Here is a 230,686-nt window from a genome sequence, read left to right on the forward strand (position 1 = left end):
CGAGCCCGTGCAGCCCTGGGGTGTCGATCGGCCCCGGGCTGATCACGTTGACTCGGTGATCGCGCCGAGCGCGGCGAGCTCGCCGCCGTCGGCGTCGGCGAACAGGACGTCGATGGGGGCGCCTTGCTGCTTCACCACCTCGAAGAGGCGATCGAGATCGGCGAGGCTGGAGACGTCGCTCCGGACGCCACGCCTCTCGTGCGGCGATTTCGCCGCCCTGCGAGAGGCGGCGATCGCCGGGCTGGGCGTGGCGTTGTTGCCCGATCACATCGCCGCGGAGGACTCGAGGGCTGGCAAGCTCGTCCGCGTCTTCCCCGAGTGGTACGTGACCGAGGGCATCGTCCACATCGTGTTCACCTCGCGCCGCGGCTTACCGCCCGCGGTACGGGCGCTGATCGAGCACCTCGCGAGCCACATCCATGACGACGTGATGAAGGAGGGTATCGACCGAGGAGGCTGTCGCCCCGAGCTTCAGTCTTCGCTCGACAGAAGCCTCGGAAGGTGAATGTCTGGGCCCCGAGAACATCGGGGCTCTACGTGTGGCTGCGTGTGGCTGCGCCTCGCCTGCCGGCCTGGCCGAACCAATTGACGCGGGTCAAGCTCGCGAGTACGATGAGCCCACCATGCCGTCTGTCCACCTGACGCGCCATCTCTTCACCTTCTTCCCGCACCTCGAAGGTCAACACCTCCTCGTCGAGGCGTCGACGGCAGGCGAGGTCGTGGCGGCCCTGGAGAGGCTCGCGCCCGGCATCGGCTTCTACATCTGCGACGAGCGCGGCCGCTTGCGGACGCACGTCAACATCTTCGTCGGCAAGCAGATGATCCGCGACCGCAAGGGACTCACAGACGCGGTCGCTGCCGACGACGAGGTCCACATTCTGCAAGCGTTGAGCGGAGGGTGAAATGGCAAGCCGTATCCTGGTAGGCACGCGAAAAGGCACGTTTATCGTCGAGAAGAAGAACGGCTCGTGGAAGCCGCGCCTCGCGGGCCATGCCGGCGGCGGCGTCAACTATGTCGCGCGCGATCCCTACACGGGCAAGCTCTGGGCGCTGCTCGGCTTCGGCCACTGGGGGGCCAAGCTGTCCGTCTCGACGGATGAGGGCGAGACCTGGAACGACAACCCCGCCCAGATCAAGTATCCCGAGGGCGCTCGCTACATCGGCCAGGACATGTACGAAGACGCCGGCAGCGACTTCGGCGTCGGCATCAAGATCGTCACGCGCCCGGCCACGGTACAGAAGCTCTGGATCATCGGCTTCGGCCCGGGCGGCGCGGTCTACGTTGGCACCATTCCGGGTGGCCTGTTCGTCAGCCGCGACGGCGGCGGCTCCTTCGAGCTCAACCGGCCGCTCTGGAACCACGAGTCACGCGGCGGCGACCTGTTCACAGGCGAGGGCAAAGGCGAGACGAAATGGTTCGGCACGCCGGCCTCCGAGGGGGGCGAGTTCGCCCCCGGCATTCACTCCATCGTGGTGGACCCGCGTGACCCGAAGCGAATGCTCGTCGCCGTGTCCACGGCGGGCGTCATCGAAACAGCGGACGGTGGAGAGACCTGGCGACCGCGCAACAGCGGCATGCGGCTCGATCACACGCCCGAGCCAGACGCCGAGTGGGGCCACGATACGCATTACATCGAGCAATGCGAGGGCGCTCCCGACCATATCTGGCAGCAGAATCACGTTGGGATCTACTACAGCAGCGACGGCGCGAAGAGCTGGCGCAAGGTGAGCCGCCCGGAGCAAGGCGTGCATTTCGGCTTCCCCATCACAGCGGACGCGAAGGACGGACGCACGGCGTGGGTCGTCCCCGGGAAATCGGACATGCAGCGAATCACCGTCGACGGCGCGCTCTTCGTGGCTCGCACGAAGGACGGCGGCGAGACCTGGGAGCAACTCCGCAGGGGTTTGCCCCAGGAGCAAGCCTACGACGTCATCTACCGCCACGCGCTCGCCAACAAAGACGGCACTGTCGCGTTCGGCACCACCACGGGCAATCTCTACGTGAGCGATGACGGCGGAGAGGGCTGGACGACCGTCTCCAATAACCTGCCGCCGATCTATTCGGTACGCATGGCGTGATGGGTTGGTTGGCCAGGGAGAGCGGTGTACAGATAGCTCCGCGCAGAAGGCGGAGCTGTCCGCACTGCTGGAGCTGACCGGGGCGTCCGACCCGGCCCGACCGGGCGCGGGCGCTTCGGCCGGCCGCGGTTGAAAAAACTTCGCGGCCCCCGAACAGTTTCGGCCCCGGCGGCAGTCTTGGAGGGGAGAGGTCAAGACTGCCATGAAACTCTACGATTTCGCGTTTTCTCCCAACTGTCGCAAGGTCCGTGCCGTCGCCTACGAGCTCGGCGTCTCGTTCGAGCCGGTCCACGTCGACCTGTTTCAACGAGCCTCGCGCGCGCCCCAATTTCTCGAGCTGAACCCGAACGGGCGCGTCCCGGTGCTGGTGGACGACGACCTGGTGCTCTGGGAGTCGACCGCCATCATGCGTTACCTGGCCACAAAATGCGGCGGCGGCCTGGTGCCGGCCACGGCGCGCGCCCAGGCCGAGCTGGATCGCTGGCTGGCCTGGCAGCTCGCCCACCTCGGACCGGCCATGACCGCGGTCGCGTTCGAACGCATCGTGAAGCGCTTGACCGGCCAGGGGGCGCCCAGCGAGGCGGTCATCGCCGCCAGCAGCGCCGACTTCGCGCACCTCAGCAAGGTGCTCGACGGGGCGCTGTCCGGGCGCGACTACCTGGCCGGATCGCTCTCGCTCGCCGATTTCGCGCTCGCGTCGCACTACAGCCTGGCGCCGCTGTGCGGGCTCTCGCTGGCCGGGTTTCCGCACCTCGAGGCGTGGCTCACGCGCGTGCTCGGCCGCGATAGCATGCGCCGCGCCCTCGCCGACGCCCAGGCCGTGATGAGGCCCCATGCCGCCTAAAGACGACGCCACGTTCCTGCGATCGGTCGAGCCCCTGCGCGGCGCGATCCGCCTGCATTGCTACCGCATGCTCGGCTCCGCGCACGACGGCGACGACGTGGTGCAGGAGACCTGGCTGCGCGCCTGGCGCGCCAAGGACTCGCTGGAGGACGAGGCGCTGGTCAAGCCGTGGCTCTACCGCATCGCGACCAACGTCTGCCTGGACGAGCTGAAGCGCCGGCCGCGGCGCCTGTTTCCTACGGACGCGTTCCCCGCGACGGAGGACGCCCAGCCCCCGCTGCCGCGCGTCGAAGAGCCCGTCTGGCTGGAGCCGATGCCCAGCGCCTGGCTGGAAGGCGTCGAGGAGCGCGACCCCCAGGCGCGCTACGCGCTCAAGGAGAGCGTGGCCTTGGCCTTCGTGGCGGCCCTGCAATGCCTGTCCCCGCTGCAGCGCGCGACGCTGCTGCTGCGCGACGTTGTCGGGCTGTCGGCGGCGGAGACGGCGCAGGCGCTCGCCACGAGCGTGGAGACCGCGAACAGCGCGTTGTTCCGCGCCCGCAGCGCGATCGGCAGCAAGCTCGGCGGGGCGGAGCCGGTCGACATCGCGACGACCACGCAGGTGGATCCGCGTTTGCTCGAGCAGTACGTGCGCGCGTTCGAGGAGGCGAACCTGGACGCCCTGGTCGCGTTGTTCCACGAAGAGATGCGGACCACCATGCCGCCGGCGCCGACCTGGGTCTCCGGGCGCGCCGCCAACGAGCGCTTCTACCGGCGGATGTTCGGCAGCATCGTCCCTCGGCAATTCCTGCACTTGCGCATCGCCGCGAACGGACAACCGGCGCTGGCCTTCTATCGTCCCCGAGTCGCCGGCGCGCCACACACCCTGTCGGCGATTCAGCTCGTCACCACGCGCGACGGCGCGATCGCGACCGTCGACCATTTCATGCTGCCCGAGGTGTACCCGCTGTTCGGCGTGCCGTCGGAGCTGCCCAGCTCGTGAGCGAGCCCGCGCTGCTACCAGGCGCCGCGCGCTCACCGGCGAGCACGAGCGCCACGAACTCGGCCATCGCGGCGCGCAGCGCGGGCCCGTCGAGGGCGGCTCGCTGCGCGCGCCGCCGAGCCCTCGCAACATCACAGCATCGGCGCTGGCGCTTGCATCGATCCGCGGACCTGGCTACGTCATCGTCTCCGTGACTCCCGCCCCCTCGCCCTACGGTGTCCTAGGCCACCTCGACGTTCCCCTCGGCCTCGGCCTGCTCCGGCTGGCCACGGAGGGGCGCCCCTCGGAAGAGGACGCGATCGCCGTCATCCACGTTGCCCTCGATCGAGGCATACGCCTCCTCGACACCGCCGATTCTTACTGCCTCACCGACCGCGAGGCCCACTATGGAGAGCGCCTCGTCCGCAAGGCGCTCGACGCGTGGTCCGGCCCGCGCGACGACGTGCGCGTCATCACCAAGGCGGGCCTCACCCGACCCAAAGGGCGATGGGCCCCGAACGGCAGCCGCGACCACCTGCGCCGCACGGTCGAGGGCAGCCTGAAGGCGCTCGGCGTCTCGCGGAGTTTCATGCTCCTCCTCCACGTGACCGACCCCAGGACCCCCCTCGAAGAGAGCCTCGCCGCGCTCGCCGAGCTCCAGAAAGAGGGCCTCATCGAGCACCTCGGCCTCAGCAACACCTCCATCGCAGAGGTCCGCCAGGCCCAGCGGCACTTTCCGGTGCAGGCCATCCAGGAGGAGCTGAGCGTCCTCGATCGCGGCAGCGCGGCCCGAGGCCTCTTCGAGCTCGCCAGGCAAATGGGCATCCCGTTCCTCGCCCACCGGCCGCTCGGCGGACACGCCAAGGTCGATAACCTCCTCAAGAACCGCGCGATCAAGCCCATCGCCGCGCGGCACAGCGTCACGCCCCAGGAGGCGGCCCTCGCGGCCCTGCTCGATCTCGGCCCCCCGGTCCTTCCCCTGTTCGGGGCGACCAGGCGGGAGAGCGTCGAGTCCTGCTTGCGCGCGCTCCGGGTCCCGTTTGGCGAGCGCGATCGAGCCGACCTCTCGAAGACCAGCTTTGCGCCCGCGGCCGATGTGCTGGCCTCGGTCGCGCCGCCCGTGATCCCCGCCGGTCTGCGCAAGCTCGAGCCCGGAGAGGGCCCCGGCGATGCGCCCGAGGTGGTCGTGGTCATGGGAATTCAAGGGGCAGGCAAATCGTCGGAGGTCGCCCGCTACACGGCCAGCGGGTACGCGCGCCTGAACCGCGATGAGCTCGGCGGCACGCTCGACGGCGTGGTCAAGAAGCTCGGAGAGCTGCTCTCCTCGGGGCAGACGCGGGTGGTCCTCGACAATACGTACGGCACGCGCGCGTCGCGTTATGCGGTGCTCCGGATGGCGCACGCGCACGGCGTGCCGGTCCGGTGCCGGTACCTGGCCACGCCCATCAACGAGGCCTACGCGAACGTCGTCCTCCGCGTCCTCGAGCGCTACGGCAAGCTGCTCGGGCCGGAGGACATGAAGGCGCTCGGCAAGGAGGATCCCAACCTGCCGCCGCCGCAGGCGCTCTCGCGGTGGGCTGCGAATTTCGAGGCGCCGCACGTGGATGAGGGCTTCTCGGTGGTCGAGGAGATCCCGTTTGCCCGGCGCGTCGATCCGCTCTTCACGGGCAAGGGCCTGCTCCTCGACGTGGACGGTACGCTGCGAACGACAAAGAGCGGCGAGATCTACCCGCGCGACCCCGACGACGTCGAGCTCCTGCCCGGTCGGCGCGCGGCCCTGGAGCGCTGGGTCAACGACGGATACACGCTCTTCTTCGTGTCCAACCAGAGCGGCATCTCGAAAGGATCGGTGACCGAAGAGGCTGTCCTGGCCGCGTTCTCGCGGACGATCGAGCTCCTCGGCCTGCCCGTGGCCGAGGTCGTGTACTGCCCGCACCCCGCGTTTCCGGTCGGCTGCTTCTGCCGCAAGCCCCTGCCGGGGCTCGGGATAGCGCTGATCCAGCGCCACAAGCTCGCGCGCGAGCACCTGGTCATGGTCGGCGATATGGAAAGCGACCGGGAGTTCGCGCAAGCGCTCGGGGCGAAGTACATGACCGCCGAGGAGCTCTTCCCAGGCGAGTGAGCGCCCGTGATGAAGAGCGTGCGCCCGCTCGTCGACCTCCACCTCGAGCTTCTCGAAAAGGAGGAGGTGCCAGTTCAGGCCGCAAACGGCTCGACCAACGGGCAATTCTCCCAGGCGACGCGCCATCCGGCGAACTGCTCCGAGCCGGCGGCACTGAGCGAGCATCTCTATGACTATGAGCGACGCAACAACTTGCCGCGCGGTACATGCGGCTCGGCCCGGATGGCAACAAGCGATGAACCAGGGCGCACCGACGAGGAGCGCGAGGAGCCTCATGAACCCACGTAATGCAGCGAACATGCGGGTGCAGATGCCGCGCTGAGGGCCCACCATGGAGATTTCCCCCTTCGCCATCGAGATCCTCGCCCACCGTGGCATCGTCCGCAGCGAGGCGCGTCGTGCCGGACGCGAACAGCTGGAAAAATTGCTGCGTCTGCGCGGGCTTCCCACCCACGAGGCGCTGTTCGCCGCCGAGGCTGCGATCGGCGGCTTCGCCGGCTCGGATCGCGCGCGGGAGCCGCTGGAGCTCGCGAGCGGCGGTTCCTTCGGTCCCCCCTCGCGAGATTGGTGGGAGATCCTCCTCGGCCCAGCGGCGCTGCTGGAACGCAATATGACGAGGGCGCTGTCTCGCCCCGGCTGTTGGCCCATCGGGATCAGCGCGCCTTTCGCAGCATTCGCGGGGCTCGATCCGTACCTGGACGTCTCTCACGACCGCGCGGAACGCGCCCAGGGCATGGTCGATTTCTTCGTGGCCGAGGACGGCACCATCTCGGTCCGAGACTTCTCGAGGAAGGCGGGCGAGTTGCTGCTGCCCTATGCGGGGTCCCCGTGATCCTGGTCGAGAAGCTCGCGCGCTTCCTCGACATCGCGCAGCGCGGCCTCCACCACCTGCGCCTCGAAGCCCGCCCCCGCGCTGGCGCCCGGCTCGCGGAGGCGCTCGGCGCTCGGCTCGTGGGGGCCGCGAGTGACGCCTACCACACGGTCTGGGACGCCGAGGATCTCGTCCTCCTCGACGGGCACCCCTCGGGCGCCGCGCCGCGCCGGACCGGACGCTCGTCTTCGCCAGGTCGGTCGAGCGGCTCGCCCAGGCGGTCGAAGCGCTTGCTGGCGCGCCAGCGGTCGCGGCGATCGCCTGCGACGAGGTCACCGTGGCTCTCCGCGATCCGGGCGAAGCCCCCGCGCCGGCGAGCCGCGGGCTCGTGCCCGTCGGCCTGGACCGGCCCGAGCAACGGGGAGCGCTGCGCATCGAGCGCACCGCATCAGGCGTATCGCTCGTCCAGGAGCGCGACTTCGGCGGGCGTGTGCTCGAGCGCCACGAGCTCCCGCCGGCGGGCGACCGGCTCGCGCACACGCGATGGATGCTCGCCGCCGAGGGGTTCCGGGGCGTGCTCACGGACCGCGCGGTAAACGCCCTGCGCGCGCGGGGGGTGCTCCGGGATCCGCAGCGCACCGCCTCGCGCGCCCGCCTCGCGGAGCTGCTCGCGCCTCACGGCGTCGCGGCCGGCGAGCCGCTGCTCGCGTTCGAGCAGCACGCGGGCGGCCTCTGTGTCTCCCGCGACCAGGGCGAGCTCTACTGGCTGGGCCCTGCGCTCGAGATCGAGGGCAGCGTCCTGCCCCGCGACGGGCTGGTGCCGACCGGCGCCTTCTCCAAGGGCCTTTACTTCATGGCCACCGACGGTGCGATCGTCGCCGACGACGGGGTGGTGGAGCGCTTCGTCTTCGCCGATTCGTGGCACATCTTCCTGGAGCGGTTCGCCGTATGCGTTCTGTAGACCCCATCCTCGCGTGGTGCGCGCCGTCGCCGTAGATTCGCGGCGCGATGCGAGAGCAAGAGCGGCCTGCGAGGAAGGGTGGCTGGACCCAGCAGCGAGCGGAGGAAGCGGCGGTCGACGCCGAGGTCGCCGCCCGCGTGCACGTCGCCCGCAAGCGCGCCGCGGCGAAGCCACGTGCCACCGATGCCTCGGCCGAGTCGTCGACAAGGCGCCGGAAGCCACGCGTCGACCGCGCGAGCATCGACGAGGCGTCGCCAGCGCGCCAAAGCCGGCGAGCGGCGCGCCCGGCGGGCGGCAAGGTGGCGTCCGTGCCCGCCACATCGGACGGCGACGCTGAGCTGCGATCAGCTGGGCGCCGCGGCCGGCGCCCGGGGCCACGGACTGGCCGCGAGCCGCTGCCGAGCGTCGGCGTTCTCGAGGGTCTGCTTCCAGGACTTGGGAGCGAGCTCGATGATCCGCTCAGGCGGCCAGGTGGGCAGCAGGATCAGCACGTCGCGCAAGTAGGCCCAGGGCTCGATACCGTGCAGCGCACAGGAGGCGATGAGCGACACGATGGTGGCGTTCCACTCGGCACCGTCCTTGCTGCCCACGAAGATCCAGTTCTTCCTGCCCACGGCCTCACGGCGGAGCTCAAGCTCGCTCCGGTTGTTGTCCAGGCGGAGCCGACCATCCTCGAGGAAGCGATTGAGCGCGGTCCATTGGTTGAGCGCATAGCCGATGGCGCCAGCGATGGGGCTCCTCGGCAGGACGAGCAGGTCCTCTGTCTCAAGCCACACGCGGAAGGCCACGAGCACGGGCTCGGCATCCGTTCGGCGCTGCTCGGTTCGACGGCTCGGAGGCAGCTCCTTCGTCGCCTTGTCGATCGCGTAGAGCTTGCGAATGAAGCCGATGGCTACCGTCGCGCGCTCCCGGTCGGAGGTCATCGCCTCGAAGAACTTCCGCCGGCAATGCGCCCAGCAACCGACCTCGGTCACCTGCTCGGTGCGGAAGAGCTGCTCGTAGACATTCGAGGCGTCGGCCTGGACATAGCCCTTGTAGCCGCGAAGGAACTCCTTCGGGCCATCCTGGTTGTGGTGCGGCGTGAATCGGAACAGGACGTGCTCTCGGTCCGCCACCAAGACCCAGAAGTGGCCCCGCCGGCACTTGTCCTTTGCTTGCACGAGCACGCCGGTGGCATCGATGGCGATACAGTGCGCGTTCAGGGCGTCCTTGGCCATCGCCCCGACAAGGATCGCGAGCTTGTTGGCGCACGATTCGACCCAGCCGCACAGCGTCGAGCGCGAGAGGTGAAGGCCCCAGCGCTCGAACATCTTCTCCAGCCGGTGAAGCGGCAAGTGATCCGCGTACTTGCTCACCAGCACGTGCGCGAGCAAACCCGGACCGGCGAGGCTGCGCGGAACAGGGCTGTCGGGGACGTCGGCGATCGTGATGCCTTGCTCGGGCTCACCTTTGACCGCGAACTTCGGCCTCACGATCTGCAGCCGCACGAAGCTCGCGGGCCGCCACTCGAGCGTCTCCGATACCTCCTCGCCGATGCGGACAAGCGCGGTTGCGCGCTCGTCCTGCGCCTCCGGCGGCAACAGCTCGATCCGCTCGACCGGCAGATGCTCGGGCAGGCGTTGCCGCCCGTGCGGGCGGGCTTGACGCCCCTTGTCCCCGCTTCCGGAGGAGCCGTTCGGCGCCGCGCCATCGCGCCCGTCTGGCGAGCCGGTCGCGCCCGCGTCCGGCTGCGCACCGGCGCCCGCGAGCATCTGCAAGATCGCGTCGAAGGCGAGCTGCATCTGCGCTGGGTCGACGTGCTCGGCCTTCTGGCCGAAGATGTGCCGGCGAAACCGCTCCAGCTCGATGCTGGCGAGCTCGTAGAGCTTGCGGTACTCGTCCCGCTCGTGGGCAGCGCGTGCGAGCTTGTCCTTGAGCTCGCGAATCTGCTCTTCGACCGGCTTGCTCACGGCGCTGTAAGTACTCGTGAGCTCCTGCTTTTTGAAGGGGCTTGTTGAGGAAAATTTCCGCCGCTCGATGCAATGCAACCGTGGGTGCTACCCGGGAGCGTGCGAAGCTGTCAGGTGGGATCAGAGCGCCGGAGGCGATGCGGTCTCGGCGAACGGGACCGCTCTCCGCAACTTCGAAGGCGCAAGGGCGATGCCTTCAAGGATCTTCGCGAGCTCGGCGGCGTCGATGATGACGCTCGTGGCTCCCGGAGTGACGGCACGCGGGGCTCGGAATGCCCCGCGCTCAAGCCTTTTGTAAAGTAGACAGTACCCGCTGCGGTCCCACCAAAGGGCCTTGCAGCGGTCGGCCGCCCGGTTGAAAAAGAGGAACAGGGCTCCGGAGAGCGGGTCCTGTCGCAGCACCTCGCGCACGACGGCAGCGAGACCATCGAACGAGCGCCGCAGATCGAGCGGCTCGGTGGCAACGTAGATCGAGACGCGGCCAGGGATCATCGCGCCCCCCCGAGCGCACGAACAACGCGCGCCAGCGTAACCTCGTCGAACGACGGCGGGACGCGGACGACCGCGCCGTCGGGCAGGACGACCTCAAGCGGTGCGCCCGAGGAGAGCGCCGTCGCCTCCGGGGAGGCTACCACCACCGGGAGGAATGAAGGCAGCTTCGCCGCGTCTGGGCGCTGCCGGCACTCGCTCCGCTTCATCCCCAGTCGGCGGCTCCAGGAGTAGAGCGTCCCGGCGTTGACGCCCTCCTGCTCCGCGAACACGCGGGCTGAGTGCCCGCTCTTGTGCCAGCGCGTCACTCGATCGCGCCAGGTGCTTCTGCTTTCGTCCATCGACACCTCCGGCGCAGGGTTTTACGCAGCGTTTGGGCCTCAGGACAGCATGCAGGTCGCCGAACGGATACGTTCGCCCTTGGGCACGAGGCGGACGTGATCCCGGGGTGGCCAGCCCGCCATTGCGCGAGCCTCTCCGAGGACGTTGGGCGAGGCGCTGGCGCGGGCCCTTGGCGTCCCGCGCGCGCCCGAACTCAGCGACCGGACGCAGTCGTTCTGGACAAGCGACGACCTGGTGATCTGGTCGACGCCCGCCTACCTCGAGTTCTGCGTGTCCCCCTGTATCCTCTACGCGGACGAACCTGCGGTGATCGAACAGGCGCTCGCATGGATCCAGGCGAACCATCCTGAGCTGAGCATCGAGCGGAGCGAGGCCTCGCGCTGATCGAGCGCCGGCACCGGCAGCCCACCCTGCTCCGGGTGCCCTGCCCGCTCCGGCTGGTGCTGCGTTTGCGCCGCTGGCCCCATTGTGGATTGAGGCGCTTGGGGCAGACGCGCGCAGCGCCGCGGCGCTCCTGCGGCGCTGCTGGGGGATGCATGGATAAGTTGTCGATACAGCGTCTCTTTTCCAGGAGAGATGTGGAACGCGTGCGTTTTTTCTATGTCAACCAACGCGTGCAGCGTGGCTATACGGTGGGACCGGTGATGCCGCGGGCCCTTCACCGCGGGCGAGGCGGCGGCGGAGGGCGCCCCGTTGAGCCACACCGGAGCCGCCCTCCGCGGCGGAACAGGCGGAAACGATAGGAATCGCTATCGTTTCCGGCGATCGCTCGTCATCGGCCGGTTGTTCTGGCGGGATTCCTGACAGGCGGAACCAACGCTGGGAGCCCGTTGACCCTTGCGAGCTGGGTCGAGGCGGAGTCGTGTTCCGCTCAAGAGTCCGAGCCCGATGGGAACACCGGCGCGGCGCACGCGTCGTTCGGCGAGAGGGCGCGCGCCCCGGGCGACGGAAACGGCATCGGCGGTATCCTCCAGGACAAACATCGGCTGGCGTGGCGAGGGCGGCGCTCCAGGCGCGCCTTGCTCTGGCGCCCACGCAGACACGCCTAGGCTCTCGCGCTCGGCGCTTGCTGGCTCGGCCCCGCCGGCGCATCTCTTCACACCTGGCGTGCCGCCAGACGTGGGGCCGGGCGCAGGAGCAGCGCTACGTCGCCACCGCCCGCGTGCTTCGCGGCGGGTGCGATCCGTGACCATGAAAGGGGTGGCTCTACGTCGGCGTTTCCAGGAGCAACGGCGTCACACCCGCCAGACGCGCCACGTTCGCGAACGCGCGATCCGCGGTCACGATGTGCAAGTCCGGTTCTCGCGGCTTCAGGTCAAGGGCCACGCGCAAGTGCAGGCAGTCCAGCGTTCGCAATCCGAGGCGTTGCCGCAGGGCGTACTCCTCGAGCAGATGGATGCATGGATCGACAAACTTCTGCCGAAGTGGTTCAATACGAAATTTACCCAGGGACGAGATATCGTAAGAAAACTGCTTCACAACAAGCTGATATCCTTCGAACGTCAGATTTCCATCCCGCACCCTTGCTGCCAACGCGGAACGGATCTCCACCAAGGCGAGGCTGGACACGTAAAATCGATTCGCAGGAACGCGCAGCAGCGCGTCGATCTGCCGCCCAATGGGATCGCCCTCGTAATGATAGATAAGCGCATTAGTATCGAGAAGATATGCACCCATAATCTTCCCTCACTCACCTTCTTTTTTCGGCACGGCGCGCGTCCCTGCGAGGACGCGGCGTACCGCCTCCAGGCCTGGAGGCGGTTCAGGCGTCGCGCCCAAAGGCACTTCGGGGACCCCCACACGCTCCTGATATTCAGCCCACCCCTCTCTCACCTTTTCGATAAGAGCATCAATATCGGGCGGCTTCTCGAGGTAGGCCGCCGCATGGAGGTTCAGCGCCTGGATGGCGTCGTCCTTGCCGCCATGGCCAGTCAGGATGACGACTCGCGTCTCTGGTCTCCTGTTGTGGATGAGGCGGAGCAGCTCTATCCCGTCGCGCTGCGGCATGCGCAAATCCAGGATAACAACCGGGTGCAGCTCTCTCTCGAAGCTGTCCCAGCCCTCCTCGCCGTCCCCAGCTTGATCGACAGTCATCCCCTCGCGCTCGAGCGCGCGAACGACGTGCCTCCGAATATCGACCTCGTCCTCGACGACGAGCACTCTCGGTTCACCCACGGTCTTCTCCCTCTGCCCGGCGAAGCTGGATCTCGATGGTCGTCCCTCGCCCTATCGACGTTTCCTTGATGCGCAAAGTCCCCTTCATGCGCGCCACGAGGTTATAACAGAAGTACAGGCCAAGGCCCATACCACCACTCTTCTTGGTGGTGAAGAATGGGTCGAGCGCCTGTTCACGAACCGCCTCCGACATCCCGGCTCCGGTGTCGCTGACATCGATCCTCACCTCATCCCCCTCCTGCTCAGCCGAGATGCGGATCTTCTTGACCTGGGCCTCGGCGAGCGCGTCCCGCGCATTGCTGATGAGGCTGCTGAGCACCTGCTGCAGCGCCACGCGACTGCCCAGAACACGAACGCCGCGCGTATGCTCGACGAGCACCTGGATGCCCCGGAGGCCAAGCTGCGCGTCGAACAGCAGCCGGGCGGCGTCGATCGCGGCGTCGAGTTCGACGATCTCGTCCGTGGCCACCTCGTCGGTGGCCGCGTCGCGGAGGAGCGTGATGACCTTGTCTAGGCGCACGATGCCTTCGTCGATGTCCGCGAGATCCGCATCGACGTTCGACGTGATGCCCTTCTTCATGTCCAAACGGGCGTTCTGCGCGGCCAAGCGGATGAGCGAGAGGGGCTGGCGCAGTTCGTGGGCGATGCCGGTCGCCATGATGTTCAGCGCCGCGATGTTGCGCATCCGGAGCAGCTCTGCGTCGCGCATCTGCCGCTCCTTCTGGAGCGATTGCAGGCGCTTCTCCATCTGCACCCGCGGCATCTTGTAGAGCTGCCCGAGTTGCTCAAGATACCCTGCCGCACGATCGAGATCTCCCAGACCTTTGTAGCAATCGGCCATGCCCTTCAGCGCGTCGAGATCGCTCCTCGTCCGGGAGAGCACCTTAGAAAAGCTCTGGATCGCGCCCCTGTAATCCTCTCTTCCCAGGTGGACGCGCCCAAGCCCGACCAGCGCCGGTAGACTCCGCGGGTCGTGCTTGAGCACGGCCTGGAATTTGGTCTCCGCGTCATCGTACCGCTTGAGCTCCAGGTAGAGCTTGGCGAGGTCGATCGCGATGGGGCCCGGCTTCCGCTCATGTCGCGCAGCCCAGGCGAGGTGCTCGAGGGCGCGCTCGAGATCGTTCAACTCCCGGTAACACAGCGCAAGCTCATACCGATGGCGGATTTCGCTCCAACCGGGCTGCGCTTTACGGCGATGAGGGTAGGTCGCGAGGCTCTCCTCCAGATGCGCAGCCGCCTGCTCCCATGCTCCGCCCGCGCGGTCGACCAGTCCGAGGACGTAGAGCCCACGAGCCCGCTCCTCCTTGCTGGGCAGCCCAGCCAATCGTTGAGCGTACGAGGCCGCCTCTTCCAGGCGCCCGAGCTCCAGCAACGCGATTCCCGCACCGTAGAGCGCCCGACCGAACCCTGGCTGTGCATCCAGCGCCTCTTCGAAGCGCCGGATCGATCGGTCAAAATCGCGCAGGTGCAGGTAGCACCAACCCAGCCCCGCGTTGGCGTCGGCTCGAGCCTTCGGTATCGACGCGATGCTTTCGTAGATCCCGATGGCTTCCTTAACGCGGAGTTGCTGGAAGAGATCCCCGGCGATCTGAAGGAGGGCCAGCGGATCGACGTCGCCGGACTCAGCAAGAGGCGCTTCGGGCGCTTTTTTGTTGGGACGCGCTCCGCCGGCATCGAGCGCGAGATTCTTGTCGACGCGGGGGCCGCGTTGTTTGACCCGGGCGTGAACCCGCTGGAGCGCGATGGAGACCTCGGTCGAGCTCGTGATCAGTCGGCCGTCCACCCAGAGGCGCGTCCCCTCCGGCACGTCGGCGCCGGGCGTGGATGCTGCATTCCGGGCGGAGTCCGTAGTCTCGGCGTCCATGCCCAAGAAGATACACGGTATGCCGCCTCGTCCAGGAACTGTTCCGCCTCGTCCAGGAACCAAGGGGCGGCGCTCTGTCCGAGCGTCCGCCCTCGCCTTGCTCCGCCTCGACGCTGGCGCAGGATCTGGATGCCGGCCGCTCTGCGCTCGCCCGGGGTGAGTCTCGGCGGCGGTACGGTTGGTGTCGGGCACCTCGCAACGTTCACGGCTCTTCCCACGAGGGCTCGACGGCCGGCCGCTCGCGCTCGATGATGCGCCCGCTCCCCTCCTCCTGCCGGTCGCGGAACGGCGTCGACGCCGGCGGGAAGTCGCGGAGGCCGCGGCGGGCGGTGTAGTCGTAGCGGAGGAAGACCAGCCCCGAGACGCGCGGCGAGGCGCGCGGCGAGGCCTCGGCCGGGCTCGGGAGGTCGAACAGGAACGTCCCCTCCGCGCCGAGCGAGACGCGGTGTCCGCGGGCGAGCCAGCTCCAGAACGTGAGCCCCGCGGTGAACGCGTCGCGCAGGAAGGCCTCGTCGCGCGTCTCGTTCACCGGACGGTAGCTCGCGAGCCAGCCGAGCTGGATCCACGGCCACAGCCCCCGGCCGGGGAGCAGGTCCAGGTCGAGCGTCGCGTCGATGCGGTCGAGCGCCGACGGCACCGGGCTCAGGCGCAGCGACGTGCCCGCCGTGACGAGCGCGTCGACGAACGGCCGGTACCGCAGGCGCGCCCCGAGCGAGGCCTGCGTGTCGTGCCTGGCGCCGTACGGCGTGTAGACGTCCTTGTCGGCGCCGACGAAGCCCCGCAGCGACTCGTCCACCATGAGCCACGTGAAGCCCGCCCACGGCGAGAGCGTGAGCTCGCCGAGCGGGATGGACCAGAACGCGCTCGCGCTCGCCCTGGCGCCCATGGCCTCGCTGGCGTCCGGCTGGAACACGACGCGGCCGCTCAGCGAACCGCCGGGAACCCAGCCGCTCGAGCTCATGTCGAAGCGCGCCTCCGCGCCGAAGCTCTCCGGCCCGTCGCGCAGGCGGCCGAACCCCGCGGCCGCGATCCAGGCGCGCCGCTCGATCAGCTCGCGGTGCACGTCGAGGCCGAGCTCGAGGAAGCGGACCGGAAGACGGGCGTCCTCCTCGGCGAGCTCGCTGTCGACGAGGCGCGCGTAGCCGCCGACGGAGAGCGGCCCCGGGTCCGGGTCCTCTCCCACCGGGGGCGCCGGACGAAGCAGCTCGTCCGCGGGCGCGATCGGCGCGGGCAGCGGCGGCGGCGCGGGCGGCGGCACGCGGGGTCGGGGCGCGCCGTTCGCGACGGCGAGCTCGACGCGGAGCAGCGCCCGGCCGCCGGGCGAGGCGACGCGCAGCACATGCGGGCCCTCGGGGAGGACGGCGACGCGGGACTCGACCTCGCCGCCGAGCCAGAAGAACGGCTCGCGCGTGACGCCGAGGCGGCGCGCGGCGCGGTCCTCGGAGGCGTCGAGCGCGAGGGTGCCCTCCTCCACCGCGCCGCCGCCGGACTCGCCGCCGACACCGTCGAGCGGCGCCACCGAGAAGCGCAGCTGGCCGGAGGGCGTGGCCGCGGCGACCTCGGGATGGCAAGCCGGATCCCCGCCGTCCGCGGGCGCGGCGCGCGCGCGGGGCGACGCGCACTCGTAGGCGGCGCGGGCGCGGATGCGCACGACGGTCGGGCCGACGAACGCGAGCTCCAGGGGGCGCGCGGGGTCGATGTCGTTCCATGTCGACAGGACGCGGCCCGAGAAGGGCTGCGCCGCGCCGGCCGCTGTCGCGCGGATCCAGCCGAGGACGCTCCGGTCCGCCGGAGGCCGCGCCTCGATGCGGTGGCTGCCCCGCGGCACCTGCACGACGCAGCGGTCGGCCATCGGCGCGGACGCCGCGGAGCACGCGACCGGCTCGCCGTCGAGCGCGATCGAGAACGCGCAGGGGGTCTCCTCGCGGTCGAGCGCCCGGCAGACGCCGTCGAGCACGATCGCGCCCGGCGCGGCGCGGTCGAGCCGGAACTCGGCGCGCGCGCCGTCGGTGATGAGGAGCGACGCCTCCGGCGCATCGACGAGCGCGCGCCGCACCCGCACGCGGAGCGGCAGATCGCGATCGGCCCTGGCCCGGATCTCGAGCGTGGCCGTGCCGGCCGTGGCGTCGGCGCGCGGCGGCACGGTCCAGCCGGTCACCGGGGCCAGCCGCGCGAGGGCGGCCGGCGGGAGCTGGACGGGCGGCGGCGCGGCGCCGGCGGGAGGAGCGACGGCCGGGCTCTGCGCGGCGTTCCCGGAGGCTGCGGGCGCGGCGCCTTGCTGACCGGAGGAGGCCTCGCGGGCGGCCTCCTGCACGGCGAGCTCGGCGAGCACGAGGGCGCGCAGCGTGAGCCGTCGATCGGGCGCCGGGGCGGCGGAGGCCACGTCGGTGGCCAGGTTCGACGCACGGGCGAGCGCCGCCGCGGACCGGTGGGCGAGCCCGATCCGTGTGAAGGCGTCGGCGGCGACCTGCACCTCGCTGGAGCGCTCGGCGAGGAGGCCGAGCAGCAGCGCGTCCGCGCCCGAGCTGTCGCCCGCGGGACCTGCGAGCAGCGCGACGCCGCGCCGCGGGTCGACGCCGGCGCGCGCGCCGCGCGCGCCAGCGAGGGGCGCGCGGTCGTCGGGCAGCGGGAGCGGCGGCACGCGCGCGGGCAGGCCGAGCGGGACCGCCACCGGGCTGCCCGGCGGCAGGGTGAAGACGGTGCTCGGGGGCGCGCCCGCGGTCGACGCGCCGGGCAGGTGCGCGGCGTCCCAGGGATCCTCCTCGGCGGGGCGGTCGAGCGCGGCGAGCGCCGGGAAGCCGAGGGCGTCGAGCGCCCCGGCGCGCTCCGCGTGGAGCGCGGCGCGGGCGGGCGAGGGCGCGGCGCGGAGGGCGCGCGTGGCGCCGCGGATCTGCTCGAGCGTGCCGTCGACGGGCGCGCCGTCCGGCGGGCGCACCGGCGTGACGGCGCGCGAGGCGCCGGGCGCGGCGGGGTGCAGGCGCACCGAGGCGCGGAGCAGCGTCGGCGCGTCGGTCTCGACGCGCAGCTCGTGCGCGCCGGCGGGGACCGGGACCTCGATCGAGCCCGTGGCGCCGGCGCGCACCCAGGCCTCGTGGACGGCGGCGCCAGCGCGCACGCGGAGCACACGCGCGGGGCCGTCGGCGGGGGGCGGCGCGCCTCGCGCTCCGGGCGCCGGCGCCGCTGCTCCGGACGCGGGCGCTGCGGCGCCCGGAGCTCCAGGCGCCGGCGCAGCGACGCCTTGCGCTCCGGACACCAGCGCCGCCTCGCCCACCACGGCGGGCGGCGCGAGGACGACGCGGGCCAGCGTGGCGCGCTCCGGGTCGGGGAGCGCGAAGGTCGCGGAGCCGTCGACCCAGGCCCACTGCACGATCTCGCGCAGCGACGCGCACGGCGCGCGCCCGCTGCGCGGGATGCGCGCGAGCACCGGCGGAGCGCCCGCCGGCCGCTGGAACGTGCGCGCCCCGGGCGCCACGGCGACGACCGACGTGAGCCCGGCGCCCCCGTGCACCGCGGTCGGCGCGCCGTCGATGAGCACCGGCGACTCGGGGACCACCTGGCTCGAGGCGCTCCGCAGGAGCACCCGCGCGTGGGCCCCCGGCGGCGCTTCGACGTCGATCTGCGCGCGCGCGGCGTCGAGGAGCGTCCAGCGGAGCCCGGACGCCGCGTCCACCTCGCAGACGCCCTCCGCGGCGGCGCGCCCCGGTGCGCCGCCTCCCGCCGGCGGCAGCACGTCGCGAGGCGGCGCGATCGCGCTCCACGCGGCCACGCCGTCGGGGATGTCGAGCGCGTCCCACGGGGCCTCGCGCGCCCAGGCGGTGCGCGCGAGCGGCGCCGCGCTCTCGACGTCGCCATGGCCGAGCGCGTAACGCTCCGCGAGCGGCGCCCCCGCTGGCCGGCGGCCATCGCGCGGCGGCGACATCGCCGCGCCCAGCGCGGACACGGCCGCGACGTCGTCCGGGTGCGCGCGGCCTCCGGCGGGCTCGCGCGGCGCCGCGGCCCCGGGCTGAGCGGGCACGGGTCCAGCACGCCAGGACCAGGGCGCGTCCGCGGCGCCCGGGTCCGCGTGCGCCGCGGCGAGGCGCGCGAGGATGGCGCGCTGGAGCGACGTGGCGCCCGCCGCCGCGCGGCCCTGCGCCGCCGCATCACCTTTCGCCGCGGCCGACGCCTGCGCCGCCGTGTAGGCCTGCGCCGCGCGCGCGAACGCCGCGCCGGAGGAGGGCGCCCACCGCACCGACTCGGCGAGGACGAGCGCCCGGAGCGGCAGCGGCACGGCCGGCCGCGCGGCGAGGTCGAGCGCGGCCTTCGCGGCGTCCGGCGCGGCGGCCCGGTCTGCGGCGGCGAGGAGCCGCGGCGCCTCGGCGTGGACCGGCGCGCGATCGCCGTCGCCGGCCAGATCGCGTCGCGCCGCGCGATCGAGCAGGCCGGCGCGGTCGCGCTGCGGCGCGAGGAGCTCGGCGACGCTGGAGCGTTGCTGGTAGCCGCTGGCGGCGACGGCGAGCTCCCCCTCGACGACGTCGACGGTCGCCGCGCGCGCATCGACCGGCAGCGGCACCCGGATCCACCGTGGCTCGCTCCAGCGCGCGGCGTCCGCGAGGCGCGACCCGGTGCGAACGACGAGCTCCCGGACGACGGCGCCGCCAGCGCGCACAACGACGCGCGTGGTCCCGTAGGTGCGCGCCCGGAGCGCGATGCGCAGCACGTCCGCGCCGGGCGCGCGGAGCTCGAGCCGCGCCCCGGCGCCGAGCGAGCGCCATGGCGTGGCGCGCTCGACGGCCGGGAGATCGGGGCCTTCGCGCCCTCCGCGCAGCTCGACGCCGCGCGCCGCGAAGTACGGCTCGACGAGCGGCCGGACGAGCAGCGACTCCTCGAGATAGCGCGCGGTGAGCCATGCGGCCGCGGCCGGGTCGAGGCGCGCGGCGGCCGGGTCGAGGCGCGCGGAGGGCGCGCCCGTCGCCGCCGGTGCGGAGAGCGCCGCGCGCGCGGCGTCGACCCAGCGGAGCAGCGCCCCCGCCTCGCCCGGCGCGGTGGCCGGCGCGGGCGCGCGGCCGCCGAGCCATGCGGCGACGTCCTCGTCGAGGCGGTACCAGGCCAGCGGCGCGCTCTCCCGTGCGGCGACCCGCACGGCGACCGGCGTGCTCCCGGCGCCGCGCGCGCCGGCCGCGCGCACGACGACGAAGCGCGCGCTCGACCACGCCGGCACCGCGACGTCGCGCGCGCCGGCCCTGGCGGGAGGCAGCGGCATCCAGGTGATCACATCGGGCACGCTCCCGATGCCGGAGCCGAGGCCGATCCCCGCGACGTCGCCGCGCACCTCCAGCCGGTCGCCTGGCTCCACGGGCACGAGGAGCAGCTGCCCCGCGGCGAGCGCGACGGGCGCGGTGGGGTCGACCGCGGCGGGCGCGGCGCGCGCCTCGTCCGGAGCGGGGGCACCCTGCTGCGGGCCGTTGCTCCACGGCACGACGCCGGCGCTGCCGGGCGCCACCCAGACGAGCGGCTCAGCGGCGGCGGCTTCGCGTGCCCCCGGGACGCCGTGGGCGACGCCGAAGGCGAGCACGAGCGCCGCGGCGAGCAGCGCGCGGCGGGCGGCGGCCCCGGGGAAGGCGTCGAGATCCACGGCGATTACCCTTGCACCATGCCCACTTACGCCCCGCGCCGTGACCTACCGGGCTACCCGATTTCCGGGTTCGAGCGCAAGCGTGCAATCGGCGAGGGGCCTGCGTTGCCGGGCACCGGTCCGACCGCCCGCAGGACACCGGAAACGCTCCCGGCCGACCGGTCCTACCGCTCCGGTGCACCGGAAACGGTTCCTGAAAGCCATCGAGTCGACGGCACCACAGGCCTCGGCGCCGCCGTCGTGTCGCCGCCCTACTCGCCCCGCGCGCAGCGGAACCCGTAGAAAGACAGCGTCCTCTCCGGCAGCTCGCCGATACGGTACGTCGGGCTGAGCGTCTCCTCGGTGTGCGAGAACGCCCCTCCGCGGGAGCCCCTTCCGAATCCTCCATCGGTGAGCGCCGCGCAGTTGATGCACGTCGCCGTCAGATCGGCGTGATAATCGAGGACCCATTCGAACAAACTGCCCGCCAGGTCGGCGTGTCCCCATTTCCCGTCGCCCGCAGGGGATTTCGACCCGACGGACGGGATCGGGCACACCGTCGTCGTGGAGTCGCAGCCGAACACCGCCAGATCCTGGCTCGGGGCCTCGTCTCCCCACGGATAGGCGCGCTGCTCGCTCCCCCCGACCGCGGCGTAGTTCCACTCCGCCTCCGTGGGCAGCCGGCCCTCGTCCCATGCGCAGAACGCGAACGCGAGATACCAGCTCACGCAGTTGATCGGCGCCGCCTCGTTACCGGCGGGCTCATCGGTCCACGTCCGGAAGTTGGCGTCGCATTGCAGCGAGGCCCGCAATTCGTCCTGCCCCGCGGGCAAGCTCGCATCCCACGCCGGGTCCCAGCCGCTGCCCTCGATGAGCGGATGAGCGCCCGCCCCCGCCTTCGGCTTTGTCGCCGGGTACCCCGCGACGAACTGCCGGAACCGGCCCACCGTCGCCTCGAAGCGATCGAGCTGGAAATCGGCGACCGTGGCCGGATAACGCGCGTCGTTCAGGCGGTTGAACTGGCCGCCCACCACCACGCCCTCCGTGGGCTCCACGTCAGGGATGCACGCGCTCGCCGCGACCAGCGGGATCACCATCGCTGAGAGAGCCCTGAAGGACACCACGCGTCTTGTCTCGCCCGTTCGCATCAGAAGCTCCCGGAGATGCTGGCGCCGGCGCCGGACGGCGCGATCCACGGGAGCGCGACGGCCGCCGGCGCCTCTTCGCCGCCCGACCGGACGATCCCATAGGCCGCCACCCCCACCGCGACGAGCCCCGCGGCGCCCAGGCCGACGAAGAGGCCGAAATCGCGGTTCTTGCGCGCATTGTCGGCCGCGAAGTCATAGCCGGGGTCGCAGTACGTCCCGCCGGCGACATCGCGGCAGTTCTCGCCCAATGCGCTGATCGCGGAGAGATCGTCGATCAGGAACCCGACCGACGCGCCGGCGAGGGCGATCCCGGCGGCTCCGGAGATCCAGGCCCAGGTCGGGGTGCCCCCGCCTCGCGCTTCGTTCGCCTTGGTGGACGGCGTCGCGGCGCTGGCCGCGGCCGCGGCCGCGGGTCGCAGCGTGAGCTCGACCGTCGTCGTCTCGCCCTCCGCGAGCGTGATCGCGCGGGTCTCTGCCTGGTGCCCGGGGGCGCTCGCGCGGATCTCGTGCGGGCCGGGATCGACCGGCAGGGGCTCTCCGAGCGCGGCCGCCGGGAGCGCCGTGCCGTCGCGCAGCACCTCCATGCCGGCGGGCGCGCCCTTGACCACGATCACGAGCTTCGGCACGCGCGGCTCGAGGGCCGCGATCCCCTTGTTCGCGACCTCCTCCAGGCTTCGCCGCCGCTGCTCCCCGGCCGTCTCGCGGTTCAGGACGAGGGCCCGATGGTAGTCATGCCAGGCCGTCGCGAGCTTGCCCTCGCGCTCGCGGCAACGCGCGATGTTGATCTGGGTGCTCGCCGAGGGGTTGAGCGCGAGGCTCGCCTCGAACTTCGGGCACCCCGCCGCGTCGTCCCCCTTGTCGACGAGCGCGCGCGCGGCCTTGAAGAGCGCCTCCGCGGCCACCGGGTCGCGCGCCGGCCCCTGCGCGTGCGCCGCCGCGCCGCCGAGCGCGACCGCGACAGCAGACGCGAGGCCGGCGAAGGCGCGCGCGCGGCTGGCGCCACGACGGGTGTCCGCGAGGCGAAGGATGGGCACCGCAACAAGGCATTTCCCGAGCGGGCTCGTCGTCGTTTCCGCCATGTGTGCTCGTTCCGCTGCAGCGAGCCACGGGGGCGCGCGGGGAGACCCTACAACAAAAAGGGCCGCACGACCAACCCATCAGTGAGCATGCGCATGGTTCGGCTTGACGAGGAGAGCCCCTTCCGATGCGATCCGCACCGCTCGACGTAGCTCCCACGTAGCTGTGCGGCGCGCGGTGCGTGCACACTGAGGTGGGGCGGACTTCGGCAGCTGCGACCATGGCGACAACGGAGGCGTGCGCGAGTCGGCACTGCGCCATTTCGTTCCCGTCGGCGATAAACGCTTTCAGATAACCCACTTGGCTGCGCACCTGCATGGATTACCGGGCGTTCGAAGGTCAGCGCTCCCTCGAGCTGAAGCGGATCATCGTTCTCCAGCAATGCCCCGACGCTCCGTCGCGACCTCCCAGAACGTTGCGCGCGTCGGGTCACCGCCACGACCGCGAGCACGCCGTGCGGGATCATCACCCGCCGGAAGAACGCCTGGCCATCCGCTGCGAGCAGCTGCCGGCCGAGTGGTCAGCCGACGCGGTTGCTCTCGGCAGGCCGGTCGCACGCCCTTGAGCCAGGCGCCGGCTCGGTTTGACTTCGGCGACACCGCACCGGCACGAGCCGCTGGCGCCGCCCGCTTCCCGTGGGCTGCTCAGCCCCGAGAACCGCTGGCCCGCGGGACTCATGTGCTGTAGGCTCTGCCACAAGGGCGCCGGAGATGATCACCCGCATCGAGATAGACGGGTTCAAGTCTTTTCAGGGCTTCGCCCTCGATCTCGAGCCGTTCTCCGTTCTGATCGGCCCGAACGGAGCCGGAAAATCGAACCTGCTCGACGCGCTGTCGCTGCTTGCGCGGCTCGCGGGCAGCCCGCTCGCCGCAGCCGTCGGAGAGGGGAGAGGGCGCATCCGCGAGCAGTTCCGTCGCCGGGACGAAGAGCCGACCACGACGGTCGCACGCGGATTCGGCGCCCTCGCCAGCATGGCGCTCGCGATCGAGGTGATCCTGCCGCGTTCCGCGGTGAGGGTCGGCCTGCGCGACGTACCGCTCCAGGCGACGCGGCTCCGTTATGAGGTGAACATCGAGCTTCAGCAGCTCAGCTCCATGAGAGAGCGTCTGACGGTCGTTCGCGAGGTGCTGCGGTCGATGACGTCGGATGAGGATACATGGCTGAGGCGCCATCCCGCCTTTGCGTCGCGCCTACGCCATGGAGATGGCGGCGCGCTCGTGGAGTACGAGCAGGATCTGACCGTGGCCGATCCGAGCGCGTCCCAGTTCTCGATGACAGCGACCGTGCAGTACGTTCCCGAGGCAACGTTTCTCTCGGAGCCGGAGATGCAGGCTCGCTCGCCGCACCTGCGCGCCGTCGCCGAGGAGCTCAGCGGCCTGCGCGTCCTGCACCTGGAAGCCCAACGGATCCGCGAGCCGAGCGAGCCTGGCGCACCAGCGAGGCTCTCAACGGACGGCGCCAACCTGGCGGCTACGCTGGCGGCGCAGAGCCCCGGCGCGATCGCCGAGATCCGGGCGGACGTCGCGAGCCTCGTACCTGGAGTCCGCACCTTCGAGGTCGTCGTCGAGGGCGACACGCTCGTCGTGCAGATGGAAACGTCCGATGGCCAGCGCCTCCCCTCGCGTGTCCTCTCCGACGGGACGCTGCGCATCCTGGCGCTCTCGACAGCGCTCCGCGCAGACGCCTCGAGCGCGTTGATCGCGATCGAAGAGCCGGAGAACGGGCTCCACCCTGCGCGCGTAAGGACGCTCATCGAGCGGATCCTGGAGGCGACGCAGCGCCCCGTCGCCAGCGACACCGAATCGGCTGCCGCTGGCACGGCGCAGGTGCTGATCACCAGCCACTCTCCAGTCGTCCTCGCGGCCCTGATGGATCACCCAGAGTGCATCATGGCGCTCGACCTGGTGCGGCTGGGCAGCGGGCTCCGGCATACACGGGTACGCAGGGTTGCGCCTGTGGGTGTCATCGATCGCGAACGGTATATCTCAACAGCAGAGCTCCGGCGCATCCTGGAGACAGCCAGCCCCGCGGAGCTCGCGGAGGCATGACGTATCTGTGTGCAGGGCTCTTCGCCGAGGGAAAAACCGACTATGCGTTGCTACTGCCGCTCCTCGATCAGCTGATCCCCGCGCTCGCCGCCAAGGTGCTTCCCGAGGTTCCCATGATCGGCCCGAGCGTGGGCATCGACGCCCCGGCCCGCACGTCACGGCGGCGCGACGTCCGGATCGCGGCTTCCATTCGCGCGTACTGGGATCAATGTACGCTCTTCGTCATCCACTCGGATGGATCGGGCGATTCCGAGCGGACACAGCGCGAGCAGATCGAGCCGGGGCTGGAGCTGGCCCGGACAGAGTTTGCCGATCTGGCGGCCGCAGCGTGCGTTCCTGTGCGCGAGATCGAGGCATGGCTCCTCGTCGACGCGCTGCCGTTCCAGAAGCTGCTGCCGCCGATGTCGCCGCTTCTGTTACCGGCGGATCCAGAGAGCGTGCTCGATCCAAAGCGTGCGCTGGAAGAGGTCCTCACGGCGAGCGGCGGCGGTCGCCTCTGCGGCGCCGATCTCTACGATTTCTTCGGCGCCAACATCGACCCTCGGACGCTACGCCGACTGCCTGCGTTCCGCCGGTTCGAGGAGCAGCTCGCCGAGGCGATTCTCGCGGCTGCGCGGCCTCGAGCCGCGCACGCCTGATCGAGCCGCGAGCGGTACGACAGCGCCACCGCCGAGGTCCCTGGAAGACTCACTCTCCAGCTCGCCTTGAACGTGACGCCCCGTGCGCGGCGCCTCACGGGTGCGGCAGCCGAGCGCTACGGCGCCCCCCGCTCCTCCTCACGGATCGTCCTCCACCCACAGCCTCGGCCCGTCGTCCCGCCCCGGCGCCTTCTGCCCGACCAGCACCGCCCCGACCCAGACCGCCTTCGCCGGCTCCCCCATGTCGCCCGGCTGCGCCCCCAGCAGCGACAGCCGCACCGCCCGCTCCCCGGGCTCCAGATCGTCGCCCAGCCGGATCACCGCGCGCCCCACCCCGTCCGTGCCGCGCTTCTCCGTCGCCGCCTCCCACAGCGTCGCGCGCGTCAGATCGCCGCCGCGGCCCGCCAGCACGCCGGGCGCTCGGATTACGCTGGCTGGATGCGCAGGGCACCGCTATCGTGAAGAGATGTCCTACTTTGGACGTCTGCGGCTACCCGGGCTGGGCTGCGACATCGAGCTCGTCTGGTACCAGCTGTATAACGAGCCTACGAGCGCAGCCGTCCCGCCCCAACTTCTCGAATTTCTGCTGGAGACGCGTTGGCTGTTCGATCCTTGCGCACGTCGCGAACTCATGACCTTGCTGCTCGCTCGAGATGCCATGTACGCACACGTTCCGCGCTCGTTGGACGGCGAACGCGAGTTACTGCGAGAGAGGATCGGTGCGTTGATCCGTTTCGGCGTGATCGTCGGGATCGAGCTCAATCCCTTCGACAAGCTCGCGGTTGGAACCGCGACGCAGGACATGCGCACGCCACCACCCCCGTCGAAGGGGAAAGTGGAACCTGACGATGCTCTGTCGTTCTATGAGATCCAGTTAGTCGACGAGCTGGATACGCCTCTTGCCGGCATAACCATCGGGATGTCCACACCGGCCGGCTCGATCACGAAAACGACGAACGCACAGGGCATCGCGCGGGTTGAGAATGCGCCTGTCGGGATGGGTCGTGCGTCGATCGAGAGCGTAGACGAGCTGCAGCGTCGGCTAGAAAGACAGGAACAGAAGCCGCGCCGCGTGAGGCCGCTTCCGCGAGGCGATGACTGGCACGTCCGCACGCTCTCGAAGGCGATAGAGTCGATATCTTTGCCTGACGGCGCACGCCAGCACCTGATGATCGTCACGCGCACCGACGTGTTCGGTCAGGCGATCCGCTGGGGCCATCTGTCGCTCACGGACGCTTCGGGGCCCTGGTCGCTGCACGCAGGCGGTGAGGCGCTGCTCAAACTCCACGCGGACGCGACAGTGGTCATGCTTCATCCATGGCAGAGCGGCTCTGGCTACGGCGCTGCGACCAGTGCATCGCTGCCTTCTCTGTGCGAGGCGGCCATCCGGTTCCTCTGGACCACGCAGCGCATCTGCCGGAACACGGGCAATGTTCGTCTCGGCCGGCTCGGAATTTCTGGGTTCAGCCTTGGCGGCGGCGCGATGTACCCCGCCCTCGCAGCGAACATCGGCCGCGTCGACGAGGTGTATGCCTTCGATTGCCTGGGAGCGAAGAATTTCGGCCCTATCGCGGCGCAACGGGCCGCTTCGCGGCCGGAAGCACGACTCCGCATGGCGGGCAGCGGGCTCAATGTCGTATATCATCAAGCAACGTATCGGACGATTCAGACCACGAGCGGCACAACAGCACCGCTACCCCGTGTCTCGGCGCTCCCCGAGAGCGAGCAGGGCTACCGGAAGGACATGAACCCTCTCTGGGATCATGTCCTCAAGGACCGCGAGGACATGCGTGCACACGCAGACACTCGGCACCAGTTCACGATCTTCGGCGGCTACGTCGCTCTTCCCGGCCCCTTCGCGAAGACGTTCCTTTCGAGGTTCCTGGAAGACTCTCTTTTCCAGGTCGCCTGAACGCGACGCCCAGTGCACGACAGAGGACGCCCTTCGATCCTGGCTCCGCTGGCGCGCGGCGCCTCATGGGGTGCGACGAAACGCTCCCTTTCTCCAGTGGTAACGCCCACGAGCGCCGCAGATCTGCCGATAACCAGCGAGCACCTGGCGAAGCGGACCGCGCTTCGCCTCCGGTAACTTGCGCATGTCCCCCTCGACCGACGCGATCGCATCGGCACAGGTCGGCGCGATCACCCCCGACGGTCGCGGTGCGTCCGCGAAGCGGATGGCGTCGCCGTCAACCACGGGAGCGATCTCCGCGCGGCAGCCGGAGACATTGGGCGGGCATTCCTCGATCGACGCCGCGGTGCGGATATCGAGCACAGGGCGCAAACCGCGACCGTGAGCCACGTAAAGCACCGTGTGCTCGATGAACGGGAACGCAGCGGACACGGGCTGGTCGCGCCCCACCGTGCAGACGAGGACCTCGCGCGGCTCGTCCGGCATCTGCAGGGCGCGATTACAAGTGCACGCATTGAGAAGCGGAGCACCCGCGACCGGTACGCTCGACCAGCAGCTCTTGTCGGGCTGCCACGTGAGGCCGCGGGCGGCCAGCCATGCGTCGACGTCGAACGGAGGCGGGGACGCCGGTTCGAGCTTGCCCGAGGCAACCGCAGGCGGGGACGCCGGTTCGGGCTTGCCCGATGCAACCGCAGGCGGGGACACGCCAGAGGGCACCGCCGTCACCGAATCGCCCTGAGCCTCTTCCCCCGCCGGCGCCGTGGTTGACCTGCGGCAGCCGAGATGCCCCACGACGAGCGCAGCGATGACGAGCCGAGGCGCGGCGCCACGCTTCACCCGGACCGTCCTCAAGGATCGTCCTCCACCCACAGCCTCGGCCCGTCGTCCCGCCCCGGCGCCTTCTGCCCGACCAGCACCGCCCCGACCCAGACCGCCTTCGCCGGCTCCCCCGTGTCGCCCGGCTGCGCCCCCAGCAGCGACAGCCGCACCGCCCGCTCCCCGGGCTCCAGATCGTCGCCCAGCCGGATCACCGCGCGCCCCACCCCGTCCGTGCCGCGCTTCTCCGTCGCCGCCTCCCACAGCGTCGCGCGCGTCAGGTCGCCGCCGCGGCCCGCCAGCACGCCGTCCGGGATCGTCACCCGCCGGAAGAACGCCGCCTCCCGCGACGCCGGCTTCGCCCCGTCGAGGCGGTACCGGATCCGGTAGTCCGCGTTCTCCCCGGGCGTCACAACGAACAGCACCAGGTGCAGCGTCTCGCCCGCCTCCTGCTCGAACTCGTACGTCATCGGTCGGGCGCGCGTCAGCTCGAACACGTCGCGCCGGCGCACGATCGCCCCCCCGTTCGCCGGCGGCGCGTCCGTGTACGCCACCCCCGTCTCGCCCAGCCCCTCGACCTCGACCCGCCGCGCGCCCGCCGGCGCCGCCACCCGCAGCGACCCCGACAGCGCCACGATCGGCTCCTTCAGCGCCACCTCGCCGTCGACGCGCACCGCCACCTCCTTGCCGAGCGACGCGCGCGCGGCCCGGTAGATCACCGACAGCCGCCCGGCCCGCGCCCCCGCCCCGTCCACCCGCACGTCCTTCGCCACGAGCAGCGGCGTCCACGCGTCGCCCGGCGACGGCTCCCCCGCCGACTGCCACGCCGGCATCAGCAGCCGCCGGCGCACCGGCGCGTGCTCCGGGACGAGCACCCGCTCCGGCCGATCCGCGTTCGACCTCCCGCCCTCCCCCGCCCGCTCGATCCGCACCTGCTCGCGCAGATCCGAGAAGCGCTCCTTCCGCTCCAGATCGTCGAGGTTGAACGCCCGGACGTCTGTCCACGTGCTCACGTCGAACGGCGCGTAGCGCCACGTCTCGTCCTCGGCCAGCGTGACCCGGTACGGCAGCCGGTACAGCGTCTCGTTCACGCCCGGCTCGATCGCGCGCAGCCGCAGGCGCGTCCTCGCGTCGCCCGTGATCTCGATCCGCTCCACCCCCGCCGGCGGCCGGAGGATCGCGAGCCGCGGCTCGGACGCGTCGAACCCCTCGTTCCACCACTCGAACCGCGAGCGCGGGAGCGTCACCTTGAGCTCGGCCCGCTCGGACGGCCCAGGACCCCACCGCGCCACCACCGTCGCGTCGCCCTGGTTCGCGCCCCCGCTCGCGTCGATCTGCGTCCGGAACAGCAGCCCGAGCAGCTCTTGCCCGGGCGCCATCCGCGCGATCACCGGGTCGCTCGGATCCAGCGCCAGGTAGCGCACGATCCGCACGTCCGGCGGCGTCTGCAGCCGCGCCGGAGCCGCCTCCGCCCGCGCCGCGGGCGGCTCCGCGGCGGCCCCCGGCGGGAGCGCCCCCGGCGCGGCGCCGGGGCCCCCCTCGCCCGCGGGCAAGGGCATCGCCGGGTGGACGATCTCGCCGATCTGCTGCATCGCCTGCGCCTCCGGCGCGCCGAACCGCACGCCGAAATCCGGGCCGACGCCGTCGATCACCACCGTCCGGATGTCCTCCCGCAGGAGCCGCACCGTGGCCCTCCCGAGCGGGCCGAGCGCGACGCTCGCCGACCCGCTCACGCCGTCGGCGACCCGCACCGCGCGGCCCGGCGGGCCCTCGATGTCGAGCGACAGCGGGCCGCGGAAGTTCAGCGCGGCCGCGCGGCGCTCGCCGATCACGAACTCGGACGCGCCGCGCCCCTCGGCGCGCGGGTACGGCATCCGGAACCGCCGCAAGAGCAGGCGCGACATCTCGTAGTCGATCCCCTCGCGGCCCCCCGCCTCGAGCCGCCGCGCCCAGCCCCGGAGCAGCTCCTTCCGCGCCGGCTCCGGCAGGTCGGCGAAGCCGAGCGCCGACGCCCGGAGCCCGAGCTGCCGCCGCTCCTCCGCGTCGAGGCTCTGCTCGTAGACCGCGCGCGACGCCTCGCTGCGCTGGTAGCGCCCTTCGAGCCGGGACAGGATCGTCAGCTCGCTCGGCGCGCGCGCGCCGTCGCCGCCGTCGCTCGCCACCGCGGGCTTCGCCCGGAGCCGCACCTGCCCGCCCTGCGGGAGCACGTCGTGCGTGATGAGCAGCGTCGAGCGCGGATCCGTCACCGCGCCCCCGCCGCTCGCGAGCCGCGCCGCGTACTCGCCCTCGCCGAGCGGACGATCCGGATCGCAGCTGACCCGGCTCTCCAGATCGATCGCGTGCCGCGCGACCTCCTCCCCGCGCTCGTTCACGAACGCCGCGATGAACCCGTACGGGTAGCGCCGCGCCGAGTCGCAGGCGTCGGCCCTCACGCTCCCCCAGGTCGTCACCTCCACCGCGTCGATCTCGGCCGGGACCTTGATCACGAGGTCCCGCTCCGGCTCGATGTGGTAGGCGAGGATCTCGTCCTCGGCCGGCAGCGCGCTGCCCAGCGGCGGCGCGCTCGACAGCTGCGATAACGCGAACGCCGTCACCCCGAGCAGCGCCATCGCGATCAGCCACCGCGGGTTCAGCGCCCTGCGCGGCGCGCCGTCGCGGGCGCGGAACCCCGCCGTCGCCAGGCGCGCCCGCGACGGCGGCCGCGCCGCGTGGGAGCGCGCCGGCGCGGCCGCCTCGTGGCCCGCCGGCGCGCGGCGCTTCGCCGGGGCGGTCACGGGGCCCCCTGCTGCGGCGCCGCCCCGGGCCCGGCCGCATCGACCCGGAGCGCGCTCGTGCCGATGGTGACAGCGCGCCGCAGCCGCGAACCGCCGGGCACGGCCGCGCCCGGCACCGCGATGAGCGCGCCGTCGATCGGCAGCAGCTGCGCCTCCCCCGGCCGCGCCGCGATGACCCACGGGCGCCCCGTGATCACGTCGCGCCCGATCTCCACATGGCATTGCGCCTCGCGCCGCGGCGCGGCCGGGGCGCTCCCGCGCAGCGCGGCCGCCGCCGCGGCGCGCGCCGCGGCCGCCAGCCCAGCCCGAGGCGCCACCGCCACCGCCGCCCGCGACGCGTCCGACCCGGCCCGCGTCGCGTCTGCCACGCCCGCCCGCGGCGCGTCCGCCTTCGCCGGTCCAGCCGTCGGCGCCGCCTGCGTCGCAAAGTGCGCCTTCAGGTAATACGGGTTCCGCTCCGTCGTGTAGCGCCGGAAGGGCTCTATCGCGGCGGAGAGATCGCACGCCGCGGTCACCGCCCGGGTCGGGCAGAGCTCGTCCCCGCTCGCGCCTGCGCCGGCGCTCCCCGCGCACGACGCCAGCGCCTGAGCGCGCGCGGCCACGTCGATCGGCTCGGGCGTCACGCCGAGCCGCGCGAGCCGCGCCTCGAGGCGCGTCTCCCCCTGCCCCGGCTCCACGAAGCGCCGGAGCTCGAAGAAGCGCCGGATCGCGCTGCCCAGGTACACGATCGCGAACCGCCCCTCGGCGAACCGCTTCGCGTAGGCCATCGCCATGTCCGTCGCGCCGCTGAACGGCACCTGCTCGCGCGTGCCGTCGAAGATCCCGACGCGCAGCTCGAGATCGCGCAGCGTCTCCAGCAGCGGCCCCGCGAACGTCGGCACGTGCCCCGGCCGCACGACCTCGTACCCGAACGAGATCACCGCGTCCCGCTCGTAGGTCCGATCCGCCTCGATCGCCTGCACCGACAGCGCGTTGCCGCCGTCCCCGACCCAGACCTCGTGCGCCCGCTGGAAGTAGCTGCGCAGCCCCTCGGCGCGCCGCACGTCGGCGGCCCCGCCCGGCTCCGCCGTGGGCACCGCCCCGGCGAGCAGCAGCGACTGCGCCGAGAGCGCGTCGGCGAGCGCGAGCCCCGCGCCGAACGCCCCGATCTGCCACCGCGGCGCGGGCACCTCGACGAGCATCGCGCCCGTCAGCGGCGACCTGACCGCCTCCGTCGAGGGCGGCGCGGGCAAGATGGCGCTCGTCGACGCCGCAGGGGGCGACGCCGACGCATGCGCCAGCACGAGCCACGCCGGGTTCCCGCGCCGCTCCGGGCCGCCCTCGGCCGGCCCGGGCTCCGCGATGCCCCACGCCGCCGGCGCCGCGTCGGTGCCGCCGATGCGCACCTCGCGGAAGCCGAGGCGCCCGAGGATCGCCCGCTCCCACGCGGTCGGCGGCGCCGCGCCGGACGCGCCGTCGGGGCGCGTCGCCGCCGCGATCAGCCGCGGCGCCACCACGGCGTCGAACAGCCTGAGCTCCTCGAGCGACGGCGGACGGAAGCGGCCCGGCTGGACCTCCGTCAAGGACACCATCCGCTTCGCGAGCTCCTCCTCCAGCGTCCCGGTCCAGCGCACGGCCTCCGGCGCGCCGAGCGAGCGCGCGCCGACCGCCTCGGCGACCTCGCGCGGCACGTGCAGGCGCGGCGCGTCGCCGAGGGGCGTGGACGGCTCCGCCGCCGGGCGGAACGTCATCGCCGTCTCGGCGCCGAGCCCCAGGCCGATCGACACGACGGGCAGCCCCGCCGGCGAGCCGACCACGCTGAGCTCCGGCCCGTCGCCGCCGCCCGGCTCGACGAGGAGCACCTGGGGGCTCTCCATGGCGTCGATCATCGCCGCCACGAACGCCTCGTCGTGGCGCCGGATCGCCCCGTGGCGCGACAGGACCACGACCCCCGCCGCGTCGAGCAGCTCCGCGACCCGGAGCGCCACCGCCGGCAGCGCCGAGCCGAGCTCGGTGGGCGCGGCCAGCACCAGCCACTCGGGCGCGGACGTCGGGCTCCGGCCGACGCGCTTGCGGATCGCCGCCCGCGGCGCGCTCGGCGTGTCGTCCGGATCGTCGAACCGCGGGCTCAGAACGTACCACGGCCGCTCGCCGTCGCCCTCCCGCACCACCGACACCCGCGCGCGCTCCGCCGCGCCGAGCAGCTCGTCCGCCGGCCGCCCGTCGCGCAGCACGCTGCGCGCGAGCCGGTGGGCGATCCGCCGCGACTCGATGTCGGCGGCGATCGCTGCCGCCCTCGGGCGCGGGCCGGGCCGGGGCGCCGTGTCCGCCAGCACGAGCGACAGCGCGGCGCTCTCGATGCGCGGCACCGGCCTCGCCGCGGCCGCGGGCGGCGGCGGCGCGCCGCCCCAGCCGAGCGCAACGAGCGCGTAGCCGACGCCGTTGCCGACGAGGAACGCGGTGAGCGACACCTGGATGGTCGGCATGATCACGATGCCGACGTGCTCCTTGTTCCACATCTTCACGGCGAGCAGGCTCGGGAGCAGGTAACCGAAGCCGAAGTAGTCGACCATCTGCAGCCCCGGCGCGTACCGCACCATGGCGAAGCCGATCGCCATCTTCACGACGAAGCCGAGCACGTACACGAAGATCATCCGCCGCGGCCCCACGAGCAGCATCCGCGAGAACGGGCGGACCGAGGTGATCCAGCGCGAGAGGTAGAAGACGACGAGCGCCTCGATCGTCGTCGTGAGCAGCTTCGTCGGCTCGTACCACGCCACGGCGAGCAGGCCGGGCACGAGGATGCCGTTGTAGTCCCACCCGTAGCGGACGTTGTTGCGCGCGCCGAGCAGCGCGCCGATGACCAGGATGATGTGGGCCTTCGGCAGCTCGAGGAACTCGAGCGACAGGCTCTCGTTGAGCACCTGGAAGCGCGAGACCGAGAGGTTCGTCGTCCGGAGCAGCACGCCGAGCACGAGCGCCGTCAGCGCCGTGACGACCCCGAGCCGCGGCGCCGCGCGCAGGAAGCCGCTGTTCCAGAAGGCGTTCGCGATGAGCGGCACCAGCACGAGCCCGATGCTGTAGAGCTCCCGCGAGTGCACGAAGTCGTAGCGCGCCGAGACCTCGGGCACGACGAAGCCCTCGACGAAGAGCCGCACGATCACCGCGCCGACGATGAACAGGTAGAACCGCTCGCGCCCGAACGCCGTGGACCACGCGCCCGTCCGCGTGATCCAGCGGCCGATCAGCGCGACGAACAGGTACGTCACGATCGACTCCGCGATGATGAACACCGCGGTGACCGGGGCCGCGAAGAACACCGTCGCGAGGTAGCCGGGCACGACGAGCCCCGCGTACGTCCAGCCGAGCGTCTCGGTGAAGAACGTCCCGAAGACGAGGCCGATCAGGACCGCGGTGTGGAGGCTCCGATCGAGCCCGTTCGGGGGAAAGAGCGGCAGGTTCTCGAGCATGCGGCGGGACGTCGGCGGGGCGGGACGGCGCGCGCCGACGCCCGGCGCGGGCGCGCTACGGCAGCGTGGTGGCCAGGCCGATCGCGCTCGGCGCGCCCCAGCCCGTCGGGTAGTCCCAGCCGGGCCCCGCGGCAAAGAACTCCGTCTGGCCGCGCACGACGTCGCGGAACGTCGCCTGCACCGCGGGGGTCGTATAGAGGATCGAGTTGAGGAACCCGGCGCGCGGCAGGCCCTGCGCGGCGCGGTAGCTGTTCACCACGGCGATGAGCCCCGCGAACGCGGGCGCCGAGAACGACGTCCCCCCGTACGTCCGCCACTCGCCGAGGTAGTAGACCCAGTACGGCCTCGGCGAGGGCGCGGCGTGCATGGCGACGTCCGCGACCGCCCGCTTGCCGCCGGACCCCTCGACGACCCCGACCTGCCAGGAGGGGATCGGGAACGAGAGCGTCGGGCCGGAGCCGGAGCCGGACCAGGCGAGCTCGTCCTCGACCTCGCCGTCGTCGTCGAGCCAGAGCGACGTCCCGCCGACCCCGGTCACGTACGGGCTCGCCGAGGGCGTGTCGGTCTGCGCCGAGTCGCCGGTCGCCGCGACCACGGTGATCCCGAGCGCCGCGGCCATCTGCGCCGAGCGGTGGTACTGGAGCCGCACGGCCGGCGGCTCGGAGTCCTCGCGGTGGGCGAACGAGTCCGTGATGACCGACACCTCGCCGCGGCCGATGGCCTCGTTGAACGTGTAGACCATCGACGTGTTGCGCGCGTCGGGGCCCTGGTACACCACGAGGTCCGCGCCCGGCGCGAGGCCGCCCGACCACGCCACGTCGAGCGTCGACTCCACGTAGCGCGTCGCGACCGGCTCCATCGTCTGGACGACCTCGGGGTTCGCCCGCTCCACGCCGAGCGCCCGCCAGAACGACTGCAGGTCCTTGTACTTGAAGGTCGCGCCGATCGTGACCCCGAGCTTCACGCCCTCGCCCGTGAACCCGAGCTCGTAGAGATCGTCGATGTCGTACGCGCCCGCGATCAGCGCGGGGGTCAGCCCCCCCTCGACGCCGGGCGGCGGCTCCGGCGCGATCTCCCCGGCCTCGCCCGGGAGCGCCCGGGTGCTCGCCGCGAGATCCGCGGTGATGATGCCGGTCGTGCGATCGGACACCCACGTCGGCACGGTGAGCTGGCCGAGGGAGCCGAAGACGTCGAAGGGCGGATTCCCCGCCTGAGGGTTCTCCCGCTCGAAGACCCGGAGCTCCGTGTCGAAGGTCTCGTTGAACTGGCTCACCGTGCCGGTGAACTGGATCAGCAGCCGGTTCGTGGCCGTGAAGTTCACCTGCATCCCCTGCTCCTCGAGCCAGAGCTTCACGAGGTGCACGTCGAGCTCCCGCGGCGCGTACGCCGCGATCCACTCGTCCCGGGTGAGGTACTGGCGGAACCGCGGGCTCGTCGGGTCGTAGATCTCGGCGATCCGCTGCTCGAGCAGCCCCGAGTTGCGGATGGGGAAGCCCACCAGCGCGCGGACCACCTCGTCGCCCCCGGCCACGCCCTTGTCGGTGTACACGCCCGGCAGCGGGCTCGGGATGCCGTCGGTGGCCTCGGTGGGCTCACGCTCCTCCTCGGTGAAGTCGGGCAGCTCGTCCGGCAGCTCCTCCCCGCCGGCGCCGCCCGCCCCACCGCCGCCGGCCTCGGCCGCGCCGCCGCCGCCGCCGCCGCTCCCGGCCGCGCCGCCGCCGCTCCCGGTCGCGCCGCCGGCGCCCCCGCCGCCGGCGCCCCCGCTGCCCGAAGAATCTGCGATCTGCACAGCCGACTCGCAGCCACAGCCAGAGGCCGAGAAGGCCACGCTGCTGACCAAGCTGAGCAGACCAAGGACGGGCGCGGCACGAAGCACAGGTGAAGCACGGCGCATAGGCACCAAGGATTCAAACCCCTTCCGACAGGCCGATCCAGCCGAATCGTCACAGCGCGCTGACGTCGCATCACACGTGCGCCGCCCGCAACACAACGCGCGTCGGCGGAGCGTTGGGAGCACCACGTCGCACCCTGTCGCGGACCGCTTCGCCGCGGCGCCGCGGCCCGGGGCTCACCGCGGCGCCGCGGCCCGGGGCTCACCGCGGCGCCGCGGCCAGGCCGGAGATCGCGGCGCGCCGGAGGACGATAGAGGCGGGCGCGACGGCTGCGCCTGGGGCCCTGGGGAGCGACCTTCTCGTCGCACAGCCGATGTTTTTGGCGCGGCGGACCCGGGTGGACAATTGTATTGATTCGACCACGATGCGACGCTCAGGCTGCCCGGGGCGTCCCGCGCCCCCCTCGAGGGCCGCGGCCTTCAGCGATTATGGCGAAGACTTACCGTCCGCGGATCCCCAAGCCCTTTCGCATCCCGCGCCGGATGGCCGCGCAGGCGGAGGCGATGCGCTTCGGGTGGCTCACGCCTGACGTGCTCTCGATCGTCGCGGGGGCGCTGATCGCCGCCGTGGCGCCGCTCGATCGGCTCGACTACGTGGCGCGCGGCCTCACCGCGTCCGCGCTCGCCGACGCCGCGCCGTCCGCGCAGGTGCTGCTCGTCACGGCCTCGCCCGAGGCGCTGCGCGAAGGGCTCTGCGAGCGCTCGCTCCCGGGGCTCCTCGAGCGCGGGCGCGCGCGCGGCGCGCTGCTGATCCCCCCGGCCGACGCGTTCTGCGGCGGCGGCGCCCCGAGCCGCGGGGGCGCCACGAGCGCCGCGGGCGCCGCGCCGGTCGTCCGGATGCCGCCCGAGCTGCTCCGCCTGAGCGGCGGCGATGTCGTCGGCTTCTTCCCGCTCGCGGCGGGGGAGCGCGCGCCCGAGCTCGGCGCGCTCGGCGTCTCGGCGGCGCCCTGGGTGCTCAAGAAGGCGCCGCAGAGCGTCCCGGCGGTCAGCCTGCGCGATCTCGCGGACGGCCAGGTCCCCGCGAGCGCGCTCGAGGGCCGCGTCGCCGTGGTCGCGGTGGGCGCCGGCGGCGTTGCTCCCCAGGCGGTCGCGACGTCGGCGCTGCCGCCGGCGAGGGGCGTCGCCGCGGTGCTCGGCGGGCTGCTCGACGGCGGCCGGCGCGCCTCGGCGCCGGCGTGGGTGCCGGCGCTGTTCGTGCTGCTCGCGGGCGGGCTCGTGAGGACCGCGCGCCGCCGCTACGGGAGCCTGGTCGCCACGGCCGCGCTGTTCCTCGGCGTGTTCGCGCTCGCGGCGGGGCAGGGCGTGCTCGCCGCGCGGGCCGAGGCGAGCCTCATCGCGCTGCCGAGCGCGCTGTTCGGCCTCGCTGTCGCGTTCGCGGGGGTCATGATCGTGCGCGGGCTCGTCGTCCAGCGCTCCGTCGATCGCGCCGCGGAGCTCATCCAGCGCGCCGCGCTGTTCCGCATGCAGGGCGTCCACACGCTGCCGGACGAGGAGTTCTGGCCGCGCGTGGCGCGCCTCGCGGAGCAGGCGCACCCGGCCGATCTCGTGCTCGTCGCGGAGCTGCCCGCGGGGAGCTGGCACCTCCGGTTCTGGAACGACAGGCAGGGCGGCGGCGAGAGCCTCGTCGCCGAGCTCCGCCGCGACGTCCGCCGCCCCCCGTACAGCAGCGAGCAGGGCGTGCCGGCGATCCGCCTCTCGCGCCGGTTCCTGGCGAAGCAGGACATGCCGGCGGTCGTGGTCCCGCTCATCGCGTTCGGCGAGATCGAGGGGTACGTGTTCTTCTGCGGCCCGGTCGCCGAGCAGACGTTCTCGCGCGAGCCGGAGCGGGCCGAGCACGTCGGCCGCGAGCTCGCGCTGCTCCTGCGCAGGAAGCGCCTCGCGCGCACGGCGCAGGCCGGCGCGGGCGAGGCGCGCGGCGGCGGCTCGCCGGAGGACGATCTGGTCGAGGGCGCGCGCGTCGCGCTCGACGACCTCCAGCTCTTCGGCTCGATGCTGCGGAGCGCGCCGGTCGGGCTGCTGTACGCCGACGCCTTCGGCGACGTCCGCTTCGTGGCGCCGGAGTTCGCGAAGTGGCTGCGGGCGCGCGACGTCACGGTGCCCGCGGAGAGCGCGAGCGCGGCGCTCCCGCCCGGCTCGCTCACGCTGGGCGACGTCCTCGGCGCCACGGCCGCGAGCGACGCCGCCGTGTCGCTCTCCAGCGTGATGGCGAGCGACGACGGCATCGAGCTGAGCGTCAGCGCGCCCGAGCCGGCCGTGCTCTCGGTGCGCCCGCTGCGGCGCGAGTCCGACGGCTCCTCGTGGATCGCGGGCTACGTCGCCGCGCTCATCCCCGTCCAGCAGGCGGCCCCCGTGTCCGACAACGTGCGGCCGCTCGCGGTGCGCGACGCCGCCGATCCGCTCTGCGCCTTCCAGCTCGGCGACGTCGTGGCCGATGCCGTCGCGAGCGCCGCGCGCGCGACGGGCCGGGCCGTGCGGCTCGAGCCGATCCGCGGCGCCACGCACGCCCTCGGGCACCGCGGCGAGCTCGAGCAGGTGCTCGAGGCGTTCCTGACCGACGTCGCGGGCCGCGGGCTCCCTGGCCACGGCCCCGTGGTGTCGGTGCGCGAGGCGCCCCAGGGTGTGCAGCTGTCGATCCTGGACGTCGGCTTCGGCCTGGGGCTGCCCGAGTCGGCGCTCCAGCGCGTGCTCACCGCCCCTGGCTCCGCGCCGGCCGGCCTGGAGCCGCTCGGCCGGCTGATCGTGGCGGTCGAGGACAGCCACGGTCACGCCGAGCTCAAGACGAACGACGGCTGGGGCATCACGCTCACCGTGACGCTCCTCAGGGCGCACCCCCGCGCGTTCGTGTCCGCGAACGAGGGCGGCAAGCCGGCCGCGCAGCAGAACGTCATCGCGATCGGCAGGGCGGGGCCGAAGTAGCACTACTGCGGGAAGTTGGACGGGGAAGTGAACCGCCAAGGCGCCGAGGGCGCCAAGAAACCTGGGAAATGGAAGGGGAAAATGCCGGGACGGCACGTCCTCTCTCTCCTTGGCGGCCTCGGCGCCTTGGCGGTTTTTCTGCCGATCCGGGGCAACTTCCCGCAGTAGTGGTAGGGGCGGGCGCCGGGGGGGGGACGAGCACACGGGGGCGGCGCGGGAGCGCGCCGCCCGAGGAGGTGGGGCCGGGCTGACGAGATCGCTTCGTCGCCTCGGACAACGCCGCTCGGGCGCTGGTCCGGGGCGAGGAGGGGGCGTGAGGGCCCGGCGTGGCGCGATCAGGTCGCGGGCACGACGGTGATCTCGCCGGTGGTGTAGAGCGCCGAGGTGTCCCACGCGAGCCCTGGGGCGAGCGGCACGGCGATGTTCACGGCGGCGAACGTCCCCGCGAGGCCACCGCCCCAGCCGAGCAGGGCAACGGTGTCCCCGACCTGGAACGACGCGGAGCCGTCGGCCGGCACGACCTCCAGCGCCCCATCGACGAGGAGGTCACCGTCGACCTGGAGGAGCGGCGAGGGGCTCGATCCCCCGACGACGATCCTCAGGGCGGCCTCCGGCCCCTGGCTGTAGCTGCCGACGACGACCGTCGCCGGGTGAGCCTCTCCGACCGAGAGCTCGCCGGACTGCATGTTGGCGAGATCTCCCACGAAGCTGCCGGTTTCGAGGCGCCCGCCGGCGAAGTCGAGGTCTCCCGCCTCGATCTCCATGGCGCCCGCGATGAGGTCGCCGTCCTCGATGCGCACGGAGGGCCCCAGGTAGGGATAGAGGCCGACGGCCCTCGGCGCGGTCCGGAGGAGGCCGTCGATGCTCACGAAGGCGTCCTTGCCGACCACCATCGACGGAGACCGATTGCCGCTGGCAAAGACGGTGACGTCGCCGCTGTTGAGCCATGACGAGTAGACGTCATTCACCTTGATGAAGGCCCCGCCAAGCTCGGAATGGATCTCGGTATCTTCCGTCACGAGGGTCCCGTACGCCCCGATGGTGAGCTCGCCGTTCCCTTGCACCGTCCCCACGCGAAAGAGCCCCTGGTTGGTCCACGTACCACCCCAACCGCTCACGCTGGCCTTGGGTCTCAACAGAGCATCCCGGTAACCGAGCCTGGCGTTGATCGTGGAGACCTCGGCCCGGTCGATGTCCAGCGTGCCCAGGCTGTGCGCACCCACGACGAACTCTCCTGTGCTCACCCACTTCGTCCCGGAGCCTGCCACGGTCACCTGGCCGTTGCAGATCGAGCAGCCCTGCCCACCGCCGATGTATACGTTGTTCGAGAAGAAGCTGGCCCCTTGCTTGAGCTCGACGCGGCCCTGCGCCCGGAGGCCGACGTACGTATCCCCCAGGCTCGTCACGGTGGCGTCATACCCTTCGACGCGCAGGACCCCATGGTTCATGGAGGAGCGATAGCCCACCACGAGTTCGTCGGTGAGCACCTCGGCGCCGTTCTGGACGACGACCAGCCCATGACAATCATCACCACCGACGCAGATCCGGATGGATCCGCTGTTGGTCCACTTCGAGCCGTACCCGATGACCTGAACTGTGCCGCCGCGATCATTTCCTAGCAATGCGCCCGCGCTGAACAGCTGCCCGCCGCTCACGACGCTCACCTCTCCGCTGGTGAACGTGGACTCCCAGGGGTTGCTCGCGCCGCCCACCCGGAGAACACTCGACCCCAGATCCCACGGATCACTCGGGTTATTGGGCAATACATCCCCCGTGATGGTCACGTATGCATGAGCCGTTCCCGCCATGCCCAGCGACGCAGCCGCGAGCAGGGCCGATAGAGCATATTGAATGTGCTTGTCCATGAATCGTACCCTCCGCCAATGGTTCAATGGTCATGAGAGCCCACCGTTGCACGGATACCCCCGCGACGCGGGAGCGTCATGCGCACGCAGTCCCCCAAGATTAGATATACAGATGAATCAGTCGACCAACGACAACACTATTTAGTAAACCAGCGCATTTTGGTCCGGACAAGATGGCCCGAACAAGATGGCCCAGGCCGCAGAGAGCAGGCCGTGAGACACCGCGGTTCCCGTGGCCGGGCACCGCAGAATCAGGCGCGGTCGGACTCCGAGCGACTGGTCCAATGGTCATGAGAGTCCGCCGTCGCACGGATACCCCCGCGACGCGGGAGCGTCATGCACGCGCGGCCTCCCACGATTGACTTTATATGTGGTCCCGTCGACTACGACAACACAATTTAGTAATCGAGTTGCATTTTGCCCATCGGGTGCATCGGGCGCATCGGGCGCATCGGGCGCATCGGGCGCATTTTGGTCCGGACGAGATGGTCCAGGCCGCAGAGAGCAGGCCGTGAGCCTCCGCGGTTCCCATGGCCGAGCACCGCAGCATCAAGCGCGGTCGGACTCCGAGCGACTGGTCCAATGGTCATGAGAGTCCGCCGTCGCCGTGATGCCTCCGCGACGCGGGAGCGTCATGCACGCGCGGTCTCCCACGATTAACTCTGTATCTGCGTCAGTCGACTATGGCAACACAATTTAATAAGTCGTCGCATTTTAGTCGGGACGGGATGGTTCATGCCGCAGAGGGCCGCAGAGAGGAGGCCGTGAGCCCCGCGATCCCGTGACCGGGCACCGCAGGATCGCCGGAATGAGAGAGCCGCCAAGGCGCCACAAGACGCCAAGATCTTTGTGCTTTGCTTGCCGTGCTTGGCGCGCTTGGCGGTTCCAGAGACCCCACCATCGGCCAAAGCACCCCACCACCCATCCACCCATCCACCCGTCCACCCATCCACCCATCGCCGCGCAGCCGGGGCGAAGCCCCCCGGATGTCGCACCGCGCGCCGCGCGCGCCCCCGCCCTGCTCCTGTCTATCAACAGCGCTTCCAGCGCGAATCGGCCGGCCCGATCGATCGCGCTGCCAGCGGAATCGGCTGCGACCCATCGCGATCTCCTCAATCCCAGGCGATGCCCGAGGGTCCCCGCCGGGCACCACGAATCGATACGGTGCGTGTCCCTCCGGTGCCGCGCGCAGCCGAGACATTCACGCCCTCGGGCACCGCGGCGAGCTCGAGCAGGTGCTCGAGGCGTTCCTCACCGACGTCGCGGGCCGAGGGCTCCCTGGCCATGGCCCGGTGGTGTCGGTGCGCGAGGCGCCCCAGGGCGTGCAGCTGTCGATCCTGGACGTCGGCTTCGGCCTGGGGCTGCCCGAGTCGGCGCTCCAGCGCGTGCTCACCGCCCCTGGCTCCGCCCCGGCTGGTCTGGAGCCGCTCGGCCGGCTGATCGTGGCGGTCGAGGACAGCCACGGTCACGCGGAGCTCAAGACCAACGACGGCTGGGGCATCACGCTCACCGTGACGCTCCTCAGGGCGCACCCGCGCGCGTTCGTGTCCGCGAACGAGGGCGGCAAGCCGGCCGCGCAGCAGAACGTGATCGCGATCGGCAGGGCGGGGCCGAAGTAGGGGCGGGTGCCGGGGGGGACGAGCACTCGGGGGCGGCGCGGGAGCGCGCCGCCCGAGGAGGTGGGGCCGGGCTGACGAGATCGCTTCGTCACCTCGGACAACGCCGCTCGGGCGCTGGTCCGGGGCGAGGAGGGGGTGTGAGCGCCCGGCGTGGCGCGATCAGGTCGCGGGCACGACGGTGATCTCGCCGGTGGTGTAGAGAGCCGAGGTGTCCCAGGCGAGGCCTGGGGCGAGCGGCAGGGCGATGTTCACGGCGGCGAACGTCCCCGCGAGGCCGCCGCCCCAGCCGAGCAGCGCAACGGTGTCCCCGACCTGGAACGACGCGGAGCCGTCGGCCGGCACGACCTCCAGCGCCCCATCGACGAGGAGGTCCCCGTCGACCTGGAGGAGCGGCGAGGGGCTCGATCCCCCGACGACGATCCTCAGGGTGGCCCCCGGTCCCTGGCTGTAGCCGCCGACGATGTCCGTCGCCGGGTGAGCCTCTCCGACCGAGAGCTCGCCGGACTGCATGTTGGCGAGATCGCCCACGAAGCTGCCGGTTTCGAGGCGCCCGCCGGCGAAGTCGAGGTCGCCCTCTTCGACCTCCATGGCGCCCGCGATGAGGTCGCCGTCCTCGATGCGCACGGAGGGCCCCAGGTAGGGATAGAGGCCGACGGCCTTCGGCGCGGTCCGGAGGAGGCCGTCGATGCTCACGAAGGCGCCCTTGCCGACCACGATCGACGGAGACGCATTGCCGCTGGCAAAGACGGTGACGTCGCCGCTGTTGAGCCATGACGCGTAGACGTCATTCACCTTGATGAAGGCGTGGCCAAGCTCGGAATGGATCTCGGTATCTTCCGTCACGAGGGTCCCGTACGCCCCGATGGTGAGCTCGCCACTTCCTTCCACCGTCCCCACGCGAAAGAGCCCCTGGTTGGTCCACGTACCACCCCAACCGTGCACGCTGGCCTTGCTTCTCAACAGGGTCTCCCTGCGACCGATCCTCGCATTGTTCGTGAAGACCTCGGCCCGGTCGATGTCCAGCGTGCCCAGGCTGTTCACGCCCAAGATGAATTCTCCCGTGCTCACCCACCTCGTCGCGGAGCCGGTCACGGTCACGTGGCCGTTGCAGCTCGAGCAGCCCGACGCGCCGCTGCCGCCGCCGATGTAGACATTGTTCGAGAAGAAGCTCCCCCCTTGCTTGATATCTACCCGACCGCGCGCGCTGAGGCCGATGTACGTATTCACCTGGCTCGTCAGGGTGGCGTCATACCCTTCGACGAGCACGTCGCCACCATAGCTCTCGGCGCTTCGATTACCCACCACAAGATCATCGGTGAGCACCTCGGCGCCGTTCCGGACGACGAGCAGCCCCTGACAATTGTGGCCCTTGACGCAGAGCTGGATGGATCCGCTGTTGGTCCACGTCGAGCCGTACCCGATGACCTGAACTGTGCCGCTGCGATCATTTCCTAGCAACGCGCCCGCGCTGAACAGCTGCCCGCCGCTCGCGACGATCACCTCCCCGTTATTGTGGGTAGGCTCCCAGGGGTTGCTCGCGCCGCCCACGCGGAGGACGCTCGACCCCAGATCCCACGGGTCGCTCGGGCTTCCGGGCGACACATCCCCCGTGATGGTCACGTAGGCATGCGCTGTTCCCGCCACGCCCAGCGACGTAGCCACGAGCAGGGTCGATAGAGCATATCGAATGTACTTGTCCATAAATCGCACCCTCCGCCAATGGTTCAATGGTCATGAGAGCCCACCGTCGCCCTGATACTCCCGCGACGCGGGAGCGTCATGCGCGCGCAGTCCCCCACGATTAGATATATAGACGAATCAGTCGACCACGACAACACAATTTAGTAAGCGAGCTGCATTTGGTGCGCTTGGCGCATTTTGGTCCGGACGAGACGGTCCAGGCCGCAGAGATCAGGCCGTGAGCCCCCGCGGTCCCCGGTCCCCATGGGCCGGGCACCGCAGGATCATGCGCGGTCGAACTCCGAGCGGCTGGTCCAATGGTCATGAGAGCCCGCCGTCGCCCTGATACCCCCGCGACGCGGGAGCGTCATGCACGCGCGGTCTCCCACGATCGAATCTATATATGGGTCCGTCGACTACGACAACACAATTTCGTAAGCGAGTTGCATTTAGCAAATTTGGCGCATCTGGCGCATTTTGGTCCGGACGAGACGGGCCAGCCGACAGAGATCAGGCCGTGAGCCCCCGCGGTCCCTTGGCCGAGCGCCGCAGGATCAAGCGCGGTCGGACTCCGAGCGACTGGTCCACTGGTCATGAGAGTCCGCCGTCGCCCTGATACCCCCGCGACGCGGGAGCGTCATGCACGCGCGGTCTCCCACGATTAACGCTGTATATGGGTCCGTCGACTATGGCAACACATTTTAGTAAGCCACCGCATTTTGATCGGGACGGGATGGCCCAAGCTGCAGAGAACAGCCCGTGAGCCCCCGCGGTCCCGGTGGCCGGGCGCCGCGGGCGATGCGCGAGGCAGCCCAGGGCGTGCAGCTGTCGCTTCATCCATCCATCCGGCCATCCGGCCATCCGGCCATCCGGCCATCCGGCTGGGCAACACGCTCACGCGTCAGGCTCGGAGCGGTTGGCCGGGTGCCGCGTCCCCTGCGGGGACTCCCGGTGGGTCCCCGTTCGGCGGCCGCACCTGAACCCGGTTCGCCATGGTGCTGGCGGGCTGGGGGCGTCGGCAACGCTGACCCCCTGGCGGCACAGCTCGGTGCCAGATCTCCCCCGCCGGAGATATAACTGGTTGAATGCGCCGCCTTTCAAGGGCAGGCGAGCGAGGCTAGGCTATCGATGTTCATCGAAAGAGGCTACGCGCTCCGCGAGAAGATCGAGGAACACGCTGATTTCAGCTTGTTCCGCGCGTGCCGCGAGGACGATGGTGTCCCGGTCTTGCTGAAAGTCCTGCGCGCGGAGAGAGCGACCCGCGCCGAGGTCGCGCGCTTCAAGCACCAGTGCGAGCGCATCGCGCAGCTCGCCTCACCCCGCCTCGTCGCCCTGCACGCCGTCGAGGAGCTCGCCGGCGCCCTGATGGTCGTTCTCGAGGACTTCCCGGGCCGCGATCTCGCGCAGCTCCTCGCCGCGCGCCCGTCGCGCACGATGCCCCTCGGCGAGGCGCTCGATCTCGCGGCCGCCCTCGCCGAAGGCCTCGCCGCCGTGCACGCCGCGGGGCTCGTCCACCGCGATCTGCGCCCTCACAACGTGCTCGTCGGCGCGTCCGGCGCGGTCAAGATCACCAGCTTCGGCGTCGACGCCGAGATCACCCGCGCCCACGAGCGGCTCTACGCGCCCGCCGTGCTCGCCGACGTGCTGCCCTATGTCTCCCCCGAGCAGACAGGCCGCATGAACCGCGGTGTCGACCACCGGACCGACCTCTACGCGCTCGGCGTCCTCCTTTACCAGATGCTCACGGGCCAGCGCCCCTTCGAGGCCCCGGACCCGATGGAGCTCATCCACGCGCACCTCGCCCTCGCCCCCGCGCCGCCGTCCCGCCTCGACCCGGCGATCCCCGAGGCCATCTCCGGCGTCGTGCTCAAGCTGCTCGCGAAGAACGCCGAGGACCGCTACCAGAGCGCCGAGGGCCTGCTCGCCGACCTCGAGCGCTGCCGCGAGGCCCTGCGCAGCACGGGCACGATCGAGCCCTTCGTCGCCGGCCAGCGCGATCGCCAGGACCTGTTCCGGATCCACCAGAAGCTCTATGGCCGCGAGCAGGACATCGAGGCGCTCACCGCCTCGTTCGAGCGCGCCCTCAAGGGCAGCCGCGAGAGCGTCCTCGTCTCCGGCTACTCCGGCATCGGCAAGTCCTCGCTCGTGCAGGAGATCTTGAAGCCTCTCGCGCGGCAGAAGGGCTATTTCACGAGCGGCAAGTACGACCAGTACAACCGCGACGCGCCCTACAGCGCGGTGATCCAGGCGTTCGACGGCCTGGTGCGGCAGATCCTCACCGAGAGCGATGCGCGCATCCAGCGCTGGCGCAGCGCGCTCCTCGAGGCGCTCGGGCCGAACGCGCAGGTCGTCTGCGACGTCATCCCCTCGCTCGGCCATGTGGTCGGCCCGCAGCCGCCCGTGCCGGCGCTCGACCCGCTCGAGGCGCAGAACCGCTTGAACCGGTGCTTCTTGCAGTTCGTCTCGGTGTTCGCGCGCGGCGCGCACCCGCTCGTCCTGTTCCTCGACGACCTGCAGTGGATCGACCCCGCGAGCCTCGGGCTGCTCCGCTCTCTGCTGGCCGACGACTCGCTCGAAGCGCTCTTCTTCTGCGGCGCCTACCGCGACAACGAGGTGTCGCCCGCGCACCCGTTCGTCCGGGCCATCGAGGAGCTCGAGCACGCCGGGCTCGTCGTGCGCGACATCGTCCTCGCCCCCCTCGCGCGCCCGCACCTCCTCGAGATGCTCTCGGACTGCCTCAAGCGCGACGACTGCGGGCCGCTCGTCGATGCGGTGCAGAAGAAGACCGGCGGCAACCCCTTCTTCGTCAAGCAGTTCGTCCGGTCCCTGTACGACCACGGCGCGCTCACGTTCGCAGCCGGCTCAGGCTGGCGCTGGGACCTCGCCCGGATCGGCGCGCTCGCGTACACGGACAACGTCGTCGACCTCATGGCGCGCACCATCGCGCGCCTGCGGCCGGAGGCGGTGGAGGCGCTCAAGCTCGCCGCGGCGATCGGCAACCGGTTCGAGCTCGACGTGCTCGCCACCGTGAGCGAGTGCTCGCTGGAAGAAGCCTGCAGCCGCCTCGATCCCGCCGTGAGCGAGGGGCTCGTGACGCCCGGGCGCGAGGGCTACCGCTTCGCCCATGACAAGGTCCAGGAGAGCGCCTACGCCATGATCCCGGAGGCGGACCGGCCCGCCTTCCACCTCCGTATCGGCCGGCTGCTCGCGGGCAAGCTCGACCTGTCCGAGAGCCAGAGCCTCTTCGACGTCGTCGGCCACCTGAACAGCGCGGGCGACCTCGTGTCAGACCCCGCGGAGCGCCTTTCCCTCGCCCGCATGAGCCTCGATGCCGCCTGCCGCGCCGAGGACGCGGCCGCCTTCGACGCCGCCCTGCGCTACCTGGAGCTCGGCCTCCTGCGCCTTCCGGAGGACGCATGGACGTCGCAGTACCCGCTCCGCCTCGAGTACGCGAGGAAGACCGCCCTCATGCTCTCGCTCTCGGGCCGGCACGACGACGCCCTCGCGCTCCTCTCCGGTTGCCTGGAACGCGCCGTGGGCCGGCTCGATCGCACCGAGGTGCTGCGGCTCAAGCTGAGCGTGCAGGTGCTCAAGAACGACCTGCCCGCCGCGCTCGCGGAGGGGCTCGCGGCCCTGCGCCCGTTCGGGCTCGACTTGCCCCCCTTCCCTGACGAAGCGACGGTCGACGCCCAGATCCACGCGACGATGGACCTCGTCCGGGAAAAGACGATCGAGGCGCTGCCTGCTCTGCCGCAACTCGAGGACCCGGAGATCCGTGCCATGCAGGACGTGCTCGTGGAGCTCTTCCTCCCCTGCTGGTTCTTGAGCCTCAACAACCACAGCGTCATGCTCGCGAAGCTCGTCGAGAACACGCTGCGCCACGGGGTATCGAAGCACGCGATCTTCGGTTACATTCAATTCGGGGCGTTCCTCTGCGGCCGCGGCGACATCGCGCTCGGCTACCGCTTCGGCCGCGCCGCGATCGACCTTTCGGAGCGCTACCCGGACAAGAAGTCCGAAGCGGTGCTCCGCGACATGTGGGGCACCTTCGTGCAGCACTGGAGAGAGGGCTACCCCGCCTGCAAGGGTTCGTTGCTCGCGGGCATGCACGCCGGGCTCGAGACGGGCCAGTACATCTGGGCGTTCTACAGCGCGGTCAATGGCATGACCAACAGCCTCCTCCGGGGCCTCCCGCTCTCCGACCTCCTCGCCGAGGCGCAGAGCTACCAGCCGATACGAAAGCTCGACAAGTTCAACGCCATCACCTGGATGGTCGGCGCGGTCGGACAGCTCGCGCATCAGCTCTCGAACGAGACCGCGTGCCCGGCCAAGCTCAAGGGCGCATGGGTCGACATCGACGAGGTGATCGAGGAGGCCCGCCGGATCGACAGCCAGGGCTCGCTCGTCTTCGCCAACTTCTACGTCGTTCTCCTCGGCGTCTTCCAGGGCGCGTTCGAGGAAGCCGCGCGCGCGGCTCTCCCGCTGAACATCGAGACCCCGGCCGTGGCGGCCTGGCACGGCATCCCCGCGTTCCATTTCTACGCCGGCGTCGCCTTCACGCAGGCGGCGGACGGGGTCTCCCCGGACGAGCGCGCGCGCTTCCTCGCCCGCGCGGAGGTCTTTGCTGAAAAACTCTCGCGCTGGGCGGAGCTCTGCCCGGAGAACCTTTCACACCGCAGCGCCCTGCTCGGCGCCGAGATCGCGCGCGTTTGCGGCAATGCGCACGCCGCGGCGGATCGCTACGACGAGGCGATCGCCCTCGCGCAGCGCGGCGGCTACCTCCACGACGAGGCGCTCGCCAACGAGCTCGCCGGCCTCTCCTTCCGCGCGCTCGGCAAGACCACCATCGCCCGCGCCTACCTCACCGAGGCGCACAGGGCCTACGGCCGGTGGGGCGCGACCGAGGTGATGCGCCGCCTCGAGCGCGCGTACCCCGACCTCGTCCCCAGCGAGATCCTCCGCGTCGCGACGGGCCCGGAGGCCGACGCGCCCACCGGCGCCGCGCTCGACATCAGCTCGGTGCTCAGAGCCTCTCAGGCCATCTCGGGAGAGATCGTCCTCGACCGCCTGCTCGACACCCTGATGCGCATCCTGGTCAAGAACGCCGGCGCGCAGCGGGGCTGCCTGCTCCTCGCCCGCGCCGAGGGCCTGTTCTTGACGGCCGAGGCGAAGGCGGACGGCGCCCAGATCGAGGTGCGTATTCCTCGCGAGCCAGAGGCCTCCCCCTCGGATCTGCCGACGTCCCTGCTCAACTACGTCAGGCACAGCCGGGAGAAGGTGATCCTGGACGACGGGACCGCACAGAGCCCCATCCTCGCCAGCGGCGACCTCTATCGTTACCCCAGATCCGCCCTCTGCCTGCCCATCCTGCGGCAGGCGGAGCTCGTGGGGCTGCTCTACATGGAAAACGACCTCATCGCCGGCGCGTTCACCCCGGAGCGGCTTTCGGTGCTGGAGCTGCTCTCGGCCCAGGCCGCCATCTCGATCGCCAATGCCACGCTCTACGCCGACCTGCTCCAGGAGAACAGCGAACGCCGGCGAGCCGAGCAGGCCGTGCGGGACAGCAAGGAGCTCCTCCAGTCGATCGTCGACAACTCGACAGCCGTCATCTCCCTCAAGAACCTCGAGGGTCGCTACCTGATGATCAACCGGCGCTACGCCGAGCTGTTCCACGTCAGCGAGCAAGCGATCGTCGGCCGGACCGACTACGATGTATTTCCGAGGGAGCGGGCCGATGCCTACCGCGCCGTCGACCAGGAGGTGCTGGCCACCGGGACCGCGCTTCAGGCCGAGGAAGAGGCCCTCCAGGACGATGGGCTGCACACCTACATCTCTCTCAAGTATCCCCTGTGCAACGCGGCGGGGCAGCCTTATGCCATCTGCGGCATTTCCACCGACATCACCGAGCGCAAGCAGGCCGAGGCCGAGCGCCAGGCCCGCAAGACGGCCGAAGCCGCGAGCCGAGCGAAGACCGAGTTCCTGAGGAACATGAGCCACGAGCTGCGCACGCCGCTCAACGCCATCCTCGGCTACGCACAGATCCTCAAGCGCCCTCCCTATCTCGAAGACCGCCAGGCGGTGGGACTGAATACCATCCAGCAGAGTGGTCAGCACCTCTTGACCCTCATCAACGACCTCCTGGACCTGGCCAAGATCGAGGCGGGCAAGCTGGAGCTCTACCCCGAGCCGATCCACCTCTCGGCCTTCCTGACGGTCGTCGCCGACATCATCCGCGTCAGGGCGGAGCAGAAGAGCCTTCACTTCGTCTACGACGTCACGCCGGACCTGCCCCGCGCGGCGCTGGCCGACGAGAAGCGCCTGCGCCAGGTGCTGCTCAACCTCCTGGGCAACGCCGTGAAATTCACCGATCGGGGGCGGGTGCGCTTCGGGGTGCGGGTGCTGGCGCAGGACGAGACCGGGGCGCGCCTGCGCTTCGAGGTCGAGGATACCGGCGTCGGAATGGCGCCGGAGCAGCTGGGAAAGCTCTTCCAGCCTTTCGGGCGCGTGGGGGATGTGCGGCGCCGTCCGGGCACCGGCCTCGGGCTCATGATCAGCCGCCAGCTGGTGCACCTCATGGGCAGCGAGATCCACGTCGAGAGCCGGCCCGACGAAGGCAGCCGCTTCTGGTTTGACGCGGTCCTGCCAGTGGCCGAGATCGCAGCGCCCCTCCGGCCTTCGGAGCGGGTCGCCGTCGGCTACGAGGGGCCGCGCAGGAAGGTGCTTGTCGCCGACGACGTGGTGAGCAATCGGGCGGTGCTCTCGAACCTGATGAGCGGCCTGGGCTTCGAGGTCTGCGAGGCGGCCAATGGCCAGGAGGCCATCGAGCAGGCGATGGCGGCATCGCCGGATCTGGTGGTGATGGATCTGGTCATGCCGGTGATGGGCGGCCTGGAGGCCATTCATTGCATTCGCCGCGATCGCCAGGCTCGTGGGCTCGCGCGGCTGCCGTTCATCGTCGTCTCCGCGAGCGCCAACGAGGAGGACCAGGCGGAGAGCGTCGCCGCCGGCGCCGAGGCCTTCCTCACCAAGCCGGTCGACCAGGAGAGCCTGCTGCGGATCATCGGCGCCCAGCTCGGGCTCACCTGGGTCTATGCCAGACCGGCCGAGGAGCAAGCCGGGGACAGGGGCGCCGCGGAGCTCGTGGCGCCTCCCCGGGAGGAGATGGAAGTCCTCCATGCCCTGGCCCTGGAGGGCAACATGCGCGACATCCGAAAGCGGGCCGCCTACCTGATCACCCTGGACGAGCGCTACCGCCCCTTCGCCGACCGCCTCGATCGCCTCGCGCAGGACTATCAGTCCCAGGCGCTCCTCACCCTGGTCGAGGAGCGCCTGCAGGGGGCCAAGCCAACGGCGAGGGTGAGGCCGGAGCTGCCGCCGTGCATGGAGGGCGGTCAGCGATCATGAGCCGAGCCTCGGCACCCGGTCCGCGCATCCGCGATTCGCAGCCCCAGCGCCTCGGTGGGCGCGTGGTCGGGCGGGTCTGAGCTTCCGCGACCTCACCGCGCGCGTGCACGCCGGACGAATTCGCCTGCCGAGCGAGGTCGGCCAGGGCTCGACCTTCTGCGTCGAGCTGCCGCTCTCGAGCCGGTTCCCGAGGTCGACCGGCGGCTCGCCTCGGGACGCCCCTGGTTGGCCCGGTTCCGCTCATTGCGCATCAGCACACCGCAGTTCAGACATACATCGCGCTCCCCTCCTTCGTCCGTCCTGGGTCGATTCGACGGACTCGATCTCCCGCAGGCTCCCGCAGGGCGGCGCGCAGGTGGTTGTTGTTGGTGTCGTCCGCCGATCCGCACCTGGCTCTGGGGAGCTCGTTCCGCCGCTCGTACTCGTCATCGAACGTTCGCTAGGATGCTGGCGGGCCGGGGGCGTGGGCAGCGCCAGCCCCCTGGCGGCACAGCTCGGTGCCAGACCTCCTCCTCCGGAGATATAACTGGTTGAATGCGCCACCTTTCACGGGCAGGCGAGCAAGGTTGTCGATGATCGTCGAAAGAGGCTACGCGCTCCGCGAGAAGATCGAGGAACACGCTGATTTCAGCTTGTTCCGCGCGTGCCGCGAGGACGACGGCGTCCCGGTCTTGCTGAAAGTCCTGCGCGCCGAAAGAGCGACTCGCGCCGAGGTCGCGCGCTTCAAGCACCGGTGCGAGCGCATCGCGCAGCTCGCCTCACCCCGCCTCGTCGCCCTGCACGCCGTCGAGGAGCTCGCCGGCGCCCTGATGGTCGTTCTCGAGGACTTCCCGGGCCGCGATCTCGCGCGGCTCCTCGCCACGCGCCCGTCGCGCACAATGCCGCTCTGCGAGGCGCTCGATCTCACGGCCGCCCTCGCCGAAGGCCTCGCCGCCGTGCACGCCGCGGGGCTCATCCACCGCGATCTGCGCCCTCACAACGTGCTCGTCGGCGCATCCGGCGCGGTCAAGATCACCAGCTTCGGCGTCGACGCCGAGATCACCTGCGCCTACGAGCGGCTCTACGCGCCCGCCGTGCTCGCCGACGTGCTGCCCTATGTCTCCCCCGAGCAGACAGGCCGCATGAACCGCGGCGTCGACTACCGGACGGACTTCTACGCGCTCGGCGTCCTCCTTTACCAGGTGCTCACGGGTCAGCGCCCCTTCGAGGCCCTGGACCCGATGGAGCTCATCCACGCCCACCTCGCCCTCGCCCCCGTGCCACCGTCCCACGTCGACCCGGCCATCCCCGACGCTGTCTCCGGCGTCGTGCTCAGGCTTCTCGCGAAGAACGCCGACGACCGCTACCAGAGCGCCGAGGGCCTGCTCGCCGACCTCGAGCGCTGCCGCGAGGCCCTGCGCAGCACGGGCACGATCGAGCCCTTCGTCGCCGGCCAGCGCGATCGCCAGGACCTGTTCCGGATCCACCAGAAGCTCTACGGCCGCGAGCACGACATCGTGGCGCTCACCGCCGCGTTCGAGCGCGCCCTCGAGGGCAGCCGCGAGAGCGTCCTCGTCTCCGGCTACTCCGGCATCGGCAAGTCCTCGCTCGTGCAGGAGATCCTGCGGCCGCTCGCGCGGCAGAAAGGCTATTTCACGAGCGGCAAGTACGACCAGTACAACCGCGACGCACCCTACAGCGCGGTGATCCTGGCGTTCGACGGCCTGGTGCGGCAGATCCTCACCGAGAGCGATGCGCGCATCCAGCGCTGGCGCAGCGCGCTCCTCGAGGCGCTCGGGCCGAACGCGCAGGTCGTCTGCGACGTCATTCCCTCGCTCGGCCATGTGGTCGGCGCGCAGCCGCCCGTGCCGGCGCTCGCCCCGCTCGAGGCGCAGAACCGCCTGAACCGCTGCTTCTTGCTGTTCGTCTCGGTGTTCGCACGGAACGCGCACCCGCTCGTCCTGTTCCTCGACGATCTCCAGTGGATCGACGCCGCAAGCCTGGGGCTGCTCCGTACGCTCCTCGCCGACGACTCGCTCGCGGCGCTCTTCTTCTGCGGCGCCTACCGCGACAACGAGGTGTCGCCCGGGCACCCGTTCGTCCGGGCCATCGAGGAGCTTGAGCATGCCGGGCTCGTCGTGCGCGACATCGTCCTCGCCCCCCTCGCGCGCCCGCACCTCCTCGAGATGCTCTCGGACTGCCTCAAGCGCGACGACTGCGGGCCGCTCGTCGATGCGGTGCAGAAGAAGACAGGTGGCAACCCGTTCTTCGTCAAGGAGTTCGTCCGGTCGCTGCACGACCACGGCGTGCTCACGTTCGCAGCCGGGTCAGGCTGGCGCTGGGACCTCGCCAGGATCGAGGCGCTCGCGTACACGGACAATGTCGTCGACCTCATGGTGCGCACCATCGCGCGCCTGCCGCCGGAGGCGGTGGAGGCGCTCAAGCTCGCCGCGGCGATCGGCAACCGGTTCGAGCTCGACATGCTCGCCACGGTGAGCGAGTGCTCGCCGGAAGAGGTGTACGGCCGCCTCGATCCCGCCGTCGGCGAGGGGCTCGTGCTGGCCGGGCGCGAGGGCTACCGCTTCGCCCATGACAAGGTCCAGGAGGGCGCCTACGCCATGATCCCGGAGGCGGACCGGCCCGCCTTCCACCTCCGTATCGGCCGGCTGCTCGCGGGCAAGCTGGACCTCTCCGAGAGCCAGAGCCTCTTCGACGTCGTCGGCCACCTGAACAGCGCTGGCGACCTCGTGTCGGACCCCGCGGAGCGCCTTTCCCTCGCCCGCATGAGCCTCGATGCCGCCTGCCGCGCCGAGGACTCGGCCGCCTTCGGCGCCGCCCTGCGCTACCTTGAGCTCGGCCTCCTGCGCCTCCCGGAGGACGCCTGGACGTCGCAGTACCCGCTCCGCCTCGCATACGCGATGAAGACCGGCCTCATGCTCTCGCTCTCGGGCCAGCACGACGAGGCCCTCGCGATCCTCTCCGATTGCCTGGAGCGGACCGCGAGCCGGCTCGATCGCACCGAGGTGCTGCGGCTCAAGATGAACGTGCAGGTGCTGAGAAACGACCTTTCGGCCGCCCTCGCCGAGGGGCTCGAGGCCCTCAGGGGGTTCGGGATCGACCTGCCTCTCATGCCCGACGACGAGACGCTCGACGCCCACATTCGCACGACGATGGCTATCGTCCGCGAGCGCTCGCTCGAGGCGCTCTTGGACCTGCCCCCGCTCGTGGACCGGGAGATCGCGGCCCTGCAGAACGTGCTCCAGGAGCTCTTCTCCTCCACCTACCACATCAGTCCGAACAACTACGGCATCATGTTCGCGAAGATCTTGGAGATCTCCTACCTCCACGGCCTGTCACCCAACTCGATCTACGGCTGCGTGAACTTCGGGTCTTTCCTCTGTGCCCGGGGCGACGTCGAGCTCGGCTACCAGTTCGGCCGCGCCGCCCTCGCGCTCGCCGAGCGATACCCGGACAAGAAATCCGAAGCGATGTTGTGCAACATGTGGGCCGCCCACATCCAGCACTGCAAAGATAGCTTCGACGCCTGCAGGGAGCCGCTGCTCACCGGCATTCACGCCGGGGTCGAGACCGGCCAGTACATCTGGGCTTTCTACAACACGGCCAACCTCAGCACGAATAGCCTCATCCGCGGTCTGCCGATCCCTGACCTCCTCGCCGAGGCGAGGAGTCTCGTGCCGATGTTCAAGCTCGACCGGTTCAGCGCCATCACCTGGATATCCAGCTCGGTCGGGCAGATCGCGCACAACCTCTCGATCGCGACCGAGCGCCCCGCCGTGCTCGTGGGGGAGTGGGTCAACATCGAGAACATCTTCGACGAGGCGCGCCGGCACAACTACCAGGCTTGGCATCACTTCGCGAGCTTCTACGTCGTGTTCCTGCTCGTCTTCCAGGGTGAGTTCGAGCAGGGGGCGCGCGCGACCCTCCAGGTCAACTTCGGGTTCGAGCCCAATCGGGCCTGGCTCGGAACCCCGTCTTTCCACTTCTACAGCGGTATCGCGCTCGCGCGGGCCTCGGACGTCGTTTCGCCGGACGAGCGTGCGCTCTTCATCACCCGCGCCGAGCAGTTCGCCGCCAAGGTCTCCCGCTGGGCCGACCTCGGCCCGGAGAACTTCGCCCACCGCCGCGCCCTGCTCCTTGCCGAGCTCGCGCGCGTCCGCGGCGATGCGCACGCTGCGAGCGATCACTACGACGAGGGGATCGCCCTCGCGAAACAGAACCGCTTCCTCCAGGATGAGGCCCTCGGCAACGAGCTCTGCGCGCGCCACTGGCTCGTCCTCGGCAAGACCACCATTGCCCGCGCTTACATGACCGAGGCGCACAGGGCCTACGGCCGGTGGGGCGCGACCGAGGCGATGCGCCGCCTCGAGCGCGCGTACCCCGACCTCGTCCCCAGCGAGATCCTCCGCGGCGCGACGTGCCCGGAGGCCGCCGCGCCCGCCGGCGCCGCGCTCGACCTCGGCTCGGTGCTCAAGGCCTCCCAGGCCATCTCGGGCGAGATCGTCCAAGGCCGCCTGCTCGACGCGCTCATGCGCATCCTGGTCGAGAACGCCGGCGCGAGGCGGGGCTGCCTGCTCCTCGCCCGCGGCGAGACCCTGTTCTTGACGGCCGAGGCGAGGGCGGAGGGGCCCGAGATCGAGGTGCGTATTCCTCACGAGCCCGAAGCCCTCCCTCCGGATCTGCCGGCGTCCCTCCTCAACTACGTCCGGCGCAGCCGGGAGAAGGTGATCCTGGACGACGGGACGGCACGGAACCCCATCATCGCCGGCGACGACCTCTATCGGTACGCCAGATCCGCCCTCTGCCTGCCCATCCTGCGGCAGGCGGAGCTCGTGGGGTTGCTCTACCTGGAAAACGACCTCATCGCCGGCGCGTTCACCCCGGACCGGCTTTCGGTGCTGGAGCTGCTCTCGGCCCAGGCCGCCATCTCGATCGCCAATGCCACGCTCTACGCCGACCTGCTCCAGGAGAACAGCGAACGCCGGCGAGCCGAGCAGGCCGTGCGGGACAGCAAAGAGCTGCTGCAGTCGATCATCGACAACTCGACAGCGGTCATCTCCCTCAAGAACCTCGAGGGTCGCTACCTGATGATCAACCGGCGCTACGCCGAGCTGTTCCACGTCAGCGAGCAAGCGATCGTCGGCCGGACCGACTACGATGTCTTCCCCAGGGAGCGGGCCGATGCCTACCGCGCCGTCGACCAGGAGGTGCTGGCCACCGGGACCGCGCTTCAGGCCGAGGAAGAGGCCCTCCAGGACGATGGGCTGCACACCTACATCTCTCTCAAGTATCCCCTGTGCAACGCGTCGGGGCAGCCTTATGCCATCTGCGGCGTTTCCACCGACATCACCGAGCGCAAGCAGGCCGAGGCCGAGCGCCAGGCCCGCAAGACGGCCGAAGCCGCGAGCCGTGCGAAGACCGAGTTCCTGAGGAACATGAGCCACGAGCTGCGCACGCCGCTCAACGCCATCCTCGGCTACGCACAGATCCTCAAGCGCTCCCCCGGTCTCGAAGACCGCCAGGCGGTGGGACTGAATACCATCCAGCAGAGCGGCCAGCACCTCTTGACCCTCATCAACGACCTTCTGGACCTGGCCAAGATCGAGGCGGGCAAGCTCGAGCTCTACCCCGAGCCGGTCCATCTCTTGACCTTCCTGACGGTCGTCGCCGACACCATCCGCGTCAGGGCGGAGCAGAAGAGCCTTCACTTCGTCTACGAGGTCGCGCCCCACCTGCCTCAGGCGGTGCTGGCCGACGAGAAGCGCCTGCGCCAGGTGCTGCTCAACCTCCTGGGCAACGCGGTGAAATTCACCGATCGGGGGCGGGTGCGCTTCGGGGTGCAGGTGCTGGCGCAGGACGAGACCGACGAGACCGGGGCGCGCCTGCGCTTCGAGGTGGAGGATACCGGCGTCGGAATGACGCCGGAGCAGCTGGGAAAGCTCTTCCAGCCTTTCGGGCGAGTGGGGGATGTACGGCGCCGCCCGGGTACCGGCCTCGGGCTGATGATAAGCCACCAGCTGGTGCACTTCATGGGCGGCGAGATCCACGTGGAGAGCCGGCCCGATGAAGGCAGCCGCTTCTGGTTCGACGCGACCTTGCCGGTGGCCGAGCTCGCAGCACCCCTCCGGCCTTCCGAGCGGGTCGCCGTCGGCTACGAGGGGCAGCGCCGGAAGGTACTGGTCGCCGACGATGTGGTGGGCAATCGGGCGGTGCTTCTGGACCTGATGAGCGGCCTGGGCTTCGAGGTCCACGAGGCGGCCAATGGCCAGGAGGCCATCGAGCAGGCGATGGCGGCGTCGCCGGATCTGGTGGTAATGGATCTCGTCATGCCGGTGATGGGGGGCCTGGAGGCCATCGACAACATTCGTCGCGATCGCCAGGCTCGTGGGCTCCCGCGGCTGCCGTTCATCGTCGTCTCCGCGATCGCCAACGAGGAGGACCAGGCGGAGAGCGTCGCCGCCGGCGCCGACGCCTTCCTCAGCAAGCCGATCGACCAGGAGAGCCTGCTGCGGATCATCGGCGCCCAGCTCGGGCTCACCTGGGTCTATGCCGGACCGGCCGAGGAGCAAGCCGGGGACAGGGGCGCCGCGGAGCTCGTGGCGCCTCCCCGGGAGGAGATGGAAGTCCTCCATGCCCTGGCCCTGGAGGGCAACATGCGCGACATCCGAAAGCGGGCCGCCTACCTGATCACCCTGGGCGAGCGCTACCGCCCCTTCGCCGACCGCCTCGATCGCCTCGCGCAGGACTACCAGTCCCAGGCGCTCCTCACCCTGGTCGAGGAGCGCCTGCAGGGGGCCAAGCCGATGGCGAGGGTGGGGCAGGAGCTGCCGCCGTGCATGGAGGGCGGTCAGCGATCATGAGCCGAGCCTCGACACCCGGTCCGCGCCCCCGCGTTGTCCTGATCGTGGATGACGTGCCCGCCAATCTCGGCGTGCTGGTGGATAGCCTGGAATGCCTAGGTCATCGCGTGCTCGTCGCGCAGGGCGGTGAAGAGGCCTTGATGCGGGCCAGCCTCATGAGGCCCGACCTGATCCTGCTGGACGTGTTGATGCCTGGCATCGACGGCTTCGAGACCTGCCGGCGCCTGAAAGAGGCTGAAAGAACTCGAGACATCCCGGTGCTCTTCATGACCTGCCTGACCGACGCGGCGGACAAGCTCGTGGGGTTCAGGGCGGGGGGCGTCGATTACATCACCAGACCATTCGAAATTGGAGAGGTGATGGCACGGATCACGACGCACCTGAGCCTGCGCGAGGCGCAGAAGCAGCTCGAAGAGAAGAACGCCGAGCTGCAGCGTGTCCATCAAGAGCTCGAGCAGCGGGTGCGAGAACGCACGGCCGAGCTGGCCAGCTCGAACGCCGCGCTCCGCGAGAGCCAGCATCTGCTCCAGGCCATCGTCGACAACACCGCCGCCGTCGTCTTCGTCAAGGACATCCAGGGCCGCTACATGCTCGTCAACCGCGGGTGGGAAGAGCTCTTCCAGATGCGCCGCCAGCAGGTCATCGGCAAGACCGACCACGACGTCTTCCCACCCGAGCAGGCCGAGGCGTATCGCGCCAACGACTTGCTCGTCCTGCAGCAGAATCGGGCCATGGAGCTCGACGAGGTGGCCCCCCAGCGCGACGGCGCACGCACGTACATCTCCCTCAAGTTCCCGCTCTGCGGCCCCGCCGGCGAACCTGATGGCGTCTGCGGTATCGCCACCGAGATCACGGGCCGCAAGCACGCCGAGGACGTGCTGCGCCATTCCTACTCCCTCCTCGAGGCCACGCTCGAATCGACGGCGGACGGCATCCTGGTCGTCGACGGCGCGAGGCGCGTCGTGCGCCATAACCACAGGCTCGCGCAGATGTGGAGCATTCCCGTCGATGTCCTCGACGGCGGATCGGCCGATGTGCTCCTCGCGTTCGTCAGCGGCCAGCTCCGCGAGCCCGAGCTCTTCCTGCAAAGCGTCCGTGACCTCTACGCCGATCCCGAGGCGAGCGCCTTCGATACGCTTTCGCTCGGGAACGAGCGGGTCTTCGAGTGGTATACGCAGCCCCAGCGCCTCGGCGGGCGCGTGGTCGGGCGGGTCTGGAGCTTCCGCGACATCACCGCGCGCGTACACGCCGAACAGCAGCGCGATCGGCTCCTCCTGGACGAGCGCCGCGCGCGCACGGCGGCGGAGGAGGCCACCCGCCTGCGGGACGAGTTCCTCCTCATCGCCTCGCACGAGCTCCGCACCCCGGTCACCTCCCTGCAGCTCTGCATCCAATCGCTGGGGCAAAGGCTCTCGCGGGGCATGGACGCCGAGCGCGTGCGATCGGCGGTCGCCCTCTCCGGCCGCCAGATCAAGCGCCTCTCCAACCTCGTCGACATGCTCCTCGATGTCTCCCGCATCCAGGCGGGGAGGCTCGAGCTGGACCGGGCGCCCGTCGATCTGCGCGAGCTGGTCGCCGAGATCGCCTCCCAGCTCGGCGACCAGCTCGCGCAGTCGGGCAGCACGCTCGCCGTGCGCGCGGAGCAGCCGATCACCGGCTGGTGGGACAGGTACCGCCTCGAACAGGTCGTGACCAACCTCCTGACCAACGCCATCAAGTTCGGGGAAGGCGCGCCGATCGAGATCACCGTCACCGCGGAGGATGGGGTCGCGCGGCTCTCGGTGGCCGACCACGGGCTCGGGATCCCGGCCGAGGTGCGGACGCAGCTCTTCGAGCGATTTCGCCGCGGCGTCTCGTCCCGGAATTATGGGGGGCTCGGGCTCGGCCTCTACATCACGCGCACCATCGTCGAGGCGCACGGGGGACGAGTTCGCCTGTCGAGCGAGGTCGGCCAGGGCTCGACCTTCTGCGTCGAGCTGCCGCTCTCGACCGAGAGCGCGGCGAGCCACGCCACATAGCGCACGACGAGCCTCCGGCGGGAAGAGATCGTCGTTGCGTTTCCCGACGATGGTCTCGGTCGTCAGATCCCATGGCCGTGCTGGAGGCGTTACGGCGCCCGGCTCGCGCGCCGAAATCCCGGCGAGACGCGATGTCCGGATCAGGCTATCGCTCGGCCGCGCGCGCGAGCGACGCACCCCCCAGCCGCTCGACCCAGCGCGTCGCCTCGTCGACGGCCGACCTGGCGAGCGCCGCGTCGAGCGGCACGCCCGCGCGCGCGAGGGCGCCGAGGTCGTGGAGCCGCGCGAGCACGGCGTGGGCCTCGATGGGCAGCCCGCCGGCCGGCACGAGGTCGCGGTACACGCCCGCGATGAGGGCCGCGTGCGACTCGGGCGCTGGCCCCTCCAGCATGCCCGCGATGGTCCCGGCGAGCGCCTCGTAGGCTGCACGAGCGGCGTCCGCGGCGAAGCCGGCGTCCAGCACCACCCGCGCGAGCCGAAGCCTGTCCGCTGCCGCCTTCCGGGCGGCCTCCCCTGTCGCTCCCACGCCCTCTTCCTTCGCCCCGGTGGCCTCGACCTCGGCCACACGGGCGCGCAGCGCCGCCGTGGCGGTCTCCACGACCGCAGGCTTCACGGCGCCGGCGCTCGCAGCGGCCCCCTCCGCCGCAGCCCCCCCCACCGCGGGATCGATCGCCGTCATGGCCTCTCGCCCCCGCCATTCTGCCAGCAACGCCGGCGCGCCCTGGCCTCCCTCGCCGCTCGCCGCAGGCAGGACGTCGCCGCCCCCCTCCTCGGTCGCGCCCGCTTCCGTCGCGTCGGCTCCCTCCGCCGCCTCGGCTCCCTCCGCCACCGCCAGCACCTGCCGCATCTCGCGCAGCACCACCGAGAAGCTCGGCGCCGAGAGCTCCTCCACCGCGGAGTCGGCCCGGAGAGACGCCACCAGCACCTTGCGCTTCTCGCTCAGGATGCCCTCGATGCCTCGCTCGATGCCCTCTTCGGCGCAGAGGTAGGTCACGCTCACGCGGTGCGCCTGGCCCAGGCGATGCGCGCGGGCCGTGCGCTGGTCGAGGCGCGCCGGGTTCCACGGCAGATCCAGGTGCACGACGTAGCTCGCAGCCTGCAGGTTGAGCCCCACCCCACCGGCGTCCGTGCTCAGGAGCACCCGCACCGCCGGGTCGTCCCGGAACCGGTCGAGCAGCGCCGGGCGGCGCTCCGTGGGCACGTCGCCGTGGAGCATGGCGTGGCCGACGCGCAGCCGGTCGAGGCGCTCGCGGGCCAGCTCCAGCATCCCCACCCACTCCGAGAACACGATGACCTTGTTCCTGGGCTGCGCCGTCACCTCGGCGATCAGCGCCTCCAGTTCGTCGAGCTTCGGCGACGCCTTCTTGCGGCGGCTCGGATCGCACAGCTCGAGCGCGTTGCACGCCTGCCGCGCCTTCAAGAGCATCATCATGAGCCGGTCCAGCTCCTCCTTGCGCAGCGCGCGGCGCTCCGCGATCGCGATCAGCCGGGCCGCCTGAGCGCGGTAGTCCGCCTCGAGCTCGCGCTGCTCCCGCGTGAGCGGCGTGTACCGCGTCTGCTCGAGGAGCGGCGGCAGATCCAGCAGCACCTCGGCCCGCTCGCGCCGGAGCGCGACCGGCGCGACGCGGCGGCGCAGCTCGCCGAGGTTGCGGTAGCCGACGATCCTGCCCCGCTCGTCCTGGCGATGAAAGTCGGCGTTGAACCGCCAGAGCGGCCCGAGCAGCGCCGGATCGACGAGCTGCAGCAGCGCATACAGGTCGTCGAGGCGGTTCTCGACCGGCGTCCCCGTCAGGACGAACAGGAAGCGCGACGGGATCGCGCGCAGCGTCGCGGCCGTCTTGGTGCGGAAGTTCTTCGCGCGCTGCGCCTCGTCGAGCACCAGCACGTCCGCCGCGAGCGCCTGGAGCCGCGAGAGCTCGCGCCAGGTGAGCTCGTAGCTCAGCACCGTGTACGCCGCCTCCAGCGCGAGCGCCCCCGTGCGCTGCGCGGGAGAGCCGCCGAGGACCGCGGCGCGCTCGCCCGTCCACCGCGCGATCTCCTGCGCCCACTGGTGCTTGAGCGACGCCGCCGTGACGATGAGGACCCGCCGCGCCTCCCCGCGTCGCCGCAAGAGCTCGCATGCCGCGATCGCCTGGAGGGTCTTGCCGAGGCCCATGTCGTCGGCGAGCAGCGCCCGCCCGTTGCGGAAGAGGTGGAGCACGCCCTCGCGCTGGTACGGGAAGAGCGGCAGCCCGAGGACCTCCAGCGCATCGTGCTCGCGGCCCGCCCGCGCCTGGAGTGAGCGCCGGCGGCGCTTGTGCCAGATCCCCCCCGCGAGCCGCTCCGCCGCCGGCAGCGCCGCGTGGACGATCCGGGCCGCGGGCGCGTGATTCCCGAGAGCTCCCTCCGACGCCATCCTCAGCAAGCCGCCCGCCTGGACGAGGCGCGCGCGCTCCTCGCGGAGCGACGCGGGCCACGCGCCGACCGCGAGCAGGCGCAGGCCGTCCTCCGCGTCGACCGTGACCGTGGGCTGCGCCGGCGCGTCGATCCGGGCGAGCGCGCGGCGCCACGCCGGACGCTCCGCGACCGCGCGGCGCACCGCCTCGAGGTGCTTGCACGTGCCAAGCTGATTGCCCAGGAAATCAGGGCAAGAGCAGGTGTCGTGGCGCGCGCCGGCGTCCACGAGATCGACGACGTACCGCCCCCCGCTCCCGCTCGCCACAGCGTAGTCGCCGTCGACTCGACCGCTGAGCGGCGTGACGTAGAAGGGCTCGCTGTGCGCTCGATAGACGCGCACCTCACGCTCGTACCGGCGGACCGCGTCGGTATCCTCGTAGTCATCGCATCGCGGGGAACCCCAGTGGGTCGGCTCGATCGAGGCAGAGCGCACGGCGCAGCTTTGCCGCAGCCGCCGGATGTTCGCAACAGCCCAGAGGAGCGAGCCGGGCGTTGCATTTGGAGGCAGCCATTTCTCACAAAATCGACCGCGCCCGCGGCCCAGCCCCCCCGCGCGGAGCGGAGGACACGCGAGCTCGAGCATGAACGGGGGCTGCCTGCTCCGACTCCCAAGCTCTTGCCGCAGACCGACCCGGAGGTCCTCGCGCCAATTCTCTATTCGATCGAGAGAGTGACGGCATCGCCCGTCACATCGACCACGTCGAGCGTTCCGGTGAAGAGCTCCTCGAACGTGAAGTTGCGGAGGACGAGCGAATAGCTCCCCTCGCCGATCGCCGCCGCCGCGTCCGAGAACGAGTGCTCCAGGCGGTCGATATCGATGTCCCCCTCGAATTCGCTCGACGCGATCCAGTAGGGACTCCCGTCGACCAGCACGGGCACCAGGGCGCACTCGTCGTTCGTGGGTTCACCGCCGATGAAGTCGGTCTCCCCGACGCCCCAGGCCCCGTCCACGAACGTCGCGCAGCCCGCCGTGGCGTCGTCGACGAGGGCGATCGCGAGCTCCGTTCTGTCGAGGCTGGTGCCGCCCGAGCCGCCGCCCTCCGCATTGCCGCCCGTGCCTGCGCCGCCTCCGCCTTCGGCGCTGCCGCCCGTGCCTGCGCCACCGCCGCCTTCAGCGCTGCCGCCCGCGCCGCCGCCGCCTTGAGCGCTGCCGCCCGCGCCGCCGCCGCCTTCAGCGTTGCCGCCCGCGCCGCCGCCGCCTTCAGCGTTGCCGCCCGCGCCCGCGCCGCCTTCAGCGTTGCCGCCCGCGCCCGCGCCCGCGCCGCCGCCGCCGTCGGCGCTGCCGCCCGCGCCGCCGCTGCCAAAGGTAACCTCATCATCCCCGCAGGCGACCAGCAAGCACCCAAGCAAGACTATCGAACTCCACTTCATGCGCACCTCGGCTCTCTGTGAGGCGCGGCAGCGTAACATGAGCTATAGATGCGCAAAAATACCGGTCCGGACGGCTGCGCCCGCGCTCTCGCAACGCGCGCTCCTCCCGCGGCCCACGCGTGCCGGCGTGAGCGACGCCGCCCCCCCGCTCCGTGATGGAGCCTTCGTCACCTGTCGAAGGAAGGATGCTCGCCGAGGCGGAATGTCACTCGGTGCGGCGCCGACGCCGCGGAGCGCGTCCGGCGAGGGCGGCCGCCGCTCCCCGCCCTCCGCCGCTCTTCTCAGCCCCTCAGGACCCGATCCGGATCCGCTTCTTCAGCGCGGCGAGCTCGTCGTCGACCGCCGCCCCGCCCGGCTTGTCCGCGCTGCCGGCGCCGGCGCTGCCGCGGCCGTGCTCGAGCTGGGCGAACTTCGCCTCCAGCTCGGCCGCCGACAGCCCGCCGCCGGAGATCGCCTCCTCGATCTCGCGCGACGCCGCGACCTGCGCCACCTGCCCCTCGACCTGCTCCTCCATGCGCCGGAACTCGGAGAAGGCGCTCTGGCCGCCCCGCGCCCCGAGCCCCTCGGCGCCGCCGCCGGCGCGCTGCTGCTGGATCTGCGCCGCGAGCGTGCCCTTCCGCGCCTGGAACTCCTCCTGCTTGGCCTCCATGCGCTCGAGCTCGGTCTTCATCGACAGCACCGCGGAGCGCTGCTCCGCGCGCATCGCCTCGGCGCGGTCGCGCTCGCCCACCACGCGCTTCTTCTGCACGAGCGCCTCGCGCGCGAGCTTCTCGTCGTTCGCCTTCAGCGCGAGCTCGGCGCGCTTCTCCCACTTCTCCGCCTCGGCGTCGAGCTCGTCGACCTTCTTGCGCAGCACCTTCTCGGCCGCCACCGCGTCGACCAGCTCCTTCCGCGCCGCGCGGACCTGGTCCTTCATCTCCTCGACGATGAGATCCAGCGACTTTTTCGGATCTTCCGCCTTGTCGAGGAGCGCGTTGACGTTGCTCGAGATGACCTTTCCCATCCGGTCGAAGATGCCCATGCCGCTAGCGTGCACCGCCCCGCCGCCCCTGTAAAGCGCCCGCGCGCGGGGCCGCGGGCGCCCCCGCGGCCCCGGGGAGACCGGCGCTCAGGGCGCCGGCGGGTACGCCGGACCGAAGCTCGACTCCACCGACGACCGCGTCGTCAGCAGCGGCGTCTTCAGCGTCTCGTCCTCGTACAGCGGCCTCACCACGCAGGTGTCCTCCCCGCACTCCCCCCCCTCGACGAACGCGACGTCGGCGACCAGCCAGTACCGGGTGTTCCCGTCGGCCGGCGCGAACGTGACGGGCGCCTCCGGGTCGTAGAACCCGGTCGGGCCGAGATCCGCCCCGAGGGAGCCATTGCAGAAGATCTTGATCCGCGGGTGGACCGCGTAGTTCCGGCCATGCGCCGAGTAGTAATGGACGCCGATCCGCGTCCACTGCCCGAACGGCGGAAAATCGACGTTGATGTTCTCGGGCGCGCAAAAATCGTCGCTGTCCGGGTCCGTGACGTCGGGGTCGCACGTGATGTTGTCGATATCGAGCCGCGGGTTGTAGCAACCCTGGCCGAGATCGCGCCACGCCTGCCCGGCGCCGCGAGGGGCGTAATAACACGTGTTCTTGGCCTCATTCGGGTCCAGATACCAGCTCACCGGCTCCGGCGGCGACGCGCCGTCGCTGAACCACCGCAGCTCCGGATCCGACCCCAGCGTGTCCACGGTGCAGTTGTTGTAACCGCAGTCGTCCGGCGAGCCGGCGACCGCCCACGGCAGCGTGTCGCCCGGCTTGTGCAGGTGCAGATCGAGATCCACCCCCTCGCCGCCGAGGTCGTGCTCCCACTCGAGCTCGACCCGGAGGCCGGGCGCGCCGACGTAAAGGGCATACTCGCACGAGTCGGTCGCGCCGTCGGCGAGGCGCTTCGTGTAGATGACCTTGTACTCCCCCGACTGGAGCGGCTTGTAATCATCCGCCGGGCTCGCCCCGGAGACCGCCGGACACGGGTCGATGCCCGCGGGGCAAACGACGCTCCAGGTCTCCGAGCCAGGCTCGGCGTCCACGCTGAACGTGCCTGTCCCCTCCTTCAGATCCACGTTCGCGAACGGAGGCACCCTCAGCGCGTGGCACCCCGCGGGGTTCTCGCTGAAGCACGCCTCCGTCGCGTGGCTGCCGCCGACGCAGGGCCCCCAGACGCCCACCTCGTTGCAGAGCTCGGTGCCCGGAAAACACCCCTCCGCCCCGCGGTACGACGGATCGCCCATGAAGCACGCGTGCGCCTGCCCCGCGACGCAGGAGCACGTCTCGTCCACCTGACCGTCGCAGTCGTCGTCGAGGCCGAGATGGTTGAGATCGCAGAGCTCCTCGGGGCCGCACTGGGTCCCGCACGGGTTCACGCCAGCATCGCCGGCGCCGGCGTCGTCGTCCCCCGGGGCAGCCCCGCCAAGGCCGTTATCCGGAACGAAATCACCGCTGCCGCTGGCGCCCTCGGGCGCGCCGCCGCCGCCCGCGCCGCCTCCGCCGTCGCCGGGCGCTCCGCCGCTCGCGCCGACATCGACGTGCGGGCCCGAGGCGTGGCAGCCGACCGCGACGAACACACCCGATGTCGCGGCCCCGAGAAATGCGAGGAGCGCAGAGGAGACGCCGAGATGACGCATGAAACCTCCATGTCTCGCCAGCGCGCGGTGCAGCAGCTCGGGCAGGCAGGGGCGCCCGGCGAGACACCGGCGATGAACAGCGAGGTTCCTGGTTTAGCAGACTTGGCGCGATACCAAAGCTCGCACGAGCGTAATCAAAGCACGCTCGTGAGAACGGATGTCCCGACGCCCTGTCCGGGCATATGTCGCCGGAGGGTGGGTGTCAGTCCGTCGCGCGCGGACCCCTCGCGGCCTCGGCCGCGAGCGCCGCCTGCGCCGCGGCGAGGCGGGCGATGGGGACGCGGAACGGGGAGCACGACACGTAATCGAGCCCCGCCCGCTCGAAGAACGCGATCGAGCTCGGATCGCCGCCGTGCTCGCCGCAGACGCCGAGCTTCAGCCCGGGCCGCGCCGCGCGCCCTCGATCCCGCCCGATCTCCACGAGCTCTCCGACGCCGGGCACGTCCAGCGACTGGAACGGATCCTTCGCGAAGATGCCGGCCTCGACGTACGCGCCGAGGAACCGGCCCGCGTCGTCGCGCGAGATGCCGAGCGTCGTCTGCGTGAGATCGTTCGTGCCGAAGCTGAAGAACTCCGCCTCCTCGGCCAGCTCGCCGGCCCTGAGCGCGGCGCGGGGGAGCTCGATCATCGTCCCGAACCGGACGTCGACCCGCCGCCCCTTCTCGGCGAAGACCTTCTCCGCGACCCCCTCGACGAGCTCGCGCGTGAGGGCGAGCTCGCGCCGGGTCATGCTGAGCGGGATCATGATCTCCGGCTCCACCTCGATGCCCGCCGCCGCGACCTCGCACGCCGCCTCGAGGATGGCGCGCGCCTGCATCTCGTAGATCTCCGGCGACGTGATCGCCAGCCGGCAGCCGCGGTGGCCGAGCATGGGGTTGTACTCGGCGAGCTCCTCGCTCTTGCGCTGGAGATCCTGCGCGGAGACGCCCGTCGCCCTCGAGAGCTGCTGGAGCTGCGCCTCGTCCTGCGGCAAGAACTCGTGCAGCGGCGGATCGAGCAGCCGGATCGTCACCGGCAGGCCGGCCATCTCCCGGAAGACGCCCGCGAAGTCGCTGCGCTGGAACGGGAGCAGCTTCGCGAGCGCGCGCCGCCGCCCGAGCTCGCCGTCCGCGAGGATCATCTCGCGCACCGCCTGGATGCGCTCCTCGTCGAAGAACATGTGCTCGGTGCGACAGAGCCCGATGCCCTCGGCGCCGAAGTTGCGCGCCGTCCTCGCGTCGTGCGGCGTGTCGGCGTTCGACCGCACCCGGAGGCGCCGGACCGCGTCGGCCCAGGTCATGAGCTCCTCGAACTCGCCGCTCAGCGCCGCCGGGATGGTCGGCACCGCCCCGAGGTAGACCGTGCCGGTGCCGCCGTCGAGCGTGATGAGATCGCCGTCCTTCACCGTGATCGTGCCGGTCGAGCGCCCGTGATCGTCGTAGACCGTCACCGCCATCCGGCCCTGGCTCACGCTGATGGCCGAGCAGCCGGCGACGCAGCTCTTGCCCATCCCCCGCGCCACAACGGCCGCGTGGCTCGTCATGCCGCCGCGGGCCGTCAGGATGCCGCGCGCCGCCTTCATGCCGTGGATGTCCTCCGGCGACGTCTCGGAGCGCACGAGGATCACCGCCCTGCCCTGGCCCGCGCGCCGCTCCGCCTCGTCCGCGCTGAACACCACCTGCCCCGTCGCGGCCCCAGGGCTCGCCGGCAGGCCGCGCGCGAGCATCGACTTCGGCGCGCTCGGGTCGATGCTCGGGTGCAGCAGCTGATCGATCGAGCCCGGATCCACCCGCAGGATGGCCTCCCGCTGGCTGATCAGGCCCTCCTTGGCCATCTCGACCGCGATGCGCACCGCCGCGCGGCCCGTGCGCTTGGCGGTGCGGCACTGGAGCAGGAACAGCTCCTTCTGCTGGATCGTGAACTCCAGATCCTGCACGTCGCGGAAGTGCTGCTCGAGCTTGCCCTGCACCTCGACGAGCGCCGCGTACGCCGCGGGCATCCGCGCCTCGAGCGAGCTCTCGTCGTCGATGCCGGTGCCAGTTCCGGTGATCGACAGCGGGTGCGGCGTGCGCACCCCCGCGACGACGTCCTCGCCCTGCGCGTTGGGGAGCCACTCGCCGTAGAAGCGCCGCTCTCCGGTCGACGGATCGCGCGTGAACGCGACCCCCGTGCCGGAGTCGTCGCCCAGGTTGCCGAACACCATCACCTGGACGGTGCAAGCTGTCCCCCAGGCCTCCGGGATGTCGTGCATCTTCCGGTACACCTGCGCCCGGTGGTTCTTCCAGCTATCGAATACGGCGCCGATCGCCCCCCAGAGCTGCGCGTACGGCTCGTCGGGGAACGGGCGGCCCGTCGCCCCGAGGACGATATCCTTCTGGCGCTGGATCAAGGCCGCGAGCGACTCCGGATCGAGCTGGGAGTCGGGCACCTTGCGCTCGAGCTCGGCGGAGTTCAGGCGCGTCGCGTCGACGCCGAGCTTCGCGGCGGCCTGCCTGCGCGCGCGGCCGAGCGCCTCCTCGAAGCGGTCGCGGGGCACGCCGAGCACGATATCGGCATACGCCAGGATGAACCGCCGATAGGCGTCGAGCGCGAATCGCTCGCTGCCCGTGCGCCGCGCGAGCCCCCGCGCGATCTCGTCGTTCAGGCCGAGGTTCAGGATGGTATCCATCATTCCCGGCATGGACGCGCGCGCGCCCGAGCGGACCGACACGAGCAGCGGCGCCTCGGCGCTGCCGAACCCGGCGCCGCGCAGCGCCTCCAGCCGGCCGATCGCCGCCTTGATCTCGTCCTCGACGCCGGCGGGGAGCGCCTTGCCCGAGGCGTAATAGGCGTTGCAGACCTCGGTGGTGACCGTGAAGCCCGGCGGCACCGGGATGCCGAGGCGGGTCATCTCGGCGAGCCCCGCGCCCTTTCCGCCGAGCAGATCCTTCTGCTGTGCGTCCCCGTCCGCCTGCCCTGCGCCGAAGAAATATATCGATCTCCCCATGGCGGGCGCACGCTAGACCGTCCTCGCAGTCAGGTCGAGAGCCCTCGAACGGGCGGAATGGAGGTACGACGGACGGCCGACCGCCGACGGCCCCACTCCGATCCAGAGCCGTCGGAACCGCGGCGTGCACCTCACGCGTGCACCTCACAAAAATACCGGCTCTCGCCGGCGGACGAGCTATGAAGCCGCGCATGAAGCGCTTCTCTCTCGTCCTCGTCGCGATGTTCGCCGTCCCCCTCACCGCGTGCGACCAGAAGCCCGCCTCACAGGCGATCGCCGACGCGCCGGTGAGCGCCTCGGTCAAGCCGGCCCCGCCGCCGGCGCCCACCCCCGAGCCCGCCGCCTCGCCGCAGCCGCCGCCCGAGCCCGCCGGCCTGCCCGCGCCGCCGGACGTCGCGGCGCCGCCCGCCGACGCGCAGAAGACGGCATCGGGCCTCGCGTCCAAGGTGCTGGCGCCGGGCAAGGACACGGCGCATCCCGGCCCGGACGACAAGGTGACGGTCCACTACACGGGCTGGACCACGGACGGGAAGATGTTCGACAGCTCCATCGTCCGCAACGAGCCGGCCACCTTCCCGGTGGGCGGCGTGATCAAGGGGTGGACGGAGGCGCTCCAGCTCATGAGCAAGGGCGAGAAGCGCCGCCTCTGGATCCCCGGGGCGCTCGCCTATGGCGACACGCCGGCCCAGCCGGGCGCCCCGGCCGGAATGCTCGTGTTCGACGTCGAGCTGCTCGACTTCGCCCCCGCGCCGAAGCCTCCGGCCGTGCCGAAGGACGTGAAGGCGGCCCCGAAGACAGCGAAGAAGACCGCCTCCGGGCTCGCCTACCAGGTCCTGCAGAAGGGCACCGGCACCGAGCACCCGAAGCCGACGAGCCGTGTCGTCGTCCACTACACGGGCTGGACGACCGACGGGAAGATGTTCGACAGCTCCATCGTCCGCGACGAACCGGCCACCTTCCCGGTGGGCGGCGTGATCAAGGGGTGGACGGAGGGCTTACAGCTGATGGTGAAAGGCGAGAAGGCGCGATTCTGGATACCGGCCGACCTCGCTTACGGCGACAAGCCCACACGTCCCGGCGCGCCCGCCGGCATGCTCGTGTTCGACGTCGAGCTCATCGACTTTCGCTGAACCGTCGGCCGGCGCTTTACATCCGGCCGAGTGCCTGGTCACATGATCGCTGCGGGCGGCCAGGCATGCTGACATCCATCCGACTCAGGAACTTCAAGAGCTTCGCCGATCAAACGGTGGAGCTGTCCCCCTTCACGCTGCTGATCGGGGCCAACGGCTCCGGGAAGAGCAACTTCCTCGACGCCCTGCGCTTCCTGCAGGGCGTCGGGCTGGATCTACCCCTGTGCGACATCTTCCGCGGCCGCGTCGACGGCAGGCGCGAGGTGTGGCCGGGCCTGCGCGGCGGCACGCAAGGGGCCACGCACAGGGGCGCCAAATCGTTCACCATCGAGAGCCGATGGGCGATCGGGAAGGAGGAGCTCACACACAAGATCACGTGTCAGGTCGAGCCTGACGTGATCGTGGAGCACGAGTCGCTCGAGGCGAGGTCGGCCGGGGGCTCGCTCTTCGACACGCCGGCGTCGGCGCTGAAGGGGCTGGAGGGGTTCGCCTCGGGCGGAGCGATGAAGGCGGCGTCGAAGAAGGGCCGCTCGATGCGGATCGCCTCCATGGATCGCAACCCCGCCCGGCGCAGCCTGCTCGGCCAGATAGAGCACCACCGCGGGCGCGGCGAGGACGTGAGCCTCGCGGACGTCATCGCGCTCTGCAACGCGCTCCAGGTCGCGATGCGGAGCACGCTGTCGCTCGACATCGATCCTTCGCGGATGAGGGGTTATGTGCCGCACGAGATAGAGAACCTCGGCGCCGGCGGGCAGAACCTCTCCGCCGTGCTCCGCTGGCTCTGCCAGGAGGCCGAGCACAAGGCCGATGTGCTCGGCTGGGTGCGCTCGATCTTCGCGCCCGAGATCGAAGATATCGAGTTCGCGGAGACGGGCCTCGGCGACGTCATGATGGTGCTCGTCGAGAAGGGCGGCGCCCGCGTCCCGGCGCCGAGCCTCCCGGACGGCGCGCTGCGCGCGCTCGGCAAGATCGCCGGCGTGCTCACCGCGCCGGAGGGGTCGCTCCTCCTCATGGAGGACCCGGACGCCGGCATGCACCCCGAGCGCGCCGCCGTGCTCGCGCAGCTCCTCGAGGGGGCGGCGCGGCCCTCCGTCTGCCAGATCGTGGCGACGACGCACTCGCCCGCGCTGCTCAGGGGGGTGTCGAAGCAGGGCCTCAGCCGCGCGATCGCGTTCCAGCGCGACCCCGAGACCTCCGCCACGACGACGCGCCGCCTCGCCGACCTCCCGCGCTTCGAGGACCTGGCCGAGCGCGATCCCGGAGAGCTGCTCTCCTCGAAGGCGCTCTCCGCCTAGACGCGAACGAACCGATCCCGGTACAGCACCATCATTTCATTGCAGTGTCGCGAGCTCGCGATAACGATAACCATTTTCACTTCGTGAAATGCGTTGTGGATGTCCACAAGGCCATCTAGGGTCCTCCGCGAATCGACAGCGCGGCGCTCGCCGCGCGAACACAGCGTCAAAGAGGTCCTCACATGCTTTCCCAGAAAACTGCACTTCAACTGGTCCTCTGTCTGACCATCGGGTTCTCGGCGGCTGCCTGCTCTGACGATGGTGGCGAGGACACCAGCACCAGCTCCAGCTCCAGCAGCTCGAGCAGCAGCAGCGCCAGCAGCAGCAGCGCGGGCCAGGGCGGCGGCGAAGGCGGCTCCGGCGGCCAGGGCGGCGCCACCGGCGGCGGCGAAGGCGGCTCCGGCGGCCAGGGCGGCGCCACCGGCGGCGGCGAAGGCGGCTCCGGCGGCCAGGGCGGCTCCGGCGGCTCCGGCGAAGGCGGCTCCGCCCCCGCCGGCGATCCCCTCTGCGGCGCGGGCACCGCGACCTTCGCCGATGTACGGACGATCCTGACCACGACCTGCGCTGGGTGCCATGGCAACGGCGGCCCCGCGGCCGCCGGCCTCGATCTCCGCGCAAACGCGGCCCATGGCGAGCTCGTCAACGGCGCGAGCTCGAAGTGCACCGGCCGGATGCTCGTCGTGCCGGGCAAGCCGAGCGAGAGCTACATCATCAACAAGGTGCGCGGCACCGGCCTCTGCGGCGACGACACGCGCATGCCCCCCCCGGACAAGGGCGCTGCCCTGCCCGAGGCCAGCATCAAGAAGATCAACGACTGGATCTGCGCCGGCGCTCCCGCCCAGTGAGCCCGTCTGCCCGGCTCAGCGCCTGTCCCTGCAGCGCAGGCGCTCAGTAGACCTTGCAGCGCGCGCCGCCCGCGGCGCGCGCATACGGGATCTTCGCGCTGCGCCCCTTCACATAGATCGCCCCGCCCTGAGCGGGCCTCGGGATCACGGCGCCCGTCGCGAGCGGCCGTCCCGTGGGCAGCTCCTCGACCTCGATGACGATATCGTTCCCCTCCTGATCGACCGCCGAGATCGAGGGTCGCCGGCTCTCCTCGTCGGGAGCGCCGCCCGGGCAGGGCACCCCGCGGGCGCTCAGCGCGATGGCCAGCGTATTGGCCGAGGTCTCCGGCGCGCCGGCCGCCCACTGGAACCGGGGATCGCGCGCCTCCCCCACCTCCACGGCCAGGCAACTGCAGCGCTCCTTGCGCGAGTCGGCGCGCGCGAGCGAGAGATCGTGCCGCACGCCCACCCACGACGAGGGCGCCCGCTCCTCGGGCGTCGACGGGGCGCCGCCGAAGTCGTCGGGCGCGCCGAAAGCCCTGCGCGGCGCCTTCTTCTTCGCGCCCGCCTGATCCGCCGGCGCGGCGGGATCGACGGTGTCGCCCTCCCAGAACGCCGCGGCGCCCGCGTGCTGGTTGCCGCCGCAGGCGGCGAGGAAGACTCCGGAGAGGAGCGCAGCGAAGCGCGCAATCTGGACGCCCGAGGGGAGCATGCAGCGCGATCTTCGCACCGGCGCCGCCGGCGGCCAAGGTTTGTGCTGAGTCGGAGAGAAAAGAGAGAGAAACGCTGCTACGCGAGAACACACACGCTGCGCGCCGGACGCCCGGCGCGCAGCGCAGGAGCCGTCACTTCGGCTTGATCTCGGTCAGGACGAGCAGGTAATCCGGCGAGTTGTTCGGCGACAGCTTCGCGTACGGGTTCTCCTTGCTGGGCCACCCGACGAAGCGCTTCGTGCTGTACTCGCCCCAGGACGGGTTCTTGAACAGCGGGATGACCGGCACCTGCGTGGCGTAGATCATCTGCAGCTCCTCGACGATGCTCTTCTGCTCCGCCGGATCCGTCGCGGCCGCGAACTTCTTGAACAGCGGCTCGGCCTCCTTGGCGGCGAAGCGGTGCCAGTTGCGGTTCGAGACCTCGTTGACGGGCTTCACGAACTCCGGGGCCATGAGATCGCGGTAGTAGTTGAACGGCGTGGGCTCGGTGTTGGTCCAGCCCATCGACATGTCGAACGTGCCCTTCTGGAGCGCCTCGAAGAACGCGCTGAAGTCGTAGGTCTTCAGCGTGGCGTCGATGCCCACGGCCTTCAGGCTCTGCGCGGTGATCTGGACGGCGCGCACCCAGTCGGACCAGCCGGTCACGACGTTGATGTCGAACTTCAGCGGCTTGCCGTCCTTCGCGCGGATGCCGTCGGCGCCCTTGGCGTAGCCGGCCTCGTCGAGGAGGGCGTTCGCCTTGGCCACGTCGAAGGTCGTCCAGTCGCCGGCCGCGGCGGCCTTGTCGCTGCGCCAGCGCCCGTAGGCGTCGTCGAGGCCGGTCCCGTCCGCGCCGACCGTGTAGCCGTTGACCGCGACCTTCGCGATCTGGGCGCGGTCGATGGCCATGCTGATGGCCTTGCGCAGCTTGATGTCGTTGAACGGCTTCTTCGTGGCGTTCGGGTAGAGCGTCACGGTGCCGCCGACGAGCGGGAACCAGTAGTGGTTGTTCTCCGGGTCCTTGGCGACGTAGGTCTTGTCGATGTCGGGCACGAAGTTGCCGGCCCAGTCGACCTCGCCGTTGATGAGCGCCAGGTTCGCCTGGTCGTTGCCCGGGTACGCCGGGAAGCGCAGGCCCTCGACAGCCGGCTTGCCCTTCTGCCAGTAATTCGGGTTCTTGCCGAGCTCGTAGATCTGGTTCTGGAACGTCTTCACCTCGGTGAAGGGCCCCGTCGCGACCGGGTTCTCGTTCGTGAACGTGACCGGGTCGGCGACGTCCTTCCACTTGTGCTCCGGCACGATCGGCTGATGGCCGATGTAGGTGAGGCCGGGGACGAACGGCTCCTTGAAGACGAACTCGACCGTGGTGTCGTTCTTGGCCTCGACCGACTCGACGAGCTTCCAAACGCCCGTGAGATCGAGCGCCGGGAACTTCTTGAGGAGCCCGAACGTGAACGCGACGTCCTTCGCCGAGAAGGGTTGTCCGTCAGACCACTTGACTTCGGGGCGGGTCGTGAAGGTGAGCTTCTTGTTCGCGTCGCTCCACTCGTACTTCGTGGCGAGCCACGGGACGTACTCGCCCTTCATCGTGTTGTACACGATCATGGGCTCGTAGATGCCCGCGACGGTGGGGAAGCGCGTGGCCCCCTCGCCGAGAAGGGGGTTGAAGTTACGAACCCAGGACGCCTGCTGCTCCCTGGAGATGGTGACGAACTTCGCGCCGCCCTTCGCATCGCCCTTCGCCGCGCCCGTGGCCGCGGGCCCGGCCGTGCCCGCAGGCCCCGTGCCACCGGACTCGGACTTGTTGTCGCAGGCCGCCGTGGCGCCGACGGATAGGACGAGCGCCGAAAGGGCAAAAATGCGGCGCGACATGGATCGACTCTTCATAAGCTTGCTCCCTACGCGGCGACCTCGGTCGCCCACGACGATCCTCTCACTCGACCGACAGCTCGCAGCGCCGCAGCGCAGCGACAACAGCAGACCGTACGGCGGCGCCACGGATGAGCCGCGACTGCGGCGACCTGACGCCGGCGCACTCTACCGGCCGACGTAGAGAAGTGTCAACCTGACGAATCGAGGGGTTCCCCGGCCACCGCGCCGCCCCGCGACCTGATCGGATGCGCACGCCGGGGCCGCGGCGCACCGCAGCAAGCCGCGCGCGCGCTCCTACCCGAGCGATTGCCCGCGCGATTACCCGCGCGACCCCGCGCGTTCCGGCGTGCTCAGAACTCGGCCGGATCGCTGTAAGTCCCCAGGACGTCGCGCAGCACGTCGCAGATCTCCTGCTCGGTCGCGTACGCGCTGGCCGCCGCGATGAGGGGCGGCATCAGGTTGTCACGGCCGCGCGCGGCGCTCCGCACGTCGGCCAGGGCGCGCCGCACCCGGTCCTGATCGCGCTGGGCCTTGACCCGGGCCAGGTTCTCGCACTGAACGCGCTGCACCTCCTCGTCAATCCGGAGGAGGGGGATCGTCTTCTCGCCCACCGAGGCGTAGCGGTTGACGCCCACCATGATCCGCTCGTTCGATTCCAGCTCTCGCTGAAACCTGTAGGCCGAGGCGGCGATCTCGCGCTGCGGATACCCCTTCTCGATGGCGGCCACCATCCCGCCCATCTCGTCGATCCGCTGGATGTACTCGAGGGCCTCCTTCTCCAGGCGGTCCGTGAGCCACTCCACATAGTAGCTCCCGCCGAGCGGATCGATGGTGTTCGCGACCCCGCTCTCGTGGGCGATGATCTGCTGGGTCCGGAGGGCGATGGTCACGCTCTCCTCGGTCGGGAGCGCGTACGTCTCGTCGAGCGAGTTCGTGTGGAGCGACTGGGTGCCGCCGAGCACGGCGGCGAGCGCCTGGAGCGAGACGCGGACCACGTTGTTGTACGGCTGCTGCGCCGTCAGCGACACGCCGGCCGTCTGCGCGTGCGTCCGGAGCTTCATGCTCTCGGCCTTCTTCGCCCCGTACCGCACCTTGAGGAACCGCGCCCACATGCGGCGCGCAGCGCGGAACTTCGCGATCTCCTCGAAGAAGTCGCTGTGGACGTCGAAGAAGAACGAAAGGCGCGGCGCGAAGGCGTCGACGTCGAGGCCGCGCGCGACGCAGCTCTCGACGTAGGCGAGCCCGTCCGCGAGCGTGAACGCGAGCTCCTGCGCGGCGGTCGAGCCCGCCTCCCGGATGTGGTAGCCGCTGATCGACACCGAGTTCCACCGCGGCACCTCGCGCGCGCAGAACTCGATCATGTCGGTCACGACGCGCATCGCCGGGCGCGGCGGGACGAGCCAGGCGTGCTGGGCGATGAACTCCTTGAGGCAGTCGTTCTGCACGGTGCCGCCGATGCGGCTCCGCGGGATCCCGCGCTTGTCGGCGAGCGCGACATAGAACGCGAGCAGCACGGCGGCGGGGCCGTTGATGGTCATCGACGTCGTCACCTGGTCGAGCGGGATGCCGTCGAAGAGCACCTCCATGTCGCGGAGCGTGTCGACCGCGACACCGCACATCCCCACCTCGCCGAGCGACCGCGGAGAGTCGGAGTCGTAGCCCATGAGGGTCGGGAAATCGAAGGCGGTCGACAGGCCCGTCTGGCCCTCTGCGAGCAGGTATTTGAACCGCGCGTTCGTCTGCTCCGGCGTGCCGAAGCCCGCGAACATCCGCATGGTCCAGAGCCTGCCGCGGTACATCGTCGGCTGGACGCCCCGGGTGAACGGGTACTCCCCGGGCAGCCCGAGATCCGCCGCGTGGTCGACCGGCGCGTCGGCCGGGGTCGCGAGGTCGGGGACGTCGATGCCGCTCCACGTGGTGAAGCGCTCGCTCCGCGGCGGGAAGCGCGCCGACGCCTCGGCGACCGGGCCCGCGCGCCACGCGGCCACCGCGCGCCGGAGCGCCGCGAGCCCTGCCTCGTCGAGCGCGGGCCCCTCTCCGCCCCCGCCGTTCGTGGAACGGAGCGCGTCGCCGCCGCTCGCGTCGGCGTTTTCCCGGGACCCGACCGCGCGGTCCGCCGCGGTCTCCGGAGGGGGGGTGATCTCTCGAGGCGCCATGGCCGGCATTTTAGCGCGGCGCGCGCGCGACGACGCCAGGCAATGCCGGCGAACGCGCCGGGGCGGCGGGCGTGCGCCGCGTCACGGGCAGACCGCGTGGAACACCGCGGAGGCGACCGGCGTCGCCCCGTCCTCCAGCGAGTCCTCGATCGCGCCCGTGATGCGGATCCCCTCCGCGGCGCAGAGCGCCGCCGCGGCGTCGGCCGGGAGCGTCGCGCCCTGAGCGCCGGTATCGACGGTGAACGCCACGGTGACGTCGCTGTCCGGAGCGACCTCGACCGGCAGCGCCGCCGTGGTCTCGACGGGGAGCGGCTCGACGATCGAGGTCTTCTGATCGGCGCTCGTGATCGCGAAGGTGCGCACCGCGACGCGGCTGGGCCCGCTGGCCCGCGCGCTCAGGTGCAGCTCCAGCGCGAAGCTCGCGGTAAGGCCGGTCCCGAGCGCGTTCGAGGAGACGGTCGCCCCGGGCGCCGCGATCGACGGCTCGACGAACACGGCCGCGTCGGTGTTGATGCAGCCGCTCGCCGTGATGGCGAGCGCCGCGGCGGCGAGCGTGGTGGCGTCGGAGCGCCTGGCGCGGGCCTTCATGGGGCTCACTCTCTCCCGGCCCGACCGGTCCTGTCCAGATCGGCGGCGCCGCACCTCGGCTCAGGGCGGCGCCGCGTCTCCGCTCAGGGCGGCGGCGGGTTGACGCCCTTGGAGCGGGCCAGGGCGCAGCCGAGCTCCACGTTGGTCGGCCCCTTGTCGGTCCGCACGACCTTGAACTCGACGCGCCGGTTTTTCTCCCAGGCGGCCGCGTTGTGGGCCGGATCGATCGGGCAGTACTCGCCGTAGCCCATCGAGCGAACGCTGTTCTTGTTGACGCCGCGCTGCGCCAGCGCCGCGGCGACCGCGTCCGCGCGAGCCTGGGTCAGCTTGAGGTTGTAGGCGTCGGCCGAGCGCTCGTCGGCGTGCCCCTGCACCTCGATCATCGTGAACTCCGGGTGGTGCTTCAGCGTCTCGGCCACCGCCTGCACGATGCCGAACGACTCCGGGAGGATCTCGGCGCTGCCGGTCGCGAACTGGATCTTCTCGAGGATGACGATGTTGTTCTCCTCGATCACGACGCTGCCCTTGTCCGGGCACCCGTCCTCGTCCTCGAGGCCGTTGAACGTCTCCGGATCGTTGGGGCACTTGTCGACGACGTCCGGGATGCCGTCCCTGTCGTTGTCGGGCTCCGGGCACCCGTCCTCGTCCTCGAAGTCGTCCTTGTCCTCGGGGTCGTTCGGGCACTGGTCGGACTTGTCGGGGATGCCGTCCTTGTCGTTGTCCGGATCCGGGCAGCCGTCCTTGTCCTGGAAGCCGTCGCGGTCCTCCGGATCGTCCGGGCACTTGTCGCGCGAGTCGAGGATGCCGTCGCCGTCGCGATCGCCGTCGCTCCCCTCCGGGCAGCCGTCGTCGTCCTCATCGCCGTCGCGGTCCTCCGGGTTGTTCGGGCAGCGGTCGTCGACGTCGAGGATGCCGTCCTCGTCGTTGTCCGGATCCGGGCAGCCGTACTTCCCGGGGGGCGAGTCGGCCTTCGTGTCCTGGAAGCCGTCGTAGTCCTCGGGCTCGTCGGGGCAGTCGTCCTGATCGTCCTTGATGCCGTCGCCGTCCCGATCGCCGATCGACGGCTCGAAGACGAACCCGATGGTCGCGCGCTGCGCCGCGGACTGGAACCCGGGCGTGTACCCGACGCCGGCGCCGAGCATGAGGAAGCTGTTCCGCTCGATGAAGAGCTTGATGCCCCCGATCGCCTCGGCCGACAGCTTCTGCTTGGCGCTGTCGCCGCCGCCGACCTGCTGGGTCAGGTAGGTCTCGACCACGAGGTCGAGCGGCGTGAGGACGCGGTAGCTCATGCCGGCCCCGGCGGTGATCAGGTCGGAGTACTCGAGGTCCCCGTGCTCGAGCTGGAAGGTCGCGCCGTCCTGGCGCAGGCCGAAGACCGGGTTCTTCCCGGCGTGGCCGCGGTAGCCGACGTTCGCCGCGATCCGGAACGGGTTGGTCGTGCCGAACCGCTTCTCCAGCACGAGCTGCGGCCAGAAGAAGAACCCCGGATCCGACGCGAAGTCCTGGGTCCCGCCGACCCCGATCCCGGCCTGGGCGATCACCGCGAGACCGATCACGTCCTGATCGGGGCGGAGGATGCGCGCCTTCGCGTGGATCGCCAGGTTGCCGAGCGTCTGCGCGTCGAGCGAGTCGTCGTTGTAGTTGGCGCTGCCGCCCGGGCCGATGTCGTCGACCGGCTTGCCCCCGTTGAGCACCACCGGGACCGAGAGCCCGACGACAAGGAAGTTGGCGATGCCGTAATCGAACTGGAACGTCCCCTGGAACGCGTGATTGAGCATCACCTCCGTTCCCCGGTCGTTCTCGGTGAGCGGCAGGATGTTGTGCCCGTAATCGAGCACGAACCCCAGGCTGACGTCGTTCGCGCCGAGGATGTCCGCCCCGTTGACGGAGAAGAGCCCCTTGGAGTCGATCGCCGGCCGGAACAGGTGCAGGTCCATGCCGTCGCCGTTGGCGCCGTCTCCCGTGCGCGTCTGGGCCGCGGCGTCGCCCGCGCTGGCGGCGGTCATCGCGGCGCCGAGGACGAAGGAGAGCAGCCCGGCGCCCAGGCGGGAGGCTCGGCCGGGGCGCGCCTGGGCCGGGAGCCGGGCGTCGTTCGCCCCAGGAGCGCCTGGGAGCGGTTCGGCGGGGAGCAAAGGGGAACGAGGCGTCATGGGAGGGTCCTCGGGGTCGTGTGAGGTCGCTGTCGGGCGAGCGCGTGGGGCGCTCGGCGCCACGTACCACCGCGCGAATTCCGGTGTCAAACAGACGACGCGGCGAGCTCGCGGCGCGAGCGATCGCGGCGCCCCGCCGGACCTGCCACGCGCCCGGCGCGGGGTGGTGGTCAAATGGGAACATGAAGTCGGGGAGGCGGGAAGAAAACCTGAATGATCTTCCCGCCTTCCCGCCTTCATGGGGACGCGCTCCGGGCAAAGTCGACCACTGCCCGGGGCGCCCCCGCTCGCTCAGGGAGTCTTGGTCTTGAGACTGTCGATCGCGTGGACGGGCGCCTGGTCGCCGGCCATGAGGTGGGCGATCGCCCCGTAGACCAGCCGCTGGCTCTCCAGCATGCTCTTGCCGGCGAACACCGGCGAGGTCACGACCAGGTTGAAGTGGCCCCCGCCGCCGGTCACCTCGGCGGTGGAGCCCTCGATCTTCGCTTCGATGGCCTGCTTCAGGGCCTCGGGGATCGACCCCTGAAAGGTCGTCAGGTGGCTCGGCATGGGCGTTCTATAGGCCATCGCCCCGCCGCGGGAAAGCCGGAGCGCGAGGCTCGGGCCGCGGCGGGGCGCGCTGTCGACGGGATCGACGCGACGGGACGGGCGGGATCGGCGCGGTGGGATCAGGCGCGCGCGGTCGCGCCGGCCAGCTCGATGAGGCCGGCCGCGCCCATGCCGCCGCCGATGCACATCGTCACGACGGCGTACCGGCCGCCGCGCCGGCGCAGCTCGTAGAGGGCGGTCGCGGTGAGCTTCGCGCCGGTGCACCCGAGCGGGTGGCCGAGCGCGATCGCGCCGCCGTTCACGTTGAGCTTCTCCTCGGGGATCTCGAGCGTCCGCTGCACGTAGACGGCCTGCGAGGCGAACGCCTCGTTGACCTCGAAGAGGTCGATGTCGGCCATCTTCAGCCCCGTCTTCGCGAGCAGCTTGCGCACCGCGGGCACCGGGCCGATGCCCATGATGGCGGGGTCGACGCCGACCGTCACGAACGCCCGGAAGTACCCGAGCGGCTTCACGCCGAGCGCGTCCGCCTTCGCCTTGCTCATCACGAGCGCCGCGGCGGCGCCGTCCGACAGCGGCGAGCTGTTGCCCGGCGTGACGCTCCCCTTCGCCGAGAACGCCGGCTTCAGCCCCGCGAGGGCCTCCGCCGTCGTCTCCTTGCGGATCAGCTCATCGGCGCGGAAGTCGAAGGTCGCGCGCTTGCCGTTCTCGAAGCGCACCCCCTTCACGGTGACGATCTCGTCCTCGAAGCGCCCGGCCGCGCGCGCCGCCGCCGCCTTCTGGTGGCTCTTCAGCGCGAACGCGTCCTGGTCGGCGCGGCTCACCTGGAAGCGGTTCGCCACGTTCTCCGCGGTGATGCCCATCGGCGTGTACACCGTCGGACACCGCTCCATCGCCTCCGGCGACGCGCTCAGCTTGTTGCCGGTCATCGGCACCATCGTCATCGACTCGACGCCGCCGGCGACGGCGATGTCGAGCGATCCCATCGCGATGCTGCCCGCAGCGCTCGCGATCGCCTGGAGCCCGCTCGAGCAGAAGCGGTTGATGGTGATCGCGGACCCTTCCTGCGCCATCCCGCCGAGGAGCGAGACGACGCGCGCGATGTTGAGCCCCTGCTCGCCTTCCGGCATGGCGCAGCCGAGGACGAGGTCCTCGACGTCCTCCGGCTTCACCTGGGGGACGCGCTGGAGCAGCGCGGCGACGACCTCGCCGGCGAGCTCGTCGGGGCGCTTCAGCGCGAGCGACCCTTTGTGGGCCCGGCCAACGGCCGAGCGGACGGCCTCTGCAATTACGACGTCGACCATGGCGTTCACCTAGTTCCGGAGGGGCTTGTTGTTCATCAGCATGTACTGCATTCGCTCGGCGCTCTTGGGCTCGCCGCACAGGCTGACGAACGCCTCGCGCTCGAGCTCGAGGATCTCGTCCTCGGTCACCTCGCGCGCCCCGCCGCCGGCGCCGCCGCAGAGCACCTCGGCCAGCTTGCGCGCGATCTTCGCGTCGTGCTCGCTGGCGTGGCCGCCGGCGACGAGCGTGTCGATCATCATCTGCAGCGTCGCGATCCCGCTCTCGCCCGGCAGCTTGTAGGCGCGCGGCACGGGCGCGTGGTACCCGGCCTCGGCCAGCCCGATCGCGCGCGCCTTCACCTCGTACAGCTGGCGGGCCCGGTCGAACGAGACGCCGTCCGTCTTGCGGAAGAAGCCGAGCGCCTTCGCCTCGTCCGCGCTGGTCGCGACCTTGGCGAGGGCGATGTTCTTGAAGACCTGCGTCACGATGTCGTACGTCGGCACCGTCACGCCCTCGGGGATCCCCTCGAGCGCGCGCCAGAGCATGTTGAGCGTCCCCGCGCCGCCCGGGATCAGGCCGACGCCGACCTCGACGAGCCCCGCGTACGTCTCGGCCGCGGCCTGCACCGCGTCGCAGGCGAAGCAGAGCTCGAGGCCGCCGCCGAGGGTCATCCCGTAGGGCGCGGCCACGACCGGCACGCTCGCGTACTTCAGCCGCTGGGTCGCGTCCTGGTACGCCTTCACCATCTTGCGGATCGCGTCCCAGTCCTTGTTGCCCGCGGCCATGGCCACGAGGAACAGGTTGGCGCCGACGCAGAAGTGCTCGCCCTGGTTGAAGACCACGAGCGCGCGGAAGTCCTGCTCGGCCTTCTCGGCGGCGAGCGAGAGCATCCCGATCGAGTCCGGATCGAGGCTGTTCGCCTTGGTCTTGAAGGTGACGCCGAGCACGCCGTCGCCGAGATCCCAGGCCTCTGCGCCGTCGTTGGCGAGCACGGCCTTCGCGCCGCTCGCGGCCGCGCGCGCGCCGGCCAGCGTCACGTTGCGCGGATCGACCTTCTGGGCGACGTACTCCCCCTTGAGCAGGTCGAACACCGCTCCATCGGCGCGGTAGAACGACGTCGCGCCGCTCTGCTTCATGCGGAGGATCGACTCGGGCAGCTTGACGCCGTCCTTCTGCATGCGCTCGACGGTCTCGGCGAAGCCGAGCGCGTCCCAGGTCTGGAACGGCCCGAGCTCCCAGTTGTACCCCCAGCGCATGGCGTCATCGATCGCCACGATGCTGTCGGCGATCTCGCCGACGCGGCGCGCCGTGTACGCCAGCGAGCGGGAGAGCACCTTCCAGGCGAACTGGCCGGCCTTGCCGGGGTCGTTCGCGAGCTTCTTCACGCGCGCGGCGGGGTCCTCGATCTTCTCGCACGACCTCGTGGCCTTCTTGATGGCCTCGTCGCCGCCGTGGGGGCGGTACTCGAGCTTGGCCGGGTCGAGCGTCTCCAGGCCTTCCTTGGCCTTGCGGTAGAAGCCGCCCTTGGTCTTGTCGCCGAGGAGCTTCGCCTCGATCATCTTCCGGATGTAGGCGGGCACCTTGAAGACGTCGCGGTCCTCGTCGCGCTCGAGCGCCGAGTAACAGTTGTCGGCGACGTGGGCGAGGGTGTCGAGCCCGACGATATCGCCTGTCCTGAAGCTCGCGCTCTTCGGGTGGGCCATGGCGACGCCGGTGATGGCGTCGACGTCTTCCGGCGCGAGGCCGTCCTCGATCATGAGGTGGATGGCGGTCAGCATCGCGTGGGTGCCGATGCGATTGCCGACGAAGTTCGGGGTGTCCTTGCCGAAGACGAGGCCCTTTCCGAGCACGTCCTCGCCGAGCTTCCGCACGCGGGCGACGACGGCGGGGTCGGTGTCGGGCCCGACCACGAGCTCGAGGAGCTTCATGTACCGGACCGGGTTGAAGAAGTGCATGACGAGGAATCGCTTGCGGAAGTCCGCGGAGCGCCCTTGCATCATCTCCTCGATGCGCAGCCCGGACGTATTCGACGCCACGACCGCGTCGGGCCGCAAGACCTCTTCGAGCCGCGCGAAGAGGGCGCGCTTCGGCTCCATCTTCTCGATGATCGCCTCGATAACGAGGTCGCATTGGGCGAGCTCGGCGAAGTGGTCTTCGGTGTTGCCGGTGCGCACGAGGCGGGCGTTCGACGGGTGGAAGAACGCGGCGGGCCTGGCCTTGAGGGCCTTCTCGAGCCCGCCTGCGGCGAACCTGCTGCGGGCGGCCGGGTCCTTCTTTTCGGCGTCGGTGAGGTTCGGGGGCACGATATCGAGGAGCAGGACCTCGATGCCGGCGTTCGCGAAGTGGGCGGCGATGCCGCTGCCCATGACGCCCGCGCCGATGACGCCCGCGCGGCGGATTGGTTTCGTCATGCAGATCCTCCGAGAGAGATGAATGGGGCGCAAACCATTGACGGAAAGGGCCCCGAGCGCAAGCGTATCCGGGGTGGACGGCCGCGCGGGAGAGCGAGCAAGGTTACGCGTCGCCGTCGAGGGCGCGCGCTGATCGGCGAGGCGCGGCGAGGGGCCGCGGGACGCCGGGCGGACAAGCGCGGGTGTGCGACACCGAGCGACAGCTGCAAGGAGAGGCGGCGCACGTGGGATACCGCACGGGCCAGCGCGGGAGTGTAGGGCGAGCGGCAGGAGCGATGAGGGGCGGCGCACCGGAATGAGCGGTGGCGCATCCGGAGCGGACGCGGCAGCGTCGCCTGGACTACCGACGATCCGTGCGTTCCAGCGATTGGCCGTCCTCGGTGCCCTTCGGCTTCCGGGAGAGCGGGGGAGATAGGGAGTTGGCCCCTGAGACAACCTGTCCAGAACGCCCGCTTGCCGTGCGAGCGTGCCCAGGTGAGCCGCGCGGGCGTGCTCAGACGAGGACGTGCGAGCGTGCTCAGGTGAGGCCGCGCGGGTGCGTCGGCTGGCGTCGGTCGCTCAGTGCCATGCCTGAGCGGACTGAACTGGCTGTCCGGTGCGGTCGTGCTCGGCGAGGAGGCGCTTCGAGATCTCGACGCACTGGATGCAGGTGGCGAAGCCCGACTTGTGCAGGCACTGGATCCAGATCGCCGACCCTTGCGGCAGGAACTCCTCCGGATCGAGGTGCTTGCCGCAGGCGACGCAGTGGATGTGCTTTTGCTCGTGGTGCTGCGCCGTGCGCGCGGGCGCGAGCGCCTTCCGCTCGCGCTTGGTCAGTCGCTTCTCTCGCTTCATGGATGGTCTCCTCGATGACGGGTGGCCGCACGGCCTCGTGCGGGCGCCGATGAAGCTACCACGCGCCGCTGGGCGAGGGTTCCGGACGGCGGCGCGGAGGGCGCCGGCGCGGCGGTGCGGGACGGACCTGCGCGACGCCGCCTGCGGACAGCGGCGACGTGCGGGCGTGTGGGTTGACTTCCTTCAGGTGGTGTGCGTACCGAGCCAGGCGACCGCGCTTCCCCGGGCCCGCGCGGCGCTCGGACGGCGCTGCGAGCGCCGCGCGGACTGCGGGAGCGGCATGGGTGCTGGACCGGACGCCGTGGGCCCGCGCGCGTTACCCCTCGCCGTCCTCGCAACCACGGAGCGCCTCCTCTTCGTCCATCTCGGCGACCTCGGTCGCGTAGTACCGAAGGGAGTGATAGGTTCGCCGCAATGCCTTCAGGAAATCGAGCCCATCCTCGAGGTTGTAGACGCGCTCGTAGCTAGGCAGCCCTTGCTCGAGGATGTCGCCCACCGCGTTCATGCAATTCGGGTGGAGCTTCACGATCTGCACGGGGGGGCCCTCCGACCCGAGGACGAAGCGAGCCAACGGGACGACCTCCTGGTGCGCCCTGACGAGGTGGAGCTCCACGAATTTGACCTTGGCCATCTTGCTCTCACTCTACCTTGATCTTTCAGCTCTTCGTCGAAGTTCGGGCCAGCGTATCTACGCGGCAGCACCTGGGTAGACGAGCGCGGATGGGGCCGCCGCGAAGGTGTCGAACAGGTCCGCCTCGTCACACCACGCATGGAATTGGGTCCCCGTTCACGCCACGCTAGATTCATGTGCCGACGACCTCGAGGACGGCTGGCTCACTCCCAGGGCTCCGACCACCGCTCTTCGCGCGCCGCCTCGCGTCTTCTGCTTCAATGCGACCCTGCAAAGATGATGGAGGGTGCCTGCTCGATCCTTGGTTTGCCGTAGACGATCTGCCCCGTATCGTTCCTGCGATAGAGCTGGAACACCTGGACAGGTTCGCCCGTGGCGCGCTCCACGACGGCATGGATGGCGTCCACGTCCTCCGATGCGCCTCGTTCGCGGCCCCGCACGTCTCGATAGAGCGCGACCGCTCGGAGCTCCTCGGCCGCCGCGCGCTGCCGGAACGCGGTCGTGAGGAGCGTCCAGCCGTCAACACCGCCGTCCGGTGCGACGCCAATGGCGTACTTCCCGGCGGCGTCGACCGCGATGGAACCGGGAAGAAATGTTCCCTGTTCCTCCAGAGCACCCTTTGCAATATCGAGCGCCAGCGCCATGAGACACGAGAGCTCGCGCATCCTTTCGTGACTTTCGTTGTTCATGGACGGCATGTCCCGATCCTGATCGGCTGATGGATGTCTCGATGAGATACAGTAAGCCGCGAGGCGAAGCAAACAGGTCCTCCCGTCATGACGTGATGCCAAGCAAGAACGGCGCGTCGGACCAGAGGGGCCAGAGCGTGCGGGACGGGTGCGTCGCCAGCATCACACCGCCGCTCGGGAGGCGGCGGACGTGGTAAGGAGAATGGTGTTCGATGAACCGGATGTGCTTGCCCGTGTAAACGTTAACCTCGGAGGTGGGCGCGCCCTCCTTCGTCTCATGGATGAGCTCGAGCGCGCGCGGCTCGACAGCGCGCCACTCGTCGACTGACACGGCGGAGGATTCGAGCGCATCGAGAAGTATGGCTGGCGGCGTGGAGAGCATCGCGAGAACTTGCTCGCGCGTGAGTTCGACATCGCCCGGGAGGCGGGCACGTGGGCCGCGCCGAACGACGCTGGCGTGTGCAGGCCGCTGCCTCGATTGTCATAGAATTCCCGCTCACGTCACCCGTCTCCCAGCCGCGCCAGCACGCATGTCACGTTGTCTGGTCCGCCATACTCCCAGCCACCAGGCGTCCGGCCAGGGAGCCCGGAGGCAGAGATCTTTTCACCCATGGCGCCCTACGCCCGGGAGTGTCGTGTTCAGGGGAGAGCGCTCTGCTTCCTCCCAATCGGACGCACTGGCAGCGCTCGCCCCTCCTTCGTCGGGCTGTATCGGGAAGCTCGTCAGGGTGGCAGCACGACGGGTGAGCTCTTCCCCGGCGACGGCACGGACAGGGCGCGGTGGCCGGAGCTGCGGCGCTGGAGGCGGCGGGAACTTCGCCCGCGGGTTCCTGGTCGCGAGCTCGGGAGACGGCACCACGGGCGGAGGAGTATCGAGCGCGCGGGGAGGTACCGTCGACGTAGGCGGCGACGCCGAGCTCTCGCGCTTGGTGACGGGCTCGCCGACCTGGACCACCACGGTATCCTCCGCGTCCGTTCGGCGGTCCTCGTGCAGCCGCCACAGGCGCTCCCAGTACCGCGCCGGCGTGCCGGTGAAGGCCTCCAGCTGCCGCGCGAGGCCGGGCGTCATGGGCAGGTCGCTCCTCAGCAGCCGCTCCACCTCCCTCGGTTCCAACCCCGTGCACTCGGCCAGCTTTCTCCTCCACGAAGGCGTCGTCGCACAGAACGACTCGAGGACCCTTCCCGGCCAGGGGACCGGGCGCCCTCGGACGTCGCTCTGCTCGGCGAGCGCCGCATCGACGTGACAGTCCACGAGGCGCCGGTAGCGGTCCCGCTCCCCCGCTGCCTGCGCCTTCGCATCGGTGAGGGCTGCCTCCTCTTCATCGTGCGCGTGCTCGCGCGCCTCACGAAGCCCGCGCTCTCGTCCCAGCGCTTCGCGCGCGGTGACCGCGAAGCCGATCGCGACGCACGCGATCATCGCGAGCCCGAGCGGCGAGACGAGCCACATTGCACCCACCATGTCCTCCATGTTCCCTCCTCGACCGTGAGCTTTCTTGTCCGCTGTACGGCGGAGCCAGGCCTCGTGCTGCCCGACCAAGGCATCCCCTCACATCCGCCGCTCGTCGCGCCTGCCACGGCGCGCACGTCACCCGCCTCCCAGCCGCGCCAGCACGCACGTCACGTTGTCCGGCCCGCCGTGCTCGTTCGCGATGTCCACAAGCAGGCTCGCCGCCAGGCCCAGGTCCCGGTGCCTTCCCAGCACGCCCTCGATCCGCGCCTCGGGCACCGGGCCCCACAGCCCGTCCGAGCACACGAGGAACAGATCGCCCGGCTTCGTCGCCTCCACCCGAGACTCGATCTCCACGCTCTTGTCGCACCCCAGCGCCCGAGTCACTACACTCGCCAGCTCGCTCAGCGCTTCGACGGCCTCCCGCGCACCATCGTCGTCGTCCAGCATCTCTTCCAGCAGCGAGTGATCCCGCGTCAGCCGCTCCAGCTTCCCCTCGCGCATCCGGTACACCCGCGAGTCGCCCACGTGCGCGATGTACGCCATGCCGCCGCCGAGCAGCACCCCCGCAAACGTCGTCGCCATCCCGCGCACCTCGTCCCGCCGCTGGCTCGCCTCATAGATCGCCCGGTTCGCGCGCCGCACGCTCAGCACAAGCCTCACCTCGTCCCGGTCGTGCGCGCTTCCCGTGCCGTACGGCCACGTATCCTCGAGATCCTCGTTCACGTCGAAGCAACTCTTGACCACCTCGATCGCCATCCGCGACGCCACCTCGCCGCCCGCGTTGCCGCCCAGCCCATCGGCCACCATGAACAGGCCCAGGCACGGCAGCGCCGCGAAGCTATCCTCGTTGTGACTACGGCGCCGGCCCACGTCCGAATGCGCCGCTGCCTCGATGGCGAGCTGTGGATACACGATCGTCCTCCTCGCGCGCTCGTCTTCCGGACGAGCCGAGCCATGGCGCGCCGCACACGGTGGCGCGCGTTCCTCTGCTCCTGACCGAGACCAAGCCGCGCTGCGCGCGGCTCCGCTACATCGCTACCTCAGCGCAGCCGCAGCGCAGCCAGCGCCACGCCGCACACGAGAATCCATCGTCCGCACCCGTCGCAGGACGAGCGGATTCGCTGGCGCGCTGCGATGACAGGGCGCGGGCCGTCGTCCGGGGCGGCGCGCCGCGGTGCTGCCGTGGATCCTCAGAGCGCGCGCGGCGCTCCCACCCCCGTCGATCAGTTTTCCGTGTAGTCCGGACGACGCGGCCGCACGAGCGTGAGCGATATCGGCTTGCCGTTGCTCTCGCTGCGCGTCCGTGGAGCGTTGGCGGACGGCGCGTTGTCCTCGCCATCGTCCGATATCAGCAAGTTGAACCGCATCCCGGAGGGCGGCGCGATCTCCTCCAGCTCTTCCTCTTGAGCGGCGCGTTCCGCTCTGCAGTGCTCGCAATAGCGAGCCGCGTCCCACTCGATGTCCTCGAGACCCAGCTTCCGCAACCACGCGAGCTCCCACATCTCCCTCGCACTCACGTGGATCACGTTTCCCGAGCGGGGCATGTTCTTGGTGTTGATCGGCTGACGTCTGGCCATGGGCGTTCCTTCTGGCGTGAGGCCGCCCATTGTGCCGTCGACGAAGCCGCTCGGCTACGGCTCTCTGACAAAAACCGTCCACATTACGCGGACTTGCATTGAGCGGTCGGAGATTCTCGCTGGAAGACACGATTTCTCTCACTGCCCGCAGCTCTTGCCGGTCGCGAAGCTCCAGCACACCTCGCTCGCGCCCGGCGCCCCGGCGCTCTCCGTCGGACCACCGGGTGCTGCGCTGCCGCCGTCGCCCGCCGTGCCCGAGGTGAACTGCACCGCCGGCGCTTCGTTCGGAGCCGTCGCATAGGCGATGCCCACGGCGTGGCCGCCTCGACCGCCAGCGCCGAAGCCCCCACGACCGCCGTCACCGCCATTTCCTCCCTGACAGCCGCGCCTCGAATCGCCCTGTCCGGAGCTTTCCCCGCCGGCAGCGCCTGTTCCACCGGCCGCGCCAGCCTTGCCTGCCGCGCCATCGCCGCCCTTGCCCGCCTTGCCCACCGTGACAGTCACGCCCCTCAGCACCAGCTTCGTCCCGAGGCTGAGGATCCCGATGCTCGACCCACCGGCCTTGCCGCCGCCTCCTCCTTTACCGCCGCACCCGCCGGCCCCGCCGCCGCCGCCGCTCGCGCCCACGCCATCGACGAGCGTCGTGTCGAGCGAGCAGAACGTCCCTGCCTTGGCGCCACCGCCGCCGCCGCCCCCTTGACCACGGCCGCCCGGCATGCCTTGGCCGCCATCTCCGCCACTGATTCCGGCGAGCGTCAGCGCCGTGCCGCTGCCGGCCGACCCGGGACCGCCAGACGCACCCGGCGAACCGGGCGCCCCCTCCCGACAGGTTCCCTGCGGATCGCTCTGGCCGCGCCCCCCGAGCCCGTACGCCTCCGGATTCGGCTCCGGCATCGGCTCGCCATCCCGCCCCACCTGCCCGTTGCCCTCCTCTGTCCCCGTGATCCCTCCGGTGCCGCCGTCTCCGCCGCGCGTCTCGCCGTCCTCGCACGTCGTCGCGCCCGCGGTCCCGCCGATGACCAGGTTCGGCGCCGCGCACGCGTTCGACGCTTTCATCGCCGGCGCGCTCGCGCCGGCCATGGGTGCGTCGATCGGCGTCACCCCGTTCTCGCCGTCCATCCCGTCGCCCGCAGTCACGTCCACCTGCGCGAGTTCCGCCTCGACGTCCGCCACCGCCACGCCGTTCGACGAGCCGCCCGGCTCCGTCGCGCTCGCCGCGCGCACCGCGAAGCTGCGCACCTTCGCCCCGCTCGCGCCCTCCGTCAGCGTGAGCGTGATCTGTCCTGCGGGCCCTTCGATCGCGCTCCGCGCCTCGGCGCTCCACGTCCACTCCGTCGCGCAATCGAAGCCCCCGATCACCTCGACGCCGGTCTCGATCGTCACGCTCTCCGCGAACGTTCCGCTCGCGCACGCGAGCACGCGCTTGCCGTTCGCGCTGGCGATCGCCTCCGCGAGCGATGCATACGGCCTTGCCTTGGTTCCATCGCCGCCCGGCATCGCGTTCGCGCTCGCGAACACCGCGCACTGGTCCGTCACCGTGCTCGCGTTCTCGGTCGGGTCCGCATCGCACGCGACGTCGCTGCCACCGCCACCGCCGTCGCCGTCGCCACACGCCGCGCCCGGGAAGACCGTGCAGTCGTTGTAGTCCACGCCGAACACGCACCCCGTGCCGGGCACCATCGCCGCACCGGCGAGCACCGCCGTGATGCCCATCAGCCCGCGCCACTGACGCATGCGTCGAACCTCCTCGCGCCTTCCTTCGTCCCTCACCACGCCCCCCGGATCACGAGCGCGCCGCCGCCGGCGGTCACGACGGGCGCTGCCATGACCGCTGGGCGCGGCGCCCTGGGAGCCCAGAGCGCGTACGCCCCGGTCGCGAGCCCCACGGCCCCCGCGCCCACGAAGGTCCACAGCGCGGCGTTCTTCAGGTCCGCCGCGCCCTCCAGCGTCTCGCGCAGCACCGCGCACCGCGGCGTCTCCACCGCGCACGCCGCCGGTCCATCGTCGCGCACAACCGTCTCGCGCTGCGTGTCCGCGTCGCCGCCCCGCCCGACCGCGAGCGCCGTCAGGACCACCCCCGCGATCACGCCCGCGCCAGCGACCGCCCCGCCCGCGATCAGCACTTCCGGGCGCGGCCCGCCATCGTCCGCCCCCTCGCGCAGCGCAGGCGCCGGAGCCGCGGTCGTCTCCGGTGCCTTCGGCGCCGGTGTGCCCGCCGGTCTCCGCTCCATCGGCATCCTGTGCTCGAGCGTGCCACCGGCCCCGAACTGCACCGTCGTCTTCTTCGTCTCGTAGTCCTCGCGCTCCACCGAGATCGTGTGCGCCCCCGGCTCGACGAACAGCGGATCCGCCAGCGGCATCACCCCCTGCCACGTGCTGTCCACGAACACGCGCGCACCGTCCACGTTCGTGTGCAGCACCAGCGCCCCCACCTTCGCCCGCGCCTCTGCGTACGCCGCTTCCCCTCGGGCGCGCTCCTCCGCCGTGCTCGTCGCGTCCTCCTCCATCTCCCGCACGCACCTCGCCAGGTGAGCCGTCGCGTCCCGATAACGGCCCAGCTTCAGCTCCGCCGCGGCCAGGTTGCCGAGGATGGTGTAGTGGCCGTTCAGCGCCAGCGCCGTCAGGAACGCCGCCCGCGCCTCCGCCCAGCGCGACTGCTTGAACGCTGCCACCCCCTCTTTGAACAGCTTCCGTGCCTGCTCCGTCATCGCCACCGTCTCCGCCTCCCCCGGCTGCGTCCTGCCCGGCGCTGCGCAGCACACCACGGCCACGAAGCTGGCGATCGGCGCGCCACGACGAAGGATGGATGCCCACCCCCGGTCCGTGCTCGGCGCTTCGCGCCTGCGCGCGGCCCGCCCCTCCCAGGTCCCGCGCTCCGCGCGGGACGGGAGGGGTGCCTCCCTCGCAACCACCTCAGCCACCTCCCAGACCTCCCAGCCGCGCCAGCACACACGTCACATTGTCCGGCCCTCCGTTCTCATTCGCGATGTCGACCAGCAGGCTCGCCGCGAGGCTCAGGTCACGGTGCCTCCCCAGCACGCCCTCAATCCGCGCCTCGGGCACTGGGCCCCACAGCCCGTCCGAGCACACGAGGAACAGATCGCCTGGCTGCGTCGCCTCCACGCGTGACTCGATCTCCACGCTCTTGTCACACCCCAGCGCGCGTGTGACAGCGTCCGCACGGCCATTGAGCGCCTCCAGCGCCGCGAGCGCGCCTTCCCCCTCGCTCAGCAGCTCTTCCAGCAGCGTGTGGTCCCGCGTCAGCCGCTCCAGCTTGCCGCCGCGCAGCCGGTAGACCCGCGTGTCGCCCACGTGCGCGATATACGCCATGCCCGCCCCGAGCAGCACGCCCGCGAAGGTCGTCGCCATGCCGCGCACCGCCTCTCGCTTCTGGCCCGCCTCGTAGATCGCCCGGTTCGCGCGCCGCACGCTCAGCACCAGCCTCACCTCGTCGCGGTCGTGCGCGCTGCCCGTGCCGTACGGCCACGTCTCCTCGAGATCCTCGTCCACGTCGAAGCAGCTCTTGACCACCTCGATGGCCATCCGCGACGCGACCTCGCCGGCCGCGTTGCCGCCGAGCCCATCAGCCACCATGAACAGCCCCACGCACGGCAGCGCCGCGAAGCTGTCCTCGTTGTGGCTACGCCGCCGGCCCACGTCCGAGTGCGCCGCCGCCTCGATGGCGAGCTGTGGGTACACGATCGTCCTCCTCGCGCGCTCGTCTTCGAGACGAGCCGAGCCATGGCGCGCCGTAGACAGCGGCGCGCGTTCCTCTAGATCTGAGAAGGCCCCGCCACGCGCGGCCTTCGCTACATCGCTACCGCTCCGCTGCCATGGCGGAGCATGCTCTCGCCTCGATCACCCGTCGCGCTCGATCGGCTCTCGCGCGACGCCGTTACCTCTCACGCGCACCGCCTCGGCGTATCGAGGCTGCGCGCTCACTCCATCAACGCTCCAAAGTCTCGAGCATGCGGCGCTCCACAGGCAGCGTCTGCTTCTCCGTGCATCCCTCGTGGGGGAGCACTTCTGTACGCGACGGACGCAGTTCCACCGTCAGCCCCAGCGTCTCGCCCGCCGTCGTCTCGATGACATGCAGCGTCGGCATGTAGCCCCGGAGGTCCGCTTCAATCACGTGCCGCCCCGGCTCCAGGAACACCTTATACAAGAGCGGGCTCCGCCCTCTCACGCACCCATCGACGGTCATTTGCGCGCCTTCTGGCACGGTCACCAGGTTGAGGATCACGACCCTGGTCAGCACTTCGTCCAGTGTCACCATGGCCTGCTCCAGCCGCGCCGTCGTCTCCGTGGGCGTCTGCTTCAGCGACGAGGACTGCCACGTTGGCTCCCTCGGGATGTCCACGCGCCAGCAGCTCGCGCGTCCCTCCAGCTCCGTCCTCTCCGCGGGCGTTTCCTGCAGGGACGACGACGCGGGCGTTGGCGTCGCCGGGACGTCCGCGGGCCGGACGGCGCATCCGACGAGGGCAACTCCGGCGGCCAGGACGAGGATGGCAAACGGTGGCGGTGCGAGAGGAGAGAGTCCCACGCCCCAGCGGTGCTCGGCGCCTTGTGCCTGTGCGCCGCATGCCTTGCGGCTCAGCGTGCTCATCGCTGCCCTCCGTCCACGTGTTGCCTTCGAACCACCGCACGGTGCGGTCGTGCCAGAGCGCTCACGGAAGCTCCTGTTCCGCAGCCGTCACGCCCTCGGCTCCGGCGTTGCTCGCGACGTTGTTGCTGCCGCCGAGGCCCCCGGCGCCCGGGGTACCGGGTGTCAGCATCGTCGTGCCTTCCTGCTTCACCGGCTCACCACGGAACGCGACTGCGAGCGAGGGGCCGCCGAGGCCGCCGCCGCCGGGACCGCCGTTGCCTCCTTGGCCTCCCCTGCCGCCATCGCATGCGTTCTTCGATCCACCGACGCCCATGCCTCCGAGTCCGCCGACGCCGCCGGCGCCTCCAGGCTGGAGATTGCCACCCTTGCCACCGTTGCCTGCGCGTCCGGCGGTGAGGGTGCAGTCGATGAGGGTGACGGAGGCGTCGATGCTGGCGAGGGCGATGCTGGCGCCGCCCGAACGGCCGCCCTTTCCGGGCAGTCCGCCGCAGCCACCCGCGCCGCCGCTGCCACCGCTGGCTCCCGCTCCGGTCGCGCCACCTCCGCAGATGAGGCCGCCCTTGGCGCCGCCACCACCGCCGCCGCCCTGGCCGGGCGTGCCGGGCGTGCCATCGCCGCCGAGCACGCCGGTGTAGCCGGTGGCGCTCAGCGCGCCGAGGCCGCTGGCGCCGGCGCCGTGGGGGCCGGCGGTGCCGTTGCTGCCAGCACTGCCGCCTCCTTTGTTCGGATCGTTCGGAATAGCGCCACAGTTCCACATGGATGTGGCGGAGGCGGGTTCTCCGGCGCCGCCTTGTCCCTCGATCCCGATCTGGCCAGCATCGCCGCCGCCGCCATTGCTCACCTTGCCACCGCCGCCCTCGCCACCGATCGACAGCGCATCGACGCCGCACGCGCTCTCGACCTGAGCTCCTCCTGCGAGCGTCTCATCCGGTGCGCCCGACGCATCCAGATCGCTGCATGCGTTGGCTCCGTCCTCTCCTCGCGGCCCCTGCATCGCCGCCTCGCTCGGCGCGTCCTCTCCATCCGCGCCGTTGGCCCCATTGCCTGCGATCAGCTCGCACCGCGCCAGCTCGACCGTCGCGCCGTCCACGAGCACCGCGATCGACGAGCCTCCTGCCGCCTGCGCATCCGTGGCGTGCGCCGACACGTCTTCGATCCGCACGGTGCCATCGCCTCGCACCAGCTTCAGCGGGATCGCCTCCACGCCCGGCGCCACGATCGTCTTCTTCTCCTCGCCGATCCAGGTCCATCCGTTCGCGCAGTCGAGGCCGCCGAAGAGCGTCACCCCGCTCTTGACCTCCACCGCTTCCTCGAACGTTTCCGCGCACGCATACACCCGCCGCGTACGGCTCTGCTCTGCGAGTGCGAGCGCTGCGGCGAGCGTCTTCACCGGAGCGCTCTTCGCGCCGGCGTTCTCGTCGTCGCCGCCCGTCGACACGAACACCCCGCACGTATCGGCGATCTCGTCGCCGGCCGCGCTCGGCACGCAACTCGACGGCGTGCTGCCTCCATCCCCGTCCGGAAGGAAGTGCGCGCACGTCAGCATCCGCTCGCAGTCGTCGGCAATGTGGCTCCAGAAGCTCTCACAGCCAGCGGAGCTGAGCAGCAGCGCTGCACACCCCGCCCCCCATTGCATCCATCGCTTCTTCATCGCGTCGCCTCTCACGCTCACCACACGCCCACCACACCGACTCCCATGCCGTCGCTCAGCACCTCGAGCCGCGCGCGCACCCCTGCCGGGCGGCTCGGCTCTCTAGAGGGCCAGAGTGCGTACCCCACCGTCGCGATGGCCAGCGCTCCGCCTGCGATATACGCCACCCGCGCTGCATTGCCGAAGGCGTCAGCGCGCGTGCCGGTGCGGTGGAGCTCCGCGCATCGCGCGGCGAATGCATCGATCGGCTTGGCGCACTGTCCCCCTGCGCCGTGGATCTCCTTCGTCTGCCGGTCCACGTCGGCGCTCGCGTCGTTCGACGCCACCGTCATGCCCACGCCCACGCCGAGCCCCACCACGCTTGCTGCACCCAGAGCGATCGCCGGCACCCAGCTCCGCCGTTCCGGCGGAACCATCGATGGATCGGGGAGTTTCGTCGGCCCTGCCTCTCTCGCCGCCAGCGGCGCCGCTGCACCACCAGACTCCGCCGGCTTGCGCAGCGTCACCGTCGACGCGATCTCACCCCCGGCTCCCACGTCGACCGTGCGCTCTTCGGTCACATATCCCACACGCTCCAGCGTCACGGTGTGCTTTCCCGGCTCCACGAACAGCGGATCGACCATCGGTGTCGTTCCCATCTGCACCCCGTCGACCAGCACCGCGGCGCGCTCCACGTTCGCCTGCAGGATCACCGCGCCGACCTTCGCGCGTGCTTTCGCGTAGCCCGCCTCAGCTTGTGCGCGCTCCTCCGCGGTGCTCGTCGCGTCCATCTTCAGCTCGCGCAGGTATCGCGCCAGGTGCTCGGCGGCGTCGCGGTATCGGCCCATCTGGAGCTCGCATGCCGCCAGGTTGCCGTCGATCGTGTAGTGGGGGTGCAGCGCGCGCGCTGCCAGGAACATGGCGTGCGCGGCTTCCCAGCGCGATTCCGAGGCCGCCTGTACGCCGTTCAGGTAGAGCTTTCGAGACTCTTCGGTCATGGCTGCCGTGACGGCTGCGCGCGGCTGCTCGGGCGGCCTTGCGAGGCCCGGCGAGCTCGATGCGAGCACGGCGAAGACGCTGGCGATGGATGCGGAGCGACGAAGGGTCATGGTCAGTACTTGAGCTTGGGTTGAAAGACGTACGGTTCGGATATCGGGCGAGGTTGGTCTCCTCCAGCCGCAGAACTCGGGCCCGGCGCTGACGCCGATACAGCGGACTCGACCGGCGCCTGAGCTGTCGCGTCGGGCGCCGTCGCGGGTGAAGGCTGTCGCTCCGGCGGCTGCGCCGCGGGCGCCCTCTGTGCCGGCGCGGGCGCCTCCGGCGCCGGCCTCCGGCGCGCTGCGCCCGCGACTTCGTTCCGATCCGCGGTCACGACGGGCGCCGCGCGCTCGACGGGCGCCTCGAGTGCTCCGTGCCCCGATGTGCTCGCCGCGACGGCAGCCGCTTCGCTCGCCGTGCTCTCGCCGCGCGGCGCCGCCGCCTCGCTCGCCGCGTCGGCCGCCGCGCTCGTCGCGCGCTCCCCGCTCGCCGCCGCTTCCGGCGTCGACCCCCGCGCCGCGCTCTCCACCGGCGCCTTCTCCTTCGCCCCGCACATCGCCGCGGCCCCGATCCCCGCCGCCAGCGCCAGCATCGCCGCCACTGTCCCGGCGCGTCGCGCCATCCCCGGCCTGGCGTCGGTCTTCTCCGCCGCCTCGCTCCTCGACCGGTGTGCCGACGGCAGCGCGCTCTTGTCGATCACCGCCGCCGCTGCCGCCGCGTCCGCCGCCCACGGGCTCCCCCCGGCGCTCTTCTCCGCGCCGCTCTTCTCCCCGGCGCTCTTCTCCCCGGCGCTCGTCCCTCCGCCCCGCTTCGCCGCCCCCTTGCGCGGCGCCATCGCCTCGCGCAGCCGCGCCGCCGTGCTCGGCTTCTCCTCGTGGTCCACCCGTACGTTCACGCGCGGCTCGCGCGGCGGCGGCCCTTGCTTCGTCCTCTCCCACACCGCGTACGCCTTCCAGTACGCCTCCACCTCGTCCCGCAGCTCCGGCTCGATGTAGATCACCCCCGTCCGGAACGCCGGGTGCGACACCAGCTGGTTCGGCGTCGGCGCCGGGCTGGCCGGCGCGCCGGCGTCCGGCTCGCTCGCCGCGCCTCCCTCCGCCTCGCGCTCCCCGCGCTCGTCCCGGTCCTCGTCCTGGATTGATGCAGAGAAGAGAACCAGGAGCAGGACAAGGATGGATGCCCACCCCCGGTCCGTGCTCGGCGCTTCGCGCCTGCGCGCGGCCCGCCCCTCCCACGTCCCGCGCTCCGCGCGGGACGGGAGGGGTGCCTCCCTCGCAACCACCTCAGCCACCTCCCAGACCTCCCAGCCGCGCCAGCACACACGTCACGTTGTCCGGCCCTCCGTTCTCGTTCGCGATGTCGACCAGCAGGCTCGCCGCGAGGCTCAGGTCACGGTGCCTCCCCAGCACTCCCTCGATCCGCGCCTCGGGCACAGGGCCCCATAGCCCGTCCGAGCACACGAGGAATATGTCGCCCGGCTGCGTCGGCTCCACGCGTGACTCGATCTCCACGCTCTTGTCGCACCCGAGCGCACGCGTCACCGCGTCCGCACGGCCATTGAGCGCTTCCAGCGCGGCCAGCGCGCCTTCCCCCTCGCTCAGCAGCTCTTCCAGCACCGTGTGGTCCCGCGTCAGCCGCTCCAGCTTGCCCCCGCGCATCCGGTAGACCCGTGAGTCGCCCACGTGCGCGATGTACGCCATTCCAGCCCCCAGCAGCACGCCCGCGAAGGTCGTCGCCATCCCGCGCTGCAGCGCTTGCCGCTGGCTCGCGTCGTAGATCGCCCGGTTGGCGCGCCGCACGCTCATCACCAGGCGCACCTCGTCCCGGTCGTGCGCGCTGCCCGTGCCGTACGGCCACGTCTCCTCGAGGTCTTCATCCGCTTCGAAGCAACCCTTGACCACCTCGATCGCCATCCGGGACGCGACCTCTCCGGCCGCGTTGCCTCCCAGGCCGTCGGCCACCATGAACAGCCCGAGGCAAGGCAGCGCCGCGAAGCTGTCCTCATTGTGGCTCCGTCGCCGGCCGACGTCCGACTGCGCTGCTGCCTCGATGGCGAGCTGTGGATACACCTTCGTCCTCCTCGCGCGCTCGTCTTCGGGACGAGCCGAGCCATGGCGCGCCGTAGACCGCGGCGCGCGTTCGTTCGGATCTGAGAAGGCCGCGCCGCGCGCGGCCTTCGCTACGTCGCTACCTCAGCGCTGCCAGCGCCACGCCGCACACGACCGCCACGCCAGCACGAAGAGCACCGCGCCGAGCAGCGCCAGGCGTGAGCTACGCCGCTCCGTCTCGCCCTTGTCCGGCACCGCGCTCACCCACGCCTCGCCGTCCGCCTCCTGCGTGGTGGCTCGCTCCTCGGCAGCCCACTGCTCCACCTGGCTCGCCAGCCGCACGAGCAGCGCCTCCATCCGGGGGTCCTCGACCCCATAGATCTCCATGACCCGGCGGGCACGCTTCTCCGCGAGCCGCTGCTTCTCCGCCTCCGGCGTCGTCGCGCACCACACCGGATCCATCCACGGATCGAGCGAGGCTGCCGGATCCGCTCGCAGCTGGGAGCGGATGTGGGCCATGTTCTTCATGGCGTTGACCCCTCACACGGCGCCTGCGCCGTGAAATCCCGGCAAACCCCGCTCGCCCCCGGCGCCCCGGCGCTCACGGGCGGGCCGCCCGGCGCGGCGTTGCCGCCGTCGCCCGCCGTGCCCGGGGTGAACTGTACCGCAGGCGCTTTGCCCGGGGCCGCCGCGTAGGCGATGCCTACGGCGTGGCCGCCTCGACCGCCGGCGCCGAAGCCCCCACGACCGCCGTCACCGCCATTTCCTCCCTGACAGCCGCGCCTCGAATCGCCCTGTCCCGACCTGTCACCGCCGGCACTACCTGCACCTCCAAGGGCACCCGGTTGTCCGCTCGCTCCATCGCCGCCCTTGCCGGCCTTGCCCACCGCGACGGTCACGTCCGTCAGCACCAGCTTCGTGCCCACGCTGAGGATGCCGACGCTCGACCCGCCAGCCTTGCCGCCGCCTCCTCCTTTGCCGCCGCACCCGCCGGCTCCGCCGCCGCCACCGCTCGCGCCCACGCCATCGACGAGGGTGGAGTTGAGCGAGCAGAACAGGCCGGCCTTCGCGCCGCCCCCGCCTCCTCCCCCTTGACCTCGGGTCCCCAGTGTGCCGTTGCCGCCGTCGCCGCCCGCGATGCCGGTCAGCGTCAGCGTCGTATCGCTGCCAGCGACGCCGGCGACGCCGGCATCGCCGCTCTTGCCGTCCTCTCCACGCCTGCACTCATCAGCCGCATCGGTTTGACCGGTGCCGCCCAGCCCCTTGTTGTTCGGGTTCGGGTCCGGCATCGGCTCGCCATCCCGGCCCACCTGCCCGTTGCCCTCCTCTGTCCCCGTGATCCCTCCGGTCCCGCCGTCTCCGCCGCGCGTCTCGCCGTCCTCGCACGTCGTCACGCCCGCGGTCCCGCCGATGACCTGGTTCGGCGCCACGCATGCATTCGACGCTTTCATCGCCTCTGCGCTCGCGCCCGTCACGGGCGCCTCGGTCGGCGTCGTCCCGTTCTCGCCGTCCATCCCATCGCCCGCGCTCACGTCCACCTGCGCGAGTTCCGCCTCAATGTCCGCCACCGCCACGCCGATCGACGACCCGCCCGGCAGCGTCGCGCTCGCCGCGCGCACCGCAAAGCTGCGCACCTTCGCTCCGCTCGCGCCCTCCGTCAGCGTCAGCGCGATCCGATCCGCGGGCCCCTCGATCGCGCTGCGTGCCTCGGCGCTCCAGATCCATCCGGCGTCGCAGTCGAAGCCGCCGATCACCTCGACCTCGGCTCCGATCGTCACGCTCTCCGCGAACGCTCCGCTCGCGCACGCGAGCACCCGCTTGCCGTTCGCGTTCGCGATCGCTTCATCGAGCGACGCGTACGGCTGTGCCTTCGTCCCATCCCCACCAGGCTCGGCGCCTGCGCTCGCGAACACCGCGCACTCCTCCGTCACCGTGCTCGCGTCCTCCGTTGGGTCCGCATCGCACACGGCGGCGCTGCCGCCTCCACCGCCCTCACCGCTGCCTACGTCGCACACGAGCGTGAGCGTGCAGTCGTCCGGCATCACATACGGGAAGCATCCCAGCGGCTGGCTGCCCGCAACCATCACCCCGAGAAGGATCACCGAGCCACAGCGAGCAGTCCGACGCATGTTTCTCTCTCCTCGATCCCCTACGCCCTGCTCAGAAGCCACCGCGCACTCCAATCCCGAGGCCGTTCGACCCGACGAGAGGCACTACATGCACGCGCTGCTCGTTCACCGGGGGGCGGGAGACGACGCCATAGACGACTGTTCCGATCGCGACCGTCCCCGCACCGACGAAGCTCCAGAACGCCGCGTTGCTGAAGTCGTAGCGAGCGGCGACGGCGTCCTTCAGCTCCGTGCATCGCGCAGGTGCCCTCGGAGCCTTACACGCATCCAAGCCGCCCTCTTGGCGCAGCAGGCTTCGCTGCTCTTCCGCGTCGCTGGCGTTCGCGTTCGCCAGCACCGTGAACACCACCCCCGCCACCGCCGCCGCCCCCGCCGTCGCCGCGCCGCCGATCAGCAGCGCCGTCCTCGGATCGCGGGCGTGCTTCTCGGCGCCGCGGACCAGCGGCGCCATGGTGGTCTCCGGTCGCTTCGGCGGCGGTGCACCCGCCGATCTTTGCCCAAGCTCCACCTCATCCTCGATCTGCGCGCCGGCCACGAGCTGCACCGTCATCTTCTTCGTCTCGTAGTCCTCGTGCTCCACCGAGATCGCGTGCGCCCCAGGCTCGACGAACAGCGGATCCGCCAGCGGCGTCAGCCCCCGCAATATGCCGTCCACAAACACACGCGCCCCGTCCACCTTGGTGCGCACCACCAGCGTCCCCACCTTCGCCCGCGCCGCTGCGTACGCCGCTTCCCCTCGGGCGCGCTCCTCCGCGGTGCTCGTCGCGTCCTCCGCCATCTCCCGCACGTACCTCGCCAGGTGCTCCGCCGCGTCGCGGTGGCGGCCCAGCTTCAGCTCCGCTGCGCCCAGATTGCCGCGGATGGTGTAGTGGGGGTTCAGCGACAGCGCCGCCAGGAACGCGGCCCGCGCGTCGGCCCAGCGGGACTGCGCGAAGGCATCGACGCCTTCTCTGAACAGCTTTCGAGCTTGCTGGGTCATCGCGACGGTTTCCGCCTCGTGCGGCGCCGTGCTCGGCTGTGTCCTGCCTGGCACGGTCGTCGAGAGCAGCGCGAGAAAGCTGGCGACAGAAGCGATGCGGCGAATGTAGCTAGGCATGATCAGAACTTCGGCTCCGTGTGGAAGGCGCGAATGGCCGATGGATCGCGGGACGCGTTGACGCTGGCAGCAGGCGCCAAAGACGGCGCCTCCGTCGACGCGGTCGCGGGTGGTGCCGGTGTGACGGGTGCCGGTGGCGGCGTGTCGGCCGTCCTCACCGGTGAAGGCTGCCGCGTCGGCGGTTGCCGCTCGGGCACCCTCGGCGCCGGCGCGTGCACCGCGGGCGCAGGTCTTCGGCGCGCAGCAGGCGCTGCTTCACCTCGATCGGAAATCACCGCAGGCGCCGCGCGTTCGGCGGACGCCTCGGGCGGCGCTCCCTCGGCCGCGATCTCCTCGACGGCCAGCGGCGCGCTCTCCGCGCGCTCGTCGCTCCCTGTCACGGCTGCGCCGCTCGCTGCCGCGCCGCTCGCCGCCGCCTCGCGCATCGCGCGCTCAGCGCTCGCCGCGTCCCGCGCGACCGCGCTCTCCACCGGCGCCTTCTCCTTCACCCCGCACATCGCGGCGGCCCCGATCCCCGCCGCCAGCGCCAGCATCGCCGCCACCGTCCCGGCGCGCCGCACCATCCCCGGCCTGGCGTCGGTCTCGCCGCCGTCCTTCTCCTCCGCCGCCTCGCTCCTCGGCCGGTGCGCCGACGGCAGCGCGTTCTTGTCGATCACCGCCGCCGCTGCCGCCGCGTCCGCCGCCCACGGGCTCCCCCCTCCGCTCTTCTCCGCGCCGCTCTTCCCTCCGCCCCGCTTCGCCGCCCCCTTGCGCGGTGCCATCGCCTCCCGCAGCCGCGCCGCCGTGCTCGGCTTCTCCTCGTGGTCCACCCGCACGTTCACGCGCGGCTCACGCGGCGGCGGCCCTTGCTTCGTCCTCTCCCACACCGCGTACGCCTTCCAGTACGCCTCCACCTCGTCGCGCAGCTCCGGCTCGATGTAGAGCACCCCCGTCCGGAACGCAGGGTGCGACACAAGCTGGCTCGGCGTCGGCGCCGGGCTGGCCGGCGCGCCGGCGTCCGGCTCGCTCGCCGCGCCTCCCTCCGCCTCGCGCTCCCCGCGCTCGTCCCGGTCCTCGTCCTTCACCGCCTCGCCTCCTGTCCGTGCCGCCGGCCCCTCACCGCGATCCATCGTCCCTGCGCGCGCGAATTCTCATCTTTCTCATCCCCGATCGACCCGTCGCCGATCGGCCCGCCCGCCGCCCGCTCACAGCTCGTCCTCGCGCGGCGGCGGCTCGGTCACCCCGGCCGCGCGCAGCAGCTTGCCGAGCCGCACGATCGCCCGGTCGTGGACCCGGTACGCGCCCGGGTGCGGGATCCGGAGCGCGCCGCCGATCTCCGCGAGCGGCCGCCCCTCCACGTAGCGCATCGACAGCACCTCGGCCTCGCGCGGCGTCAGCCGCTCCAGGGTGCGCCGCAGCAGCGCGTGCGCCCGGCCGTGGCGCTCGCGCCGCGACAGCGCCTCCTCTCCGGTCTCCGGCGTCGCCACGCCGGCGGCCGTCGCGAAGACGCTCGCCGCGAGGCCGTCGACATGGTCGAGGAGCCGCTCCTCCGCCTTGCCGTCGACGTCGGTCATCACGTCGCCGTACCGCCGCTGCCGCGCGATGTAGTCGTACCCGCCCTGCAGGCAGAGCGCGACCACCCGGTCCTGCTCCCGTGCTTCCCGGAGGTACCCGTCGAGCATCGCGCCCCGGATGCGGTGCCGCGCGAAGCGCGGGAAGCTGTCGTCCCGCGCCGGATCGTAGGCGAGCGCCGCCTCGATGAGCCCCGCACGGCCGAGCGACATCAGCTCGTCGAACGAGAGGTGCTTTCGCAGCCTCGGCGAAAGCCGGCGCGCCGCGCCGCTCACCTCGTGCAGCGCCGACGCCGCGAGCGCCTGCTGCGCCGGCGTCAGCCTCGCCTCGGGGTCAGCCATCTTCGCCGCCCCCCGCCTTGCGCCGGGGTTCCTCGGCGCCGTCCCGGGCCGCCACGCCGCTCCCGAGCGGCGCCGCGCGAGGCCGCGCGCGCTCCAGGAGGTCCCGCCCGACCTCGTCCTCCGTGAGCGCCTCCACGAGCAGCTCGCGCATGGTCTCGATCACGTCGTGCGACGCGATCCCGCGGTAGCGCGCGAGCGTCCGCTCGACGACCTCGTCGAGGAAGGGATCGGCCGCGCTGGGTTCGTCGTTCGGCATGTCTTCGCTCCTTGCTCGCTTCGCTGCTCTCACCCTCAGAAATTGGGCTTGTTCCCGAACGGCAGCTCCTCGTGTCGTCTCTCCCGGGGCGGTGCCGGCCGGGCCGGCGCCGGGGCGCGCCCGCTCGAGGGCATCGGGTAGATGTCCTCCTCCTCGTCCGGGGAGATGTCCTTCTGCCCGCCACGCCCCTTCGACGTCTTCAGCCAGTCCCACGGGCGCCGTGCGGGCGCGCGCGCCGCCCCCGCGACCGGACGCGCCCGTGTTGCCGGCGCGCTCGGCGGCGCCGGCACGCTCGTCTGCGGCGGCGCCTTCGCCTGCGCCGGCGCGCTCGCCTTCGCAGGCGCGCTCGCCTCCGCAGGCGCGCTCGCCTCCGCAGGCGCGCTCGACTTCGCAGGCGCGCTCGGCCGGGCCGCCGTTCCCGTGGATTCGGCGGGAGGTGACAGCGCGGCCTCGGACGCCTCGACGCCGAGGGGCTCGGCTGCGCTCTCCGGCACGCGCGCGTCCGGCGGCGCCCCGGTCTCGTGGGCGGCGCGCGTGGCGCGCGTGGCGCTGGAGCGCGCCGGCGGCGCCGGCGCGCTCGCGACGACCCCGCCGGCAGACGCGGCCGGCGCGGCCCTGCTCTCCGAGGCGGCCATCGCAGCGCGTTCGCGGCGCACATGGATGTACAGCGCTGTCGCGGCGCCCGAGACGGCGATCGCCAGCACCGCCGCGACGGCGCAGCGGCGCAGGAGCTGCGCTCGCCAGCGCCGGTCGGCGACGCGGTCCGTCGCCGGCAGGCCGGGTCCCACGAGGCTCGCTCCCTCGGCACCCGGGGACGATCGCACCGTGACCGGCCCGGGGGTCACGAGCAGCGGCCAGCCCGGGTCGGCCCCCGGCGGCGCGCTCGTCGGCGGATGCGACGGAGGAGCCGAAGGCTGCGCCGGCCGCGCCGTGCCCCCCTCGCACGCGGCACGCGCCGCGTCCCCCTCGCGCGCCGCCGGCGCCGTGTCCGCGCCCTCGCGCGCATCGCTCCCGCCGAGCTCGGCCGAGGTTGCCGGCCCGTGGACGATCACCCGGCTCTCGTCGGGCTGCGGCGCCGTGCTCAGCCGCTCGGGCGATCGCGGACCGTGGTGCTCCCGCCGGGCCCCCGGCGTCCCTGGGTCCGGCCCCGCGGCGAGCCGGCCGGCGCGCACGTCCGACAGGTAGCGCTCCCGGAGCTCGCGGAGCGCGCTCGCCGCCGCGCCGGCGTGCCTGAAGCGCTCTGCCGGCCGCTTCGCCAGGCCGGTCTGGACCACCGGCCAGACGTAGTCCGGGATCGACAGCACGATCTCGTGCACCGGCACCGGCATCCGCAGCATGTGCGCCGCGACGAGCTGGCCCTCACTGGGCATCCCCGAGAGCCCCCGGCCCGTGGCGAACACGTAACGGCCGGCCAGGAGCTCGTAGATCACCAGCGACAGCGCGTAGACATCGCTCGCCGGCGAGCACGGCTCTCCCCAGCACTCCTCGGGCGCCGTGTACGCCGTCGTGCCGAACCGCTGGCCCGGCCGGGTGCTCGGCAGACCGTCGACCCGGATCTTCGCGATGTTCAGGTCGAGCAGCTTGACCTCGCCGTGCCGGTCGACGAACACGTTCTCCGGCTTCACGTCCCTGTGCACGATCCCGAGGTCGTGCGCCGCCGCGAGGCCGTCGGCGATCTCGATCCCGATGTGGAGCGCCCGCGCGATCGGCAGCGGCGACTCCACCTGGCAGATCCGGCGGAGCGACTGGCCCTCCAGGAGCTCCATGGCGATCCAGACCGTGCCGTCGGGCAGCGTGTCGGCGCTGTGCACGGCGACGATGTTCTTGTGCCGCAGCCGGCAGAGCGCGATGGCCTCCTTGTGGGCGCGCTCTCGCACCTGCTCGGAGCTCGCGTAATGCGGGAGCAGCAGCTTGAGCGCGACCCGCCGCTGCGTGAACTCGTGGACCGCCTCGTAGACGACGCCGACGCCGCCCGCGCCGATCACCCGCACGAGCCTGTGGCCCGCGACGGTGCTCCCCGGAAGATAGGTCGCCGGCGGCGAGGACGTCCCGGCGTCGTCGTCCCGCGTGCTGAGCTCGCCCTGACTCATCCAAGCCACCCCCGCATCAAGAGCGCGCCGACCATACCAAAGAACGCCGCGGTCGCGGCGACGGCGAGCCAGCTCGCCACCCGCGCAGGCGGACGCGGAGCGAGCGCCCGCGCGGACGACGCCCGCCCCTCCGTCGGACCGGAGCGCGGCGCCCGGCGGACCGGAGGACAGGGCACCTCGATCACGAGGGGTCGCGTCACGACAGGTCGCGTGACGGCTGCCGATGCGACCGGCGCGAATGGCAACGGCGCCGTCGCCACGGGCAACGGCACCGTCGCCACGGAAGCGGGCGTCGCCTGGGACGGCTGCCAGGGAAGAGGCGAATCCGGGCGAAACGACACAGGAAGCGGCTCGGTGGTCAGCGGGGCCGGAGGGGGCTCGACGCGACCCGGCGAACCGGCGGCGCCCTCGCCGGCGCGAAGGGCCTTGTCCAGGGGCACGGTCGCGAGCAGGCATTCGATCGAGCTGCGGGCGGTCACGGCCAGGTTCCTCTCCAGCAAGTGCGGGCATGAGCGCAGGAATGAGACGGCGGTGGCGACGGATCCCGGGCGTGACAGCCGAAGGGGGTCGTCGCTCCTACCTTCCACGGGCACCATCGACCCTGCGCGGCGGATTTCTCAGAAAAGTGATCGATCTCGGGAAAACCATGGGCGCCTCCGGGTGCGGCTGCGCTCCCCGAGGGCATGGCTGCGCAGGCGGGAGCCGTGGCTGCACGCTCGGAGGCCATGGCTGCAGGGGTGGCTTTCTCCGGCTTGGTCCGCCGCGTGTTATCGCGTGTTATCGCGTGTCATCGCGTGTCATCGCGTGTCGTGTTATCGAGACCATGCCGAGCCGGTAGAGCAAAAAAAACGGACGTTCGCTCAACTGCGAGCGCCCAACAATGCTCTTGCCATCACCGAAACTACCACCGTAACTTCCCTTCTCATTGCCGCCGTCCGGATCCCCCGGTCGGCAGGGAGGAACTCAGCATGGATTACACAGACGAAGTCCTCGAGACCACACCTGAGCGCGTCACCAAGTTCTTGACGGGGCTCGGCGCTGTCGCCGCGATTCGCACGTCGATGGCCGGGGCGGGGATGATCGATGACGATATCCTGGAGGGCCGCACTCTGCTCCTCGATGTCCTCGCCGCTCCCCGCAAGATCGGCGCGCCGCCCGATACCGACGATGCCAGGGCGCAGCGCGCCGCGACGGGGGAGCTCGATCAGTGGGACGAGCCCAACTTCACCCGTCATGGCGCCGCGCTCCGCCGGCGTTTCCCCGATGTGAACGCTTATGTCTTCAAGGACCTCGCGCCCTCCACCGGCACCGCCGCCGTCCAGGGAGTGGCCACCTTCCTCGCAAGGCTCGATGCCCTCGAGAATGGCACCGACCCGGGCCGCGCCGGAACGAAGCAGAGCGACAAGAAGGCAGTCGCTTTCCTCGCGACTCGCAGCCTCGACAAGGCCGAACGCAAGCGCCTCCAGGGGCTCGTCGACGTCGCGCTCGGCCCGACATCCCCTCTGCCCGAGCAGGCCGAGCTCCCGGAGACCGCGCGCCGGCGCGAAGCGCTCGTCAAGCTGCGCTCCTGGTTCGACGAGTGGTCAACGACGGCCCGCGCCGTCATCAAGAAGCGCGGCTACCTCATCCGCCTCGGCCTCGCGAGCCGCAAGGTGCGCCAGCGCAAGCCCACCGCCGCGCCGCCCAAGCCCGGCAAGCCCACGGCCACGCCGTCCCAGCCGACATCGCCGGGCGAAGAGACCCACGCGATCGACGTCGAGTAACTCGACTCACAAATCAACGCCTCCGGCGCGCCCGTGAGACCTTCCGACGCGCTCCGGAAGCTTCCGACGCGCTCCGGAAGCTTCCGACGCGCGCTGAAAGCTTCCGACGCGCTCCGGAACACGAAGTTTCGCATACTTAGCGGCGTCCGCCGCGCCCCCGGCGCCCTCCGACGCGCGCAGGGGACGAGTTTCCCGGCAAATTCCGCATCCCGCCTCCGCGCCGGAAGCCTCCGGAGCGCGTCGGAGACCTCCGGAGCGCGCCGGAAGCTTTCGACCCGCGCCCCTCAGCGCCCCGCCGCCGACTCGAACCTGGGCGCCGCGTCGAACGTCTCCGCCAGCGTCCTCCGGTACTCGTCGGCCATCTGCACGAGCCCATCGATGAGCAGCGCCACGTCGTGGTCCGCGCAGCCCTCCAGCGACGCCACGCACGACGCCGACACCTCGTCGCCCGTGAGCGACACGCGGAACTCCCCCGTCGTCTGGTCGTTCATCGTGAGCAGGAACCGGTAGAACGGCTCGTGGTTCGCCGCAGGCAGCCCCACGACCGGCGCGCGCAGCGTCAGCAGGCGCCCCGTTTCGTCGATCTCGATGTCCACCTGCGTCGCCGTCTCCGCCGTGGGGTACGGCCGCTGCGCGATGCGCCACGCCCTCGGACCGACGCGCACCCGGTTGGCGATGAGCCCGAGCGCCGACAGGCCCTGCCGGATCACCCGCTCGACGCCCGCGCGCGCCGGGCACGGCGGGTACGCGTGCGGCAGCAGGCGGCCGCAGCCCAGGCACCGGTCGCACTCGACGTCGAACGGCTCCTCGCACGCCGGGCAGCGGTACACCGGCGCCCGGTCCCTGAGCTCCGCGAGCGGCCGATCCCCCAGGGCGAGCAGCGGCTGGAACGCGCCCGCCGGGACCACAACGCAGTGACCCGCGAGCTCCCCTGCCGCGCCGGACACCGCCGCGACCACGCCGATCACCCTCCCCTCGGGATCGAGCACCGGCGCGCCGAGGGGCGCCGCCACGTCGAGCTCGAACGCCGGGAGCTGCCCGTCGACCTTGCGCGCCACGTGGCAGACCCGCGCGACCGCGAGGCGCAGGCTCTGCCCCGGGAGGCAGCTCAGCACCGCGGCGCGCTCGCCGAGCCGCGGCTCGGCCGCCGCGCGGGCGGCGAGCGCCGCGACGCCGGGCGGCTCGGCCGGCGCGACGAGCGCCACGTCGCGGCCCACGTCCGCGGCGATCACACGCCCCGCCATGCCCCGCCCGTCCTCGAACGTCAGCGCGACCTCCGTCGGGTAACCGAGCCCGCGCCGGCTCGCCACCACGACGCCGTTGCCGAGCGCCACCCAGCCGGTCGTCACGAGCGCGCCGGCGCGGATCGCCACCACCGAGCGGCGGGCGCGGGCGACGCGCTCATGGAGCAGCGCGAGATCGCCGTCGCCGTGCGGCGCCAGCTGCGACGTCATTGCGCGACGATCCTCGAGAGCGCCGTCATCAGGAGCTCGATCGTGCCGGGTTTGGCGCCGTCCCGCTGCGCGTAGGCGACGATGTCGCGCAGCCGCTGCTCGGTCTTGGCGGGCAGCTTCGTGCGCACGAGGAGCTCGGACAGGGCCCCTATCGCGAGGAAGTGGCGGAGCATCGGGTCGGCCGGCGCGCGCTCGATCTCGCGCAGGTAGCGGCCGAGGTGCTCGCGCGCGAGCGCCGCCGTGGTGAGCGGATCGATGTGGAGCGGCTTCTCCTCGGGCACCTGGCCGCGCACCGCCACGAGCCGCTCCATCGCGAGGAGCGCCGGCTCCGCGACGCCGGCGGTGTTCCCGCGGCGCGCGCCGCCCTCGGCCTGGATGAGCTCGCGGGTCGCGGCCGCCGTGCAGCGGTAGAGGTGCGCCACCGCGTCGGGCATCGCCTCGCCGTGCTCGTAGATCGCGCGGAAGACCGTGCACCGGATGAGGAGCACCATGACGCCCGGCCGCTCCTGGAAGCTGAGCGCCGCGCCGAGCACCTGCGCGTCCCGGAGCAGCTGGCAGAACCGATCGGCCGCCGCGTTCGCCGACTCCGGGCGGGAGGGGATGCTCCGGCGCGACGGAGGCTCGATCTCCACCTCCGGCAGCGCGGGCGGGCGCACCGACAGCGGCGTCGCCGCCATGATGGAGGACGAGCGACGAAAGGGCACGGTGCGCGCGCTGCGGCGATCGCTGACCTGCGCCGACGTCTCTGCGGCCGCCGCCAGCTCACCGGACAGCGGCGCCGCCGTCGCCGCGCTCCCCGGAGCCGGCTTCGCTGCGCCGCCCTCGGACCCCGGGCTCGCGACGCCGCCGATCGCCTTCGACGCCGCGCCGGCGTCGTGCGCCGGCGGGAGGATGCCGGCCTTGGGCGCGGGCGCGCCGCCGTTCTTCGACGACGCGGCGCCCGCCGCCGGCATCGGCGCCGACGCCAGGGACGGGGACAGGATGTCGGGGATCGCGTCCGCGTCGCGGATGGGGCGCGCGACCGACTCGGGCAGGCGCGGCAAGGGGGGCGCCGCCCACGCCGCCAGCTCCTCGAGCGGCGTCCGCGCCCCCGAGACCGGCGTCGCCGGCGCGCCGGCCCGCACCGACGGAGCGCTCTGCTGGCGGGCAGGCGCGGGCGGGACCGTGAAGCTCTTGAGCGGCCGGGCGCGGCCGGCGGACGCCCACGTGAGGCTCGTCCGCTGCTCCTCGGAGAACGGCGGCCGCGCGTCGAACCACGCGCCCATCGTCTCCCCGAGCCGCTGCGCCGCCTCGCCGCTCTCGCGCAGCGCCTGGCGCAGCGCCTCCGGCGTGAAGGCGGCGACGCGGCCGACGCGGCGGAGCAGCAGCAGATCCTCCCGCATGCACAGCCGGAACGGCTCGGGGCCGCTCGACAGCTCCAGCGCCGTCCTGAGCAGCGGCACCCGGTGCCGCTCCGCGACGCGCACGACGGGGACGTCGATCGAGACCCGCTCGTTCGCGGCGTCGAGCGAGACGAAGAGCGTCATCGCCCCGAGCGGAACGATCCACCCCACGCCCTCCTGCAGCGTCGTCGCCTGGAGGCTCGCCCCGGCCTCCGCGGAGGCGCAGTGCGCGACGAAGCGCACCGGGTCGCGCGTGCGCCAGGCGTCGATCGAGCTCCCGTCCCAGTCCGCGTCCGCGGGCGGCTTGCGCGAGGCGGAGAGCACAGGCGACCGGTCCACCCCGCACGCCTCGCACCGCGGCCCACGCAGCGGGAACCCGCACGCGGAGCAGAAGTCGGAGGCCGGGCTCGAGGGGACCGCCACGCCGACAGCATACCTCAGCGCAAGGCCGAGGTGGCACCGCGGTTTGCGCTCAGAGGAACGGATTCAGGTGGAGCGCAACCTTGGCCTCCCGCAGGTTGTGCTGGACCCTGCGGATGAAGTGGATGAACAGGTACGCCCAGACGGCGAAGGTGACGACGCTGATGACGAGCTGGACCGTCTTGCTGACGCCGATCACCATCCAGAGCGCCGTCAGAAGGAAGGCCGCGAACGACAGCGGGACGAACCACTTCCAGCACAGGTTCATCATCTGGTCGATGCGGACGCGCGGCAGCGTCCAGCGGATCCAGATGACCACGAAGACGAGAGCCCAGCTCTTCAGCAGGAAGAGGAAGACGCCGACGAGCTGGAGCCCGAAGCTCGCCTCCTGCTGGGCCGGCGAGACGCCGGGGATCTGCCAGCCGCCGAGGAAGAGCGCGCTCGCGATGCCGCACATCACGAAGACGTTCGCCCACTCGGCGAAGAAGAAGAAGAGGTACCGCATGCCGGAGTACTCGGTCGAGTAGCCGGCAACGAGCTCGCTCTCCGCCTCGGGCAGGTCGAACGGCGCGCGGTTGCCCTCCGCCAGCGCCGTCGTGAAATACAGGAAGAACAGCGCGAACGTGATCGGGTTGCGGAAGACGAACCAGTGCCAGGGCCAGCCGCCCACGTCGAGGAGCGAGGGCCCGGCGCCGCCCTGGGCGCCGATGATGTCCTGGAGCCGCAGCGAGCCCGTCATCATGACGATGCACACGATCGCGACAGCGCCGGGGATCTCGTAGCTGATGATCTGCGCCGCCGAGCGGATCCCGCCGAGGAGCGACCACTTGTTGTTCGACGCCCAGCCGCCGGTCATGAGGCCGATGGTGACCAGCGACGTCACGGCGATGACGAAGAGGATCCCGATGTCGAGGTCGGCCGCGATGAGGTACTGGCCGAACGGCATGACGACGAACGTGGCCGACACGCCGACGAACACGAGGTAGGGCGCGAGCCGGAAGAGCGCCTTGTCGCTCTCGGCCGGGATGACGTCCTCCTTCATGATCGACTTGATCCCGTCGGCGACCCACACGAGGAGGCCCTGCGGCCCGGCGCGGTTCGGCCCGATGCGGGACTGCATGCGCGCCGAGACGCGGCGCTCGACCCAGGTGATGATCCCCGCGGTCGGCGCCATGAAGAGCAGGATGATCGCGGCGGCCACGCCGAGGAGGATCCCGGCGCCGAGCAGATCTGTGGGTGCGCTCGCGTGGAACCCCTCGGTCGAGAGCTCGATCTCGGACGGGGTCGCGCCGCCCCGCCGGATCCCGACCGCGGACCGCCGCTCGTGGCCGCTCGGGATCACGTCGGCCTTCGAGAGGACCTTCACGCCCTCGAAGCGCGTGATGACGTCGCCGGGCTGGAGCCCTGCCTGGCTCGCCGGGCTCCCGTCGCGCACGCCCGTCACGACGAGCCCGCCGGCGGGCGGCGACTCGGCCGCGACCTCGACGCCGAAGAACGCGAGCGCGCGCGCCCCCTCCTTCACACGCGCCTCGATGACGGCGCGGCGCGGGGTCGGCGGGAGGAAGTCCATCGTGACGCCCCTCACCGTGCCGTTCACGGGGAGCGCCCCCTGCGCGGTCGCGGGGATCTCGACGACCACGTCGCCGTGGAAGGTCGTGTGCACCGCGTCGTCGCCGCGGCCGGCGAAGCGGGATTGCAGGCCCTCGGAGAAGACGAGCGAGATCTTCGTGCTGCTGACCTGCGCGCCCTCGATCTCGATGCTCTGGCCGGTGAGCGGCGCCTGGCCGGGGCGGCGGAGGGTGCCGCGGAACGTGACGACCGCCTCCTTCGCCTCGGCGGTCGGCAGGTTGGTCCCGAGGATCTCGATGCGGTCGCCGAGGTCGACCTCGCGCGGCACGACGTCGACGACGCTCAGGAGCTCGGGCGCCGTCCTGCTCTCGGCGCAGCCGGCCGCGCCGAGCAGCGCGAGGAGGGCCAGGAGGCACGGCAAGAAGCCTCGAGAGAGAGCTCTCCAGGGAGGAGATCCGCGCATGGTGCCGCTTATAAACCGCGCCGCTCGCGCGGTCGAGAATGCGGAGAAAAGCGCTCGCGTGGTCTACCTACCGGCGCCGGACGGGGAGGAAGTAACGGCTGCCGTCGAGCTCGTTCACGCCCACGTAGAGCTCTGCCTCGAACACGTCCTTGAGCCGGCGGTAGGTCATCACCTCCTCGACGGTGCCGTGGGCGACCAGCCGCCCGGCCTTGAGGAGCGCCACGCGGTCGGCGTACTGGGCGGCCGCATTGAGGTCGTGCAGCACCGCGACGCAGGCGAGACGCCGCTCGGCCACCTCCCTGCGCACGACCTCGTGGACCTCGATCGAGTGGCGGATGTCCAGGTGCGCCCCGGGCTCGTCGAGGATCAGCACCTGCGCCTCCTGCGCGAGCGCGCGGGCGATGGCCACCCGCTTCTGCTCGCCGCCGGAGAGCTCGGCCACCGGCCTCCCCGCGAGCCCCACGAGATCGCAGGCGTCGAGGGCGCGGGCGACCGCCTCCTCGTCCCGGCCGGCGGCGAGCATCCACGCGCCCTGGTGGGGCGCGCGGCCCATCATGACGACCTCGCGCACCGTGAAGCCGGGCGCCGAGGTGATCCCCTGCGGCACGACCGCCACGCACCGCGCGATCGCCCGCCGGTCCATGCCGGCGAGCGGCCTCCCCAGCAGGGTCGCCTCGCCCCGCGCCGGCCGCAGGGCCCCCGAGAGGACCCGGACCAGCGTCGATTTTCCCGCGCCGTTCGGCCCCAGGACAGCGCAGAGCTCGCCCGCGCGCACATCCAGGCTGATCCCCTCCAGCGCCAGCCTCCCGGTGGGATAGCTCGCGGCCACGTCACGCAGATCGATCGCCGGCCCCTGCACGCGGTCTCTTTTGTCGAATGATTCGAGTGATATCGAGTGATCTTCCCTTGCGCGAGGTTTCTTGCGGTGGTCCAATCGACTCGAGGCGTAGAGGAGATGGAAACGGCGAAGGAGACTCTGGGAGGCGGCGAGGTACCGCGTCGCGTTATTAAGCGCTACTCCAATCGGAAGCTCTACGACACGAAGGACAGTCGTTACGTCACCCTGCAGCAGATAGGGGAGATGGTCCGGGCTGGCGAAGAGGTCCAGATCATCGACAACGCGACCAAGGAGGACAAGACCGAGGTCACGCTGGCGCTGATCATCTCGGAAGATCTCAAATCGCAGCCGCGCTCGGTCCCGCTCGGCACGCTGAGAGATCTGATCCAGGAGCGCGGCGAGCGGCTGCTCTCGCAGCTGCGCGAGGGCCCGATCGGCCGGCTCATCCCCGGCGCGGTCCCTGGCGAGGGCGGCGTGGTGGCGCCAGGAACGGCGCCCGCCCCGGGGACGGAGCAGGCGACGCCCGCGTCGCCCTCGTCCCATCCGCCCCCGCCGCTCGACACGGACAGGTCGAGCCACGCGAAGGGGCGCCTGAGCGGGATCGTCGAGAGCTCGAAGCAGACGCTCGATCAGTGGCAGCAGGCCGTCGACGAGCGCATCCGCGCCATCCTCCCGGGCCTCGGGCTGGTCCGCGATCTCCAGTCCGATGTCAAGCGGCTGTCGCAGCGCATTGACGAGCTGGAGGCGAAGCTCCAGGGACGCGCGGGTGAACCCATCGAGGGCGCGGCTCCGCACCAGGCGGGCTCCGGCGCGGACGAACCCGCGGCCGAGGGTCGCGAGGGTCAAGGGAGCGAGAGCAGGCTGGAATAGCCCTGGGCGCTCCTCTGTTCCCCCGGATGAGCCCATGCCGTTCTTCTTCAGCAAGAAACCTGCGTCCGTAGCGCAGGACCTGTCGTTGGCCAGCACCGATGGTGGCCGAGCCGACGCCTTCGAGATCGAGCTGCTGGGTCATCTGGACACGCTTTACGGCGTGAGCTGCCGGATGACGAAGAGCTCGACGGAGGCGGAGGATCTGGTCCAGGACACCATCGTCAAGGCGATGCGCGCCCGGGATCAGTTCGAGCCGGGCACCAACCTCAAGGCCTGGCTGCTTCGGATCCTGACGAACACGTTCATCAACCGGTACCGTCGCGGGGGCCTCGAGCGAGGCATCTTCGACGGCCCCGACGCCGAGCCGCTCACCGATGCGTGGGTCGGCGCGACGACGATGCGCGCGATGCGCGATCCGGAGACCCAGGCGCTCACGCCGCTCGTGGAGGCGGAGGTGCAGCGCGCCCTCGACGCGCTGCCGGAGGAGTTCCGGCTGGCCGTGGTGCTGTCGGACATCGAGGAGCTGTCCTACAAGGAGATCGCCGAGGCGATGGGCTGCCCCATCGGCACGGTGATGTCGCGCCTGCACAGGGGCCGCAAGCTCCTCCAGAAGACGCTGCGCGAGCACGCGGTCCTGATGGGCATCGTCAGCGAAGACGCGGCGAAGGACGCGCCCGCCGACCTGGACGCGTACCGCAAGCGGAAGCGGGGTGCCGCATGAGCGCTGCGAAATCGATCGAGAGCTGTTCGCGGTTCGACCACGCGCTGTCCGCCTACGTCGACTGCGAGCTGGATCCGGACCACGCCGTCGATCTGGAGTCCCACCTCGTCCAGTGCCCTCCGTGCTTCGAGCAGGTGAGGCTCTTGCGCTCGCTGCGGGCGAGCCTGAAGCGGGCGCGGCCGTCGGGGTGCCCGGACGCGCTGCGGGCGCGCGTCGCCGCGGCGGTGGCGCACGAGCAGGCGCGCGACGCGGCGCAGTCGGCCGAGGCGAGGCCCCGCCTCGTGCACAGGGGGTACGCGTTCGCGCTCGCCGCGGCGGCGGGCGTCGTCTTCGTCGTGGGCGTGGCGCGGCGGCCGGACGCGACGGCGGAGGCCGCGAAGGTGGACGCCGCGAGGGCGGCGGCCGATCTCACCCGCGCCGAGAGCGTCGAGGTCCTTCTCGACGATCTCGTCACCCAGCACGCGCAGCCGCTGCCGCCGGAGACGACCAACCCGGAGGACCTCCCGCGCTTCGATCCGTTCGTCGGCGTCCCGGTCCGCAGGCCGCAGTTCCAGTCGATACCGGCGAACTTCATGGGCGCCCGCGTGCACACGATGCGCGATCGGCGCGCCGCGCTGCTCCAGTTCGTGGTGCGGGGCAACCACCGCGTGACGGTCTACATGTTCAACTCGCGCACGGTCCCGGTGCAGAAGGCGCAGCCGATCCTGCAGCCGCGCGTCGTGCGCGAGCGCCCCGTCTACGTGGGCAACATCAACGGCTACTCGGTCGCCGCCGCCGAGCGCAGCGGCGTCGGCTACGCGCTCGCCTCGGATCTCGGCGACGACGTCAGCACGCAGCTCGTCCTCGCTGCGATGCAGTGAGCGCGCCGGCGCTCGCCCCATGGCGAGCGCCGTCCTCTCCCTCCCTCCCTCGATAACCCCGACCACCCCCTACCGCGAGAGACCGCATGCGCTTCGTCTTCGTCATGGATCCGCTGAGCCGCGTGACGCACGACAAGGACACGTCGTTCGCCTTCATCCGAGCGGCGCAGGCGCGCGGCCACGAGAGCTACCACTGCTTGCCGCGCGACCTCTCGATCGAGGGCGGCGAGGCGCACGCCTCGGCCTCGCCGCTGCGCATCGGCGACGCGCCCCCGTTCATCTCGTTCGCGGGAGGCCCCGAGCGGATCCGGCTCGCGGACGTGGACGCCATCTTCATCCGCAAGGACCCGCCGTTCGATCGCAGCTACCTGTACGCGACGCTGATCCTGGAGCGCGCGCGGCGCTGCCCGCTCATCGTGAACGACCCCCGCGGGCTGCGCGACGCCAACGAGAAGCTCTACGCGCTGAACTTCCCCGAGTGGACGCCGAGGACGCTGGTCACCGCGGACCGCGAGCAGATCCACGCGTTCGTGCGCGCCCTCGGCGGCACGGCGGTGATCAAGCCGCTCGACGGCGCGGGCGGCCTCGGCGTGCTGCAGATCAACGAGCGCGACAAGAACGCGCGCGCCATCGCGGACATGATGACGAACGAGGGGCACCGCCTCGCCATGGTCCAGGAGTACCTGCCCGCCGTCGTCCACGGCGACAAGCGCGTCCTCTTGCTCGACGGCGAGCTGCTCGGCGCCATCCTCCGGGTGCCCCGCGACGACGACCACCGCTCGAACATCCACGTCGGCGGGCGCGTGGTCTCGACGGAGCTCTCGCCGCGCGAGCTCGATCTCGTCCGCGCGGTCGCGCCTCGCCTCCGCGCCGACGGCCTCTTCTTCGTGGGCCTCGACGTCATCGGCGAGCGCCTGACCGAGGTGAACGTCACGAGCCCGACCGGCATCCAGGAGCTCGGGCGCTTCACCGGCGCGGATCCGGCGGCGAGGGTGATCGCCTGGGCCGAGGAGCGGGCGCGCGGCCAGGCCGCGCGCGCGTGAGCCGCCTCGCTCCGGAAAGTTGGCCCGGAGCGCCCGCCTCTGCGAAGGCTCCCCCATGGGCGAGTCATTCGAGCGGTGTGCCGTGTGCAGCGACGGCGAGCAGGGTGATCGGGACGGCGGTGCGCCCGGGGATCCTCGCGCGAGGACGCGGATGGCGCGCGTGGTCATCCAGGGGCGCTCGCTGAGCCTGTGCCGGACGCACGCGGCGACCGTGGCTGCCGCCATGCCGGAGACGTTCGAGGAGATGCGCGCGCTGTTCGTGGGGCTCCAGCGCAGCGCGCAGCCGGCGCAGCGCGATCCGTCCATCGAGCGCCGCTCCCCCATCGCGCGCCGCAGCCCCGAAGATCGGCGCGTCTTCCCCCCGCGGCCGGAGGGCCGGCGGATCGGTGCAGGACGCCGCGCCAGCGATCCGGGGGAGTGATCGCGACCATCGCGCCGGCGCCCTCCTCGCGCCGATCTCCGGAGCGGCGCCCGCTCTCCGCGCGGAGCGCCGGAGGCCGCCGGATGCGCGCGACGCGTGGTAGGTTCTCGCCATGAGATCCCGCCGGCGCGTCGTCATCGGGCTCGGGTCGAGCCTGGGTGATCGCCTGGCGACCCTCCGCGCCGCCATCGCGGCGCTCGGCGCTGATCCCGATCTCGACGTCCTCCGCGAGTCGTCGCGCTACGAGTCGCCGCCCGCAGGCGGCCCGCCGCAAGGCGATTACGTGAACGCAGCGGTGCTCGTCGCCACGTCGCTGCCCGCGCGCCAGATCCTCGATCGCACCCTCGCCGTGGAGCGCTCGCTCGGGCGGACGCGCCCCGATCCTGTGCGATGGGGGCCGCGCACGATCGATCTGGACCTGCTCTGGATCGAGGGCGAGGTCGTCGCGGAGCCGGATCTCGAGGTGCCTCACCCGCGGCTCTGCGGCCGTGTGTTCGCGCTCAGGCCGCTGCTCGACGTCGCCCCCGACGCGCGCGACCCTCGCACGACCGTCGCGTACGCCGCGCTCCCCGAGGCGAGCGCGCCCATTCGCAAGCTCGATCCGATCTGATCGGCGCCGCAGCGGCGCGCGCGCGGCGCTCAGCGCGAGCGCGGGGGGCCGGGAGCGGCGCGGGATCGGAGGCCGGCGCTGCCGCCGGCGTACGACGCCGCGCTGCCGATCGTGACGACCACGACCAGCAGCAGCGCCCACCCCAGCGCGCCCGCCGGCGCGCCCTCGGCGAAGGCGAGCGCCCAGGCGAGCGCCGCGACGACGGCGCCGCTCGCGGCGGCCTCGCGCCGCCCGGCCCGCCCGCCGAAGCGCCCCACGAGGTAGCCGCCGGCGACCCCGGCGAGCGCGAACGCGATCACGTTGAGCCCCACCATCGCGAGCCGCACCGAGCCCTGTGCCCCGGCGTCCCCCGCCCGCTCGATCATCCGGCGCAGCAGCGTGTTGACGAGGCCCGCGAGCGGCAGCCACGCGATGAAGATCGCCACCGTGCCGAGCGCGATCCAGTGCCACGGCGGCCGGTCCTCGCCCTCGTCGTCGCCGCTGCTCTGCAGCACGGGGAGCTTGCGCTTCTCCGGCGATGCCGCGCCGCCCCGAGGAGGCGCAGCGCCTGCCGCGCCGCTGCCGACGACCGGGAGGCGTCGCTTCGGCGCGTCCCCCATGGCGTCAGCTGGGCTTCGAGGTCGGGGGCGGCGCGGCGGCAGGAGCCTTCCGCCAGAACTTCCGCGCTTCGTCCTGCTGGCGGACCAGCCGCCGCTGCTCCTGGATCAGGCCGCCGTAGGCGCGAGGCACACGCGGATCCTTCGCGAGCGCGTACAGGACCTGGAGCGCCGCCTCGGCGTCGTCCGTCGCGCGGTGCGCCTTCTCGAGCGAGATCCCGAGCCGAGCGGCCATGTCGCCGAGGGCGCGGCTCTCCTCGTTCTTGTAGAGCTCGCGGGCGAACGTGAGCGGATCGACCCAGTCGACCTCGCGCCGCATGGCGGGCGGCGGCTCGTTCGGGCGCATGCCCACGCGCTCGAGCTCGGCGAGCAGGAACGAGCGGTCGAAGGTGGCGTTGTACGCCGCGGGGATCGCCCCCTTGAAGCAGGCGAGGATCTCCTCCGCCACCTCGGCGAACGACGGCTTGCCCTCGACGTCCGCGTCCTTGATCCCGTGGATGGCGGTGCTCTCCGCGGGGATGGGCCGCCCCGGGTGGATGAGCCAGTTGTAGCGCGTCAGGATCTCCCCGGAGCGGCCGATGACGATGCCGAGCTCGATGATCCGATCGCCCGCCGGATCGCGCCCCGTGGTCTCGACGTCGACGAAGGCGATGGGCTGGTCGATCCAGGCGCTGCCCGCGTCGATCTCCGATGCGACGCCGACGGCGCGCACCTTGAGGAGGTGCGCGATCCCAGGGTAGTGCCGGCCCGTCGGGAAGCAGCCGCACGGGTCGGCGACCTTCACGGCGTCCTCGGCTTGGCGGGCTGGGCGGGTGCAGGCGAGGTCGCGGGGCGCGCCGCGCCGCCCGCCGGCGCGCTGGTCCCGGCGGCGGGGGTGGCGCTGACCGCGGGGGTGGCGCTGGCTGCTGGGGTCGCGCTGGCCGCGGCGATCGCGCTGCCGGAGGGCGACGCGTCGCCTGGCTTCGGGGGTGCAGGCCGCGGCGTCTTGCCGAGGAGCTCCAGATCGAGCTTGACCCACGCCTCGAGATCCTCGCCCGGGTTCGAGAGGAGCTGGAGGTTGACCTCGCGGCCGTTGATGAAGACGAGGGGCGTCCCCTCGAGCCCGACCCCGTCGGCCTGCAGCTTGTCCTTGTCGATGCGCGCCTTCGTGTCGGTCGAGACGAGATCGGCGCGGAACTTCACCATATCGAGCTTGAGCCGCTGCGCGTAACGCTCGAGGTCGGCCTGCTCCAGCTTGTCCTGGTTCTCGAAGAGGAGGTGGTGCATCTCCCAGAACTTGCCCTGGTTGAGCGCGGCGGTCGCCGCGCGCGCGGCGGGCTCGCCGTGGACGTGCGCCGAGAGCGGGTAGAACTTGAAGACGAGGCGCACCTGCCCGTCGAAGCGCTTCACGAGCCCCTCGAGCAGCGGCGCCATCAGCCTGCAGAACGGGCACTCGAAGTCGGCCCACTCGACGATCGTGATCGGCGCGTCGGGCGGCCCCATCTCCGGCGAGCCGTCCGTGGCGAGCGTCTTCACCTTGTTCGCGTCGAAGCGCATGTGGAACGCGTCGTCGCGCTCCTTCTTCGACCGGCCGTCCTTGACCAGATCGAGCAGGAGCTGCGCGGCGGGGAGGCACGCCTTGCACGGGCGCTGCTCCTTCACGCACTGCGCGATGCTCACAGGCGTGTCCGTGCAAGGGGAGAGGAGCTCGGAGACCTGTGCCCCCCACTCCCGGCGCTCGCGGGGAGTCAGCGAGGAGGTGTCCACGCCCGGCAGCGAGACCGACACCTCCGGGCTCGCGGCCGGTTTGGGCTCGTTCGAGCTCGGGTTCCCAGGACAGCCCGTGGCGCCGATCGCGAGCAACGGCAACGCGAGGAGCGGCGGCATCCAGCGCAGGAATGACATCGCGGCGCGAGCTTAGTCGGACCCCTTGCGAGATGCTAGCGCGGGTGTAGCGTCAAGAGGTGCGGAGCGTCCTCTACCGCTTCCCGGATCTGCAGCAGTTCGAGCAAATCGTGTGCGATCCGGAGGAGCGTGACCTCGAGCTCGGACTGCCCGCGGGGGAGGTCGTGGCCGATGGCGAGTGGGTGCTCGCCATCTTCGAGCTGGGCGAAAACCGCCGCGCGACGTCGGCCGCGGCGTGCGCGTCGGTCTCACCGGAGGGGGCGAGGCTCACGTTCGAGCCGCGCGACTGGCATCGCCTCGCCCACTTCGCGCGGACGGAGGCGCCCCGCCCCGGATCCGTGCCCGACACCGACGCCGCGGCGCTCCTCCGCGCCGCGGACGGGGCCGGGCCCGCCGCGTCATCCGGCGTCCAGGGCGCCGGCCCGGCGGGCCGGGCGCCGCCGCCCCCTGCGCCGCCTCGGCTGAAGGGCAAAGGCTCGCGGGTCCTCGTTGTCGACGACGACCCCCACATCCGCGAGCTCCTGTCGGCGATGCTCGAGGCGGTCGAGCTCGCCGTCGTCGCCGTCGCCAGCGCGGAAGAGGCGCTGGCGCGGGTCCGCGGCTCACCGTTTCACCTCGTGGTCCTCGACTGGAACCTCCCGAAGATGACCGGCATCGACCTGTGCCGGACGCTGCGGCAGGAGCCCGGGCTCCGCGATCTCCCGGTCCTCTTCCTGACGGCGCACGCCTCCTCGCAGGACATGGTCGAGGCCTTCGCCAGCGGCGCCGACGACTACATGGTGAAGCCCTTCCGCGCCCCCGAGCTGGGGGCTCGCATCTTCAGCCTGCTCCGCCGGACGCGGCGCTCGACCTCCTGAGGAGCGTCCCCGCGGCGCAGCGGCTCCGCCGCGACGCGAGTTCGCGCTCGGGCGCCGCGCTCGGATTCCGCGCTCAGATTCCGCGCTCAGAAGGCGACATCGACGTTGACGTTGATCACGCCGATGCTCTGCGCGTAGTGCCCGCCGGAGTCGGGAGCCCTCGAGTTGGGGTGCAGGCCCGCGGTGATGCTGTCCCCCGTGGTGTCGCGGCTGACGTAGAACAGGTGGGTATACGACGCGGCGAGGTGCAGCTGCTTCGCGACATGGAAGCGCCCGCCGAGGGCGAACGAGACATCGTGGAAATCGACGCCCGATGGATCCAGGGTCTCGTCCGGAACTGCGTTGGAGTCGTACCCGACGCCGCCGAAGACCTCGATCGCAGGCCGCGGCCAGTGGCTCCAGCCCGCGCGCACGCCGAACGTGTCGTTCCAGCGGCGGGGGATGTTCTGCACCACGCGGGCGCCCTCTCCGGCGAAGCCGTCGCGGTCGATCTCGCACGCCGCGCCGACCTGGGTGAGGCACTGGTTTTCCATCGAGCTCCACCGCGTCCAGTCGCCGAAGAGCCGGACCTCGAAGCGCTCCGCCGGGACGAAGCGGGCGCCGAGCCGCACGATATCCGGCAGGCCCTGGTGCAGCTCCACGTCGTTCGGGGAGCCCGACACGCCGCTGAAGCGGTTGGTGAGCGTGCCCTCGAGCGACTCTCCTCCCGTGACGTTCGGCCGCGACTGGTACGAGGCGCCGATCCAGAGCTGCTTCGGCGCCGCCTCGATCAGCGCGCCGACGCCGAAGCTCGCGTGGAAGCCGCTCACCTCGAGCAGCGAGCGCCCCTCGGTCGCAAGGAGGTTGTCGCCGGAGGCGTTGCGGGCACGCACGGTGTTCACCTGGGTCCGAATCAGGTTGCCGGAGAGGCCGAGGCTGAGCCGGAGCGCCGGGATCTTGTAGGCGGCGGCGAGGGTGAAGAACATCGCCTGGAGCGAAGACTCGATGGAGTGCCAGCGCTGCACGCCGTCCACCGGCCCGGCGAGCTCGCGATTGCCCTCGAACGCCGCGTTCGTGTCCCAGGACGCGGCGCCGCCGAAGGGCACATAGACGCCGGCGCCCAGCGCCAGATCACCGAGCCTGGCCGACGCGCCGAGCATGGGCGCGGCAGCGACGTTGAACAGGCTCGCCTCCCCCGTGTTCGCCCGCGGCACCGTCACGTCATCGGTCGCCGCCGCCGAGTGCGTGTAGGACGCGGCGCGCAGCGCGATATTTCCGTCCAGGAACAGATGAATCCCCTCGCTCTCGGCGAGGCCTGCGGGGTTGTAGTAGACCGCGGTCGGATTGCTCGTGATCGGGTTGCCATGCTCGCCGCCAAACCGCGCGGTCGCGAACCCACCGGCGAGCGCGGATCCGGTCCAGGCGAGACCGCCGAGGAGGCCGACGGAGATCGCGAAACAGGGGCGGTTGATGAACATATCCGGTGTTCTCGATTCTGAAGGCGGAGGAATGCGGCGCCTGCGGCGGACCCTGCATGGTAGGGTTGCAACACCTGCCACGTCGGGGAAGGTTCTACCCGATCAAGTCAAATGTCACCTTTCGCACGGTGTCAAATGCTTTTCTCCCGCACCATCCTGACAACGCTCGCCTCAGCTGCCCTCACCACCACGGCGCTCCTCATCGGCTGCGCCGACCCGGCAGGCAGATACGATGACTTCGAAGCTCGCGATACCACGATCCGCGAAGACCAGAGCAGCGGCGGTGGTGGTGGCAGCGACGGAAATGGCGGCGCTGGAGGCGGCGGGGACAACTGCCTGCCGGAAGCGGGCGCCGTCGACGGCGATTTCCTCTTCAGCCTCTCGGCTTATCTCAACCCGCGGGCCCCTTTCCTCTTCGTGGCCAGCCTGACCACCGAGGCCAGCGACGGCGGCCTGAGCTTCTCGCTGACCTTCCAGCCGCTCGTGGCCGCCGATCGCAGGACGCCCACGGGCGAGCCGTTCGATGTGGGTCCCTTCGAGCTGTCCGCCGATGGGACGTTCACCGCGCAGCTGCCCACGCTCGTCGTGCCGGGCGACGCCAACCCCATCTCCGGTAGCGAGCTCGAGGCCACCATCACGCTCACCGGCTCCCTCTGCGCGCCCGCCGACTTCATCTGCGGCGTTGTCACCGGCAGCGCGGCGAGGCCGATCCCCCTGAACCTCAAGGGCTCCACCTTCGCCATGGAGCGAATCGCCGATCCGAGCAGCTACCCGGCGCCGGTCATCAACTGCAAGAGGGACCCGGCGAACCCGCTTCCGTGAGCGCCCGGTCGGGTCACGCCGCGGCCTCCGCCGCGGCGGCGCCTTCGAGCTCGATCAGCGAGATCTCGGACGGCGCGCCGACGCGCATCGGCGGCCCCCAGTAGCCCGTGCCGCGGCTCACGTAGATCTGGCTGTCGCCGTGCGAGGACAGCCCGGCCACGTAGGGCTGGTCGAGCCGCACGAAGAAGTTCCACGGGAAGATCTGACCACCGTGGGTGTGGCCGCTGAGCTGCAGGCCCACGCCCCGCTCCGCGGCCTCCAGGATCTGCTTGGGCTGGTGCGCGAGCAGCACGAGCTCGCGAGAAGGGTCCCGCCCCGCGAGCGCGCGCGCGAGGTCGGGGCCATGGCCGCGGCCCATGCCGCGGGAGCTCCAGTCGTCCACGCCGGCGAGGTCGAAGCCGTGCTCGCCGTCGCCGATCGAGACACGCTCGTTGCGCAGCACCGTCACCCCGAGCCGGCGGAGCTCCGCGATCCACGCCTCCGCGCCGGAGTAGTACTCATGGTTGCCCGTCACGAAGAAGACCCCGTGCTTGGCGCGCAGATCGGCGAGCGGCGCGGTGTGCTCGCGGAGCTCTTCCACGGAGCCGTCGACCAGATCGCCCGTGATCGCGATGAGATCCGGCTCGAGCGCGTTCACGCGCGCGACGACGCGCTCTAGCCAGGCCCGGCCGATCGTCGGGCCGATGTGGAGGTCGGTCAGCTGAACCACGCGAAAGCCCGACATGGCCGCGGGGAGGCGGCGGAGGCGGACGCGCACCGGGCGGACGGCGACCTCGCCGAGGGCGCTCGCGGCGCCGGCGACGCCGAAGCCCATGGCGAGCGCTCCGGCCGCGCCCGCGAGGGCGCGCGAGAGGAAGGTGCGGCGCTCGCCGTCGAGCGGCTGGCTCAGCAGCGCGGTGACGCCGTGGGCGCCGAGGCGGACGAACTCGGAGGTGAGCAGGAGGAAGAAGAGCAGGACGGCGAGCCCGACCCACGTGTAGACGACGCCGGCGACGACCCCTGCGATGTGCCGGGGCAGCGCGCGGGTGAGCAAGAGGCCGAGGGGCACCAGCGACGCGAGCACCACCAGGGCCACGCTGCCGACGCGGTGCCAGAGCGGGCCGAGCTCGGGTGCGCGGATCAGGCGCTGCCAGAGGTAGTAGTGGACGCCTGCCACGATGGCGCTGAAGACAGCGATGAAGACGACGAAGGAGAGGAGAGGCCGCTGCACGCGTCCAGCATGACCACGGCGGCGCGCGCCCGCCGCTCCGATCCGCGCCGGAGCCAGGTCGACAACATTTCTTAATGGATCGACGCGGCGGACAGCGGCTACGACGTGCTCACGCACACGCCGAAGCCGGCGGGGTAGATCGCGCTGCCGCCCTGGCACTTGGCGCCTGCGCCGCATTCCGGCGCCCTGCTGTCGATCCGGCAGAGCTGCTTGCACTGGTTCGTCAGCATCGAGCACACGAAGCCGGGCGCGCACGGGCACCGCTCGTCGGCCCGCCCCTCGCCGGGCACCACGCAGCTCGTCGTCCCATCCTCGCGGACGATCGTGCAGGTGAGGCCCGTCGGGCACACGCTGTCGTTCAAGAGCTCGCAGTTCATCGCGGGAACACAGACGGGTATCGGGACCGGAGCCCTCGCGCTCGCCTCGGCGATCGACTCGGCCATCGGCCGCTCGTCGCAGTACGTCCCCGCCGCGCAGCTCTCGACGTGACCACAGCAGTACTGCCGGCACACGCCGCCCTCCCCGTCGGCTGCCACGCACCCCAGGCCAGCCGCGCAATCGGCGGCGCTGTGACAAGGGCCGCCTGCCTCGAAGCGGCCCGCCGGCTGGCAGCTGGGGATCGCATCGCCGTCGTCGAGCACGAGCTGGCAGTGCAGCGTCTGCGCGGCAGGGAGCCCCGTCCCTGTGCCCGCGCCGCCGTCCGACGAGCACTCGGTCGGCTCCCCGCCCGGCGTGCAGCCATCGCCGCACAGGTAAGCGAAGCGGGTATAGGGATCCTGCGCCTCCGGAGCGGCCGGGATGTTGACGTCCTCGCTCACGACGCCGCCGGCACCACCGTTGCCGCTGGCGCTGCCGCTCGCGGGCGGTGGGCTGCCGCCCGATTGGGTCGACGCGCTCTCGCCTCCCCCACTCCCGAACGCCGCCCCGCCGTCTTCGTCTTCGTACCGACCCGCCGAGGCGCCGTCCATCGAGCACGCGGAGAGCGCGAAAACCCAGGCCGCCACGAGGCCAGAAAGCAGACGGGCGTGGTGTGAGCTCATTCCAGGACTATCAGAAAAACACAAGCGGAATGAGCGTATCATGTCGCCTCCTGCATTCACAGAATGTGCCGATTCTGTGTGTCGTCGCCAATGCGCCGAGCGCAACCTGGGTGAGGACGCCGTCCTGCGCGCCGCGAACACGGGTGCACCTCGCCTGCGGGCACCCCTGGCGCAAGCATGACGCCCGTGTCGCACCGAGCGCCGGGCCTCGCGCGATGGTGTGTGATGGCGCCTACCGCGCCTCGATATCGCGGGTGACCACGTTGCCCGCGCTGTCATAGGCGCGCACCGCGAGCAGGTGCGCTCCCGGCGGCACGATCGCGCCGAGATCCGCCTCAAACGGCTCGACGGCCTCGTCGAAGACGCCGTCGCTCGGGAAGATGGGCCGCCACTCCTCCAGGCCCGCGATCGAGACCTCGACGCGCGCGACCGGACCGAGGCCGTCCGCGACCTCGCCCGTGAGCCGGCGCCCCTGCAGCGCGAGCGCCCGGAACACCGGCGGCGTGTTGTCGACAAGGACGGTGCCCGACTCGAGGCTGTGGCGCAGCGTGCGCTCGGGCGGGTTCGCCAGCTCGTCGCTCGCCTCGACGAGGATGCGGTACTCGCCTTCCGGAAGCGCGGTCGTGTCCCATACGTGCTCGGCGCGCGTCACCTTCTCGCCCGGCTTCAGCAGGCTGCGCCAGGTCGACTGCCCCTCCATCCGGTAGGAGAGGCGGTAGCGGAGGTCGTCCTGGTCTGGATTGTCGACCTTCCATGTCAGCTGGAGCGCGCTCACGGGCTTCGGCGCCTCCCCGCCCGACGGCGGGAGGTTCGAGCGGGAGGGCTTCGTCTGCCCCTTCGGCGCGGCCTCGATCGACGTGACCACGGCGCGCGCGTTGTCGGTGACGAACGAGAGCTTCACCTCGCGGAGCACCGCGCCCGGATCGCGGCGCCAGCGCGCGCGGATCTGCGCGAAGCGCGCCGGCGGGCTCTTCACGTCGCCCGGCGCGGCGAGCGCTGTGGACCACGGGCTCCAGGTGCCGTCCGGCGCGTCGGTGTTTCCGCTCCGGGTCTCGAGCTCCAGCGCGCCGTCGGAGCGCCACGAAAGGCGCCCGAAGGTGGCCCGCAGCCCGGCGTCGAGCACCTTGCTCGTCCACACCGCGTCGGCCCCGCCGACGCCCTTCACCTCGTGGAAGACCGCGGGGTCGGTGGTCGCGACGAACCTGCGCCGCCCGGCCATCATGAACGCGCCGACCTGGCGCTCGTCGGTGTCGGCGACGAGCCGCGCGACGTGGTTGTCGCTCACGGTGTAGAGCTGGCCTTCCGCGCCGGTCCCGACGTACGGCGAGAGGTCGTCGCCGAGGCCGAGCGAGACGTAGTGGGTGTCGTCGTCGCTCATCATCTTCTCGGCGACGCCGCTCCGATCGAAGCGCATGAGCACGCCCTTGCCGGGCTTCGGCGCGCGCGCCGGCTGCGGCGACGGCGGCCCGCTCCGGTTGCGCTTCGGGGGGGCGAACGCCTCGGCGTACTTGTTGGCGATCGCGTAGATCGCGCCGCCCTTCGCGCCCGGCGCGATGGCGATGGCCTTCACGTCGTCGGCGTCGAAGTCGTAGAGCACGGTCGCGCGCCCGGGCGCCGTGAGCTTGTAGAGGAGCGCCTTGCCGTTCGAGCCGGCGTAGACGGCGCCGTCGTCCCCGACGGCGACGCTCATGAGGTGCGGCTCGTCGCTGTCGAAGTACACCTGGGCCTTGCCCGCGGCGTCGACGCGGAACAGCTTCCCCCCCGAGCCGGTCGCCGCGTAGAGCGCCTTCGCCCTGGGATCGTACGCGAGGCCCCACACGTCCTCGGTGTCGGGGAGCTCGGCGAAGACCTTCGCCGGACCGCCGTTGCCCGCGCCGCGCGGAAGGCGGAAGAGCTTGCCCTCGGGGAAGGTCCCCGCGATGACGTCGCCACCTTCCGCGAGCGCGAGCGCGCTGACCGCCATCTGCCCGGTCGTGGCCACGAGCGCGACCCGCCCGCCCGAGACGCTGTAGATCTTCCCCTCGTTGCCGGTGCCGAGCAGCACCGTCCCGTCCGGCAGCACCACGGAGCTCCAGATGGACGTCGCGTCCGGCAGCGGCGTCGCGCCGAGCGTCAGCCCGGCGCGCACGGCGCCGTTCGAGTCCACGCTGACGCCGGTGAGATCCCCGCCCTTCAGGTCCTCGAGCGATCGGAGCTCGAAGCTGCGCGTGCCCACCGCGTGGGCCGGCAGCGCAACGAGCCCCACGGCGGCGACGGCGGCGGCGAGGAGCCTCCGCGGAGAGGGGAAGGCGCGAAGGTGAGACGATCGGGAATGGGCAGGAGAGCGCTCTGTGCTCATGGGTCGCAAGATGGAGGGGGGGTCAGGGAGAGGGGGGTCAGGGAAGCGAGGGAGGCGGGAGACCGGCGGGCTCAGCGGAGGATAGGCCGGACCGTGACGCTCACGGAGTCTTTCCCGACCAGGAAGCGCTTGAGGGACACCGGCACCTGCACCTGCGCGCCGAAGGTCTCGGGCGCGTCGGACGCGGAGCTCGGGCGCAGCGTGTCCATCGCGCCCGGGGGGAGCCGCGAGGCGACCTTGCCGCGGTACGCCGCGCCGTTCTCCCGGAGCCGGAACGTCGCGACGACGCTCTCGGCGTCGTGGGTCTGGTTCGGCAGCATCGCCACGAGCTCGGCGACGTTGTTCGGGGTCGCCATCGGGCGCTCCACCTCGTAGCCGGGCGCGAGATCGATGTCCACCTGGCTGCCGGCGAGCTCGCGCGGCACCGGCACCTCGATGACGCGCGACTCGATGGGGCCCTGATGGGGCTGGAGATCCAGGCGGATCCGCGCGGGCGCGCCCGCCTCGATCTCCGGCTCGAGCACCTTCGCGCCGCGCAGCAGCACGACCTCGCGATCGAAGGTGACCTTCACGCGGGTGTCGACGCGCTCGATCGAGACGTCCTCCCAGGGGTTGTTGAGCAGGGCCCCCATCGCCCGGACGAGCCGGCTGCGGACGAAATCGTCGCTGCTGAGCGGGGTGCCGTTGCCGGCGCCGAAGTCGACGAGCGAGATGGTGCCGTAGCGCCCGATCTTCACCTGGCTCACCGCCCGCCAGGTCATGTCCCGCCGCTCGGCCGTCGTCGCCTCGACGGCGTTGCCGACGGCCATCGAGACGAAGGCGGGCGCGAGGAACTGATCGTGCGCGACCTCGACGTTCCACGTCGGGTGCGGCGCGCCCTCCACGCCGTCGATCTGGACGCGCATCGGGAAGACCGGCGCCTTCGCCGAGCTGTCGACGACGATCGCGGCCTGCCGATCGTTCACCAGCGTGCCCAGAGGCCGCACCGCCTCGCCGATCTTGAAGCTCCGGTTCTGGCTCGCGAGGATCCAGTGGACCCGCGCGATCGCGGCGGGGAGGTTCGTGACGCCGCCGTTCATCATGGGGTGGCCGAACGCGACAAGCTTGTCGCCCGACACGCGCGTGACCGTCCCGATGCCCATCGCGGAGATGTCGCCGCGCACGAGCTCGACGCCGATCGCCCCCCCGTCGACATACTTGGTCGGCGCGCCCGGCTCCGGGCTCGCGGACGAGCCGCCGCCGGCCTGCATCGGATCGAGCCCCATGGGGCCGAGCAGATCGCTCGCGATGCGCAGCGACGTCCCGCCGAGCCCGCCGAGCATCACCGGCGTCGAGGCGCGCGCGAGGCTGGTCGATTCGGGCGGGGCGAGCGACGGCGCGACGCGCGCGGCGATCTGGCTGGCGTGACCGGCGAGGTCGTAGGCGTCGACGGCCCCCAGGAAGCCGCGGCTCCCGTGCAGGCGGGCCGGCGCGGCGGCGCGCGGCGGCGGCGGCGTCGCACCGCCGGCGCGGCTCACCGGGGCGGGCAGCGGGCCGCCGACCTTCGGGGCGATCCCGCGCGGGAGCGGCCGCGCGAGCTCGTCGAGCATCGACTTGATCGGGGTGACGCCGGCGATCGCCTCCGCGCCGAAGAGCCAGCCGTACGCGTAGGCGCCGATCATCTTGCCGTTCAGGTAGATCGGGCTGCCGCTCATCCCCGCCACGGTGCGCGCGACCTCGAGGCGCGGGTGCTGCGTCTTGACGAGGACGAGGTCCTGGTTCGGCCGGAAATTGCGGAGCGTCGAGATGACCTCGACGTCGAACTTCTCGGGCGTGGTGCCGGAGAAGACGGTGAGGCCGTACCCCTTCATGCCCGGCTTCACCTCGGAGAGCGGCAACGTATCGGGCGGAGCGGAGATCGCCTGAGCCGCGCCGACGCCGACGGCGACGCTGCACGCCGCGCCGGCGAGCAGGCTCAGGGGGATGAGGCGGCCGTCGCGGTCGACGAGGGCGCGGGCGGCGCCCGCGATCGCCCTCGCGCTGCGGGTCGCGAGCGGGGCGGCGCGCGCTGTGAGGAAGGAATCCGGACGAAACCACGGCATGTTGCGCAGAGGCACGGGCCAAGCTTAGCCCGGATTTGGTAGCGCGACAGAGCGGGGGCTCGGGCCGCGCCGGGAGGTCGCCGCGCTGCCCAGGGTCGCCGTTTTCCAGAGGCGGGGCGCGCCGGCGACGCTAGGCTTCGCCCCGTGAAGGATATCGCGGCGACCGCGACGCTCGTCCTTTCGTTCGCCGCCTGGGTGACCACCCACGTCGCGCTCGCCGCGCGGCTCGCGCTCCGGAGCCAGCCGCGCTGGCGCGGGCTCGTCGCGCTGGTGGTGCCGCCGCTCGCGCCGATGTACGGCTTCCGGCTGGGGTGGCGGCGGACGAGCACCCTGTGGCTCGTATGGCTGATCGTGTACGTGCTCGCGCTCCTCGTCGCGCGGGCGTGAGGAGCAGGGCGTGGCGCCTGACGTGAAGGCTGACGACGTGAGGGCGGGAATGACGGCGAAGCGGCGCCCGGGCGCGCCGCCCGCGATCCTCGTCGGCACGATGAACTTCGGCGGCCGCACGCCGCCCGAGGAGGCCGAGCGCATCACCCTGCGCGCGCTCGAGCGAGGGATCACCGCGTTCGACACGGCCAACCTCTACCAGGACGGCGCGTCCGAGCGGATCCTCGGCCGGGCGCTCCGGGGCCGCCGGGCCGAGGCGCAGATCGCCACCAAGGTCGGCCTGCGCCGCGTCCGGGGCAGGCCCGAGGGCCTCGGGCGCGAGCGCGTGATCCGCGCCGTCGAAGAGAGCCTCGCGCGCCTCGGCACCGACCGCGTCGACGTCTGCTATCTCCACGCGCCGGACCCGGAGACGCCCATCGAGGAGACGCTGTCGGCGATCGACGCCCTGCTCGAGCAGGGGAAGATCCTGCAGTACGGGGTCAGCAACTTCGCGTCGTGGCAGATCCTCGAGATCATCGCGCGCCGCGACGCCGTCGGGGAGCCGCGCCCCGCCGTCTCTCAGGTGCTCTACAACGCGCTGATCCGCCAGCTCGACGTCGAGTACGCCGCCTTCGCGCGGCGGTACGCGCTGGCCACCGCTGTGTACAACCCGCTCGCCGGCGGGCTCTTGACGGGGCGGCACGCGGGGCCGGAGGCGGCGCAGGCGGGCTCGCGCTTCGAGGGCAACCGCCTCTACCAGCGCCGGTACTGGAGCAGGCGCATGTTCGAGCTCGCGGCCGGCTACGCATCGGTGGCGGCGGACGAAGGGATGAGCCTGCTCTCGCTGTCGTACGCCTGGCTCGCGGGGCGGGACGTCGTCGATTCCATCCTGGTCGGCCCCGTCCGGGCAGAGCACCTCGACGCGGCGGCCGACGCCGTCGGGCGCCCGCTCTCGGAGGAGGCGGCGCGGCGCATGGACGCGCTCTACCGCGATCACCTGGGCACCGACGCGAGCTACGCGCGATGATCGAGCTCCTGCTGCCCGGGGCCAGGGACCTCGATCTCGCGGGCCCCCTGGCCGACTACGCCGCCCGCGGCCACGCCCGCCTCGGGCGCGTGATGACCGACGCGGGGCTCGCGGCGCTGCGCGCGCGCTCGGATGACCTGATGCTCGGGCGCGTCGCGTACCCCGGGCTCTTCTTCCAGCACGACGCCGCGTCGGGCCGCTACGAGGATCTGCCGTACGGCAAGGGCTACCAGGGGCCGAGCACGTCGTACCGGAAGCTCGAGAAGCTCGAGAAGGACCCGCTGTTCCTCGCCTGGATCGAGAACCCGCTCTTCGAGAGGATCGCGCGCGCGCTCATCGAGGGAGAGGTCTCCATCTACCGGGCCGTGCTCTTCAACAAGGCCGCGTCCGGAGGGACGCCGCTGCCGTGGCACCAGGACGGCGGCAGCTACTGGGGGCTGGATCGCGACCCCGAGCTGCAGATCTGGACCGCGCTCGACGACGCGCCCGCCGGCGGCGGCTGCGTGGAGGTGCTGGAAGGCAGCCACATCGACGGGCTCGCGACGCCGCTCGGCGGCGTCGTTCCGCGCGACCGCGTGCGGGCGGCCGACGCGGACGCCCGCAAGATCGCGCTGCCGGCGCGCGCGGGCGAGGCCCTGCTGATCCACAACTACCTCTGGCACTGCTCCGCCGTGAACCGGAGCGGCCAGCCGAGGCGAGCGTTCACCGTCTGCTACATGAGCAGGGCGACCCGCTGCCTCCGGAAGAAGAAGGCCCCCCGCACGTTCACGCCTGTGTTCTGAGCTCCCCCGGGCAGGCGGCCTCGGCGCCGCGGCCCCTCGCTCGCCAGCCCTCCCCTCCCCCTGGCTTCCCCTGGCTTCCCCTGGCTTCCCCGGAACGTTCCCCGGCCGGCGTGACGTTTCGACAATTTTTCGATCCGGTGTCGCATCCAGTTCGCCCCCGTGTCGTAAGGACGGATGCCTGCACCCGCGGCAACCTGCCGCGCCCCCGCGGCGACCTGCCGCGGCGTGGAGCCTCAATTACCCACAGCGGCAATCTGCCGCAGTCACGCGGCACTTTGCCGTCTTGTCGCACCCCGCCAGCAAGCCATAACTGCGCCCGCGCGTCCTTCCGACGCCCACCACAACCCTATGGCTCGGTTCCTGTTCCCACGATGGGCCAACAAAGTGGTTCCGCTGGGGCTGCTCTTCGGAGTTCTGCCCCTCGGCGCCGCTGTGATCGGCGGATTCTGGTACTACGGTACCAACAAACATCTCGAGGTCGGGTATCAGCCGGATCAACCGGTTGACTATTCCCACAAGCTGCACGCCGGCGACCTCGGCATCGACTGCCGCTACTGTCACAGCACAGTAGAGGTATCCAGCTTCGCCGCGGTTCCCCCCACCGAGACGTGCATGAACTGTCATGCCAAGGTGCGGCGGGACAGCGAAAAGCTCCTCCTCGTGCAGGAGAGCTGGGCGACGGATCAACCCATCCCCTGGGTGCGCGTCCACAACCTTCCCGACTACGCGTATTTCGACCACTCGGCCCACCTGGCCGCAGGGGTCGGCTGCGTGAGCTGTCACGGACGCGTGGACCAGATGCACAAGGTCCGGCAGGTCCAGCCGCTCTCGATGGGATGGTGTCTGGACTGCCACCGCAATCCGGGGCCCAACCTCCGCAATCCCGCCGACGTCACCAAGATGGATATGGCACCCGCGACGGCCGCCATGGCGGGCGCCGGCATCCCCGCGAGCCACGAGCCTTACAACGATCGCGTGCCAGCGGTCACTTCCTCCGGGCGGCAGGTGCAGGCGCCGCTTCACTGCTCGGGGTGCCACCGATGAGCAAACGAACTCCTCTCCCCCTCGCCCAGGACCTCTCTGGAAAGACCTACTGGCGCAGCTTGGACGAGCTCTCCGGCTCGCCCGACTTCGTCGACGCGCTCGGGCGCGAGTTCCCGCCGGCCGCGTTCGAGCCGCCGGAGGGCGTCGGGCGGCGCACGTTCCTGAGCCTCATGGGCGCGTCGCTCGCGCTCGGCGGCCTCGTGGGCTGCCGCCGGCCTGTCGAGCAGATCCTGCCGTACTCGCGGACCCCGGAGGAGGTCATCCCGGGCAAGCCGCTGTTCTTCGCGACGGCGCTGCCGATGATGGGCACGGCCTTCGGCGTCATCGTCGAGAGCCACGAGGGGCGGCCCACCAAGATCGAGGGCAACCCGAAGCACCCCGAGAGCGTCGGCGCGACCACCCTCCACATCCAGGCCACGATCCTCGACCTCTACGATCCCGATCGCAGCAAGTCGCCGCGCGAGGGCGCGACCGAAAAGTCGTGGGACGACGCTGCGGCGTTCCTGCGCACCGAGGGCGACAAGCTCCGCGGCCGCGGCGGCAAGGGGCTCACGATCCTGACCGAGGCGCACCGGTCGCCGACGCTGGCCGCGCGCCTCGCCGATCTACGCAAGACGCTGCCTGAGGCGCGCGTCGTCCGGTACGAGCCCTTCTCGCGCGACGCCGCGCGTGAGGGCGCGCGGCTCGCCTTCGGCAAGCCGCTCGAGACAACGCTCGACCTGACGAAGGCGCGCGTGATCGTCGCGATCGACGCCGACCTGTTCGCCTCCGACGGCAGCCCGCTCAAGCAGGGGCGCGCGTTCACGGCGGGCCGCGCTGTCGACAAGGACCCGACGGCGATGAACCGCCTCTACTCCGTCGAGAGCACCTTCACGATCACCGGCGCGGCCGCGGATCACCGGCTCCGCATCCAGAGCCGCAAGATCCCCGCCTTCGCCTTCGCCCTCGCGACCGAGCTCGGCAAGCGCGGGGTCGCGCTCGATCCGGAGCTGCTCAAGGCGCTCGAGGGCAAATCGGAGGGGCTCGACGCCAAGGCGACCCGGCACGTCGCCGCCATCGCCGCCGACCTCGCCGCCAACCGGGGCCAGGGCGCTGTCGTGGCCGGACGCTCGCTGCCGAAGGAGGTCCACGGGCTCGTGCACCTCATCAACCTCGCGCTCGACAACACGGGCAAGGCGGTCCGGCACGTCGCGCCCTTCGACGACTCGCGCGAGGGCCCCGAGGCGCTCGTCGAGCTCGCGCGCTCCATCGAGAAGGGCGACGTCGAGACGCTGGTCATCCTGGGCGGCAACCCGGCCTTCGACGCGCCCGCGGACGCGCGCTTCGCCGACGCGCTCGCCAAGGTGCCCGTGAGCGTGCACGTCTCGACGCACGTCGACGAGACGAGCGAGCGCACCCGCTGGCACCTGAACCGCGCCCACCCGCTGGAGTCGTGGAGCGACGTGCGGGCGGAGGACGGGACGGCCAGCATCGCGCAGCCGCTCATCGCGCCGCTCTTCGGCGGCAGGACCGACGCCGAGGTCATCGAGCTCCTGCTCGGCGGCTCGCGGACGGCCTACGATCTGGTGCGTGCGACCTGGCTGACCGCCGAGGGCGCGAAGCGCACCGAGGACGACTTCCGCCGCGCGCTGCACGACGGCCTCGTCGCGGGGACCCAGCTCGCGGACGAGCAGGTGGCCGCCGCGGCGCAGGGCGCGATCGAGGCGCTGCGCGCGTTCGCGCCCGCCGTGGGCGAGGGCCTGGAGGTGACCTTCCGGCCCGACGCGCACGCGTGGGACGGACGGTTCGCGAACAACGGGTGGCTCCAGGAGCTGCCCCACCCGATGACGAAGCTCACCTGGGGCAGCGCCGCGAACCTCTCGCCCTCGACGGCGGCGCGGCTCGGCCTGAAGGACGGCGACGTCGTGACGCTGACGGGCAGCGGCGCGTCGGTGCGGATCCCCGTCCTCATCGCGCCGGGGCAGGCGGACGACTCGGTGGGCATCACTATCGGCCAGGGGCGGCGCGCGAAGCTCCGGGTCGGCCATGGCGTCGGCGTCGACACGACCCCGCTGCGCAAGAGCGACGCCTTCGAGCTCGCCGGCGGCTTCTCGCTGGAGAAGACCGGCGAGGTCGTCGAGCTCGCGCGCACCCAGGAGCACTTCGTGATGGAGGGCCGCCCGCTCGCGCGGGAGGGCACGCTCGCCGAGTTCCAGAAGGACGCGGAGTTCGCCCAGAAGCAGGTCCACGTGCCGCCGCTCCTCAGCCTGTTCAAGGAGCCGAACCGGCGGCAGGGGCACGCCTGGGGCATGACCATCGACCTCAACGCCTGCATCGGCTGCAACGCGTGCGTCGTCGCCTGCCAGGCCGAGAACAACATCCCGGTCGTCGGCGCCGACGGCGTGCGGCAGACCCGCGAGATGCACTGGCTCCGGATCGACCGCTACTTCCAGGGCACGGACCCGAACGAGCCGGAGAGCATCTCGCAGCCGCTCCCCTGCCAGCACTGCGAGAACGCGCCGTGCGAGCAGGTCTGCCCGGTCGCCGCCACGACGCACAGCCCCGAGGGGCTGAACGACATGGCGTACAACCGGTGCGTCGGCACGAAGTACTGCGCCAACAACTGCCCTTACAAGGTCCGTCGCTTCAACTTCCTCGAGTACAACCAGCCGGACTCGGAGGAGCGGAAGATGCAGTTCAACCCCAACGTCACCGTTCGATCGCGGGGCGTCATGGAGAAGTGCACCTTCTGCGTGCAGCGGATCAACCACGCCAAGATCGACGCCAAGCGAGAGGGGCGGGAGCACATCAAGGACGGCGAGGTCGTGACCGCGTGCCAGGGCGCTTGCCCGACGCAGGCCATCGTCTTCGGCGACCTCGACGACCCCAAGAGCCAGGTGGCCGCGGCGGCCGCTAGCCCGCGCGGTTACAGATTGCTGGACGAGATCAACACCAAGCCGCGGGTCACCTACCTCGCCAAGATCCGCAACAAGAACCCGGAGCTCGCCGACGCATGAGCGCCACAGCACCCCTCCAGGTCGATCACCCCCGGCTCTCGGACCGCGCCGCCCTCTTGGACGAGGCGCCGCTCGTGCAGGGGAAGGACGACTTCCGCTCTCTCACCGACAAGATCTCGGGCATCGTCCTCAGCAAGCGCCCCCCCGGGTGGCTCGTCCTGCTGTGCCTTGCCATCAGCATCCTCTTCATCCTCGCCGGCTCGCTCGTTCACCTCGTCGGGACCGGTATCGGTATCTGGGGGCTGAACACCACGGTCAACTGGGCGTGGGACATCACCGGCTTCGTGTTCTGGGTCGGTATCGGCCACGCCGGCACGCTGATCAGCGCCATCCTCTTCCTCTTCCGCCAGAAGTGGAGGACGAGCATCAACCGCGCCGCGGAGGCGATGACGATCTTCGCGGTCGCGTGCGCCGCCATCTACCCGGTGGCCCACCTGGGCCGGATCTGGTTCGCCCACTGGCTGTTCCCGATCCCGAACCAGATGAGCATCTGGCCGAACTTCAAGAGCCCGCTGCTCTGGGACGTGTTCGCCGTCTCGACGTACGCGACGGTCTCGACCCTCTTCTGGTTCGTCGGGCTCATCCCTGATCTCGCCACGATCCGCGACCGGGCCACGACCCGGACGAAGCAGATCGTCTTCGGGATCCTCAGCCTCGGCTGGCGCGGCTCGCACCGCCACTGGCTCCACTACGAGAAGGCCTACCTGATCTTCGCCGGGCTCTCGACGCCGCTCGTGCTCAGCGTGCACACGATCGTGTCGTTCGACTTCGCCGTCTCGATCGTCCCCGGCTGGCACACGACGATCTTCCCGCCGTACTTCGTCGCCGGCGCCATCTTCAGCGGGTTCGCGATGGTCGTCACGCTGATGGTCTTCGCGCGCAAGGCGTTCGGTCTCGAGGGGCTCATCACGATGCGGCACCTCGAGAACATGAACAAGGTCATCGTCGCGACCGGCACCATGGTCGGTTACGCGTACGGGATGGAGCTCTTCATCGCCTGGTACAGCGGCAACGGCTACGAGCAGTTCGCCTTCCGGAACCGCATCCTCGGCCCGTACGCCTGGGCCTACTGGACCATGGTGAGCTGCAACGTGATCTTCCCGCAGCTCTTCTGGTTCAAGAAGGTGCGCACCAGCATCCCCGCGATGTTCATCATCTCGATCCTGGTGAACATCGGGATGTGGTTCGAGCGCTTCGTCATCATCGTGACGAGCCTCCACCGCGACTTCCTCCCCTCGAGCTGGACCTACTTCCGCCCGACCATCTGGGACATCTCGACGTTCTTCGGTTCGTTCGGCCTCTTCTTCACGCTCTTCCTGCTGTTCGTCCGCTACCTGCCGATGGTCGCGATCAGCGAGGTGAAGGGGGTCACGGCGGCGGCCGATCCTCACGGCTCGCACAGCAACGACGAGGCTCATCATGCAGCGTAACAGCGATGCCCGACGCCAGAAGCGCTCCGGGAAGCCCGCCTCGGCCGAGGAGGCACGAGCGCTCAAGGACTCCGCGCGCGACAGCCAGCCCGACATCCAGCCGCAGGGCCACGTGCCCGAGGACGACGCGGAGTACGACGAGCCCCGCGAGAGCGGGCCGCACGGGCAGGCCGCGCTCGCGATCGAGCGCAAGCTGGAGCGCAAGGCCGAGCACGAGGCGGACGGCGAGTCGACCCTGTTCGGGGTGATGGGCTACTTCACGACCCCGAAGGACATCTTCCACGCGTGCGAGGCGCTCCGGGACGCCGGGTACAGCCGCTTCGACGCGCACACGCCGTTCCCCGTGCACGGGCTGGAGAAGGCGATGGGGCTCAAGCCGTCTCCGCTGCCGTGGCTCGTGCTCGGCGGCGGGGCGGCGGGGCTCACCAGCGCCATCGCCCTCGCCTGGTACACGCAGTACTACGACTATCCGCTCATCATCAGCGGCAAGCCGTCGTTCTCGTACCAGGCCTTCATCCCCATCTTCTTCGAGCTCACGGTCCTCTTCGCGGCGCTCACGTGCTTCTTCGGGCTCTTCGCGCTCGGGCGCCTGCCCACCTTGTTCCACCCCACCATGACGCACCCCTCGTTCCCGCGGGCGACCGACGACGCCTTCTTCATCAGCGTCGAGGCGAGCGACCCGAAGTTCGACTCCACGGAGACGCGCAACCTCCTCCAGCGCCTCGGCGCCCAGGGCATCCGGGAGGTCTCCTCGTGAAGCGCTGGTGCATTCCCCTCCTCGTCGTCCTGGCAGGCTGCCGCGGACAGGCGAGCAGCGATCCGCCGATCCACCTCTTCGGAGACATGGACTGGCAGCCCAAGTTCCAGCCCGAGGAGGGCACCAGCCTGTTCCCCGACGGGCGGGCGATGCGGCCGATCGTCGAAGGCACGGTGGCCCAGGGAGCGCTCGACGAGAGCGAGGCCTACCGCACCGGCAAGGACGGCGAGACGTTCCTGGCGTTCGCGCCCATCACCGTCGATGAGACGGTGATCCGGCGCGGCCAGGATCGCTTCAACATCTACTGTGCGCCGTGCCACGACCAGAGCGGGAGCGGCCAGGGCATGGTGGTGAAGCGCGGGTACCCGCCCCCCATCGACCTCGCGTCCGAGCGGGCCCTCGGCCTGCCCGACGGCGAGATCTTCAACGTCATCACGAACGGCGTGCGCAACATGCCGTCCTATCGGAAGCAGATCCCGGTCAAGGACCGGTGGGCGATCGTCACGTGGGTGCGCGTGCTGCAGCACAGCCAGCACGCGAGCGTCGACGACGTACCCGAGGCCCAGCGGGGCAACATCGCGAAGGAGAGCGGAACTCCATGAAGTCCCACGGAAGTGCTCTGGCCGAGGACACGAAGGTCCTCGATCCGGCGGTCGCGAAGCGGCTCGTCTCGGGGGGCATGGTGCTGGCGATCGTCGGCGTGGTGCTCTCGGCGGCGGCCGCGGTCTCCGACGCGAAGCGCTTTGCGTTCTCGTACCTCACCGGCTTCACGTGGCTCGTGACGATCGGGCTCGGCGCGCTGTTCTTCGTGATCATCCAGCACCTGACCCGCGCGCGCTGGTCGGCGGCCGCGCGTCGCCACATGGAGTGGATGAGCGGCATCCTGCCCGCCTGCATCGTGCTCTTCCTCCCGGTCGCGGTGCTCGCCCACGACATCTACCATCACTGGATGGGGCCCGACGCGGCGAACGATCATGTGCTCCACCAGAAGGCGCCCTACCTGAACCCGACGTTCTTCTACATCCGCGCCGTGGTGTTCCTCGCGGCGTGGGCGGGCCTCGCGCTCTGGTTCATCAAGACCTCCCGCGCGCAGGACAAGAGCGCTGATTTCCGGCCCACCGCGAGGATGCGCGCCGGGGCGGCCCCGGCCGTCATCGTCTTCGCCCTGACCATCTCGTTCGCGGCGTTCGACTGGCTGATGAGCATCGACCCGCACTGGTATTCGACGATCTTCGGCGTCTATGTGTTCGCCGGCTCGGCCACGAGCTCCCTCTCGGCGCTCGCGCTGATCACGATCGCGCTCCACAAGGCGGGGCTCCTTCGCAAGGTGAGCAACGTCGAGCGCCAGCACGACATCGGCAAGCTGCTCTTCGGTTTCACGATCTTCTGGGCCTACATCGCGTTCTCGCAGTTCATCCTGATCTGGTACGCGAACATCCCGGAGGAGACGATCTTCTACCAGCACCGCTGGGAGGGCTCGTGGAAGGTCGTGAGCCTGGCGTTGCTGTTCGGGCACTTCGTCGTTCCGTTCATCGTCCTCCTGTCGCGGCACGCGAAGCGGAGCCCGCTCGTGCTCGGCGCGGCGTCGGTGCTCCTCCTCGTGATGCACTACGTCGACCTCTACTGGCTCGTCATGCCGAACGTGGATCACCACGGCGCGCACCTGAGCTGGATCGACCTCGCCGGCCTGCTCGGCCCGCTGGGCGTGGGCGCCTGGATGCTCGCGCTCCAGGCGGCCAAGAGCCCGCTGTATCCCCTGAACGACCCTCACCTTGCCGAAGCGGCTCGGATCGACAACCCGTAAGGAGCCGGCCATGAGCGAAGCGACCGACAACACAGCGACCGATCACGCCGAGGCCCAGGCCGAGGCGGATCGACCGAACAACTCGCTCATCTTCGTGATCGTGATCGCCACGCTGCTCTCGATCGTGGCGGTCGTGCTCTTCGTCAACGAGATCTTCAAGGCGACGATGGAGCACGAGATCTCGACCAAGGTGCTGGAGCCGCCGAGCAGCGGAGTCCGCAGCCTGCGGGCCTGGGAGAAGGAGCGGCTCAGCCACTACCAGTGGGCTGACGAGAAGAAGGGCGTCGTCCGCATCCCGATCGATCAGGCCGTCGCGCTCACCCTGAAGGATTACCAGGAGAAGCGCGTGCGGACCGCGGCCGCTCCCGCCGCGACGACCGAGGGCGCGCAGCCCGCGGACGGCGCGGCGAAGCCCGCCGAGGGCGCCGCCGCCGGCGAGCCGTCGAAGGGCGAGGACGCAGCGAAGCCGGGCGACAAGGACGCGGCGAAGCCCTCGGACGCCGCCAAGCCTGCCGAGACGGCCAAGCCCGCCGACGCCGTGAAGCCCGCCGAGACGGCCAAGCCCGCCGACGCCGTGAAGCCCGAAAAGCCCGCGGACGCCAAGCCCGCCGCGCCTGCAGGCGCGGCGCCCAAGCCCGCAGCCCCGGCGACCCCCGCTCCGGAGCAGTGATGTCCCGCCCGCTGTCTGCCCTGCTCGCCGTTCTCGCGCTCGTGGTGGCCACGGTCACCCCGGCGCGGAGCGCGCGAGCTGCGGACACGACCATTCCGACGGAGCTCGCCGGCATCGACATCGAGGAGCGGCCGGGAGCCCTGCTCCCGCAGAAGCTCAGGCTCCGCGACCAGTCGGGGCAAGAGGTCGAGCTCGCCAGATATGCGGCGGGCGACAAGCCCCTCGTCCTGGTGCTCGGTTACTTCGAGTGCCCGATGCTGTGCTCGCTGGTCCTGAACGGCGTGCTCCAGGCCATGAAGGAGAGCGCCTGGACGGCGGGCGAGGAGTACCGCGCCCTCGTCGTCAGCTTCGACCCCCGCGACACGCCCGAAGCCGGGCGCAAGAAGCGGGCGAACTACCTCGAGGCGTACGGCAGGCCGGTCACCGGCGACGGCTTCGACTTCCTCGTCGGAGACGAGGCGTCGGTGCGCGCGCTCGCCGACGCGGTGGGCTTCCACTACCGGTGGGACGACACGACCAAGCAGTACGCACACGCGGCGGGCGCGTTCGTCTTCACGCCCGACGGGCGCCTGTCGCGCACGCTGTACGGCATCTCCTTCCCACAGAAGAACTTCGGCCTCGCGCTGCGCGAAGCGGGCAGCGGGCAGGTCGGGAGCGCCTGGGATCGGGTGCTCTTGTTCTGTTTCCACTACGATCCCAACGCCCGAGGGTACGTCCTGGCGACGAGGCGGCTGATGATGGCGTCAGGCGCCGTCACCGTCGTGCTCATCGGGCTCTGGCTCATTCGCTTCTGGCGGACTGAACGCTCCCGCACGAGGGCGCGTGTAAACGAGGCTTCCTAGATACAAGGTGGCGGAGCCACAACTATGGTGATGAAAAACCCGATCGAACTCGGCTCCTTCTGGCTGCCCCGCCAGGGCTCGACGCTCGCTGAGCGAATCGACGCCGGCTGGGCTGCGGCTTACTGGGTCTCCGTCTTCTTCTTCATCCTGGTCACCGGGGCGGTCGTGCTGTTCGCCCTCAAGTACCGACGGCGCAGCGAGCGCGACAAGACGAGCCCCATCGATCACAGCACGACGGTCGAGGTCGTGTGGACGCTGATCCCGCTCGCCATCGTGATCGCGCTCTTCTTCGTGGGCTTGCGCGGCTACGTGCACGCCTCCGTGGCGCCGGCCGAGTCGTACGAGATCAACGTCACGGGCGAGATGTACCTGTGGACGTTCACCTACCCCGACGGGACGACGACCGTGAACGAGCTCGCCGTGCCGCGGGGGCGCCCGGTGCGGCTCATCATGAGCTCGAAGGACATCCTCCACAGCTTCTACATCCCGGAGTTCCGCGTGAAGCAGGACGTGGTCCCGGGGTCGTACACGTCGCTGTGGTTCGAGGCGACGGATGCGCGGGAGACCGTGCTCCTGTGCACCGAGTACTGCGGCTCCGGTCACTCGGACATGATGGCGACCGTCAAGGTGCTCGAGCAGTCGGACTTCGAGAAGTGGCTCGAGGGCAACAACAACAGCGACCTGCCGCCCGAGGAGCTCGGCAAGCTGCTCTTCGCCAAGCGGAGCTGCGCGACCTGCCACTCGCTCGACGGGACGCGCATCCAGGGCCCGTCGCTCAAGGGGCTCTTCGGCCGCGAGGAGGAGCTCGCGGACGGGGCCAAGGTCATCGCGGACGAGAACTACTTCCGCGAGAGCGTGTTCAACCCCGGCGGGCAGGTTGTTCGCGGCTATCCGCCGGTGATGCCGTCGTTCAAGGGGCTCCTCAAGGACAAAGAAGTGGACGCGCTCATCGCTTATCTGAAGTCGGTGAAGTGAGCGCCGGGGAGAAGCAGTCATGTCGCAGACCGTAACAACCCTCGACGTCAATACGGCACCCGCCGGCGGCCATGGAACGGACTACATCCGGGCCCAGAGCGGGATCATGTCGTGGCTCACCACGGTCGATCACAAGCGGATCGGCCTGATGTACCTCATCAGCACGTTCATCGCGTTCGCGATGGGCGGGCTCTTCGCGCTGATCCTCCGGCTCGAGCTCCTGACGCCGAAGGAGACGCTCATGAGCGCGAACACCTACAACCAGATGTTCACGCTCCACGGCGCGGTGATGACGTTCCTGTTCATCATCCCGAGCATCCCCGGCGCGCTCGGCAACTTCCTCCTGCCGATCATGATCGGCGCGAAGGACGTCGCCTTCCCCAAGCTGAACCTGCTCAGCCTGTACCTCTACTGGATCGGCGCCCTCTTCACGCTGTCGTCGCTCGTCACGGGCGGCATCGACACCGGCTGGACGTTCTACGTGCCGTACTCGAGCACGGTGACCACGACGTCGGTCCTGAGCGTCACGTTCGGCGTGTTCATCCTCGGCTTCTCCAGCGTGCTCACGGGGCTGAACTTCATCGTCACGATGCACAAGCTCCGGGCGCCCGGGATGGGCTGGTACAAGATGCCGCTCATGCTCTGGGCGATCTACGCGACCAGCATCGTCCAGATCCTCGCCACGCCGGTCCTCGGCATCACGCTCCTGCTGCTCATCGCAGAGCGCGCGTTCCACATCGGCATCTTCGATCCGGCGCTCGGCGGCGACCCGGTGCTCTACCAGCACTTCTTCTGGTTCTACAGCCACCCGGCCGTCTACATCATGATCCTGCCGGGAATGGGCATCATCAGCGAGCTCATCGCCGTCCACGCGCGGCGCAGGATCTTCGGCTACAAGGCGATCGCGTTCTCCAGCATCGCCATCGCGCTGGTCGGCTTCCTCGTGTGGGGCCACCACATGTTCACCTCCGGCCAGAGCGAGTTCGCGGCGATCATGTTCTCGTTCCTGACCTTCCTCGTCGCCATCCCCAGCGGCGTGAAGGTCTTCAACTGGACCGCCACGCTGTGGCGCGGCTCGATCAGCTTCAACGCCCCGATGCTCTACGCGCTGGCGTTCCTCATCCTCTTCTCGATCGGCGGGCTCACCGGCGTCTTCCTCGGGATGCTCAGCGTCGACCTGCACCTGCACGACACGTACTTCGTGGTCGCGCACTTCCACTACGTGATGGTGGGCGGCACCGTCATCGCCTTCATGGGCGGGCTCCACCACTGGTGGCCCAAGATGACGGGGAAGATGTACTCCGAGAAGCTCGCCGCCGTCGCCTGTGCGCTCATCTTCATCGGCTTCAACGTCACGTTCTTCTCGCAGTTCGTCCTGGGCAGCCGCGGGATGCCGCGCCGCTACTACAACTACCTGGACCAGTTCCAGCCGCTGCACGCCTTCTCGACCGTGGGCTCGTGGATCCTGGGCCTCGGCTTCCTCCTGATGTTCATCGGCTTCATCCGCTCGCTGCGCTCCGGCGCGCCGGCGCCGGCGAACCCCTGGGGCGGCCTCAGCCTCGAGTGGACCACCGCTTCCCCGCCCATCACCGAGAACTTCGTCCGCACCCCGGTCGTGACCAAGGGCGCCTACGACTTCAACACGGAGAACGCATGAGCGCGCACGCCGAGGCCGCCGACCGGCCGAACAAGGCAGGCACCGCCCTGTCTGCCGACTTCCACGTCGCCCATCATTTCGATTCCGCCGACACGCAGTTCGACGCCGGCAGGATGGGCATCTGGCTCTTCCTGGTCACGGAGATCCTGCTCTTCGGCGGGCTGTTCTGCGCGTTCGCCATCTTCCGGGGCTGGTTCTTCGACTCGTTCGTGGAAGCCCACCATCACCTCGACAAGGTGATGGGCGGCATCAACACGATCGTGCTCATCTGTTCCAGCCTGACGATGGCGCTCGCCGTCCGGTCTGCGCAGAGGAGCGACCAGAAGACCACCACCCGGCTGCTCGTGGTGACCCTGCTCTGCGCGGCCGTGTTCCTTGTGATCAAGTACTTCGAGTACCAGCACAAGTTCCACGACGGCCTCCTGCCCGGGAAGTACTTCACGGCCCAGGGCTTCACCACGGCCCACGCGGGGACGTTCTTTGCCATCTACTTCATGATGACGGGCATCCACGGGCTGCACGTCGTCATCGGGATGGGGCTCATCACCTGGATCCTCATCCGCAACCTGCGCGGTGAGTTCTCGAGCCGTTACTACTCGCCGGTCGAAGGGGTGGGGCTGTACTGGCACCTCGTCGACCTCATCTGGATCTATCTCTTCCCCCTGCTCTACCTGGTGGGCTGAGGCCTAGAGGACAGCATGTCGACACACGCAGAAGCAGCTGGCGCGCACGGGCACGGGCACGGCCATGGTCACGGCGCGGACCACGTGCCTCACGTCCTGCCGCTCAAGGTCTACATCGCCACGTGGCTCGCGCTGCTCGTGCTCACGGTCGTCACCGTGGGCGCGAGCTACGTCGACCTCGGCGCGGCCAACCTGGCGATCGCGATCCTCATCGCGACGACGAAGGCGGGCGTCGTGGCGCTCATCTTCATGCACCTCAAGTGGGACCATAAGTTCCACACCCTGATCTTCGCGTCGTCGCTCATCTTCCTGGCGATCTTCATCGGCTTCACGATGTTCGACACGGCCAACCGCGGCCGGGCCGAGGGGATCGAGGCCGAGCGGCCGGCGGACATCAAGGCGCCGTTCGACGGCAAGCGCGCCGCCGACGACTGGAGGATGAAGCGGGCACACAAGGCGCCGCCGCCGCCCGCGCAGCACGGCAACGCAGCCGAACAGGCCAAGTGACCGGCCCGGGGCCGAGCGCCCCGCCGGCGCGAGGCCGAACGTAATTCAGCCAACAATTACAAGTCGCGGTATTCGCTGGGGTTTTTCCTGACACCCCTCGGATGTGGGCCGGGGCGCACCTCGCGCGTGCTCGCGGCTTTCGTGCGCGGTACAAGGGACCGGATGCAAGGCAACGTCGGAAGGTTGCTCCGGGATGGACGCCGGACGCCTCGACCGCGCCCTGGAAAGCCCCCCTGTCCGCGCGCGGATGCACTCCTCCTTCCAGCCATGGTCGCTTGACGCAGGGCACGACCCCGCCAAGAGCAGCGCTCCCCCGGCGGCGCGCCGGCGGCTCGCGGTCCTGCTCTCCGGGCCGAAGCCCCCGTCCTGGGACACCGCCGACAGGTGGCTGATCCAGCTGCGGTGGGGGGCGATCGCGGGGATGATCGCGACCACGGTCGCGGGCAGGAAGCTCGTCCCCGACCTCGGGCTCGCTCCGCTGATCGTCGGCATCGCCGCGATCGCGGCGGCCAACGTCGCCTGGACCATCCGGGTCGGGCGCGCGCGCCGGCCGGACGGGGGCGAGCCCTCGGCGCGCGAGCCCGCGCAGGATCACGCGCGCGCCCAGCTCGTGGGCGACGTGATCGCGAACGCCTGGATGCTCTGGTTCTCGGGCGGGCTGGCGAACCCCTTCGCCGTCTTCCTCGCCTTCCACATCGCCCTCTCCGGCCTGCTCTGCCCGCGGCGCACGACCGTGCTCGTGGGCCTGTTGACGCTGGCCGCGATCGCCGTGCTCACGTACGCGACGCCGCTGCCGCTCGACGCGGCGCCGCTCGGCGGCGAGCGCATCCGGCGGCTGGGCGACCTCGTGTCGCTCACGTCGCTGACGCTGTTCCTCGGCTTCTTCGTCGTCGTCTACGCGCACAGGCTCGAGGAGCTCCGGCAGCAGAGCCAGCGGAACGAGCGGCTGGCGATGCTCGGGCGCATGGTCGGCGGGATGTCGCACGAGCTCAGCACGCCGCTCGCGACGATCCTCCTCGCGAGCAAGGATCTCGTCGACGTGGCGCGCGAGACGGGCTCCGAGGACGCCGCGCGCATGGCCGAGACCGTGGCCGGCGAGGCGCGGCGCGCGAGCGACATCATCGGTCTGATGCGCGGCCAGATCCGGCTCGATCAGCGGCTGGAGCCGCTCGAGCTCACCCGCTTCGTGCGCGACCTGGCGAAGGTCGAGCTCGCGCGGCTCGGCTACCGCGGCGAGCTCGCGTTCGACACGCCGCGGCCGGTGCAGGCGGACGTGCTGCGGCCGGCGCTCTGCCAGGTGCTCGTCAACCTGCTCGCCAACGCCGCCGAGGCGACGGCGGACTCGGCCGAGCCGCGGATCGAGGTGAGCGTCGTCGAGCGCGGCGACGTCTGCGAGATCGCGGTCTCCGACAACGGGCCGGGGCTCAACCCCGACATCGCCGGGCGGCTCGGGGAGCCGTTCCAGACGACGAAGATGGAGCAGGGAGGCATGGGGCTCGGGCTCTACATCAGCTCGATGATGGCCTCCCGCATGAACGCGGTGCTGCGCATGGAGAGCGTCGAGACCGGCGGCGCGAAGGCGACCTTGCGCCTCCGCCTCGACGGGAGCACGGGCCCCATGGACGCGGATCTGCCCGGCGCGCTGAAGCGCTCCGGGGCCGCCTGAGGTGAAGATGACGCGACGGATCGAGACGGCGCTCCTCGTGGACGACGACGACGCGTTCCGCACCACCCTGCAGGGTGCGCTGCGCCGCCGCGGGGTCGTGGCGAGGACCGCGGCGACGATCGACGAGGGGCTCGTGGCGCTCGAGTACGAGCCGGTGGACCTCGTGGTCATCGACTACCGCATGCCGCGCGGCGACGGGCTCAGCGCGCTCGCCCAGTACCGCAAGCTGCAGCCGGACGCGGCGATCGTGATGCTGACCGGGTTCGGGGACATCCCGCTCGCGGTGGCGGCGATGCGCGAGGGCGCCGACACGCTGCTCAGCAAGCCCATCGACGCGGACAAGCTGCTGCGCGAGGCCGCGAGCCTCCGGGAGCGCCAGCGGCCCCCGCCCTCGGCCTCGGCGGCGCCGACGCCGCCGCCGGGGAGCCTGAAGCTCGACGATCTCGAGCGCGAGGCGATCCGCGCCGCGCTGCGGGAGTCGGGCGGCGTGGTGGCCACCGCGGCGAAGCTGCTCGGGATCGACCGGCGGACGCTGCAGCGGAAGCTGAAGAAGCTCGGCTAGCCGCGCGCCGGCGCTCCCGGGCGGGCCGGGGCTAGGGCTTGCCGAGCGCGTCGAGCGCGCCGAGGACGTCCCTCACGACGTCCTCGGTCTCCTCGATGCCGACCGACAGGCGGATCAGCGCGGGGGAGATGCCGATCGCCGCGAGCTGCTCGTCGCTGAGCTCGTGGAAGCTCATGATGCAGGGCTGCTCGATGAGCGTCTCCACGCCGCCGAAGCTCGGGGCGATCGCGGCGATGCGCGTCCCGTCCACCACGCGCGAGGCCGCCTCTCGCCCGCCGCGCACGGTGAAGCTCACGACGCCGCCGAAGCCGCGCATCTGCTCGGCCGCGACCTTGTGATCCGGGTGCGACGGGAGCCCGGGGTAGAACACGCGCTCCACCGCGGGGTGCGCCTCGAGCGCGCGCGCCACGGCGAGCCCTGTCGCGTTCTGCCGCTCGATGCGGAGCGCGAGCGTCTTCATCCCGCGCCCGATCAGCGCCGCGGCGTGGGGATCCATGATGCTCCCAAGCACGCTCCGCATGTCGCGGATCAGCGAGATCAGCGCGCTCGAGCCGGAGACCGCGCCGCCCAGGACGTCGTTGTGGCCGGACAGGTACTTGCTGGCGCTGTGGACCACGAGGTCGATGCCGCGGCCGATCGGGTCGGAGTTGCAGGGGGTCGCGAACGTCGCATCGACGACCGTCTTCACCCGCGCCTTCTTGCAGATCTCGGCGAAGCGGGACAGGTCGATACAGTGGAGGTAGGGGTTCGTCGGCGACTCGCTGAGCGCGAAGCGGGTGCGCGGCCGGATGGCCGCCTCGAGCTGATCGAACGCGCCCGGGTCGATCAGCGTGTGCTCGACGCCGAGCCGCGAGAGCACGTTGATCACGAACTGCCGCGTGCGGCGGTACACGTCGCGGAACAGGATGACGTGGTCGCCCGCCTTGAGGAGCGCGAACGCCGTGGTCGTCACCGCCGCCATCCCGCTCGCGAAGAGCAGGGCGTCCTCCGCGCGATCGAGCGCCGCGATGCGCTGCTCGACCTCGCGCACCGTGGGATTGCCGTACCGGCCGTACTCCTGCCGCTCGGGATCCGCGTCGCCTCCGGCGAAATAGCGCTCGAGGTCCGCCGTGTTCGCAAAGGTGTACGTCGCCGTCTGGGCGATCGCAGGCGCGAGGGTGTGGGAGGGGCGCTGGCGGAGTACGCCCGCGTGCACGGCTTCGGTCGAGTTCGGCAGAGCGGTCTTCATGGTGCTGGAGGCCGGATACCACGTGGAACCGACCGTGATAATTGTCGCACTTGACGCGTCGGAAATATAGGGAATACCATCGGATATGTCGCAACGAGTCGAGCGCCTTGCGGCGGCCATCGACGTACACGCCGAGAACGTCGCCAAATTCAAACGTGGTGAGCTGACCCCCGACCAGTTCCGTCCTCTACGGCTGGCCATGGGTGTCTACGCGCAGCTCGCGCACGTGAAGCACATGCAGCGGATCAAGATTCCCGGAGGACAGCTAACGGCTGCGCAGCTGGAAGCCCTCGCGGAAGTCACGGAGCGGTGGGGTCGCGGGCTAGCGCACGTCACGACCCGCCAGGACATCCAGCTCCACTACCTGGAGATCGAGGAGACGATCGACCTGCAGCGCGTGCTCGCGCGCGCGGGGGTGACGACGGTCGGCGCGTGCGCGGACACGCTGCGCAACATCACCGCGTCCCACCTCGCTGGCGTGGTCGAGGACGAGGTGTTCGACGTGACGCCCTATGCGCACGCGGTCACCGAGCACTTCCTCTTCCACGAGCACAACCGGCGGCTGCCGCGGAAGTTCAAGGTCGCCTTCTCGGGGAGCGCGCGCGATCACGCGCAGATCATGATCAACGACGTCGGTCTCCTCGCGAAGATCGGCGACCGCGGGCGCGGCTTCGCGGTCTACGTGGCCGGCTCGCTCGGCTCGACGCCCGAGATCGCGCACCTCTGGAAGGAGTTCATCCCGGAGTCCGATCTGCTGCCGGTGTGCGAGGCCGTGGTGAGCGTGTTCCACCGGGACGGAGAGCGGAAGAACCGGAAGAAGGCGCGCCTCAAGTTCCTGCTGCGCAAGATCGGCGAGGCGGAGTTCCTGCGCAGGATCGACGAGGAGTTCGCTCGCATCAAGGCGGAGCGCGGCGACGCGCTCGCGGCCGAGCTGGCGGAGCAGGTGGCCGGGTACCGGGAGAGCGCTCCGCCACCGCTCACGCCGCTGCGGGAGACGCTCGGCGACGGCGCGTTCGCGCGCTGGAAGCGGACCAACACGATCGCGCAGACGCAGACGGGCTACCGGGTGGCGACGGTCAAGCTGCCGCTCGGCGACATCACGAGCGAGCAGCTGAGGCGCCTGGCCGACCTCTCGCGGCGCTACGGCAACGGCGAGGTGCGGGCGACGAACACCCAGAACTTCGTGCTGCGCTGGGTGCCGGAGGGGCAGCTGCTCAACCTGCACCGCGAGCTCTCACAGATCGGCCTCGCCGAGGCGGACTCGGGGCACATCACCGACGTGGTGACCTGCCCGGGCGGCGATTACTGCACGCTCGCCATCACGAAGAGCATGGAGGTCGGCGCGCGCATCCGGGATCACCTGGTGCCGAACGGCAGCCGCCAGGAGGCCGACGACTTCGTCAGCGCGCTCGGCGAGTTCGACATCAAGATCTCGGGGTGCCCGAACTCGTGCGGTCAGCACCACGTCGCGGACATCGGGATGACGGGCCTGATGGTGAAGGGCAAGGACGGCGTCGAGCGCCCGCACTACTCGCTCCGCGTGGGCGGCGGCTGCGGCCCGAACGCCCGCATCGGCGAGCGCCTCGACGGCCGCATCCCCGAGGAGGAGACGCCCAAGGTCATCGCCGCGATCGCGCGCTTCTACATGGCCGGCCGCGCCGAGGGCGAGAGCTTCCGCGACTTCGTCACGCGCAAGGGCGTGCAGGAGATCACCCGCGCCGGCTTCGCGGCCGCCGAGGGCGCCCTCTGACCGAGCCCCCGTCGTCCCGCGCCCCGCTCAGCTGCGGCGGCGCGGGATGAGGGGGGGATCGCCTGCGAACGGGTTCATCGACAGCGCGGCCAGCACGCCGGCCGCGCCCGCCTTCACCTTCTCCATCCCCGGAGCGACCGGCGCGAGCTCCTCGCGCTCCTCCAGGAGCTCGGGGGGGATCTCGAGCATGAACCGGCTCGGCGTCCTCGGCACCATCTTGCCGCGCGAGCCGCGGTGCTTCGCCCGCGTGAGGTAGAGCCGATCGCGGGCCCGCGTGACCGCGACGTAGAAGAGCCGCCGCTCCTCCTCGATGCTGTGGCCGCCCGTGTCGCCGCCCTCCGCGCCGCTCGGCGCGGCGTCCGTGGCGCGCTCGTCGAGGCTGCGCTGGTGAGGCATCAGCCCCTCTTCCAGGCCGATCACGAACACGTACGGGAACTCGAGCCCCTTCGCGCCGTGCATCGTGGTGAGCGTCACCCGATCGGTGGCCTCCTCTTCCTCCGAGTCCTGCCGCAGGGCGAGCAGCCGCAGGAACTCGGCGAAGCTCGCGCGGTCCCCCTTCCCCTTCTCGTCGCGGCGCGCGAAGACGTTGAGCAGGCCCTCGATGTTGCCCCAGCGGCGCGCCGCGGCGTTGGCCGTGGACGAGCCGGCCATGATGTCTTCCTTGAAGCCGGCGTCGGCGAGGAGCGCGCGGGCGACCTCCGCGGAGGGCTCGCCGCGCTCGAACCGCGCGCGCGTGGCCTCGATGATCCGGAGCAGCTGGCGGCAGCCCTCGATGGCGGCGGTGGTCAGCTCGTGGACGGCGTGCGGCCGCGACACCGCCGTCCAGAGCGACGCGTCGTGCGCCGTCGCGTAGGCGCCGAGCTTGGCCACCGCGACGTCGCCGATGCCCCGCGCCGGGTAGTTCAGGATGCGCCGGAGGCACATCTCGTCGCCCGGGTTGAGCGCGACGCGGAGGTAGGCGATGAGGTCCTTGACCTCCTTGCGCTCGAAGAACTGCTGGCCGCCGATCATCCGGATCGGGATCTGCCGCTCCTTGAGGGCCGACTCGATCGCGGCCGCCTGGAGGTTCGAGCGGTACAGCACGGCGATGTCCTTCGGCCGCGCGGCCTCCCGCTCCAGGAGGCGCTGCGCCTCCGTGGCCACGAAGCTCGCCTCGACGTCGGGGTCCACGCAGATGATGGACCGCACCTTGTCGCCCTCCACCCGGGTGGCGATGAGCGACTTCTTGTGCCGCCGGGCGCCGGACTTGGCGAGCACCGCGTTCGCGACGTCGAGGATCGGCTTGCGGGAGCGGTAGTTGTGCTCGAGCTTGACGACCTTCGCGCCCGAGAAGTGCTCCTCGAAATCGAGGATGTTGCGCACGTCGGCGCCGCGCCAGGCGTAGATCGACTGGTCGTCGTCGCCGACGACCACCACGTTGCGGTGCTCGCCGCAGAGCAGGCGCAGGAGCTCCAGCTGGGCGCGGTTCGTGTCCTGGTACTCGTCGACGATCACGAAGCGGTAGCGCATCCGCCAGCGCTCGAGGACGTCGGCGCGCGCCTGCCAGAGGCGGACCACCTCGCAGATGAGATCGTCGAAGTCGAACGCCTGGAACGAGCGCAGCGCCGCCATGTAGCGCGGGTACACGAGCATCGAGATCTCGTCGTACTCGTCGATTCCCTTGCTCTGCCGCTGCGCCTCGGCCCAGGTCTCGGCGTCGAGGAACGCGTTCTTGGCGTTCGAGATGCGCGAGAGGATCGCGCTGACGTCGTAGCTCTTGCCGGCGCGGAGCTCGCGGAGGATCTCGCGGATGACGCCGAGGGCGTCGGACTGGTCGAAGATGGCGAAGGAGCCGCCGCGCAGGCCGAGGGCGCGGGTCTCCGCGCCGAGGACGTCGAGCCCGAAGCGGTGGAAGGTGCAGACCTTGAGCTCGCGCGCGACCTTGGAGCCGACGAGCTTGCCGACGCGCTCGTGCATCTCGGCGGCGGCCTTGTTGGTGAAGGTCATCGCCAGCATGGAGCGCGCCGGGATGCCGCGATCGAGGAGGCGGGCGATCCGCGTGGTCACCACACGCGTCTTGCCGGAACCTGCGCCTGCGAGCACCAGCATTGGCCCGAGCTCGTGCTCGACGGCCGCACGTTGAGACGGGTTCAATAAGTCCGACACCGTGCCGTGGCCTAGCCCGGCGCGCGGCGGAGCGGGAGCTTGATTTTGTCGGAGCGCGGAGGAGGCGCGAGATGCCCGATGGAAAGGCTCAGATGCCGGGCGGCGTGGCGAACTGCCCAGGGAACGGGTTCGCCTCCCGGCGGCGCTGGACCTCGTCGAACGTCCAGGGCGTCGTCCCGCGCTCGTTGAAGAGGGCCACGCCGATCACGCCGACGTTCCTCGTGTCGCCGTGCTTCTGGTTCGCATAGGAGCCGCGGACCGAGCCGAAGCGGAACGCGGCGACCGTGTCCACGGACTGGCGGAAGCCGTCGATCTCGAGCTCGCCGTGGGGATCGATCAGGTAACCGCGCTTGCTGAACGTCGCGGCCTGACCGTCCATGACGTCGAGGCCGTCGACGGAGACGACGCACTCGATCCGGGTCGGCGTGAGGTTGCGCAGCACGATGCTGTAGCGCTGGCCGGCCTCGCCGATGACGTGGCTCTTCTCGCCGGCGACGAAGCCGCTCAGGAAGCCGCCGCCCTCGCCGCGGAGCCCGACCGCGACAGCGCCGCCTGCCAAGGTGAACGCCTGCGGCGACGTGCGGCGGAAGCCGGACGCGCTCGCCATGGCGCGGGCGCCCTCGGCGTCGTTGTAGAACAGGCTCGCGACAACGAAGGGGCGGTTGACGTCGGCCCGGACGAACGGCGCGGTCGAGATGCGCGACACGCGCGTCTCACCCCACTCGGTGCCGAGGCCCGGGCGATCGATGGGCTCCGGCGCGACCTGGCTGCTCGGCGCCTTGCGCGCCGCCCCCTCGGCGCGCGAGGCGCCGCCCGTGGCGGAGGGCCGCTCGATCTCGGCCGAAGGCGCCGCGGGCGAGGCGTCGGGCGACGGCGGCGCGGCGGGCGCGCCCGGCTCGTCGAACGCGGCGCCGTCCTGGAACCCCTGTGCGCCGGAGGGCTCGGGGGCGCCCGTGATCGCGCGTCCCCCCTTTGCCGTGGAATCCGCCGGCCGGGCGGCTGTGCTGCCGCCGCAGCCGGCGGTGCCCGCGAGGAGCGATATCGCCAAACAAGCCAGCCCGATCCGTCGCATCCGGTTCATGGTCCCTCCACTCCGCATTTGCGGTGTCGACCAGAGAACGGGCGCGACGAGGCTACCTTACAGCCGAGCGCGCCTGCGCCCCGGCGTGCGCGGACGGCGGCGCGGGCGCGGCGTGCTCGCTCGCCGCGATCCAGCGCTGCGCCAGCGCGAGCCCGAGCGCGGCCAACGCGACGGCGAGCGCGCAGGCGGCGAGCGCGCAGGCGCGCGACGCCGCACGGGCGACGGGCCGCGCCGGAGGTGAGCGCCGCGTCGAGCGCGCCCTGGGGCGGCGCGAGAGGCGCGCGGCGCCGGCCGACGCGGCGAGCAGCGGTCGGCGCTGCGCCTCGGCGGATGCCTCGCCGCACGCGGGCGTGCAGGCCGCGACGGCGTCGGCCGCGGTCGGGGTGAGCGCGGTCGCGCTGACCACCGGCCCGGCGCTCGACTGCGATCCGTCATGCAACCGGACGTGCACTCGGCGCACAGCGGCTTCCATGTCGGCGGCCGTCTGGAAGCGATGCTCGGGCGCCTTCGCGATCGCGCGCAGGATCAGCCGCTCGAGCGCCGCCGGGATCGGCTGCGGCGCGAAGCGCGAGGGAGGAGGAGGCTCCCGCTCGCAGTGAGCGATGCGGAGCGCGTCACCCCGGCCGCGCAGCTCGTCGAAGGGGCCTCGCCCGGCGACGAGCTCGTAGAGGACGAGGCCCATCGCATAGATGTCCGCGCGCGGATCGATCGGCTGGGCGGCGCACTGCTCGGGCGCCATCGTCCTGGGTGTGCCGATGACGGCGTCCGGGGCGGTCAGCGAGGCGCTGGCGTGGAGGAGCTTCGCGACGCCGAAGTCGAGGACCTTGAGCGTGCCGTCGTCGCAGAGGAACAGGTTCTCGAGCTTGAGATCGCGGTGGACGATGCCCGCCGCGTGCGCGAGCGACAGCGCGGACAGGGCCTGCAGGACCAGGTCGAGCGCGGTCGGGACCGCGACCACGCCGAGGCGCGCGAGCTCGGTCCGGAGATCGTGCCCTTCGAGGAGCTCCATGGCGAAGTAGGGGCGACCACCGTCGGTCACACCGAGGTCGAACACGTCGGGGAGACCCGGGTGACGCAGGCGGGCGATCGAGCGCGCCTCGGCGCGCAGGCGCGCCGAGAGATCGCTGCGGCCGGCGTGGCTGCGGTGCAGCACCTTCACCGCGAACCGGCGGCCGAGCGCCCGGTGCTCGACCTCGTACACCTCGCCCATGCCGCCCTGACCGAGCAGGCGCAGCACGACATACGGTGTGCCGGGGAGCGGCTCCCCCTCACCCGGCGCGCGGAGCGGCCACGCGCCTTCGGACGGCTCGCCCTCGCCTCTCGCGCGGAGCGATCGCGCGAGAGGCGCCCTCGGCGCGAGCGACACCCCGCGCGCGTAGAGCAGCGTGCGCGCCCCGGAGCACTCGGCGGACGCGCCGCTCATCGCGCCGCTCCGACCGCGAGGTGCGCCCGCGCGCTGCGCTCGCCGTCCGGCGGCGCGGCGCGCCCCGCTCCGCCGTGAGCCGGCGTCTCCCTGCCCCCGCCTTCGCCCAGCGCCTCCGCGAGCGCGGCGGCCATCGCGTCCGCCGTCTGCCAGCGGAGCCCCGGATCCTTCTCGAGCGCGCGCGCGACGGCATGATCGAGCGCCGGAGGCACCCAGAGGAGCGAGCGGAGCCGCGGCGCCGGTGTGTTGAGGTGCGCCCGCATCACCGCCATCGAGTCGACCACCGGAAACGGACCGCGCCCGGTGATCGCCTCGAAGAGCAGGAGGCCCACCGCGTACACGTCCGTGCGAGCGTCGACCTCCTCGCCGCGGATCTGCTCGGGCGACAGGTAGCGCGGCGTGCCGAGGACGTTCGAGCCCGTCGACGGCTCCAGCCCCTCGCGGCTCACCTTCGCGATGCCGAAGTCGATGAGCACGGCGTGCTCGGCCTCGGGCACACCGGGCGCGCTCTCCAGATCGGCGACGCCTTGCTCGGCGCAGCTCGCTTGCGCGAGGAAGACGTTCGCCGGCTTGATGTCGCGGTGGACGATGCCAGCGCGGTGCGTCGCCGCGAGCCCGCCGAGCACCTGGATGGCGATGTGCACGGCGGTGGGCGTCGCGAGCGGTCCGCGCGCGTCGAGCCGCTCGCGCATCGTCTCGCCGAAGAGGCGCGGCATGACGAGGAAGGGCCGGCCGTCGCTCGTCACGCCCACCTCCTCGACCTTCACGATGTGGGGATGGCTCAGCGTCGAGAGAGCGCGCCCCTCCTGGACGAGGCGCGCTCCGATCTCGCTCGACCCCTCGTGCATGGCGCGGAGCAGCTTGAGCGCGCGCAGCTGGCCGCGGCGCCCGGTCACCTCGAAGACCTCCGAACACGAGCCTGCCCCGATCCGACGGAGCACACGGTAGGAAGTCCCCGGCAGCGGCTGTCCGTCTTTCTTTTGCACCATGTCCGTCGACCTCCCTCGCGGGGGCGCGCGGCGGAGCGCCGGCGCCTTCGTTCGGGAAGGGAATCGTCGCTCTCGTGGCAGAAGTTGCGCGAACAAACCGCTCAGATCATCAAAAAACGCGCAATCAACGGATGTGCAGTGGGACGCGCTGCGAGCCGTTCAGCGCTGTACAAGGGGCGCGCGGCCTTCGCTCAGTGATAGAGGAACCACCGGACGCCCGGCTTGATCTCCATATGGTAATGGTCGACGTGCGCCGCATTGAAATTGGGCGTCAGCACGTAGGTAAAAATCCCGAGATCCGCCGCTTCGCACACGATGGACCGGAGCTCGCGCGCCTCGGGCAGCTCGGGCTGGGTCGCCCCCTCACCGCAGGTCTTGTCCCCGATGCGGCCGTGGAAGTGGCGCGCGACGCTGATCCAGGTGCCGTCGCGCTTCTTGAGGGCACCGACGTCGATGGCCAGGCCGGCGGGGTGCCGCGTGCCCGGCGGAGCCCACGTGCCGCGGGGCTTCTGCGCTGCATCGCTGCGCAGCGCGACGTCGCCACGGTGCTTGACCGGAGACGTTGTCGCCCGGGTCGGCCCCGCGGCTTTGCGCCGAGCAGCGCGGCGCGCTCCGACCTTGCCCGTGGCCTTCTTGGCCGGCCCGCTGCGCGCCGCGCTCGTCCGCGTCTGCTGGCCAGGAGCCTTCGAAGCGGCGCCTGGATCGGCTTTCAAGGCGGCCTTCTCCTTCGGCGCGGCCTCCGCTGCGGCCTTCTCCTTCGGCGCAGCCCCCGCTGCGGCCCTCGCCTTCGGCGCGGCCTCCGCTGCGGCCCTCGCCTTCGGCGCGGCCTCCGCGGCCCCCTTCTCCTTCGGCGCGACCTCCGCGGCCCCCTTCTCCTTCAGGCGTCGCGGCCGCTCCTCAGGTGCCTTGGACGTCCCATCGAGCGCGCCCTTCTTGCCGAGCTCCACCGGCGGCGCAGGCTCGACCGGCGGGGCCTGCCTCGTCGATTCCTCGCGGGCAGCGCCGTCCGCGGCCTCTGCCTGTTGCACCGCGCTGTCAGCGGCCTTGGCATGAGCGATCGGGTGCCCGTGCTCTCCGTCGCCGTCCACACCCTCGCGGCCGCGCATCGGCACGTTGGGTCGATACATCGTGTAATGGACGACCTCGTCGATATCGTGCCTCGAGAGCACGGCCGCGAAATCGTCGAGGGCGAGCGCGAGGCGCGCGTCCAGGATCTCGAACATGCTCGTCACGCGCTGCTCGGGCGGGAGCACCGAATGAAAGTTCACGCCGTTCAGCCGACCCGTGAGCCGGATCGGAGCGCGCACCCCGGGCGCGTTGTCGACCTTGAGGTACAGGATCTTCCGGCGATCCAGCTCCGCCAGCGCTTCCTCGTTCGTCATGTTGGCGTAGCGGTACGCCGGAGACGCCTCGGCGACGCTCGCCGCCGGCGTCATGAGGAACGGCGACGCGGCCGACGCGGGCGCCGGACCGAGCGTCGCGACGGACGCCAGCAGCGCGCAGGCCAACGGCTTCATCAGACAGCGAAGTCGGGAAAACGCCACAGCGGCCGCACTCTAACGTGGCCGGGCTGGAAGGCTAGAAAATGGGCGGTGGCTGGACCCGTGTGCAGCACCTGAATCGCGCCGCCCCGAGCGCTGACCATCGCGGAGGGACATCGTGGCGGCTAGGCTGAGCGCGCGCGGCCGCGACCCCGGGTCGCCGCGATCCCCGCGTAAGCCCCCGCACCGCGCGCTCCCCTCCGCGACGAACACGCCTTGCAGCCGCCCACACCCATCGAACCGAGCCGAGACGCCCGCGCACCTGCCGGCGACGAGACACCTGGCGCGCCGGCAGACGCGAACGCCGCGCATGCGAGCGCCGGTGAGCGCGAGCGCCCGCGGCCGCCCGAGCCGACCGCGGCGCGCGCGCTCCTCGCCGCTGGCATCACGACCGCCGCCGTGACGGCGGTGTCCTACGCCGCGCCGAAGAGCTACGCCGGCACGCTCGTCGGCCTCACGTTCTTCGCGGCGACGTCCTGGCTCGTGCTGAGGTACGACGAGTCGACGATCCGCGCCCACGGCCTGTCCCTCGGGGGGCTCCTGGAGCCCGTGCCGCTGTCGGCGAGGCGACTCGCCCGCGCCGCGCTCCACGCCGTCGCCTGGGCGACGCTGGTCGCCGCGATCGTCTTCCCGCTCTTCTGGCTGGGCTACCGGCTGTACTGGGGCGCGACCTCGCCGTTCGTGCTGCGCCCGCCGCCCTCGCTCGCCGACGAGATCGCCGCGCAGCTGCTCGTGGTCGCGCTGCCCGAGGAGGCGTTCTTCCGGGGCTACCTCCAGAGCGCCCTCGACCGCGTCTTCCCGCCGCGATTCCGCGTCGCCGGCGCGACGCTCGGCCCGGCGTGGCTCCTCTCGTCGGCGATCTTCGCGATCGGCCACGTGCTCACGATCCAGCACCCGGCCCGGCTCGCCGTCTTCTTCCCCGCGCTCCTCTTCGGATGGCTGCGGGCGCGCACCGGCGGCATCGGGGCGCCGCTCGTGTTCCACGCGGCGTGCAACCTCCTCTCCCTCACCCTCGCCCGCGGCTACGGCCTGTCGCCGTGAGCGCCTCGCTCTAGGGCGCGGGCCGCGCCTCTCGCGGCGCTCCGGCGCGCCGCCGCGTCACACAGGCGGTCGCGACGTCGGAGGCGGTCGCGAGGCCGGCGGCGGTCGCGACGTCAGCGAGGGTGGCGGCTGCGACGTGTGCGGGCCCAGCGGGAGGCCCGAGCTGGAGATGCCCGCGCGCGTGTCGACCGCCCAGAGGACGATCGCGGCGACGACCGGGCCGATGAAGATCCCCGCCGCACCGAACAGCTCGAGCCCGCCGAAGATGGCGAGGAGCGCGATGAGCGGGTGCATCCCGCCGTGCGAGCTCTGGACCCACGGCCGGATCACGTTGTCCGAGAGCCCGATGAGGACCGCCGCGGCACACATGCCGACGCCCGCCCCGATGCGCCCGACGACGAACAGGTAGATGGCCGCCCCCAGCGTGACCGGCGTGGTGCCGATCATGGGGACGAGCGAGAGCAGCGTGGCCAGGAGGCCGAACAGGAACGCGCCCGGCACCTTGCAGGCAAACAGCGCGATCGTCGTCAGCGTCCCCTGGACGGCCGCCGTCGCGAGCAGGCCGAGGACGGCGCCGTGCACCGTGTCCTGGATCGACGCGAAGAGGACGTCCGTCTCCTCGTTTCTGAACGGCGACTGCGTGAGCAGCCAGCGCAGCAGCAGGCCCCCGTCGCGGAGCAGGTAGTAGAGCCCGACGACGAACAGGAAGGCGTCGACGATCGTCTGCGGCACCGCGGCGACCATGCCGCCCGCGAAGCCGGCGATCGAGCTGCCCACCCGCTCGAACAGGTTGCTCACGTACGTGCGGACATCGTCCCCGGACAGACCAGCCCTGTTGAGGAGCCCCGTTATCCTCCCGTCGTTCAGGAGGCCTTGGACCCGCTCGATCGTGTTCGACCAATCGCGCGCGAAGAAGCGGCTTATCGAGGCGGAGGCCTCGATGATGATCACCGCGAGCGGGATGCACACGAGGATGATCACGCCCACCGTCGAGATCGCGGGCGCGAACGAGCGGAAGCGGCCGAGTCGAGGCGCGAGGCGGCGCTGGAGCGGGGAGACGAGGAGCGCGACAAGACCGCCGAGCAGGACGGGGACGAGCAGCCCCTTCACCATCCAGAAGAACAGAGCGATGAGCCCCGCCCGGAGGGCGAACGACAGCCATCGATCGGACTGAAAATCTTGCTGCATCGCCGGGTGCGCTCGCTCCTGCGCCGCGCTCAGCGGCCCATCGTGGGTCAAGGTAGGGTGGGCCTCCGGCAACCACCAGCGATTTCCGCGTTGCGCAAGCGCGGCGCCGCGGTTCCAGGATACAGTCAGGCTCGGCTGACGACCGCGGGGCGCACGGCCGCCTCCACAGCCGCATCAGCTGGAGGGAATGAGATGAGCAACAGCGGAGGCGGAGTTCCGCCCGGAGGCGGAGGCTGGGGCAACGCAGGCGGCGGCTGGGGGTCGAGCCCGCCCGGAGGCCAGGGCGCGACGCCGGGCGGCGGCGGCTGGGGATCGGGCCCGCCCGGCGGCCAGGGCGTGGCGCCGGGCGGCGGTGGCGGCGCGTCCTCGGCGGGCGGATACCCACCGCCAGGCGGAGGATACCCGCCGCCTGGCGCAGGATGGGGCGCGCCCCCCGGCGGCTATGGCGCGCCTCCCGGAGGCGGCTGGGGCCCGCCGCCGGCTCACGGCGGCGGACCGCCTCACGGCGCCCCGGCGCAGGCCTATTCCGACAAGGACCAGGCGACAGCCTTCATGCTCGCCGTGTTTCTCGGGACCTTCGGCGTCGATCGCTTCTACCTGGGCCAGACGGGGCTCGGGCTCCTCAAGCTGTTCACGTGTGGTGGACTCGGCTTCTGGAGCCTCATCGACACGATCCTGATCGGCACCGGATCGATGCGAGACGCCCAGGGGCTCGTGCTCAGGCGCGACGCGCCCGTCGGTCACCCGACCAAGAGCCAGTCCACGCTGTTCTTGCTCTCCTATTTCCTCGGCTACTTTGGCGTAGATCGCTTTTATCTGGGACAGACCGGGCTCGGCATTGCGAAGCTCTTGACGTGCGGCGGGCTCGGCATCTGGTCGCTGATCGACATCCTCATGATCGGCATGGGCCGCTTCCGGGACGCAGAGGGCAACTCGCTGCGGTTCGAGCGCTGATCGAGGGGCACGCCAGGTCAGGAGGAGAGCGAGCGGGCCAGCGCTGCCTGGCCTCGCTGGCCGTCACGGCGTAGCGCCCGGCGGCGGGGCTACTCCAGCGCGAGCATCCGCACGGAGCGAGGCACGAGCCGCACCTCGAGCGCCCCGCGCCGCGCCTCGAAGTGCGCGTCGTCCAGCACATCGCGCGCGCGCTGCGCGCTCACGGTGACGCGCGCCACCACGTCCGCGTCTCCGGGGTTCAGCAAGAAGAGCACCCGCGGCGTGCCCGACGCATCCTCGTGCAGGGTCGCAAAGACGCTGTCGGGATCACACGCGAAGGCCGGCAGGCCGAGCGCGTCGATGGCGCGAGACACCGCGGCGTCGGCCGCGGCGGGGTCGTCCTGGAGGAGCGCCGGCAGGTTCTGTCCGGGGGCGAGGAGCCGCTTCAGATCGTAGGGCTGCGGGAGCTGGCGGAAGGCGCCGTCGAAGGTGGGCTCGCGGGGGCCGAGCGTGATCAGCGTCCCCTGCCTGGACGTCGCCTCGAGCCACGCGAACAGCTCCGGGCTCAGGCCGCCCGAGGTGGCGCAGATGACCCAGCGCGCCCCGACGAGCGAGATGTCGCGATCCTCGCCGCCGACGTGGGCGTAGGGGACGCCGCGCGCGTCGAGCGCCTCCTCGAACGCACGCACGAACGTGTCGGACTCCACCGCGAGCGGGTAACCGAGCCCGAGGTCGTCCTCGAGGCAGCGATCGCGGGCGCCGAAGTTCATGATCGAGAAGAACGCCCCGGTGAGCGGGCCGAAGGCATGCATCACGCGGGAGAGCCGGCGCTCCGTGCGCGGCGTGACGATGCGCACCGGCGTCGGGCGGCGGAGCTCGTGGAACCTCGTCGCCTCGAGGGCCGCGGAGAGCTTGCGCCAGAAGGCGGCGAAGGGGCGAGGGCGGCCGCGCGGATCGATCGGCGCGCCGATCCAGCGGTCGCGCTCGACCGCCATGTAGATGTTGTACCCGCGCAGCCCGTACGCGAGCGCGGCCATCATCACGAACACGCTGTCGCGCTCCTCGAGCGGGGGGAAGAACGGCGGGAAGCCGGCGCCCATCTCGCACGCGAAGGGCGGCAGCGAGAGCGCCTCGCAGCGCACGGCGAGCTCGCTCGTCCGGCGGGCGATGATCTGCCGGCTGCTCGGGCTCGCGACGCTGTAGTAGTCGAGGCCGACGAGGTCGACGACGCGCGAGATGCGCGCCGGGTTGAGCGGCGTCGCGTCCTGTCCCATCGGGAAATTGTGCATCGTGGGCAGGCCATCGACGCCCGCCGCCGAGAGCGCCTTCGCGAAGCGCCCCATGGCGGTCTCGAGGAGGTGCTCGTGGAACTCGCTCCAGTCGAGGTGGCGCGCGAGATCGGCCGGCGTCTCGGCGTCGAACGCGACCGGCGGCGTGATCGTGGCGAACCGCAGGTCGCCCTCCTCGGCCTGCGCGCGCTCGCGGACGATCGCGCGCACGAGCGCAGCGCCGGCGTCCTCGGCCGCGTCGCCCTCCGGCGCGGGCTCCACCCTCTTCGTCGCGTAGGCGCGCTGGAGCGCCTCGATCGTCCGGTACTTCTCGCGCAAGAAGTCGCGGTAGAGGGAGATCGCGTCCGGGTGGTAGTCCTGGTCGTACGCCCCGTCGCGGAAGTAGAGCGCGCCCTCGTTGTCGATCTGCAAGAGCACGATGGGCCCGTCCGGGTAGAGGTGCGGCTTCAGGACCGGGGCGAGCGCGTTGAAATAGCGGGCGACCTCGTCGTGGAATGCGTTGCTCGCGTAGCTCGGGACCGGGAACCCGTACGGCAACATCGGGAGCACGACCGGGTTGTTCCGCGCCGAGCGGGCCTGGCAGCTCGGGTCCCAGATGACGCGCTCGGGGATGCCGAAGCAGGTGAGCTCCGCGTTGATGTGCGGGCCCGGGCGGGCGATGACGTGAAAGCCGAGCTCGTGCGCGAGGCGGAGAAAGGCGCCGACGTCGCGGCGCGGATCGAGCCGGCCGAAATCGAACTGCCCCGGGCCGGTCTCGTGAACGGCCCACGGCACATAGATGTCGATCAGGTGAACGCCGAGCGACCGCGTGGCCTCGAGGCAGGCGCGCCAGTGCTGCGGGTCGAGCCGCCAGTAGTGCACGCTGCCGGCGTACAGCGGGACCAGCTTGCCGCCGATGTCCAGGCCGCCCGGGACAAGGCGTACCCCCCGCGCGAAACGTTCCTCTGGAGAGCCCGCGTCCTGGGTCGTGGCCACGCGCGCGCACACTAGCAAGGATCGCGGGGAGATCGATACCGCCGCGTTCGGCCCGGCGCGCGCTGGATGGGACGACGTCGGTCCTTGACTCAGCGCTCAGCGCTCAGCGCAGGATCGCCACCGAGCGCGCCACGAAGTCGTAAACGGGGCCCCAGTAGACCCCGAGCAGCACGGTCGGAACCGCGAGCGCGCACGTCGTCGCGCCGAGCAGCGGCCGCACCGGCGTGGGCTCGATGCGATCGCTCCTGTCGAGATACATCGTGCGGAGGAGGCGCGCGTAATAGAAGAGCGAGATCACGCTGTTCAGCACGCCGACGACAGCGATGACCCAGCTCCACGCGCCCCCGGCGGCGAGCAGCGCCGAGAAGAGGTAGAATTTCCCGATGAAGCCCGCCATCGGGGGCAGGCCGGTGAGCGAGACGAGGAACACGGCCATCGCCGCGGCGACGAGCGGGGCGCGGCGCCCGAGCCCGCGGAAGGCGGCGAACGTCTCGTCTCCGCCGCTCTCCTCGGCCACGGCCATCACCACCATGAACGCGCCGAGGTTCATGAAGCAGTAGGTGACGATGTAGAAGGCGATCGCAGCGACGCCGGCGCCGCTGAACACCGAGAAGCCGAGCAGCATGTACCCCGCGTGCGCGATGCTCGAGTAGGCGAGCATGCGCTTCACGTTCTCCTGCTCGAGCGCCGACAGGTTGCCGACGGTCATGGTCGCCATCGCGAGGCACCCGAAGAGCACGGGCCACGGCGTCGCGACGCCGGGCGGCGCGCTCCCGGCGCCGAGCGCGTCCGAGAAGAAGCGGATCAGCACCGCGAAGCCGGCCGCCTTCGGCCCCACCGAGAGGAACGCGGTCACCGGGGTCGGCGCGCCCTCGTACACGTCGGGCGTCCACATGTGGAACGGGGCGGCGCTGATCTTGTAGCCGAAGCCCGCGAGCATGAAGGCCGTGCCGACGAACACGACCTCCGGCACCTTGCCCTGCTGCGCCGTGAGCGCGGCGATCCGCGCCGCGCACTCGTCGAGCCGCATCGACGCGGTGATGCCGAAGATCCAGCTCATCCCGTAGAGCATGATCCCCGACGCGACGCCGCCGAAGATGACGTACTTCAGCGCCGCCTCGCTCGATTTCGCGTCGTTGATCTTGAAGCCCGCCAGCACGAAGCTGATGACGCTGACGAGCTCGATCGACAGGTAAATGAGCAGCAGGTGGCGGCTCGCCGCCATCAGGTTCATGCCCAGCGAGAGCACGAGGATCAGCGTGAAGAGCTCGCCCGAGTCGCGGCGGAGCTCGGGCTCGATCCCCGGGGACCGCGGGGGCACCAAGAAGAGGACGATCGCCCCGGTGACGAGCGCGAAGATCACGCGGAAGAGGTTCGAGAAGCGATCGAACGCGAGCAGCCCGTGGAAGAGCGCGCGGGGGGCGGCGTCCGTCGCCAGGAAGTACGCGCCCAGCCCGCCCGAGCAGGCGAGCGCCGCGAGGCTGAGGATCACGAGGCCGGCGAGCTTGAGGCGCGCCGGGGACGCGAGGTCCCACACGACGAGCAGCAGGGCCGCCGCGATGAGGACGAGCTCCGGCGCGAAGTAGGCGAGGCTCGCCACGTTGTCGAGGGTGCGGGGTTCCACGGCTTACCTGGCGCTGGCGAGGGCGCCCCGGCCCGGCGAGGCGCCCTCCTCCGGGGCGCCCGCGCGGGCGTGCGCGGCGCCGCCCACGCTGTCTGCGCTCGGCGCGCCGGCGATCTGGGACTGCCCCGGCCTGTCGACGAGGCGGTGCACGTCGAGGGCCCCGCGATCGATGAGGCTGAGCAGCGGGCGCGGCCAGAAGCCGAGGACGAGGACCAGCGCCGCGAGCGGCGCGATCGACGCGAGCTCTCGCCCGCTGATCTCCGGGAACTTCCCGCCGAACGGCTCGAGGTACTTGCTCTGCCGCCACGACGCGCGGAACGTGCCGAGGAACATCCGCTGGAGGGCCCAGAGGTGGTAGGCCGCGGTGAGGATGACGCCGATGGCGGCGAGGATCGTGAGGGCGCGGTAGCGCGGGAAGGCGCCGATGAACGTCATCGCCTCCCCCCAGAAGCCGGACAGGCCGGGCAGGCCGAGCGACGCCATGAACGCGAAGCCGACGAGCGCCGTGTAGAGCGGCATCTCCGAGGCGAGGCCGCCGAACCTGTCGATGTCGCGCGTGTGCACGCGATCGTAGACCACGCCGACCAGGGTGAAGAGCATCCCGGTGATCAGGCCGTGGTTGAACATCTGGACGAGGCAGGCCTGGATGCCCTGCGGCGTCATCGCGCCGAGCGCCAGCAGCGTGAAGCCCATGTGGCTGACGGAGGAGTAGGCCACGAGCTTCTTCAGGTCGCTCTGCGCCATGGCGCAGAAGGCGCCATAGAGGATGTTGACCACCCCGAACACCGCCATGGCCGGCGCGGCCCACTGCGTCGCCTCGGGCAGCAGGGTGAAGTTGATGCGGAGGATGCCGTAGGTGCCCATCTTGAGGAGCACCCCCGCGAGGATCACGCTGATCGCGGTCGGCGCCTCCACGTGGGCGTCCGGCAGCCAGGTGTGGAACGGGAACATCGGGATCTTGATGGCGAACCCGACGAAGAGCCAGATCCAGACCACCTTCACCGCGGCGACCCCGAGGATCGTGAGCCCCTGCGCCGCCCAGGCGACCCGCGAGAGCTCCGGGATCGAGAAGATGCGCTCGGTGGCCTGGCCGTCGACCAGGTAGGTGTGGCCGGCGTTCAGGTAGAACCAGATGAACGCGAGCAGCATGAAGACGCTGCCGGCCAGCGTGTAGAGGAAGAACTTGATCGCCGCGTACTCGCGCCGCGGTCCGCCCCAGATGCCGATGAGGAAGTACATCGGCAGGAGCATCACCTCCCAGAAGACGAAGAAGAGGAACAGGTCGAGCGCGATGAAGACGCCGAACATCCCCGTGACGAGGAGGTTGTACATCGCGAAGTAGCCCTTGAGCTGGTCGTGGACGCTGTAGCTCGCGAGGGCGCCCACGAACGAGATCAGCGCCGTGAGCAGGACCATCGAGATCGACACGCCGTCGACGCCGACGAAGTACTCGACGTTCAGCGAGCGGATCCACACGCCGTGCTCGATGAACTGGTAGCCGTCGTTCCCGTCGGCCCTGGTGAAGCCCCGGTCGAACTGCGCGTAGAGCCACGCCGCGAGCACGAGGTTCACGCCCATCAGCACGACGGTCATCAGCCGGAGCTTCCTGTCGTCCCGGTAACGCAGGAGGTGCGCGAGGAAGACCGCGACCACGCCGAGCAGCGGCAGGAACGTCAGGATCGAGAGGATGTGGTCGCCGACGAAGCCGAGGCTGCTCCCGCGCTCCGCGTGGATGCCCATCGCGACGGTCCGCGCTACCTCCAGCACGCCGGCCGCCACCGCGTCGGACTCGACGACGACGTGCCCGTAGAGCTCCCGCGCGCGCACGCCCGCGGTCTTCCACCGGACCACGACCTTCCGGCTCGCGCCCGGCGGGAGGGTCGCCGCGGTGCCGCCGCCCTCGAGCTCCACGCTGACGCCCGGCGGGACGCGCGGGTCCTCGGGGGACGTCCGCACGATCACCCGCGTCACCTTTAATGGGCCGTCGCCCTGGTTCTCGATCGTGAACGAGCCGACGTGATCCGGTCCGCTCGCTGCGAGCTCGACAGGCGCGCCGGGCGGCTCCGCGCGCAGCGCGATCCGGCCGCGCGGCCCGGGCGCCCTCGGCGCTTCGAGCGCCTGCGCCAGCGCCGGCGGCGCCGCCCCGAGCACGACGGAGAGCGCGACAAGGAGGGGGATCAGGAGCTTCATCGAGGTGGACCTGGCCGATCTCGCGAGGGCGAATCCACGGCGCATGCTGACGAGGGAGAGGTTCGACATCGGCCGTTCACCGCAGGAAGTAATGAACGATGCTGAACAAGGCGACGCCGCCCAGGAGGAAATAGACGTAGCTCTGGATGCGCCCGGTCTGCAGAGAGCGGAGCTTCGCCCCGGCGCTCAGCGTGCCCTCGGCGACGAGGTTCACGACGCCGTCGACGAGGTACCGGTCGATGGCGCCGGTGACCCAGGCGGCGGCCCGGGCCAGGACCGCGACCCCGTTGACGATGCCGTCGACGATCCAGCGGTCCATCTCGGCGAAGAAGAGGCGCAGCGAGAGGGCGGCGCGCACCACCGTCGCGTCGTAGATCTCGTCGACGTAGTACTTGTTCGAGAGGAGCTGGAAGCCCGGGAGCCGCCGCTCCTCTTCGGCCCAGCGCGGGGAGCGACGCGCGCCGTAGCGGGCGCGCGCGCGCGAGAAGGCGACGATCGCGCCGCCGACGGAGAGCGCCATGAGCGCGAGCTCGAGCCCCAGCCCGTGGCGCCGGAACGAGACGTCCGCGTGGGCGAACACCGGATGGAGCCACGCCTCCAGCAGGGGCTCGCCGTGGCCGCCGACGAAGTGGCTGGAGAAGCCGAACACGACGCCCGCGAACGCCGACAGGACCGCCAGCACCGCGAGCACCCAGGTGATCGCCGGCGGCGACTCGTGGACTTTGGTCTCGATCTCCTTGTGGGCGTGGGGCCCCTCGAACGTCAGGAAGTAGCTCCGCCACATGTAGAACGAGGTCCCGAGCGCCGCTGCGAGGCCCATCGCATAGAGGAGCAGCCCCGGGATCGGGCCGGTGTTCTCGGTGCCGAACGCCTTCCAGAGGATCTCGTCCTTGGACCAGAAGCCCGCGAAGAACGGGATGGGCGCGGCGGTGATGGCGAGGCACGCCGCCTGGTACGTCCGCGCCGTGAGCGGCATGACGCGGCGGAGGCCGCCCATGTTGCGCATGTCCTGGGCCGCGGCCTCGTCGTGCTCCACCGCGTGCATCCCGTGGATCACCGAGCCGGAGCCGAGGAACAGGCACGCCTTGAAGAAGGCATGCGTCATCAGGTGGAACACGGCGGCCCAGTACGCCCCGACGCCGACCCCGATGAACATGAAGCCGAGCTGGCTCACCGTGCTGTAGGCGAGCACCTTCTTGATGTCGTACTGGAAGAAGCCAATCGTCGCCGCGAGGAGCGCCGTCGAGGCCCCGATCAGCGCGATGACGCCGCCCGCGACAGGGCTCAGCGAGAACAGGAAGCTGAGGCGCGCGACCATGTAAACGCCGGCCGTGACCATGGTGGCGGCGTGGATCAGCGCGGAGACGGGGGTCGGACCGGCCATCGCGTCCGGCAGCCAGACGTAGAGCGGGATCTGGGCGCTCTTGCCGGCGGCGCCGACGAAGAGGAAGAGGCAAGCCAGCGTGATCAGCGCGACGCCTCCCCACACCGTCTTCGACTCGAGGGCATCCTTGAGGAACGCCTTGCCGCTCGCGTCCTTGATGACGAGCTGATCGTGGATCTCGCGGAACGTGACCGTCGAGCCCACGGTCGCCACCACGATCTCCTTGCCCGGCTCGACGCGCATCCGCTCGATCGCGGCGATCTCGACGCCGTCACCCCCGATCACGGCGCCGTCGCCCGGCACGATCACCACGGAGTGCGCCCCGGCGTCGATCTCCTTGCGGATGAAGGGGGACACGCCGAACGGCCGCGGGCTCGAGGCGAGCTGAGCGGCGTCGGCGATACCGAGGTACACGCGCGCGCCGGGATGACCGGTGAAGGTGAGGTATCCCTTCGCCCCGGCGAGCGGCTGCGCCCTGCGCTCTCCCGCCTTGCCCCCTGCACCGTCCTGCGCCCCGCCGGAGGCGCCGTGATCGCCGCGCGCCTCCGCGGCCACCGCGACGAAGCGCGCGCGGTAATCGGAGAGGAACCGGCCGTCGTCGAGCCACCTGGCGCCGAGCCCCCAGAAGAGGAGCGCGAGGCCGCACACGAAGCCCCAGTCGCCGATCCGGTTCACGACGAAGGCCTTCATGCCGGCAGAGGCCTTCTTGTAGTCGCTGTACCAGAACCCGATCAGCAGATAGCTGCAGAGGCCGACGCCCTCCCAGCCGAAGAACATCACGATGAAGTTGTCCCCGAGGACGAGGAGCAACATCGAGAAGACGAAGAGGTTCAGGTAGGTAAAGAATCGCCAGTACGCCGGCTCGGCCTCCATGTACGAGGCGGCGTAAACATGGATGAGCGTGCCGACGCCGGTGATGATCAGCGTCATGAGGCAGCTCAGCGGATCCATCACGAACGCGAAGTTCGCGTCGAGCGATCCGATGCGGACCATCTGCCAGGCGAAGCTGTAGAGCGCGCGTTCACCCGGGGCGAGCCCGATGAGCTGGACGAAGCTCGCGAGCCCGAGAGCAAAGGCGCCCAGCATGGCGCCCACGGCGACGAGCGTGACGCCGAAGCTCCCGATGTGGAGCCGCTTCGACACGTCGCGGCCGAACGCGCTCCGCTGCAACGCGCGGCCAAACAGCGCGTTGATCACCGCGCCGAGCATCGGCAGGAGCGGAATCCACCAGAGCGGCGTCAGCGCCGTGTGGACGTGCGTGACCTGGCCGGAGTAGTCGGGCATCGTTGGGGCAGCCGGTGAGAACATGGGCCGGCACGCGCGTCTTGCTCTGCAACGACCCCGCGACGTGTCAGTCGGCTCTGGTGACTCCCCCGCGGAACCGGAGGAGCTGCACGTTAATGGACGGTCACAGGGCGGGTCAATACTTCCATCGGCCCTGTTCCACGGCGAGACGCGCTGTTCCTGCGCGTATCTCGCACCTCTGCGAGGTCAGCCGTCGGTCGTCCGCTGGTCATCGTCCTCGCGCGCGGAGCCGCCGCTCGATGACGGCGCCGCGCCGCCGAGCTGCGTCACGCGCCGGATCGCGAGCCACAGATCCCGCCTGCCCTCGCCGGTGATCGACGAGAAGCCGATCGAGCGGCGGAGACCGCCGGCCGCCGTGCGCGGGGCCGCCGCGGACAGCTGGTCCAGCGCGCGCCGGACCGACGAGCGCTGCACCTTGTCGACCTTCGTCGCGACGAGCAGCAGCTCCACCGGTCGCCGCGCGACGTCGCGGGACGCCTCGATGAAGCGGATGAGATCGAGATCGTCCTCCTCGAGGCCCCGCCGCGCATCGACCAGGAGCAGCACCGCGGCGAGCGTGACGCGCCCGCGCAGGTACCCCTCGATCAGCGACGCCCACGCCGCTTGCTCGGACTTCGAGCGCCGGGTGAAGCCGTACCCCGGCAGATCCACCAGCTGGAACACCGCGCCGTCGCGGGCCCGCGCCTCGTAGAGGTTGATCTGCCGCGTCGAGCCTGGGTTCGAGCTCGTCCGGACGAGCCCTTTGCGCTCGACGAGCGTGTTGATGAGGCTCGACTTGCCGACGTTCGAGCGCCCGGCGAACGCCACCTCCGCGCTGACGGGCGGAGGGAGCGACGCGAGCGAGCCCGCGCCGGCGACGAAGGACGAGTCGACGATCTGGAACGGATCGAGCTGCCGCTCGGCGCGTGCCGTCGGAGCAGCTTGAGGCTTGGGGGCGCGGCGGGAGGTGGTCACTTCGAGCGGGGCGGCTGGAACTGCGGCTTGCACTCGTCGCACTGGCAGAGCGAGCGCAGGTACCGGAAGGTGTAGATGCCCGAGTCGTGCCGATCGCCCCACGTGAACTGGAGCGCGTAGTTGCCGACCTGCTCGATCTCACGGACGTTCAGGTCACCGCCGGGCACGAAGTTGATCGTGCCGCCGTGCCCCTGGCAGTTCGCGCACGGGCAGTACCCGCGCAGGAGCTCGTGCGGAAGGACGCTGCGGTGGCCGTCGGCCCAGTGGATCTCCATCACCGTCGCGCCGTGCGGCGCCTTGACCTGAGTGGGAGTCAGCTTCGGATCCTGCGGCATCGTGCCCTTCCAGGCGACGGCAGTACCACGCCGATCCGGCGCTGCAAAGCGCCGCGGCGCGCCGGCCGCGCGCCGCTCCGCTTTTCTCGGATCCAGTGGTGTCTCCGAGGTTTCCAGGGCTCCCTCAGGGCTCGACCGCGCCGGCGCTCTCCGCGCCCTCCCGGGCGCCTCAGGACCGGCCGAGCCGAGGAGGAAGCGAACCGCCGTTGCGCACCTACCCTGCGGCGACCACCCGCGCATCGACGGGGGCGAGCGTCGCCTCGACGCGCTCGAGGATCCGCACGACCGCGGCGCCCTCGTCGAGCGGCGTCAGCGGCGGCGCGCGGTCCTCGACGCAGCGGAGGAAGTGCTCGATCTCCACCGACAGCGGCTCGCGCCACGGCACCTCGATCTCGCGCCCGGCCGGCGCGAGCTCGAGGTGGTGCGCGGCGCGCTCGCCGGCCGGCGCGCCCGCCGCGGCGCCGCGCGCGTCCAGGAACACGATGCGGTCGGGCGCGCGCACGTCGTCGAAGACCGCGACGCCCGCGCTCCCGGCGAGCCGTAGCCGCCGCTCCTTCGTCGGGCTCGACGAGCAGAGCTCGATCCGCGCCGCGAGGCCGCTCTCGAGGCGCGCCTCGAGCGTGACGAGCTCGCCGCACGGCGAGAGGTGGGCCCGCGCCTCGGCGAGCGGGCTCGCGTCGAGCGCCGAGAGCAACGAGAGATCGTGCGGCCCGAGCGTCCAGAGCGCCGACCGGGCCCCGCCGCCGGCGCCGGCGGCGCCGGCGCTCATCGACAGGCGCGCCGCGCTGAAGCTCACGAGATCGCCGAGGCGCCGCTCGCGCGCGAGCGCGACGAGGCGCACAACGGAGGGGTGGTAGCGGAGCAGGTGGCCGACCATGCCGATCCGGCCGAGCGCCGCGGCGCGGGAAGCGCAGCGATCGGCCTGCGCGGCGGAGAGGGCCAGCGGCTTCTCCACGAAGACGTCGGCGCCGGCCTCGAGGGCCCGCAGCGCGAGCTCGGCGTGGCTCGCCGCGGGGGTCGCGATGATCACAGCGTCCACGCGCGCGGCCAGCGCCTCGTCGATCGTGCGCACGAGCCGCGCCCGTGGGGCGAGCGCGCGCGCCCGCGAGAGGCGGCCGCGGTCGACGTCCGCCACGGCGATCACGCGCGCCCGCGCGTTCTCCGACAGCGCGCGGAGGAGCTTCTCCCCCCACCGCCCGCAGCCCACCAGCGCGACCCGGACGTTCGCGGCGCTCACGGCGCCCCCGGCGCCGCGGCGGACTCGGCCGGCCGGAGCGTGAGCTCGCCGAGGATCGCCGCGCCCTCGGCGTTGCCCGGGTGGATCGAGGGCCCGTTGATGTCGACGAGGAAGTCGTACCGCGCGCGCGCCTCGCCCTCGATCGTCGCGCGCACGCGGACGTGCTGGAAGCAGGCCGACTCGGTGGTGGCGCTCCAGGCGGGCGCCTTTCCCGGGTGCCGCGCGCCGATCGCCTCCGGCACGCTCCGGCCGCCCTCGGGGCGGTACTGCTGCACGACGCCGAGCGCCGCCCTGCGGTCCGAGGCGTTGAACCTCGATTGCGTCCAGAGGACAGCGCCGCCGGCGGCGGCGCTGGTGCCCACGAGCAGCAGCATCCGCACCGCCTTGCCGTAGTCCATCCGCGAGCCGTATAGCCCCGGCGCTCGAGGAGAGCCAGCCGGGGCGGCGCGCCGCCTAACCCACGAACGACCCGAGCCCGCGGAACCTCCGGTACCGATCGTCGACGAGCTCCTCCGGCCCGAGCCCGTCCATCGACGAGAGCGTCGCCCAGAGCGCCTTGTCGAGCCGCACCGCGGCGTCGTCGTGATCCTGGTGCGCGCCGCCGGTCGGCTCCTCGACGATCGTGTCCACGACGCCGAGCTGCAGCAGATCCGGCGCGGTGATCTTGAGCCGGGCCGCGGCCTCGTCGGCGCGGGAGCCGTCCTTCCAGAGGATGGCCGCGCAGCCTTCCGGCGAGATGACCGAGTAGCAGCTGAACTCGAGCACCAGCACCCGGTTGGCGACGCCGAGCGCCAGCGCGCCGCCCGAGCCCCCCTCGCCGATGACTGTCGCCACGATCGGCACCCCGACCCGCGCCATCGCGGCGAGCGCGGCGCCGATCGCCTCGCTCTGGCCGCGCTCCTCCGCGCCGATGCCCGGGTAGGCGCCCATCGTGTCGATGAACGTCAGGATCGGCAGCCCGAACCTGTCGGCCATCTCGTAGAGCCGGATGGCCTTCCGGTAGCCCTCCGGGTGCGGCATCCCGAAGTTGCGCTTCACGTTCTCCTTCGCGCCGCGCCCCTTCTGGTGGCCCACCACCACAACGCTCCGCCCGTGGTACGTCGCGAGCCCGCCAACGATGGAGCAGTCGTCGGCGAAGCGCCGATCGCCCTTCAGCTCGACCCAGTCGGTGAAGAGCCGCTTGATGTAATCGAGCGTGTACGGCCGGTTCGCGTGGCGCGAGAGCAGCACCTTCTGCATCGGCGTGAGGCCCGCGAAGATCTCGCGCGCCAGCCGGCCCGTGTTGTCCTCGAGCTGGGCGAGCTCCGGCTCGAACCGCGGGTCCGCCGCGGCGAGCGCGCGCAGCTCCCGCACCTTCTCGATGAGCTCTGCGACAGGTTTCTCAAAGGGTAGGATCGAAGCAGCCACGGCCCGGACCCTAACGCTGCAGCGGGCGGACGGCTACGGCGCTGTGCTGCCGCGCTGCATCGTCCACGGGATGACGCGCGCGTGCGTCCCGGCCTATCAGCCGAGGCGCCGCGTCGGTCATTCGGGCAGGGCGTTGGTCGGCTCGGCGTGGATGAAGGCGTTCGCCGGGACCTGCGACATCGGCCGGCTCCGGATGACGTTGTAGATCGTGACCGGCTTGTCCTTGCCCTTCACCTTGGCGGGCTGGAGCTCCTCGGTCTCGAACCTTCCCCCGAGCTGCGCGTACGTGCTCTCGCTGATGACGATCTGTCCTGCCAGCGCGATGGAGCAGAGCCGCGCCGACGTGTTCGCCACGTCGCCGATCACCGTGTAGCTGAGCGCCTTCGAGCTCCCGATGTACCCGGCGACGAGCGGGCCGGTGTGGATCCCGATGCCGACCGCGAGCGGCAGCTCGCCCTTCTCGAGCCGCTCGCGGTTGAACTCGCCGAGCACCTCGCCCATCTTCAGGGCGCACTCCACGCTGCGGACCGCATCGTCCCGGTGGGCGACCGGCGCGCCCCAGAGCGCCATGATCCCGTCGCCCATGAACTTGTCGAGCGTGCCTTCGAACTGGAAGATGGTGTCGACCATCCGCTCGAAGTACAGGTTCAGCATCTCGACGAGCTCCTCGGGCCGCTTGCTCTCGGCCATGCGCGTGAAGCCGCGGATGTCGCTGTTGAAGACGGTGCACTCCTCGACGTGCTGGCCGCCCTGCTTCACGGCGAGCTGGCCGCTCAGCACGCGCTCGGCGATGTTCGGCGAGAGCAGCCGGCGCAGCTGCTCGCGCGTGACGATCTCGTTCTCGATCTTCTTCCCGAGGATGTTGATCTCGATGAACATCGCCGCCTGGTAGGCGATGGCCGTCACCAGCTCGAGGTCCTTGGGCTGGAACTGCGCGAGCGTCTCCGAGTCGAGCCACAGCACCCCGAGCACCTCGCTGTTGTGCTGCAGCGGGGCGACGATCGCCGAGCTGATCCGGTTCAAGATCATGCTCTTGCCCTTCGACGCCGCGAAGTCCATCGCCGCGTCGTGGGTCAGCACCGCGGCCCGCTCGTGGACGACGTGGTTCAGGATCGTCGACGACACGCTGATCGGGGCCGTCGTCCCGTCGCGCCGCTGCATGGCCTGCGGGGTGAGCTCGCCGTTCTCGTTGCGCAGGAAGATCACCCCGCGGTCGGCGCGGATGAACTTGAACACGCTCGTGAGGATCTTCTCGAGCAGCTTCGTCGTGTCGCGCTCGGCGGCGATCTCGCGGGACAGCTCGTGCGACAGGCGCAGCCGCTCGTAGTCGGCGCGCAGCTGGTTCATGTCGTTGGCGATCCGATCGAACGCCAGGAACCCCTTGTCGACAGCGGCGATCTGCGTCCCGATCTGCCGGGCCTGATCGTTCACGTCGATGCGGGTGCCCTGCGCGACGAACGAGCCTCCGTGCGCCCCCGAGCGCCCCGGCAGCGGCGCGGTCCCGCCCGGCCCGGCGCCCAGCGGCGGCGGCGGCACGTACGGCTGCCGCGTCACCGGCGGCGCCACCGGCGTGCCCGGGAGCGGCGGCGGCGGCTGGCGCTGGTACTGCGGCTGCTGCGGCGGATACCCGTGGCCCGGCGGCTGCGCCGGCGCCGCGCCCTGGTGGTTGACCACGGGCGGCCAGCCCGGGACGAGGGGCGGCGCGACCGGGGCGGCCGGATCGTCGAAGCGGCCGCGCGTCGACCCCAGGGCGATCTCGTCCCCGTGCTTCAGCGGCGCTTCGCCCCGGACACGCTCGCTGTTGATGAACGTGCCGTTCAGGCTCCCCAGATCGCGCAGGACGAAGTGATCGCCCCGCTGCTCGATGATGCAGTGCTCCTTGGAGACGATCTTGTCGAGCAACTGGATGGAGTTGTTCGGGTGGCGCCCCAGCGAGTTCACGGGTCGCAGATCGATCGCCTGCTGGCCCTCGGCGGTCTGCAGGATGAGGCGGGCCATCGGTTCTGGCAGATTACTCAGCCTGGCACGGACCGACAATCTTTCCGGCCGAAGTCCAGCGCCGGCCGCGGGAAGCGACCGTGCCGGGCCGCGCAAAGTGCGCCCTCGCCCCGCTGGAAGCACCTGCGCCGAGCTCGACCGCCCGGGGCGGCTGTCGTCGGCTGTCGCATGGATACCTGACCGGATGATTAGCTTGCCGGGCCCTGCATCTCATAGAGGCGTCGCCTGGAACGGCTATGCGCCCACATGCCGCCGCGTTAGTCGGCCGCATGGATTCCGCGTACCTCCTCGCGATCGATCAGGGCACCACCGGAACGACGTCTCTCCTCATGGACACGTCGGGGGCGACGCTGGGCCGCGCGACGCGCGAATTTCGCCAGCACTTCCCGGAGCCGGGCCTCGTCGAGCACGACCCGGAGGAGATCTGGCAGAGCGTTCAGGATGCCGTGGGCGAGACGCTCAGGGCGGCGGGCGTGGCCGGCAGCGCGATCAAGGCCATCGGCATCACGAACCAGCGCGAGACGACGCTCGTCTGGGAGCGCGCGACCGGGCGCCCGATCCACCGCGCGATCGTGTGGCAGGACCGCCGCACGGCGGCGCGCTGCGCCGAGCTCCGCGCCGCGGGCCACGAGCAGGCGGTCGAGGAGACCACCGGGCTCGTGCTCGATCCGTACTTCAGCGGCACGAAGCTCGCGTGGCTCCTCGACAACGTGCCCGGCGCGCGCGCGCGCGCCGATCGCGGCGAGCTCTGCTTCGGCACCATCGACAGCTTCCTCGTCTGGCGGCTCTCGGGCGACGCGGCCGGCGGCTCGCCGGTGCACGCGACCGACGTCACCAACGCGTCGCGCACCCTGCTCATGAGCCTCGCGTCGCTGAGCTGGGACGACGCGATGCTCGCGATGCTCCAGATCCCGCGCTCGCTCTTGCCGCAGATCGTCGGCTCGGCGGGCCGCGTCGCGGCGACTCGCGGCTTCCCGCACCTGCCCGACGGCATCCCGATCGCCGGCATCGCGGGCGACCAGCAGGCGGCCCTCTTCGGCCAGGCCTGCTTCGCGACGGGCGACGCGAAGTGCACCTATGGCACCGGCGCGTTCGTGCTGACCAACATCGGCGATCGCCCGCTCAGGAGCCGCTTCGGCCTGCTCACCTCCGTCGGGTGGAAGATCGGCTCCGAGGTGGTCTTTGCGCTCGAGGGAAGCGCCTTTATCGCCGGCGCCGCGGTGCAGTGGCTCCGCGACGGCCTGGGCCTCATCAAGAGCGCGGCGGAGATCGAGGCGCTCGCCCGCAGCGTGCCCTCGAGCGAGGGCGTCACGTTCGTCCCGGCGCTCTCGGGCCTCGGCGCGCCCTACTGGGATCCGGACGCTCGCGGGATCATCTCCGGGGTGACGCGCGGCACGACCGCGGCGCACCTCGCCCGCGCGACGCTCGAGGGAATCGCGCTCTCCGTGACGGATCTCGTGCGGGCCATGGCCGACGACCTGGGCCACCCGCTGCGCCGGATGCGCGTGGACGGCGGCGCCGCCGCGAACGACCTGCTCATGCAGTTCCAGGCGGACGTGGCGAACGTCGCTATCGAGCGCCCCACCGACCTGGAGACGACGGCGCGAGGCGCGGCAATGCTCGCCGGGGTCGGCGCCGGCCTCTTCCTCACGAAGGAGGACGCGGCCCGCATGTCCCGTGTGGGGCAGAGCTTCCAGGTCGAGATGAGCGAAGCGGCTCGATCCGCCCACCTCCACCGCTGGGCCGACGCCGTCGCCCGCACGCGCTCGAAGCGCAGCTGAGCACTCGCCGATTCCCCTGAATTTCCACGCTGTTTTCCGCTTGAACCAGGTCTTCCGAAGCTCTCTCCCGAGCCGTCATCGCGCCGCGGCTCGGCGGCCGAACGGGCTTCCGGATCAAGGAATCAACCCTAGGTTGCGAGAGTTAGGCCCAGAAGCCCCCAACCAGCGTAGAGTGCTATGACGACGGCGCATTTCCGTTCAAACTTGGTGCACTTGAACCGAGGCGCGCGGCCAGCCCACCGCCGCCTCGCTGCTTTCGATGGAGACGAGGAGGACATGCCGACTACCGAGAATGCTTCAGCCGGCGGGACGGCCGTTCGCGACATCCCGATCGACTGGGAGGCGCTGGAGGACGCCTTCGAGAACAACGCCCCAGAGGTGCACTCGTACCTGCACCTCGGCACGGGCGACGTGCTGCGGGTGGTCGACGGCGTGGCGGATCCGCAGATGCACGCGCGCATCGCGGCAGACGCGAACTACCTCCGGATCGATCCCGTGAGCTCGCGCGAGCAGTACCGGTGGATGGAGCGCTACATCCCGATGGTGGAAGACATGGATCTCCAGGCGAAGCTCAGCCAGGCGATCGATGGCAAGGGCGCGTTCCGTCGCTTCAAGGATGTTTTGATGTCCTACGGTCCGGAGCGGGAGCGCTGGTTCGCGTTCCGTAGCGAGCGGCTGCGGATCTTCATGGAGGCGTGGCTCAGCGCCCACGCGCTGAACCCGGTCCCTCGCCCGCTGTGGGTACCGGAGGTGCCGTCTCGTCCGGAGCCGATCGTCCCGGCGGCCCCTGCGGTGGAGCCGCCGGCGCGCGAGCGCGAGGAGACGCGAGAGCCCCGCCGCGGCAAGAGCGTGGAGAGCCTGCGCAAGAACCTCCGCGACATCGCCGAGGCGCTCGGTCCGCGGGATCTCGACACGCTGACGGCGTTCGCGGAGTTCCTGAAGGCGCGCCGCGCGGCGCGCTCGTTCGCGCACCACTACCACGAGGCCCAGGGGCCGGTGGACGACGACGCAGGGCCTGCTTCGCAGGAGATCGCGAGCGAGTCGCGCAGCGACACGGCGTGAGGGCGCGCCGCCGGCGCCGCGATCGCGGCGCCGGGGCGCTGGCCTGAAGGTGGGTGAGGGAACGGAAGGGAGCGGCGGCTTCGAGCGCCGAGCGGTCTAGAAGTACCAGTCGGTGCGGGCGCCGATGTACTGGCCGACCTTCGACCCGACGCCGGGACCGGCGCCAACGCGCTGCAGGTAGCCGGACATCGCCGCATCCCTCGCCGCGTCGTTGTAGATGGCGAGCGAGTAGATGAGCTTGAAGTGCGGACGCGCGCCGGCGCTGAGCTCGCCGGTCGGCACGAGGGTCGGCACGACCGAGACCTTGACCGCGGTGCCCAGGTCGCCGTCGCCGTCCTTGCGGCCCTGGAACGAGGCCTCGACGACGGGGTGGAAGTTCTTGTGCGCGAAGATCGTGGCGTTCGCCTGGACCGAGAAGTCCATCTGCTTCTCGAGAGCCGTGGGGGGCGCGGCGCCCTCGGCCTCGTACGCCGCCTTCGTGTAGTGGAAGGTGGCGAGGCCTTCCAGGGCGGCGGCGTCGCCGAGCCGGAAGCCGAGGTGCTCGACCGCCTCGATGGCGAAGGAGCCCGCGAAGGTGCCCTCGTCGTTCGCGGCGCCCCAGGTCTGGTACGTCTTCGCGCCGCCGGCGGCGCCGTTGGCGATGCCGGTGCCGAAGCGAACCGCCGTGTCGCTGAAGTTGCCCTGGCCGAGGCCGAGGTGCAGCTTCGCGCCGATGACGCCGCCGAAGTCCGCCGGCGCGTTGTCGGGCACCGCCCACCCCTCACCGCGCTTCGCGGCCGGCAGGACGTGGAACTCGCCGTGGACCTTGACGTGGTGCTTGGCCTCGCCGCCGAACTCCGCCTTGTAGTTACCGGCGAAGATGGTGCGGAAGCGCTCGACGTCCACGCCGCCGTCGCCGTTCACGTCGACGTTGTAGGGGGGGGTGGTGGCTCCAAAGCCGCGATACCCGAGGATCGCGAGCTGCAGGCCGCCGTACTTGATACCGCCGCCCTGGCCGCTGAGGTCGTCGAGGTAGAAGTAGTCGCCGATGGGCGCGTACTGCTCACGGAAGAACTTCGCGCCGCCCCAGACGCTGAGGCCCGGGACGAGGAAGTTGCCGGCCTCGATGTACGCCTGGTTGAACTGCACCGTGATCGACTGGCCACCGTTCGAGGACGGCTGCATGAACGGCCCGCCGTACTGGTTCCAGATGGCGAACGTCATCTCGGACTTGACGTAGAAGTCATCCGGCGTCGCGCCCTTCACCACGTGCGCGACGAACGACGGCTCGGAGTAATCGCCCTCTTCGTAGCGGCCGCCGATGCCGAACCCGAGCAGGTTCAGGGACGCGCCCTGGACGTTCTGCCCGTAGACCGGGGACCACGCCATGCCGAGGCGTGAGTACCAGTGCCACTCAAAATTCTCGCTCCCCACCGCGTGAGCCGACCGCGGCGCCGCCGTGAGGCAAAGGGCGGAGACGGAAAGCAGCCCGAGGGCTCGGACAGCGGCGCGCCGACCCGCGATTCGCTTGCTGGGGACCGACGACCTGTCTCTCATAAGTGATGTCATCGAACGACGCTCCTATCCATTCTCTGGGAGTGTGCTTTGGGGTGATGGGAGGTGATTCGGCCAGATGGCCAAGCGCGGCAGAGGTAGTGGCCTGTCAAGAGAATCCAAGTTGACTCTGTAGGAAAGAGCCACCCGCTGCCACACATGCGGGGCCCGCGGGGGGCACAGTTAACAGGAACGTTCTGTTCATGTCAAAGGTCTCCGAACACCCTTCGGCAGTTTGTCATCTTCTGCGGCGCGTTATTATTAAGTAATCGAAATCACTTGGTTAAGCGGGACCTGCGCTCATCCGCGGCCAGGAAGGGGGCCCTCGAATGACGCATCGCACCAAAACAGGCTCGCGCTGGCTGAAGTGTTGCCAGAAGAATTCACGGGTGCCCCCTGGTGCGTTACCGGGTGCGCGCCACCCGCGTGACACGGACAGGAAGGCTGCATTGGCGAGCCCCGACCAGCTGCGTTTTCGCAGGGCGATGGCGCCGCCGCGCGCGACGGTGTGGCGCGTGTTTCGGGACCTCGAACCTGGCTTTTCATGTCGACACCCGGCCGGGGCGTCGCCGAGGTGCTCGTCTCTCTCCTGGGTTGAACCCAGGGCGAGCCGCCGGCCCCGCTGAGCGTCATTGACGCTCGCCGGCGCACCGAATGCGCCGCGCCAGCGCGCGGATCCTGCGCGCGCGCGCAGGATCGTGCCGCAGAGCGCAGGCAGATCTCCCTCGGTCGACACGATAACGCGTCGCGTTGCAACGGCGCAACGACCGCCGCAGATCCAGAGCGGGTCAGTCTCGATTGCAGTGCAGCGCGGGTGGACATGTTCTTGTCCAGGAAGGGCGTTGCGCTGTCGCCCCGAGACATCCCATCTGCTTCGGCGAGGCCGGGTGGTGCCTGGCAGGCCTCCGGGCGCGGTCGCGGCGAGCGCCGCGATGCCGCCCGCTCGCCGCTCCGAACGCCTGAGTCGTTGAAAGAGAGGCCTCCATCCTCCGCATGAACAGCGGCTCGTGAGCCCTCTTCACGATGTCTGGTGCTGTCCTTCGTATCGAGAGGTGGAATCGACCCGCGAGATGGACTTCTGCTCTCCTGCTGCCCGGTCGCGCGGCTCGACGTGGCGCGCAGCCGGTCGCCCGGCGCGGCTCAGCGAGCGGGCATGATGCTCAAGGAGACCCGGGCGCGCGCGTTCTGGTAGTACGCGTCGAGCGCCTGGGCGAGCCGCTGCCCGACATACCAGCGCTTCAGCGCCGGAGCGACCTCCTCGTAGCGTTGATCCTTGAACGGCGTGGCGCCGGAGCGCAGGACGATCTTGAGCTCGAAATCGGTGGGCTCGAGCATCGGCGCGACCATGCGATCCAGGTACAGGCTCGCGCGCGCCTGGCGGCGCAGCAGCGCGTCGAGCTCGTCGGAGCTCATCCCCTCGGCGGCCGCCGCGGCGAGGAGGCGCGCGCGGCCGCGAGCGCGCTGCTCCAGCGCGATGCGGGCGGCCTCGGCCCGCTGCGCCACCTCGGCCGAGGTCGGCGCCGGTGAGGTGGGCAGGCTGGCGAGCAGCGTCTCCGCGATGTGCCTGTCGAGCGCGGCGCGGACATGCCTGTCCCGGTACAGCCCGGGCTCCGCGTCGGGATCGGCGAGCGCCTCGAGGCGCGCCTCGAAGGCGAGCTCCCGCTCGAAGATGAACTGAGGCCGGCGCACGCCGCCCGTCTCCGGCGCGTGCCAGCGCACGACGACGCGGTCGAGCGGCACCGACGCCGCCGACGGCGCGACCTGGCCGTGGGCGCTCGGGGTCAGCGACGCGAGCGCGAGCGACGCGAGCAGCGTCATGAGGAGCCCGGAGCGGCGCACATCGGCAGGCTAGCGCAACCGCGCCGCGCATCCCATTCCTGGCAGCGCCGCGCGCGCGGAGCGTCCGGGGCGCGGGCAGCGGGTATAGGATGGCGCCACCATGTACAGGCAATTCGCGCTCGAGGGCGAGGTCCATACCTTGCTCGACTGTGTGCCGCTCTCGGTGCGGCGGAAGCTGGACCTCGCCGGGATCAAGATCTCGCTCGCAGGGTGGCAGGCGCTGTCGCGCGCGGAGCGGCTCGCCCTGTGTCACCTGCCGGCCGACACGGACGAGGACGTCGCCGTCTACGCCGAGGTGCTCCGGGGCTTCGCGGAGCGCGCCGGCGTCGCCCTCGCCCCCCTCGCGGGCGCGCCGGTGCGCCGCGCCGCCTGGGATCGGGACAGCGTCAGCGCGCGGCTGCGCGAGCGGCTCGGCCCGGACGGCGCGCTCGACGAGGGCGCGCTCGTCCGCCTGGCGGAGCTGACCGAGGAGGAGCGCTACGCCATCGTCAAGCTCGCCGATCCGAAGCGCGGGCCCGAGAAGCTGCGCGCGCTGCTCGGCGAGCTCGGGCTGTCCCGGGACGCCGGCGCGACGCGCTCGCCGTGAGCCAGGCCGCGGCGGGGATCCCGGGCGCGACGAAGGCGCGGCGCGCGCGGGGCGAGCGCGTGGTCCCCTCGCGCTGACGTCCGCGGCGGCGGAGCGTCAGCGCGCCGCGCTCACCACTTCACCATGACCTTCGACGGGTTGACCTCCGCGGTGACGCGCGGAACGTCGACGAGCACGTCGAGGAAGTCGCTGCCCGGCTGGCTCAGATCGAGGTTCGCCGCCTTGGGCTCCACGCGCGCCACGATCGCGTCGGCGTTGACGGCGCCCACGTCCTCCGGCGTCCCCGTGATCCTCACCTGCACCACGGCCGGCGCGACCGTCGCGCGCGGGATGCCGATCACCTCGACCTTGCGCTCGAACGTCCGCGTGGCGAGCTCGCGCCCGATCTCGAGCGTCGCCATCACGCTCTCGTGGCTGTACGTCACGAGCTTGGGCGGCCGATCGAGCGCCAGCTGCCGCTGGTAGGTGCCCTCCGTGAGCCCGCTGATGTCGAACGGCGCGGTGCGCGCGAGCTGCATCACGTCGACGACCGAGCGCGGGCCGCGGGCGCTGACCATCGGCGGCTCGACCGAGACCATCCCCTTCACGAGGAACCCCTGCGCGGCGTCCCCGGTGCGGGGGACGTGCACCGGGACGGCCCGGGTGACGACGTCGTCCCAGCCGAGCTCGATCGTCGACGGGTACATCTGCTCGACCATCAGCCCGGCCGGCACGTGGAACATCGAGGCGTCGAGGTCGATGTGCGTCACCGTGCCGTTGCGGAGATCGAGCCGCAGCGTCCCGAGGCTCTCGGCGCGCAGGTCGTCGAGCTGCGTCCGGGAGCCGCGCACCGTGACCGCCACCTCGTTCGGGATCTGGGTCATGAGCTGCCGGTTGCTCGACTCGGGCGGGAGGATCGAGACGACGCTGAGCATCAGCGTGCGCTGCGCGTTCTCCGCGCCGTGGATGAAGGCGTAGAGGCACAGCGCGAAGGTGATCGAGAGCAGCTTGAGGCCGAGGTTGTCGAGCAGCGCCGAGCGGAGCGCCTCGCGGATGCCGGCAAGCGTCATGGCTCATCCCGCGGGGGCATCCCCTCCGCGCTCCCCTTGGATGCGGCGGTCGCCGCGACCTGCCCGGTCGGGACGAAGGTGCGCTGTGACGGGACGGGGGAGTCGGTCGCGGCCGCCGCGGGGACGTCGACCATCGCCGGCCGGCCGCGCTCGGACGGGCGATCCGCGTCCTGCGGCCCGGCCGTCCCCCCGGCCCCGGCCGCGGCCGCGGCGCGCAGGTCGGCGCTGGATCCCGTCGCGGCGCGCGCCTCGGCGCCCGAGCGCATCGGCGTGGACGTCGACATCCGCGCCATCGGCCGCGCGTCCGGGTCCACCGCCGCCTTGATCATCGAGGACGTCTTCGAGACCGGCGCTGCAGGCTTGGCCTCGATCGGCGCGGGCTTCACGGCGGCGGGCTTGCCGGGCTCGTGCGCCTGCCCGGCGCCTTGCGTCGCGCCCACGGCGGGGCCGCGCGCCGCCGGCGTGGGGAGGCTCGCGCGGCCGACCTGGGCGACCTTCTTGGCGAAGCGCCGCCTGCGCGACGAGCGGCCGAAGAGCCCGAGCAGCGCGTGCCGCAGCGACTGGCCGTCGAGGTTCGAGACGATGTTGCCGCTGAAGCAGAAGCTGATCGTGCCGCGCTCCTCGCTGACGACGACGACGACCGCGTCGGTCTCCTCGGTGATCCCGAGCGCGGCGCGGTGGCGGGAGCCGAGGCTGGCGTCGAGGATCTTGGTCTCCGGCATCGGGAAGAAGACGCCGGCGCGCGCGATCTTGAGGTCTCGGATCAGCACCGCGCCGTCGTGCAGCTTGTTCACCGACTCGGGGACGAACAGCGAGACGAGCAGCTCTCGGGTGACGACCGAGTCGATGTGGATCCCCTCGCTCTTGACGAACTCCAGCACGTTGGCGTCCTGCTCGAAGGCGATGATCGCGCCCATGCGGTGGCGGGCGAGCTCGGTCGCGGCGGCCACGACCTCGTCGATGACGCGCGACTGCTGCTCGCGTCCGCTCGTGAACCAGTTGCTGCCGCCCACGCGGATGAGGGCGCGGCGGATGTCGTTCTGGAAGACGACGACCACGATGAGGATGATCGAGGAGAGGAGCCAGGAGAGGAGGTTGAGGAGCGTGGTCAGGCCGAAGATCTTCGCCCCGAGATAGATGAGGAAGACGATGCCGAGCCCGAGGCCCATCTGCATCGCGCGGGTGCCGCGCAGCACGAGGAGCGCGCGATAGACGACGTAGGCGACGATGAAGATGTCGAAGAAGTCCCGGATGACCTGCGTCGCCGGCCTCACCGAGAAGAGGCGGAGGAACCCTTCAACCATCGCCGCGCGCCCCCTGGGCGACGGGGCCGTCCGGGCGCCGACGGTCGCCGGCGCCCGCGCGCTCGATCGCGCGCATCACGTCGAGGGCCTGGCGCACGACGCGGACGTCGTGGACACGGACGGCCGCGGCGCCGCGCGCGGCGCACGCGATCGCGGCGGCGACGGTGCCGCCGAGGCGGTCCGGGGGCGGCGCGAGCGGCGCTTCTCCGCCGTCACCTCGCCCCGCGGCCTCCGAGGCCGCGGCGCGCGCCAGGAACGACTTGCGGCTCGGCCCGACGAGCACGGGAAAGCCGAGGGCGCAGAGCTCGTGCAGCCTGGCGCACAGCTCGAGCGACTGCCGCGCGTTCTTCGCGAAGCCGAGGCCCGGATCGAGGACGAGCTCGCCCTCCGGCAGGCCTGCCTCGAGCGCCCGCGCGGCGGCGCTCGACCACTCGCGGGCCACGTCGGCCACGACGTCGCCGTAGGCGTCGTCGGGGTACGCGGAGAAGCCGGCCATCGCCGACATCGCGCCGCGGCTGTGCATGAGCACGAGCGACGCCCCGCGCCGAGCGCAGAGCGCGCCGAGCTCCGCCGCGCTGTCGAGCGAGATCGAGTTGACCACAGCCGCGCCATCGTCGAGCGCGCGCGCCGCGACGGCCGGAGAGGTCGTGTCGATGGAGACCACCGCTCCCCTCTTCACCGCGTCGCGCACGCTCCCGCCGATGCGCGCGATCTGCTCGTCATCCGGCACGGGCCGCGCGCCCGGCCGCGTCGACTCCGCGCCGATGTCGATCATGTCTGCCCCCTCGGAGAGCATCGCATCGATCTGCGCGAGAGCCGTATCTTCATCCGCAAAGCGACCGCCGTCGGAGAACGAGTCCGGCGTGCGGTTCAGGACCCCCATGATCACCACGCTCCTGCGGCGTTCGAGCAGCATGCGCAGCGGGGACATTTCCTGTGGGTAGCAACTTTTGCGCCGAACGGCAATTGTCTGCTCGAATCGATGTTTTCCAGGAGCAATTGGAACATCGCGAGGGTGGGTCCGGCGCGTCGCGCTCCGCCAACGCCGGCTGGGCCGACCGGCGCGCGACGGCGTTGGACGGCGCACCGGCGTCCACATTCGCTTCGGGCGCCAGCTTCCCGGCGGCCGCCCCACGCTCGGGCGGGGACTCAGCGCGAACCATGGGGAAGAAACCGTACGGAGGGAACGGAGGGTACGCAGAGAACGGAGGCAATCAGGCAAGGGGAAGCAAGGGGGCGCGGCGCCAGGGCCCCCCCCAGGCTCCGCGCGCCGCTGACTCGGCCTTGCTTCTTTGCTAGGGTCCCGCCTACACATTGACATCGGCGGCCGCCCGCGGTCGTCCGGTGGAGGAGGCGGGGACACGCGCGAGCGTGCCCCGTCAACCGTTTCTCAGGCTGCACCAGCGGACGAGACCGAGCGGTTCCATGCTGCGCACGCGTATCCGGGCAGGTCCCCTCGCCGGCTTCGTCTTGAGCGCCCTCTTCGCGGCGTGCTTCGCCGTGCTCGGCGTCGGCGAGCTCTTCATCCCTGCGCTCAGCCCCGAGATGGGCATGCCTGCGCCCGTGACGCTGCGCGTCCCGTACGGTCCGCGGATCGTGCGCGACACGCACGACGGGAGCTTCACGCTTTCGTACGAGCACAGGCGCGTGATCGTGCCGCGCGGCACGGTCCTCTCGGAGCACAACGAGGATCACAACGCCGCGATGGCGTACGAGACGGTGCGGCGGATGCGGCGGCCCGGGCTCGGCGCGCGCCTCGCGAGCATGTACGCCATCTACCTCATCGTCTGCCTGATGCTGACGGTCTACCTGCGTCGCTTCGGGCAGAACCGCGTGCGGCTGCTCCGCACGCAGGTGGGCATGTTCGTCCTGATGACGGGGTCGCTCATCGTCGCGAAGCTCCTCCTGCTCTTCACGGCGCTGCCCGAGTTCTGGATGCCGGTCGCGGCGCTCCCGCTCTGGGTGGCGATCGCGTTCGATCGGCGGACCGCGTTCCTCGTCGAGGTCGGGGTCGCGTTCATCGCGTCGTCGCTGCTCCGGTTCGACGTCGTGCTCCTGTCGGTGCTGCTCGTGCGCGGAATCGCCGCGACGATGTTCTTCTTCAAGCGCAAGGGCTCGCGGCAGCTGTTCGTCGCGGGCAGCCTGGCGGGCATCGCCGGCGCGATCGGGTTCATCGCGCTGACCGTGCTGTTCGAGGGGAGCTTCGATCTCGGCGCCGATCTGAAGCGCTGGCTCGGCTCCAACGTGCTCGCCTGCGTCGGCGGGGGGCTGCTCGTCGGCGTGCTCGGTCGGAGCCTGAGGGAGCCGGCCGAGCGGGCGATGGGGCACGTGCCCCGCGACAAGCTGCTCGACCTCACCGACCTGGAGCAGCCGCTGCTCAAGAAGATGGCGGCGGAGGCGCCGGGCAGCTGGGAGCACGCGCGCGCGATGGCGAACCTCGCCGAGGCCTCGGCCGCGGCGATCGGCGCCGACGCGCTGCTGACGCGCGTGGGCGCCTACTACCACGACCTCGGCAAGACGGTGCAGCCCAAGTACTTCATCGAGAACCTCCCGCCCGGCGAGCGATCGCCGCATGAGGAGCTCGATCCGGAGGTGAGCGCCGACGCGATCATGGCGCACGTCGTGATGGGCACGAAGATCCTGCGCGAGGGCAACATCCCCGAGCCGGTGGTCGAGTTCGCGTACACCCACCACGGCACGCAGGTCGTCGAGTATTTCTGGCACAAGTGCGTCGAGCACGGGAACCCGAAGGACCTGACACAGGAGCACTTCCGCTATCCCGGCATGAAGCCGCAGACGAAGGAGACGGCCATCCTCATGCTCGTCGACTCCATCGAGGCGGCCTCACGGACCATCTGGCCGCCCGAGCACAAGAAGTTCGAGGAGATGATCCAGCGGGTGATGTTCTCGAAGCTCGCGTCTGGCCAGCTCGATCAATCCGGGCTGACGATCGAGGACCTGCGCATCATGACGAGCCGGATGGCGTCGACGCTTGTCAACATGTACCACGGGCGCATCAAGTACCCGTGGCAGCGCGAGAGTGATCGCGCCGGGCAAACGCCTGCGCCGCCGACGGTCACGCCGCACCCCACGCGCCCGGGCACGCCCACGCCCGTCCCCGCGTCCAGCGCGCCGGGTCGAGACGGGAGCGCCGCCTCGCCGCCCTCCTCGAGCGCGCGGGGCGCTGTCCCGCCGCCCCCCGCGAGCGTGCGAGGCGCTGCCCCGCCGCCCCCCGCGAGCCCCCGGGGCGCTGTCCCGCCGCCCTCCTCGAGCGCGCGGGGCGCGGTCGCGCCCGTCGTCGTGGACGAAGCCGGAGGGCCCGTGAAGGACGAGAGTCCGGCGGAGTCCGTGCGGACGCCGAGGAAGACGCACTGAGCAGGCCGGGCGCGCCGCGCGCTCCCGCGGAGGCCGAGCGGCCTGCTCCAGGAAAGGACGGTCCGATGCCTCCCACGATCGAGCAGAGCTTCATGAAGGCCCTCTTCCACGGCATCATCGCCGAGGACATCATCTTCCCGTATCCCGAAATGCCCGCCGAGGACCGGGAGACGACGTCGATGATGCTCGACAGCGTGCGGCGGTTCTTCGCGTCGAGCGTCGACAGCAGCCGGATCGACCGGGAGCACACCATCGATCCGGGCGTCCTGGCCGAGATGAAGAGGCTCGGCCTGATGGGTCTGCAGATCCCTGCAGAGCACGGCGGCGTCAACCTCAGCAACATGGCGTATGCGCGCGTGATGCAGGAGATCGGCGGGCTCGACGCGTCGATCGCCGTCACCCTCGGCGCGCACCAGTCGATCGGCTTCAAGGCGATCCAGCTCTTCGGGACGGAGGAGCAGAAGCAGCGCTATCTCCCGAAGCTCGCGACCGGCGAGTGGATGGCGGCCTTCGCCCTGACGGAGCCGGGCGCCGGCTCCGACGCCGCGGCGATCAGGACGCGCGCAGAGATGTCGGCCGACGGCTCGCACTACACCCTGAACGGGTCGAAGATCTGGATCACGAACGGCGGCTTCGCCGACGTCTTCACGGTGTTCGCCCGGACCTCGGCGCTCGAGGAGGGCAAGAAGCCGAAGCTCACCGCCTTCATCGTGGAGCGGAGCATGGGCGTGAAGAGCGGGCCGAACGAGCAGAAGCTCGGGATCCGCGGCTCGTCGACGACGGAGCTCTTCTTCGACGACGTGAAGGTCCCGCGCGAGAACGTGCTGGGCGAGGTCGGCAAGGGCTTCAAGGTCGCCGTCGAGGTGCTCAACAACGGTCGCCTCGGGCTCTCGGCGGGGTGCGTGGGCGCGTGCAACACGCTGATCCGGATGGCGCTCGACCGGGTCCAGGAGCGGCGCGCGTTCGGCCGGAGCATCGGCGACTTCGGGCTCATCAAGGACAAGATCGCGACGATGCTCGCGCACACGTACGCGCTCGAGTCCATCACGTACCTGACGGCGAGCCTCGCCGACGCCAAGGTCCCCGACTTCTCGATCGAGAGCGCGATCTGCAAGGTCATGGGGAGCGAGACCCTGTGGTTCGTGGTCAACGAGACGCTGCAGATCGCGGCCGGCATCGGCTACATGAAGGAGTACCCCTACGAGCGGCACCTGCGCGACGCGCGGATCAACATGATCTTCGAGGGGACGAACGAGATCCTGCGCTGTTTCATGGCGCTCTCCGGGATGAGCGGCCCGGGCAAGTCGCTCGCGGACGTCGCGAAGGCGATGCGAGAGCCCATCAAGGGCTTCGGGCTGCTCAGCGATTTCGCGCTCCGCAAGGCGCGGTCGGTGCTCGGGCGCGAGCGGATGTCGAAGGCGCACCCGCTGCTCAGCCGGGAGGCGGTGATCTTCGAGGACTGCACCGCCGAGCTCGCCACCCACAGCGAGGACATGCTCCGGAAGCACGGGCGGGAGATCGCGGAGATGCAGTACGCGCAGCGCCGCATCGCGGAGATGGCCATCGACCTCTACTGCATGGCCGCGTGCATCTCGCGCACGACCCGCGCCATCGAGCGGCGCGGGGAGGACGGGGCGCGGCGGGAGATCGATCTCACGACCGTGTTCACCGGCATCGCGCAGAAGCGGCTGAGGCAGCACGTCGCTGACTTCCAGAAGAACGACGACGAGCTGCGCAAGGCCATCGCGGTGCGAGCTTATGCGGACCGCGCCTACCCCTTCGACATCCTGTAATCGCAGGCTGCCTCACCTCGACGGACATCGCTTCACCTCAAGTCACATCGAGTCGCATAGAGCCACATACGCGCCACGCGCGCTTCGGCGCAGGATGCTCATTCATTGTGAGCTGCGCTCTGTTTCGGGACGTTTTCAGCTCACCGTCCGGACGGATTGCTCTATAGTTTGATCAGGCGTAGTGTTGGGGGTGGGCCCTTCGACAGGAATCGGGTGATCACTTGTCCCAGGCTAGAGCATTGGGTGGCAGGTGCGGAACCATGAAGGAGACTGCTGAAGGTCGTGCCGTCATGGACAAGTACCGTCTCGAGCGCAGGCTCGGAGGCGGTGGGATGGGTGATCTGTGGCTGGGCTTCGATATCAAGCTCAGGCGGCGGGTCGTCATCAAGTTCATCCGGAGCTTCGCGGCGACGGAGCCGGAGCTCGTCGCCCGTTTCGAGCGCGAGGCCCGCGCGTCCGCGCGCGTCCGGAGCCCCTATGTCATCGAGACCTACGATTACGGCGTCGATCGCGGCTGCGCGTTCATCGTCATGGAGTACCTCGAGGGAGAGGACCTGAATCGCCGCCTCGAGCGCGAGGAGCGGATCCCGCTCGCGCAGGCGACGACCTTGTTCACGCAGCTCGGCAAGGCCCTCGACGCGATCCACGCCGCGGGGGTGATCCACCGGGATCTGAAGCCGGGGAACATCTTCATCACCTCTTCCGCGGGCGACGATCTGCTCAAGGTCGTCGATTTCGGCGTCGCGAAGTCGTCCTGCTCGCGCGATCGGATCACGAAGACGGGCATGGTCCTCGGGACGCCCAGGTACATGAGCCCCGAGCAGACCATGGCGCCCAGGCAGGTCGATTACAGGAGCGATCTCTGGTCGATGGCGGTGATCCTCTATCGCGCGATCACCGGCCAGTGTCCCTTCGCGGGCGCCAACATCAATGAGCTGGTCAGGCACATCTGCCAGACGTCGTTCCCGAAGGCGTCCCAGCTCGCGCCGGAGCTCCCGCCCGGGGTCGACGCGTTCTTCGCCCGAACGTTCGAGTTCGATCCCGAGGCGCGGTTCCAGTCGGGCAAGGAGATGATGGAAGCGTTCTCGGCGCTCGTGCAGGCGCCGGCGTCCCAGCCGTCGCCGGAGTCGCCGCGGGCGATCCCCGTCCCGCCGCCGTCCGAGCGGAGCGCCATCGTGAAGCGGAGCGCGATAGGCGCGGTCGCGGCCCCGCTTCGCAGCGCGATGGATGATGAGACGACCATGGCCGCCATGCTGGCGGCGCCGGCGAACGATCTCGGCAGCCCCACGGCGACGGACGCGGCCGTCGAGCCCGCCTCCGCCTCATGCGACCGGCACAGCGAGGTCGTGCTGGACAGCCGCGTCCTGCCGCCGCTCCGGGTCCCCTGGATGGTCGCCGTCGGCCTGCTCATCGCGGCCGCTTCCGTCGTTTGCCACAGCGTGGCTCAGGGCGCGTCGTGGTCGCTCGAGGCCGCGGAGAGCCCGGCGGCCGGAGGACCGTGATCTCGCGGAGCGTCGCGATGCCGCCCTGGCGCTCGCATCGCCGGCCATCGCCAGGGCGCGGCGGCGCCGTTACCGCGCGCTGGTCGTGGGCGCCTCGGTGATGCCGGACGTCCACTTGAGCTTCGTAGCGCCCTCGTCGATCCAGCGGTCGCGCACACGGCGCGCGAGCTCGGGGTGCTGGGTCGACTTCACGGCCATCGCGGCCACGAGGCATGTCCCCGGCCACGACTCGTAGACGGCGATCGCGCCGACGTACTCGTCGCTCGCGAGCACCGAGTCGACGCTGCCCTGGAGGACCTTGAACACGAGCGGCCGCACCTCACCGTCGATCTCCTGCGTCGTGCGGATGATCTGCGCCTCCCCGAGCCGCACGCCATAACCGTCGGCGAGCGGCGCGTTCTTCGCCCAGAACTCGTCGAGGCAGCTGTCGGGGTCGCTCGGCCCCGTGGTGGTCGTGTAGACGACCGACAGGGCGGCGTAGTGCTCGTCGCCGTACCGGAAGGTCGCGCGCGTCGGGTAGGTCAAGATCCGCACCCTGCGCCAGCTCTTCCAGTCGACAAGGGGCACGTCGAGCGTGTTGAACCGGTCCTGCCGCCTCCCCCACGGCTCGGCAAGGAGCCGCTCCAGCGCGGCCCGCTCGGGGTCTGCCGCGTCTCCCCCCGGGTTCTCGCGGGTGACCGACGCCGGCGTCGGAGGCAACCCCGGCGGCCTCGTCGGGGCGGTGCTGCTGCAGGCGACGACCGCGAGGGACGCGAGGACCGGGACCACCTGCGCGGCCCTCCGGCGTGTGGAAGAGCGCGCAGTCGACCTGGAGCAGGACATGAGCAACACGAGCCTCGGCGAGCGGCCTCATCGTCGGCGGTCACGCGGGCGGATCCCGCGGCGCCGCTACAATCCGACCTCGCGCATCGCGATTTTATTCTTGTCGAAGACGCCCAGACCGAGCTCGCCCGCGATGCGAATGTACGAAGGTTCACGGCTCGCCTCTTTCAGCGTGGGCAACCCGTTCTCCTTTCGCCACGTCTCGACCACGCCCCAGCCGATCACGTCCATCGCGACCGGATCGGTCGTGGCGTAGACCGACTCGTGGAGGACGCGCCGCTTCGGGTTCTTGTCGAGCGGGCCCTGGTCGTAGATGAGCTTGAAGCCGTCCGTGATGTGCAGGCGGACACGGCTCTTCACGATGTCCTGCCCGTAGAGCTCCGCGATCTGCGGGCTCGCGGTGTGCTCGTGGAAGGAGTGCGGGTTGATGGTCGCGCCGTGGGTGATGTTCTTGAGGCAGCCGGTATAGCCGCAGATCGAGTGGTCCTTGATCAGCGAGACGTTGATCACCGCCGTCGCCTCGGTGAACGGGCGCACGAACTTGGTGGGGATGCCGCAGACCGAGATGCTCGACATCACCGCGTCCTTGTTCTCGTGAACCGCGGCGCGGATCCCGGCCGGGAACTCGGCCGCCGGCTTGGCGCTGCGGTCGGCGCAGCGGGTGCCGGCGAGGAAGGACGGATACTGCTCGAAGATCTCCACGTTCTCTGCCGGGACGCCCGCCGCGATCACCCCGCGCACGATCTCGAGCACGAGCTCCTTGTTGGTGGCCATGGTCGCCCCCTTCTGGCCGGCGATCCCGTTGGTCTTGATCGCCACGCGGTCGTCCTTGTGGACGAACCGCGCGAAGGCGGCCCCGAGATCGGCCTTCCCGGTGAGCTCGGCCATCGCCCGCTCGAGCATCACCTTCGCCGCGGACGCATCGGGCCAGAGGCCGTTCGGCTGCATCGAGTTCGCCTTCGTGACCTTCACGATCTTCCCCGGAATGGAGAGCGGCGTGAAGCCGGGGGGCGGCGAGGCCGCGAGGCTCAGGGGCGCCTCTGCGAACGCCGCGCGCGGGCCGAGGAGCGCGGCGCCCGCGGCGCCGGCGACGAGCCCGCCGAGGAAGCCTCGGCGCGAGCGCCCCGCGGGGCCGGGATCAACGAAGCGACGGGGATCGTGGGGCATAAGACCTCGTGGTGAGCGCCTTGCGGCGGTGGTGGATGCCGCCGGTCGCGGGGCGCCCGGGGCGCTGATGGTAGCCGAGCTTCTCGCTCGAGACACGGCGCTCGGCCGCCCGGCGGCGAGGTCGACCGCGCCGCCGCCGGCCGCGCCGCGCGCCTCCGCCATGGCGGCGCCAGGCCCCGGAGCGCCTCCTACCCGGGATTTGCTCGGGTTTCCAGGCAAGCGCGCACCGGCACGCCGCTCGCTTGGCGGTGGCGACGACGCCGAGGAGACGAACGCCGCTCGCGGGTGCGCGGAGGGCGACGTCCCTGGCACGAGACGAGATGACCGGAAGGAGATGCGGCACGATGCAAGCGACATCGAAGGGGACAGGCTCGCCCGCCGGGCCGGCCGATGCAGTGCAGGACAACGAGGTGATTCGCCCGTGGCGAGAGCGGGCGCTGGCAGCGCTGAGAGACTCGGCCTGGACCGCGCTGGGCGGCAAGGTCGCGGCCTACATTGCGGGGTTCTTCGCGCTGGCGCTCGTGGGCTCCGGGCACGCGCTGAGCTTGCTCCCGACCCGCCCGGCAAACCCGCCCGGCCCGGCAGACCCGACCGCGGGGCTGGCCATGGTCGCCGGCGATCCTGCGCCGCTCGGCTCCGCCGGAAGCCCACCACCCCAGGCCGGAAGCCCGCCGCCCCAGGCCACCGCCGAGCCCGGCGCCGACGCGGGAGCTGCAGCGGTAGAGCCGCCGCCGCCCAGCGATGGCGGGACGGGCGCTGCCGCGGGCGGCGGCGTGACCGCAGACGGAAAGGTCGTGCTGAACCTCGCGACCGAGGCGGACCTCCGGCGCCTTCCCGGTGTCGGCCCTGCGAAGGCGGCCGCGATCCTGGCGCTGCGAGCCAAGCTCAAGCGTTTCCGGAAGGTCGATGACCTGCTCCGGGTCAAGGGGCTGGGCCGGCGGTCGCTGAAGCGGCTGAGGCCGCTCGTGCTCGTCGATCCGCCCTGACGCTGGACGCTAGCCGCAGCGCCGGCTCGCCTCCTCGGTCGAGCCGTCCAGACAGGGAGTCTGCCAGGACCGGTGAACGCGCGGAGCGTGAGATAGTGAGTCGAGGCGCGCTCGTTCTCTTCGGTATCGCCGCAACGAGATCGCGCGCGCGACTTCAGGCATCGCGGACGCGGCGCGCGGCGACTCGCTCGGACCGGCGCGGTCTGGCGAGCTCTCGCGCGGATGCCCCCTTGCCCCCCCGGGGCGCTCGGGCACACTGCGCCGCGATGCACGTCCACTTCGTCGCCGTCGCGGGCACCGGCATGGGTGCGCTGGCGGGGCTCTTCAAGGCCGCGGGGCACGACGTCTCGGGCTCCGACGTCTCGTTCTACCCGCCCATGGGGCCGGCCCTCGAGCGGTGGGGCATCCGCCTCTTGACCGGGTTCGATCCCGCGCACCTCGACCCCCGGCCCGATCTCGTCGTGATCGGCAACGTCTGCCGCCCGACGAACCCCGAGGCCCGCGCCGCGATCGACGGAGGCATGCGGGTGACCACGATGGCGCACGCGCTCGCGGATCACCTGCTCGCCGGCCGCTCCCCGCTCGTCGTGGCCGGCACGCACGGCAAGACGACGACCAGCTCGATGTGCGCGTGGATCCTCCACGAGGCGGGCAGGGACCCTGGCTTCCTCATCGGCGGCCTGCCGAAGAACTTCGAGGCGAGCTTCCGCCTGCCCCGGAGCGCTTCCTCGACGAGCGACCGCCGCGGCCTGCCGCTCCTCGGCGAGGCGGGCGCCGGGCGCCGCAGGACGCCGTTCGTCGTCGAAGGCGACGAGTACGACACCGCCTTCTTCGAGAAGACGCCGAAGTTCTGGCACTACCAGCCCGAGGTGGGCGTCGTCACGTCGATGGAGCACGATCACATCGACATCTACCCCGACGCCGCGTCCTACGAGGCGGCCTTCCGCGGGTTCGTCGAGCGGATCCCGGAGACCGGGCTCCTCGTGGCGGCCGCGCACGATCCGCGGGTCGTCGAGCTGGTGTCGCGATCGGCGCGCGCGGAGGTCGCGTGGTTCGCGCTCGAGGGCGACGACACGCACGGGCGGCCGCCGCACTGGCTCGCCGCGCCCGCGGAGGCCGGCGAGAGCGGCCAGTCGTTCGATCTGTACGCCGGCGGCGTCCTGGCCGGGCGCTTCGCCCTGCAGATGCCCGGGCACCACAACGTGCGCAACGCCATCGCCGCGATCGCGGCCGCGGCGCAGGGCTTCGGCGTGCCGCTCTCGACCGCGACCACGGCGCTCGCCGGCTTCGCGGGCGTCCGGCGCCGGCAGGACCTCCTGTTCGAGGCGCGCGGGGTCCGCGTCTACGACGACTTCGCGCACCACCCGACCGCGGTGGACGAGACGCTGCGCGCGCTCCGGTCCAGGCACCCGGCAGGCGCGCTGTGGGCGGTGTTCGAGCCGCGCAGCGCGACCGCGTGCCGCGCCCTGCACCAGGAGCCTTACGCGCGCGCGTTCGACGCGGCCGACCGCGTCGTGCTGGCGCCGCTCGGGCGCCCGGACATCGCCGCCGGCGAGCGGCTCGATCTCGACAGGCTGGTGCGCGACCTCGAGCACGGCGGCAAGCACGCGGAGGCGGCGGCATCGGTGGACGCGATCGTCGCCGCGATCGCGCGCGAGGCGCGGGAGGGCGACACGATCGCGCTCCTGTCCAACGGGGCGTTCGGCGGCATCTACGAGAAGCTCCGCGGCGCGCTGTCGGCGGGGGCGCGATGAGCGAGCGCGGATCAGCCGAGCTGCTCGAGCTCTCCGAGATCGCCCTGCGCGTCGCCGAGGAAGCGGCGGCGCTCGTCCAGGCCGGGTTCCGGGCAGGGCCGCGCGGCCTGCGCGTGGAGGAGAAGGGACCGCACGATCTCGTGACCGAGTTCGACCGGGCGAGCGAGGACCTGCTCGTCGCGCGGCTCGACGCGCTCACGCCCGGCGTCGCCGTCGTCGGCGAGGAGCAGAGCGCCGCGCGCCGCTCGGAGCCGCGCGGCGGGCTCGTCTGGTACGTCGATCCGCTCGACGGCACGACGAACTTCGTCCACGGCCATCCGTTCTGGTGCGTGTCCGTCGGCCTGATGGAGGACGACGTGCCCGTCGCCGGCGCCGTCGTCGCGCCCGCGCTCGGGCTCCGCTGGACGGGCTTCCGGCCGCGCGGGGCCGCTCGCGCGCCGGTGATCATGGCCGCGATCGACGGAGAGGCGCGCCGCAACGGCGAGCGATGCGCGGTCAGCGCCACGGCGTCGCTGGAGCGCGCGATGGTGGCGACCGGCTTCCCGCCGATCCGCGACCGGGCGCCGGACAACAACTTCGACGCCTTCATGACCGTCAAGCGCAACGCGCAGGCCGTGCGTCGTTGCGGCAGCGCGGCCATCGATCTCTGCATGGTCGCGGACGGAACCTACGATGCGTACTGGGAGCGCCGGCTGCATGCATGGGACGTCGCCGCCGGAAGCGCGATCGTGCGCGGCGCGGGCGGCGCCATCACCGCGCTCGACGGCGGTCCGCCGAACTACCATACAGGCAACATCGTGGCGTCGAACGGCCTCGTCCATGCCCCCATCCTCGCGCTGCTCTCTCCCCCGGGCTCGCCGACCTGCTAGGCGCCGGCCAGCTCGGGGCTACCCGTACGCCATCAGGCTCTCGTCCATGACGCGCGCAGGACTCACGGGTGAATCGGGCGAGATCCTTGCGCGATTCATGCATGACCCGTGCGAGCGATGCGAGCCGCGAACGGCGAACGGCGAACGCGACCTTCAAAACATGAGCAAAACATGAGAACGTGCGGAAGAGCTGTTGACGGAGCCGCCCAGTGAACTATCCTATGGTTGTTCCCTCTGCCGACTTCGTGAGGCGCTGGACGATTGAATCCCGAGTAAGCAAGAACCAGGGAGCCAGCAACGATACCGTGGTGAGCTAGGCCCGGAACCATTCACCGGGAAGCCTGAAGCGGTACTTAGGCTCCCACCTAGCAGCTATGCTAGGGGTTCAAGTCCTTCTGCCCACGTCCTCGGCGGTACGGAACATCTCTCCCCTGCGGGCCGTCCAAGCGGCCCGCAGTTTTTTGATGCCCTCGACATGCGCCCGGCGACCGGCGCACCGCGGCATCACCTGACGGCGGGGGGTACCCCCGCCTGGGCGCGGCGCCGCGGCGCTCGCGGCACCGGACAAGGCCAAGCACACAGCACAAGGAACGGGGAGCCCGCAGGGCGGCGCGAGCGGGGTACGCGGCGCACGGCCCGGCTTTTGTTTCCGTTCTCATCCCCCTTCCGGTAGCTTCGGGCCTGCGATGGATACGAGATCCCCTCGATCTGCAGGTGCGCAGCACGACGAGCAGCGCCCGCTCGTCGGCGCAGCGCGGTTTGGGTCGTCAAGCCACCTCGCGCGCTGCCTCCCCGGCAGCTCGCGCTTCGTCCGGCGCCTGGCCTTGACGCTCGCGATCCTCACCGTGCCCGGGGCTGCCCTGGCGGCGGTGACGATCAAGGGCCGGGCCACGGGCATGCCCAAGCTCCTGAACCCGGTCTGGAACGAGGCCAAGGACCCGAAGGCGAACCGGTACACCTTCCGCGAGCCGTCCCCGACCGTCCGCGCCGATGTCCGCGCGCTCTTCGGCTACGCGCCGAAGGAGCTGTGCATCGCAGCGCTCGGCGAGAAGGGCGCGCCGCTCAAGACGCCGCGCTCGATCGTCATCGCGGGCGGCCGCACCTCGCCGGTGACGGTCGTCGTCGCCGAGGGCCAGCAGATCCAGTTCGAGAACCAGGACCCGTTCCCGCACAAGATCTACGACGTCGGCAACAAGGGGCTCCAGCCGGTCGAGATCGCCGCGGCCAAGACCCGCGCCTGGACACCGCCAGGCCCCGGCAAGTACGAGCTCCGCGACCAGCTCGCCCCGAGCGTCCGGTCGTGGATCGTCGTCGAGCCGAGGGCGGTGGCGGTCGCTTACCCGGATCGTCAGGGCAACTTCGCCATGGAGATCGAGGCCGGCACGTACAAGCTGCAGGGCTACTTCAACGGCGAGCCGGTCGGGAAGGCCATCGAGGCGATCGTGAAGCCCGGGCCGGACGAGCAGTTCATCAAGGAGCCGGTCGTCGTGGGTGAGGCCGGCGGACCGAGCGCGGAGGCTGGAAAGTAGGCCATGCTGCTGTCGCGTTTCTGGTACGGGGTGCTCGCGCTCGCGCTCGGCGCCGCGGTCTTCGTCCTCTTCGTCGCCGCGCAGCTCTACAACCGCTCGAGCCACCGCGCGATGAGCGAGGCGCTCAGCGCCGACTCCAGCGCGGTCGAGTGGTTCCTCAACGACGACGCCCGGAAGCGATCGAGCGCGCTCATCCGGGTCGCGCTGAACCCGGCCCTGCGGACGGCGCTCGCCAAGTCGTCGGCCGAGGCCAAGCCCGGCGCCGAGGTGCGCGAGAAGGCCCGCACCGCGCTGCGCACCGCGACCGCGGAGGTGCCCCCGGAGCTCAAGTTCGATCACGTGTGGGCCGTCGACGCGGCGGGGCGGGTGATCGCGTCGGTGGACTTCGAGCACCGCGAGGACTGGGAGCTCGGCGGCTACCCGCTGGTCGCCGACGCCCTCCACGGCTGGATCCGCGATGACGCGTGGGTCTGGAAGGGCCGCATCCTCCGCGTCGTGGCGCGCCCCGTCGAGCAAGACGTCAACGGCGAGCCGGTCGGCGCCGTGATCGGCGCCAAGATCATCGACGACACCTTCGCCCGCGCCGTCACGAAGCGCACCGGCGCCGCCGTCGGCTTCTACGCCGAGGGGGCGCGCGTCGCCTCCGGCGCGCCCGAGGGGTTCGACAAGGCGAACCTCGACCAGATCACGCAGGATCTGAAGCTGCTCGACGACAACAAGGACTACATCGAGAAGGGGCGCTCGGAGGTCCGCGTCATCGGCCAGCACCTCGGCGTTGTCTACGCGCGGCTGCCCGGCGAGGCGTGGGAGCTCGGCGCCGGCTACGCGGTCGGCCGCCTCGCGGCGTCGGTCGAGTCGCCGCTCAACTTCCTCGACAAGGCGAACAACGACGACAAGAGCGAGGTGCCCACGGTGCTGATCCTGGCCGGCGTCCTCGCCATGGCCGCGATCGGGCTGGTGCTCTCGTTCCTGGAGCACACGCGGCCGCTCCATGTCTTCCGCGGCGAGGCGGCGCGCTTCGCCAAGGGCGAGGTCGATGTGCTGGCGCCGAGCCGCTTCCGCGGCGCCTTCCGGAAGATCGCGGCCGACATCAACGACGGCGTCGAGAAGGTGGCCGCGAAGGGCGGCGCGCCCCGGAAGGCCGCCGACCTCGAGCAGGTGCTCGGCCCGATCCCGACGCAGCCGGCGATGAGCGCGTTCTCGGTGCCGCTCGGCCCCGGCGAGCCGCGCCCTGACTCGCGGCCCTCGTACCCGAAGCCCATGGTGAGCCCGCGCGGCCCCACGCGGCGGCCCGGCTCGCACCCGCTCAGCGGCCCGCCGCCGGCCCGCGACTCCGTGGAGCCGGTCGAGGCGATCGAGGAGGTCTCGGACGCGGGGATGGCGATCTCCGCCCTCGAGCCCCCGGGCGCTCCCGGGCGCCCGCCGCCGCGGCGCCCGCCGCCGCCGCCGCCCAGGGCGCCGGGTGCGCCCGCCGTGCCGAACCCGGTTCCCGAGCCGATGAGCGCGCCGGCCGCGGCGGCCGCGCCGGCCGCGCCGGCCGCGCCGCCGGCCGCGCAGCAGGACGGCGCGGGAGATCCGGACGAGCTCACCGAATGGAACGCCGTCTACGAGGAGTTCCTGTCGGTCAAGCAGCAGTGCGGAGAGCCCACGAACGCGCTCACCTTCGAGAAGTTCAAGGGGACCCTGCAGCGCAACAAGGACGCGCTCGTGGCTCGCCACAACTGCTCGCGTGTTCGCTTCACGGTTTACGTGAAGGACGGCAAGGCGGCGCTCAAGGCGTCTCCGGTGAAGTGAGGCCGAGCGGCGGGGATCGCCGCGCGGCCGGGACGGGGGTCATGAGACGAGGATCTGCCGGCGCCGCGGGCGCCGCGTTCGCTGCGATGGTGGCCGCCGGCGCCGCGCGCGCGTCGTCGGGGCTCGACTCGCCCGACATCGGGGTGCTCCAGCTCGGCCGCGGCGGGGCGTGGGTCGCGCGGGCGGACGATCCGCTCGCCGCCTACTTCAACCCGGCGGGGCTCGCCGCGCAGCGGAGCGGGGCCCACGGCGGCGTCCACTTCATCCAGCTGGCCCAGTGCTTCACGAGGCTCGGCCCCGGCGGCCGCCCCGTCCCGCCGAGCGCCACGACGGCGATCCCGGCGCCCGGCAGCGACGGGGGCCCCGACCCCGAGGTGTGCGCCGAGGGCGGCCTGTTCCCGAACCCGCAGCTCGCGGCGACCCTGCGCGTGAGCGACGCGCTCGCCCTCGGCGTCGCGGTGCTCGGCCCGCACGGCGTCGGCGAGCGGGCATGGCCCGAGTCGCTCCGGTACACGCACCCGAGCTTCGGCGACATGACGCAGCCGTCGCCCCAGCGGTACCTGCTCACGTCGCTCGACGCCCTGATGTTGATGCCGACGCTCTCGGTCGGCTTCACCCCCGCGGAGGGGATCTCGCTCGGCGCCGGCTTCATCTGGGGCACGGCGGCGATCGATTTCGTCAACTTCAGCGAGGCGCTCTCGGGCGAAGGGGGCGACGACTTCAAGGCGCACGGCGATCTGCGCACGCGCGCGGAGGCGACCGATCTCTTCATCCCAGGCTTCGTCCTCGGCGCGCGCTGGGCGGCGGCGGCTCACCTCGACGTGGGCGCATGGTTCAAGTGGCAGGACGCCGTGCGCGCGAAGACCGATCTCACCATCGAGTCTCGCTACTGGACGCCGGCAGGGGCGAAGGACGAGGCGCCGTGCAAGGGCGAGGCGCCGGAGTGCAACGTCACCGAGGAGCAGGGCGCCGGCGATCTCACGATGCGGATCCCCATGGAGGCGAAGCTCGGCCTCCGGTACCACATGCCCCGCGCCGGCGCGCGGCGCGCGGCGAACGCACGCCGCGCCTCCGCCGCCGAGCCCCGCGTCCGCGACCCGATGGCGGATGACCTCTTCGACGTGGAGCTCGACTTCACCTGGGCCAACAACAGCGCGGTCGACGCGATCGAGGTCCGGTTCCGCGAGGGCATCCCCGTGCGCGGCACGAGCGTGGGCACGGTGCCGCCCAACGCCGACGTCCCGCACCGCTGGCGAGACGTCCTGGGAGTCCGGCTCGGCGGCGATTTCGTCGTGCTCCCGAGCCTCCTCGCGCTGCGCGCCGGCGGCTTCTTCGAGAACAAGGGGCAGGACGACGCCGATCTGAACCTCGACTTCCACCTCGGCTACCGGATCGGCGTCGGGGCCGGCGTGACCGCGCGAGTCGGCCCGGTCGACATTTCAGCCGCGTTTCAGCACACGTCCTTCGGTGCGCTGGACAACGGCGGGAACGGACGCCTCAAGGCCGTATCCGGCGCTGCGCTGAGCGGCTACCGCAGCATCCAGAGCGTCAACGGCGGCCGCTTCGAGAGCAGCCTGGACGAGTTCGGTCTGAGCGGAACCATGCGCTTCTGAGCGTGCGGCTGCTCGGGCGTGGCTCCGACGTGCCTCTGACGTGCCTCCGACGTGCCTCTAACGTGGTGGCGCGCAGGAGTCGCGGAGCTGCGGCGCAGCTCCGGGGCGGTCGACGCGGAAGGCGGTCGCGCCTATAAGATGCCTCCATCATGAGTGAATCGAACGTCCGCAACCTGGTCATCATCGGCTCCGGCCCCGCCGGGCTCACCGCCGCCATCTACGCGGCGCGCGCCAACCTGAAGCCGCTCCTCATCGAGGGCTTCAGCGCCGGCGGCCTGATCCCGGGGGGCCAGCTCATGTTCACGACCGACGTCGAGAACTACCCGGGCTTCCCCGAGAAGATCACCGGGCAGGAGCTGATGCAGCGCTTTCGCGATCAGGCCGCCCATCAGGGCACGGAGATCGTGACGGCGGACGTGACCAAGGTCGAGCTGACGGGCCACCCCTTCAAGGTGTGGGTGGAAGACACGCTCTACCTGGCGAAGGCGGTGGTGATCGCGACGGGCGCGCGCGCCAACTACCTCGGCCTCGAGAGCGAGGACAAGCTCAAGAACAAGGGCGTCAGCGCCTGCGCCGTCTGCGACGGCGCGCTCTTCCGCGGCCAGGACGTCGTGGTCGTCGGCGGCGGCGACACGGCGATGGAGGAGGCCACCTACCTGTCCGGGCTCTGCAGCAGCGTCACGCTGGTGCACCGCCGCGACGAGTTCCGGGCGTCGAAGGCGATGATCCAGCGCGTGGTCGAGAACCCGAAGATCAAGATCCTCTACAGCCACGTGGTGGAGGAGGTGCTCGACGTGAAGGCCGATATGGTGACGGGCGTCCGCGTGAAGAGCACGAAGACGGGCGACAGCCACCTCGTGCCGGCGGCGGCGATGTTCGTCGCGATCGGCCACACGCCGATGACCGATCTCTTCGTCGGGCAGCTCGATACGCACCCGAACGGCTACCTGAAGACGGTGCCGGGCTCGACGCGCACCAACATCCCGGGCGTCTTCGCCGCGGGCGACGTGCAGGACTGGAACTACCGCCAGGCCGTCACGGCCGCTGGCACGGGCTGCATGGCCGCCCTCGACGCGGAGCGCTGGCTCGCGCAGCAGGGCGGCCACTGAGGGGACGACGATGGTCGAAGCGCTGCGCGAAGAGCTCGCCGATCTGACCGCCTCGGTCCGGGCGTTCCTGGAATGGCACGCAACGACCGGCGCTGACGGAATGCCGGGCCACCCTGCAGCGCTCCACGAGGCGCTGGGCGCGGCTTCGGCGGAGGGCGCTACGCCGGCGCTTCGGCGGCCGGAGCGCGGCTTCTCCGGGCAGGATGCGCCCTCGCCGCCGGTGGCGCGAGGGGGAAGCGGCGCGGCGTTCTCGCCGCCGCCGCCGCGCGATGGCGCCGCGGGCGCCCCGCTGCCGCATCCGGAGCAGCGCGGAGCCGCCGCGAGCGCCTCCCTGCCGCATCCGGAGCAGCGCGGCGGCCTCGAGTCGCAAGGGGCGTGGTCGCCGGCGCAGGCGCCGCGAGGTCCCGAGCCGTCGCCCCGGCCTGCCGTGGGCGCCGCACCGGCACATCGCGCGGATACGGCTGCGCGCGCGAGCGCAACGCTGCCGGACACGAAGGAGGAGCGCGCAGCGCGGCTCTCGCTCCTCGCGGAGGAGGTCCGCACCTGCCAGAAGTGTCCGCTCCACGAGGGCCGCACCCACACGGTGTTCTCGCGCGGCGACCCGAGCTCCGCGGTCGTGTTCGTCGGCGAGGGGCCAGGGGCGGAAGAGGACCAGCAGGGGCAGCCGTTCGTCGGCGCGGCGGGGCAGCTGCTCGACAAGATGATCGCGGCGATGGGGTACCACCGCGACGAGGTCTACATCTGCAACATCGTGAAGTGCCGGCCGCCGAAGAACCGGAAGCCAGAGCCGGCCGAGATGGCGGCATGCAGCCCGTACCTCACGGCCCAGCTCGCGCTGATCAAGCCGAAGGTGATCGTGGCGCTCGGCGCCACCGCGGTGCAGGGGCTGATCGGCACGAGCGAGGGGATCACGAAGCTCCGCGGCACGTGGAAGCTCTACAAGGGATCGATCCCGATCATGCCCACGTTCCACCCGGCCTACCTGCTGCGCCAGCCGAGCGCGAAGCGAGAGGTCTGGAGCGACCTGAAAGAGGTGATGCGCCACCTCGGCAAGAGCGCGCCCGACAGAGGCTGAGGTGGCCGCGCGCGCTTCCGGGCGCGGGCAGCCAGCGGCGCAGGTGCCCGCCGCCGTCCGCGCGGGCGTCGAGCCGCAAGCGCCCGGCGAATCGAGCCCGGCCGAGCGGCCCTCGGTGCTGTCGATCGTGCGCTGCGCGCTGGTCCTCCTCGGCGCCCTGCCCTGGTGTCTCCCCCTCGCGCGGAGCCACGCGCCGCTCGGAGAGCTCGGCGCAGCGCTCGATCGTGTCTTCGCGCCGATGTGCCACCGGATGCCGGAGCGATCCCTCGCGCTCGACGGCGTCGTCATGCCGCTCTGCAGTCGCTGCGCTGGCATCTTCGCCGGGATCGCGGCGGGCGCCGCGATCGCGCGCCCTCGCCTGGCGATGGCGGCGTGGCGCCCGATCCTCATCACCCTCGCCGCGCTGATGGCGGTCGACGTGGCGACCCAGGACCTCGGGCTGCGCCCCGTCTGGCATGCGAGCCGCCTCGCCACGGGCGTGGCCTTCGGTTATGCCGCGGCCGCGGCGATCCTCGCGCAGATCGCTCGCCGCCCGCTCTAGGCGCTACTTGCGGCCGCCCATGGCCCTGCACTCGTGGACGGGGCCCTTCGTGGCGTTGCGAACGCAATCGCTGTACGCGGCGAGTCCGTCCTTCCACTTGCCCGTGTCCTGGAGCGCCGAGCCCAGGTAGAGATAGGGCAGCGCGTCGCTCGGATCGACCGCGATGGCCGCGCGGGATGCCTCGATCGCGTCCTTGTACCTGCCGCGGTTGAGGAAGCTCAGCGCCTCCTTCTTCAGCTTGCCCGCGTCCTCAGCGCTGGCCGCCGGCGCCTCGGCCTTCTCCGCCGCGGCCTTCTCTGCCTCGGCCTTCTCCGCCGCGGCCTTCTCTGCCTCAGCCTTCTCTGCCGCGGCCTTCTCCGCCTCAGCCTTCTCTGCCGCGGCCTTCTCCGCCGCGGCCTTCTCCGCGTCGGCCTCCGCCTTCACCGGATCGGGAACGGCGCCGGCCCCTTTTGCAGAGGACTCCGTCAGCGTCGATTCGGTCTGCGCAGGCGTCTTCGCCGGTACCGGAGAGGGAGCGCCCGCCGCGGCCAAGAGCTTCGTCTCGACGGGCGCTGGCTTCGGAGCAGGCGCGGCCATCGCGACCGGCGCGGGTGAGGACGGCTTGCTCGAGAACACCGCCTTGGCGACGACGGCCACGGAGATCACCCCGGCGAGCCCGGCGACCGCCGCGACGATCCGGCGAAGGCGCGCCCGCCGGGCGAGGGTCTCGGGCGACAGCTGATGAACCACGACGAGGCGCTCGTCAGCGTGATCGTCGGGGCCGCTGGCCACCTCGGCGAGCGGCGGGAACGACTCTTCCTCCTCGCGCCGAAAGAACGCCGCCGTGGGCGAGGAAGGGTCGATCAGATCGAGCGCATCCTCGTCGGACGCCAGCTCATCGGGCGGGGACGCAGGGGCACCCGGCTGGCTCAGGGCGCCGGCTTGTGGAGCCAGGATCAACGGGTCGTGCTCCAGCGCCTTGTCTGGGCCCGTGTCGTCCGTATCCCCTGGAACTGCGCGCTGCGCGGCGAGCGCCTCGGACGCCGGCGCAAGCGCGGCAACCGGCGCAGCCGCGGCGACCGGCGCAAGCGCGGCGACTGGCGCAGCCGCGGCGACCGGCGCAAGCGCGGCGACTGGCGCAGCCGCGGCGACCGGTGCAAGCGCGGCCACCTCCGCGACGATCGGTGCGGGTGCGGCGGGCGCCTCGAGAGCCGGCGACACAGCGGGAACGTCGTCCGCGGCGCTGGCTGCCAGCGCAGGAGCGGCGGAACACTCAGCTTCCTCGGCGACGACGTCCGAGCCGCTCGCGACCGGCCTCGCGGAGTCCGTTGTCGCAATCGCCGGCCCCTCAGGCGCCGCCGACACCCGCGGCTGGGAGGCCCGGGGACGGAGACTTCGGCCCCTGTTCGCGCGGGCCGATCCAAGAAGTCGCTTCGACATGTCCGAACCATCCTCCCGTGATTGTCACGCCCCCGATGGCGCAGGGGACCGGCGACTCGCCCTATTCATGATCCAGGCCGACCCCAACGGCGAGCGCTCACCCGCGCATTTCCGTGCCTTCGCAGCACCATCGCCTGTGCCGGATCGTGCCGCGGTCACCCCAGCCAACCCCACCCGCGCTCGAACGAGCACACACGCGATCTCGCGCCACCGCGTTTGACAGCCCCTCCGCAAAAATGCGCACCGAGCGCACCCGCCGCCCGCTGCGGCCGGTGCGCCCTGAAGGCACGGCGATCCAGGCGATGGAGCCCCCCGGCGCCGCGCACGTCAGCCTCCACCGAGCTGCACCGGCCGCCCCGCGACCGGGGCAGCGCGGAGCAGGACGAGCGTGTCGAGCTTCTTCTTCGCGTCGGAAGCCATGACCGTGCCCGCCAGGTTGTGCGCCATCTCCCAGGGCACCTCGTCGTCCGCCGAGAAGAAGGCCACCGTCGCGCTGCACGCGGCGATGTCCTTCGTGAGCTGCTCGCCGGTGTTCGACAGATCCGGGCCGGCGAGCCCCTTGCGCTGCTTCTTGCCCATGCCGCCGCCGAACGGCCAGATCGCCGTCGCGAGGTCCTTCAGCACCATCGTGCTGACGGCGCAGGAGGGCGGCTTCGACGCGCGCCCCTCGGGGACCACCGTGATCTCCTTCGGGAGGTCGTCTCGCCCGTCGGTCTTGATGACGACCTTCGGCGCGCCGGCCGCGCCGAGCTCGGTCACGACGGCGGCGACCGCGCTCGGCTTCGCCCTCTTGTCGGCCAGCAGCGTCACGGGCTTGCCCTCGATCGGCAGCTCGCGGATCACCTTCGTCAGCTTCTCGGGCCCCTCCTTCTGCGCCAGATCCACGCGCTGGCCGCCGATGTAGGGGCCCATGGAGTCGACGAGCAGCTCGGGCATGCCCTTCGGCTTCGGCGGCGCGACGGGCGCCTCGACGCTCGGGGCCGCCGTCGCGGCCGCGCCAGGCTCGGCGGGCTTCGGCGCGCTCTCGCACGCCGCCGCGGCCAGGAGCAGGCCGGCGGCGAGCGCGAGGCGCGGCGACGCGCTGGAAAGGAGGCAGGAAGCTCTCATGGCGCGGCAGTGTAACCAACCGGCCTGGCTCCGCGCACCTCCGCTGTGCGAGAGTCCGCGCGATGGCTTCCCCGCTCGTCGAACGGCTCGCGCAGCTCGGCTCGTCCGCCCGAACCGCCGTCGAGGACGAGCGGGGGCAGACCACCTTCGCGGCGCTCCTGGAGCGAGCCCTCCGCGTCCGCGGCGCGCTGCTCGCCGGCGGCTCGCGGCGCGGCGCGGGTGAGGCCGAGAGCCCGAGCTCCCTCGAGGGGGAGCGCATCCTGCTCCTCGTGTCGCCCGGCGCGGCGTGGGTCTCGGCCTTCCTGGGCACCCTCCTCGCCGGGGGGATCGCGCTGCCGCTGTCGGCGCTCTATCCGCCGGCAGAGCTCGAGTGGCTCGCGAGCGACGCCGGCGTGCGGCGGATCATCACCGACGGCGACCTCGCCGCGGTGGCCGCTCCGATCGCGCAGGGCCGCGCCGTGTTCCGCGTGGAGGATCTCGAGCGCGCCGCGCCCGGGCGAGACGCGGCGATCTCCGACATCGCCGCGGACGATCCGGCGCTCCTGCTCTACACGAGCGGCACGACCGGCAAGCCGAAGGGGGCGCTGCTCACGCACCGCAACCTGGCCGTGCAGGCGGAGCTCCTGCGCGCGGCCTGGGGCTTCTCGGATCACGACCTCTTGCTGCACGCGCTGCCGCTGCACCACCTCCACGGCGTGGTCATCGCGCTCATGACGTCGCTGCTCGCGGGCAGCGCGACGAGGATGCTGCCGCGCTTCGACGCCCAGCGCGTCGCCGCCGAGATCGCGGGCCGCTCGGTGACGTCGTTCATGGCGGTGCCGACCATGTACCAGCGGCTGTTCGAGCACGTCGACCGGGGCGGCGCGCCCGGCTTCGCCGCGGGGGCGCAGGCCCTGCGGCTCGCGACGAGCGGCTCCGCGGCGCTGCCGGTGACGCTCGCCGAGCGCTGGCGCGACCTCACCGGCACGATCCCGCTCGAGCGCTTCGGGATGACCGAGATCGGCGTCGGCATGAGCAACCCGCTCGATCCAGGCGCGCGGCGGGCAGGCTGGGTCGGCTTCCCGCTGCCGACCGTCGAGGCCCGCATCACGGACGACGCGGGCAATGCGTGGGCACCGGGTGAACGACCGCCGGGTGACCCGCCGGCGCCTCGCGACGCCGCGGTCGCGCGAGGCGAGCTCTGGATCCGCGGGCCCAGCGTCTTCAAGGGATACCTCGGGCGCGAGGACGCCACCGCCGCGGCCTTCCAGGACGGCTGGTTCCGCACCGGCGACGTCGCCGAGCGCTCCAGCGACGGGCGCTTCCGGCTCCTCGGGCGGACCTCCGTCGATATCCTCAAGAGCGGTGGATACAAGCTGTCCGCCCTCGAGATCGAAGAGGCGCTGCGGGAGCACGGCGCGATCGCCGAGATCGCGGTGATCGGCGTCCCTGACGAGGCGTGGGGAGAGCGCGTCGTCGCGGTCGTCGTCGCCGCGCCCGGCCGAGAGGCGGAGTGCGCCACCGGACCGCTCCGCGCCTGGGCGAAGGAGCGCCTCGCGCCCTACAAGGTCCCACGCGAGTCGATCGTCGTGCGGGCCCTGCCGCGCAACGCGATGGGCAAGGTCGTCAAACCAGAGCTGGTGAAGACCATCGCAGCGGGCATTGCCGTGGAGGAGCGCGGCCCGCTCGCGCGGTAGACGGGCGATCGTCGCTGCTTGACCGACGCGCTCGGCTCCGGCCTACTCGACGCCAATGCAGCCTGCCAGCCCCATGGTCCAAGCCCAAGCCGCGTACGGCGGCCTCGCGGTTCAACCGTTCTCGCACCCGACGTACACGATCAAGCGGCCTTTCTGGTCGCTGCTCGGCCGCAAGTTCCACGTCTATGCGCCCGACGGCTCCCTCGTCTGCTTCGTCAAGCACCCGCTGCTCAAGCTGCGTGAGGAGTTCACCCTCTTCGCGGACGAGTCGGAGTCGCAGCCGCTGCTCACGATCCGCTCGCGGCAGGTCATCGCCCTCAACCGGTGCCTCGACGTCCTCGACGCGCGCTCCGGCGAGCGCGTCGGCACCATCCGCTCGCGCGGGCTCAAATCGATCGTCCGCGACACCTGGGACATCCTCGACCCCGGGGATCAGCCGGTCGGGCTGATGCAGGAAGACGGCGCCGCGCTGCTCCGCCGCATGTTCCCGCTCCTCATCGGGAAGTGGCACATCGAGCTCCACCAGCAGGAGGTCGCGAAGGTGAAGCAGGTGTTCCGGTGGTTCGTGAAGGAGTTCACGCTCGACCTCTCGATGAACCAGGGGCGAATCGACGCCCGGTTCGCCATCGCCTGCTCCCTGCTCGCCCTCATGGCCGAGACCGCGCGCGAGTCCCGCTAGGCCCCCACCGGAGACCCGCCGCGGCCTCGCGAGCGGCCCGCGGATGCCGCGGCCGGCGCGGCCTTCGGACGCACGCGCATTCGCTCGCTCGCCGAAACTTGGCCCATTTCCGCGAGCTCTGCGAGGGTCCCGCGCGATGCGCCTCGATCCTGTCTCCCGCCTCGACTCCGCCTCCGAGGAGGGCCGACCGACGTCCCCCCCTGCGCCCCCGTGCGGCACGGCCCGCTTCGCCCCGAGCGGGCAGGGCGCCGACTCCGAACGCGAGCTCAGGTCGCAGCGCTTCCTCTGGGCGAGCGCCCCGGCGGCGCCCGACGGGCAGCTCCGCGCGACGATCGAGGAGGCCGTCGAGCTCGCGCTGGCCCTGCGCGGCGCGCTGCCGCCGCGGGTCCAGGCAGGCGCGCCGCTCGAGGTGGTGATCGCCGACCAGATCTTCCGGGCCAGGGCGCTCGGCGCCGCGGGCCTCGCCGTCGCCCTGCCGCGCCTCGCGGGCGGGCGCCCAGCCTCGCCGAGCGCGCTCCACCCGGACGACAGCGCGACGCTCCTCGCCTGGCTCGGCGCGGCGCGCGAGGCGCCCGTCGCCCTCGTCTTCGACGCGGACGACAGGTCCGCGCAGGTGCTCGCGCCGGTGCCCCTCGCGGACCTCGTCGAGAGGAGCACGCGCGACGGGTACGGCGCCGTCTCCTCCATCTCCTCGCGCGGGCAGGCGCGGAGCCTCACGGCGCGCGGAGAGGAGCGCACCGTCGGGCCAGCGCAGCCGAGCGCCGGAGCAAGAGCCCCGGTCGAGGCGCTCCCGGCGGGGCCGACAGCCGGGGACGAGGCGCTCCAGGCCGGATCGACGGCCCCGGATGAGGCGCTCGAGGCCAGGCCGACGGGCCCCGAAGCGCACGGAGCGCCGGCGTCGCCCGCCTCCGCCGAAGGGCGGACGGACGGGCGGCTGCGCGGCGTGCTGCCGCCCCGCTCCTCGAGGATCCGCCGCGCGGACGCGCCGGCGGCCGTCGCCGGGAGAAGCGCGGTCGTGGCGCGGGCGCCGGGCGCGAGCACGCCGCCGGCCACGGACGAGACGGCCGCGATGGCGCCCGCCAGCGCCGAGCTGGCCGCCGAGCCGAGCGCGCCGCACGAGGAGCGCGGCGCAGCGAGGACGCTCAGGCCGCCGCGAGGGGCGCACGAGGCCGCGCCGAGCGTGCTTAACGCGCCAAGCGCTCCGATCGCCGACGCAGCCCAGGCGGACGCCGACGCGCCCCCGCAGGCGCGGCGGGAGCGGAAGGCGCCGCGCGACCGGATCCTCAGCGCGGCGGAGTGGCGCGCGCTCGCCGTCGAGCTCGACAACGCCCGCGGCCCGAAGCCGGTCCGGGTCATCGAGCAGCTGTTCGCGACCCACTACACGCCGCTGCTCGGCGCGACGCTCGCGGGCGAGACGGACGCTGCCGTGCGCGGCGTGGTCGACAGCTGGAGGACCAGCTTCGAGCACAGCTACCGGGAGGCGTTCTCGGCGCTGCGCGTGACCGGCAAGCGGCCGCCCATGGTGTTCGACGCTCCGGACATCGCCTCCCGCATCGCCCGGCTCAACGGGGCGCGCGGGGTCAAGCTCCTGCTCGTGGATGCGATGCGCTTCGATCTCGGCGAGCGGGTCGCCGCGCACCTGAAGGAGATCCTGGTGGATCGGGCCATCCTGGTGGAGCGATCGCTCCTCTGGGCGGCGCTGCCGCCGACGACGACGGCGCAGATCTCGCTGCTCGCCCGAGGGCCGGACGGGCTCCGCGAGACGATGCCTCCGAGCGAGGCGGAGCCCGCCATCGCCCGCGGGCGCGCGGTGGCGACGCTGCGGCGCGAGCGGGTCGGGTCGCGCGAGCTGATGAAGCTCGACCTCGTGGAGGCGCGCCTGCGCGCTGCGGGGCCGCCGTTCGCCGAGCGGATCGAGGCCATCGCGGAGGAGGTCGCCGACGTGATCGCGCGGTTCATGGCCAGCCTGCCGCCGCGGACGCTGCTGCTCGTGTTCGGCGACCACGGGTTCCGCATGGCACCGATGGGCGACGGCGGCGCGACCGGCCCGGCGTCGCAGGGCGGAGGCTCACCGGAAGAGGTGCTCGTCCCGGCGCAGGCGTGGCTCGTCGGCGGCGTGCACTGAGAGGCATTCGGCGGCGATCCTCCCTTCTCGGACCGCGATCCTCCCTTCCCGGACCACGATCCTCCCTTCCCGGACCACGATCCTCCCCTCCTGAACGGCACGGCGGTGTCGCGCCGTCGCCTGGAGGCTACGGGGATGAGGCTGCTCCGGCCGAGAGAAAGGCGGTGAGCGCCGGGAGAACGAGCGCCGGATCCTCCAGGTGGGGTGCGTGCCCGAGCGGCACCATGTGCAGCGTGGCGCGGGGGATCGCCGCGGCCGCGGCGATGCCGATCGGGGCCGGGAACACGTCGTCGCGCTCGCCCCAGATCACCAGCGTCTCCGCGTCGATCTCGCCGAGCCGCGGGAGGCGATGGGGAACGGCGCCGAGCGCAGGGAACAGCGCGTTGAACGCGGCGACGGGCGCGATCCGGCCGTCCGGCACGGCGTAAAACTCGCTGTGCAAGGCGGCCAGACGCTCGCCGAGCGGGGTGGGCCGCGGCGGACGGATGCGGCGGAAGAGCGCGGGGCCGAGCACCCGCACAAGGCGCTCCGGCGGGGCGCGGAAATAGGCGCGGCTCCACGCGGTCATGACGGGACCGACCCCCATCGCGCCGATGAGCACGAGCTTCCGCGGGCGCGCGCGCTTGCGGAGCGCGATCTCCGCCGCGACCAGCGCGCCCAGAGAGTGGCCGACGAGGGCGGCGTCGCCGAGATCCAGCTCGAGGAGGAGCTCCTCCACGGGATCGGCGAAGAAGCGGAGGCCTTCCTCGAAGCCCGCGCCCTCGAAGGGCGGAGACGACGCGTGACCGAAGCCCGGCAGATCCACGGCGACGACGCGGTGGCGCCGCGCAAGCTCGGGGAGCAGCGGGAACCACGTCGTCGCGGCGTTCCCGCGGCCGTGCAGGAGGACCACCGGCGAGCCGCCGCCGCCCTCCAGGTAGCGGAGCGTCGAGCTCAGCGCGGCGCGGCGGTGCACGGCGAACGGCGGCGCGCCCGCGGCGAGCTCCGCAAGGATCGCGCTCTCGACCGGGCCCAGGCGGGAGACGACGGCGTGGACGTTCGTCACAGGCGCATTCCGTAGCGCGATCGAAACGGCGCGGGAATGCCGCAGCCCAGGAGCAGCCCAGAACCAGAAGAACCGGCGGGAGAGGGCCGCCGCCGCGCCCCCTCCTTCAGTCCCTGCCGTGCCCGGGGCCGAGGATGAGCTGCATCTTGGCCACGGGGTCGAAGCCCTCCACGTGCGGCGGGTGGTGGCACTGCGTGACGCAGCTCTGGGGCGGGGGCGAGAGCACGATGAGCCCCTTCTTCTCGGGATCCTTCGCGTGAAGCGAGCCGGGGCCGTGGCACTCCTCGCACTGCACGTTCTGCAGCGACGCGTTGTGCGTCACCGTGGAGCCGCCCGGCTTGCCGTACCCGGTCACGTGACAGCTCACGCAGTCCAGGTTGAACTCCTTGAAATCCTGCTGCAGCGTGGCGTAGGCCCGCGCGTGCGCGGTGCCGTCGAAGACCTTGCGCTCCTCGTCGTGGCAGTTCGTGCAGGCGTCGATGCCGATGTAGCTGGCCTCGCCCTTCGCCGGCTTCTCGGGGACGCGATCCGCGAAGGCCTGCTTGTTGTGGTCGTTGACCCGCTTGTAATAGGCGAGGAGCTGCCCGGCGACGTCCTTGTCGGCCCCGAGCTTCTCGCGCACCTCGACCGAGCTGTAGCGGAAGAAGCTGCCGGTCACCTTCGTCTCCGCCGCCTCGAGCTGCGCCTTCTCGGCCCGGAGCTTCTCGAGATCCGCCTTCCGCGCCTCGACGTCCTTCGCCGCCACCCGCTTGTCGCCCTCCCAGCCGTTGAGGCGGATCTCGAGCTCCCGGATGCGCTCCGACAGGCTGATGAGCTCCCCGGCCTTCGCGACGCCGCCCGCGTCGGCGAACACGAGCGGGCCGCTGCCGCCACCTCGAACGAAGAGATCCACGACCGCCACCGACTGGAGGTGGTTCGGCGTCTCCACGACAAGCGTCGACCCGATGATCTCCGGCGGCTTCGGGCCGTCGTTTCCGTCGCCGCGCTCGCTCGGCTTGCCGAGCACCAGCACGTGCAGCTCGGGCACGTTGTCCGCGAGCCGCAGCGCCTCGCCCCTGGGCAGCGCCGCGAGCCCCACGAAGACGCTCGCGCCCTGCTTCTTCGCCTCCTCGACGCCGGCCTTCATCGCGTCGATCGCCGGGCCGGCCTTGACGCCGTCGGGGTAGGCGCCGGAGCGACCCTTCGGGTCGCTCACGCCGATGAGGCCCACCTTCACGCCGGAGACGTCGCGCACGACGACGCCCTGGACGCCCTTCGCACCCTCGATGTTCTTGCCGAGCAGCGCCGCCCCGGATTGCTCCTGGTACTTGCCGAGCGCCTCCGCGCCGAGCGCCCAGTCGTTCTCGCCGGGCGCCCACGCCGTCAGCCCGATGTCCTTCGCCGCGAGCGCCATCGCCTCGGCCTTCCACGCGTCCTGCGAGGAGCGCTCCGGCTTCACCTCGGGGTCCGTGAAGAGCATCGGCCCCGCGCCGACCACGAGCCGATCCGGGGCCTCGCCGCGCTGGGCCTCGATCAAGGCGGCGAGGTGGTCGATGCCTCCCAGCTGATCCTTCGTGCAACCGCACGGCTCCAGCGCGCCGGCGACGGTGCTGAGCACGTAGAGCCGCACCGTCGGCCTGTTCGCGTTCGCGTCCACGTCCGCGTCCGCGCTCACGGCGGCCGTCGCAGGGAGCTTGCACCCCTGACAGGCCGAAGCGAAGGCCGCCGCGGAGATCGCGACGAAGGGGATCAAGAGCGCGTATCCGCGACGCACTCCGTCAAGAAGCGAGCGCTTCATGCTCGCGCTATAGCACAGGGGCCCGGGCGCACCGCCGGGGCCGCGCCGAGAGGGCGGGGGCGCGATCAGAAGCTCGACGGCGCGAAGGGCAGGACCGTCTTCAGGTCCGAGTCGTTGAACCGGAGCTGCAGGCCGATGAAGTAATCCCGGCGGTCGCCGTTCAGGATGTCGTCCATCCCGCCGAGCAGCCATAGCTTCCGGATGAACTCGTACGCGAGCGCGACGCGCCAGCGCGGCGACAGCTCCTCACCGAAGCCGAACAGGTCCTGGCGGAGCTCGAACCGATCGTCGAGCAGGTGGAGATCGAGGCCGAGGCCGCCCGTCGACTCCTTGATGCCGAACCGGCCCGTGAAGGGGCCGAGCCGCTTCGCGAACTGGAACGAGAACCGGAAGGCGTTCGTCGTGATCGTGCGGACCTCGCGGTAGTGCGCGGGCTCGTTCGGGTTGGTCGTGTCGACGTCGATCTGCTGGAAGTCCGTCTTGCCGCGCGGGTCGTTCACCAGCTCGACGACGTAGTACTTGTCCTCCGTCGGCTGGAGCCTGAGCTCGACGTAGCTCTTGATGGTGTTCGCCAGGAAGTTGTAGTCGGTCCGCAGCCCGACCACCGTCTGGAACCGGCTGAGCCCGCCGACGAGCTCGCCGACGTTCTCGACGACCGTCTCGACCTCGTTGATCAGCGTCTCGTCCCGGGTGATGCGGCCGAGCGTCCCCTCCCCGCGGTCGACGCGCGCGGCGACGCTGTCGACGTGCTTCAGCGCCGACTCGAGGCTCTCGGTCGCGCGGCCCACACGCTCTGCAGCGCTCCGGAGCTCCCCGGGCTGCCCGTTCCGGCCGGGCACCTCGGCCGCGGCCGTCATCGTGCGGATGTCGCGGGTCACCTGCTCGACGTTGCGCAGGATCTCCCGGAGGCGCGGTCCGGACTCGCCGGTGATCTGGTTGATGTTGTTGATCGTCTGCGTGACGCCCGCGCGGTTCTCGCGCACGGTCGCGTTCATCTGCTCGGTGACCTCGGCGAGGTTGTCGAGGATCTGCGCGAGCCGCTCCTGCCCGCCCTCGGAGCCGACGGTGTTCTTCAGCGTCTCGGTGACGGTCTTGACGTCCTTCAGGATCTCGGAGACCTGCCCCTGCATCGACTGGATCGTCGGCTCGTCGATGTAATAGAGGACCCTCCCCTCGTCGGGGATGCGCGGCTTGCCCTCGGTGCCGGGCGAGAGCACGACGAACGACTCGCCGATGAGGCTCGTCGCGCGCTTGCCGATGGCCGCGTCCTCGTAGAGCGGGACGTCGGGGCTCATCTTGATGTCGATGCGCGCCTGGCCGTTGTAGAGCGAGATCTTGTCGACGACGCCGACCTGGATGCCCGAGATCATCACCCGCGACTGCGGCGACACGCCGATCGCGTCGGGCAGCGTGGCCCAGACGCGGTAGCCGCTCCCGCCGCCGATGTCGCGCGAGACGAAGCGGTACCCGCCGTAGGCCGCGCCCGCGAGCACGATCGTCATCACGCCGACCTTCGCGGCCTTGGAGACCTCAGCCATGCTGCGCGACGGCCACGGTAGCACGAGCCGCCCGCGGGACCGCGCGGCTTTCGCGGCGACGGAGGGGAACGAGCGCCGGGGCGGGAAACCTGCTAGCCGAGTCGAATGCGGTCATGGTGGGCCAGCGGGGTGCTCGGCGCGGCGCTCGCCTCCGCGGGCGTGGCGGCAGCGGAGCCGCCGGCGCTCACGTGGGAGGCGACGACGCGCTCGCCCCAGCCCCCCAAGGCGGTCTCGCCGGAGATCGCCGCGCTCGCGGCGCGCTGCGGCAGCGCGGACACGGCGCTCGCCGCCGTCGCCCAGCGCAACGTCGAGCGGCAGCTCCAGGGCGGGGAGATCATGCCGCCCGACGAGCTTTCGTTCACGCTGCGCGCCGCCGGCGCGCCGCACGCCTGGCCGAGGGGATGGTCGATCTCCGGCCGAGGGCTCGGGCCGGCGGAGATCGGGGCGCGGATCGACGGGTGGCTCGCGGGGTGGACCTCCCTCGGGGTGCGGCGATGTGGGGTGGCCCAGGCAAAGAAGCCGGACGGGACGGTGATCGTGTCCGCGATCGGGGTGGACGCGCTCGCGGATCTGTCGCCGCTGCCGACGACCGCGCGGGTAGGGCAATGGGTGACCCTCGAAGGGACGATGCGGGTCCCGGCGACCGCGGCGAAGGTGGTGCTGCTGGGGCCGCGGGGCGCGCCCAAGACGGTGCTGAGCTCCCTTTCGGGCACGCGGCTCCGCTCGAGCTTCGCGGTCGACCAGCCGGGGAGCTGGCTCGTGCAGGTGCTGGCCACGGTGTCGACCGGGCCGAGGCCCGTGCTGGAGGCGATGATCTTCGCCGGGAGCGCTCCGCCGGGCCGGTTCGTCCGCGCGGCGGCGCCGGGTGAGGAGGCCGCGAAGGGGGCGCAGGGCGACGAGGACGCGATGCTGCGGATGATGAACGCCGCGCGGGCGTCGGAGCGCGTGCCCGCGCTCGCGCGCGACGCGGCGCTCGCCGCGCTGGCGCGGGCGCACTCCGAGGAGATGATCAAGGCGAAGATGGTGGGCCACGACGTGGGCTCGGGCGATCCGGCGGTGCGCCTCAGGGCGGCCGGGTACGAGGCGACGATCGCGGGGGAGAACGTGGCCAGCTCGGGCACGACCGAGGGAGCGCACCGCGCGATCTGGGCGAGCCCGTCGCACCGGGGCAACCTGCTCGACCGGCGCTACCGGAGGACCGGCGTGGCGGTCGTGCGCGACCCGACCGGCCGGGTCTGGGTGACGCAGCTGTTCGCAGGGTGACCGCGGGCGTCGCGGCGCTGCGCTGACGTACGCTGCTCCCGTACCCCGCGGGCGGACGCGCCTTGCGGCGGGCGGGCGGGCGCCAGCCGCGCGCCAGCCGCGCGCCGGCGGCTTCGCCGGGCGTGTTCCCTGCCTCGCCGGGCGGCCGCCGTGCCGCGCGTGTATCCTTGCGAGCGATGGCTGCACGCCCGCTTTACGTAGGTATCGACCTCGGCACCACGAACTCGACCGCGGCCGCCTTCGACGGCGAGAAGGTCACCCTCGTCAGGAACTCCCAGGGCGCGACGCTCACCCCGAGCGTGGTGCGGATCGACGCGCGCGGGACGATCACGGTCGGCGCGCGCGCGCGCCGGTTCCTCGAGAGCGATCCGCAGAACACCCGCGCGGAGTTCAAGCGGCTGATGGGGACGGCCCAGCCGATCGAGTTCGCGGCGGCGAAGGTCGCGAAGAAGCCCGAGGAGCTCGCCGCCGAGGTGCTGCGCTCCCTGCGCGCCGACGTCGCGGAGCACCTCGGGGTCCTGCCGGCCTCGGCGGTGATCTCCGTGCCCGCGCTCTTCGAGCTGCCCCAGAGCGCGGCGACGTCGGAGGCGGCGCGGCGCGCGGGGTTCGAGCGCGTCGAGCTGATCCAGGAGCCGGTGGCCTCGGCGCTGGCCGCCGGCTGGACGGTCGAGGAGTCGACGGGCAGCTGGCTCGTCTACGACCTCGGCGGCGGGACGTTCGACGTCTCCCTGCTCGAGACGCGCGACGGGCTGCTGCGCGTCGTCGGGCACGACGGCGACAACTTCCTCGGCGGGCGCGATTTCGACTGGGCGATCGTCGACTGGGCGCTCGCCGAGATCGCGCGCACCCAGGGCGTCACCGTGAGCCGGGCCGACCCGCGGCACGCCGCCGCGCTCCGCAAGCTCAAGCTCGCGGTCGAGGAGATCAAGATCGAGCTCACCCGCGCCGACGAGGCGGCGCTCGCGGTGCCCGCGGCGTTCGAGGTGGACGGCGCGCACGTCGACGTCGACCTTGTCCTGCAGAGGTCCACGCTCGACGCGCTCTGCGCGCCGATCATCGACCGCTCGGTCGAGGTCTGCCGCCGGCTGCTCGCGGCGCACGGGCTCGACGCGTCGCAGCTCGCGCGCGTCGTGCTCGTGGGCGGGCCGACGGTGATGCCGGCGCTGCGCGAGCGCGTCCGGGACGCGCTCGGCGCGCCCTTCGGCGAGGGGCTCGATCCGATGACGCTCGTCGCGCAGGGGGCCGCGATCTACGCGGCGACGGCGGCGCTCGACGCGCGGGCCTCCTCCTCGGGCGCGCGGGCCAAGGAGGAGGGGCGCCGGCTCTGGCTCCAGTACCCGGCCATGTCGAGCGATCTCACGCCCCACGTGGTCGGCCGCGTCATGGAGGGGCCAGGGGCCGCGCCCGAGCGGATCCGGCTCGCGCGGGAAGGCGACGGGTGGACGAGCGCCGAGGCGCCGCTCGACGCCGAGGGGGCGTTCGTTGTGACCGTCGACCTGCTGCCGCGCCGGCCGAACGTGTTCAACATCGAGGCGAGCGCGGCCGGCGGCGCGCGGGTGCCGGTGCACCCGCAGGCGATCACGATCGTCCAGGGGCTCACGATCGGCGATCCGCCGCTGTCGCGCACGATCGGGGTCGCGCTCGCGGACAACTCGGTGCGCGTCTACTTCGAGCGGGGCGCGCCGCTGCCGGCCCGGCGGACGTTCGTGCACCACAGCGTGGAGAGCGTCCCGAAGGGCTCCGGCGCGTGCGTGCTGAAGATCCCCGTCGTGCAGGGCGAGCTCGACGTCGCCCACCTCTGCCGCGTGGTCGGGACGCTCGAGATCGACGGGAGCGGGCTCACCGCGACCCTGCCCGCGGGCTCGGCGATCGAGCTGACGCTCGAGCTCGATCGGGGCGGGCACCTCTCGGCGCGCGCGCTGATCCCGTCGCAGGGGCTCGTGTTCGAGCGCGTCGCGCACCTCCTCGTCCCCGAGGCGGCGCCGGAGGTGCTCGACGCCTCGATCGCCGCCATGCGCGAGCGGCTCGCCGCGGTGCGCGAGGCCGCCCTGCGCAGGGACGCGCCGCACGCGCTCGGCAAGGTCACCTACGTGGAGTGCGCGCTCGCCGAGGTGGAGCGCGACGCCGCCGCGGCGCGCGGCGGCGACGCCGACGCGGGGCAGAAGGCGCGGCGCGCGCTGCTCGATCTCGACGTCCTGCTCGAGCAGGCCGAGGCCGACAAGCGCTGGCCGGAGCTCGACGCCGAGGCCCAGGCCGCCGTCGCGAGCGCGTCGACGTGGATCTCGCAGCTCGGATCGAGCACCGAGAAGGCGCTCCTCGAGGAGGCCGCGCAGGGCGTCGCGCGGGCGCGCGCCGAGAAGAACCAGGTCGAGCTGCAGCGGCAGCTGCGCCTGGTCCGCAACCTGAGCAGCGCGGCGTTCCAGCGCCACCCGAAGGCGTGGGTGTGGATGTTCGAGGACGCCGCCTCCGAGGCGCACCAGGCCTCGGATCTGGTCCGCGCGCAGCGGCTCGTGCGCGACGGGCGCGGCGCGGCGGAGCGCGGCGACACGGCGGCGCTCAGGACGATCACCGAGGAGCTCTGGCGCCTCTTGCCGGTCGACGCGCAGAAGCGCAGGCTCGGCCACGAGTCAGGGGTGCGGTGATGGACGACGCGCTCGGCCGCATCCGCGACAACCCGTTCTACGTGCTCGGCCTGCGCCCGAGCGCGAGCCGCGCGGAGATCGAGCGCGAGGGGCAGAAGCTGCTCGGGATGCTCGAGCTCAAGCTGGCGAGCGCCGCGACGTACCCGACGCCGGTCGGCCCCGGCGCGCGGACGGCCGACAAGGTGCGGCAGGCGATGGCGGCGCTGCGGGATCCGGAGCGCCGCCTGGGGCACGAGGTCTGGGCGCGGCTCGATCCGAGGCCGCCGCCGAAGGACGACCTCGACGACGACCTCGGCGAGCTGCCGCCGCCGGAGCCGCCCGGGGAGGATCCGCGCGCGCCGTGGCCCGAGGCGCTGTCCGCGCTCGGCTGGAGGGTGCGATGAGCTGGGGCGGCCTCCTGGTGCTCGCGATCCTGGTGCGGGTGATCAGCGAGGCGACCGCGCGGAAGGCCTCGCCCGGGGCGGCGCCGCGCCCCCAGATGCTCGGCGTGGGCCTCTGGAACGTCGTCGTGCTGTTCGTCTTCGTGCCGATCGCGATCCTCCTCGCGCTCGCGCTCGCCGGGGGTCAGCTCTGGTGCGCGGTGCCGCTCGCGCCGCTCGCGCTGCTCATGGCGCCCTGGTCCTTCGCTCGCCACGCGCTCATCCCGCTCGGGCTGCCGCGCGCCGCGTACTTCGTCGCGTGGCTGTCGGACGGGGCCTTTCGCGCCGACCGGCGCGGCGGCGCGGCGCTCGCGGCCGCGTGGGCGCTCTGCCGCGCGCGGAAGCCGGACGCCGCGGTGGAGGCCTGGGTCAGCGAGCAGATCGAGCGCGTCGGCGAGGGGCCCGCGCCCTCCTCGGCGAGCGCCGCTCCGCTCCGCGGCGCGGGGATCGCCGCCGGCGCGATGCTCGCGGCGCACCGCGGCGACGTGGAGGGCGCGCGGGCGCTCTTCGACAGCGTCGCCGGCCTGGACGAGCGCGCCTGCCCCGACGAGGCCCGCCGCATCGCCGCGGGCTGGCTCGCAGCCGAGGCGGCCTCCCGCGGCGACTGGGGGGCCGTGAGCGGATACGCGTGTGTGAGCGGCGGCCGGGCGATGTGGTTGCTCGGCGCCGTCGCGGCGCGGCTGGTCGGCGAGGCGCCCGCGCCGGGGGCGCTCGGGCTCTGGCTGCGCTGGTTCATCGCGCCCCGCCGCCGCGCCACGCTCCCGCTCGTGCGCCGGGCCCTGGAATCGGGCGCGGGCGCGCCGCGCCCGGAGCCGGAGGCGCCCGAGCCCTGCGCCGCGAAGGTCGCCGAGGGCGATCTGTGGAGCCGGGCGGTGCTGCTCCACGCCGCGCTGCTGCTCCGGCCCCGGGGCCAGGTCTCGGGCGACGACCTCAGGCGGCTCGGCGGCGCGTGGGACGCGGCGCTCGACGACGAGCGCGCGCAGGCCGAGCTCCGCGAGCGGGCGGCGTCGCTCGGCGCCTCGGGGGCGCAGGCGGCGCTCGGCCCGCTGGCGCGCGCGGTCGAGGAGGACCTCGCGGCGACGCTGCGCGCGGCGCGCGTGCCGCGCGCGGCGTGGGACGATCTCGGCGCGACCATCGGCCGCACGCGCCGGCGCCTCCGCGACGAGCTCCTGTCCGAGGTGGAGATCGCGTGCGACGCCCTGCGCCGCCGCGTCGACGAGCGGCGCGAGCTGCCGGCGCTCTCGGAGTGGCGCGAGTGGACGTCGCTGCGCGCGCAGTACGAGGCCGCGGCGGTGCTCGTCGGCGTGGAGTTCCGTCGCCTCGCCTTCCCCAAGCTGCACGCCGACGTGTGCCACGCGGCCGTCTGGCTGTTCAACACGCGCAAGGAGCGGGTGATCGCGAACGCGATGTTCCGGTGGCTCCTCGCCGAGGCCGAGGCGCTCGGCGACTCGCGCCTCACGGCGCTCCAGCGCGGCAACGTCGAGTGCGGGGTCTGACGCGGGGCGGAGAGCCGGATCTAGAGCGGCGCTCAGCCGGCCCTGATACACACGTCGCCGAGCGGCGGTCACCCGCACAGGAGACGGGCCCAGATCGGCGTTTTCGGCGCGGAAGCGCACTCCAGTGCGCTGAGCACCGAAAACGTCGAGATGGGCCCGTATCCGACGCGGGTGACCGCCGCTCTAAGCGCCGCTCCGGTCGCCCGCGGGCCCGTCCGCGCCCGGCCGCCTGAGCGTCACCAGGAGCTCTTCCTGGAGCGGCTCCGGCTGGATCGTGCAGTGGGTGAGCGCGTGCTTCTCGCGCAGCCGCCGGGCCACCGCGGCGGCCACGTTCGTGCCGTGGTGCCCCTTGGCGAGGACGACGTGCACGGTGAGCACGTTGAAGCCGTCGGAGATCGACCAGACGTGCAGATCGTGGAGGTCGACGACGCCGGGCACGCTCCGGATGGTGTCCTCGACGTGGGCGAGATCGATCTCGATCGGGCTGCCCTCCATGAGCACGCGGGACGTGTCGCGCACGAGCCGCCAGCCGCCCCAGAGCACGAGGGCGCCGATGGCCGCGCTGATCACCGGATCGGCGCGCGTCCAGCCGAAGGCGAGGATGAGCACACCCGCCGTGATGGCCCCGACCGAGCCGAGCGCGTCCGACAGCACGTGGGCCAGCGCGGCCCGCGTGTTGATGTTGTGCCCGTGCTCGCCGGTCGAGAGCAGCAGCGCCGCGACCACGTTCACGAGCAGCCCCAGCGCCGCGGTGATCGCCAGCGCCTCGGCGTGCACCGCCTGGGGCGCGCGCCAGCGGTGGGCCGCCTCGATGAAGATCCAGATCGCCGTCAGCGCCAGCGCGACGCCGTTGGCGAAGGCCGCGAGCACCTCCGCGCGCCGGAAGCCGTACGTCCGCTCGCGCGTCCGCGCCTGCGCCGCGATGCGCTGGGCGATGATGGCCAGGCCGAGCGCCGCGGCGTCCGCGAGCATGTGGCCCGCGTCGGCCAGCAGGGCGAGGCTCTTCGACCACCACCCGACCGCCGCCTCGACGACCAGGAACGACGTCGTGAGCGCGAACGCCGCGATCAGCCGGCGGAGCGGGGCGCGCCGGAGATCGTGGCTGTGGTCGTGGTGCTGCGGGTCGCCGTGGTCGTGGTCATGGCCGTGATCGTGGTCGTGACCCGGGGCGTGGTGATGCCCGTGATCGTGCCCCTCGCCGCGCCGAGCGCCGCGCCCGTGCCGGTGCTCGTCCGAGGCGCTCCCGTGATCGTCGCGCACCCCCATCGCCGCGCCGGAGCGGCTCACACCCGCTCGAGGATGGTCGCCACGCCCATCCCTCCGCCGATGCACAGCGTGATCAGCGCGGTCGCCTTGCCGGCGCGCTCGAGCTCGTCGAGCGCCGTCCCGATCAGGCAGGCCCCGGTCGCGCCGAGCGGGTGCCCGAGCGCGATGGCGCCGCCGTTCACGTTGACGCGGTCGAGGTCGATGTCGAGCTTGCGCGCCGTCTGCAGCGGCACCGCCGCGAACGCCTCGTTGATCTCCCAGAGATCGACGTCGCGCGCCAGCATGCCCGCCTTCTTGAGGGCGCGCTCCGACGCGGGCCCAGGGGCCGTCAGCATGATCACCGGCTCGGCGCCGGCCGTCGCCGTGGCGCGGATCCTCGCGCGCGGGGCGAGCCCGTGCGCCTTCACGTAGTCGCCGGACGCGAGCAGCACGACGGCCGCCCCGTCCACGATGCCGCTCGAGTTGCCCGCCGTGTGGACGTGCCGGATCGACGCCACCTGCGGATAGCGCGCGAGCGCCAGCGCATCCACGGTCTCGCCGGCGGGGCCCATCGGCGTCGACCCGAGGGTGGCGAACGCCGGCTCGAGCTTCGCGAGGGCCTCCATCGTCGCCCCGGCGCGCGGGTGCTCGTCCCTGTCGAGCAGCGGCTTGCCGTCGAGATCGACGACCGTGAAGAGGCTCTTCGCGAAGCGCCCCTCGCCCGCGGCCCGCTCGGCCTTGCGCTGGCTCTCCAGGGCGAAGCGGTCGACGTCCTCGCGCGAGAAGCCCTCGATCGTGGCGATGAGGTCGGCCGAGATGCCCTGCGGGACCATCGCGAGCTTCTTGCGGAGGGCGAGGTTGTTCCCGTCGAGGGGCGCGCCGTCCGAGCCCATCGGCACGCGCGACATGCTCTCGACGCCGCCGCCGACGGCGACCTCCTGCTGGCCGGACATGACCCCCATCGCCGCGAAGTTCACCGCCTGCGCGCCCGAGCCGCAGAAGCGGTTGACGGTCACGCCGGTCACGATGTCCGGCCAGCCGGCCGCGAGGATGGCGGTGCGCGCGATGCACGCGCCCTGCTCGCCCGCCTGGGTCACGCACCCGACGACCACATCCTCGACGTCCTGCTTGCGGATCCCGGTCTTCTCGGCGAGACGATTGAGCGTTTGCGCGAGGAGCTCTTGAGGGTGCACGCCCGAGAGCGCTCCCTTGCCCGCCTTGCCGCGCCCGCGCGGCGTGCGAACGGCATCCACGATGAAGACGTCTCGCATGACAGGCCTCCGAGCCCGGTGTCCGGCCCGTGCTTAGCACAGCGCCCGTTCCCGGGGCAGCCTGGTCGCGCCGGGTCTCGGTGGACCTGAGCCGGCGCGGATCGGCTATGCTCGCCGCCGATGACGGACCGGTCGCAGCGCATGGTGTGGGTCGATCTCGAGATGACGGGGCTCGACGAGAGCTCGTGTGCGATCGTGGAAATCGCGACCATCGTCACGGAGCCCGACCTGACCGTTGTCGCCGAGGGGCCGTGCCTCGTCATCCATCAGCCGGAGAGCGTCCTCGCGGGAATGAGCGACTTCGTCCGCGATCTCCACGAGCGCTCGGGGCTCCTCGAGCGCATCCGCGCGTCCACGCTCTCGGTCGGCGACGCGGAGTCCGAGACGCGCGCGTTCCTCGAGGCGCACTGCGACAAGGGGACGGCCGTGCTGTGCGGCAACTCCGTGTGGAAGGACCGCGCCTTCCTGCAGCGCTACATGCCGGAGCTCCTCTCCTTCCTGCACTACCGCATCGTGGACGTCTCGACGCTCAAGGAGCTCGTGCGCCGCTGGTATCCGCTGCGCGCCGCGCCCAAGAAGCGCGAGATCCACCGCGCGCTCGACGACATCCGCGAGTCGATCGAGGAGCTCAGGTGGTACCGGGCCAACGTGTTCCAGCCGCCCCCGGGGAACGAGCTCCGCTGAGCGATCGCGATGAGCCGAGGGGAGCCTGAGGGCCGGCCGCGCCCTAGGGCTTGCGGTTCAGCATCCTCGCTCGCCGGCATCCCCAACCTCGGTCGGCGCCCCGCCCTCAACCTCGGTCGGTTCACCCCGCCCTCAACCTCGGTCGGTTCACCCCGCCCTCAACCTCGGTCGGCGCCCCGCCCCGCCCTCAACCTCGGTCGGTTCACCCGCCGCCTGCCCTCCAAAATCCGGCCGGAAAGGCGGCTCTGCTGGCAATCGAAGAAAAATTGTCCTCGAAGAGAGAAAATTCGATCGATCGAGGCAATGCTTTGAGTAGGCTAGCCATGCGTCCAGGCCTCCGGCACGAGGTCTGCGGCGTAGACACCCCGGCGGCCCCAATCCGCCGGGGTGTCGTTTGCTACCGGGCTTACGCGATTGCCTCAGAACAGCTGGTCGCCGTACCACGGTTGCCCGGGGCTACCCTTGGCTTCCACGGCGGGAGTCGCGACCAGCGGGGCGGGCTCAGCACGGCGCGTCACCCCGGATTTCGTCGCCGGCACCTCCACGGCAGAACCCGCCGCCTCGGAGGCGCCGGGGTCGCACTGTACCGGTGAGGCTGTCGGCTCATTGTGATGTGGATCACTCATGTGAACCGGCGGCCCGGCGGGTGACGGCGGTATCCCACGTCGGGCGATGTACGAGCTCAACGGAACCGCAACGGCGGCGCTCGTCAGCGCGACGAGCAGCAGCGCTCCGCCGGCCAGCAGGACGTTGCTGCGCGAGCGCGGCGCGGCGATCTCGACGACGGGGTGCCGCATGGCCTCCGGAGGGAGGGTCCCGGTGGGCAGCGTGTTGCGGGACGCCGGAGCGGGCACGCTCCGCTCCGTATCCGGCGCCGGCTCCTGCAGCGACGGGGCGGCCACTGCTTGCGGGCGCGGCCCCGGCGGCGGCGGAGCGCCCCCCGCGAGCGGCGCCGCGCCCACGAGCAGCGGCCGCACGGCGGCCATGAGCTCGTGGACCGTCTGGAATCGCGCGTCAGGGTCCTTCGCGAGCGCCCGGGTCAGCGCCTCGTTCACCTGGGCCGACACCCCCTCGAGCGGCGGCGGCACCTCGTCGAGCGCGCACACATCCAGATCGTCGCGGCCGTCGAACGGGCGCTGACCCCCGAGGAGGCAATACAGCAGCATCCCGAGCCCGTAGACGTCGGTTCGTTCATCGATCGCGCGAGAATCGAAGAGCTCCGGCGCCCGGTACCGCGCCGCATCCGCCATGGCGTCCTCGGGCGCCCCGAACAGCGTGTGCAGCCCGAACGCCCTCAGGACAGCGGCGCCCTGACCGGTGATCACCACCGTGTGCGGGCCGAGATCCCCGTGCGAGAGCCCCAGCGCGTGCGCGGCGCCGAGCGTCCGCGCGACGTCGACGACGAGCTCGTACGCGACGGAGCGAAGCCGGGGCAGCAGATCTTCCACCGAGGGATCGTCGCTCTGCCGGGCAGCGATCCACCCCGCGTCTCCCTCCATCCCGCCCGCGATCACAGGCACGATGCCGTGCACCCGCGCAGACAGCGAGAGGAGCCTCTCCAGCGCGCCGCGGAACGCATCGGCGTCGATGCCCATGCCCTCCTGGACATAGAGCGTCACCTCGCGGCCATCCGCGTCGAGCGCGCGATACGCCTCCGCCGGAGCGGGAGAGTCGAGGCTCGCGACGATGGTGTACCCCGCGAACTCCTGCCCGAGGATCACCATGGCCCCTCCGCCTCGATCCGCGCGACGGGCACGGAGGATTCAGGCCTCGCGCGCTGGAAGGAGAGGAGCGCGCGGCGCGCGTTCTTCAATGCTGGCTGCGGTGTTGGATCAGCCCAAAAGATTCTGCTCACTGCGTCGGACCTCCGGCACGAGGTTCGAGTCCATGAAACCCCCGGACACGGCGCGGGGAATATCGGTTGGCGGGGACAGTAACAGAGGTCTCAGGCGCGCGGAAGCCGTCGCCAGCGCGGACCGGCGCCGCGGAGCGCGCGAGGCGGGTCTATCACTTTCCGGAACGACGGCTCGACGGCGGAGTAATACGCCCTGAAAACGCGCGCTCCGGGCGGGGCGACTTGGGCGGAGCCGCCGGGCGCGCGCGCTCCGGATCTTCGCTGGCGAGGGCGAGCATTGCTTGCTTTCTCGGTGAGTCGTCAGGCTCCATGAGCAGAAAGAGGATCGCGCTCTGGAGCGTCTCCTCGGCCTGGTCAAAGCGCTCTGCCACGATGGATCCGACAGGGCTGCGCCCGTCGCCGGGGAGCAGGAGGCGCGGCTCGCACTGGAGCCCCTGGGCGATCAGGCCGAGGGCGCCGAGCCCGAGATCCCGCTCGCCGCGCTCGACCTGCCGCAGGTACGTGGCCGAGAGCTGCGCACGCTCCGCGAACTCCTGCATGCTGAGCCCACGGAGCAACCGGAGGATGTGGACCGCCTGGCCGACCTCCTTGGGGAGCGTGTCGCGCATGAGCGCGAGCCTAGCAGGCAGAGCTCGCCTGAGCCCCCGGGAAGGCAGGCCGCCCCGCGTTCGGTGCGCCCGCTCGCCGGCGCACCGAACGCGCCGCGCCGGCGCTACAGGTACCCTTCGGCCTGCAGCGCGAACATGCGGGCATAGCGCTGGCCACGGGCGACGAGCTCGTCGTGGGTGCCCTCCTCGACGATGCGCCCGCCGTCGAGCACGACGATGCGGTCGGCCATGCGGACGGTCGGGAAGCGGTGAGAGATGACGATGGTCGTCCGACCCTTGGACAGGGACCGGAACCGCTGGAAGACCGCGTGCTCGGCCTCGGCGTCGAGCGCCGCGGTCGGCTCGTCGAGCACGAGGATGTCCGCCTGCTCGCGCATGAAGGCGCGCGCGAGCGCCACCTTCTGCCACTGCCCGCCGCTCAGCTCGACGCCGCCCTTGAACCAGCGCCCGAGCTGCGCGTCGAGGCCCCCGGGCACGACCGTCACGACCTCGTCGGCGCCGCCCTCGGCGACCGCGCGCGCGACGCGCGGCTCGTCCGCGAGGTGCTCGACGCTGCCCAGAGCGACGTTCTCGCGCAGCGTGAGCTGGTATTGGTTGAAGTCCTGAAAGACGACACCGATCCTCCGGCGGAGCGCGTCGGGCTCCCAGGCGCGGAGATCCTTGCCGTCGAGCAGGATTCGCCCCTCGGTGGGCTCGTACAGCCGCGCGAGCAGCTTGATGAACGTTGTCTTTCCGGCGCCGTTGTGCCCGACGAGCGCCAGGCTCTGGCCGCTCGGGATGTGGAGATCGATCCCCCGGAGCGCCCAGCGCGACTGGCCTGGATACCGGTAGCCGACCCCCTCGAACCGCACGCCCCGGTCGCGCGCGCCGCCTTCCGACAGGGGCGCAGGCGCGTCTGCGCGGTCGGCCTGCGGCGCGGGCGGCTCGCCGGTCGGGATGGCCAAATACTGAAAGAGATTCGACATGTAGAGGTTGTGCTCGTACATGCCGCCGACGCCGGCGAGCACGGCCTGGAACGCCTGCTGGCCTTGCCGGAAGGCGGCGACGTAAAGGACCATCTCGCCGAGCGAGAGGCGCCCCGCCGCGGCGCCGGCCGCCATGGCGCCATAGCAGCCGTAGAACGCGGCGGTGCCGAGGAGCGACAGGCCATAGGCCCACCCGGCGCGGCGGACCGCGAGCGCGCTGTCCTCGCGGTAGAACGACGCCGCGAGCGCCTTGTACCGCTCGAGGAACGTCGGCCCGAGCCCGAAGAGCTTCACCTCCTTGGCGTGGCCGTCGTTGGCGAGCACGTACTCCAGGTAATTGAGCCGGCGGGCCTCGGGAGAGCGCCAGTTCCGGAGGCGGAACGCCGCGCCGGAGAAGCGCGCCTCGGCGACCGTGGCGGGGACGGCCGCGAGCACGAGCGCGAGCACCGCGAGGGCGCTGAACCCGACGAGCAGCGCGGCGTACCCCGCGAGCGTGATCAGGTTCTGCACGAGGGAGAAGCTCTCGGTCACGACGGCGGCGGGTCGAGACGACGCCTCGCGGCGCGCGCGGGTGAGCTGGTCGTAGAACTCCGAGTCTTCGAAATGGACCAGCGAGAGCGAGAGCGCCTTCTCGAGGATCATCCCGTGGATGTCGATCGAGAGCCGC

171 protein-coding genes, 1 other RNA gene and 1 pseudogene (2 of these 173 running past the window's edge) are annotated in these 230,686 nt (G+C 71.4%); 74 read left to right on the forward strand and 99 right to left on the reverse strand.

The features are described 5' to 3' along the window. A pseudogene (locus WMF45_RS41435) lies at positions 1-189 on the reverse strand (SDR family oxidoreductase) (its annotated part extends 176 nt beyond the left edge of the window); the annotation flags it as partial. Here WMF45_RS41435 and WMF45_RS41440 point away from each other — a divergent pair. The 8 genes from WMF45_RS41440 (at position 113) to WMF45_RS41475 (ending at position 6,835) form a co-directional block, all read left to right on the forward strand. After that, positions 113-505 carry a LysR substrate-binding domain-containing protein gene (locus WMF45_RS41440; protein WP_437711756.1) on the forward strand — a complete coding sequence of 131 codons (393 nt, stop codon included), beginning with the start codon at positions 113-115 and terminating at the stop codon, positions 503-505. The pseudogene WMF45_RS41435 and the gene WMF45_RS41440 overlap by 77 nt on opposite strands. Before the next feature lie 118 nt (positions 506-623). Further along, positions 624-902 carry a MoaD/ThiS family protein gene (locus WMF45_RS41445; protein ID WP_437545718.1) on the forward strand — a complete coding sequence of 93 codons (279 nt, stop codon included), beginning with the start codon at positions 624-626 and terminating at the stop codon, positions 900-902. Position 903: 1 nt separating this feature from the next. After that, positions 904-2,079, forward strand: a complete 1,176-nt coding sequence (locus WMF45_RS41450) for a WD40/YVTN/BNR-like repeat-containing protein (protein WP_437711758.1) — start codon at positions 904-906, stop codon at positions 2,077-2,079. 202 nt (positions 2,080-2,281) lie between these two features. After that, positions 2,282-2,923, forward strand: coding sequence for a glutathione S-transferase family protein (locus WMF45_RS41455; protein ID WP_437711760.1), 642 nt, complete (start codon positions 2,282-2,284; stop codon positions 2,921-2,923). Further along, the gene (locus tag WMF45_RS41460) at positions 2,913-3,902 is read left to right on the forward strand and encodes an RNA polymerase subunit sigma-70 (RefSeq protein ID WP_437711762.1); all 990 of its coding nucleotides are present in this window, start codon (positions 2,913-2,915) and stop codon (positions 3,900-3,902) included. The genes WMF45_RS41455 and WMF45_RS41460 overlap by 11 nt, the downstream gene beginning before the upstream one ends. A gap of 190 nt (positions 3,903-4,092) precedes the next feature. Next, positions 4,093-6,003 (forward strand): aldo/keto reductase, encoded by a 1,911-nt coding sequence (locus WMF45_RS41465; RefSeq protein ID WP_437711764.1) that lies wholly within the window; start codon positions 4,093-4,095, stop codon positions 6,001-6,003. 6 nt (positions 6,004-6,009) lie between these two features. After that, positions 6,010-6,291, forward strand: a complete 282-nt coding sequence (locus WMF45_RS41470) for a hypothetical protein (protein ID WP_437711766.1) — start codon at positions 6,010-6,012, stop codon at positions 6,289-6,291. Positions 6,292-6,334: 43 nt separating this feature from the next. Further along, the gene (locus WMF45_RS41475) at positions 6,335-6,835 is read left to right on the forward strand and encodes a hypothetical protein (RefSeq protein WP_437711768.1); all 501 of its coding nucleotides are present in this window, start codon (positions 6,335-6,337) and stop codon (positions 6,833-6,835) included. Here WMF45_RS41475 and WMF45_RS41480 read toward each other — a convergent pair. Continuing rightward, the gene (locus WMF45_RS41480; RefSeq protein WP_437711770.1) at positions 6,817-6,981 is read right to left on the reverse strand and encodes a hypothetical protein; all 165 of its coding nucleotides are present in this window, start codon (positions 6,979-6,981) and stop codon (positions 6,817-6,819) included. The two genes, WMF45_RS41475 and WMF45_RS41480, sit on opposite strands and share 19 nt — an antisense overlap. 170 nt (positions 6,982-7,151) lie before the next feature. Between WMF45_RS41480 and WMF45_RS41485 the strand changes: the two genes are divergently transcribed. Next, entirely contained in the window at positions 7,152-7,775 is a 624-nt protein-coding gene (locus tag WMF45_RS41485) for a hypothetical protein (protein ID WP_437711772.1), read from the forward strand. A 344-nt stretch (positions 7,776-8,119) separates the two neighbouring features. Here WMF45_RS41485 and tnpC read toward each other — a convergent pair whose 3' ends face one another. Genes tnpC through tnpA form a run of 3 tightly spaced genes read right to left on the reverse strand, consistent with a single transcriptional unit; the run spans position 8,120 to position 10,554 of the window. Further along, positions 8,120-9,802 carry an IS66 family transposase gene (gene tnpC / locus WMF45_RS41490; protein WP_437709625.1) on the reverse strand — a complete coding sequence of 561 codons (1,683 nt, stop codon included), beginning with the start codon at positions 9,800-9,802 and terminating at the stop codon, positions 8,120-8,122. 42 nt (positions 9,803-9,844) lie between these two features. Next, the gene (gene tnpB / locus WMF45_RS41495) at positions 9,845-10,216 is read right to left on the reverse strand and encodes an IS66 family insertion sequence element accessory protein TnpB (protein WP_437709627.1); all 372 of its coding nucleotides are present in this window, start codon (positions 10,214-10,216) and stop codon (positions 9,845-9,847) included. Beyond that, positions 10,213-10,554, reverse strand: coding sequence for an IS66 family insertion sequence element accessory protein TnpA (tnpA, locus tag WMF45_RS41500; protein WP_437709629.1), 342 nt, complete (start codon positions 10,552-10,554; stop codon positions 10,213-10,215). The genes tnpB and tnpA overlap by 4 nt, the downstream gene beginning before the upstream one ends. A gap of 145 nt (positions 10,555-10,699) precedes the next feature. On the opposite strand from tnpA, the gene WMF45_RS41505 reads away from it, so the two are divergent. Beyond that, on the forward strand, positions 10,700-10,939 hold the full coding sequence (locus tag WMF45_RS41505) for a hypothetical protein (RefSeq protein ID WP_437711774.1): 240 nt from the start codon (positions 10,700-10,702) through the stop codon (positions 10,937-10,939). Between the two features lie 822 nt (positions 10,940-11,761). Here WMF45_RS41505 and WMF45_RS41510 read toward each other — a convergent pair. From WMF45_RS41510 to WMF45_RS41535, 6 genes are all read right to left on the reverse strand, one after another. Then, a complete protein-coding gene (locus WMF45_RS41510; protein WP_437711775.1) occupies positions 11,762-12,232 on the reverse strand; it encodes a type II toxin-antitoxin system VapC family toxin in 471 nt (156 codons plus the stop codon). Between the two features lie 9 nt (positions 12,233-12,241). After that, positions 12,242-12,730, reverse strand: coding sequence for a response regulator (locus WMF45_RS41515; RefSeq protein ID WP_437711777.1), 489 nt, complete (start codon positions 12,728-12,730; stop codon positions 12,242-12,244). Beyond that, positions 12,723-14,594, reverse strand: coding sequence for a tetratricopeptide repeat protein (locus WMF45_RS41520; protein ID WP_437711779.1), 1,872 nt, complete (start codon positions 14,592-14,594; stop codon positions 12,723-12,725). Before WMF45_RS41520 ends, WMF45_RS41515 begins: the two co-directional genes overlap by 8 nt. 202 nt (positions 14,595-14,796) lie before the next feature. Then, positions 14,797-20,208: a hypothetical protein gene (locus tag WMF45_RS41525; RefSeq protein ID WP_437711781.1), complete on the reverse strand. Its 5,412-nt coding sequence runs from the start codon at positions 20,206-20,208 to the stop codon at positions 14,797-14,799. Between the two features lie 251 nt (positions 20,209-20,459). After that, complete coding sequence (locus WMF45_RS41530; protein ID WP_437711783.1) at positions 20,460-21,284, reverse strand: formylglycine-generating enzyme family protein; 825 nt, start codon at positions 21,282-21,284, stop codon at positions 20,460-20,462. A gap of 50 nt (positions 21,285-21,334) precedes the next feature. Beyond that, complete coding sequence (locus WMF45_RS41535; RefSeq protein ID WP_437711785.1) at positions 21,335-22,414, reverse strand: PEGA domain-containing protein; 1,080 nt, start codon at positions 22,412-22,414, stop codon at positions 21,335-21,337. 708 nt (positions 22,415-23,122) lie between these two features. On the opposite strand from WMF45_RS41535, the gene WMF45_RS41540 reads away from it, so the two are divergent. Together WMF45_RS41540 and WMF45_RS41545 are read left to right on the forward strand one after the other, a co-directional pair. After that, a complete protein-coding gene (locus WMF45_RS41540) occupies positions 23,123-24,460 on the forward strand; it encodes an AAA family ATPase (RefSeq protein ID WP_437711787.1) in 1,338 nt (445 codons plus the stop codon). Continuing rightward, the gene (locus WMF45_RS41545; RefSeq protein ID WP_437711789.1) at positions 24,457-25,098 is read left to right on the forward strand and encodes a hypothetical protein; all 642 of its coding nucleotides are present in this window, start codon (positions 24,457-24,459) and stop codon (positions 25,096-25,098) included. Before WMF45_RS41540 ends, WMF45_RS41545 begins: the two co-directional genes overlap by 4 nt. 138 nt (positions 25,099-25,236) lie before the next feature. Here the strand turns inward: WMF45_RS41545 and WMF45_RS41550 are convergent, their stop codons facing one another. Beyond that, complete coding sequence (locus WMF45_RS41550; RefSeq protein ID WP_437711791.1) at positions 25,237-25,509, reverse strand: hypothetical protein; 273 nt, start codon at positions 25,507-25,509, stop codon at positions 25,237-25,239. 55 nt (positions 25,510-25,564) lie between these two features. Here WMF45_RS41550 and WMF45_RS41555 point away from each other — a divergent pair, with 55 nt between their 5' ends. Next, on the forward strand, positions 25,565-27,010 hold the full coding sequence (locus WMF45_RS41555; RefSeq protein WP_437711793.1) for a hypothetical protein: 1,446 nt from the start codon (positions 25,565-25,567) through the stop codon (positions 27,008-27,010). 63 nt (positions 27,011-27,073) lie between these two features. Here the strand turns inward: WMF45_RS41555 and WMF45_RS41560 are convergent, their stop codons facing one another. From WMF45_RS41560 to WMF45_RS41575, 4 genes are read right to left on the reverse strand one after another with little or no spacing between them, the layout of a single operon-like run. Further along, the gene (locus WMF45_RS41560) at positions 27,074-27,862 is read right to left on the reverse strand and encodes a hypothetical protein (protein WP_437711795.1); all 789 of its coding nucleotides are present in this window, start codon (positions 27,860-27,862) and stop codon (positions 27,074-27,076) included. Continuing rightward, positions 27,859-30,600, reverse strand: a complete 2,742-nt coding sequence (locus tag WMF45_RS41565; RefSeq protein WP_437711797.1) for a hypothetical protein — start codon at positions 30,598-30,600, stop codon at positions 27,859-27,861. The genes WMF45_RS41560 and WMF45_RS41565 overlap by 4 nt, the downstream gene beginning before the upstream one ends. Further along, positions 30,597-34,049: a poly-gamma-glutamate biosynthesis protein PgsC/CapC gene (locus WMF45_RS41570; protein ID WP_437711799.1), complete on the reverse strand. Its 3,453-nt coding sequence runs from the start codon at positions 34,047-34,049 to the stop codon at positions 30,597-30,599. Before WMF45_RS41570 ends, WMF45_RS41565 begins: the two co-directional genes overlap by 4 nt. Before the next feature lie 55 nt (positions 34,050-34,104). Beyond that, complete coding sequence (locus WMF45_RS41575) at positions 34,105-35,838, reverse strand: S53 family peptidase (RefSeq protein WP_437711801.1); 1,734 nt, start codon at positions 35,836-35,838, stop codon at positions 34,105-34,107. 531 nt (positions 35,839-36,369) lie between these two features. Here WMF45_RS41575 and WMF45_RS41580 point away from each other — a divergent pair. Further along, on the forward strand, positions 36,370-38,856 hold the full coding sequence (locus tag WMF45_RS41580; protein WP_437711803.1) for a hypothetical protein: 2,487 nt from the start codon (positions 36,370-36,372) through the stop codon (positions 38,854-38,856). 335 nt (positions 38,857-39,191) lie between these two features. Here the strand turns inward: WMF45_RS41580 and WMF45_RS41585 are convergent, their stop codons facing one another. Beyond that, positions 39,192-40,721 (reverse strand): hypothetical protein, encoded by a 1,530-nt coding sequence (locus tag WMF45_RS41585; RefSeq protein ID WP_437711805.1) that lies wholly within the window; start codon positions 40,719-40,721, stop codon positions 39,192-39,194. Between the two features lie 1,235 nt (positions 40,722-41,956). Here WMF45_RS41585 and WMF45_RS41590 point away from each other — a divergent pair. Then, positions 41,957-42,340, forward strand: a complete 384-nt coding sequence (locus tag WMF45_RS41590; RefSeq protein WP_437711807.1) for a hypothetical protein — start codon at positions 41,957-41,959, stop codon at positions 42,338-42,340. Between the two features lie 159 nt (positions 42,341-42,499). Here the strand turns inward: WMF45_RS41590 and WMF45_RS41595 are convergent, their stop codons facing one another. Next, positions 42,500-44,041, reverse strand: coding sequence for a hypothetical protein (locus WMF45_RS41595; protein WP_437711809.1), 1,542 nt, complete (start codon positions 44,039-44,041; stop codon positions 42,500-42,502). 1,107 nt (positions 44,042-45,148) lie between these two features. On the opposite strand from WMF45_RS41595, the gene WMF45_RS41600 reads away from it, so the two are divergent. The 3 genes from WMF45_RS41600 to WMF45_RS41610 all read left to right on the forward strand — a co-directional run bounded on the left by WMF45_RS41600 (position 45,149) and on the right by WMF45_RS41610 (position 60,299). Next, on the forward strand, positions 45,149-51,424 hold the full coding sequence (locus WMF45_RS41600) for an AAA family ATPase (RefSeq protein ID WP_437711811.1): 6,276 nt from the start codon (positions 45,149-45,151) through the stop codon (positions 51,422-51,424). 572 nt (positions 51,425-51,996) lie between these two features. Then, positions 51,997-58,281 carry an AAA family ATPase gene (locus WMF45_RS41605; RefSeq protein WP_437711812.1) on the forward strand — a complete coding sequence of 2,095 codons (6,285 nt, stop codon included), beginning with the start codon at positions 51,997-51,999 and terminating at the stop codon, positions 58,279-58,281. Next, the gene (locus tag WMF45_RS41610) at positions 58,278-60,299 is read left to right on the forward strand and encodes an ATP-binding protein (protein ID WP_437711814.1); all 2,022 of its coding nucleotides are present in this window, start codon (positions 58,278-58,280) and stop codon (positions 60,297-60,299) included. The genes WMF45_RS41605 and WMF45_RS41610 overlap by 4 nt, the downstream gene beginning before the upstream one ends. 145 nt (positions 60,300-60,444) lie before the next feature. Here the strand turns inward: WMF45_RS41610 and WMF45_RS41615 are convergent, their stop codons facing one another. The 5 genes from WMF45_RS41615 to ppdK form a co-directional block, all read right to left on the reverse strand. Next, complete coding sequence (locus tag WMF45_RS41615; protein ID WP_437711816.1) at positions 60,445-63,168, reverse strand: DEAD/DEAH box helicase; 2,724 nt, start codon at positions 63,166-63,168, stop codon at positions 60,445-60,447. A gap of 221 nt (positions 63,169-63,389) precedes the next feature. Beyond that, the gene (locus tag WMF45_RS41620; protein WP_437711818.1) at positions 63,390-64,085 is read right to left on the reverse strand and encodes a hypothetical protein; all 696 of its coding nucleotides are present in this window, start codon (positions 64,083-64,085) and stop codon (positions 63,390-63,392) included. A 310-nt stretch (positions 64,086-64,395) separates the two neighbouring features. Next, positions 64,396-65,127 (reverse strand): PspA/IM30 family protein, encoded by a 732-nt coding sequence (locus WMF45_RS41625; protein ID WP_437545761.1) that lies wholly within the window; start codon positions 65,125-65,127, stop codon positions 64,396-64,398. An 87-nt stretch (positions 65,128-65,214) separates the two neighbouring features. Then, complete coding sequence (locus tag WMF45_RS41630) at positions 65,215-66,759, reverse strand: hypothetical protein (protein ID WP_437711819.1); 1,545 nt, start codon at positions 66,757-66,759, stop codon at positions 65,215-65,217. A gap of 202 nt (positions 66,760-66,961) precedes the next feature. Then, a complete protein-coding gene (gene ppdK / locus WMF45_RS41635; RefSeq protein ID WP_437711821.1) occupies positions 66,962-69,724 on the reverse strand; it encodes a pyruvate, phosphate dikinase in 2,763 nt (920 codons plus the stop codon). Between the two features lie 191 nt (positions 69,725-69,915). On the opposite strand from ppdK, the gene WMF45_RS41640 reads away from it, so the two are divergent. The 3 genes from WMF45_RS41640 to WMF45_RS41650 all read left to right on the forward strand — a co-directional run bounded on the left by WMF45_RS41640 (position 69,916) and on the right by WMF45_RS41650 (position 72,994). Then, positions 69,916-70,854 carry an FKBP-type peptidyl-prolyl cis-trans isomerase gene (locus tag WMF45_RS41640; RefSeq protein ID WP_437711823.1) on the forward strand — a complete coding sequence of 313 codons (939 nt, stop codon included), beginning with the start codon at positions 69,916-69,918 and terminating at the stop codon, positions 70,852-70,854. 65 nt (positions 70,855-70,919) lie between these two features. Continuing rightward, positions 70,920-72,149: an AAA family ATPase gene (locus tag WMF45_RS41645; protein ID WP_437711825.1), complete on the forward strand. Its 1,230-nt coding sequence runs from the start codon at positions 70,920-70,922 to the stop codon at positions 72,147-72,149. A 182-nt stretch (positions 72,150-72,331) separates the two neighbouring features. Then, positions 72,332-72,994 (forward strand): c-type cytochrome domain-containing protein, encoded by a 663-nt coding sequence (locus WMF45_RS41650; protein ID WP_437711827.1) that lies wholly within the window; start codon positions 72,332-72,334, stop codon positions 72,992-72,994. A 43-nt stretch (positions 72,995-73,037) separates the two neighbouring features. Here WMF45_RS41650 and WMF45_RS41655 read toward each other — a convergent pair whose 3' ends face one another. The 30 genes from WMF45_RS41655 to WMF45_RS41800 all read right to left on the reverse strand — a co-directional run bounded on the left by WMF45_RS41655 (position 73,038) and on the right by WMF45_RS41800 (position 106,638). Then, positions 73,038-73,685: a hypothetical protein gene (locus WMF45_RS41655; RefSeq protein ID WP_437711829.1), complete on the reverse strand. Its 648-nt coding sequence runs from the start codon at positions 73,683-73,685 to the stop codon at positions 73,038-73,040. Between the two features lie 133 nt (positions 73,686-73,818). Then, positions 73,819-75,552, reverse strand: a complete 1,734-nt coding sequence (locus WMF45_RS41660) for an ABC transporter substrate-binding protein (protein ID WP_437711831.1) — start codon at positions 75,550-75,552, stop codon at positions 73,819-73,821. A gap of 335 nt (positions 75,553-75,887) precedes the next feature. Then, positions 75,888-77,693 (reverse strand): acyl-CoA mutase large subunit family protein, encoded by a 1,806-nt coding sequence (locus WMF45_RS41665; protein ID WP_437711833.1) that lies wholly within the window; start codon positions 77,691-77,693, stop codon positions 75,888-75,890. Positions 77,694-77,774: 81 nt separating this feature from the next. Further along, a complete protein-coding gene (locus WMF45_RS41670; protein ID WP_437711834.1) occupies positions 77,775-78,281 on the reverse strand; it encodes a hypothetical protein in 507 nt (168 codons plus the stop codon). 83 nt (positions 78,282-78,364) lie between these two features. Then, complete coding sequence (locus WMF45_RS41675; protein ID WP_437711836.1) at positions 78,365-80,431, reverse strand: OmpA family protein; 2,067 nt, start codon at positions 80,429-80,431, stop codon at positions 78,365-78,367. Positions 80,432-80,722: 291 nt separating this feature from the next. Then, positions 80,723-80,980, reverse strand: coding sequence for a BolA/IbaG family iron-sulfur metabolism protein (locus tag WMF45_RS41680; RefSeq protein WP_272102490.1), 258 nt, complete (start codon positions 80,978-80,980; stop codon positions 80,723-80,725). A 119-nt stretch (positions 80,981-81,099) separates the two neighbouring features. Next, entirely contained in the window at positions 81,100-82,281 is a 1,182-nt protein-coding gene (locus WMF45_RS41685; RefSeq protein WP_437711839.1) for a thiolase family protein, read from the reverse strand. A 9-nt stretch (positions 82,282-82,290) separates the two neighbouring features. Continuing rightward, positions 82,291-84,672 carry a 3-hydroxyacyl-CoA dehydrogenase/enoyl-CoA hydratase family protein gene (locus WMF45_RS41690; protein WP_437711841.1) on the reverse strand — a complete coding sequence of 794 codons (2,382 nt, stop codon included), beginning with the start codon at positions 84,670-84,672 and terminating at the stop codon, positions 82,291-82,293. 558 nt (positions 84,673-85,230) lie between these two features. Continuing rightward, positions 85,231-85,506, reverse strand: coding sequence for a hypothetical protein (locus WMF45_RS41695; protein WP_437711843.1), 276 nt, complete (start codon positions 85,504-85,506; stop codon positions 85,231-85,233). Between the two features lie 316 nt (positions 85,507-85,822). After that, positions 85,823-86,137: a hypothetical protein gene (locus WMF45_RS41700; RefSeq protein ID WP_437711844.1), complete on the reverse strand. Its 315-nt coding sequence runs from the start codon at positions 86,135-86,137 to the stop codon at positions 85,823-85,825. A gap of 257 nt (positions 86,138-86,394) precedes the next feature. Continuing rightward, positions 86,395-86,826, reverse strand: a complete 432-nt coding sequence (locus tag WMF45_RS41705) for a hypothetical protein (RefSeq protein ID WP_437711846.1) — start codon at positions 86,824-86,826, stop codon at positions 86,395-86,397. An 85-nt stretch (positions 86,827-86,911) separates the two neighbouring features. Further along, on the reverse strand, positions 86,912-87,208 hold the full coding sequence (locus WMF45_RS41710; RefSeq protein WP_437711848.1) for a hypothetical protein: 297 nt from the start codon (positions 87,206-87,208) through the stop codon (positions 86,912-86,914). Between the two features lie 222 nt (positions 87,209-87,430). After that, the gene (locus WMF45_RS41715) at positions 87,431-88,294 is read right to left on the reverse strand and encodes a helix-turn-helix transcriptional regulator (protein WP_437711850.1); all 864 of its coding nucleotides are present in this window, start codon (positions 88,292-88,294) and stop codon (positions 87,431-87,433) included. A 117-nt stretch (positions 88,295-88,411) separates the two neighbouring features. Beyond that, the gene (locus tag WMF45_RS41720; RefSeq protein ID WP_437711852.1) at positions 88,412-89,188 is read right to left on the reverse strand and encodes a PP2C family protein-serine/threonine phosphatase; all 777 of its coding nucleotides are present in this window, start codon (positions 89,186-89,188) and stop codon (positions 88,412-88,414) included. A gap of 311 nt (positions 89,189-89,499) precedes the next feature. Continuing rightward, positions 89,500-89,853, reverse strand: a complete 354-nt coding sequence (locus WMF45_RS41725; RefSeq protein WP_437711854.1) for a hypothetical protein — start codon at positions 89,851-89,853, stop codon at positions 89,500-89,502. A gap of 138 nt (positions 89,854-89,991) precedes the next feature. Further along, a complete protein-coding gene (locus tag WMF45_RS41730) occupies positions 89,992-91,587 on the reverse strand; it encodes a hypothetical protein (protein WP_437711856.1) in 1,596 nt (531 codons plus the stop codon). 32 nt (positions 91,588-91,619) lie between these two features. Next, a complete protein-coding gene (locus tag WMF45_RS41735; protein ID WP_437711858.1) occupies positions 91,620-92,774 on the reverse strand; it encodes a PEGA domain-containing protein in 1,155 nt (384 codons plus the stop codon). Beyond that, on the reverse strand, positions 92,767-93,552 hold the full coding sequence (locus WMF45_RS41740; RefSeq protein WP_437711860.1) for a PP2C family protein-serine/threonine phosphatase: 786 nt from the start codon (positions 93,550-93,552) through the stop codon (positions 92,767-92,769). Before WMF45_RS41740 ends, WMF45_RS41735 begins: the two co-directional genes overlap by 8 nt. Before the next feature lie 247 nt (positions 93,553-93,799). Next, on the reverse strand, positions 93,800-94,459 hold the full coding sequence (locus WMF45_RS41745; protein WP_437711862.1) for a PEGA domain-containing protein: 660 nt from the start codon (positions 94,457-94,459) through the stop codon (positions 93,800-93,802). Positions 94,460-94,520: 61 nt separating this feature from the next. Continuing rightward, positions 94,521-96,110, reverse strand: coding sequence for a PGRS family protein (locus WMF45_RS41750; protein WP_437711864.1), 1,590 nt, complete (start codon positions 96,108-96,110; stop codon positions 94,521-94,523). A 17-nt stretch (positions 96,111-96,127) separates the two neighbouring features. After that, positions 96,128-97,198 carry a PEGA domain-containing protein gene (locus tag WMF45_RS41755; RefSeq protein ID WP_437711866.1) on the reverse strand — a complete coding sequence of 357 codons (1,071 nt, stop codon included), beginning with the start codon at positions 97,196-97,198 and terminating at the stop codon, positions 96,128-96,130. 2 nt (positions 97,199-97,200) lie between these two features. Then, positions 97,201-98,418, reverse strand: coding sequence for a hypothetical protein (locus tag WMF45_RS41760; protein ID WP_437711868.1), 1,218 nt, complete (start codon positions 98,416-98,418; stop codon positions 97,201-97,203). After that, on the reverse strand, positions 98,411-99,196 hold the full coding sequence (locus tag WMF45_RS41765; protein ID WP_437711870.1) for a PP2C family protein-serine/threonine phosphatase: 786 nt from the start codon (positions 99,194-99,196) through the stop codon (positions 98,411-98,413). The genes WMF45_RS41760 and WMF45_RS41765 overlap by 8 nt, the downstream gene beginning before the upstream one ends. A 123-nt stretch (positions 99,197-99,319) precedes the next feature. Beyond that, positions 99,320-99,703, reverse strand: coding sequence for a hypothetical protein (locus WMF45_RS41770; protein WP_437711872.1), 384 nt, complete (start codon positions 99,701-99,703; stop codon positions 99,320-99,322). Beyond that, positions 99,700-101,304: a hypothetical protein gene (locus WMF45_RS41775; protein WP_437711874.1), complete on the reverse strand. Its 1,605-nt coding sequence runs from the start codon at positions 101,302-101,304 to the stop codon at positions 99,700-99,702. The genes WMF45_RS41770 and WMF45_RS41775 overlap by 4 nt, the downstream gene beginning before the upstream one ends. Positions 101,305-101,335: 31 nt before the next feature. Next, positions 101,336-102,400: a PEGA domain-containing protein gene (locus tag WMF45_RS41780; RefSeq protein ID WP_437711876.1), complete on the reverse strand. Its 1,065-nt coding sequence runs from the start codon at positions 102,398-102,400 to the stop codon at positions 101,336-101,338. 2 nt (positions 102,401-102,402) lie between these two features. Further along, entirely contained in the window at positions 102,403-103,464 is a 1,062-nt protein-coding gene (locus tag WMF45_RS41785) for a hypothetical protein (RefSeq protein WP_437711878.1), read from the reverse strand. A gap of 120 nt (positions 103,465-103,584) precedes the next feature. After that, complete coding sequence (locus WMF45_RS41790) at positions 103,585-104,292, reverse strand: sigma-70 family RNA polymerase sigma factor (protein WP_437711880.1); 708 nt, start codon at positions 104,290-104,292, stop codon at positions 103,585-103,587. After that, on the reverse strand, positions 104,285-104,548 hold the full coding sequence (locus WMF45_RS41795; protein WP_437711882.1) for a hypothetical protein: 264 nt from the start codon (positions 104,546-104,548) through the stop codon (positions 104,285-104,287). The genes WMF45_RS41790 and WMF45_RS41795 overlap by 8 nt, the downstream gene beginning before the upstream one ends. Positions 104,549-104,583: 35 nt before the next feature. Beyond that, positions 104,584-106,638, reverse strand: coding sequence for a protein kinase domain-containing protein (locus WMF45_RS41800; RefSeq protein ID WP_437711884.1), 2,055 nt, complete (start codon positions 106,636-106,638; stop codon positions 104,584-104,586). A 968-nt stretch (positions 106,639-107,606) separates the two neighbouring features. Here WMF45_RS41800 and WMF45_RS41805 point away from each other — a divergent pair. Next, complete coding sequence (locus WMF45_RS41805) at positions 107,607-108,401, forward strand: hypothetical protein (protein WP_437711886.1); 795 nt, start codon at positions 107,607-107,609, stop codon at positions 108,399-108,401. 284 nt (positions 108,402-108,685) lie between these two features. Here the strand turns inward: WMF45_RS41805 and WMF45_RS41810 are convergent, their stop codons facing one another. From WMF45_RS41810 to WMF45_RS41825, 4 genes are all read right to left on the reverse strand, one after another. Next, positions 108,686-109,855 carry a trypsin-like peptidase domain-containing protein gene (locus tag WMF45_RS41810; protein WP_437711887.1) on the reverse strand — a complete coding sequence of 390 codons (1,170 nt, stop codon included), beginning with the start codon at positions 109,853-109,855 and terminating at the stop codon, positions 108,686-108,688. After that, the gene (locus WMF45_RS41815; protein ID WP_437711889.1) at positions 109,852-111,660 is read right to left on the reverse strand and encodes a hypothetical protein; all 1,809 of its coding nucleotides are present in this window, start codon (positions 111,658-111,660) and stop codon (positions 109,852-109,854) included. The genes WMF45_RS41810 and WMF45_RS41815 overlap by 4 nt, the downstream gene beginning before the upstream one ends. A gap of 49 nt (positions 111,661-111,709) precedes the next feature. Then, positions 111,710-113,647, reverse strand: coding sequence for an NADH-quinone oxidoreductase subunit NuoH (nuoH, locus tag WMF45_RS41820; RefSeq protein WP_437711891.1), 1,938 nt, complete (start codon positions 113,645-113,647; stop codon positions 111,710-111,712). Between the two features lie 109 nt (positions 113,648-113,756). Next, positions 113,757-114,548, reverse strand: coding sequence for an ABC transporter ATP-binding protein (locus WMF45_RS41825; protein WP_437711893.1), 792 nt, complete (start codon positions 114,546-114,548; stop codon positions 113,757-113,759). Positions 114,549-114,644: 96 nt separating this feature from the next. Between WMF45_RS41825 and WMF45_RS41830 the strand changes: the two genes are divergently transcribed. From WMF45_RS41830 to folK, 6 genes are all read left to right on the forward strand, one after another. Continuing rightward, on the forward strand, positions 114,645-115,397 hold the full coding sequence (locus WMF45_RS41830) for a polyhydroxyalkanoate synthesis regulator DNA-binding domain-containing protein (RefSeq protein WP_437711895.1): 753 nt from the start codon (positions 114,645-114,647) through the stop codon (positions 115,395-115,397). Between the two features lie 34 nt (positions 115,398-115,431). Beyond that, complete coding sequence (locus WMF45_RS41835; protein ID WP_437711896.1) at positions 115,432-116,118, forward strand: sigma-70 family RNA polymerase sigma factor; 687 nt, start codon at positions 115,432-115,434, stop codon at positions 116,116-116,118. Then, on the forward strand, positions 116,115-116,978 hold the full coding sequence (locus WMF45_RS41840) for an anti-sigma factor family protein (RefSeq protein WP_437711898.1): 864 nt from the start codon (positions 116,115-116,117) through the stop codon (positions 116,976-116,978). Before WMF45_RS41835 ends, WMF45_RS41840 begins: the two co-directional genes overlap by 4 nt. Positions 116,979-117,064: 86 nt before the next feature. Next, entirely contained in the window at positions 117,065-118,021 is a 957-nt protein-coding gene (gene gshB, locus WMF45_RS41845; RefSeq protein ID WP_437711900.1) for a glutathione synthase, read from the forward strand. A gap of 55 nt (positions 118,022-118,076) precedes the next feature. Beyond that, positions 118,077-118,442: a hypothetical protein gene (locus WMF45_RS41850; RefSeq protein WP_437711902.1), complete on the forward strand. Its 366-nt coding sequence runs from the start codon at positions 118,077-118,079 to the stop codon at positions 118,440-118,442. A 112-nt stretch (positions 118,443-118,554) separates the two neighbouring features. Beyond that, positions 118,555-119,052, forward strand: coding sequence for a 2-amino-4-hydroxy-6-hydroxymethyldihydropteridine diphosphokinase (folK, locus tag WMF45_RS41855; protein WP_437711904.1), 498 nt, complete (start codon positions 118,555-118,557; stop codon positions 119,050-119,052). Positions 119,053-119,081: 29 nt separating this feature from the next. Here the strand turns inward: folK and WMF45_RS41860 are convergent, their stop codons facing one another. From WMF45_RS41860 to WMF45_RS41870, 3 genes are read right to left on the reverse strand one after another with little or no spacing between them, the layout of a single operon-like run. Further along, entirely contained in the window at positions 119,082-119,651 is a 570-nt protein-coding gene (locus WMF45_RS41860) for a hypothetical protein (RefSeq protein ID WP_437711906.1), read from the reverse strand. Between the two features lie 4 nt (positions 119,652-119,655). Beyond that, a complete protein-coding gene (locus tag WMF45_RS41865) occupies positions 119,656-120,432 on the reverse strand; it encodes a 3'-5' exonuclease (protein ID WP_437711908.1) in 777 nt (258 codons plus the stop codon). Next, positions 120,429-121,532, reverse strand: a complete 1,104-nt coding sequence (locus tag WMF45_RS41870) for a DsbA family protein (RefSeq protein WP_437711910.1) — start codon at positions 121,530-121,532, stop codon at positions 120,429-120,431. The genes WMF45_RS41865 and WMF45_RS41870 overlap by 4 nt, the downstream gene beginning before the upstream one ends. A gap of 59 nt (positions 121,533-121,591) precedes the next feature. Here WMF45_RS41870 and WMF45_RS41875 point away from each other — a divergent pair, with 59 nt between their 5' ends. After that, on the forward strand, positions 121,592-122,389 hold the full coding sequence (locus WMF45_RS41875) for a response regulator transcription factor (RefSeq protein ID WP_437711912.1): 798 nt from the start codon (positions 121,592-121,594) through the stop codon (positions 122,387-122,389). A gap of 86 nt (positions 122,390-122,475) precedes the next feature. On the opposite strand, the gene WMF45_RS41880 is transcribed toward WMF45_RS41875, so the two are convergent. Further along, entirely contained in the window at positions 122,476-123,846 is a 1,371-nt protein-coding gene (locus tag WMF45_RS41880) for an OmpP1/FadL family transporter (RefSeq protein ID WP_437711914.1), read from the reverse strand. A 135-nt stretch (positions 123,847-123,981) separates the two neighbouring features. Between WMF45_RS41880 and WMF45_RS41885 the strand changes: the two genes are divergently transcribed. Then, entirely contained in the window at positions 123,982-124,668 is a 687-nt protein-coding gene (locus WMF45_RS41885; protein ID WP_437711916.1) for a hypothetical protein, read from the forward strand. A gap of 13 nt (positions 124,669-124,681) precedes the next feature. On the opposite strand, the gene WMF45_RS41890 is transcribed toward WMF45_RS41885, so the two are convergent. The 4 genes from WMF45_RS41890 to WMF45_RS41905 all read right to left on the reverse strand — a co-directional run bounded on the left by WMF45_RS41890 (position 124,682) and on the right by WMF45_RS41905 (position 131,352). After that, positions 124,682-125,878, reverse strand: a complete 1,197-nt coding sequence (locus WMF45_RS41890) for a metallophosphoesterase (RefSeq protein ID WP_437711918.1) — start codon at positions 125,876-125,878, stop codon at positions 124,682-124,684. 98 nt (positions 125,879-125,976) lie between these two features. Then, entirely contained in the window at positions 125,977-126,882 is a 906-nt protein-coding gene (locus tag WMF45_RS41895; RefSeq protein ID WP_437711920.1) for a hypothetical protein, read from the reverse strand. Between the two features lie 268 nt (positions 126,883-127,150). After that, on the reverse strand, positions 127,151-129,256 hold the full coding sequence (locus tag WMF45_RS41900) for a hypothetical protein (RefSeq protein WP_437711922.1): 2,106 nt from the start codon (positions 129,254-129,256) through the stop codon (positions 127,151-127,153). A 71-nt stretch (positions 129,257-129,327) separates the two neighbouring features. Beyond that, on the reverse strand, positions 129,328-131,352 hold the full coding sequence (locus WMF45_RS41905) for a SpoIVB peptidase S55 domain-containing protein (RefSeq protein WP_437711924.1): 2,025 nt from the start codon (positions 131,350-131,352) through the stop codon (positions 129,328-129,330). 129 nt (positions 131,353-131,481) lie between these two features. Between WMF45_RS41905 and WMF45_RS41910 the strand changes: the two genes are divergently transcribed. From WMF45_RS41910 to WMF45_RS41990, 17 genes are all read left to right on the forward strand, one after another. Next, on the forward strand, positions 131,482-131,724 hold the full coding sequence (locus WMF45_RS41910; protein ID WP_012240189.1) for a hypothetical protein: 243 nt from the start codon (positions 131,482-131,484) through the stop codon (positions 131,722-131,724). Between the two features lie 10 nt (positions 131,725-131,734). Continuing rightward, the gene (locus tag WMF45_RS41915; RefSeq protein WP_437711926.1) at positions 131,735-132,730 is read left to right on the forward strand and encodes an aldo/keto reductase; all 996 of its coding nucleotides are present in this window, start codon (positions 131,735-131,737) and stop codon (positions 132,728-132,730) included. Continuing rightward, positions 132,727-133,512 (forward strand): phytanoyl-CoA dioxygenase family protein, encoded by a 786-nt coding sequence (locus tag WMF45_RS41920; protein ID WP_437711928.1) that lies wholly within the window; start codon positions 132,727-132,729, stop codon positions 133,510-133,512. Before WMF45_RS41915 ends, WMF45_RS41920 begins: the two co-directional genes overlap by 4 nt. A 348-nt stretch (positions 133,513-133,860) precedes the next feature. Further along, complete coding sequence (locus WMF45_RS41925; RefSeq protein WP_437711930.1) at positions 133,861-134,556, forward strand: cytochrome c3 family protein; 696 nt, start codon at positions 133,861-133,863, stop codon at positions 134,554-134,556. Next, entirely contained in the window at positions 134,553-137,552 is a 3,000-nt protein-coding gene (locus WMF45_RS41930; RefSeq protein ID WP_437711932.1) for a TAT-variant-translocated molybdopterin oxidoreductase, read from the forward strand. Before WMF45_RS41925 ends, WMF45_RS41930 begins: the two co-directional genes overlap by 4 nt. Then, positions 137,549-138,982, forward strand: a complete 1,434-nt coding sequence (nrfD, locus tag WMF45_RS41935; protein WP_437545833.1) for an NrfD/PsrC family molybdoenzyme membrane anchor subunit — start codon at positions 137,549-137,551, stop codon at positions 138,980-138,982. The genes WMF45_RS41930 and nrfD overlap by 4 nt, the downstream gene beginning before the upstream one ends. After that, a complete protein-coding gene (locus tag WMF45_RS41940; RefSeq protein ID WP_437711934.1) occupies positions 138,972-139,739 on the forward strand; it encodes a DUF3341 domain-containing protein in 768 nt (255 codons plus the stop codon). The genes nrfD and WMF45_RS41940 overlap by 11 nt, the downstream gene beginning before the upstream one ends. Then, positions 139,736-140,341: a c-type cytochrome gene (locus WMF45_RS41945; protein ID WP_437711936.1), complete on the forward strand. Its 606-nt coding sequence runs from the start codon at positions 139,736-139,738 to the stop codon at positions 140,339-140,341. The genes WMF45_RS41940 and WMF45_RS41945 overlap by 4 nt, the downstream gene beginning before the upstream one ends. Continuing rightward, positions 140,338-141,543, forward strand: coding sequence for a hypothetical protein (locus tag WMF45_RS41950; RefSeq protein WP_437711938.1), 1,206 nt, complete (start codon positions 140,338-140,340; stop codon positions 141,541-141,543). The genes WMF45_RS41945 and WMF45_RS41950 overlap by 4 nt, the downstream gene beginning before the upstream one ends. Before the next feature lie 10 nt (positions 141,544-141,553). Then, positions 141,554-142,213: a hypothetical protein gene (locus WMF45_RS41955; protein WP_437711940.1), complete on the forward strand. Its 660-nt coding sequence runs from the start codon at positions 141,554-141,556 to the stop codon at positions 142,211-142,213. Further along, positions 142,213-143,055 carry an SCO family protein gene (locus WMF45_RS41960; protein WP_437711942.1) on the forward strand — a complete coding sequence of 281 codons (843 nt, stop codon included), beginning with the start codon at positions 142,213-142,215 and terminating at the stop codon, positions 143,053-143,055. The genes WMF45_RS41955 and WMF45_RS41960 overlap by 1 nt, the downstream gene beginning before the upstream one ends. Positions 143,056-143,085: 30 nt before the next feature. After that, positions 143,086-144,030, forward strand: a complete 945-nt coding sequence (gene coxB / locus WMF45_RS41965) for a cytochrome c oxidase subunit II (protein WP_437711944.1) — start codon at positions 143,086-143,088, stop codon at positions 144,028-144,030. Between the two features lie 19 nt (positions 144,031-144,049). Further along, positions 144,050-145,687 (forward strand): cytochrome c oxidase subunit I, encoded by a 1,638-nt coding sequence (gene ctaD, locus WMF45_RS41970; protein ID WP_437711946.1) that lies wholly within the window; start codon positions 144,050-144,052, stop codon positions 145,685-145,687. Beyond that, positions 145,684-146,370: a cytochrome c oxidase subunit 3 family protein gene (locus WMF45_RS41975; RefSeq protein WP_437711948.1), complete on the forward strand. Its 687-nt coding sequence runs from the start codon at positions 145,684-145,686 to the stop codon at positions 146,368-146,370. Before ctaD ends, WMF45_RS41975 begins: the two co-directional genes overlap by 4 nt. A 15-nt stretch (positions 146,371-146,385) precedes the next feature. After that, complete coding sequence (locus tag WMF45_RS41980) at positions 146,386-146,877, forward strand: cytochrome C oxidase subunit IV family protein (protein WP_437711949.1); 492 nt, start codon at positions 146,386-146,388, stop codon at positions 146,875-146,877. Positions 146,878-147,070: 193 nt separating this feature from the next. Continuing rightward, entirely contained in the window at positions 147,071-148,543 is a 1,473-nt protein-coding gene (locus WMF45_RS41985; RefSeq protein ID WP_437711951.1) for a sensor histidine kinase, read from the forward strand. Between the two features lie 7 nt (positions 148,544-148,550). Next, complete coding sequence (locus WMF45_RS41990; RefSeq protein WP_437545854.1) at positions 148,551-149,105, forward strand: response regulator transcription factor; 555 nt, start codon at positions 148,551-148,553, stop codon at positions 149,103-149,105. A gap of 31 nt (positions 149,106-149,136) precedes the next feature. On the opposite strand, the gene WMF45_RS41995 is transcribed toward WMF45_RS41990, so the two are convergent. Beyond that, positions 149,137-150,333, reverse strand: a complete 1,197-nt coding sequence (locus tag WMF45_RS41995) for a trans-sulfuration enzyme family protein (protein WP_437711953.1) — start codon at positions 150,331-150,333, stop codon at positions 149,137-149,139. Positions 150,334-150,418: 85 nt separating this feature from the next. On the opposite strand from WMF45_RS41995, the gene WMF45_RS42000 reads away from it, so the two are divergent. After that, the gene (locus WMF45_RS42000; RefSeq protein WP_437711955.1) at positions 150,419-152,083 is read left to right on the forward strand and encodes a nitrite/sulfite reductase; all 1,665 of its coding nucleotides are present in this window, start codon (positions 150,419-150,421) and stop codon (positions 152,081-152,083) included. A gap of 27 nt (positions 152,084-152,110) precedes the next feature. On the opposite strand, the gene WMF45_RS42005 is transcribed toward WMF45_RS42000, so the two are convergent. The 5 genes from WMF45_RS42005 to WMF45_RS42025 form a co-directional block, all read right to left on the reverse strand. Further along, on the reverse strand, positions 152,111-154,228 hold the full coding sequence (locus WMF45_RS42005) for an ATP-dependent helicase (RefSeq protein ID WP_437711957.1): 2,118 nt from the start codon (positions 154,226-154,228) through the stop codon (positions 152,111-152,113). Between the two features lie 88 nt (positions 154,229-154,316). Beyond that, a complete protein-coding gene (locus tag WMF45_RS42010) occupies positions 154,317-155,309 on the reverse strand; it encodes a hypothetical protein (RefSeq protein ID WP_437711959.1) in 993 nt (330 codons plus the stop codon). A gap of 52 nt (positions 155,310-155,361) precedes the next feature. After that, positions 155,362-156,732, reverse strand: coding sequence for a serine/threonine-protein kinase (locus tag WMF45_RS42015; protein ID WP_437711961.1), 1,371 nt, complete (start codon positions 156,730-156,732; stop codon positions 155,362-155,364). After that, positions 156,729-157,721, reverse strand: coding sequence for a serine/threonine-protein kinase (locus tag WMF45_RS42020; RefSeq protein WP_437711963.1), 993 nt, complete (start codon positions 157,719-157,721; stop codon positions 156,729-156,731). The genes WMF45_RS42015 and WMF45_RS42020 overlap by 4 nt, the downstream gene beginning before the upstream one ends. 191 nt (positions 157,722-157,912) lie before the next feature. Continuing rightward, entirely contained in the window at positions 157,913-159,238 is a 1,326-nt protein-coding gene (locus tag WMF45_RS42025; RefSeq protein WP_437711965.1) for an extensin family protein, read from the reverse strand. A gap of 240 nt (positions 159,239-159,478) precedes the next feature. On the opposite strand from WMF45_RS42025, the gene mrtC reads away from it, so the two are divergent. After that, positions 159,479-160,303: a myxosortase MrtC gene (gene mrtC / locus WMF45_RS42030; RefSeq protein WP_437711967.1), complete on the forward strand. Its 825-nt coding sequence runs from the start codon at positions 159,479-159,481 to the stop codon at positions 160,301-160,303. A 57-nt stretch (positions 160,304-160,360) separates the two neighbouring features. Here mrtC and WMF45_RS42035 read toward each other — a convergent pair whose 3' ends face one another. Next, positions 160,361-161,542 carry an AI-2E family transporter gene (locus WMF45_RS42035; protein ID WP_437711969.1) on the reverse strand — a complete coding sequence of 394 codons (1,182 nt, stop codon included), beginning with the start codon at positions 161,540-161,542 and terminating at the stop codon, positions 160,361-160,363. 141 nt (positions 161,543-161,683) lie between these two features. Between WMF45_RS42035 and WMF45_RS42040 the strand changes: the two genes are divergently transcribed. Further along, a complete protein-coding gene (locus tag WMF45_RS42040) occupies positions 161,684-162,445 on the forward strand; it encodes a TM2 domain-containing protein (protein WP_437711971.1) in 762 nt (253 codons plus the stop codon). Between the two features lie 89 nt (positions 162,446-162,534). On the opposite strand, the gene WMF45_RS42045 is transcribed toward WMF45_RS42040, so the two are convergent. From WMF45_RS42045 to WMF45_RS42090, 10 genes are all read right to left on the reverse strand, one after another. Next, complete coding sequence (locus tag WMF45_RS42045) at positions 162,535-164,688, reverse strand: beta-galactosidase (protein WP_437711972.1); 2,154 nt, start codon at positions 164,686-164,688, stop codon at positions 162,535-162,537. Positions 164,689-164,791: 103 nt separating this feature from the next. Further along, on the reverse strand, positions 164,792-166,312 hold the full coding sequence (locus WMF45_RS42050; RefSeq protein WP_437711974.1) for an NADH-quinone oxidoreductase subunit N: 1,521 nt from the start codon (positions 166,310-166,312) through the stop codon (positions 164,792-164,794). Between the two features lie 3 nt (positions 166,313-166,315). Beyond that, positions 166,316-168,052 carry a complex I subunit 4 family protein gene (locus tag WMF45_RS42055; protein WP_437719633.1) on the reverse strand — a complete coding sequence of 579 codons (1,737 nt, stop codon included), beginning with the start codon at positions 168,050-168,052 and terminating at the stop codon, positions 166,316-166,318. A 526-nt stretch (positions 168,053-168,578) separates the two neighbouring features. Continuing rightward, positions 168,579-171,170, reverse strand: a complete 2,592-nt coding sequence (locus WMF45_RS42060; protein ID WP_437711976.1) for an NADH-quinone oxidoreductase subunit L — start codon at positions 171,168-171,170, stop codon at positions 168,579-168,581. Between the two features lie 207 nt (positions 171,171-171,377). Beyond that, positions 171,378-172,145 carry a ribosome biogenesis GTP-binding protein YihA/YsxC gene (yihA, locus tag WMF45_RS42065; protein ID WP_437711978.1) on the reverse strand — a complete coding sequence of 256 codons (768 nt, stop codon included), beginning with the start codon at positions 172,143-172,145 and terminating at the stop codon, positions 171,378-171,380. Beyond that, positions 172,142-172,480 (reverse strand): gamma-butyrobetaine hydroxylase-like domain-containing protein, encoded by a 339-nt coding sequence (locus WMF45_RS42070; RefSeq protein ID WP_437545883.1) that lies wholly within the window; start codon positions 172,478-172,480, stop codon positions 172,142-172,144. The genes yihA and WMF45_RS42070 overlap by 4 nt, the downstream gene beginning before the upstream one ends. 214 nt (positions 172,481-172,694) lie before the next feature. Then, entirely contained in the window at positions 172,695-173,717 is a 1,023-nt protein-coding gene (locus tag WMF45_RS42075) for a Gfo/Idh/MocA family protein (protein WP_437711980.1), read from the reverse strand. After that, a complete protein-coding gene (locus WMF45_RS42080) occupies positions 173,714-174,115 on the reverse strand; it encodes a hypothetical protein (RefSeq protein ID WP_437711982.1) in 402 nt (133 codons plus the stop codon). The genes WMF45_RS42075 and WMF45_RS42080 overlap by 4 nt, the downstream gene beginning before the upstream one ends. A gap of 55 nt (positions 174,116-174,170) precedes the next feature. Next, positions 174,171-175,124 (reverse strand): acetyl-CoA carboxylase carboxyltransferase subunit alpha, encoded by a 954-nt coding sequence (locus WMF45_RS42085; protein ID WP_437711984.1) that lies wholly within the window; start codon positions 175,122-175,124, stop codon positions 174,171-174,173. A 117-nt stretch (positions 175,125-175,241) separates the two neighbouring features. Further along, positions 175,242-177,122: an adenylate/guanylate cyclase domain-containing protein gene (locus WMF45_RS42090; protein WP_437711985.1), complete on the reverse strand. Its 1,881-nt coding sequence runs from the start codon at positions 177,120-177,122 to the stop codon at positions 175,242-175,244. Positions 177,123-177,358: 236 nt separating this feature from the next. On the opposite strand from WMF45_RS42090, the gene glpK reads away from it, so the two are divergent. Together glpK and WMF45_RS42100 are read left to right on the forward strand one after the other, a co-directional pair. After that, on the forward strand, positions 177,359-178,903 hold the full coding sequence (gene glpK / locus WMF45_RS42095; RefSeq protein WP_437711987.1) for a glycerol kinase GlpK: 1,545 nt from the start codon (positions 177,359-177,361) through the stop codon (positions 178,901-178,903). Between the two features lie 276 nt (positions 178,904-179,179). Beyond that, positions 179,180-179,965, forward strand: a complete 786-nt coding sequence (locus WMF45_RS42100) for a UPF0158 family protein (protein WP_012240226.1) — start codon at positions 179,180-179,182, stop codon at positions 179,963-179,965. Between the two features lie 96 nt (positions 179,966-180,061). On the opposite strand, the gene WMF45_RS42105 is transcribed toward WMF45_RS42100, so the two are convergent. Then, positions 180,062-181,333, reverse strand: a complete 1,272-nt coding sequence (locus WMF45_RS42105; RefSeq protein WP_437711989.1) for a carbohydrate porin — start codon at positions 181,331-181,333, stop codon at positions 180,062-180,064. 1,305 nt (positions 181,334-182,638) lie between these two features. Next, positions 182,639-183,337 (reverse strand): hypothetical protein, encoded by a 699-nt coding sequence (locus WMF45_RS42110; protein WP_437711991.1) that lies wholly within the window; start codon positions 183,335-183,337, stop codon positions 182,639-182,641. 100 nt (positions 183,338-183,437) lie between these two features. Between WMF45_RS42110 and WMF45_RS42115 the strand changes: the two genes are divergently transcribed. Then, positions 183,438-183,923 (forward strand): nitrate reductase associated protein, encoded by a 486-nt coding sequence (locus WMF45_RS42115; RefSeq protein ID WP_437711993.1) that lies wholly within the window; start codon positions 183,438-183,440, stop codon positions 183,921-183,923. Positions 183,924-184,033: 110 nt separating this feature from the next. On the opposite strand, the gene WMF45_RS42120 is transcribed toward WMF45_RS42115, so the two are convergent. From WMF45_RS42120 to folP, 3 genes are read right to left on the reverse strand one after another with little or no spacing between them, the layout of a single operon-like run. Then, the gene (locus tag WMF45_RS42120) at positions 184,034-184,972 is read right to left on the reverse strand and encodes a CdaR family protein (RefSeq protein ID WP_437711995.1); all 939 of its coding nucleotides are present in this window, start codon (positions 184,970-184,972) and stop codon (positions 184,034-184,036) included. Further along, positions 184,969-186,276, reverse strand: coding sequence for a diadenylate cyclase CdaA (gene cdaA / locus WMF45_RS42125; RefSeq protein WP_437711997.1), 1,308 nt, complete (start codon positions 186,274-186,276; stop codon positions 184,969-184,971). The genes WMF45_RS42120 and cdaA overlap by 4 nt, the downstream gene beginning before the upstream one ends. Then, entirely contained in the window at positions 186,269-187,207 is a 939-nt protein-coding gene (gene folP, locus WMF45_RS42130; protein ID WP_437711999.1) for a dihydropteroate synthase, read from the reverse strand. Before folP ends, cdaA begins: the two co-directional genes overlap by 8 nt. Before the next feature lie 494 nt (positions 187,208-187,701). Here folP and WMF45_RS42135 point away from each other — a divergent pair, with 494 nt between their 5' ends. From WMF45_RS42135 to WMF45_RS42145, 3 genes are all read left to right on the forward strand, one after another. After that, positions 187,702-189,651: an HDIG domain-containing metalloprotein gene (locus WMF45_RS42135; protein ID WP_437712001.1), complete on the forward strand. Its 1,950-nt coding sequence runs from the start codon at positions 187,702-187,704 to the stop codon at positions 189,649-189,651. A gap of 65 nt (positions 189,652-189,716) precedes the next feature. Next, entirely contained in the window at positions 189,717-191,444 is a 1,728-nt protein-coding gene (locus tag WMF45_RS42140; RefSeq protein WP_437712002.1) for an acyl-CoA dehydrogenase family protein, read from the forward strand. 290 nt (positions 191,445-191,734) lie between these two features. After that, positions 191,735-192,946, forward strand: coding sequence for a serine/threonine-protein kinase (locus WMF45_RS42145; protein ID WP_437712004.1), 1,212 nt, complete (start codon positions 191,735-191,737; stop codon positions 192,944-192,946). Positions 192,947-193,015: 69 nt separating this feature from the next. On the opposite strand, the gene WMF45_RS42150 is transcribed toward WMF45_RS42145, so the two are convergent. Then, on the reverse strand, positions 193,016-193,714 hold the full coding sequence (locus tag WMF45_RS42150; protein ID WP_437712006.1) for a hypothetical protein: 699 nt from the start codon (positions 193,712-193,714) through the stop codon (positions 193,016-193,018). A gap of 120 nt (positions 193,715-193,834) precedes the next feature. After that, the gene (locus tag WMF45_RS42155; protein WP_437712008.1) at positions 193,835-194,935 is read right to left on the reverse strand and encodes a DUF362 domain-containing protein; all 1,101 of its coding nucleotides are present in this window, start codon (positions 194,933-194,935) and stop codon (positions 193,835-193,837) included. 344 nt (positions 194,936-195,279) lie between these two features. Here WMF45_RS42155 and WMF45_RS42160 point away from each other — a divergent pair, with 344 nt between their 5' ends. The 10 genes from WMF45_RS42160 (at position 195,280) to WMF45_RS42205 (ending at position 206,205) form a co-directional block, all read left to right on the forward strand. After that, positions 195,280-195,921, forward strand: a complete 642-nt coding sequence (locus tag WMF45_RS42160) for a ComEA family DNA-binding protein (protein WP_437712010.1) — start codon at positions 195,280-195,282, stop codon at positions 195,919-195,921. 266 nt (positions 195,922-196,187) lie between these two features. Then, a complete protein-coding gene (locus tag WMF45_RS42165; protein WP_437712012.1) occupies positions 196,188-197,675 on the forward strand; it encodes a UDP-N-acetylmuramate--L-alanine ligase in 1,488 nt (495 codons plus the stop codon). Continuing rightward, positions 197,672-198,544, forward strand: coding sequence for an inositol monophosphatase family protein (locus WMF45_RS42170; RefSeq protein WP_437712014.1), 873 nt, complete (start codon positions 197,672-197,674; stop codon positions 198,542-198,544). The genes WMF45_RS42165 and WMF45_RS42170 overlap by 4 nt, the downstream gene beginning before the upstream one ends. Before the next feature lie 228 nt (positions 198,545-198,772). Continuing rightward, positions 198,773-198,965: non-coding RNA, 6S RNA (gene ssrS / locus WMF45_RS42175), on the forward strand. A gap of 265 nt (positions 198,966-199,230) precedes the next feature. Next, the gene (locus WMF45_RS42180; RefSeq protein WP_437712016.1) at positions 199,231-200,073 is read left to right on the forward strand and encodes a hypothetical protein; all 843 of its coding nucleotides are present in this window, start codon (positions 199,231-199,233) and stop codon (positions 200,071-200,073) included. Positions 200,074-200,076: 3 nt separating this feature from the next. Further along, the gene (locus WMF45_RS42185) at positions 200,077-201,867 is read left to right on the forward strand and encodes an MXAN_5187 family protein (protein WP_437712018.1); all 1,791 of its coding nucleotides are present in this window, start codon (positions 200,077-200,079) and stop codon (positions 201,865-201,867) included. A 41-nt stretch (positions 201,868-201,908) separates the two neighbouring features. Further along, positions 201,909-203,480: an OmpP1/FadL family transporter gene (locus tag WMF45_RS42190; protein ID WP_437712020.1), complete on the forward strand. Its 1,572-nt coding sequence runs from the start codon at positions 201,909-201,911 to the stop codon at positions 203,478-203,480. A gap of 149 nt (positions 203,481-203,629) precedes the next feature. After that, a complete protein-coding gene (gene trxB, locus WMF45_RS42195) occupies positions 203,630-204,589 on the forward strand; it encodes a thioredoxin-disulfide reductase (protein WP_437545928.1) in 960 nt (319 codons plus the stop codon). 10 nt (positions 204,590-204,599) lie between these two features. Then, positions 204,600-205,664, forward strand: a complete 1,065-nt coding sequence (locus tag WMF45_RS42200; protein ID WP_437712022.1) for a uracil-DNA glycosylase family protein — start codon at positions 204,600-204,602, stop codon at positions 205,662-205,664. Position 205,665: 1 nt separating this feature from the next. After that, the gene (locus WMF45_RS42205; protein WP_437712024.1) at positions 205,666-206,205 is read left to right on the forward strand and encodes a DUF2085 domain-containing protein; all 540 of its coding nucleotides are present in this window, start codon (positions 205,666-205,668) and stop codon (positions 206,203-206,205) included. A 3-nt stretch (positions 206,206-206,208) separates the two neighbouring features. Here WMF45_RS42205 and WMF45_RS42210 read toward each other — a convergent pair whose 3' ends face one another. Together WMF45_RS42210 and WMF45_RS42215 are read right to left on the reverse strand one after the other, a co-directional pair. Further along, positions 206,209-207,405, reverse strand: coding sequence for a hypothetical protein (locus tag WMF45_RS42210; RefSeq protein WP_437712026.1), 1,197 nt, complete (start codon positions 207,403-207,405; stop codon positions 206,209-206,211). 546 nt (positions 207,406-207,951) lie between these two features. Next, positions 207,952-208,731, reverse strand: a complete 780-nt coding sequence (locus WMF45_RS42215) for an ExbD/TolR family protein (RefSeq protein ID WP_437712028.1) — start codon at positions 208,729-208,731, stop codon at positions 207,952-207,954. A gap of 62 nt (positions 208,732-208,793) precedes the next feature. Between WMF45_RS42215 and WMF45_RS42220 the strand changes: the two genes are divergently transcribed. From WMF45_RS42220 to WMF45_RS42230, 3 genes are all read left to right on the forward strand, one after another. Continuing rightward, positions 208,794-210,407 (forward strand): AMP-binding protein, encoded by a 1,614-nt coding sequence (locus WMF45_RS42220; RefSeq protein WP_437712030.1) that lies wholly within the window; start codon positions 208,794-208,796, stop codon positions 210,405-210,407. 73 nt (positions 210,408-210,480) lie between these two features. After that, on the forward strand, positions 210,481-211,086 hold the full coding sequence (locus WMF45_RS42225; protein ID WP_437712032.1) for a hypothetical protein: 606 nt from the start codon (positions 210,481-210,483) through the stop codon (positions 211,084-211,086). Between the two features lie 136 nt (positions 211,087-211,222). Next, positions 211,223-213,211: a hypothetical protein gene (locus WMF45_RS42230; RefSeq protein ID WP_437712034.1), complete on the forward strand. Its 1,989-nt coding sequence runs from the start codon at positions 211,223-211,225 to the stop codon at positions 213,209-213,211. Positions 213,212-213,338: 127 nt separating this feature from the next. Here the strand turns inward: WMF45_RS42230 and WMF45_RS42235 are convergent, their stop codons facing one another. The 3 genes from WMF45_RS42235 to WMF45_RS42245 form a co-directional block, all read right to left on the reverse strand. After that, entirely contained in the window at positions 213,339-214,256 is a 918-nt protein-coding gene (locus tag WMF45_RS42235) for an alpha/beta fold hydrolase (RefSeq protein WP_437712036.1), read from the reverse strand. Positions 214,257-214,362: 106 nt separating this feature from the next. Next, positions 214,363-216,033: a multiheme c-type cytochrome gene (locus tag WMF45_RS42240; protein ID WP_437712038.1), complete on the reverse strand. Its 1,671-nt coding sequence runs from the start codon at positions 216,031-216,033 to the stop codon at positions 214,363-214,365. Positions 216,034-216,098: 65 nt separating this feature from the next. After that, entirely contained in the window at positions 216,099-217,571 is a 1,473-nt protein-coding gene (locus WMF45_RS42245; protein ID WP_437712040.1) for an MlaD family protein, read from the reverse strand. A 105-nt stretch (positions 217,572-217,676) separates the two neighbouring features. On the opposite strand from WMF45_RS42245, the gene WMF45_RS42250 reads away from it, so the two are divergent. The 4 genes from WMF45_RS42250 to WMF45_RS42265 all read left to right on the forward strand — a co-directional run bounded on the left by WMF45_RS42250 (position 217,677) and on the right by WMF45_RS42265 (position 223,391). Continuing rightward, positions 217,677-218,834 (forward strand): CAP domain-containing protein, encoded by a 1,158-nt coding sequence (locus WMF45_RS42250; RefSeq protein WP_437712042.1) that lies wholly within the window; start codon positions 217,677-217,679, stop codon positions 218,832-218,834. 176 nt (positions 218,835-219,010) lie between these two features. Beyond that, the gene (locus WMF45_RS42255) at positions 219,011-221,476 is read left to right on the forward strand and encodes an Hsp70 family protein (RefSeq protein WP_437712044.1); all 2,466 of its coding nucleotides are present in this window, start codon (positions 219,011-219,013) and stop codon (positions 221,474-221,476) included. Then, complete coding sequence (locus WMF45_RS42260) at positions 221,476-221,859, forward strand: hypothetical protein (protein WP_437712046.1); 384 nt, start codon at positions 221,476-221,478, stop codon at positions 221,857-221,859. Before WMF45_RS42255 ends, WMF45_RS42260 begins: the two co-directional genes overlap by 1 nt. Next, complete coding sequence (locus WMF45_RS42265) at positions 221,856-223,391, forward strand: hypothetical protein (RefSeq protein WP_437712048.1); 1,536 nt, start codon at positions 221,856-221,858, stop codon at positions 223,389-223,391. The genes WMF45_RS42260 and WMF45_RS42265 overlap by 4 nt, the downstream gene beginning before the upstream one ends. 183 nt (positions 223,392-223,574) lie before the next feature. Here the strand turns inward: WMF45_RS42265 and WMF45_RS42270 are convergent, their stop codons facing one another. Continuing rightward, a complete protein-coding gene (locus tag WMF45_RS42270; RefSeq protein WP_437712050.1) occupies positions 223,575-224,678 on the reverse strand; it encodes a cation diffusion facilitator family transporter in 1,104 nt (367 codons plus the stop codon). Beyond that, complete coding sequence (locus tag WMF45_RS42275; RefSeq protein WP_437712052.1) at positions 224,675-225,907, reverse strand: acetyl-CoA C-acetyltransferase; 1,233 nt, start codon at positions 225,905-225,907, stop codon at positions 224,675-224,677. Before WMF45_RS42275 ends, WMF45_RS42270 begins: the two co-directional genes overlap by 4 nt. Positions 225,908-226,027: 120 nt before the next feature. Between WMF45_RS42275 and orn the strand changes: the two genes are divergently transcribed. After that, the gene (orn, locus tag WMF45_RS42280; protein WP_437712054.1) at positions 226,028-226,591 is read left to right on the forward strand and encodes an oligoribonuclease; all 564 of its coding nucleotides are present in this window, start codon (positions 226,028-226,030) and stop codon (positions 226,589-226,591) included. 419 nt (positions 226,592-227,010) lie between these two features. Here the strand turns inward: orn and WMF45_RS42285 are convergent, their stop codons facing one another. The 3 genes from WMF45_RS42285 to WMF45_RS42295 form a co-directional block, all read right to left on the reverse strand. Beyond that, the gene (locus tag WMF45_RS42285; RefSeq protein ID WP_437712056.1) at positions 227,011-228,315 is read right to left on the reverse strand and encodes a serine/threonine protein kinase; all 1,305 of its coding nucleotides are present in this window, start codon (positions 228,313-228,315) and stop codon (positions 227,011-227,013) included. Positions 228,316-228,598: 283 nt separating this feature from the next. Further along, positions 228,599-229,054 (reverse strand): helix-turn-helix domain-containing protein, encoded by a 456-nt coding sequence (locus tag WMF45_RS42290; protein ID WP_437545959.1) that lies wholly within the window; start codon positions 229,052-229,054, stop codon positions 228,599-228,601. 104 nt (positions 229,055-229,158) lie between these two features. Continuing rightward, positions 229,159-230,686 carry the 3' portion of an ABC transporter ATP-binding protein gene (locus WMF45_RS42295; protein WP_437712058.1) on the reverse strand. The gene runs 284 nt beyond the window's last position, so only the last 1,528 of its 1,812 coding nucleotides appear in the window; the start codon falls outside the window, past its right edge; the stop codon is at positions 229,159-229,161.

It is taken from the genome of Sorangium sp. So ce448 (assembly GCF_051520915.1).
Taxonomy (GTDB): Bacteria; Myxococcota_A; Polyangia; order Polyangiales; family Polyangiaceae; genus Sorangium; species Sorangium cellulosum_B.

What these genes read in the sequence shown, in the direction of transcription:
- WMF45_RS41885 (WP_437711916.1), top strand. Translation starts at nt 123,982, where the DNA reads ATGCTTTTCTCCCGCACCATCCTGACAACGCTCGCCTCAGCTGCCCTC.
- glpK (WP_437711987.1), top strand. Translation starts at nt 177,359, where the DNA reads ATGCGCCCACATGCCGCCGCGTTAGTCGGCCGCATGGATTCCGCGTAC.
- WMF45_RS42230 (WP_437712034.1), top strand. Translation starts at nt 211,223, where the DNA reads ATGCGCCTCGATCCTGTCTCCCGCCTCGACTCCGCCTCCGAGGAGGGC.
- WMF45_RS41860 (WP_437711906.1), bottom strand. Translation starts at nt 119,651, where the DNA reads ATGGGGGACGCGCCGAAGCGACGCCTCCCGGTCGTCGGCAGCGGCGCG.
- WMF45_RS42165 (WP_437712012.1), top strand. Translation starts at nt 196,188, where the DNA reads ATGCACGTCCACTTCGTCGCCGTCGCGGGCACCGGCATGGGTGCGCTG.
- WMF45_RS41690 (WP_437711841.1), bottom strand. Translation starts at nt 84,672, where the DNA reads ATGACGAAACCAATCCGCCGCGCGGGCGTCATCGGCGCGGGCGTCATG.
- WMF45_RS42290 (WP_437545959.1), bottom strand. Translation starts at nt 229,054, where the DNA reads ATGCGCGACACGCTCCCCAAGGAGGTCGGCCAGGCGGTCCACATCCTC.
- tnpB (WP_437709627.1), bottom strand. Translation starts at nt 10,216, where the DNA reads ATGATCCCTGGCCGCGTCTCGATCTACGTTGCCACCGAGCCGCTCGAT.
- WMF45_RS41755 (WP_437711866.1), bottom strand. Translation starts at nt 97,198, where the DNA reads ATGACCCTTCGTCGCTCCGCATCCATCGCCAGCGTCTTCGCCGTGCTC.
- folP (WP_437711999.1), bottom strand. Translation starts at nt 187,207, where the DNA reads ATGTCCCCGCTGCGCATGCTGCTCGAACGCCGCAGGAGCGTGGTGATC.
- WMF45_RS41810 (WP_437711887.1), bottom strand. Translation starts at nt 109,855, where the DNA reads ATGACGTCGCAGCTGGCGCCGCACGGCGACGGCGATCTCGCGCTGCTC.
- orn (WP_437712054.1), top strand. Translation starts at nt 226,028, where the DNA reads ATGACGGACCGGTCGCAGCGCATGGTGTGGGTCGATCTCGAGATGACG.
- WMF45_RS42115 (WP_437711993.1), top strand. Translation starts at nt 183,438, where the DNA reads ATGTACAGGCAATTCGCGCTCGAGGGCGAGGTCCATACCTTGCTCGAC.
- WMF45_RS41625 (WP_437545761.1), bottom strand. Translation starts at nt 65,127, where the DNA reads ATGGGCATCTTCGACCGGATGGGAAAGGTCATCTCGAGCAACGTCAAC.
- WMF45_RS41520 (WP_437711779.1), bottom strand. Translation starts at nt 14,594, where the DNA reads ATGGACGCCGAGACTACGGACTCCGCCCGGAATGCAGCATCCACGCCC.
- WMF45_RS41960 (WP_437711942.1), top strand. Translation starts at nt 142,213, where the DNA reads ATGTCCCGCCCGCTGTCTGCCCTGCTCGCCGTTCTCGCGCTCGTGGTG.
- WMF45_RS41460 (WP_437711762.1), top strand. Translation starts at nt 2,913, where the DNA reads ATGCCGCCTAAAGACGACGCCACGTTCCTGCGATCGGTCGAGCCCCTG.
- coxB (WP_437711944.1), top strand. Translation starts at nt 143,086, where the DNA reads ATGAAAAACCCGATCGAACTCGGCTCCTTCTGGCTGCCCCGCCAGGGC.
- WMF45_RS41475 (WP_437711768.1), top strand. Translation starts at nt 6,335, where the DNA reads ATGGAGATTTCCCCCTTCGCCATCGAGATCCTCGCCCACCGTGGCATC.
- WMF45_RS41930 (WP_437711932.1), top strand. Translation starts at nt 134,553, where the DNA reads ATGAGCAAACGAACTCCTCTCCCCCTCGCCCAGGACCTCTCTGGAAAG.
- WMF45_RS42100 (WP_012240226.1), top strand. Translation starts at nt 179,180, where the DNA reads ATGCCGACTACCGAGAATGCTTCAGCCGGCGGGACGGCCGTTCGCGAC.
- WMF45_RS42215 (WP_437712028.1), bottom strand. Translation starts at nt 208,731, where the DNA reads ATGAGAGCTTCCTGCCTCCTTTCCAGCGCGTCGCCGCGCCTCGCGCTC.
- WMF45_RS41450 (WP_437711758.1), top strand. Translation starts at nt 904, where the DNA reads ATGGCAAGCCGTATCCTGGTAGGCACGCGAAAAGGCACGTTTATCGTC.
- WMF45_RS41685 (WP_437711839.1), bottom strand. Translation starts at nt 82,281, where the DNA reads ATGGTCGACGTCGTAATTGCAGAGGCCGTCCGCTCGGCCGTTGGCCGG.
- WMF45_RS41640 (WP_437711823.1), top strand. Translation starts at nt 69,916, where the DNA reads ATGAAGCGCTTCTCTCTCGTCCTCGTCGCGATGTTCGCCGTCCCCCTC.
- ppdK (WP_437711821.1), bottom strand. Translation starts at nt 69,724, where the DNA reads ATGGGGAGATCGATATATTTCTTCGGCGCAGGGCAGGCGGACGGGGAC.
- WMF45_RS41880 (WP_437711914.1), bottom strand. Translation starts at nt 123,846, where the DNA reads ATGTTCATCAACCGCCCCTGTTTCGCGATCTCCGTCGGCCTCCTCGGC.
- cdaA (WP_437711997.1), bottom strand. Translation starts at nt 186,276, where the DNA reads ATGGTTGAAGGGTTCCTCCGCCTCTTCTCGGTGAGGCCGGCGACGCAG.
- WMF45_RS42200 (WP_437712022.1), top strand. Translation starts at nt 204,600, where the DNA reads ATGGTCGAAGCGCTGCGCGAAGAGCTCGCCGATCTGACCGCCTCGGTC.
- WMF45_RS42135 (WP_437712001.1), top strand. Translation starts at nt 187,702, where the DNA reads ATGCTGCGCACGCGTATCCGGGCAGGTCCCCTCGCCGGCTTCGTCTTG.
- WMF45_RS41545 (WP_437711789.1), top strand. Translation starts at nt 24,457, where the DNA reads ATGACGTATCTGTGTGCAGGGCTCTTCGCCGAGGGAAAAACCGACTAT.
- folK (WP_437711904.1), top strand. Translation starts at nt 118,555, where the DNA reads ATGAGATCCCGCCGGCGCGTCGTCATCGGGCTCGGGTCGAGCCTGGGT.
- WMF45_RS42255 (WP_437712044.1), top strand. Translation starts at nt 219,011, where the DNA reads ATGGCTGCACGCCCGCTTTACGTAGGTATCGACCTCGGCACCACGAAC.
- WMF45_RS42180 (WP_437712016.1), top strand. Translation starts at nt 199,231, where the DNA reads ATGGATACGAGATCCCCTCGATCTGCAGGTGCGCAGCACGACGAGCAG.
- WMF45_RS42225 (WP_437712032.1), top strand. Translation starts at nt 210,481, where the DNA reads ATGGTCCAAGCCCAAGCCGCGTACGGCGGCCTCGCGGTTCAACCGTTC.
- WMF45_RS41695 (WP_437711843.1), bottom strand. Translation starts at nt 85,506, where the DNA reads ATGAAGCGAGAGAAGCGACTGACCAAGCGCGAGCGGAAGGCGCTCGCG.
- WMF45_RS41570 (WP_437711799.1), bottom strand. Translation starts at nt 34,049, where the DNA reads ATGCTCGAGAACCTGCCGCTCTTTCCCCCGAACGGGCTCGATCGGAGC.
- WMF45_RS41770 (WP_437711872.1), bottom strand. Translation starts at nt 99,703, where the DNA reads ATGAAGAACATGGCCCACATCCGCTCCCAGCTGCGAGCGGATCCGGCA.
- WMF45_RS41775 (WP_437711874.1), bottom strand. Translation starts at nt 101,304, where the DNA reads ATGCGTCGGACTGCTCGCTGTGGCTCGGTGATCCTTCTCGGGGTGATG.
- WMF45_RS41980 (WP_437711949.1), top strand. Translation starts at nt 146,386, where the DNA reads ATGTCGACACACGCAGAAGCAGCTGGCGCGCACGGGCACGGGCACGGC.
- WMF45_RS41710 (WP_437711848.1), bottom strand. Translation starts at nt 87,208, where the DNA reads ATGCTCTCCACGCCGCCAGCCATACTTCTCGATGCGCTCGAATCCTCC.
- WMF45_RS41725 (WP_437711854.1), bottom strand. Translation starts at nt 89,853, where the DNA reads ATGGCCAGACGTCAGCCGATCAACACCAAGAACATGCCCCGCTCGGGA.
- WMF45_RS42120 (WP_437711995.1), bottom strand. Translation starts at nt 184,972, where the DNA reads ATGACGCTTGCCGGCATCCGCGAGGCGCTCCGCTCGGCGCTGCTCGAC.
- WMF45_RS42260 (WP_437712046.1), top strand. Translation starts at nt 221,476, where the DNA reads ATGGACGACGCGCTCGGCCGCATCCGCGACAACCCGTTCTACGTGCTC.
- WMF45_RS42105 (WP_437711989.1), bottom strand. Translation starts at nt 181,333, where the DNA reads ATGGCGTGGTCCCCGGTCTACGGGCAGAACGTCCAGGGCGCGTCCCTG.
- WMF45_RS42015 (WP_437711961.1), bottom strand. Translation starts at nt 156,732, where the DNA reads ATGAGCGGCGCGTCCGCCGAGTGCTCCGGGGCGCGCACGCTGCTCTAC.
- WMF45_RS41455 (WP_437711760.1), top strand. Translation starts at nt 2,282, where the DNA reads ATGAAACTCTACGATTTCGCGTTTTCTCCCAACTGTCGCAAGGTCCGT.
- WMF45_RS41445 (WP_437545718.1), top strand. Translation starts at nt 624, where the DNA reads ATGCCGTCTGTCCACCTGACGCGCCATCTCTTCACCTTCTTCCCGCAC.
- WMF45_RS41535 (WP_437711785.1), bottom strand. Translation starts at nt 22,414, where the DNA reads ATGGCGGAAACGACGACGAGCCCGCTCGGGAAATGCCTTGTTGCGGTG.
- WMF45_RS42190 (WP_437712020.1), top strand. Translation starts at nt 201,909, where the DNA reads ATGAGACGAGGATCTGCCGGCGCCGCGGGCGCCGCGTTCGCTGCGATG.
- WMF45_RS41645 (WP_437711825.1), top strand. Translation starts at nt 70,920, where the DNA reads ATGCTGACATCCATCCGACTCAGGAACTTCAAGAGCTTCGCCGATCAA.
- WMF45_RS42025 (WP_437711965.1), bottom strand. Translation starts at nt 159,238, where the DNA reads ATGAAGCCGTTGGCCTGCGCGCTGCTGGCGTCCGTCGCGACGCTCGGT.
- WMF45_RS41795 (WP_437711882.1), bottom strand. Translation starts at nt 104,548, where the DNA reads ATGCCGAACGACGAACCCAGCGCGGCCGATCCCTTCCTCGACGAGGTC.
- WMF45_RS41900 (WP_437711922.1), bottom strand. Translation starts at nt 129,256, where the DNA reads ATGAGCACAGAGCGCTCTCCTGCCCATTCCCGATCGTCTCACCTTCGC.
- WMF45_RS41990 (WP_437545854.1), top strand. Translation starts at nt 148,551, where the DNA reads ATGACGCGACGGATCGAGACGGCGCTCCTCGTGGACGACGACGACGCG.
- WMF45_RS42140 (WP_437712002.1), top strand. Translation starts at nt 189,717, where the DNA reads ATGCCTCCCACGATCGAGCAGAGCTTCATGAAGGCCCTCTTCCACGGC.
- WMF45_RS41805 (WP_437711886.1), top strand. Translation starts at nt 107,607, where the DNA reads ATGGATTACACAGACGAAGTCCTCGAGACCACACCTGAGCGCGTCACC.
- WMF45_RS41800 (WP_437711884.1), bottom strand. Translation starts at nt 106,638, where the DNA reads ATGAGTCAGGGCGAGCTCAGCACGCGGGACGACGACGCCGGGACGTCC.
- WMF45_RS41730 (WP_437711856.1), bottom strand. Translation starts at nt 91,587, where the DNA reads ATGCGTCAGTGGCGCGGGCTGATGGGCATCACGGCGGTGCTCGCCGGT.
- trxB (WP_437545928.1), top strand. Translation starts at nt 203,630, where the DNA reads ATGAGTGAATCGAACGTCCGCAACCTGGTCATCATCGGCTCCGGCCCC.
- nrfD (WP_437545833.1), top strand. Translation starts at nt 137,549, where the DNA reads ATGAGCGCCACAGCACCCCTCCAGGTCGATCACCCCCGGCTCTCGGAC.
- WMF45_RS42265 (WP_437712048.1), top strand. Translation starts at nt 221,856, where the DNA reads ATGAGCTGGGGCGGCCTCCTGGTGCTCGCGATCCTGGTGCGGGTGATC.
- WMF45_RS41780 (WP_437711876.1), bottom strand. Translation starts at nt 102,400, where the DNA reads ATGCCTAGCTACATTCGCCGCATCGCTTCTGTCGCCAGCTTTCTCGCG.
- WMF45_RS41790 (WP_437711880.1), bottom strand. Translation starts at nt 104,292, where the DNA reads ATGGCTGACCCCGAGGCGAGGCTGACGCCGGCGCAGCAGGCGCTCGCG.
- WMF45_RS41540 (WP_437711787.1), top strand. Translation starts at nt 23,123, where the DNA reads ATGATCACCCGCATCGAGATAGACGGGTTCAAGTCTTTTCAGGGCTTC.
- WMF45_RS42060 (WP_437711976.1), bottom strand. Translation starts at nt 171,170, where the DNA reads ATGCCCGACTACTCCGGCCAGGTCACGCACGTCCACACGGCGCTGACG.
- WMF45_RS41975 (WP_437711948.1), top strand. Translation starts at nt 145,684, where the DNA reads ATGAGCGCGCACGCCGAGGCCGCCGACCGGCCGAACAAGGCAGGCACC.
- WMF45_RS42070 (WP_437545883.1), bottom strand. Translation starts at nt 172,480, where the DNA reads ATGCCGCAGGATCCGAAGCTGACTCCCACTCAGGTCAAGGCGCCGCAC.
- WMF45_RS42055 (WP_437719633.1), bottom strand. Translation starts at nt 168,052, where the DNA reads ATGGGCATCCACGCGGAGCGCGGGAGCAGCCTCGGCTTCGTCGGCGAC.
- WMF45_RS41675 (WP_437711836.1), bottom strand. Translation starts at nt 80,431, where the DNA reads ATGACGCCTCGTTCCCCTTTGCTCCCCGCCGAACCGCTCCCAGGCGCT.
- WMF45_RS42000 (WP_437711955.1), top strand. Translation starts at nt 150,419, where the DNA reads ATGTCGCAACGAGTCGAGCGCCTTGCGGCGGCCATCGACGTACACGCC.
- WMF45_RS42155 (WP_437712008.1), bottom strand. Translation starts at nt 194,935, where the DNA reads ATGCCCCACGATCCCCGTCGCTTCGTTGATCCCGGCCCCGCGGGGCGC.
- WMF45_RS42250 (WP_437712042.1), top strand. Translation starts at nt 217,677, where the DNA reads ATGCGGTCATGGTGGGCCAGCGGGGTGCTCGGCGCGGCGCTCGCCTCC.
- WMF45_RS41750 (WP_437711864.1), bottom strand. Translation starts at nt 96,110, where the DNA reads ATGAAGAAGCGATGGATGCAATGGGGGGCGGGGTGTGCAGCGCTGCTG.
- WMF45_RS42220 (WP_437712030.1), top strand. Translation starts at nt 208,794, where the DNA reads ATGGCTTCCCCGCTCGTCGAACGGCTCGCGCAGCTCGGCTCGTCCGCC.
- WMF45_RS41530 (WP_437711783.1), bottom strand. Translation starts at nt 21,284, where the DNA reads ATGGTGATCCCGCTGGTCGCGGCGAGCGCGTGCATCCCTGACGTGGAG.
- WMF45_RS41840 (WP_437711898.1), top strand. Translation starts at nt 116,115, where the DNA reads ATGAGCGCTGCGAAATCGATCGAGAGCTGTTCGCGGTTCGACCACGCG.
- WMF45_RS41705 (WP_437711846.1), bottom strand. Translation starts at nt 86,826, where the DNA reads ATGAACAACGAAAGTCACGAAAGGATGCGCGAGCTCTCGTGTCTCATG.
- WMF45_RS41835 (WP_437711896.1), top strand. Translation starts at nt 115,432, where the DNA reads ATGCCGTTCTTCTTCAGCAAGAAACCTGCGTCCGTAGCGCAGGACCTG.
- WMF45_RS41950 (WP_437711938.1), top strand. Translation starts at nt 140,338, where the DNA reads ATGAAGTCCCACGGAAGTGCTCTGGCCGAGGACACGAAGGTCCTCGAT.
- WMF45_RS41580 (WP_437711803.1), top strand. Translation starts at nt 36,370, where the DNA reads ATGGCGAAGACTTACCGTCCGCGGATCCCCAAGCCCTTTCGCATCCCG.
- WMF45_RS41440 (WP_437711756.1), top strand. Translation starts at nt 113, where the DNA reads ATGGGGGCGCCTTGCTGCTTCACCACCTCGAAGAGGCGATCGAGATCG.
- WMF45_RS41510 (WP_437711775.1), bottom strand. Translation starts at nt 12,232, where the DNA reads ATGGGTGCATATCTTCTCGATACTAATGCGCTTATCTATCATTACGAG.
- WMF45_RS41940 (WP_437711934.1), top strand. Translation starts at nt 138,972, where the DNA reads ATGCAGCGTAACAGCGATGCCCGACGCCAGAAGCGCTCCGGGAAGCCC.
- WMF45_RS42185 (WP_437712018.1), top strand. Translation starts at nt 200,077, where the DNA reads ATGCTGCTGTCGCGTTTCTGGTACGGGGTGCTCGCGCTCGCGCTCGGC.
- WMF45_RS42090 (WP_437711985.1), bottom strand. Translation starts at nt 177,122, where the DNA reads ATGGCCCGCCTCATCCTGCAGACCGCCGAGGGCCAGCAGGCGATCGAT.
- WMF45_RS42080 (WP_437711982.1), bottom strand. Translation starts at nt 174,115, where the DNA reads ATGGACTACGGCAAGGCGGTGCGGATGCTGCTGCTCGTGGGCACCAGC.
- WMF45_RS41830 (WP_437711895.1), top strand. Translation starts at nt 114,645, where the DNA reads ATGGAAACGGCGAAGGAGACTCTGGGAGGCGGCGAGGTACCGCGTCGC.
- WMF45_RS41700 (WP_437711844.1), bottom strand. Translation starts at nt 86,137, where the DNA reads ATGGCCAAGGTCAAATTCGTGGAGCTCCACCTCGTCAGGGCGCACCAG.
- gshB (WP_437711900.1), top strand. Translation starts at nt 117,065, where the DNA reads ATGCGCTTCGTCTTCGTCATGGATCCGCTGAGCCGCGTGACGCACGAC.
- WMF45_RS42145 (WP_437712004.1), top strand. Translation starts at nt 191,735, where the DNA reads ATGGACAAGTACCGTCTCGAGCGCAGGCTCGGAGGCGGTGGGATGGGT.
- WMF45_RS41630 (WP_437711819.1), bottom strand. Translation starts at nt 66,759, where the DNA reads ATGCGTCATCTCGGCGTCTCCTCTGCGCTCCTCGCATTTCTCGGGGCC.
- WMF45_RS41595 (WP_437711809.1), bottom strand. Translation starts at nt 44,041, where the DNA reads ATGGACAAGTACATTCGATATGCTCTATCGACCCTGCTCGTGGCTACG.
- WMF45_RS41600 (WP_437711811.1), top strand. Translation starts at nt 45,149, where the DNA reads ATGTTCATCGAAAGAGGCTACGCGCTCCGCGAGAAGATCGAGGAACAC.
- tnpA (WP_437709629.1), bottom strand. Translation starts at nt 10,554, where the DNA reads ATGGACGAAAGCAGAAGCACCTGGCGCGATCGAGTGACGCGCTGGCAC.
- WMF45_RS42160 (WP_437712010.1), top strand. Translation starts at nt 195,280, where the DNA reads ATGCAAGCGACATCGAAGGGGACAGGCTCGCCCGCCGGGCCGGCCGAT.
- WMF45_RS41955 (WP_437711940.1), top strand. Translation starts at nt 141,554, where the DNA reads ATGAGCGAAGCGACCGACAACACAGCGACCGATCACGCCGAGGCCCAG.
- WMF45_RS41605 (WP_437711812.1), top strand. Translation starts at nt 51,997, where the DNA reads ATGATCGTCGAAAGAGGCTACGCGCTCCGCGAGAAGATCGAGGAACAC.
- WMF45_RS41655 (WP_437711829.1), bottom strand. Translation starts at nt 73,685, where the DNA reads ATGCTCCCCTCGGGCGTCCAGATTGCGCGCTTCGCTGCGCTCCTCTCC.
- WMF45_RS41660 (WP_437711831.1), bottom strand. Translation starts at nt 75,552, where the DNA reads ATGAAGAGTCGATCCATGTCGCGCCGCATTTTTGCCCTTTCGGCGCTC.
- WMF45_RS42010 (WP_437711959.1), bottom strand. Translation starts at nt 155,309, where the DNA reads ATGAACCGGATGCGACGGATCGGGCTGGCTTGTTTGGCGATATCGCTC.
- WMF45_RS41555 (WP_437711793.1), top strand. Translation starts at nt 25,565, where the DNA reads ATGTCCTACTTTGGACGTCTGCGGCTACCCGGGCTGGGCTGCGACATC.
- WMF45_RS41715 (WP_437711850.1), bottom strand. Translation starts at nt 88,294, where the DNA reads ATGGAGGACATGGTGGGTGCAATGTGGCTCGTCTCGCCGCTCGGGCTC.
- WMF45_RS42020 (WP_437711963.1), bottom strand. Translation starts at nt 157,721, where the DNA reads ATGGTGCAAAAGAAAGACGGACAGCCGCTGCCGGGGACTTCCTACCGT.
- WMF45_RS42245 (WP_437712040.1), bottom strand. Translation starts at nt 217,571, where the DNA reads ATGGCTGAGGTCTCCAAGGCCGCGAAGGTCGGCGTGATGACGATCGTG.
- WMF45_RS41870 (WP_437711910.1), bottom strand. Translation starts at nt 121,532, where the DNA reads ATGTCATTCCTGCGCTGGATGCCGCCGCTCCTCGCGTTGCCGTTGCTC.
- WMF45_RS41995 (WP_437711953.1), bottom strand. Translation starts at nt 150,333, where the DNA reads ATGAAGACCGCTCTGCCGAACTCGACCGAAGCCGTGCACGCGGGCGTA.
- WMF45_RS41670 (WP_437711834.1), bottom strand. Translation starts at nt 78,281, where the DNA reads ATGAAGGCCCGCGCCAGGCGCTCCGACGCCACCACGCTCGCCGCCGCG.
- WMF45_RS42040 (WP_437711971.1), top strand. Translation starts at nt 161,684, where the DNA reads ATGAGCAACAGCGGAGGCGGAGTTCCGCCCGGAGGCGGAGGCTGGGGC.
- WMF45_RS41920 (WP_437711928.1), top strand. Translation starts at nt 132,727, where the DNA reads ATGATCGAGCTCCTGCTGCCCGGGGCCAGGGACCTCGATCTCGCGGGC.
- WMF45_RS41985 (WP_437711951.1), top strand. Translation starts at nt 147,071, where the DNA reads ATGGACGCCGGACGCCTCGACCGCGCCCTGGAAAGCCCCCCTGTCCGC.
- WMF45_RS41680 (WP_272102490.1), bottom strand. Translation starts at nt 80,980, where the DNA reads ATGCCGAGCCACCTGACGACCTTTCAGGGGTCGATCCCCGAGGCCCTG.
- WMF45_RS41665 (WP_437711833.1), bottom strand. Translation starts at nt 77,693, where the DNA reads ATGGCGCCTCGAGAGATCACCCCCCCTCCGGAGACCGCGGCGGACCGC.
- ctaD (WP_437711946.1), top strand. Translation starts at nt 144,050, where the DNA reads ATGTCGCAGACCGTAACAACCCTCGACGTCAATACGGCACCCGCCGGC.
- WMF45_RS42285 (WP_437712056.1), bottom strand. Translation starts at nt 228,315, where the DNA reads ATGGTGATCCTCGGGCAGGAGTTCGCGGGGTACACCATCGTCGCGAGC.
- WMF45_RS41925 (WP_437711930.1), top strand. Translation starts at nt 133,861, where the DNA reads ATGGCTCGGTTCCTGTTCCCACGATGGGCCAACAAAGTGGTTCCGCTG.
- WMF45_RS41850 (WP_437711902.1), top strand. Translation starts at nt 118,077, where the DNA reads ATGGGCGAGTCATTCGAGCGGTGTGCCGTGTGCAGCGACGGCGAGCAG.
- WMF45_RS41585 (WP_437711805.1), bottom strand. Translation starts at nt 40,721, where the DNA reads ATGGACAAGCACATTCAATATGCTCTATCGGCCCTGCTCGCGGCTGCG.
- WMF45_RS41650 (WP_437711827.1), top strand. Translation starts at nt 72,332, where the DNA reads ATGCTTTCCCAGAAAACTGCACTTCAACTGGTCCTCTGTCTGACCATC.
- WMF45_RS41745 (WP_437711862.1), bottom strand. Translation starts at nt 94,459, where the DNA reads ATGAGCACGCTGAGCCGCAAGGCATGCGGCGCACAGGCACAAGGCGCC.
- WMF45_RS42275 (WP_437712052.1), bottom strand. Translation starts at nt 225,907, where the DNA reads ATGCGAGACGTCTTCATCGTGGATGCCGTTCGCACGCCGCGCGGGCGC.
- WMF45_RS42240 (WP_437712038.1), bottom strand. Translation starts at nt 216,033, where the DNA reads ATGAAGCGCTCGCTTCTTGACGGAGTGCGTCGCGGATACGCGCTCTTG.
- WMF45_RS41610 (WP_437711814.1), top strand. Translation starts at nt 58,278, where the DNA reads ATGAGCCGAGCCTCGACACCCGGTCCGCGCCCCCGCGTTGTCCTGATC.
- WMF45_RS42170 (WP_437712014.1), top strand. Translation starts at nt 197,672, where the DNA reads ATGAGCGAGCGCGGATCAGCCGAGCTGCTCGAGCTCTCCGAGATCGCC.